Raw genomic sequence first — 183,900 nt, forward strand, 5'->3', positions numbered from 1 at the left:
GGGGAAGGAGCTACCAGGGCATTTCGGCAACGCGGGAAGCGTGCGTGCCAGGGCGTGGCCGCCCGATCAGAGGTCACCCGACAGGCTCTCAGCCGCGGGGAGTCGGTGTGGGGCATGCACGCCGTCGCCGTACCGCCGGCCGGGTCCAGCTGGCGCGACCGGCTCGCCCTGATGGCGTCGGCGCCCGTCGACCGCAGCGACGAAGCGGCGCTCGTCCGCCGGGCCGAGAAGCTGCGGCAGTCCGCCTCGCTGCTCGGCTCGAACGGACGGGCGCCCGGCGGAGCCCGTGCCGACCGGCCCCCGCGCCACCCCTGACAACCGGCGCAGCCACCGCTGCGCACAGAACGGGAGCACCATGAGAGCCGGAGGCACCCAGCCCGTCCGGTGGATACGCCGTCATTTCCACGGCATCGGATACGTCCTGATCGTTCTGATGGCGCCGTCGGTGAACGAGTTCGCGCCGGCCGCCGCGGTGGTGTGTGCGCCGATCCCGGCCGTGCACCCGCGGGTGGGCCGGCGGCCCGAGCAGGCCGCCCGACGGCCGTCGTCCACCCGCGCGGAGCGGGGTCCGGCGCCGTGGTTCAGCGCCGGGCCCCGCCGAGGCGGCCCTCCAGCTGGACCAGCAACTCGCTGAGCTGGGAGCTGAGTTCGCCACGGGTCCGTTCGTCGAGACCGGACAGCACGGTGCGTTCGTACGCCAGTTGCCGGGGCAGCAGCTGGTCGACCAGGGCGCGCCCCTCGTCGGTGAGACGGACGTGCGCGACGCGGCGGTCCCGGGCGTCGCTGCGGCGGTCGACCAGGCCGCGCTCCTGGAGGCCCCGGAGGCGTTTGGTGACGGCAGCGCCGGAGGAGAACGTCTCCCTGGCCAGTTCACCGGGGGTGAGTTCACGGTTGGTACGGCGCACCGCGCCGAGCAGGTCGAACTCGGCGCGGCTCAGTCCTGCGGAGCGCAGCGGGGCGTCCTCCGCCTGCTGGAGCAGGGCGGCGCAGCGGTTGATGCGCCCGATGAGTTCCATCGGTCCGGTGTCCAGCTCCGGGTTGACGGCCTGCCACTGCCGTACCACCGAGGCGACGATGTCGTCGGTCACACCGCTCCGTTCTCCTGGGCGGGGACGATCAGCCCCTGCCGTGTTGCTGTCGCCGCGAGCGTACGGTGTCCGGCCTGCTCCGCCGCGAGGACCCGCTCCTCGGGCAGGGCGCGCTGCCACCATTCGCCCGCCGCGGTGTCGCCCGCCTCGCGCAGCTCGACGAGCGATCCCGTCAGCGCGCGGCGCGCGGCGTCGAGTGCGGCGGGTGCGGGTGCCGGGGCGGCCAGGGTCCGTGCGGCGTGGGCGCGGGCCCGGTCGGTGGCGGCAAGGGCCTGTTCCAGGCGCCCGGCGGCCCGGCGGTTGGTGACGGCCATGGCGGCGAGCAGTCCGACGGCGGCGCCGATGACGGTGTCCAGGACCCGGTCGCCGATGAGTTCACCGGCCGGATGGGTGCCGCCGAACTCGATGACGAGGAGGGCCATCGGGGTCACGGCGATGGAGCCGAGCCAGTAGTTGCGGGTGATCAGTGCCTCGGCGGCGAAGCTGAAGAAGAGGCAGCAGCCGATGAGCGCCAGCGGCCCCGTCCGGGTGACGGGGAGGACGGCGGCGAAGACGAGCACGCCGATGAGGTTGCCGAGGGTGCGCTGCAGGGCCCGGTTCCAGGAGAGCGTGACGTTGGCCTGGTAGAGGGAGGCCGCGGTGACGATCGCCCAGTAGGGGCGGCCGACGCCGAGAGCCATGGAGACGTATCCGGCGAGGGCGCAGCCGATGAGGGTACGGGCGGCGATGGGCAGCAGTGGGGAGCCGGGGGCGAGCGCGCGCAGCAGTGTCCGGCGGGCGTCGCGGCGGCTGCCGGTCCGCCGGGCGGCGCGCTCGGCGTCGGTCCCGAAGAGCTCCTCGGCCGTGCCGGGGACGGGCGGCGGGGTGGGGACGGGCCCGCGGGCCCGGGTCTGCTCCGCCCAGGCACGCAGTCGGTCGGGGTCGGCGGTGCGGGACCCGAGGGCAGCTTCGGCGAGGGCGGCTTCGGCGTGCACGAGGAGCCGTTCCAGCGCCCGGCGTACGGGGGTGGGGCGCCCGGCGGCGAGCAGCGTCTGCCGGCCGGCGTGCACGGCGGCGGCCGCGGCGTGCCGGGTGCGGTGCCCCGGGTCGGTGGCGTACGCGGCGGCGGCGTTCAGCGCGCGGGCCGTGGCGCGGCGCTCCGGGCCCTCCCGGCGGATCAGGGCGGGAACGACGGTGACCAGCCAGGCGACCGCGCCCGCCGCCACGGTGAGCGCGAGGTGCCCTGGCACCTGGCCGAGGTGCTGCGGGGCGAAGAGGGCGGCCGAGGTGACGAACGTGAAGATCACATGCCCGGGAGGCCCGATGCGGGTGGCGTCGCAAAGCACTTTCTGCCCGGCCGCGAGGAGTGCGCCGACGGCGATCAGCACGGCCGTCGAGTCGGTGAGCGAGGCCGTGACCAGGGAGATCGCAATGCCGACGAGCATGCCGAGGACGACTCCGGCGACGGTACGGGCACGGCGGGTGTACGGGAGGCTGTGGCCGTACAGCGCACAGAGCGAACCGGCCATCGTGTACATGACGAGGTCGAGCCGGTCGAAGGCGAAGAGCATCAGATTCGGCACGGCGGAGGCGACCACCACGCTCAGCGCCGGCTTGAACCACATGTCCGAGGGGCGGGCCAGGCGCAGGGCGGGGGCCAGCGGAAGTCTACGGACGGAGGGCTGCCGGGTTCGCATGGTCATATCACTCACCCAAATACCTTAGCAGGTATTACACCCGTAAATCATTTCTCCCGGATCACGGGGTCCGTCGCCCGGATGGCCCGGCTCCACGGCCGGTCGTAGGTTGCGAGGAGACCCGCACACACGCGCGTCCCCGGAAGAGAAACAGAGGGAACGGAATGAAGCTCTCCGAACCGGTGCCCGGCGGTCCCTGCTGGATCGAGCTGAGCACCCCGGACGTCCCGGCGGCCACATCGTTCTACGCGGCGCTCTTCGGCTGGCGGTCCGAGACCGATCCGCGCGAGGAGGCCGGCGGCTACACGATGGCGCACCTCGGAGCTGCGCGCGTCGCCGCCCTCAGCCCGGTCCACCAGCCAGGCCGGCCACCCGCCTGGACGGTTTCGTTCGCCACCGAGGACACGGACGCCACGGTGGAGAAGGTGACATCGGCGGGCGGCTCACTGCTGGTCGGCCCGATGGACGTCTTCGACCAGGGGAGATTCGCGGTCGCCGCGGACCCGTCCGGCGCGGTGTTCTCGCTGTGGCAGGGCCGGGCCTTCGCGGGCGCCGAGCTGCTGAACGCTCCGGGCTCGCTCGGCTGGGTCGAACTCGTCACCCGCGAGGCCGATCCCGCACTCGCCTTCTACCCGGCGGTCTTCGGCTGGACCGTCACCGCGTCGAAGACCTACCCCCAGTGGGGTGTCGACGGCGCCGACTTCGGCGGCCTGCTGGCGCGCGACGACACGCTCCCGCCCGAGGCGCCGCCGAATTGGCTGCCCTATTTCGCGGTGGCGGACGTCGACGCGACCGCGACCACCGCGCAGGGTGCGGGCGGTGAACTGATGATGCCGCCGACGACCCTCCCGGGCGGCCGGCGGATCGCGGTGGTCCGCGACCCGCAGGGAGCGGTGTTCGGGATCCACGGGGCAGGCGACGAAGGCTAGGACCTTTCCCCCGGTATGCCGGAGGACGTCAGAGGCCGGACGTTCCGGCGCCGAAGGGCTCCTCAGGATTGAAGGGCTCCTCAGGATTACGGAGTCCCTCGGCCGCGTCCGAGACCCGGCGCAGCAGATCGAAGAAGACAGCCTGCTCCTCGGCCGAGAGCGGACCGAGGAAGACCTGGTTCATCCTGGCCGCCCGCAGGGAGATTCTGCGGTGGGTGCGCGTCCCGTCCTCGGTGAGCTGCAGCAGGGAGCGGCGGCCGTCCTGCGGGTCGCGCACCTTGTCCAGCAGCCCGCGTCGCGAGAGCCTGCTGATGACCTCGGCGATGGTGGAGCGGTCGAGTCCGACCCGCTCCCCCACCGTGCGCTGATCGAGGCCGGGCTCGGCGATCAGGGCATTGAGCACGGCGAACTGCGGAGAGGTCGTCTCCTCCGAGACCATCGTGTTCCACAGCAGGTAGTGCGCCTGCTGGAGGCGGCGGGCCAGATGCCCGGGGTGCCTGCTCAAGTCGACCGCGGACACTGACATCGCCCTCTCTGCTGCTTCTTCTCTCTCCAGGATCTCAGTGTACTGAGGGTCTTGACCCCGTTACCCCAGCATGGATAGCTTCTGGCGCGTCAACAAATACTCAGTGCACTGAGCAATGGGGGGAGAGGGTGATGAGCTGGTCCTCGCCGAGCCGCACCCCGGTGTCACAACACAGCAGGTGCGCGCGCCACCGGCCGGTAGCCGCTCACCGCCGACACGATCGGCACCACCGCGCCACCCATGCCCCGGGGGCTCACCGCGCTGCACGCCCTCGAGGCCGCGTGACCCGGGCGTCCGGCGCACCTCGTTCCCCTCGGAATCCACCCGTCTCCGGAGCCGCGACATGACAAGCCCTGACATGACCACCCATCCACTGCCCGACGGGCTGAGTCAGCGGGACATCGACGCCGAGGTCGCCAAGGTCAACGCCGCCGCGCCCGCCGGTGCGCACCATCCGCTGCGCGACTACCCTCCGTACCGCAGCAGCCACTATCGCCACCCCCACCGGCCACTCATCCCGCTGGCCGATCCCGAGGCCGTCGAGCTGTCCGGACCCGCTTTCGGCGTCACGGACGTCACCGCGTTCGACCGCGATCTGACCCGGCAGCACCAGGGCGAGCCGCTCGGTGAACGCATCACCGTCTCCGGCCGCATCCTGGACCGGGCGGGCCGCCCGGTCCGCGGGCAGCTGGTCGAGGTGTGGCAGGCCAACGCCTCGGGGCGGTACGCGCACCGGCTCGACCAGCACCCGGCGCCCCTGGACCCCAACTTCACCGGGTTCGGCCGCTGTCTGACCGGCGACGACGGCGGCTACAGCTTCACCACCGTCAAGCCCGGCGCCTACCCGTGGCGCAACCACGACAACGCCTGGCGCCCCGCGCACATCCACTTCTCGCTCTTCGGGACGGCGTTCACCCAGCGCCTGGTCACCCAGATGTACTTCCCTGGCGACCCGATCTTCCCGTACGACCCGATTCTCCAGTCCGTCACCGACCCGGCCGCCCGGGAGCGGCTCGTCGCGACGTACGACCACGACCGTTCGGTCGCCGAGTGGTCGCTCGGTTTCCGCTGGGACATCGTTCTCGACGGACCGTCCGCCACCTGGATCGAGGAAGGCCACCACTGATGACCCACGCCCCGACCCCGTCCCAGACCGTCGGCCCGTTCTACGGGTACGCGCTGCCGTTCGCCGGTGGCGGCGACATCGCGCCCCTCGGCCATCCGGACACGATCACCGTGCACGGACTGGTGCTCGACGGCAACGGTGACCCCGTCCCCGACGCGCTGATCGAGATCTGGCAGCCCGCCCCAGACGGCTCGCGCACGGGCCGCCCCGGCTCGCTGCGGCACGACCCGGTCACCGGCCGGGCCATCGGCCGCGACGGCGTCGGATTCACCGGCTTCGGCCGCGTCCCGACCGACGCCGACGGCCAGTGGGCGGTACGGACCCTGCCGCCGGGCGGTGTCCCGTATCTCTCGGCCGCCGTCTTCGCCCGCGGGCTGCTCCACCACCTGTACACCCGGATCTACCTGCGGGCCGCGGACGGCGCCGTGCCGGCCGGTGACCCACTGCTGGAGTCGCTGGACGCGGAACGCCGGGCCACACTGATCGCGACGCCCACGGACCGGCGCACCCACCGGTTCGACATCCGCCTGCAGGGCGCCGGCGAAACGGTCTTCCTGGAGTTCACGTGACGTACGAGAGCGATGCCGGCCTGCTCGCCCCCGGGCGGGCCGGCTCCCCCGCCGAGACCAGCACCGGCGACCGCGCCGTCCTGCAGGCGATGCTCGACGCCGAGGCGGCGCTGACCCGCGCCCAGTCCGCATGCGGACTCGCCCCGGCGGAGGCCGGGCGGGCGGTGACGCAGGCGGCGGACGCCGACCGCTTCGACGTACGGGACCTGGCGCTCCGGGCGCGCTCCGGCGGCAACCCGGTCATCCCCCTGGTCGCCGACCTCACGGCAGCGGTGCCCGAGGAGGTGCGGCCGTATGTGCACCGGGGTGCGACCAGCCAGGACATCCTGGACACTGCGGCGATGCTCGTCGCCTCACGCACACTGGCCGGGGTGCTCGACGATCTGGTGCGGGCGGCGGACGAGCTGGCGCGGCACGCCGCCGCGCACCGCGACACACCGATGGCGGGCCGTACGCTCACGCAGCACGCCGTGCCGACCACATTCGGGCTCAAGGCCGCCGGGTGGCGTGCGCTGATCCTCGACGCGCGGGACCGGCTGGCTTCCGTACGGGATTCCCTCCCCGCCCAACTCGGGGGTGCGGCGGGAACCCTGGCCGCCTTCTCCGCCTTCTCCTTCGAGGAGAAGAGCGCGGACGGACTCGCCCTCGTCGCCGCGTACGCACGCGAACTCGGCCTGGTGGAACCGGTGTTGCCCTGGCACACCCTGCGCACCCCGGTCGCCGATCTCGCCGGGGCGCTCGCCTTCACCGCGGGCGCGCTCGGCAAGACAGCGGCCGATGTGCTCACGCTGTCCCGTACCGAGATCGGCGAGGTCGAGGAGGGCCAGGTCGGCGGTTCGTCCGCCATGCCGCACAAGGCGAATCCCGTGCGCGCCACGCTGATCGCGGCCGCCGCCCGCCGGGCGCCCGGCCTGGCGGCCACGCTGTACGGCTCGCTGGCCGCCGAGGACGAGCGGCCCGCCGGGGCGTGGCACGCCGAGTGGGAGCCGCTGCGCGATCTGCTGCGGCTCGTCGGCGGTGCCGCGCGGGACGGCGCCGAACTCGCGGCGGGGCTGCGGATCGTCCCGTACGCCATGCTGGAGAACCTCCACCTCACCGACGGTCTGATCGTCTCGGAGCGGCTGGCCGCCGCCTTCGCCGAACGCATCGGCCGGGCCCGCGCCAAGGACGTCCTGGCGGGCGCGGCGGACCGGGCCCGGTCCGAGACGACCGACCTCTCCGATGTGCTCTTCGACGTCCTGTACGAGGAGCCGGAGCTCGCCGGTCTCGATCTGGCCGAACTGACCGACCCCGCCCGGTACACCGGATCCGCGGGCCTCCTCACCGACCGCGCACTGGACCGCCGATGACTTCCCCGCCCGACCGCCTTCTGCACCACCGTACGGAGGGCCCGGCCGCCGCTCCCCCGCTGCTGCTCGGACCCTCGCTGGGTACGTCGGCCGGGCTCTGGGACGCCGTCGCGCCCGACCTCTCCGCCGCCCACCGGGTCGTACGGTGGGATCTGCCCGGGCACGGCGGATCGGCCGCGGACCTGATCGGGCCGGGCGCGACGGTCGCCGATCTTGCCGCGCTGGTGGTGGAGTTGGCCGACTCGCTGTCCCTGGACCGGTTCTCGTACGCGGGGGTGTCGCTGGGCGGCGCGGTCGGACTCTGGCTCGCCGTCCACCACCCGGAGCGCATCGACCGGCTCGCCGTCGTCTGCTCCTCCGCGCACTTCGGCGAGCCCGGGCCGTGGCAGGAGCGGGCGGCGCTGGTCCGGCGGGACGGGCTCGCACCGGTCGCGGCCGGGGCCGCGGCACGCTGGTTCACACCCGGTTTCACCGCGCCGGAGCTGCTCGACGATCTCCGGGCCACCGACCCTTCCTCCTACGCCGCCTGTTGCGACGCGCTCGCCGCGTACGATCTGCGGCCCCGGCTCCCGGAAATCCGGGCGGCGACGCTGGTGATCGCGGGGCGCGAGGACCCGGCGACACCCCCCGCGCACGCCCGGGAGCTCGCCGACGCGATCCCCGGCGCCACGCTCACCGAGCTTGCTGCGACCTCGCATCTGGCGCCCGCCGAGAACCCCGAGGCGGTACGGGTGGCACTGCGCGGCCACTTCGGTGCGAACGGGAACGGTCCCAGTGGCATGGCGGTGCGGCGGGAGGTGCTCGGCGATGCGCATGTGGACCGGGCACAGGCCGGCACGACCGGATTCACCGCCGGCTTCCAGGATTTCATCACCCGGTACGCCTGGGGCGAGATCTGGACCGACCCCACCCTGTCGCGCCGTGAGCGCAGCCTGATCACACTCACGGCGCTCGTCGCGCACGGGCACCACGACGAACTGGCGATGCACGTCCGGGCGGCACTGCGCAACGGTCTGACGCCGGAGGAAATCGGCGCGGCGCTGCTGCAGACCGGGGTCTACTGCGGTGTGCCTGCCGCGAATTCGGCGTTCGCGGTGGCCCGCCGGGTCCTGGAGGAGATACAGGAGACCGACGGGCCGGACGCCTCTCTGCCGAACTGACCGTCTCGGACCAGCCGGCCGTCGCGGGCGATGACCCGGCCGGCCCGTACCACCACGGCCGGGACCGGGCGGTCCACCACGGCCTCCGGCAGCGAACCGGAGGCGAGAACATCGACGTGGGGCAGCATCGTCCGACGGCATGTGTACACGCCTGCGCCCCCGTACGCGAACGTACGGGGGCGCAGGCTGCTGTGTACGGCAGAATTCCGTCAGCCGAGGCCGCGGGCGTCCTGCTTCAGGGCCGTGTCCACGGTCAGGGCCGTCGCCACGACGAGGCTGAGCAGCGGTTCGGGCAGCTGGTAGTGGATCTGCAGCACGTAGTTGTCCGCCGTCGTGAACATCGTCTTCGCGAGGCCTTCCCAGGTCTTGGTGATCCGGGCGATCTCGGCGTCGTTGTGGTCGACGATCGCGAAGTTCCAGGCGCGCCAGTTCTCCGCCTTGATGGCACCGACCTGCTGACCGTCCACCATGATGGCGAAGTTGATCTTGCCTATGGCGTTCTGCTGCACGATCTCGCCGACCGGCTGCCCGTCCGGGCGCTGCACGATGACCCGGGACTTGATGAACTTCGCCGGCCGGGTCAGCAGCAGCTGCGGCCGCCCGTACGCGTCACGGATCTCCAGCTTGTGGGTCAGATACTGATCGATGCTGGAAACGAACCGCAGCACCTTGCGCAGCGCGCTCTGGCCGACCTGGATGACCGAGCCGATCGTGTTGCCCTGCTGATCGAAGACGCGGTACTCGTTCGTCACCTCGATCAGCTTGGCCTTCTGGTTCACGACCAGGACCTGCTGATTGAAGAGCGTGGCGCCGCCGGGAGCCGCACCCTGCTGCTGGGGGACGGCCTGCTGATGCTGGGGGGCCGCCTGCTGGTGGGGCACCTGGACCTGAGCGGGAGCCTGCGCGGGAGCCTGGGGCTGCTGTCCGCCGGCCGGGTTCGTGTGCTCGGTCCACTGGGAACCGTCCCAGTAGCGCAGCAACTGGGGCGCGCCGTGCGGATCCGGATACCAGCCCACAGATACGTTCGAGTGCGTTGTCACCGGGGCACACTATCCCGCCGATCCGACAGGGCGAGCCCCATCCCTCACATTAATAGCATCCCCGCACTCGTTGAAACTTCACACACCGCGTAGGATGTCGGGGATGACCAGACTCAGCGAACGGACCGACCGACGACGGGACGGCGCCCGCGCGTCGGCCGTTCTCGGCTGGCTGCTCATCCTGCTGGCCATGGTCTCGTGCTGTTCGCTCGCCGGGACGGGCGCGGCCGCACACCACGCCACGGTCCGAACCGCGGCCGCGACGCCTGCTCTGACTCCGTCCCCGGCCTCTGCCGCGCGGATCGTCGTGGCCGTCGCACCGGACGGCCGGGGCGTCAGCAGTTCCTGCCATGGTGTCTCGGAGCACGCGACACCCGTCGTGCTGCCCGCCCAGGCCGCACCTGTCGCGCTCCCCGGCTCGGCTGTCACCGCTCCGGTCGGCCGGCTCGCCGGCGCCGCCGGTATCCGCGGCCCCTCCAACGACGCCGTGGGCGCCGTCGACCATCTCCGCCTTCAGGTTCAACGGATCTAGAAGCAGGGCCCGTTCTCCCGCCCTGCCCTCTTTCCGTACATCGTGTTGAACCCGAGGACTCTCCATGGCTTCCACAAAGAATCAGAACACCCCTGCCGCCGCGCGCCGCGCCAAGCTCGAGGAGGCCCGCCGCAAGGAGCGGGCCCGCGAGCGCAGGAACCGCGTCATCACCATCTCCGCCTCCGTCGCCGTCGTCGCCGCACTCGTCGCGGGCGGCGGCTATCTGATGTCCGCAGCCGACAAGCAGGACCGGGCCGGGGAGAAGGCCAAGTCCTCCCCCGTCCAGGGCGAGCGGAGCTGGGACAAGCTCGCCCGGGACCATGTCGAGAAGCCGGTCGACTTCCCGATGAACCCGCCGGTCGGCGGCGACCACAACCCGGTCTGGATGAACTGCGACGCCGACGTCTACACCGAAGCGATCCCGAACGAGAACGCCGTCCACTCGCTGGAGCACGGCGCGGTCTGGGTCACGTACAACGACAAGGCGCAGCCCGCCGACATCAAGAAGTTCGCGGACCGCGTCGCCAAGACCCCGTACTCGCTCATGAGCCCCGTGAAGGACCAGGACGCCCCGCTGATCCTCAGCGCCTGGGGCAAGCAGGTCACGGTGAAAAGCGCGACCGACGCACGCGTGGCGCAGTTCTTCACCAAGTACGTCCAGGGTCCGCAGACACCTGAGCCGGGCGCCGCCTGCACCGGCGGGATCGCCAAGTGACGTCCTCGGTCCGCGCGCCGCGGCCGATGGTGCTGGCGGGTGCTGCGGTGCTGCTGCTGGCCCTGGGGCTGGTGGCACTCATGCTCGTACGGCCGTCCTCGTCCCTCCCGCAGGGAGCGGCCCGGTCGGCCGTGCCCGCGGAGACGTCGGTCGATGTGGGGTTCGCACGTGACATGTCGATCCACCATCAGCAGGCGGTCGAGATGTCGTTCATCATCCGTGACCGGACGTCCGACGAGGACGTACGGCGGCTCGCGTACGACATCATCAACACGCAGGCCAATCAGCGCGGCATGATGCTCGGCTGGCTGGAGATGTGGGGCCGCGCCAAGAGCTCCGGCCGCCCGCCGATGGAGTGGATGGGCCACACCGTCGCCCCCAGGGGCGACGGTTCGCTGATGCCGGGCATGGCGACCGACACCGAGCTGGACGCGCTGCGGGCGGCGAAGGGCAAGGACGCCGAGGTGCGGTTCCTCCGGCTGATGACCGTGCACCACCGGGCCGGTGCGGAGATGGCGCAGGCGGCGGCCGACGCGGCGGGCACGGACGAGATCAGGAATCTGGCGGCGGGCATGGTCCTGGGCCAGCAGTCGGAGATCAGGCTGATGGCCGACATGCTGAAGGAGCGCGGCGCCACGGCATGAGCCGGCGGGCCGGGGTGTGGTGGTCCCGTACATGCGTACGCGGCCACCACGCCCTGCTTGATGCGGTCCGTCGGACGACGACCGGCCGGGGACGCGCCGGGGCTTCGTTCCGTCTGCGGGGCTGACGTCGAGCGTGAATGCGTCGCTGCGGCGAACGGCACGTCGGCGACCACACCCGGTCACTTCGGGGTCGCGGCCCGCACTTCGAACACGGCGGGTTCCGCTGCATGCTGCGAGGGGAGCCGGTGCCCGCTCCGGACCGTACTGACGTGCGGAATCGCATAGGCTCAGCAGCGATATGAAGAGCAACCTCACGACGCTGGGGCCCAAGGCCGACAAGGACACCGTGCGACGGAGCAACCTCAGCCTGGTGCTGCGGGCCGTCCGCGACGAGGGCGAGCGCGAGGCGACCAGGGCCGGGGTGGCCGCACGCGTGGGGCTGACCCGTGCCGCCGTGTCCTCGTTGGTCGAGCAACTGCTCGACAGTGGGTTCCTCACCGAGTCCGGCAAGACGTTCAGCGGGCAGGCCGGGCGCCCCGGCACCGCACTCAAGGTGGCGCGCACCGGCCCCGCCGGGCTCGGCGTCGAGGTCAACATCGACTACGTGTCGGTCTGTGTCGTGGACCTGGCGGGCACCGGCCGGGTCCGGCTGACGGAACACCTCGACAACCGGGGCGCTCCGCCCGCCGAGGTGCTGGCACGGGCGGCCCGGATCGCGGCCCGCACCCTGGATTCGGCGGCCGAACAGGAACTGTTCCCGGTCGGGGTGGCCCTGGCGCTGCCCGGACTGGTGTCCGGCGGCGAGGTGCGCCAGGCGCCCAACCTGGGCTGGAATCAGGTCCCGGCGGAGGAACTCTTCGCCGCGTCGCTCGCCGCACTGCGCCCCGGCCATCCGGAACTGCCGGTGAGTTCGGAGAACGAGGCCAATCTGGCGGCGCTGGCCGAGCTCTGGTTCGGCGGGCTCGACGAGATCCGCAGCTTTCTGTATCTGACGGGCGAGATCGGTGTCGGTGGCGCCCTGGTCATCGACGGTGAACTGCTGCGCGGTGCGCACGGGTTCGCCGGTGAGATCGGGCATGTGGTGGTGGACGTGGAGGGGCCGGAGTGCCGGTGCGGTTCGCGCGGCTGCCTGGAGCAGTACGCGGGACAGGCGGCGCTGCTGCGGGCGGCCGGGATCGAGGACACCGGCAGCGGCATCGGGGTGGCCGAGCTGGAGCGGCGCGCCCTGGCCGGGGACGAGCGGGCCGTGGCCGCCGTGGTGGAGGCGGGCCGGATGCTGGGGCGGGTGCTGTCCGGGGCGGTGAATCTGCTCGACCCGGACGCGGTGGTGCTCGGCGGGATATACCGGGGCCTGATGCCGTGGCTGTCGCCGCCCGTCGACGAGGAGCTGACGGGCCGGGTGGTGTCCGGGCTGTGGTCCCCGCGCGGCGGCCGGCTGCGCGCCTCGTCGGTCGCGGGCGACGCGGCACGGGGTGCGGCGGCGCTGGTGATGCAGGACGTACTGACCGACCCGGTGGCGTACGCGGCGCGGATGGCGGGCTGAAACCGGAGCCGGGCCGCACCCGCCTGACACAGGCACGCCCCGGACTCAAACGCGGGGGCGGACCTGCCTGACACAGGTACGACCCGGACTCAAACGCGGGGGCGGACCCGCCTGACACAGGTACGGCCCCGCAGCATCCGCCCGTGCTGTCAGCGGACCCCGAGCAGGTGGTCCATCGCCAACTGGTCCAGCACCTCGAACGCCATGCCGCGCTCGGCCGCCGCGTTCACGTCGAAGTCCTCGAACGCCGAGCGGTCGGCCAGCAGCCCCGCCACGCCGTCCTCGGCCGTCGGCCGGGCCAGCTCGTCGAGCCGGGACGCGCGCAGCGCCTCCTGGACCGCCGGGTCGGCGCGGAAGGCGGCGGCGCGCTCCTTGAGGATGAGGTAGTTGCGCATGCAGCCCGCGGCCGACGCCCAGACACCGTCGTAGTCCTCGGTCCGCGGCGGCTTGAAGTCGAAGTGGCGCGGGCCCTGGTAACCGGCGGTCTCCAGCAGGTCGACGAGCCAGAACGCCTGGCGCAGGTCACCGGCGCCGAAGCGCAGGTCCTGGTCGTACTTGATGCCGGACTGGCCGTTGAGGTCGATGTGGAAGAGCTTGCCCGCCCAGATGGCCTGTGCGATGCCGTGCGGAAAGTTCAGCCCGGCCATCTGCTCGTGGCCGGTCTCCGGGTTGACGCCGACCAGTTCCGGGCGCTCCAGGCGCTCGATGAAGGCGAGCGCATGGCCGATGGTCGGCAGCAGGATGTCGCCGCGCGGCTCGTTCGGCTTGGGCTCGATGGCGAACTTCAGGTCGTAGCCCTGCTCGACGACGTAGTCACCGAGCAGGTCGAAGGCCTCCTTCATCCGGTCGAGAGCGACCCGGATGTCCTTCGCTCCGCCCGACTCGGCGCCTTCGCGGCCGCCCCACGCCACATAGGTGGTGGCGCCCAGCTCGACGGCGAGGTCGATGTTGCGGAGGGTCTTGCGCAGCGCGTACCGGCGTACGTCCCGGTCGTTGGCGGTGAACCCACCGTCCTTGAAGACGGGGTGGGTGAAGAGGTTCGTCGTCGCCATGGGCACGACGAGCCCGGCCGCGTCCAGCGTCTGCCGGAACCGCTTCACGATGCTCTCGCGCTCGGTGTCCGACGAGCCGAACGGGATCAGGTCGTCGTCGTGGAAGGTCACCCCGTAAGCACCCAGCTCGGCGAGGCGCTGCACGGTCTCGACGGGGTCGATCGCCGCGCGGGTCGCGTCGCCGAACGGGTCGCGCCCCTGCCAGCCCACGGTCCACAGGCCGAAGGTGAACTTGTCCCCCGGGGTGGGCTTGAAGCGTTCCGTCATTGTCTGACCACCTTCGGTGCCGTCGGGTCCGCGGCCGGCAGAGGCCGCCGAACCCCTATTTGTTCAGTGTCATGACTAATCATGCACGGTGCCCTGTGGAGACGTAAACCCTCCACCACCGGGAATCCAGAGTGCCCCTGTTCCGGGTGGGCTCGATCGCGTAATTTGTTTTCCGTACGATCAAATGGATCGCACCGGCCCTCCGCCCTCTGTGGCCCCCCTGCACCGCGAGAATGAGGTATCCCCATGCCGCCGCGTACCGTCGTCATCGGCGTGGACAGCTCCACTCAGTCCACCAAGGCGGCCTTCGTCGACGCCGCAACCGGTCAGCTGCTCGCCGTCGGACGCGCCCCGCATGTCGTCACGGGCGAGGCGGGGGCCCGCGAGACCGACCCCGAGGTGTGGTGGCAGGCGCTGCGCACCGCCGTCGCCGCCGGCCTGAAGGAGTCCGGCGTGCCCGCCGCGGCCGTCACCGGCATCGCGGTCGCCGGTCAGCAGCACGGCCTGGTCGTCCTCGACCGTGCGGGCCGCCCGCTGCGCCCGGCCCTGCTGTGGAACGACACCCGCTCCGCCCCGCAGGCCGCTGCCCTCACCGCCGCGCTGGGCGGTGCGGACGCCTGGACCGCCCGCACCGGATCGGTTCCGGTGGCTGCGATGACCGCGTCGAAGTGGCAGTGGCTGCGTGAGAACGAGCCGGAGACCGCCGCCGCGACCGCCGCGATCCGCCTCCCCCACGACTTCCTCACCGAACGGCTGACGGGTGCGGCCGTCACCGACCCCGGCGACGCGTCGGGCACCTGCTGGTACTCCACCGCCACCGGCACATACGACCCCCAGCTGCTCGAACTGCTCGGCCTGGATGCCGCGTTGCTGCCCGAGGTGGCCGAGACCGGTGCGTCCCGAGCCGGTTCGCTGACCGAAGAGGCGGCGCAGGCGCTCGGCCTGTCGGCCGGGATCGCCGTGGCGGCGGGCACGGGCGACAACATGAGTGCCGCCGTCGGCCTCGGTCTCGGCGGCGCCGGACTGCTGGACCACCCCGTTCTCAGCCTCGGCACCTCGGGGACGGTCTTCGCCGCCTCCCGGACCCGGCCCGCATCGGCGGCGCTCTCCGGTTTCGCCGCGGCCGACGGCACGTACCTCCCGCTGGCCTGCACGCTCAACTGCACCCTCGCCGTGGACAAGGTCGCCGCCCTGCTCGGCCTGGACCGCAACGACGCGGCGCCCGGCGGCGAGGCGGTGCTCCTCCCCTATCTCGACGGCGAGCGGACCCCCGATCTGCCCACCGCCTCCGGTCTGCTCACCGGACTCCGACATGACACCACCCCGCAGCAACTGCTCGGCGCCGCCTACGAAGGCGCGGTCGTCACCGTGCTGCGCGCCCTGGACGAGCTGCTGCGGGCCTGCGGGCTCGACCCGGCCGACCCCGAGGTCGCCGCCCGCCCGCTGCGCCTGATCGGCGGCGGCGCGCAGGGGCGCACCTGGGTGGAGACCGTACGACGGCTGTCGGGGCGGCCCGTGATCGTGCCCGGCAGCGGCGAACTGGTGGCCCTGGGAGCGGCCGCTCTCGCCGCGGCGGCGGCCTTCGGCGAGGACCCCGTCGCGATCGCCACCGGCTGGAATGCCGGCGGGGGATCCGAGGCGGACACCGAACTGCCACCCATGGCACGGGACATGGACACCTGGAACCGGGTCAACTCGGTGCTGGAGCGGGCCGCCGGACCTCTGCTCGGCGGGGACCGGTAGCCACCCCGCCGCCACATCCCGCAACGACCGCTGACTGAGACCGACCGGCAATGGGGGGCGGCGTCACGGGGCTGGGGCGCGCATCTCGCGGCGTTGTCGTCCATCACCATGGCTCCGCCATGGCTCAATCCTCCGCCTTGCGATGCACGCACCCCAGCCCCGCTCCTTCACCCCCCCCATTGCCGGTCGGTCTAACTGTCACTCGCCTCCGCCGGCCCGGGACAACGGCATCCCGGCAGCCCCCGGACCGGTTTGGGGGTGGCATGTGATCTTCACTAGTATCCGGCGATGATCATAAGAAGAAGGCTGACGGTCGGGGTGGGCATCCTGCTCGCCACCCTGACCGCCGGGCTCGGCACGGCCCTCCCCGCCGCCGCCGATGAAACCCCCACCAAAGCCTCCCCCAAGGTCGAGCTGGTGCTCGACGTCAGCGGTTCCATGCGGACCCGTGACATCGACGGCCAGTCCCGGATGACCGCGGCGAAGCAGGCGTTCAACGAGGTCCTGGACGCGGTGCCGGAGCAGGTGCAGCTCGGTATCCGGACCCTCGGCGCCGACTACCCGGGCGACGACCGGAAGGTCGGCTGCAAGGACACCAAGCAGCTCTACCCGGTCGGCCCGCTCGACCGGGTGGAGGCGAAGACCGCGGTCGCGACGCTGGCCCCCACCGGCTGGACCCCGATCGGGCCCGCCCTGCTGGGCGCCGCCGACGATCTCGAAGGCGGCGACTCCACCCGCCGGATCGTGCTGATCAGCGACGGCGAGGACACCTGCGGCCCGCTCGACCCGTGCGAGGTGGCGCGCGACATCGCCGCCCGCGGCATCCACCTCGTCATCGACACGCTGGGCCTGGTACCGAACGCCAAGATCCGCGAGCAGCTGACCTGCATCGCCGAGGCGACCGGCGGCACCTACACCGCCGTTCAGCACACCGATGAACTCTCCGGCCGCGTCAAGCAGCTCGTCGACCGGGCGGCCGAGCCCGTCGTCACCCCCGTGGCCACCGAGGGCGCGGACAGCTGCTCCGCCGCGCCTCAGCTCAAGGCGGGTCTCTACACCGACCGCGAGAAGTTCGGCGAGCACCGCTGGTACCGGGTGGATGTACTGCCCGGCCAGGAGCTGCGCGCCTCGGTGAGCGTGTCCGCGGACCGCGCCGTCAACAACGACTACGGCGTGCTGCTGCGCGCGGTGACCGTGCACGGCCGCGAGATCGTCAGGGGTTCGGAGTCCGGCACCGGTCGCACCGATGCGATCTCGTCCGGGCTGCGCTACCCCAAGCCCGAGCAGGACGGCACGGACAGCGGGGACGAGCCGGTCGCGGAGACCGTCTGCCTGCAGCTCAGCAACTCCTTCTCGGCCCCGGCATCGGTGAAGACCTCACCGGGCATGCCGGTCGAGCTGACCGTCGACGTGATGGACGCGCCGGACGACGCGGCCGATGCCGCCGCGTTCGGTCTCGGCCGCGGCTGGTGGCTCCTGGGCGTACTCGTCCTGACCGGACTGATCGCGGGTCTGCTCTTCGGCTGGATCTCGCGCTGGCGCATCGCCGTATGGAGGACCAACTGATGGTGCGTACACGACGGGTACTCGCGGGTGCCCTGCTGGCCGGGATGGCCCTGTTGACGTCGGCGGGGTCGGCCGCGGCCGACGACCCGTCGGCGAGCCCGAGCCCGAGCGCCTCCGACGGCGGTACGGGACCCACCGAGGCGGGCACCACCTTCCGTACCGCGACGGCGATCCAGCCGGGCCAGCGCGCCACCGCCGGGGCGTCCACGGGTGACTACCTGTACTGGGTGTTCCCGGCCGACGCGGGAGAGCGCGCGACCGTCAAGGCGACGGTCACCCTGCCCGGGACCGCCACCCGGCACGGCGCCTCGACCTGGCAGGTCGATGTGTACGACGGGCTGCGGCGCCGGCAGGCCTGCATGTACGGACACCAGACCAGGAAGGCGGCCGCCGACGCGTCGACCGTCGAACTCTCCTGCGTCCTGCGGACCGTCCGCGCCTGGTCCGAGCCGTGGGCGAACGACCCGCTGCCGGGCAGCTACTACGTGCGCCTGACGGTTGTCGACCTCCCGTCGGCCGACCTCGGGCAGCCGGTGCAGACCGCCGTCGAGGTGACGGCGGCCGACCAGGGCGGCGCCCGTGACGTCGACGGCTCGCTGAGCGAGCCCCTGGTGCCCGGCGCGTCCTCGGCGCAGCAGACGGCGGACGACACCTCGTCGGACGACGGCTCCACGACCCGGGTCCCGCTCGGCAGCGAGCCGGACGACGGCTGGGCCTCCGGCTGGTGGACGGACCGCTGGATCTGGACCGTCGGCGGCGGCGTACTCGGTGCGCTCGCGGCCGTGTTCGGCTACTCCCTCACCCGCGGCAACGGCCGCCCGTCCCGGGTCCCGCCGGGCGCCTGACCCGCCCCGGCCGCGAACCGGTCCTCATGCGCGGCGCCTTCGCCCCACACCGGTGGGACGGGGGCGCCGCGGCGTTTCCCATGGTCGAACCGTCCGGTGCGCGGAGACGTCCGGACGGTCGCCCCCATCTCCCGTCCCGTGGGGACGGAACAGCACGCAGGATCCCGGGTCCGCGGCGCCGCCCGTCCGACCGCACTCCCGTGACGAGACCCGGATACCCTCGACAACTCACGTACTCCACAAGGACGATGGGGTTCACCGACGCTGCCGGCACTCCGGAGTCCAGTCATGTCGCCGCGTACCGGATGCCGGTTCGCCACCAGGGAGCGGAGACCTTTCATGTCCAAGGAGACCGGCCCGGCCGCCGATGCCGAGCCGCGCGGCCACGTGCCCGTACCGGGCCCGAAGGGGCTGCCGTTCCTCGGGAATCTTCCGCAGTTCGGGAAGGACCCGCTGCAGTTCTTCGAGCGGCTGCGCGGGTACGGGGACATGGTGCGCTGGCGCTTCGGCCCCAACCCCTCTGTGTTCATAGCCGATCCGGAGTGCATAGGCGAGCTGCTCACCGAGACGGAACGCACCTTCGACCAGCCGGCGCTGGGCATCGCGTTCCGTACCGTGATGGGAAACGGCGTGGTGGTCGCGCGTGGTCCGGACTGGCGGCGGAAGCGGTCGCTGGTGCAGCCCTCGGTACGGCCGAAGCAGGTGCGGTCGTACGCGGCGACGATGGCGGGCAGCACCGTGGAGCTCGCGGACACCTGGTCCGGCGGTGAACGCATCGACATCAAGCGGGAGATGGCCGCGCTCACGCAGAAGATCGCGGTCCGCACCATCTTCGGGGTGGACACCCCGGCGGACGCCGAGGCGATGGGCCGGGCGATGAATGTCGCCCAGCAGGAGATCGGCAAGGAGTTCAGCGGCATCGGCGCCCTGCTCCCCGACTGGGTGCCGACGCCCGGCCGGGCCCGGATCAAGAAGGCCGCCGCGGTCATCGACGCCGAGGTGGGCCGGGTCGTGGCCCGGCACCGGGACGGCGACGGCGAGCGTCCCGACCTGCTGAGCCGGCTGCTGACCGCGGTGGACGAGACCGGCGCACACCTCACGGACGAGGAGATCCGCGACGAGACCGTCACCCTGTACATCGGCGGGCACGAGACGACCAGCTCCACGCTCGTGTGGGCGTGGTACCTGCTGTCGCGCAATCCGCAGACGCGCGCGGCGCTCACCGAGGAGCTGGACCGTGTCCTCGGCGACCGGGAGCCGGGGTTCGACGACTACGCGCGGCTGACGTACACCCAGGCGGTGGTGAAGGAGACGCTGCGGCTGTACCCGACGATCTGGCTGGTGACCGGAGTCGCCAACGACGGGGCGCGGATCGGCGGCGTGGACATGCCGAAGGGGACGAAGGTGTGGACCAGCCAGTGGGCGACGCACCGCGACGAGCGGTGGTTCCCGGAGCCTGAGGCGTTCCGCCCGGAGCGCTGGGACGCCGACCACGGCGACGACATCGCGGAGTACGCCTGGTTCCCGTTCGGCGGCGGACCCCGGGTCTGCCTCGGTACGCGGTTCGCGATGGTCGAGGCGGTGCTGATCCTGGCGGTACTCGCGCGCCGGTTCGAACTGGACGTGGACCCGGGTGACGTCAACCCCGTACCGACGCTGACCCTGCAGCCCGACCGGGACGTGCTGGCCACCGTGCGGGCGCGGTAACTCGGCGGGGAGCGTGTCCGTACGGCGGAACACGCGCGGGCGCGATGTGCTCGCGGCTTCCGCCGTACGGCATCCTCGTGCTGAACGAGCAGCGCAGCCCCGGAGCGGCGAGTGATCTTGCCGGTTCGGGGCCGTACCCGACGGTGGAGGATGCGGAACCCGATGACTGACAACTCCGACATGGTGGCCTTTGTCCGGGCCCGCCTGGCCGAGGAGGAACAAGTCGCGCGAGCGGCCGGCGGCGAGCGTTGGCGGTGCCCCGCCGAGGCGCCGGGCGAGGTCCACGACCGGACCGGCGCCATCGCGTTCAGCCTGCGGACGCATGGCTACGACGACCACATCGCCCTGCAGGACCCCGCGCGCACGCTCCGCCGCATCGAGACGAGCAGGGTGCTCCTGGACGAGTACGAGGAGGTCGCCGCCCTGGATGCCGACCGCCCCCTCCACGACTTCCCCTCGGGCCGCGCGGTCGGGCTCGGATTCGTCGTCCGGCAGATGGCGGCGGAGGATGCCGGCCACCCCGACTATCAGGCCAAGTGGCTGCCGCGGTTCACCCGGTGACGAGCCCCTCGCAGGGACGGTGACCGAGTTGCGGGACCGCGAGCTGTACGCGGCCGGCGTCGGCGTCCTGCCGGGCCGAGGAGGGCCGGCACCATGAGCGGATCGGTCAGGCCGCGCCGCCGCAGGGCCGCGGCCGGTTCGCTGACGTACACGGCTCGCACACCGCGTACGGCCACGGCTCCGTCCGGTCGCCGCCGGGACACCACCTCGACCGACCGGGCGCGGGGCGCGTCCCCGCGCCCCGGCTCCCCGCTTTCCCGCCTCACCGGCAGAAGGTTCATAGCCGTCACAGCGGGCAGGTCGCAACCGGACGGCAGATACTGATCTGGTCCGTCCGCGCCGGCCCTGCGCGGACACACCGGCCGCCCTGCCGCGATCACCGGCCGTCGAGATTCCGGGAGAAACACCATGCGTCTGCGCCCCACCATCGCCTCCGGTTTCACCGTCCCGGCCGCCGCCACCGCCGTGGTTCTGGCGGCCACGGGCGCCACGGCCGCGGTCGGCACCGCGCCCGCCGCCCCTGCGGCGGCCTCCCGGCTCGGCACGTGCCAGGAGAAGGCCCTCAGTCTGAAGGCCGCGCCCGGCGGTCAGCAGAACGTGGTGCGCATCAGTGTCACCAACCGTGGCAGTCGCAGCTGTGTCGTCGACCGGATCCCGGCCATCACCTTCACGGGGCTGGACGGCTCCGCCCAGGCCGTGCCGCCTGCCGAGAGCGCCCCCTACGTGCTCTCGCGAGGTGAGCGGGCGTATGCCGCCCTCCGTACCGCCGATCCGGCGGGTACCGAGGGGCATGTGGTCGGCAGTGTGAGCGTGGCGGCGGATCCGGCCCACTACGGCGTCACGTTCGGAGCGGCCGGCGTGGGCATGCCCCGGGGCATCCGGGTCTGGGAGCCGGTCACCACGCTCTGGCAGGTGTCGGCGGCCGCCGCATCCGAGGCCCTGACCGACGGTCTGGGCTGATCCGCCGACGGTGTACGTCTCGCGGAAGGCCCGCCGGCAACCCCGTGCACCGGGCCGCCGGCGGGCCGTTGCCCCGGGGGCACGGGCTACCCCCGTCGCCCCGGGAAGCGGGACGACGGCGGGCGGCCCGTACTCACCCCGTTCAGAGCCTGTCGGGTGACCTCTGATCGGGCGGCCACGCCCTGGCACACACGCTTCCCGCGTTGCCGAAATGTCCTAGTAGCTCCGCTACGAGAACATCCCGCCGCCTTGGAATCGCACGCACCAGACCGCGTCCGCTATCCGATCGAAGGTCACCCGACAGGCTCTCAGCCGTTGAGCAGCACAGGGAAGGACTCCATGTCGTTCTGCGTCATCACCGGCAGCTTGCGGAGCTCCCCGTCCGGCACGGCGAGCCTCAGCCCGGGAAAGCGGCCGAACAGTGCGGGCAGGGCGATCCCCGCCTCGACCCGGGAGAGCGCCGCACCGGGGCAGATGTGCGGGCCGTGACCGAAGGTCATGTGGCGGATCGGCGTGGGCCGGGTGATGTCGAAGGCGTCGGCGTCCGGCCCGTGCTGTTCGACGTCGCGGCCGATGACCCGATAGGAGATGACGACGCCCTCGCCCTTGGCGATCACCTGGTCGCCGACCTGGATGTCCTCCGTCGCGAACCGCATCAGCAGATGGGTGGTGGGGGTGTCCCAGCGCAGCGTCTCCTCGATCACCGTCTCCCACGGGATCTCGCCGTCGAGCACCATGCGCAGCTGGTCGGGGTGGGCGAGCAGGGCCCGTACCGCATTGAGGATCAGCCCGATGGTGGTCTCGTGACCTGCCGCCACCATGGCCTTGAGGTTGCCGACCACTTCCTCCTCGGTGAGCGGCTCTCCGCCCTCGTCGGCCAGGATGAGCGCACTGGTGAGGTCGTCCGTCGGCTGCGCGGTCTTCTTGCGGACGAGCGCCGCGTAGAAAACGTCCAGCTCGGCGAGCAGGGCCAGCCGCTCCTCCTGCGGGGTGAGCATGGAGAAGAACGCCTTGTACTTCTTCGTCAGCATAGGGTGCTCGGCTTCGTCCACACCCATCAGCATGCCGACCACCCGCATGGGCAGCGGCTGGGCGAACACGGACTTGAGGTCGACGACACCGTCCTTGCCCTGCTCGGCCAGGGCGTCCAGCAGCTCCTCGGTGAACTTCTCGATGTCCGGGCGGATGGCCTCCAGCCGGCGTGGTGTGATCGCCTGGGAGGTCTTGGTGCGCAGCCGCCGGTGTTCCGCGCCGTCCACGGTGAACATGGACCGCCCGGCATCGATCATGCCGATCAGCGGCCAGGCGTGCGTCACCGCACCGCTCTGCCAGAGCCCCCAGGCGTCGAGGTCCTTCACCAGACGTGGGTCGACGAGGAGTTCACGCGCCTCGGCATGCCGGGTGACGGTCCAGGCAGGAACCCCGAGCAGCTCGATCCTGGCGAGCGGCCCTGCGTCGCGCAGGCGTGCCGTCTCTCCGTCCAGGTCCTGGACCATGGGGTCGATGACCACGGCCCCGCCCCCCGGAGTGGCCTCGTGAGCGGCGGCGTGAGGACAGTTCAAGAGAAGTCTCCTGTCATGCGTACGGGCGTGAACTGGACGGGCAGCGAGGTCATCCCTCGCAGGAAGGCGGACTGCCGCCGGACGAGCGTCTGCGCGGGCACTGCGAGGGCGAGGTCGGGCAACCGGTCGAGGAGCACCTCGATACCGGTACGGGCGATGGTCTCGGCGATCTCCTGCGCGGGGAACGGGCAGCGGTACTCGCCGTGGCTGAAGGCCAGGTGGGCGCTGTTGCCGCCCTGTCCGGACATTCCCTCGGTGGCGATGCGCTGCCGTACGTGCGGGTCGGAGTTGGCCGCCCCGAGGCCGAGGAGCAGCATGTCCCCGGCGCGGATGTTCCGGCCGGCGAGCCGGGTGTCGCGGGAGGCCCAGCGGCCGGCGAGGATCTGGGTCGGGCTCTCCTCCCAGAGAACCTCGTTCATCGCCTCGGCCACACTGTGCCGGCCCCCGGCCAGGGAGTCGGCGAACAGGTCGTCGGTGAGCATCAGCCGCAGGGAGTTACTGATCCAGTCGGCGGTGGTCAGATGTCCGGCGGCGGTGATGGCCATCAGGTCGAGGACGTATTCCTCGTCGGTGAACGGTTCGTGGTAGGCCAGCATCCTGGAGGTCACGTCGTCCCCGGGCACGGCACGCTTGGCCGTGACCAGCCGCTGCATGTGCTCCCCGAACCGCACATGCGCACTCTGCGCCTCGGGACCGCCGTCGGCGAGGTCCTTCAGCACCTGTGCGATGTCCGCTCCCTCCGCGTCCGGGAAGCCTACGAGCCTGGCGAGGACCAGGACGGGCAGCGGCTCGGCGAACTCGGCCACCAGATCGGCCGCACCGCGCGTGCAGACGGCGTCGACGAGCCGGTCGGCCAACTCCTCGCAGTGGCGCCGGATTTCGAACGGATCGGCGCCCTCCAGGGCCGGCCCCACCATGTCGGCGTGGCGGCGGTGCTCGGCGCCCGCGGTGAAGTAGATCGACGGCATGGGGCGACCGACCATCGGGAGCAGTGGCCAGTCCTCGGGAATGTTCTCCCACTGGTTCCAGAGTCCGACGTCCCGGGGGAACAACTCGCCGTCACTGGTGACCTGGTGAAGTTCCCGGTATCCGATGACCAGCCAGGCGGGAAACCCGCCCGGCAGCTCGACGGGGACGACAGGCCCGCGATCACGTCGCATGGTGCGGTAGAGGGCCTGGGGCTCGGTGTGGAATTCGGGACCACTGAGCGGCACCGCGGCCGAACCGTGCCGTACCGGACAGCCGTCGCCGGTGGGCGTTTCGGGGTCGGGCGCGGGCATGGCGGAAGAGGGGCGCGTCATCGAACTGACTCCTGTGGCGGCGGCTTCGCGTTGCGGAACCAAGATCAACGCGACACCACTATAGGGATGCCGAGTGAAGGTTCAGGCGTCAATCGCGACCGATCTCGACACTTTGGCGATCACAAGAAGCAGACACCGAAGCACGTTTGATCACAAACGGGGTGAACTCCCCCAGTGCACCACTCCTTCCACGCCGCCGACGATTACACCTCCATCAACCGCAAGTGCCCCCAGTTGCGGGAGCGACTGCTAGCAGGCTCGCTGTCCGCTGCGAGGCAACCCGCAATCAATGCCGCCAGCCGCTGTCCGGCGCGGCTGCAGTCCGCCTGCCGCGGCTCCAGCGGCGGACCCGTACGGATGTGTCAGGCCTCGGGCTGCACGGCGTCGGGGTGCAGGACCCGGGCGAGGAAGGCCTTGGTCCGGGGGTGCTCCGGCCGGGCCAGTACATCCTCCGGGGCGCCCTCCTCCACCACTCGGCCGTCGTCCATGAAGACCACGCGGTCGGCGACGTCGCGGGCGAAGCCCATCTCGTGGGTGACGACCATCATCGTCATGCCTTCGTCGGCCAGGGTGCGCATGACCCCCAGTACGTCGCCCACCAGTTCGGGGTCGAGCGCGCTGGTCGGCTCGTCGAAGAGCATCAGCCCGGGCCCCATCGACAGGGCCCGCGCGATGGCCACACGCTGCTGCTGCCCGCCGGAGAGCTGGGAGGGGAAGCTGTCCTCGCGGTCGGCCAGGCCGACTTTGGCGAGGTTCTCCCGGGCGACGCAGCCGGCTTCCTCCCTGCCGCGTCCGAGAACCCGACGCTGAGCGATCGTCAGGTTGTCCAGGACGTTCAGATGAGGAAAGAGGTTGAACTGCTGGAAGACCATGCCGATCCGCCGGCGCATCGCGTCCAGATCGATGTCCGGATCGGTCATGTCGACACCGCCGACGGTGACCGTGCCGCTGGTCGGTTCCTCCAGCAGATTCACACAGCGAAGCAGGGTCGACTTCCCCGACCCCGAGGGGCCGACGACGCATACGACCTCGCCGGAGGCGACCGTGAAGTCGATACCGCGCAGCACTTCGACGTCGCCGAACGACTTGTGCAGCCCCTGGATCTCGATCGCCGCAGTCATGTCCGCCATCCCGTGATCACCTCGCCTGTGCATGACGGGCCTCGAGGCGCCGTACGAGATAGCCGAGCGGGACAGTGACCAGGAGGTAGCACAGGCCCGCGACGAAAATGGGGGTGGTGTTGGCCGTCGTACTGGCCAAGTCGCGCCCGAACTTGGTGAGTTCACGCTGCTGAAGGGTGACGCCCAGGAACAGCACCAGTGAGGAGTCCTTGAAGAGCAGGACCAGTTCGTTGGTGAGCGGCGGCACGATGATCCGGAAGGCCTGAGGGATCACGATCGACCGCATCGCAGTGGCGTGCGACATGCCCAGCGTGCGCGCCGCCTCCAGTTGGCCGCGCGGTACGGCCTGGATGCCCGCCCGGATGGTCTCGGCCATGTACGCGGCGGAGACCAGGCCGAGGGCGCAGGCGACCTGCCCGTACGTCTCCCCGGGGAAGGCGATCCCCGGGAAGGCGAGCGGAACACCCACCCCGACGAAGATGAAGATCAGCAGGGCGGGCAGGCCGCGGAAGAACTCGATGTACGCCATCGCGAGCCAGCGGTACGGCGCAACGGACGACAGCCGCATCAGGGCCACTACGAGGGACTGGCAGCGTCGGCACCCGCCAGAGTTGTCGGCTTCCGCCTGACCCAGTCATCTGCTTCCGCCGACCGCACGTGCGGAGCCGTCCGACCCAACTGCTCGCCTCCAGGCCGGCGGGCAGTGTCACTGGCCCGTGCTTGACTGCCTGGTCATGGACGACCAGGAGCTGCTCGCGGGTATTGAAGCTGGTCAACCCGCTCTCCGACGAGGAGCCGGCGCTGCGCACCACGCTGCTGCCGGGGCTGCTGACCGCGCTGCGCCGCAACATCGGCCGGGGCAACACCGACCTGGCGATCTTCGAGACGGGCCTGGTGTTCCTGCCCAGGGGCAAGGCAGCGGTCCCGCCGCGGCTGCCCGTCGACCGCCGGCCCACCGACGCCGAGCTGGCCGCTCCGGACGCCGCGCTGCCCGACCAGCCGCGCCGCGCCGCCGTGGCGCTGGCCGGCGAACGGGAGCCCGCCGGCTGGTGGGGCGCCGCTCGCCCGTCCGGCTGGGCCGACGCGATCGAGGTCGGTCGCGAGGTGGCGCGGGCCGCCGGGGTCGAGCTGATCGTCCGTCAGGACCAGCACGCACCGTGACATCCCGGCCGCTGCGCCGCCCTGCTGGTGGCCGGTGCCGACGGCACTGGTCGGCCATGCGGGTGAGCTGCACCCCCGGGTGGTCAAGGCGCTGAATCTTCCAGAGCGCACCTGCGCCATGGAGATCGACCTGGACCTGTTCTCCGCCGACGGCGAGCAGCCGGTGGTGGCGCCGGCGGTGTCCACCTACCCGGTGGCCACCCAGGATGTCGCCCTGGTGGTGGACGCCGCCGTGCCCGCCGCCGAGGTCGAGGCCGCGCTGCGGGCCGGCGCCGGTCCGCTGCTGGAGTCGCTGCGGTTGTTCGACGTCTTCACTGGCGAGCAGCTCGGCGAGGGTCGCAAGTCGCTGGCCTACGCGCTGCGCTTCCGTGCCCCGGACCGCACGCTGACCGCCGACGAGGCCAGTGCGGCCCGCGAGGCCGCGGTCGCCGAGGCGGTCGCCCGCACCGGCGCAGTCCTGCGCGGCGCCTGACGCACCGGCAGACGCCCCGGCTCGGCATGTCCGAGCTGGGGCTTTTCCATACACGCACACTACATACAAACTATTGAGCGACCCCAGGTCTATGCCCTAGGTTCATCTCTCATGCGCTCGGCCGCGGGCAACAGGCCCGCGGCCGTTTGCGCGACGAAATGGAGGCCATGCATGGATCTGCGCTCTGTCTTCTCACCCCGGACCGCATACCCGCGGTACCGCCGAACGGCATCTGCCTTGCTCGGCCTCACCATGGCCGCAGCCCTCACCGCGCTACCGGCGACACCATCCCTCGCAGCCCCGCAGGCCGCCACCGGCCCGCTCCTCAGCTATTTCGTCAACACCCATCCCGGACATGCCGCCGCCCTCGTTGCCGAGCAGCAGATCGCGCAGGCCGGCGGCACCGTCGTGCACTCCTACGAGCAGATAGGCGTGGTGGTCGCGCACTCCGACAACCCCGCCTTCGCGGGGACGCTGCGCGCCACCCGCCTCTTCGACTCGGTCGGCGCCACCCGCACCGCCCCCCTCGCCCCGGCCCTGGAGAGCAACCCGGTCGAGCTGAGCGCCGAGGAGGCCGCCGCTGCCGACAGCGCGGCCGATGCCGGGCAGGAGCCGCTGGAGCCCCTGCAGTGGGACATCCGCGCCATCAAGGCCGATCAGGCGCACGCCGTCAGCCTCGGCAGCAGACGCGTCCTGGTGGGCGTGATCGACACCGGCGTGGACGACACCCACCCCGACCTGGCGCCCAACTTCGACGCCGCGGACTCCGTCAGCTGCGTCAGCGGCGCCCCCGACACCACTCCCGGAGCCTGGCGGCCCACCGCGGGAGCCCCGGGCGACTACCACGGCACCCATGTCGCCGGAACCATCGCCGCCGCCCGCAACGGCATCGGCGTCACCGGAGTGGCCCCAGGCGTCCGAGTGGCCGCCATCAAGGTGTCCGAGCCGACCAAGAGCCGCTTCTACCCGGAGAGCGTGGTCTGCGGCTTCGTCTGGGCCGCCGAACACCACGTGGACATCACCAACAACAGCTACTACACCGACCCCTGGTACTTCAACTGCCTCAACGACCCCGACCAGAAGGCCGTCGTGGAGGCGGTGCGCCGCGCTGCCGGCTACGCCACCGACCGCGGAACCCTCCATGTCGCCTCGGCCGGAAACAAGAACTGGGACCTGGCGGCCAGGTCCATCACCGACACCTACAGCCCCAACGACGGCACCCCCGTCAACCGGGAGGTCAACCCGCGCGAATGCCTGGACCTGCCCTCCGGCCTGCCCGGTGTGGTGACCGTCGCGGCCACCGGCGCCCTGAACCTCAAGTCGTCGTACTCCAACTACGGCCAGACCGTCATCGACGTGGCCGCGCCCGGCGGTGACTGGAGCTTCTACCAGCCGCCGCAGGCCCCGGCGGTCAGCGGAGGCATCCTGTCCACCATGCCGAACGGCGACTACGGCCACCTCAACGGCACCTCCATGGCGTCCCCGCACGTCGCCGGGGTGGCCGCGCTGCTGAAGAGCACTCACCCGGACGCCTCGCCGCACCAGATCGCGAAGATGCTGGAGCAGCAGGCGGACGCCCTCAGCTGCCCGGTGCCGTACGACATCGACCGTAACGCCGTCTGCCAGGGCGGCACGCCCTACAACGGCTTCTACGGGCACGGCCTGGTGAACGCACTCCGGGCGGTCACCCGCTGAAGTACCCACGGCCCGCGCGCCTCGGGGAGTGATGCACACCGCGACCTCGCCCCCCTCACCGTCCGGCAGGGTGCGGAACGAGAAGCACGCCGTTGCGTCGTCTCCGGAATTCCAACTGCCTGGGCGGGGCCGTCGCACGTCCAAGTCACGCACCCGAAGCGCACGCCCCCCGAGGCCCCGACCGGACACCACCGGCCGGGGCCGCGCCACGCTCTGCAGATATATCAACTAGCGGAGCAGGTATCCTCCGGTCTCATCGAGGGAGATCTCGAAGGATCGTTGCAAGAACTGTCGCAACTTCGATCCCTGTGTGCGGGTTCCCACTTGCATGCACGTCGATCATGTGGCGTGTGGGCCTGTTCTACGTCGGCTCGGTGGTCCTGCTCACGCTGCTGCTGCCGGGCTCGGTCTACTCCGCGGGCGAGAGCCCCTTCGTCACCGTCCTGTCGAAGATCGGCGTTTCGGCGGCCGGCGACGTGATGAACCTCGTCGTCCTGACCGCCGCGATGTCCTCGCTGAACTCAGGCCTCTACTCCACCGGCCGCATCCTGCGCTCCATGGCGATGGCGGGCTCGGCGCCGAAGTTCACGGCGAGGATGAACCGCAGCCAGGTCCCCTACGGCGGCATTCTGCTCACCTGCGGGGTGTGCGCGCTCGGGGACGCTGACATCGCCGTCACCGGATGGTCACGGGAACGGGGCGACGTGGTCGACTGGACGACGGCCGAGACCCGGCTCGGAACAGCCCTGCCCGGTGACTACAAAAGACTGGTCGAGCTGTTCGGGTATGGAGCATTCGGCGACTATCTCAGTCTCCTGCTCGCCGGCGGGCCGCCCGGGGGCCTCGACATCGTCAAGTTCAACGAGTTCTGGGCTCGGTGCGCCGCAACTGACGGCGACGGCCCGTGGAAACCGTACCGTCTGTATCCGGGAACGTCTCGACACGTGGGGCATCCCGTACGGAAGCGACGTCCACGACGTGCTGACGCTGATCGTGGCGGAGCTCAGCGCCAACGCCGTACGTCACGGGCGCGTACCCGGCCGCGACTTCCGTCTCCGGCTCTCCGCCGAGGGCGCGACCCTGCGCGTGGAGGTCACCGACTCACGCGGCGAGAGCATCCCCGCCCTCACGGAACCGTCGGACGACCTGGATGCGGGCCGCGGCCTCCTCCTGGTGGCCGCACTCACCGACCGCTGGGGCTGGTATCCGTGCGTCGACGGACCTGGCAAGACGGTTTGGGCCGTACTGGACGTAGGACTGGCGTAGGCGCTCATCCCCTCACGTAGCCGCCCCGCCCTGCCGGCCCAAATCCGTCCACAGCCCCGCCTGCGGCTGGCCGCCGTCAACCGGGATGTGGGCACCGTCCGCAACCGGCAGTGCCAGCGCATCAAGAAGCCGATCAAAAACACCTTCGAGGTCAGGAAACGGGACCAGCCCCGCACTCCAAGTATCGTCCACTACACACTCAGAGTCACTCGATACCTCACCCGACCTGCGGAAACGCGGTAAGTCACCGGCATTGCAGCTCAGAAGGCACTTTCGCTTTCCCGCTCAAGATCCGGACACCGCCGCAAGTGAAACGCAGGGGCTACCGGCGCGCTCTTCACCTGGGGGATGAGGTTTTCGGCAAGCGCAAGGTGCCCCGGGTTTCACGTCCCCAGCTGCGGGAGCACCTCACTCGCGATGAGTTCCAGGTGGTCGAGGTCAGTGAAGTCGGTCAGTCGCAGATGGATCCGACTCGCGCCGATCGCAGCGAACTCGCCGAGCCGCTCGACGATCTGGGCCGGGGATCCGACCACCGGATCCTCCGGCGGCAGCGCGCTCTTGACGTGCAGCGGGGCGGCCCGCCGCTGCGCCTCCGCGTCGGTACGGCCGACCGCGACCACGACACCGGCCGAGAGCACCAGCGGTGGCCGACCGGTGTCGGCCCGGCCGGTCCGGTCGCATGCCTCGGCCACCCGCTGGTACGCCTGCGCCGTCTCTGCCACCGACTTGAAGGGCATGTTGAACTCGTCGGCATACCGGGCGGCCAGCGCCGGGGTGCGCTTGGGGCCGCGGCCCCCGACGATGATCGGCGGCCCCGGCACCTGCACCGGTTTCGGCAGGGCGGGCGCGTCGACCAGCCGGTAGTGGTCGCCGCGGTAGCTGAAACTCTCGCCGACCGGTGTCCGCCACAGGCCGGTGATCACGGCCAGCTGCTCCTCCAGCTGGTCGAAGCGCACGCCGACGGCCGGGAACGGGATGCCGTACGAGGTGTGCTCCCGTTCGTACCAGCCGGCGCCGATGCCCAGCTCTACCCGCCCGCCGCTCATCCGGTCGACCTGCGCCACCATCACGGCCAGCGGGCCGGGCAGCCGGAAGGTGGCCGACGTGACCAGGGTGCCCAGCCGGATCCGGGAGGTCTCCCGGGCGAGCGCGCTCAGCGTCAGCCACGCGTCGGTAGGGCCGGGCAGCCCGGGATCGGCGCCCATCGCCTGGTAGTGGTCGGCCCGGAAGAAGCCCTCGAACCCGCCGGCCTCGACGAGTCGTACGAAGCGCAGCTGATCGTCGTAGTCGGCGCCGCGGTGCGGCTCGGTGAAGACGCAGATCCGCACGGTCATCGCCCTTCCGTTCCGGTCGGCGCCGACATGTCCCGTTCCATCAGCAGCTCGTGCAGGTCGGCGCTGCACCGGGCCACTTCGCCGAGATGCGCGGTACGGCCCAGCGTCCTCGGCCGGGGGATGTCGACGTCGACCACCTTGCGGATCCGGCCCGGGCGCGGGCTGAGCACCACCACACGGTCAGCGAGCAGCACGGCCTCGTCTATCGAGTGGGTGACAAAGACGACGGTGGCGGAGTTCTCCATGTGGACCCGCTGCAGCTCCACCGCGAGTTCCGCGCGGGTGAGTGCGTCGAGCGCGGAAAACGGCTCGTCCATGAGCAGCACGCGGGGCTCGCCGATCAGCGACCGGCACAGCGAGACACGCTGCTGCATACCGCCGGAGAGCTCGTGCGGCCGGTGCTTCTCGAATCCGCCCAGGCCGGCCGTTTCCAGCAGCCGGTGCGCCCGGGCGCGGTGCTCGGCCTTGCTCCAGCCGAAGATCTCCACGGGCAGCAGGACGTTGTCGAGAACGGACCGCCAGGGCAGCAGGGCCGGCCGCTGGAACAGCATGGCGACGTCCCGCCGGGCTCCGGTGACTCGATCGCCGCCGATGGTGATCTCACCCTCGGTGGCCGGCAGCAGTCCGGCCATCAGCCGGAGCAGTGTGGACTTGCCGCATCCGGACCGGCCCACCACCGCCACGAACTCGCCCTCGGCAATGTGGAGGTCGACGCCCTGGAGCGCCACCGTCGAACCGGACCGGCCGGTGAAGGTCCGGGACGCACCGGTGAGTCTGATCATCCGGCGGTCTCCCCCATCCACTGGCGATGAACAATGCGGCCGGTTCGTAACTCCCGGTCAGGTTAGCCGGATCAGGCGGCTCAGCGGTACCTGTCGTCCTGTCAGTAAATTCTTCGTACCAGGTGTCACACAGGCGGGGTTCTCGTACGCTGTTACCCGCGCGAAGTGTCATGTACTCCGGCGGTTCCGTTACGCCGTTCTGTCTCGACGACCCCCTCCGCCGACGCAGGTCCGCGGTCGGAAAGGACAATACGGTGCACATGAACAGACTCGCCCGTACGGTCGCCGCGGTGGCCCTGGCCACGGCGCTGGGGCTGGCTTCGGGGTGCGGCGGATCGGACTCCGACACGGCTGCCGATGCGGGCGGCACGAAGTTGGAGAAGGTGACCTACCTGACCTCGTTCGGCAACTTCGGCCGGGACGCGTACGCCTGGGTCGCGAAGGACAAGGGATTCTTCAAGAAGGCCGGCTTCGACGTGGACATCAAGCCGGGCCAGGGCACCGGCGGCGTGATTCCGGCCGTCGTGAGCGACCAGGCGCATTTCGGCCCGATCGACCTGACGGGTGGTCTGCTGCACATGGGCAGCGGCCAGGCGAAGGACTTCGTCGCGGTGGCCGCCATCCAGCAGCGCACCATGGCCGCGATCGCCACCACCGAGGGCAAGGGCATCGCCGCCCCGAAGGACCTCGAGGGCAAGCGTCTCGCCGACACACCCGGCTCCGTCGTACGCAACCTCTTCCCGACGTACGCCCGACTGGCCGGGATGGACGCCAACAAGGTGACCTGGGTCAACGGCGACGCGCAGACCCTGATGGGCACGCTCGCCAGCGGCTCGGTGGACGGCATCGGCCAGTTCGTGGTGGGCAAGCCGACCATCGAGGCGGTGACCAAGAAGAAGGCCGTCCTGCTGCCGTACAGCGACGTGATGCCCGATCTTTACGGAAACGTACTGATCACCTCGACGAAGATCGCCGAGCAGAAGCCGGAGATGGTGAAGCGGTTCACCACCGCGCTGCTCAAGGGCCTGGAGTACAGCCTGGCCAACTCGAAGGAGGCCGCCGAGATCCTGAAGCGCAATGTGGACGCCACGAACCCGGCTGCTGCGGCAGCCGAGTTGGATCTGATGGCCGCGTACGTCACGCCTGGCGGTTCCGGCACCGCGATCGGGACGCTGGACTCCGGACGGGTCGCGAGAAGCATCGCGATCCTGCAGGACGCGGGTGCGCTGCCGCAGGGCATGACCCCTGCGCAGATCATCGACTTCGACCTCGTACCGAAAGCCTGATCACACTGGTTGCCCGAACGTGCGTTCCCTGCCGGCGGCCGGCGGGGAACACCGGCACTACCGCCTCGACTCCGCGCTGAGCGGCCCGAGTAAGAGGAGGTGCCGGGGCGGCCCGAGGAGGATGGGATGACCGAACTCTCGCCGTCGCAGCAGACCTCAGCGGCGGGCCCGGAGCCGGTGCCGCGATCCGGCCTACACCGCAGGGCGGGGGCCGGCGCCGTGCTGCTGCCCTCGGCCGGGCTGCTGGTCGCCCTCGGGGTGTGGTGGCTGCTCACGTCGGTGCTGGAGATGGTCCACCCGGTGGTTCTGCCTCCGCCCGGTGCCGTGCTCTCGGCGTTCACAGCAGCCCCGGCCCGGTTCCTGGAGCACACCGGCGACACCACGGTGGAGACGCTTGTAGGCTTCGTGCTCTCCACCGCCTGCGGAGTTCTGATCGGACTGTCCCTGGCCGGCTCCCCATTACTGGAGCGGATGTTCACGCCGCTGCTGGTCGCCGTCAACGCAGTTCCGAAGATCGCGCTCGGGCCGCTGCTCGTGGGGGCGCTCGGCTGGGGACAAAAGCCGGTCCTGACCATGGTCTTTCTGCTCTGCTTCTTCCCGATCGTGCTCTCCACCGCGACCGGCCTCACGTCGACCCCGGCGGACCTGGCCGAGCTGGCGCGCTCGCTGGACGCCTCGCGCTGGCAGGCGTTCCGGAAGGTACGGCTGCCCGCCGCGCTGCCGCAGATCTTCGTCGGGCTGAAGGTGGCCATGCCGCTCGCCGCGATCGGCGCGGTCATCGGCGAGTTCCAGGCCGGTGAGAGCGGGCTGGGCTATCTGATCGTGCAGGCCGGCGGGGTCGGCGACACCGCCAGTGCCTGGGCGGCGATCATCCTGATCGGGCTCATGAGCATACTGCTCTACTTCGCATTGGTGCTGATGGAGCGGTTCGCGCTGCCCTGGGTCCGGGAAACCACCTCGCGCGGCTGACCATGGCTGGTGACCTTGTGCGTGCCGATAAAAATTCCACGAAGGTCAGAAGTCTCTATGCGCATCTTGCAAAAGGGCTCAACCTGTGGGGCTCGGAAAGTCATCGCTGCACGTCAAGCGTATCGGTACTCATTGATGGTGCCGCCAAGGACGCGGGTGCGCAGGATCCGGCGTGGATGGAACTCGGGGCTTGGGGGGAACTTCAGTGACTGGTCCACGTCCAGCGCGTGTTGGTGGATGACGATTGCAGCGTGTGACAGGCGAAGTCGCCCGGTGCTGGGCCTCCTTGGAGTAGCCAGGCCAAGACGCTGACATCGGGCGGCCGACCAGCTGAGGTCACAGGACCCGATGGTGGTCCAGCGCCATGCACCAGTGCATGTGTATCGCTTCAGCCGGCGGGACCGGACGATCGAGGTTGAAGAGCACCTGAGGAAGGAGCGAGTGCGGGCGGTTGCCCTGTCCCGCGATGAGCACCGAGTAGAGCGGCCTGCGTTCAGGCGTTTCTCGGTCCACTTCGACCAGGACAGCCACCTTGTCGTCGGGGTGCAGTGACGCCAACCGGCGATTGACCCGTTTGCCGAGCTCTGACCAGGTGGTCGTACGGGCCTGGCGTGCGTATTTTTCGAGGACGGGGCGTACGGCTGCCGCGTAGCTCAGTGTCTCCGACAGAGTGGGACGCTTGTTCAGCATGGTCAGGTGATCGCGCCATTGCTCGATATGGCGGCGATCGTCTCCGACCACCTCGACCCCCGCGAGCTCCGCCAGTTCCTCGGCCCGATTCAGGAGTCGTCTCAGCTGATCGGGATGCAAGTCGTCTCCCTCACTGTCGAGTCGATCCAGGAGAGACGACAAATCTTGCGATGTCGCGTAGAGCTCTTCGGCCCTCCTCTCCACGATCCATGCGATGAGCTCGTCAAGCGCGACCGTGGCTTCTCCGCTCCCGGCCAATTGGTCGAGGAGGAGTGCTGTCTGTTCTGCAGCCTCGACATCCTCCGCTGCCTGTGCTTCATGCGCTTGGTCCACCAACGCGTCGCGCGCTGCCCGCAGCTGGCTCGTCTCGCTGTCAAGCCGCTTCCCTTTGTCCGCCGCCGAGCTCGGGCGGACTGTTTCGGGTGCCAGTTTGCGGTGAGGGCGCGGGCTGAACAGTCTCCTTGCGAAACGCTACATAAAGGCGACGGCGGTCCGATCCCAGATTGCACGGAGTTCGGCACTCGTGAAGTCGTGCGTCCCCGCCGACAACGCGCCCGCCTTGAGTCGCAGGCTGTGATTCCTCCTGTGAGCGCGGTGCGAAGGAGCCCATAACTGACACTATGTCAGTTTTGGACGTCTTTGACGATGCCGCTGACCTGCGGAAATACGGAAGTCCGGCTGGAGTACTAGGGGTGTGGGAACCAACCGCTGCGCCCCGGTTCCCCAGGCCGGGGCGCAGCGGTTGAGGTCTACCCCCAGTCGCAGCCGGTGCCGTCGCCGTCCCGGTCGAGGTGCGCACCGTAGCCGGGCTCTCCCCGGTGCACGGGCGTAGCCCCGGCCGCGCGGGCCTCGGCACAGTTGGAGTAGTAGACGCTGCCGCTGCCATCGCTGGAGCTGCTGCCGTAGTCGGCCGCTTCCTTGGTCACCGTGACCGTCGCCGTGGCGGTCACGGTCTTGGTCACCGTCGGCGCGGGCCTGGCCTTGGCAGTGACCGTCGGCGTCGGCGTCGCCGTCACGGTCGCCGTCGCCGTCACGGTCGGGCCGGGCTTCGCCTCAGCGGCGGCCGTCTTGGAGTTGTCGTCGGCGCCCATGGCGCCGCAGCTGGTGCCGACGAGCAGCAGCAGCACGCCTCCGGCCCACACGCGCTTGCGCTTGTACAGCGGGCGGGCGTCCGGCGCGGCCGGGGCGGGCGACATGTGAGGCGCCGGGCCGGGGGGGCCGGGCTGGTTGTACGGGTTACTCATGGTCCCCCCTAGGGACTTGTGGTGGTGAGTGGAGAACAGAGTCAGCAGGACTCGGTGTCCTTGACGGCATACAGGGTGACGAGGCCGCTGGTGGGGTGCATGCCCGGGGCCGGGTCCTGGCTGCAGACGGTCCAGTTGCGGTCGAGGATCTGCAGGCGGCCCTGGCCGCTGGCGTCCTGGTCGTCGAGGAGGAAGAACCCGGCGGCCTGCGCGGTGTCCTGCGCGGCCTGCAGGTCCATGCCGACCACATTCGGCAGCTCGGCCTTCTCGGCGCTGGCCGCATCCTCCGAAGCGGCGGCGTCGATGGACGCCTTCAGGTCCTCGCGGTTCTTCTCGTTGTGCTCCTGCGCCTCTTCCAGCGCCTTGTCGGCCTCGGACTTGGTCTCGGAGGGCGACGGCGTGGCGGTGACGGTCACGGCCGGGGCGGTTGTCTCGGTGCCCTCGCATGCGGTGAGCAGGGCGGCGGCCGTGACGACGACGGCGGCCAGGACGGTGGTGCGGATACTGCGGTTCATGATCCCCCCCAAGGGATACGGTTGATGAGAGCTGATGAGAGACGAGCGCAGGTCAGGCAGCGGGGCAGGTGCGGCCCTTGTTGGCCTCGAACTCGACCTCGCCGTCCTTCATGCCGGTCGCGGCCACGCCCTTGTTTCCGACGGCCTTGCGACCGTTGGCGAGCCGGTTGTCGACCTTGGCCGTGCCACCGGTGGAACAGTTGATCGAGATGAAGTACCCGGCTTCCTTGGTCAGGTTGCTGGCGACGTGGTCGAACACGGCGCGCAGGCCCTTCGTGGTGCCGACCTCGACGACGACCTCCACGGAGGCCCCGGACGACTTCTGGGAGACGATCGTATAGTCGGGCTTTGGGCTGGCGGGCTTGTTGTCCGTCTCGGGGCCGCAGGCGGTCAGCGCGAGCGCGGCGACGGCGACGAGAGCGGTGGCGATGGTGTGGCGGGACACCTTCATGGTGGGTGTTCTCCTTGGCGGGTATTTGCTGCTGCGCGCCGTGCTGGCGCGCTGGGTTTGTGTCCCTGCGAGCGCAGATGGGTGTCGTACCCCGCGGGCATGTCCATCCCGCCTTGCCGCCAATCGTGCAGGTGTCGCAAGGCCTGGAGGTTGTCGACCCGTACTTCGACCGGTTGGCCGGGGTGCGCGGCGAGCACCGCTTTGAGACCCCAGTAAACGGAACGGAGCTCTGTCACTACGACACGGGAATGGGCGTGCACGAGGTATCGCGGGTAGACGTGGGCGCGCAGCCCCGTATGGCCGGTGGTGGCGAGGTAGCCGGATGCGACTCTGTCGGGCCCGACGGAGGCGTCCGTGGCCAGGACGACCGGTCCGGAGACAGCCTTCACCTTGTCGTTCAAGCACACCTGTCGGTGAGCCCCGGTCGCGGGGCGAGTTGCGTGGGTGAGTGGGGAGCGGCGTCCCATGGTGGTCCCTCGTGGTCACGATGGCGATGGCAGGGCAGGCCGCGGCGACGCAATGTCGGGCGTGGGACGGGCGGTACCGGGCCCCCTGACAGTGCTGCGGGTGATTGGTCAGCCGGTGGCGCCGCCGGCCCGGATTCGGGCGTAGAGGGTGAGGAAGAGTTCGAGCTCCTCGGCCTCCTCCGCGGTCACCCGTCCGGTGGCGAGACGATCGCGGGCGTCGTGGTGGGCGCGGCGCAGGTGGCCGGTGTGCTCCAGGTGGTGCCAGAGGAGACGGAAGGTCTGCTGGTGGTCGTAGAGACTGGTCTCGTACGACCGAGTGGTGATGTGCCGGACCTGGACCATCAGGGCCCGGAAGTTCTGCCGGTCGTCGCCCTGGAGCAGCTGTGTCAGGTGGCGCTGATACACAGCCAGTTCCGGCTCACCAGTCGTGTCCAAGCAGCCCCTCCCTCTTATCGATGCGTTGCCGGGTTCGCTGTCGCGGCGGCGATGGTCATGCGGAGGCGACGGTGAAGGTGATGCGCCGGCCACTCAGCCGACCCTCTTCCACTCCTGGCAGCGCTGGGTCTGGAAGTACTCGCCCTTGTTGAGCGTCACCCGACCCGGGCCTTCCAGGTTGTTGTTGGCGATGATTGCGTCGAACTCTCCGCTGGCGTCCTTGAGCCGGGCCCAGTAGCAGCCGAACGAACCGTCCGAGCCTGCGGTTTTGTACGTCCCCGCCTTGATGTCCTCGCCGACCAGGTACTCCCCGTCCCCGCCGAAGCTGCTCGCGGGACCGGCCTCCTCGGTCTTCTTCGGCTTGGCGGTCACCGTCTTGGTCACGGTCGGCGCGGGATCGGCCTCGGCGGTCTTGGTCGCGGTCACCGTCGGCCCGGGCTTCGCGGAGGCGCCGGCCTTGGTGTCTGCGTCGGCGTCCCCGCTGGAACCGATGCCCGTGCCGATGAACAGGGCGACGAGGGCGACCGCGCCGTGTGTGAGCCATGCCTTGCCGCGCGAGGGCTTGTGCGGCAAGGGGACAGGCGGGGCCGGGACGGCGTGCTGGGGTGTGTTGTACGGTCCGGGACCCTGGTACTGCGGAGAGTTCATGGTGTGCTCCAAGTAGGCGTGATGCCGGGTTGGTTCGGGATACCGGGCCCGCCGGAACGGCGGGCCGGGCTGGTGCTGTGCGTGAGATCCGGTGCTACTGGCCGCGGATCCTGCGCCCCGCCTCGGTGCCGGGGTACAGGATCGCGTCGGCGACCCGGCCGCCGGAGTCCTTGACGCCGCCACTGAAGTTGAGGCGGCCGGTGGCGCCCGCCTTGGCGGCCACGCCGTCCCAGTAGCGGGCCTCGCGGTCCCACTGGATGTCGGCAAGGAGCCGGTGCAGGTCCTCGGCGCCCAGCGCGTTCATCGGGTCGGCCCACGGGGTGGCCTGGTGCACGGCGATGCCGAGGCCCGCGAGTACGGCCGGCGCGGTGATGGCGCTGCGCGAGGCGAAGTGCGGGAAGTGGTCGGAGATCAGCCGGGCCAGCAGCGGGACGACGCTCCCCTCCACCCGCTCGGCGTTCGTCCCTGCGGGAAGCTCGTCCTCGTGGACGGTCTCCGCCGAGCGGGACAGTCCAGTACGCCCGTAGATCGCCGCGATGACGAGGGCGCGCAGCGCGGAGAGGGTGACGACTTCCGGGTCGGTCTTGCCGACCTGCCGCTTGCTGGCGTTGACGAGCTTCGTGAACGGTACGAGCTTGTCGTCGACGTCGACCTTCACAGCGTCGGCAACACGGTGCGCGAGCCGGGTCGCGAAGTCCCGCTGGTCCATGGACATGGCCAGGTTCTTGGCGACGACGACGCCCTGCACATTGCGGTCGTAGAAGATCTGCCGCGCGTCGGCGACGGACAGGTCGACGTACAGCTCGAAGGGGACGCGCACCTGGGCGAGTTCGGCGTACGTGAGGCCGTACCTCTCGGGGTCGTCGTAGAGCTCGTGCCAGGCCGTCGTCGGCGTCTCGCCGTCGATGGCGACGACGCAGGTGCCCGGCGTGATGGTCAACGTCCGCAGTCCGGTGCCGGGCAGGAGTTCGTCGCTGAGGGCGGCGAGCGGTCCGGCATGCCAGAACGTGATCGGCGGCGTGGACCAGCCGGCCCCCAGCTCCCCCTTCACGCCGTCGGCGATGTACTCGGCGTAGGAGCCGACGTTCTTCCCCTTCTGCGTGGACTTCAGCGCCCGCTGCACCAGGGCCCGCAACTCGGCATGGCGCCGTACCGCACCGGACGCGGTCTTGAGCGTCTTGGTGTCCTCCTCACGGCGGGGCGAAGGAACGAGCTGGACGAGCGTCGGCACGGACATGGTCCCGATCACGGCGTCCGCACGGAACGGCATGACGGTGAGCTGGATTCCTTCGACGACCGTGGTCGGCAGGGTGATGTGCACGGTGTGTCCCCCCTCGGGATCAGAAGCGCGGTGCATGTCTCTGCACCGCGCTACCGGCAGGGCAGCGAGCACCCCACGGGCTCATGCCGTGACGAGTGCTGCCAACCGGAAGCTCAACCAGATAAGCATCATCGTGAAAGCACTGTCAAACGTCTTGACGGATTTGACGCCCGCTGTAGGGTGTTTACTGTTCGCTCTCGAGAGGCTCAGGAACCCATGCCACAGCCATCAGCCCAGGTGACCGCCGCCGAAATCTCCCGTATCGCGGGTGTCACGCGCGCCACCGTCAGCAACTGGCGCCGTCGGCACGACGACTTCCCGACCCCGTCGGGCGGCACTGACACCAGTCCGCTCTACGACCTGGAGGCGGTACGGGGATGGCTGGAGGCGCGCGGCCAGTCGTCCGCCGCCACACCGTCCGAGGAGCTGCGTACCGTGCTGCGGCTCCATGGGTCGGGGGCCGGCGTCGCGGCACGCCTGTTCCCTCTCGTCCTCGCGACGTCACGGCGCAGCGCGGACGAGCTCACCGCTCTTGATGAACTGCCGGACTCCGACGTCATCGCCCAGGCCGACAGCGCGACAGCGGAGCTGGCCGGCTCGGTCCCCGAGGCGGAGGCCGTTCACTTCCGTGCGGACGATGTCGGCGCTCTCCGTGCCTTGATTCGCTGCGTACGCGATGAGGACGCCCAGAGCGCTCTCGACGTCCTCGCCGAACGTGAACTGGACGACACCGCCTCCAGCGGTACGTATCAGACACCTCGGGGGCTCGCGGCCCTCATGGCGCGGCTCCTCCCCGGTCGCACGGCACGCGTCCTCGATCCGGCGTGCGGCAGTGGCACGCTGCTCACGGCAGCGGCCCGGCGGGGCGCGACCGAGCTGTACGGCCAGGACTCGCTGCCCGTACAGGCTCAGCGCAGCGCCGTACGCCTGCTGCTGTCGGCGCCGGATGCGCAGGTCAGTGTGCACACTGGAGACAGCCTGCGTGCCGACGCCTTTCCGGAGTTGAGGGTCGGGGGCGTGCTCTGCAATCCGCCGTACGGCGATCGCGACTGGGGGCACGAGGAGCTCGCGTACGACCAGCGGTGGGCCTACGGTGTGCCGCCGCGGATCGAGTCGGAGCTGGCCTGGACGCAACACGCGCTGGCGCATCTGGAGTCCGGCGGCTGCGCGGTGATGGTGTTGCCGCCGGCCACAGCCGCCCGTGCCTCGGGCCGCCGTATTCGCGCCGAACTCGTACGCAGCGGTGCGCTGCGCGCCGTCGTCGGCCTGCCCATCGGCGCTTCCGCGCCCCTGCACATCGGCCTGCACCTGTGGGTCCTTCAGCGCCCCGAGCCGGGTGGCACGGACAGCAAGTCCGTCCTGTTCGTGGACGTGAGCGGAGACCAACACGAAGGCCCGCCGAGCTCACCGCGGGCCGCGTACTCCCGGCTGCGGCATCGTCGCACGGGCGTGGACTGGAGCACCTTGTCCGACGAGGTCCTCGGCCACTGGACCGCGTATACGGACGACCCGGAATCCTTCACCGACGTACCGGGTATCGCGCGGGCCGTGCCGACCATTGCCCTCGTCGACGATCTCGTCGACGTCACCCCGGCCCGACAGGTGCGTGCCGCACCCATCGACATCGATCCGGCAGAGGTGGCACAGCGCACGGAAGAACGGCGCAAGCTGCTCGCCGCTTCCCTCGACGTCCTTGAGAGCGCGGCGGGTTACGGGCCGTGGAAGGCAGCCACGGACTCCTCGCGGGCGTGGCGTACGGCCACCGTCTCCGACCTTGCCCGAGGAGGCGCGCTCTCCTTGCTGCGGGCGGCAGTCCCTGCCGGCCGTGGGGATGCCCGAACCGGGAGCCCGGACACGGACGGCGCGGAACGCCCGGTACTCACCGCATCCGACATCAGCAGCGGCGCACGCCCGTCGGGCACGGCGGAGGACCTTCGTACCGATGCGGCGCATACCGTCGCCGCGGGTGATGTTCTCGTACGCGGCGTCGCCGGCGGCAACGGCATCATGGCCCGCGTCGCGGATGAGGCGGACACCGAAGCCCTGCTCGGTCACCACATTCACCTGCTGCGGCCGGACCCGGCACGGCTCGACCCCTGGTTCCTCGCGGGGTTCCTCGGCGCCGAGGACAACATCGCCGGAGCGTCCACGGGCAGCACCATCCTGCATGTCTCGCCAGGCAGGCTCCGCGTGCCGCTCCTGCCGCTGGAGGAGCAGCGGCGGTACGGGGCAGCATTCCGCCGCGCCTACGAACTGCGCACTGCCGCCCGGCGGACAGCCGCACTCGCCGAGGAGACGGCACAGGCACTGCTCACCGGCCTGACGGCCGGGGCGCTACTCCCGCCGTCCGAGAGCCAGTTGGCCTGAACGGCAACACCGTCTTCACATATCGATCACACTGGATCCCAACCGCCCCAGCCGGGCGGGCCATCGAAGGGAACGCGTTGAACAGCAGTAAGCACACGGAGCTGGCGAACCACGCCTGGTCCGTCGCCGATCTCCTGCGCGGCGACTACAAACAGTCTGACTACGGCAAGGTCATCCTGCCGCTCACGGTGCTGCGCCGCCTGGAATGCGTCCTGGAACCGACGCGCGACAAGGTCGTCGAGACCGTCGCCAAGTTCGCGGGCCAGGAGATCGACACCGACCACTTCCTGCGCCGCGACTCGGGCCACTCCTTCTACAACAAGAGCGACCTCACACTGCGGAAGATCGCGGCCGACCCGCAGAACGCGGCGAAGAACCTGCAGATCTACGTCGGCGCCTTCTCCGAGAACGCCCGCGAGGTCCTCGACAAGTACGAGTTCAACCAGCAGGTCAGGAAGCTCGATAGCGCGAACCTCCTCTACCAGGTCATCGGCAAGTTCACCGACCTCGACCTGCACCCTGATGTCGTGCCCAACCACAACATGGGCTACATCTTCGAGGAGCTGATCCGCCGCTTCTCCGAGCAGTCGAACGAGACCGCGGGTGAGCACTTCACTCCTCGCGAGGTCATCAAGCTGATGGTCAACCTGCTGGTGGCACCGGACGCGGACGCCCTCAGCCTGCCGGGTGTCGTCCGCACGGTCATGGACCCGGCCTGCGGCACCGGCGGCATGCTCAGCGCCGCCGACGACCGCATCAAGGCCCTCAACCCGGACGCGACGGTCGAGGTGTACGGGCAGGAGCTCAACCCCGAGTCCTGGGCGATCTGCCGGTCCGACCTGATGATCAAGGGCCAGGACCCGGAGAACATCGCCTTCGGCAACTCCTTCTCCGACGACGGCCACTCCCGCCGGAAGTTCGACTACATCCTGGCCAACCCGCCGTTCGGTGTGGAGTGGAAGAAGGTCAAGGAGGACGTCGAGTACGAGCACAAGTCGCTCGGCGACGCCGGCCGCTTCGGCGCCGGGCTGCCGCGCATCAATGACGGCTCGCTGCTCTTCCTCCAGCACATGATCTCGAAGATGAAGCCGGTGGATGTCAATGGCGGGGGCGGCTCCCGCATTGCCATCGTCTTCAACGGCTCCCCGCTCTTCACGGGCGCGGCCGAGTCCGGCGAGTCCAACATCCGCCGCTGGATCCTGGAGAACGACTGGCTGGAGGCGGTCGTCGCCCTCCCGGACCAGCTGTTCTACAACACCGGCATCTCCACATACTTCTGGATCCTGACGAACCGCAAGGACGCCGACCACAAGGGCAAGGTCGTTCTGCTGGACGCGCGCGACTCCTGGCAGAGGATGCGAAAGTCGCTCGGCGACAAGCGCAAGGAGCTCGGCGACGGCACGAACGGCCGCCCCAACCACATCGCCGACATCACCCGGCTGTACGCGGAAGCGGTGCAGGTCGCGAAGGACGCCGAGCACCCACTGCACGGCAAGGTCAAGGTCTTCGACAACGAGGACTTCGGCTACCAGCGCATCACGGTGGAGCGGCCGTTGAAGCTGCGCTTCGAGGTGACGGAGGAGACGCTGGCGGCGCTGGCGGAGGCCAAGCCGGTGGAAAAGCTTGAGCGGAGCGCGGAGTTCGTGGCGGCGGTGCGTACGCTGCTCGGCTCAACGTGGGCGACGAAGTCCGAGGCGTTCATCGCTCTCAAGGATGCGGTGGTCGCGGCCGGCCTGTTGTGGCCGTCGGGCGCGCCGTTCGCGAAGGCTGTACGGGAGACGGTTGGGGTGCGAGACCCCGAGGGCGAGGTCCAGAAAGTCAAGGGCGAGCCGGAGGCGGACGCGGACCTGCGCGACTACGAGAACGTGCCACTCGACGAGGACGTCGAGGCCTATCTCAAGCGCGAAGTACTGCCGCACGTCCCGGACGCGTGGATCGACCACACAAAGACGAAGATCGGGTACGAGATTCCTGTCACGCGGCACTTTTACGTGTACAAGCCGCCGAGGCCGCTGGCGGAGATCGACGCGGAGCTGAAGTCCCTGGAGGCCGAAATCCAGGCGCTGCTGGGCGAGGTGACAGGATGAGCTCCGTTTACCCTGAGGCTCCCCTGAGGCGATATATCCGGGAGATCACTGATGGACCCTTTGGGAGTTCTCTAACAAGTAGCCATTACTCCGATGATGGGGCACGAGTAATTCGTCTCGGAAATATCGGCCCAGCACGCTTCAAAGATGGCGATGCTGCCTTCATCCCCATGGACTATTTCAAGAACCTTCGGCGCCATGAAGTGAAGCCCGGGGACCTATTGATCGCTGGTCTCGGAGATGGTAATCATCCAGTTGGGCGCGCATGTGTAGCGCCCAATGACTTGGGGCCATCGATCGTGAAGGCGGATTGCTTTCGCGTTCGACTTGACCAGAGCCGTCTAATCCATAAATATACCGCTTGGGCCTTGAGTTCGTCATTTGTCTCTGGACAGGTGCTCACGCTGACTCGTGGTTCGACACGCGCTCGTATCAATCTAGAAGTGGCCCGAGATATCCGGCTACCGGTTCCCCCGCTGGAGGAACAGCGCCGAATCGCCGAATTCCTCGACGCCGAGATTGGGAAGATTGACGACCTCATCTTCAAGAAAACTAGACTCGTTTCGCTTATGGAAGAGCGAATCAACAGTCGCATCTTGGAGTGGGTAGGAGCAAGTCAACTTGTGCGGTACTTGACGGGTGCCCCCATTTTGCCGATTCGCAGAATCATGACGAAGGCAGTCCGGCCGGCTGTTGCGAACCATGGCGTCATCACTGCCTTCAGAGATGGTCAGGTGACGGAGCGTGGTCAGCGGCGGGCTGAGGGCTACACGCTCTCCTCATCGACCGAGCCACAGGGGCAGCACGTCCAGGCAGGGGACGTCGTGATCCATGGTCTCGATGGCTTTGCTGGAGCCATCGGAACCTCTGAAGCGAATGGGAACTGCAGTCCCGTTTACCATGTGTGCGTCCCATCTGGAGATGGAGACGCGCATTTCATCGGTAGGCTCCTGCGGCTTCTTGCCCTTCAGGGATATCTAGGAAATTTTGCAACTAGCACTCGCGAGCGGGCGGTTGACTTTCGCAACTGGGAACTATTCGGGAGGATTCCTGTCCCCGTGGTCCCGGCCTCAGAGCAAAGGGAAATCGGGAAGTGGATCACCAAGCTGCGCCCGCTCCGCGATGCAGTTGAACGCTCCAAGGTGTTGGCGACCGAGCGCCGCCAGGCCCTCATCACCGCCGCCGTAACCGGCCAGTTCGACGTCTCCAGCGCCAGCGGGCGCAACGTAACGGACGGAGTGAGCGCGTAGCCATGAGCCCCATCCACAGCGAGTCCGCTTTTGGTGATGCCATCGTCGCCGCCATGGTCGAGCGCGGTTGGCGCGAGGCACGCCCGCAGGACTACCGGGCCGATCTCGGCCTGGACACCAACGAGCTGTTCACTTTCATCGGCGCTACCCAGCCCGACGAGTGGAACGAACTCCTCACCGTCTACGGCAGCGACCCGAATGAGGCCCAGCGCGGGTTTGCGGGCCGGCTCGACCAGGCCATCGCCAACGACGGGCTCCTCGACGTCCTCCGCAACGGCGTCAAGGACCGGGGCGTCCTGCTCCGGGTCGCGTACTTCAAGCCGAACCTCGTCGCCCACGACTCCGTCCTCGACGGCTACCGGGCCAACCGCCTAACCGTCGTCCGCGAGCTCGAGTACGCGACGAAGCAGGCCGACTGGGGAAACCGGCTCGACCTCACCCTCTTCCTCAACGGCATCCCCGTCGCCACCGCCGAGTTGAAGAACCCGCTGACCAAGCAAGGGGTGGAGCACGCCAAGGCGCAGTACCGCACCGACCGCGACCCCACCGAGCTGATCTTCACCCGCCGCGTCGTCGCGAACTTCGCCGTCGACCCGGACCTGGTCTTCGTCGCCACCCAACTCAAGAGCAAGAACACCCGCTTCCTCCCCTTCAACACCGGCTCTGCCGGCCCCGGTCAGCCGGGCGGCGCCGGAAACCCGGCCCCGACCGTCTTCGGCACGTACGCGACCTCGTACCTCTGGGAGCAGGTCTGGCAGCCGGACAACTGGCTGGATCTGCTCCAGCGGTTCGTGCACCTGCACAAGAGCAAGACGCCCGGCGGCGGCAGCACCAAGACCATGGTCTTCCCCCGCTTCCAGCAGTGGGACGCGGTCAAGAAGCTCACCGCTCACGCCGCCGTCCACGGCGCGGGCCATGACTACCTGATCATGGCCTCGGCCGGCTCGGGCAAGTCGAACACCATCGGCTGGCTTGCGCATCGCCTCAGCGATCTGCACACCCCCACCGACCCCCGCGAACTCGACCCCGGGGCTGTTGCCAAGGGACTCAAGCCCGGCGTGCCGGTCTTCGACAAGGTCATCGTCATCACCGACCGGCGCAACCTGGACGCCCAGCTCCGGGAGACCATCGGCAATTTCGAGCAGACCGCCGGTCTCGTCGTGAAGATCGACGAGAAGCACGGGGCGAAGGGCGAGCAGCTCGCGAAGGCGCTCTCCCGCGACACCGGAAAGATCGTCACCGTCACGCTGCACTCCTTCCCGGCACTGCTCGACTACCTCCAGCGCAACCCCACCGAGATCCGGGGCAGCCGCTTCGCGATCATCGTGGACGAGGCGCACTCCTCGCAGTCCGGCGACGCCGCCACCGCCGTACGATCGGCCCTGCGTGACCTCGGCCTGGACTCCGACTCGGACGACGCGGGCGCGACCTCGGCCGAGGCCCCGGCCGGCACCCTTGACGAGCAGCTCAAGAAGAGGGCCGAGCAGCGTTCCCGCGCCGCGAACCTCTCCTACTTCGCGTTCACCGCCACGCCGAAGGCCAAGACCCTCGAACTCTTCGGCACGCTCCAGGACATCGACGGCAAGGCGACCTACCGGCCTTTCCACACGTACTCCATGCGGCAGGCGATCGAGGAGGGGTTCATCCTCGACCCGCTGCGCAACTACGTCACGTACAACACGTACTGGAAGCTGGTGAACCAAAATCCGGACGAGCGCGAGGTCGACCCATCGAAGGCGAACGGCCTACTCGCCCGGTACGCGCTGACCCACGATTCGACGGTCGCCCAGCACGCCCAGGTGATCGTGGAGCACTTCGTCACGCACAGCCGGGGCCGCCTCGGCGGGCGGGCCAAGTCGATGGTGGTGACGGCGTCGCGGCAGTCCGCCGTGCAGATGGCGCGCGCCATCAAGAGTTATCTCAAGGACCGGGACTACGACACCAAGTACCCCGACCTGGGTGTCCTGGTGGCGTTCTCCGGCTCGCTCACCTTCGACGGTGAGGAGACCACCGAGTCGAAGGAGAACGGCGGCCTGTCCGAGAGCGCGCTGCCGAAGGCGTTCGCGTACACGCGTGCCGACGACAAGGCGGCGCGCGCCGGCGGCGCGGGCCAGCAGGAGTACAAGATCCTGGTCGTCGCGGAGAAGTACCAGACCGGGTTCGACCAGCCGCTTCTCACAACGATGTACGTCAACAAGACGCTGACCGGCATCTCCGCCGTGCAGACGCTGTCGCGGCTGAACCGGACCGCCGAGCGTAAGACGCAGACGGACCTGGCGGTACTGGACTTCGTCAATGAGGCCGAGGACATCCAGGAGTCCTTCCGCCCGTACTTCGAGGAGGCGATGACCCTTCCCTCCGACCCGAACCTGCTCTACACCGCGCAGAGTCGGGTCATGCAGGCGGCGATCCTGTCCGGGCAGGAGATGGACGAGTTCGCAGCCGCGTACTTCGCCGCCAAGGAGAAGGCCGCCGGTTCGCAGTCCAAGTGGGAGAAGCTGCACGCCGAGTTGTACCGGCTGCTATCTCCCGCGGTGGCCCGCTTCACGGCCCTGCTGGAGAGCGAGGACGAGGACGACCAGGAGGCGGCGGAGGACTTCCGTGCCGACCTCAACGACTACGTCCGGAAGTACGGCTTCCTCGCGCAGATCGTCCCCTACCGGGACGCCGAGCTGGAGCGGCTGCACCTCTACGGCCGCTATCTCCTCAACCGGCTGCCGCGCCGCGCCGACGGCGGCGTGGACATAGGCGAGGTCGACCTCAGCCACATGCGGGTGGAGAAGACCGGCGAGTACGACGTCTCCCTCACCTCCGACGGGCCGACGACGATGCAGGGCTTCGGCGATGGCTCGGGCGGCGCGAAGGAAGCCGAGAAGTCGCTGCTCTCCCAGCTGATCGACAAGTTCAACGAACGCTTCGGCACCGAGTTCACCGAGCAGGACGTCATCCGGCCGTTCGAGGAGGCCAAGGCCGACCCCAAGGTGCGGGCCGCGGCCGTCGTCAACGACGAGGACAACTTCGGGCTCGTCTTCGACAACGTCTTCGCGGACAAGATGGCCGACCACATCGACACCATCGCGGGCATGGGCCGTCAGTACTTCGGCCCCGACAAGGGCTTCAAGTCCAGCCTGGACCGAAGTGCCCGCAAGGCCGCCTGGCGGATGATCCGCCGCGAAGAGGGCCTGGACGAGTAGTCCTCGGACTGACGGGAGGGCCCCTGCCGCACGCCGAACCGGCGCGCGGCAGGGGCCCTCCTCAGTTGGCAACGAGACTTACGAACCCGGCCCACGCTTCAGGTCCAACGGTCAGCACGGGGCCGTTGACCTGCTTCGAGTCCCGGATGTGCACGTGGGTGGCGGCAGAGGCGAACTCCACGCATTGGCCGCCTTCAGCCCCGCTGTAGCTGCTCGCACGCCAGGCGACTTCCAAACATTCCCCGCCGTTGCCAGTGCTGTAGCTGCTCTTGAACCACGCCAAATCGAGTGCCGCCGGCCTGGTGCGGTGAACGGTCATGTCTCTCCCAGAAGCTTCTCAATGAACTCCGAAGTCTCACGCGGCGTGAGCGCCTGAGATCGGATAATGCCATAGCGGGCCTCAAGCTCACGGACCGTCGTCTGGCCGGTATAGAGACGGCTGTCACCCTGGACTTCGGCGTAGGCGATGCGCTGCCCCTGAGCTGTGTCAATCAGCGTGAACGGCCCTCCGAGTGCTGCGTGGTCCTCCCTGTCCAAAGGCATCACCTGCACCTCGACGTTGCGCTTCTGTCCGATGCGTTGCATCTGCTCCAACTGGTCGTACAGCACTGGCCGTCCACCGATCGGCCTGCGGAGTACGGCCTCGTCGACGATGAAGCTCAACAACGGGGCGGGGCGTCGGTCGTAGATCTCCTGCCTGGCCAGTCGAGCAGAGACCCCTTGTTCAATGACCTCGTCGTCGAGGAGCGGCCGTTCCTGCTGAAACCCCGCTCGTGCATAGGCTGCCGTCTGTAACAACCCCGGAACTGCGTACAGGCCGTACACACAGATGGCAGCGGCCTTGGCTTCCAACCGCGCGGCATCCCGGAAGAACGCCGGGTACTGCGCCCGCGCGACCTCTTCCTTCAACGCCTTGAGTACGCCCCCGGCATCCAGCACCTCATCCGCCCGGTCGATGAACCTCGGCGGCGGGATACGCCGCCCCTGCTCGAACGACGCGACCGACTGTCCCGCGTAGCCCACGCGCTTCCCGAACTCGGGCCGCTCCAACCCCGCCCTCATCCGCAGCAGCTTCAGCTGCCGCCCAAACGCGGTGACCACGCCCGATCCCGGTTCGTCCTCCGGCCGCCTCCCCGACTCCCCAGCAAGCGCCTCGTCCTGCGTCATCGCCACCGCCTGTCACACGTACGTACACGCCGCACGGCCGCCGCGTACAAACACCCCGCGACGGCGCGTCACCCCTGGTCACGCTACGCCACCGAGCGGCAACGTGGAGGCATGAACAGCAACCCGTCACCCCTCCCCGTACGTCCCATCCGCCCCACCCAACCCCGCTTCCCCTGGCACCACTTCACCATGCGGTTCAGCTCCACCCCACGCGGCGCCCGCCTCGCCCGACGCCTGGCCGCGGAACGTCTAGACGCCTGGGGCATCCCTTACGGAAGCGACGCCCACGACGTGCTGACGCTGATCGTGGCGGAGCTCAGCGCCAACGCCGTACGTCACGGGCGCGTACCCGGCCGCGACTTCCGTCTCCGGCTCACCGCCGAGGGCGCGACCCTGCGCGTGGAGGTCACCGACTCACGCGGCGAGAGCATCCCCGCCCTCACGGAACCGGCGGACGACCTGGATGCCGGCCGCGGCCTCCTCCTGGTGGCCGCACTCACCGACCGCTGGGGCTGGTATCCGTGCGTCGACGGACCGGGCAAAACCGTGTGGGCCGTACTGGACGTAGAACTGGCGTAGGCGCTCATCCGCTCATGTAGCCGCCCCGCCCCGCCGGCCCGGAACCGTTCACAGCCCCGCCTGCGGCTGGCCGCCGTCAACCGGAATGTGGGCGCCGTTCACGGCTCCGGAGGCCGGTGAGAGGAGGAAGGTGATAACTCGGGCGACCTCCTCAGCGTTCAGCAGGCGCCCGCTGGGGTTGCGTTCCGCGTACGCCTCATACGCCTCGGGGTCACGTTGGCGCAGGCGGTCCCAGCTCTTGCCCGGCAGGAGAATCGAACCAGGGCTGACGGTGTTGACCCGGACGCCGTACGGGGCGAGTTCCTGACACAGGGCACCCGCGAGGTAGATCTCGGATGCCTTGGCCGCCCCGTACTGTGCCGGGAAGCGCGGCTTCCAGCCGGAGATGGAGGCAATGATCACCACGGAGCTGCCGGGACGCAGACTGCCCAGCGCCGACCGTACGGTGCGCACCACATGGCCGCCGTTCAGGTCCCAGGTCGCCTGCCAGTCCTCGCGGGTCGAGTCGAGGAGGCCGCCACCCCGCTTGCCTCCGATGTTGGCGACCAGGCCGTCGAGGCCGCCGAGTACGCTCCCGGCCTGCCGGGTGAAGTCCTCCAGTTCATCCGGCTTCAGGACGTCCACAGATCCAGCCACAACCTGGGCGTCGAAGTCCTTGCGCAGCTCGGACGAAGCCTGGGCCAGAGTGCCGGGGTCGCGACCGCAGATCGCAACGGACGCTCCCTCGGCGGCGAGGAGTCGGGCGACCGCGTATCCCAGTCCCCTGCTGCCACCGGTCACCAGGAACGATTTGCCACGCAGTCCGAACGCGACAGCCGGTGCTGCCACCGCGCTCCCTTCGGCCTCTTCACGCTGGTCCATGGGCCTCACTCTGTCACTCGGCCATCCCCAGGGACTCAACGCACCAGCTTGCGGATGACGATGCCCACAATGAGAGTGGTGAACAGCATTCCCGCCGCTGTGAACGAGACCGCAATCGCCGACCATTCGGCCGTCTTGAGCTCGGACGGCATGCCGGTGCCGACGTTCAGCCACAGGGCTAGCGCCAGAACGAAGCTCTTGCCCGCGGCGGTCACGTCCGTAAGACCTCGTCCTGGTTCGCGCACCGCCCCCACCAGATGGAGTACCACCCCCGTCAGTACGACCCCCACTGCCAGCACACGCGCCGGGTTGCGGGCCCGCACTCCCCAGCCGAGGACCCCGCCGAGGATGCCCCGCCCGATGGCGCGCCGCAGCAGCGGCAGGGCTGCTGCCTCGCGCTGTCGTGCAAGGTAGTAGAGCTCGTCGACCTCGCGGTTCCGGTTCCTTCTGGCCAGTGCCGACCGTACGGACTCCAAGGCAACAGCGGTCACTTCGGTGAAGGACCGCTCCAGGAAGGAAAGGGCTTGGGAGCCGTTGCGGAAGACCTCGCCGGCCAGTTCCATGTCACCGACGCTGGAGGAGCTGTCGAGGCTATAGCGGGAGCTGCCGGACGGAAGTCCGAGGGTGCCCGTGACCGAGGAGCCGTGCAGGCTGATCACCGACGACGATTCGGATGCCGAAGCGAGGGACATGACTGTCGTGTTGTGAAGGGCAAGGCGAGCGGTCGTACCGGTCCGATCGCCGCCCGAGCTGTCACAGAGCCCGAGGTTGCGGATCTCCACGGGACCTCTGACGGTGCTGTTCGTGATCGTGCTGTCCTCGACAGGAATGACCAACCCGTTCACTCTCACCGTCTCACTGCAGCGAAGCTCGTTCGCCCGCAGTGGCTCGTCGAGTCGCACACGCTGCAAGATGAGCTCAGGTGTCTCGACATCGTCGAGTTCGATTGCAGACAGCCAGAGATCATCGAACGTGACGTCCTCACGGGCGCGCAGCCCTCGCACGACCACACGCGGTCGGCCGAGGCGCCCGCCCGTGGCCTGGCTGCGGACCGCGAGCGCGGATACGCGCGTGTTGCTGATCCGGATCGGCCCGCGCAGAGCGTTGATCTGTACGAGCTCCTCCACGCGGAGGCGCTCCAGCCGAGTTTGCCCGCACGAGTGCAGAGCAAGAAAGTCCAGGGCGGAGTCAATGACCGTGACCTCACAGCCCATCGACGCATTGCGGATGGTCAGGCGGCCGATCCGGGAATTCACCACCAGGAGTGCGTCCGCCTCCACGTGATCGACGACCAGTTCATCGATGTGGCAAGAGCGTACGGTGAGCGCCCCGTCGATGCTCATACGGTCCAGGGAGACACGGTCGGCCGATACGGTGTCCAGCAGAAGATCTGTCGTGACCTCGTCCTGATGCAGATGCACGCTGCGATCGCTTACGGTGCGCTGGCGACCGATTCTCGCCAGGTCTTCTAACGTCCGGACAACTCCCACCGGCATCCCCCTGCTGCTTGTGGCCGTTGATGTCGCTGTGCGTGCACGCGCACGTGCTCACGCACGGCGCTGAGTCGCGCTCCGGCGAGCCCCGCTTTCGTCCGTGCCGAGCTCGAGAGCCGCGAACAGCTCCTCCGTACTCAAGACGTCCGGTGCCCCGTCGAGCGCATGGGCGATCTGCTTGGCAGCCGTCTCCGGATCCGTACGGTCCGTGCGCACCACCAGGTCGAACAGGTCCCGTACGTCGGAGTCGAGAACGTCCTGCGCGGTCTCGTCCCAGGCGGTGAGCCGCTTGGGCGTATCGGTGTCTCCCCGTTCGCGGGACCGTGTCTCGCACACGCTCCTTGGAACCCAGAGGAGGATGCGCAGCCACGAGGTCGCCCGACTGCGGTCCAGCAGCGTGCGCATGTCGGTGACGTTGCCGATGTGGGCGATGGGGATCCGGCCCCGCTCCTGCGGCTGTGTGAGGGAGAGGTCATCGACCGCGTAGATGTTGCCGTAGCGCCGGGTCTCCACCACGATCCTGCCCTGGTGGCGCAGGTCATCGAGTTCCTCGGCGGTGACGAACCGGTATCCGGCTGACCGGCCGGTCCCGTGCTTGAGCTTGGTGACTAATTCGAAGCGTGGATCGGCGGAACAGAGGGCTGACGTCACGGTGTCCTTGCCGGCCGTGGGGGGTCCGTACAGAACGATCGCGCTCACGAGACCCCCAGCAGCCGTTGCGCAATGGACTCGACCTGCTCGGCCAGCGGGCGTGAGGCTCCGATGCGGTTGTCGATGACGTGATGAGACGTCACCGGCCGGAGGCCGAGGTCGAGGCCGGTCGTGTACGTCGGCCAGTGCGTCAGCTTCCACGTATCGCGTGAGGCATTGCGCGAGATCAGCCGGTCTCGCATCGATTCCAGGTCGCTGTCCACCCACAGAGTCTCGAAACGGGCTCCGGTCCTACGACACCGGCGTGCCACCCGAGAAGTCCATTGCGCATCGGCGCTCTCGGCGAGGAACGGCGCCACGGCGACCACGGACGTTCCGCACTCAAGGTTCTCCCAGACCGCCTTCATCAGGCACTCGTACTCCAGAGGCCTGGCGTGCTCCAGGTAGACGGGACTGTGGCGGTCGTCCGGATCCCCGCCCAGTGCCAGCAGCAGTCGCTCGGTCATGGGACGGCTGATGGTGTCCTTGTCGAGCATGGCCCACCCGGTTGCTGCCGCCAGGAGCTTTCCGGCCTCCGACTTACCCGAACCGGCATACCCGGCGACAAGAGCAAGGGTGATGGTGCTCGTGCCTAACGCAGTGGTCACGCTGTCCGCCCCCGAGACGTCTCGATACAACTGGGCCCACCTTAAGGGCGGCTGGAGACTGTACCGTTCACACTTCTGGCATGTTGGTGGCAATCAAGCCGCGAAAGCCTCGGGCTCACGGGCCGCTGACGGGCTCGTAGTCACTCTGGCGGACGGACGTCGGCATGCCCGCACCTGACCCCATGTATCAACCGAAGGCCAGGACCTGCGACCGGCCTGCTAACGCGCCACCCGGCTGACCGGAAAGAGACGCCTCAGCTCCCACCACCACACCGCCGCTGGACCCGGATCGCCCCACCGGAGAGACTTGACCCAACCATGTCGGGGCCCGCGCCGCAGCGCGCGCCCCGGCCAGCACACACACGCACGGGGGCAACGTGCCGCAGCAGGTGATCTCTGGCCGCTACGAACTGCTGGAGCAGTTCAACGAGGGCGGCATGGGCGTCGTATGGCGCGGCTATGACGCCGTCCTCGACCGGCCCGTCGCCGTGAAGGTCATCCGGCAGGCGTCGATCACCTCCCCTCACCTGGCCGAGGAGTTCGCCAAGCGGTTCCGCCGCGAGGCCCGTATCACCGCGCGCATCCAGCACCCCGGGGTGCCGCAGGTGTACGACGCGGTCCTCGACGAGTCGTACGAGCGGCTGTTCCTGGTGATGGAGCTCGTCGACGGCATGTCGCTGTCTGCCTATCTCCACCCCGACCACCCCTTGCCCATCAGCTGGGCGGTCGCCGTCGCCGCGCAGGTCGCGACGGTGCTGTCGCATGCGCACGACGTGCCGGTGATCCACCGCGACCTCAAGCCGGGGAACATCCTCGTGGCCCGCGACGGCACCGTGAAGGTCCTCGACTTCGGCATCGCGGCGATCCTGCGCACCGACGTCACCAAGCTGACGGCGACCGGAAGCCCCGTCGGCACCTACCAGTACATGTCGCCCGAGCAGGTCCGGGGCGGGCGCATCACCCCGCAGACCGACCTGTACGCGTTGGGCTGCGTCCTGCACGAACTCCTCAGCGGGCGAATCGTGTTCACGGCGGAGAGCGAGTACCTGCTGATGTTCCAGCACGTCAACGCCGCCCCGACCCCGCTGCGGCAGCTGCGGACCGACATACCCGAGGCGCTGGAGGAGCTGGTGCTGCACCTGCTTCGCAAGGCGCCCGAGCAGCGGCCCGCCGACACGCAGGAGGTGTACGAGCGGCTGCTGCCGTTCCTCCCGCCGCCCGGCCAGGCACCCGCCGCGGCCGAGGCCGGACCGGCCGGGGTGCCCGACCCGACGGGCCTGTTCCGCCACCCGTACGCGCCCCGCGCCCGCGCCCAGGCGTCGCCGGCCGGAGGTGCTGCGCCCGTTGCCCCCGCCCCGCACGCCCAGCCGGCGCCTGTCCCTGCCCAGATGCGCCAGGACATCAAGGAGGCGTACGACCATTCCGACGCCCTCCTGGAAGAGGAACGCTTCGCGCAGGCCGCCGAGGTGCTCAGTGAGGTCATCGAGCCCGCCGCTCTCGCCCTCGGCTCCGAGAGCAAGCAGGTCCTGGCGCTGCGCCGCCGGCGCGCGGCGGTCCGCCTCCTCGGTGGCGACTACCGGGCTGCTCTGCCCGAGTTCGACAGCCTCGCCGACGCCTATGCCCGCATCACCGGCCCCACAGGAGAGCAGGCACGGTCCTGCCGCGCCCAGGCCGCCCGCTGCCGCGCCGAACTGGGGCAGGTCACCGACGCGCTCGCCGCGCTCCAGGGCGTACTGAACGTCGTACGGACCCTCGACAGCGACGTCAGCGAGGAGGCCGTCGAGCTGCGGCACAACATCGGGATGCTGCTGCTCGCCCAGGGGCGGGCCGCCGAGGCCCGGGAGATCCTCGAACCGCTCCACGAGGACATGTGCATGCTGTTCGGCCCCAAGGACGAGATGAGCGTCGAGATCGCCGAGGCACTCGCCGTGATCCGCCTCGGGCTCGACGGCGACGGCGACGGCGACGGCGACGGCGACGGATGAGCGACACGTACACCTCGTACACCGTGAACTCCTAGGACGCACGCAGCACGTAACCGGAACGGAACACCATGCCGCACCTCGCCTTCGACATAGGCTTCTGCGCCCAGCTCAGCAAACTCCAAGGCACCGTCAAGCAGGGGGTCTTCGATGCCTGGGAGAAGTTCGAGCGCCTCACCCTGGACCAGCTCTTCAAGGACCAGGGTCTGAAACTGGAGGCGCTGAAGCAGGCCAAGGACCCGCAGATCCGGACCATCCGCATCGCCCAGGGCACCCGCGGCGTCGTCCTCGCCCCGGACCGTGGCGACACCTTCGTCCTGCTGCGCGTGATGCCGCACGACAAGGCCATCGCCTGGGCGATCAAGCAGAAGGCCAGTATCAACGCGGTCACCCGCGCCGTCGAGATCCGCGACATCGCGATGCTCGACGAACTCGCTCCCGCCTACGAGCGGATCGCCCCCGCACCCGGCCGGCGGCTGTTCTCCAAGGTCTCCGACGGCGACCTCACCGCCCTCGGCATCGACGAGACCACCCTCCGCCAGGCCCGCGCCCTCACCAGCAAGGAACAGCTGGAGGTCTTCGCGCCCTACTTCCCGCAGGACCAGCGGGAAGTGCTGGAGTACCTCGCCGAGGGCTTCACCGTGGAGGAGGTCTGGCGCGACCTGGTGTCCGTCAACCTCCCCAGCGCCTCAGCCGAACCGGTGGATACGACCGACTACGCGACCGCCATCGGCCACACCCGCACCCGTATCGCTCTCATCACCGCCTCCGACGAGCTGCGCGACATCCTCGACAAGCCGTTCACGGCCTGGCGGGTCTTTCTCCACCCCTCCCAGCACAAGGTCGCCTACCGGGCCAGCTACTCCGGACCGGCGCAGGTGACCGGCGGCCCGGGCACCGGCAAGACCGTCGTCGCCCTGCACCGCGTACGACACCTGCTGACGTTCCTGCGCGACGGCGAGCGCATCCTGCTGACCACGTACACCAACGCTCTCGTTGCCGCACTGCGCAGCGGGCTCGCCGCCCTCGTCGAGGACGAGGAGCTGCGCGACCGCGTGGACATCACCACCGTCGATGCCCTGGCCAGCCGGGTCGTCTCCACGTCACGCCGGCCGCTGAGGGGCGGCGAGGAGGAGACCCGCTGGGAGCAGGACGCGCGCGCCACCGGCTTCACCGGCACCGCCCAGTTCCTGGCCCAGGAGTACAAGCACGTCGTCCTCGCCCAGAGCCTGCGGAGCCAGGAGGAATACGAAGTTGCCGACCGGCGTGGGCGAGGCAGCCGCCTCCCGGCCGCCGAACGTCCCCCGGTGTGGCGTACGGTCCAGGAGTTCTCCGACAGGCTCGTCGCCGACGGCCTGCGCACGTATTTGGGAACGTGCGCCGAGGCTGCCGACCTGCTCGAAGCGAAGGGGCCCCTGTACCGGCACATCGTCGTCGACGAGGCCCAGGACCTGCACCCCGCCCAGTGGCAGCTCCTGCGCGCTGCTGTCCCCTCGCGTCCCGACGACCTGTTCATCGCCGGGGACCCGCACCAGCGGATCTATGACTCGAAGGTGTCGCTCAAGGCGCTCGGTATCAAGGTCGCGGGCCGCTCGACGAAGATGCGGAAGAACTACCGCAGCACGCACGAGATCCTCAGCTGGTCCACCGCACTGCTCGTCGGCCGCCCCATCGCACAGCTGGAGGACGACGACCGCAACGAGACCCTGCTGGGATACCGTTCCGCCCTCCACGGCAGCGGTCCGGCCGTGCACGCGGCCGGGTCGGAGGAGGCCGAACTGGACGCGCTCGTCGCACAGATCCGCACGTGGACCGAGGCCGGTGTCAGCCCCGGCGAGATCGGCGTCAGCGCCCGCTTCAACAAGACCTGCGCCAAGGCAGTCGAACGACTGACGGCCGCCGGCATCCCCGCAGCACAGTTGCGGTCCGACGCCTCCGAGGACGCGCCCACCGTACGCGTCGGAACGATGCACTCTTTCAAGGGGCTGGAGTTCCGGTGCGTGGCCGTCATAGGCGTGCACGACGGGGCGCTTCCCTACCCGGGCGCTGTGACGCCGGCCGACGTGGACCGCCTCCAGCACGAGGCGGATCTCATGGCCGAGCGCTGCCTGCTCTTCGTCGCCTGCACCCGGGCCCGCGATGGGCTGTACGTGTCCTGGTGGGGAGAGCCGAGTTCGTTCCTGGTCGAAGCGGGAGCGGCCTGAGGTCATACCGGAGGGGCATACCCGCGCGGGTATGCCCCTCCGGACACCTGTCATGTGATGGCGTCCTCCGCCCGCATTCCGGCCGGGATGTAGAACGAGTAGTACGCTGGTGTCATGAGCGACAACAGGGATGTTCCTCTTCGGGAGCTGAATCAGCAGACCTCGCGCATCATGGCCCGCGTCGAGGCCGGGGAAACTGTGACCATCACCAAGGACGGCGTTCCCATAGGGGACATCGTTCCCCGGGGCTCCCGCCTGGGGCGGCCCTCGTATCCCTTCCGTACCGACCCCATGGGTCCGCTGGACCTTCCCGACCTGGGTGGGCCCGTGCTCACCGACGACGAGGTCGACGAGACGCTGCGGGGCATGGGTGCGGTCGATGAGTGAGATTCCGGTCGCGATCGCCGACACGAACGCCCTGTACCGCCTGTTCACGCCCAAGGACCCACACCATGCCGCGCACCGAGATGCGCTCAGTGCCATGGGCCACCTTGTGGTGTCGCCGATGGTGCTTACCGAACTCGACTATCTGCTGACCGCCCGGGTCGGTGCCGGTGCCTCGATGAACGCACTCGACTTCGTCGCTCGCCAGGTCGAGGCGCGGCGCTTCGAAGTGCCCGAAGTGGCACCGCATCTGCGCAGCGCCATGGCGGTCATGCGCGGGTACCAGGACGCGGACGGCGGCCAAGGGGTGGGGCTGGCTGACGCGATGAACGTGGTGCTCGCCGCCGCATTCCAGACCGCTGACCTGTTCACCACCGACCGGCACTTCCGGATGATGCGGCCACTCACCGCCCATGGAGCGTTCCGGCTCCTGCCCGACGACCTCTGAGGGCGGACCCGAAGCGGCCGGACCTGCTCCGCCGGCCACGCAGGCAGGCGGAGCTCTCCACCCTTCACGTAGCGATGCGCTCACTCGCCTCGCGCAGATCGCGCTCCACGGCCCGGTGGTACGCAGAGTCCGGCTCCCCCGCCGCGCTGCCGGGCCGCCCCACCCGTAGCAGCTCACGCCACCGTTCCTGGCTCCAGTCGGCCGGGGCCGTGGTGCGCACGAAGGCCTCGACCAGGGCCCGGAAGCGCGCGGGATCGCTGTGGAAGGGGAAGTGGCCCGCGCCGTCGAAGATCTCCAGGCGGCTGCCGGGCATCGCCGCGTGCGCTCCGTAGGCGTGCCGGACCGGCATTACGCTGTCGCGCGATCCCCACAGCAGCAGCGTGGGCATGCCCTCGGTCAGATAGCAATGGATGTCAACACCCGTGCCGCAGGCCGGCTGCACACGCTCTCCCAGTGCGGGCTGAACGCGCCGTGGGCCGCCGTGCGCCTGGCACTGGGCGACGATCCCGGCGATCTGACCCCGGACTTCCTGGGAGCGGACTACGCGGTCGTCGCGGGTCCGCGCACACTGCGTCCGGTGGCGCTGCCGCAGCAGCGGACGGACTCCACCTCCGCGGCTACAGCAGCGGCCGCCGCTGTGTCGCTCTGACGTCCCCTTCGGCATCTCAGCGGGGATACCGCAGGGGGTTTCCCCTCAGGGGCCCCTGGGGGGAAACCCCCAATGAAGTCGGGGATTAACCCGGTCGCTCGGACGACGCCCGGTCCGTAGGTTCTGGGGTGGAATCGGAACACCGTTCCACTCAGCCTACGGAGGCCCCTCGTGACCGCCCCTTCGCGCCCGCAGACGCGCACTCTTCATCCGCTCGTCGCGGCCTTCGTGCGGTTCGTCGTGTGTGGTGGCGGTGTCGGGCTGGCGTCCAGCGGGGTACTCGTACTGCTCAACGACCGGATGCCGATGGCCGTTGCCAACGCGCTGGTCACCGTCGTCTCCACGGTCATCGCCACCGAATTGCACGGGCGGGTCTCCTTCCGCAGCGGGCGGAAGGGGTGGGGGGTCCATCTTCAGTCCGGGGTGACCGTCGCCGTGAGCTACGCGTTCACGACAGGGGCACTGTTCTGCCTGTACGCCGTCCGGTCCGAGCCCTCGGCCCTGGTCGAGCAGACGGTCTATCTGTCGGCGTCCGCTCTGGCGGGCATCGGACGGTTCGCGCTACTGCGGGTCGTCGTCTTCGCCGATCGGGCCCCCGAGCCCGACGCCTCGCTCAGCAAGGCTGCGGTGGCGATGGCTGCGTGAGGTCGCAGCCTTCCGGAATCGTGGAGTGCGTCGCTGCGTAATTGGCACCTGGCCCCGCGGCCTTCGCTGCTTCCTCGGCCTCGTTCTCGGCGGCATCAGTGCCGCCGCCTGCCGCCCCTGCCCCTGCCGCTTGCGCCCGGTCGGCGCCGCTGATGGCTGCGGCCGAGATGCGCGGCCGGCCGCCGACGGGCCTGCTCGGCGACCGTCCTCAGATCCGCCAGACCCGCCTGGTCGGGGTGACCGGATGCGAGAGCGGCCTCAAGAGCCTTATGGGCAGAGAGTTCCTGGCCTCCCAGGATTTCGAGCAAGCCTTCGGGGCCCGCTGTCTCCAGCAGCTGGAGCAGACTCTCGGCGACCATGACGAGGCTCTCGGGCTCGTTGAGGTCCTCGGCACCGAGGACCTCCCGGCGCACCAGGACACTCAGGGCAGTGGGGCCGAGGAGCGGGTCGCCGCGCAGGCCGCGCAGCAGGGCCTCTCCGTCCGGGTACGCGTCGACGAGTGCGTCCAGCATGGCTTCGGCGCGGGTACGGAACGGGGTCGCGCGCACCGCATCGGTCAGCTTCTGCAGCGCCTCGGCAGAGCTCTCCCGGGCGGCGACCCAGGCAGCGAGTTCGGTGCGGGCGGCGTCCGGGTCGTAGTGCTCGGCGATGACACCGAGGAGCCCGGCGGCGGGGGCGTGGGCGAGTTCACCGACGCGCGGGGCATCACGCCCCTCGGCGAGCAGCCGACGGCGTACGGAATCGTGGCCGAGGGCGGTGAGACGGATCAACTCGACGGGCCCGGTGGTCAGTTCCGCCCGCTGCTCCTTGCTCCGCTCTGCGGCATCCTCGCTCTCCCCGTGTCCACCGGCGACGACGCCGAAGAGCTCGGCGAGCTCCGGCGGCATCCCGGCGGGTGGCAGCACGGACTCCTCGAGCGGTATGTCGAGGAAGACCGGGTCGGCCATGCCCTCGTGCCGCTTGATCGCGCCCAGGTCCTCCAGCACGTCCAATGCGGTGCGCAGATCACGGTCCGCGTGTCCGAGTTCCATCTGCCAGGCGTAGTGCCCGGTCAGTTCGTACTCGGCGCGGTAGCACAGGTGCAGCGAGTCGCGCAGCCGGGGCCAGGGCATGGCGTGCGGCAGGCTGTAGAGGGTGTTGAGAACATCCTGCACGGTGTCCTCGAAGCTGTCGAAGAGCATCGACTCGACGTGTCGGCCGCTGCGGGCGCCCAGGAGTGGCACGCGCAGCTCGGAGAAGGTCTCGAAGGCGTGCCGCCACAGCGCGAGCGGGTCCTTCAGCAGGGGCTGCGCCTTGGCGACCGCGTACAGCCGCCCCTTGACCACCCGTACCAGCCGGGCCTTCTTCGCCCACTCGACCGCAAGCCCCAGCCGCGGCAGCTGCGTGGAGGAGCGCACCGTATCCACCGCGTCGCCTGTCCCCAGCTCGGCGACGAGGGCTCGCGCGTCCGCCATTCGCAGGTTGCCCGTCGCGGTGAGCACGCGCCCCTCGGGGCCCGCCCAGTCGGCGATCCCCCGCAGCCACCGCAGCGCGCGGGACGTCTCGGCGCGTGCACGCAGCTCCTTCTCCGCGGGCAGCAGGACCGGCAGCTGCGGTTCGGCGCGTGTCACTGCTGCCGGGCCGCGCGTCAGGTGGTTGCGCACCACCTCGTCCAGTACGTCCTGGTCGTACGGCACCTCGCCTTGCTGAGCTTGCTCCACGAAGCATTGAAGCGCCGCCGGATCCTGGACATCGATCCCCTGCTCGGCTGCGGTGACCGCCCAGAACTTCGCCATTCCCCAGCGGCCGCGGTCAGCCATGGCGGGGGCGTACCGCGGCGCGAGGTTCTCGACCGCAGCAAGGTTGTCGGCCGACGAGGCCCCGCGCGGGTCGCTGAGGCCCATCGCATCGAGGTAGCGCAGCAGGGCTGCAAGCGTGCCGGGCGCATCTGCCAGTTCTTCGCCGGGCAGCACGGTGGCCGTGCGCGGCAGCCAGTCCAGCAGATACTCCTCGATGTGCCGGGGCTCCCACAGCCCCAGCCGCCCGTCGCAGGTACCTCGGTGGCGATAATCGAGCGCCGTCTCGACGACGAACGGATCCACGCTCTCACCGTGCTCGCGGGCCCACTGACCCATCCGGCGGATCAGCAGCGAACGCGCTGCCTCGTATTCCTCGGTCTCCTCGGGCGCGAAGAACATCCTCATCACACCGGCCCTGCCTGTCCTGTCGTACGGCCGCCGTCCCACAGCATGCCAGCGGCCCCGGGCCCGGTGAAGATCACGGTTCCGCGGGACCAGGCACTCACTATTGAACCGTAACCGGTCCGCCGGCGGCCGCAGGGGGCTGACGGGGGGACGAGATGGTTCTGCGCTGTCGGCAACGGGTCCCCGTTGGGTTCAGGGCGCTGTGAAAAGTGCCGGGAAGCGGGAGCGAAGGCTTGGCGCCAGGTGAGTGAGAATGCGACGCCGGGCGATGGCGCCCCACGGGTCGCAGCGGCCGGTGGGTCCCGGCGACCGGACCGGGTCGGGCGGCGAGCGCGTGCCCGCCGTGTCGATTCCGCTCTTCGCCGCCGCCTCCTCGCACTGTGCGACGGCAGTCGGCGCACTATGCGCCGCGCCGGGGCTGGGGATGCCATGTCTCGGTGCGCGGCCATCTGCGGCCTCGGCCCGCGGCCCGCACGGGTGCCCGGGTCGTAACACCGGTCCTGCTGGACGTGAACACGCGTCCCGCCGACGGCCTCCACCAGCTCTCTCAGTGCGGCCTGAACGCCCCCTGGGCCGCCGTGCGGCTCGCCCTCGGTGAGGAAGCCGGCGAGCTCGAACCTCGGTTGCTGGGACCGGACTACGCCGTCGTCGCAGGACCGCACCCGCTCCGCCCGGCTCCGCTGCCGCGCCACCGGACAGTCTCCCCGGTACTGCAGCCCACAGCCCCGACCACGCCCACTCCCTCGCCGGCGACCTCGCCCACCCCCACACCCTCCGAGCCGGAGCGTGCCGACGCCGCGCTACCGATCAGCTGAGGGCCTCCCGAGCAGCGAGAATGGGATTGCTGAGGTCCTTGTTCCCGCTCCCGCCGGAGGTACATGCCAGGTGGAAAGCGCATCGGTTCCCACCCGCGTATGCGCGTTGAACCCCGATCCTTCGTGACGGTGCGGGAGCGGGCCGACGGTGTCGGCCCGCTCCCGCACGGTCAGTCGCCGACCGGGGTGCCCGTCACCTTCAGGTGACGGACGCGGCCCGCGTTGTCGAAGGATCCGAAGCCCACCCGGCCCGAGGCGAAGACCGGGTCGGTGGCCGTGATCAGCGGGTTGCGGCTGCCGTCCAGGTAGACGGCGGTCTCACCGGTGTCGGCGCAGTGGGTGAGGCGCACCTTGTGCCATCCGTCGTCCTTGATCGCCGGAGATGCGCCGAAGGTTCCGTTCCACTGGTCGTCGATGCGCAGCCGGTCGGCGTCGTTGACGGTGAACATACCGTTGTGCGGGTAGATGGTGTTGTCGCTCGACAGATGCGCGTACTGGAACCGGGTGTCCGACTGATAGTCCCAGATGAGAATGACGTCACGGTTGGTGATCTCGACGGGGGTGTCGATCCGGACCTCCGCCTCGACGGTGACGGAGGAGTAGCGCGGGCCCGCGGTCAGGACGGCGTACTCGAAGGGGCGCCGCGGTCCCGGGCGGGCGACGCCCGGCTCAGCCAGGATCGTCTCGCGTTCGGTGTACGCCCACTTGGCCGGGGTGACCGGCGCCCAGTTGTCGGGCCCCGTGGTGTGGGTGGTGGGGGTGTTACCGATCTCGCAGTCGGCGAAGGTGCGGGTCCCGGTCACCTTCCAGACCTTGCCGTTGGCCTTCGAGACGATGTACAGGCCGCCGCTGCGGTCGGAGCCGAAGCGCAGGTCGACACGTTGGTCACCGGCGAGGTCGCGCATGGTGACCGTCTTCCCGGTGGACTTGTCGAAGAGCATCAGCTGCTCGAGCGGCGCGAGGTCGGCGCCGCGGTGCATGTCGCGGGTGTCCGCGGCCAGGATCCGGCCGTCCACGAGGTCACCGAAGATGTACTTTCCACGCAGCGCCGGCGCGTCCTTGCCGCGGTAGACGAAGCCTCCGGCAATGGCGCGGCCCACATCGGACCGGCAGTTCCAGTCGGGTCCCGGGTCGTGGTCGTAGGCGGCGACCGGGTAGGTGTAGTCGTACTGGGCGTCGTCGGCGGGGAGGGGGAGGATGCGGGCACACGGGTCGGTGGTCTTCTTGTCGAATGCGAAGGGGCCCTCGCGCTCGCTCCAGCCGAAGTTGTCACCGGCCTTGACCTCGTACACCGACTCGATGGCGTGCTCGCCTATATGGCCGAGATACATACGGTGGCTGCCGCCCGCATCCCAGCTGAAGCGGTGCGGGTCCCGCATGCCTATCGCGTAGATCTCCCCGAGCGAACCGGGCTCACCGACGAACGGGTTGGACGCGGGGATGCCGTACCGGCCGTTGGCGCTGTCACGGCCCGCGGGGTCGATCCGCAGAAGTTTGCCGTGCGGGAGCGTCAGGTTCTGCGGCTCGCTGTTGCCGACACCCTGCCCTCCGTCGCCCACCGCGAGGTAGAGAAGGCCGTAGTCCTCGTCGTGGGGCCTGGCCGTCGGATTGAAGTCGATCTGCTGAATGCCGTGGACCTGGCCACTGAAGCCGATACGCAGCACCTCGCGACGGGTGCCGTGGAAGACTGCGGCGGAGGGGTCGTCGGCGGTCCACTCAGTGATGATGCCGTGATAGGTGGGCGTGCCGGCCTGCTGGTAATCGGGAGTCTCGGTGGCCTGCGAGGCGAGCTCGGTGTGGATGGTGTAGAAGCGCCCGTTCGCTCCGAACTCCGGGTGGAATGCGGCGTACCCGAAGCCCTGACCGAGACCGCGGCCCGAGAAGAAGTGCGGGAATGCCGCCTTGACGTCCAGGTAGGGGTGCGGGGTGCCCCCGGAGGTGCGCGTCGCGGCGCCGGGGTCGGTGAGGTACAGGGTGCCGTTGAGGTCGGGGGTCGCCATCCGGCCGGAGCCGTCGGGGAGTTCATTGATGGTGTTGATCCGTGCGTGGCGCATCAGGCGCGGATCCGTAGGCGCCGGGACGGGTTCCGACTTGGGGAACTGCGCGAACTCCTGCAGGACGAGTCCCGTCCTGGACTGGACGGGCTTCTGCGGAATGGGGTCGGTCAGGGCGGCTGTCGCCGCGGCGGGCTCGTCGGCATGGGACGGCGCGGCGAAACCGCCCAGGGCGAGGGCTGCGCTGACGGCCACGGCCGCCAAGTTCCTTCGATATGTACGTCGTGACGCCATGTGGGTCCCTTCGGTCCGGCGCGACAAACAGGCAGGGAAAGAACGATCCAGGGACGACAACGGTCAGCGGCCCCCCGTCATGCGCCGGTACTCCGCCGCCACCGCTCCGGCCGGCACCGGGCGGTCCAGGAACAGAAGGTCGTCCATGCGGCAGTCGCAGGCGTTGTTCTCCCGGGTGTTCTGGGGGAAGCTTCCGCCGATCTTGATGCCGCGGGGATCGGTGGGCGAGGCGCGGTGGGGCGCCGGCGTGGTGGCGAGTTCCCAGGGGTCGCCCGGCGTGACGTAGAAGCCATCCAGGGGCTTGCCGTCGCGGTAGAGGGCGAGGGTGCCGTCGCGGAAGTCGAACGTCGCGGCCAGGTGGACCCATTCACCGCGGGGCAGCAGTTCTTCCCAGGAGGCGTCGGCAGCAAAAGTCTGGGAGGCGCCGCTGTCCAGGCGTCTCCCCAGCGCGACCAGCTTCAACTCGCCATTGACCTGGATGAGTTCGAGGAGCGCACGCACCGCGTGGCCGTCAGAGGTTCCGGACAGTACGCCGGCCAGCCCGATCGCGTTGTAGCGGTCGCTCGGGTTGGCCGTGTTGGAGTTGAGGGCGGGATTGTCGCCCGTCATCTTGAACCAGCCCATGACGGTGGCACCCCGGGCACTGCGGAAGGCCCCGAGGGACGACATGCCCTCGGCGTCCCAGGCCCCGGCCTTCCAGTCGTCGTTGCCCGCGGTGGCCGGGTTCTGCTGACGTACCTGCAGGGCGGGCGAAGCGCCCGGGTACGCCTCGTCGGCCACGCGCATCGCGGAACCGCCGTTGATCAGGCTGAGCGCGGTGCCGGAGCGCCCGATGTCCTGCTCGCGACCGGGATCGGCGGGGTCCGGGTGTCCGAAGTCGTACGCCGCCACAGCCTGGGCTCGCAGCGGAGTGTGGGCGGTTGACGGGCGGGCCGCGTGGGCCGGAAACGTGGCGGCGGCAAGCGAAGCGGTCGCGGCGAGTGCGGCGACGGCGAGTGAGTAGCGTCTGGTGCGGGGCGGTGACATACGGCCTCCCAGCGGCAGCGAAGGGACAGTCGACCGGGGTCTCCCGATCGACAGAAAGCGCTTTCGTCCGTGTGCGGGGACCATGTAACCCCTTCGCCGCGACCCTGACAATGGGCGTGTACTCGCCAATTTCTTGGGCGTCCTTCGGCGGCGGCGCGGGCCTCCTTGCGGACAAGGACGCAGACCGCGAACGGCCCATCGGGGCACAGACGCCACCGGCTCACAGCGGTTTACGAGCGGCTCGCCCCGAGTCCGGGCGGGTACGACGGGTGGGTGCAGCGGTCCGGTGGGCGACCGCGCCGGTGCCGGTTCGCCGCCGGACCGCACCACTCCCCGGCCGCAAGTCGGCGCGGAAATCCGCCAGTTGCCCACGGGCCCTTCGCGGCCTTGACCACGCCCCGGGTAGGCTCCGTGGACCGGCCGCGGCGATGGTGACGGCCTCCGCGCCGACGAAGGAGAAGATCACCACGACGATGCCGGAGAAGACGGGTCCGACGTCCCAGATGCCCCTGCTCCGGCACCGCACGGACCCGGCGCAGACCCTGGTCGACCTCGAACTGCAGACCCTCGGCCTCCGCAGCGTCGGCTGGCCGCCGGGGCTCCCGCCAGGGGCGGGATCTCAGGCCGTGCCGGTGTGCCGACGAGCGCGACAGGAAAGTATGGACAAAACTAGATGGCGTCATCCATCTCGCGCCCCACGTCTGGAGGATGCTTCGTGCTCTCGGACAAGTCCCGGCCAGTCGTCACTGCCACGCTCCCGGTCGTCGCCGAGCACATCGGTGAGATCGCCCAGCGTTTCTACCGGCACATGTTCAGCGAACATCCGGAGCTTCTGGACGGTGTGTTCAACCGCGGCAACCAGGTCCACGGGGAGCAGCAGCAGGCGCTGGCCGGTTCGGTGGCGGGGTTTGCGACTACCCTGGTGGAGACCCCGGAGCGGGTACCCGAGTACTTGCTCTCCCGGATCGCGCACAAGCACGCGTCCCTCGGCATCCGCCCCGACCAATACCAGGTCGTCCACGACAACCTGATGTGGGCGATCGTCGACGTCCTGGGCGACGCGGTCACCCCGGAGGTCGCCGCGGCCTGGGACGAGGTCTACTGGCTGATGGCCAACGCCCTGATCAACCAGGAACGCGGCCTCTACAGCGCGCGGGGCGTCAGGCCGGAGACGGTGTGGCGGAACTGGCAGGTGGTGCGGAAGGTCCGCGAGACCGCCGACGTCCTCACCTTCGTGGTCAAGCGGACCGACGACCGCCTGGTGAAGAGCTCGCTGCCCGGCCAGTACGTCACGGTGCGGATGCGGATGCCCGACGGGGTGCTCCAGCCGCGCCAGTACAGCCTGACGCGGGCCGACGACGGTGAGCACCGCCAGTTCTCGGTCAAGCGGGTTGGCGGCGACGGCGAGCCCGACGGTGAGATGTCCACGCTCCTGCACGACTCGGTGGGCCTGGGCGACACGCTCACGCTGTCGGTGCCCTACGGCGACGTCGTGCTCGACGACTCCGGGCGGCCGGTCGTGTTCGCCAGCGCAGGCATCGGGATCGCCCCCATGGCCGGGATGCTCTCCCACCTCGTCGCAGCTCAGTCTGGCCTGCAGGTCATCCTCCTGCACGCCGATCTCGACGAGGCGTCCTTCGCCCTGCGCCGCCAGGTGGTCAGCGACGTCCTGGCCCTGCAGAACGCGCAGCTCTACGTCTGGTACGAACAGGACGCCCGAAGCCACGAGCCGGTGAACGGGGTCTTCCAGGGGCAGATGGACCCCACAGCGGTCGACCTGCCCGAGGACGCCCTGTACTACCTGTGCGGCCCGCTGCCGTTCATGCAGGCCGTACGGAGCCGGCTGATCGAGCAGGGCGTCGCACCCCGCGACATCCAGTACGAGGTGTTCGGCCCCGACCTGTGGCAGGCCGACCTGGACTGACCCGGATATCCCCGGACCTCGATGGTCACGATTGTCCGGCCGGAAGGGACCGGTGCCGCCGACCGGTGCGAACCACTGAGTTGACGGGGTGCGCATCCTTGTCCTGGGCCGCCTCAGCGATAGGCGGCCTGACCGGTGAGGGCCTGCCCGACGACCAGCGTGTGCACCTCGCTGGTGCCCTCGTACGTGAGCACCGACTCGAGGTTGTTGGCGTGCCGCAGCGGCGAGTACTCCAAGGAGATGCCGTTGGCCCCGAGCACGGTCCGGCATTCGCGGGCGATGGCCAGTGCCTCCCGTACGTTGTTCAGCTTGCCCGCACTCACCTGCTCGGGTCGGAGGGTGCCGAGCTCCTTGAGCCTGCCGAGGTGCAGGGCGAGCAGCGCCGCGTTGCCGAGGGAGAGCGCCATGTCGGCGAACTTGCGCTGGGTGAGCTGGAATGCGCTGATCGGCCTGCCGAACTGGACGCGCGCGTCGGCATAGTCGATGGCCGTCTGCAGGCAGTCACGGGCGGCGCCGACTGCGCCGAAGAGGATGCCGAACCGGGCCTCGTTCAGGCACGAGAGCGGGCCCCTCAGCCCCTGGGCCTCGGGAAGCCGGGCGGAATCCGGCAGCCGTACGTTGTCGAAGTGGAGCTCGGAGGTGATCGAGGCCCGGAGCGACATCTTCTGCTTGATGTCGCTCGTGGTGAAGCCGGGCGTGCCGCGAGGCACGAGGAAGCCCCGCACGCCGTCCTCGGTCTGCGCCCAGACCGTGGCCACGTCGGCGATGCCGCCGTTGGTGATCCACATCTTGGAGCCGTTGAGGATCCAGTCGCCGCCGTCGCGGACGGCACGCGTACGCATCCCTGCCGGGTCACTGCCGAAATCGGGTTCGGTGAGGCCGAAGCAGCCGATGGCTTCGCCCGCGGCGAGCCGGGGCAGCCACTCCTGCTTCTGCTCCTCGGACCCCCACTTGCGGATCGAGTACATGGAGAGTGAACCCTGGACCGACACGAAGCTGCGGAAGCCGGAGTCGGCGGCCTCGAGTTCCAGGCAGGCGAGCCCGTAGCCGACGGCACTGACACCCGCGCAGCCGTAACCCTCCAAGTGCATGCCGAGAACGCCCAGCTTGCCGAGTTCGGGGGCGAGTTCGCGAGCGAAGTGCGCGTTCTCGAACCACTCGCCGATGTGCGGGCGTACCCGGTCGGCGAGGAACTTGGCGACCGTGGCCTGGATTTCGCGTTCCTCGTCGCTGAGCACCGAGGCGATGTCCAGCAGGGCGAGGGGGTCCTTCATCGGCTTGTTGCCGCTCATCATGTGCTCCTGGGAGGGTTGTACGAAGGTGTGAGTGGTGGTTGGGGCCGGTTGCAGCGGTGGCCGGGTCAGCTGTCGAGCCAGTCGGCGATGGAGTCGGTGTGCTCGCCCAGCCGGGGCGGGCGCCGTGCGTAGTGGACCGGGGTACGGGACAGCCCGATGGGGTTGGCCACGAGGTTCATCGGACCGTCGTGCCCGCCCTCGGCCTCGGCGCCCGCGTCGTCCGGGGTGACGCGGGGCGCAAGCCCCAGCTGTTCGGCCAGGTCGAAGGCCCCGGCGAGGTCGTTCACCGGACCGCACGGCACGCCGAGCGGAGTGAGGAGCTCGAACCATTCGTCCGCCGCGCGCCGCCGGAGCCGTACGGACAGCTCTTCGGCGAGCGCGTCGACGTGGGCCACCCGGTCGGTGTTGGTGGCGAACCGCGGATCCACGGCCAGACCGGCCGCGTCCAGGCCCCGGCACAGCGCGGCGAACTGCCGGTCGTTGCCGACGGCGACGACGAGTGGCCGGTCCGCCGTCTCGTAGACCTCGTACGGGGCGATCGACGGATGGCGGTTGCCGAGGATGCCCGGCACCTGTCCGGCCAGTGTGTAGCCGGCGGACTGGTTGACCATGCCGGACAGCAGCGACGACAGCAGGTTGACCTCGACATGCTGACCCTCACCGGTCGCATCCCGATGACGCAGGGCAGCCATGACCCCCATCGCGGCATGCAGGCCGGTGAGTACGTCGACCAGCGCGACGCCCGTCTTGACCGGTTGCCCGGGGGCGGGCCCGGTGACACTCATCAGTCCGCCGACGGCCTGGATCAGCAGGTCGTAGCCGGGCAGCGCCGCCCCCTTGCCCGCTCCGAAGCCGGTCACCGAGCAGTAGACGAGGCCGGGGTTGAATTCGCGGACCCGCTCGTAGGAGAGCCCGTACTTGTCCATGGTGCCGGGGCGGAAGTTCTCGAACACCACGTCCGCTCGGCGGATCAGCTCCGTCGCCCTGCGGCGGCCCGTCGGGTCGCGCAGATCCACGGCGAAGGATCGCTTGTTGCGGTTGACGGAGAGAAAATAGGTGGCCTCACGGTGCGCCTGTGGCGGGCCCCAGGCCCGGGTGTCGTCGCCGGTCCCCGGCTGCTCCACCTTGATCACATCCGCGCCGAGGTCGGCGAGGAGCATGGTCGCGTACGGTGCTGCGAGAACCCGGCCGAAGTCGGCCACCAGAACGCCGGACAGCGGCAGTCGAGGGACGTCGGTCATCGGGTCCCTGCCCGGGAGGCGCGCAGATAGACCGTGGTGGTCGTGGTGAAGAAGTCGCGGGCAGCACGGCCCTGCTCCTTGGGGCCGAAACCGCTCGCCTTCGCCCCACCGAAGGGCACATGCGGATCGGCGCCCGCGGTCTCGGAGTTGATGTGCAGCACCCCGACGTCCAGGCGCTGCACAGCTGCGGTCACTGCACGCAGGTCATCGGTGAACACGGCTGCGGCCAGACCGAATTCGCTGTCACCGACGAGATCGAGTGCGATGTCGTCGTCAGGTACACGACGTACCACGACGACGGGACCGAACAGTTCCTCGCGCCACAGCGGGTCGTCCCCGGCGAGTTCCACCACGGTGGGCGGCAGAAAGGCGCCGACGGAGCGCTCGTCGTCGTAGGGCCGGCCACCTGTCAGAATCTGCACGCCCGCACGGGCGGCGCCTTCGTCCAACGCCGTCTGGATCGTGTCGCGTGCCCGGTGCGAGATCACCGGTCCCATCTGAACTCCGTCGTCGAGGGGGTCTCCCACCCGAAGTGCGGCGGCGCGTGCGACGAGCCGGTCGAGGAACGCGTCCGCGATGCGCTCGTTCACGATGACGCGGGAGGTGGCGGTGCACTTCTGCCCGGTGGAGCGGAACGCACCTGCGAGGACTTCGGTGACGGCGAGTTCGAGGTCGGCGTCGGACAGCACGACGGCGGCGTTCTTGCCGCCCGTCTCCGTCTGCACGGGCCGGGCGAGACGGCCGCAGGCGGCTATGACGTCGCGGCCCACCGCCGTGGATCCGGTGAAGGTGACCGCGTCGACGTCGGGGTGGCCGACGAGCCGCGCGCCCAGCTCGCCGTCGCCGATCAGCAGCGACAGCACCCCGTCCGGCAGTCCGGCCTCGACGAGTGCCTCGGCCATGCGCACTGCGAGCAGCGGCACGAGTCCGGAGGGCTTCCACACCACGGTGTTGCCGTATCCGAGCGCCGGGGCGATCTTCCACGCGGGGATGGCGACAGGGAAGTTGAACGGGGTGACCGCGGCGAAGACACCCACCGGACGGTGGATCACCTGAATCTGCTCGCCGGGTCGCGGAGAGGCGAAGACCTCGCCGGCCGGCCGGTCGGCCTCCGCTGCGCAGTAGCGGAAGATCTCTGCGGCCCGCCGCACTTCGCCGACGCCCTCGGGCAGGGTCTTCCCCTCCTCCCTGGACAGTTCCTCGCCCCACTGGGCCGCATGTGCCTCGATCACGTCGGCGGCGCGGGCAAGGATCCGGGCCCGGGCGTGATGGGGCGTGGCCGCCCAGTCCGGGAAGACCTTGCGTGCGGCTGCCACGGCGTCTTCCAGGTCGGCGGGCCGGGCCACGTTCCCCACCGCGACGAGCTCGTCGGGGCAGGCCGGGTTGACGTCGACCAGTTCGTCGCCCGCACCGGTGCGCCACTCCCCCGCCACCAGGTGGCGCAGGCGCGGGACTTCCTCTTGCGGAGCGGCGGCCTCCGAGGCGCGGTCACTGCCTGCGTGCTGCTGCATCGGCGTTCCCTTCCGTATGCGTCCAAATGCGTCCGTACGCACCGTCCTGGAGCGCATCGGGATGACGAAGCCGTCATTCTCCGCATGCCGCAGCCCTTCACGCAGTGGACAGAATGTCCCGCCCATCTCATGGTTCGCGCTCCAATGCGTCCATGGCCGCCGTCCCCGGTGCGCGATTGGCTCGGCGGTCCATCCCCATGCACCCAGGAGGAGATCCCATGCCTGCCACTCCCGGCCCGGTCGGCGGACCCCGGCTCTCACAGGAACGCCGGATCGTCACCGAGATCCCCGGCCCCCGCTCACGGGAACTCCTCGCCCGCCAGCGCGGACTCGTCCCGGCCGGTGTGGGCTCCACGCTGCCGATCTTCGTGGAGGCTGCGGGCGGTGGCGTGATCACGGACGCGGACGGCAACTCCCTCATCGACTTCGGCAGCGGCATCGCCGTGACGACGGTGGGCAATGCCGCCCCCCGGGTCGTCGCGCGGGCCGTCGCGCAACTGGAGCGCTTCACCCATACCTGCTTCCTGGTGAACCCCTACCGCTCTTACCTCGACGTCTGCGAGACCCTGAACCGGCTCGCCCCGGTGCCCGGCGAGAAGCGCACCCTGCTCGTCAACTCCGGTGCCGAGGCGGTGGAGAACGCGGTCAAGATCGCCCGTGCGGCCACCGGCCGGCCGGCCGTCGTCGTCTTCGACCACGCCTTTCACGGCCGCACCCTGCTCACCATGTCGCTGACCGCGAAGAACCGCCCGTACCGGCAGGGGTTCGGCCCGTTCGCCCCCGAGGTGTACCGCGCCCCGATGGCCTATCCGTACCGTTGGCCGTCGGGACCGGCGCGCTGCGCCCAGGAGGCCGCCGCGGCACTCGCGGACCTGCTGGACCGGCAGGTGGGCGCAGAGAACGTGGCTGCCGTACTGGTGGAACCGATCCAGGGCGAGGGCGGCTTCGTCGTACCGGCTCCCGGCTTCCTGCGCAGGGTCGCCGAGCTGTGCCGGGAACGCGGCATTCTGCTGATCGCCGACGAGGTGCAGACCGGTATCGGACGTACCGGGCGGATGTTCGCGTGTGAGGACGAGGGCATCGAGCCCGATCTGCTGACCACGGCCAAGGGACTCGGCGGCGGTCTGCCGCTGGGCGCGGTGACCGGGCGCGCGGAGGTGATGGACGCCGTGCCGGCAGGTGGCCTCGGTGGTACGTACAGCGGGAACCCGGTGGCGTGCGAAGCGGCGCTCGGGGTCTTCGAGGAGATCGAGACGCATGGACTGCTGGCGCGGGCACGGGAGATCGGCGATCTCATGCTCGGCGCCCTCGACGCGCTGCGGGCCGCCCACCCGGAGGTCGGCGAAGTACGGGGCCGGGGCGCGATGACAGCCGTCGAGCTGGTGACGCCGGACGGGTCCCGGCGCCCCGCGCCCGAACTGGCGGCGCGGATCGCGGGACGCTGCCACGCGCAGGGGCTTCTGGTACTGACGGCGGGCAGCTATGGCAATGTGCTGCGCTTCCTGCCGCCGTTGTCGATATCGGACGAGCTGCTGAAGGAGGGCCTGGGAATCCTGGGAGCAGCGTTCGCCGAGGAAACCACCGGGCCGTCGGCCTGACCCGGAGCGCGTCCAGCCCGTTCGGCGCCTCCGGCCCGTTCGGCGCGCTCAGCGCGTGCATCGCGCTCGGCTTGTCCCGTTCGTTCAACTCGTCCGGCTCATCCGGCGCGCTCAGCGCTCCGGCGCATCCGGCGCCTGCATCGCGCTCGGCGCCCCGCGGACCAGTGACCGGCCGGCCGTCCGGTCACTGGTCCGCGATCCCCTCCCAGGCGGCCAGCGCGAGCAGCAACTCGGCGCGTACGTGCGCGGAGTCGAGATCCACGCCCAGCAGTGTCCGGATCCGCTCCATCCGGCTGCGCAGCGTGTGCCGGTGGACCTCCAGGGCTGCGGATGCGGCACCCCACTGCCCGTGATGTTCCAGGAACGCGCGGAGGGAAGCGAGTAGTTCCGTGCCGTTGTCCCGGTCCTGCGCGGCCAGCGGCGCGAGCCGTTCGGCGGCCAGCCGGCGCAGGACCTCTCGGGTCTCGGGGGCGCTGACGAGCACGTGTCCGGCCAGCGACTCGAAGGCGACGAGCCCCGGTCGGCCACGCGCCTCGGCGACCGCGGCCGCGTTGCTCGCCTCCTGGAGCGCCTGCGGCCCGGCGTCGGGCTCGTGCACAAGGCTGAGCCCGGCCCAGAGGCGCGGCCCGAACCGTGCGACCGCATCGCCGACAAGACCCCGGGCGATACCGATACCAGTGGCGCCGCCGTGTCCGTCGCTCTCTGCGGGACCTTCGTCCCCACCCGCTCGCATCCCCACTCGGGTGCCGTCCCCGGGCAGCAGGAGCACGGCACGCCCCTCACGTACGGCACCGAAGCGCGGCAGGCCGATCTCGGCGAGGCGGGGTCCCACGGTGTCGAGGGCCTGCCGAGGGCTCGGCCCGCTCAGTACGAGGACGCGGATGCCGTTGCGGGCCGGGAAGCCGGCCTCCGTCAGGTGGTCGCGGGCGGTGCGCGAGGGGAGTGTCCCGTCCAGGACCATGCGCAGGAAGAGGCTGTTGACCCGGTGCTGTTCGTCCTGCAGGCGCAGTGGCTTCTCGGCCTGGAGCGCGATCAGCGACGCTGCGTGTCCGAGCAACAGGTGGTCGACGGCCGTCAGTTCCCGGTCGGCGGCCAGCACGAGTCTGCCGTGGGTGCGCGGGCCCACGCGGACCTGTTGGGTGACGACCACCCCGTGCGGTCCGGCACTCAGCGCCTCCGTCGCCCGGTCGCTCCCGCCGGCGCTCCTCAACTCGGCGAGCACACCGGGGTCGACGCCCGCCGAACCGGACGGATGGGCGGCACGCACCGCACCGGCGTCGTCCAGGTACAGCACCGTGGTGTGCGTCGAGACGGCCAGTTCCCGTACGACGGCCCTGGCGCCGTCGCGCAGCGCGGCCCGGGTCATCCGGGGCTGGACGCGGGAGGCCCGTACGACTCCCTCATACTGCAGCTCGGCCAGGCGTTCCATCACGGCCTTGGTGATCGCGACGAATGGCGTGGGCAGCGGCACTTCGAGCAGGGGCAGTCCCACCTTGTCGGCCGCGTCCACGACGGCCGCGGGAACATGCCGGTGCGAGAGTCCCGTCCCGAAGCCGACAGCGGCCACACCGACATCCGCCAACCGCTGGATGTACGCCCGCTGCCCGGCCTCCGCTTCCGGCAGTCGCAGTCCAGTGGTGAGCAGCAGTTCGCCACCGCTCAGCCAGGGAACGGGGTCGGCCAGATCGATGCTGTGGGCCCAGACGGCCTCCCGATCGAGCCCGTCCCGCCCGGCCAGCACCGTCAGCCGCAGCTCGGGGCGGCCGATCAGCCAGTGGAGGGGTACGCCCAAGGTTTCCACCGCCGCCCTGCCCGCGCCGCGGGATCGCACCCGGGCCTCTCGTTCGATCGGGCAAAGCTAGCAGGCCGGCCGGAATCCGCCTCGACCGGTGCGGGAGCGTTCCCGGATCCCTTCACGGCCCACAGGGTCGCGCCACCACCGCCGACTTCGTGCGGGTCAACGGCTACGCCAACCCGCCGTGCACGAAAGCCCGCCGGCGAGAGGCATCTCCGCCGACGGCTTGCCCACCGGACCGCGCCCCGCACTCACCTACGATCAACCGCGTGTGCGCAAACGTCATCGTCGCCGAAGACGACAAGAAGCAGGCCGAACTCGTACGCCGTTACCTCGAACGCGAGGGCCACGCGGTCACGGTCGTCGGGGACGGTCTCGCCGCGCTCGACGAGGTGCGGCACGGGGAGCCCGACCTGCTGGTCCTCGATGTGATGATGCCTCGGGCGGACGGGCTCGATGTGGTGCGTGTCCTGCGCGCCGAGCAACGGGAGCTGGCGGTGCTGATGCTGACGGCCCGGACCACCGAGGACGATCTGCTGCTGGGTCTCGACCTGGGTGCGGACGACTACATGACCAAGCCGTACAGCCCGCGCGAACTGATGGCCCGGGTCCGCACGCTCCTGCGGCGTACGAATCGGCCAGGACAGGTGAACCCCTCCGCGGACGCCGTGGATGAGGTGCTTTCCGTGGGCGCACTCAGGGTTGACCCTGCCCGGCACGAGATACGGGTCGACGGTACGTCGGTGGAATGCACGCCGGGCGAGTTCCGCATCCTTGCCGCGATGGCCGCCGAGCCCGACCGGGTCTTCAGCAGACAGCGGCTCCTGGAGGAACTGCACGGCTTCGACCGGTACATCAGCGACCGCACGGTCGACGTGCACATCATGAACCTGCGCAAGAAGATCGAGCCCGCCCCGCGGAAGCCGGCCCGGCTGCTCACCGTCTTCGGAGTCGGATACAAACTGACCGACCCCGCAAGGGGCGCGTCGCGTGCGTAGCCGTGGCCGGCTGGACCGCCGGCGACTGCCGCTCCGCAAGAGTCTGCTCGTGCGGCTGCTGGCCGTATCGGCGCTGGTGGCGGCCTGTTCGGTGGCGGCCACCGCCTGGCTCGCCGTACAGACCACGTCCGGTGCCATCAAGCAGGAGCAGGGCCAGAACCTCACCGCGGATGCCCGGATCTACACCAAGCTGCTCGGCTACGCGGCGGGCCATCCCCAGTGGGACGGTGTCGAGGGGACGGTGCGCGATCTGGCGACGCGGTCGGGCCGCCGGATCGCCCTGACCACCCAGAGCCGGGAAATCATCGCCGACTCCGCGACCGGGGCGCCCCCGCCCGCGCTTCCCACACAGGCGTCAGCCGTAGTCGACCCGCTCTCCGTGGACACAGCGCTGGCGGCACAGTCTTCCGGAACGACCGGCACCGCGGCCGACCGCGTCGACCCGCGGGCCGTGGGACCGTTCCGCCTGCCCCCGGCCGAACGTACGCAGTTGCGTCGCACCGCCGACCGGGGTGTGGCGTGCCTGAACGACGCCGGGATCGCCTCGGACGTCATCGAGGGACCGAACGGGCGCCCCCGCATCCAGATCGTCGGCAACGACCCCGACCGCATCCTGGGCACCAGGTGCTCGACCGACGCGCTGGACAGGCCCACCGAAACCGAGAAAAAGGCGCTCGGCGCGCTCAATCGGCTGGCCGACGCCTGCCTGGACCGCCAGAACCGCGCGGGTGTCCACCTGCGCCTGGATCTCTCCTGGAACCAGGGCCCCGAGCCGGAACCGAGCGCCGGCCCGGTCCGTCGGCCTTCCACCGCTACCCCCGCCCCGGTGCCGACCGTCCAGAGCAGTGACAACGACCGGGCGATCGCGTCGTGCGTCGGCGCCGCCCGCCGCGAGCAGCTCAGTTCGTACGTCGCCTCGCCCGCGCTGCTGTTCATCGGGGACGCGGGCGGCGCCACCGTCCCCGGTTTCGATCTCTCACCGGCGAACACCGCCCGTATCGCAGGTGTCGCGGCCCTGGTCCTCGCCCTCACCGTCGGCGCCTCGGTGCTGGCAGGAGTCCGGCTCGTACGGCCGTTGCAGGCACTCACCGGTGCCGCCCAGCGCATGCGGGACGGCGAGGAATCGGCGCCCGTACCGGTCACCGCGGACAACGAGATCGGGCGACTGGCCGCCACCTTCAACGATATGACGGCGCATCGTGCACGCCTTGAGAAACAGCGGAAGGTGATGGTCAGCGATGTCGCCCACGAGTTGCGCACCCCGCTGAGCAATATCCGCGGCTGGCTGGAGGCGGCGCAGGACGGCGTGGCCGACCTCGACGCGGCTTTCGTCTCTTCGCTTCTGGAGGAGGCCGTTCAGCTGCAACACATCGTCGACGACCTCCAGGACCTGGCCGCGGCCGACGCGGGCGCGCTGCGTCTGCATCCGGCGCCGGTACGGATCGACGACCTCCTCGGCCAGGTCGCCGCGGCGCACCAGGCCCGCGCCGAGACGGCCGGAGTGACGCTGGCGGTAGGCACGGCGGACCCCGGGCCCCCTCCTCTTCCCCTGACCGCCGACCCGGTTCGGCTGCGGCAGGCCCTCGGCAACCTGGTGTCCAACGCGATACGCCACACACCTCCGGACGGGCACGTGACCCTGCGCGCGTACAGCTCCGAGTCAGGTGACGAGGTGGTCGTGGACGTCGAGGACACCGGCAGCGGCATCTCGCCCGAGGACCTCCCATGCGTCTTCGACCGTTTCTGGCGCGCGGAGAAGTCGCGGAGCCGCCGCACCGGCGGCAGCGGTCTCGGCCTGGCCATCGTCCGCAAACTCGCCGAGGCCCATGGTGGCGCGGTGAGCGCCGCGAGTACGGAGGGGAAGGGCTCGGTCTTCACGCTGCGCCTGCCGGCGAGCCCGCATCGCACACCGGCGGGCCGGCCACCGAAGCCGTCGGACCGTCCGGACGAGGCCGCCCTGGACCATCAGGGCTGATGCGATGACCACAGCGATCTGACAGCTTCTTCATAAGTTCACGCGAGGCTGACGGCATGCCCGGCGCCTGGTGCGAATCGGCATCCAGGCACCACCAAGGCCGGGCTGGAACTGGAGCCACGTATGTCCCACCGTCCCCGTCCGACCCTGCGCACCGCCGTCCTCACTGCCGTCGCGGCGGGCGCAGTACTCCTCCCCTCCGCCACGGCTCTCGCATCGGTCCCTTCCGACGCAACGCCCAGCCCTTCGGTGACGTCCACCGAGCGGACCCCGGCGCCCACTCCGGAAGCCGGGTCGAGCAGCCCCGCGCGTGGCGAGGAACCGTCGGTGACGCCCCGTGGCGGCGTGGCCGCGGGCGACAGGCCCAGCGCGGCCCCGGCCGTGCGCTTGAAGGGTGGCTCCGCCGAGCCGCGTGGCGGCGTGGCCGCGGGCGAGCGTCCGATCAGCACGACGAGCAACACCACCACCGCCGCCGTCGCGGGTTCGGTCGCCGCCGCGGCCCTGCTCGGGGGCGCGGGCACTCTGGTGCTGCGCCGCCGCCGCACGACCGCACACCGCAACGGCTGACCTCCACGTGGCGCCGTCCTTCAGGGGGCGGCGCCACCGCCCGTCTCGGCCCCTCCTGTCCCCTGCTCTGGAGCCCGCATGCCCCCTGCGCACCACAGACCCCGGCGATCCGCCGCCCTGACAACTCTCGCCTGTCTCACCATCGCTCTCCTCACCGGTTGCACCTCCCACGCAGCGGAGCCACCACCCCCCGCCCGCTCCCCCACGCACTCCCCCACTGCCCCCGCCTCCCCCGGCTCCCCCGGCTCCCCCGGAGCGGATCAACCCGTGGCTCCCACTCAGGTGGTGATCCCCTCGATCGGAGTGACCAGCTCTCTGATGCCGCTCGGTCTCAACGCGGACGGCACCGTCGAGGTCCCACCGGCGGAGAAGGGCATGACAGCAGGCTGGTACACCGGAGGTGCGATCCCGGGTGAGCGCGGAGCAGCCGTCCTCATCGGGCACAACGACACCCGGTTCGGCAAGGCGGTCTTCCACGACCTGAAGAAGATCGGCAAGGGCGCGGACATAGTCGTGCGCAACGAGCAAGGCCAGGCAACCCACTTCACCGTCACCGGCACGGAGTCCGTGAGCAAGAAGGCGTTCCCCACGAAGAAGGTGTACGGCAGGACCGACGACCGCGCCCTCCGTCTCATCACCTGCGACGGCGCATTCGACGCCCAGGGCCATCCGGTGGACAACCTCATCGTCTACGCCACCGCCCGCTGACGATTCCGCACGGCGTCACCTTTTTGGGGTGAGGGCTTGAAGCTGCGACCGGCGCTGACAGATCGGATTTGTCGAAGTCCGGCGCACCAGCGGTGAGACTCCCGTCCTTCGACCTCACGCTTTCTTCCGCGCCGCCGACGACCACCCGGAATGGCCACTCCCAGCACCCCGGGTGTGTACTAGCTCAGCTCCAGCTCGGCGAGGGCCCGTGCGGCGGCCTGTAGGGAACCGGTCGGCCGGTGTGTGCATCGAGCAGAACGCGGTCGCCCACGGGTCGGTCCAGCTTCAGTGTCACCTGCTGCAACTTTCCCTGCTTGGTGCAGTGGCCGCCGTCCGTCTGGTCCTTGACGGAGGCTGACAGCACGACGCTGCCGCGTGTTTCCAGCACATCCACTGCGGGGCCGCCATCGCAGACGCCATGAAGGGCAACCACGGTGACCGATCGCCTGTCTGCGGACATTTGGACCATCCGGTTGAGTGGATAACCGGGGACGTCGAGGGCCTGCTTGATCGGCGACTGGGGGAGTTTCGACGGGATAACAGCGGCCTGCTTGAGGGGAGAGTCATAGCCCTTGAGGTTGTACAGCCAGGCTGGGACCACCGCCGGTCCGCGGGCAGTGGCCACGCTCATCTCACCCAGCCTCGCCCCGGTCACGGTGAGGTGTTGCTTTCCGTCGACGCGGGCGCCGCCGGCCATGGTCTTGTACGACTCATCCGCCCCCACCAGCGGTCGTGTGAGTGTTCTACCGTCGTCCCATGCCACTCGGCCGTCCTTCGGCGAGGTGGCAGGCAACTTGCCTTCCAGGACGAAGCTGTGGTCTTGGTAGGCCTGCCGATCAGCCTTGCTCCGCAGTCCGCCTCGCGGTAGTTGGATCACGTCGCTCATGGGGTGGAAGCCATCACGCCACGCGGCAGCCGCGGCTGACCCGTCCCAGGCCGCGGCGACCTGTTGGGCGCGCTGCGCCTGCGCATTCGTGCCGCTACTGGCTTCCTGCTGGCTGCCGCAACCGGAGGCGGCCCCCAGGCCGGCGGCAGACAAGGCGACTCCAGCAAGCAGGCTGACGGAGCGCGATGTTCTGATACGCATGTGGCCTCCCGGACGAACGGAGTGGTGGGTTGTCCCGACTTTGTGACGTGGCTGGGCCGGGACAGGTTTCACCGGTTGCGGCAGCAGAGCGCGCCCTGGACCGTCTCCAGCTGGGGCACGGACTACACGTACACGTACACGAACCTCTCCGACCACTACCCGCTGATCGCTTCCGCCCGATAGCGGATCCGAGCCCCGCACGCCCGTCACCCCAGTCGCCCCCACTCGAACACCGTCGGTAGATAATCGGATATGGCGAGGCGGAGTGCCGCAAGCCCGGCACTCCGCCTCGTCGATGTACCCAGCGACGATCCGCCCCGAAGGAACCCCGTCGACGAACGACTGGCCGCCACCGGCCGCGCCGTCATCATCGACGTCCACTCCTACCCGACGGCCCCGCTCCCCTACGAACTCCACGGCTCCGGACCGCGCCCTCCGATCTGCCTGGGCACCGACGCCTTCCACACCCCGCCGGAACTCCTCGCCCAGGCCGAGAAGGCGTTCGCCGGCTTCGGGGGCACGGGCATCAACAGCCCCTTCGCCGGTACGTACGTGCCGCTGAAGCATTACGGCACGGACCCGCGCGTCAGCGCCCTGGTGATCGAGATCCGCCGCGATGTGTACATGTCCGAGCCGGGCGGACCTGCCGGCCCCGGCCTGACCGCGCTGGCTTCGGCGCTGGCCACCCTGGTCGCCGCGCTGTCCGGGGCGAGCGAGCCGGGGCCGCGAGCGTGACCCCTCGCTTCGCCACGGCACGATTCCACGTACGGTCCGGTCCGGACGCACTGTTCACGCGGGTGCGACACATCATGGGGGCGCCTGTGTCACTGCGAACCGGCCGGCACGCGCTGGAGCGACTGGCAGGACGGCACGCGCCGACGGACCGGCTCGTCGAGTTCGATCCGGATGCCTGGGAACTGGTCTCCGCCGACGTACGGACCGACACCGGCAAGTGGATCAAGTCCACCTGGAGCGTGGACGTCGACGGTCGGCGATGGTGGGTGGTCATCGGCCTGGGGAGCACCGTCGTAACCGTGATCGACGTGGCTCCGGAGCGTGTGGGGCTGGGGGACGGGATCATCACGGAGGGGCCACTGTACGAGTTCGTCGCGGGCGTGAACGCGAAGCTGATGGGCTGATCGATCACGATCGAGACGCAGAGAGGCTGTCGTGCGTGGGAAGCCACGCAACGTCCGCCGGCAGGTTGAGGTGCCGTACACCCCCGAGGCCGCTGGGCACAGCTGTTACGGCCGTGTGCACACACCACTGACGAGCTGACATCGCACCGGGTTGCCCGCGTCCGGAGCGGCCAGGATCTCGATGCCTTCGACGTCGAACCCGAGATCGGGGTGAGCGCCCGTTCAACAAGAGCTGTACGTGTCGTGGTCGGGCCTGCCCAGCGAGTTCCTGGTGGAGGCCGGTGTGTGAGGCCGCGCGTCGCTGCTCGCGGCAGCCGGAGTCAGAGCTGCGCCTCCCAACGATCCATCAGCTCTCTCGCCAGGGCTTCCCGGCCCGCCACCAGTACCGGTGAGCCGAAGGTGAACTTCCGGCCGCCCGGTCCGAGGACTGCCATGCGCCGTTCTCGTACCAGCGCAGTCCCCGCCGCGACATCCCACGGTTTCGGGCCGATGCAGATGCAGGCGTCGAGCCATCCTTCTGCCACCCCCACCAGGTCCATGGACATGGCCCCCTGCATCCTGATCCGATACGCCTCTGCGTACAGGCGCCCGATAAAGGCCTTGTGCCGGGGGTTCCCGGAGCCGGCACCGGTGATGCCGATCACCGCCCGGGACACCTCCCGGACGCCGAGCGGCTCCTTTGCCGGGCCCGTCGTGCGGCCAGAGATCCAGCGGCGGCCGAGGGCCGGTGCGTCGATCACGCCCAAAGATGGCTGTCGGTCCTTCACGAAGGCCAGTGAGAGTGCATAACCGGGCGCGCCCCGGGTGAAGTTCATCGTTCCGTCGATCGGGTCCAGCAACCAGCACGTGGCCGGCAACGGACCTCCGGCCGCGGACTCCTCGCCGATGACCGGGATCTTGGGGGTGCGCTGTCGCAGGACGCGTGACACTCGGCGTTCGACTTCGATGTCGGCGTCCGTGACCTCCTCGCCCGTCGGTTTCAGCTTCCGCTCCCGCCACTGCGCACCGGCCATGGCCAGCCACTCCACCCCCGCGTCCATCGCCTCCTCAGCGGCGGAACGAAGCTCCGAGTCCTCTGTCACGCCGGATCCAGTGCCCGCTCCACCAGCTTCTCCGCGTGGGCCCCGTGTTCCCCCATCACATAGAAGGTGAGGCGGTCGAAAATCCACTCCTTCTGCACGGACGTGCGTTCGGGGGCGGATCCGACCAGCTTCAGGGCGATGTCTTCCTCGGCTCGGCCCAGCGTGATGTGGGGCGCATACGCGTCCACGGTGTACCGGTACCCGTACTCGGCGAAGCTGGCCCGCTCGTCCGGAGAGAACCGCGAGGTGTCCTTGGACGTGTCGAACGCGGCGCGGTCGAGGTGGGGTGCGAGCACCGAGAGGACGGCTGCTTGCAGTTCACTCAGGAGCTGTGGCCTCTCCAGAGAGAGGAACACCCAACCGGTGGGCTGGTAGACGATGCCTGTGGAGGCGAGTCGGATCTCCTCCGGAAGGCTCATCGACTCCGCGATGGCCGCCAGCTCCCGCTCCGGGCTCAGGGAGTCCAGGAATGGTCCCTGAAATACGGTGACGTGAGGGAGATTTCCGTCAGGGCTGAGAGGGGGTTGCAGTCGATGGTCTTCCCCCACGTCCGTCTGCAACTGGATCGCGGAACGGGTGTGTTCCGCGGACGGCAGCAAGGCAACACCCAGCCATCGGGTCACGGTTGAGCTCCTGTCTTCGTAATCACGTGCAGCGCGGCGTCGAGTCCTCTGCGCATGCATTCCGCCGGCGACTCCCCGTAGAGCCAGCCGGCGATCACTCCGGCGTTGAAGGCGTCACCGCCTCCGGTCCGGTCCACCGGCTCTACAGGGATCGTCGGCTCCTGGACGACTCGGCCGCAGGGGGACGCCCAGAGTGCGCCATCGGACCCCAAGGTCAGGATGACATCCCCGGAGAGCAGCTTCGCGTACCGCTGTGCCGTGCCCGCCGTGTCGCCCGGTGATGCCTCGGGCAGGCGGCTTGCCTCGTCCGAGTTCATGAGGTTCAGCGCTACGCCCCGGGCAAGTGGGCTCATGTCTCTGCCGTTCCATTCGACGGAGACCGAACGGCCGGTCCGGTGAGCGAGCTCCGCCAGGCGTCCGAGCGAGGATGTGGGGTCGCCGACCAGATGGACGTGATCCACTCGGCGGACATCCTCCTCCGTGACGACGTTGAAGGCCAGGTCACGGTCTGCTCCCGCGAAGGTCATCATGCGTTTTCCGGTGGTGGAGGAGAGAACGATCGCCATGCTCGTCCGCGTGGTTGTGTCGACGCGCATCAGCGATGTGTCCACCCCGCCCGCCCGCAGGCCGTCGAGGCAGACAGTGCCCAGGGTGTCATCGCCGACGGCGGACACCAGCTCGGCCGTACATCCCTGCTTCACCAGTCCCAGAGCGGTGTTGGCCGCGGATCCTCCGGGAAAGGCCGCGTAATCGTTGCCGCGGAGCTTCTCATGCTCCTCCGGGAGTCTCGTCGCCCGGACGATGATGTCGAAGTTGGTACCACCGGCTATGAGGACACGCTTACCGGCGATCACGGCTGCCCCAGGCGATAGCTCTCGAACAGGACATGCCGCACCAGCCGTTCCCTGCTGTGAGGGCTGCTCTGCTGCGGAAACGTTGCGTGGGCGACCAGGTCGTGGACCAGCTCCTCAAACCTGTCATCGTCGGAGCCGATGTCGTGGAATCCACGCATCAGTTCCCGGTGGAGCTCCCCCGGCTGCATCCTCAGCTCGTTGAGCCAGGACCGGTTGGCCATGAGAACGTTGGCCGCCGCAGAGCGAAGTCCCGCCTGTGCACTGTTCGGAAGCATGTCGGAGTTGAGCAGCTCGAAGTAGTCGTCGTCATCACGCGCGTGCATCCGGAGATTCTGTCCGCCGACCGCCAGGACGTCCCTGTTCAGATGAAAAAGTTCCAGACCGAGATGGTGCGGAACATCGAGGATGTTCACGCCGCGCTCTGCCAGACCCGCTTCGTCGGTCGAGAACGCCGCCAGAATGTTGGCGAACATGTCGCTGTGTTTCGGCACTGCGATCTGAGCTCCCGCCGGATCTGCGAGAAATTCCTCTGCCGTCATCGCTCCCCAGCGGCCGCCGCGGGCTGCCAGGAGATAGAAATTGCGGCCGCCCATCGAGTACCCCACTCGCCCGACGGGCACGACCTGGGACCGGATTTCCTCCTCCGCGTCGAGCATTCGGAGCAGGCGTTGCTCGTTGTAGATCGCGAGATCCAGGGTCCGCTGGGCCACGTCCCTGACCAGGTGGTCGGACCACGGCAGCTGGACGGCAGCGACCCTGTGATTCCGCTTGGCCAGCACGTCCTCGAACCCGCACCCGAGGAGCAGCGCCTTCACCACGATGAGGGTGGAGTCGGCAAGGCGGGTCGTCCCTCTGGCACGCCCTGCAGCCGCCAGCGCCTGCCGTGCCTCGTTCTCGGCAAGAGAGGTACTCGTCTCGCCGTACCAGACAGCTAATTGCGTCAGCGCGTTGAGACACGGCTGCACGTCCTCGGCGGAGATCTCCTCGCCCGAACCGTCCAGGGCATGGCTGCCGAAGTTGCCGTAGTTCTGAATGGTCCGAATGGCGAGGACGACCTTGGGCGGAACCAGCCCTTTGGTGGTGAGCACCGTGAGTAGGGATTCCAGTGTCGGTTTGGAACCGACAGCTTCCTGCATGGCGATATCCAAGAGGATCGACTCCGCCGCCCTTCTCGCTGTGCTGAGGAAGACCTCGGGATCCGACTCGGCGTATCTCAAAGCCTTCTTGTAAAGCCGGAGCGACTCGCCCTCGTTAACCGTCACGTCGTCCGTGTCCTCTGCGGCAGTTTTGGCCCGACACTACCAAGTGGGTTTTTGGCGAGGCCAGTTCACATTCAGCCATCGCCTCGGGAGCTGCCGCGGAGGGATCCCAGCACGAGACGCCCGTAGCGGGTGCCCAGGGCGGCCGCCGTCGATGCGAGGGCGATACCCAGCCCGATCAGGAGATGGACGGGGTCGTCGTCACCGAGCACCTGGAGGATGCTCAGGGCGGTTCCGAGCGGCAGCCCGAGGATGGTGAGAACACCGAGGGCTCCGGCGATCTGCTGACCGTCCTGGGTCTGGACGAGGCGGGAGTAGTCGGCCGCCTCGGCAAGGATCTCCGCGAAGCGGGCGGGCAGACGATGCTGCCCCTGATAGGCCAGGAGGAGCTCATTGGCCGGGCCGTGTGCGGTCAGATGCTGCCGCCAGTAGGTACTGCGGAATCCTGCGATGTCCTGTTCGAGTGCCGTGACTCGGCGGGCAAGCCCCGGGCCGTCGAATACGTCGGCGAGACCGTCGGTCAACTCGTCGATGTGGTCGCGCTGGATCGTGCCGAGAAGAAGCGCGTCAAGGTAGACCGTACGGAAATGCAGGTCCGCGAAGTCGTAGAAGTCGCCGTCCCCCTGGTCGGGGCGGTGCCCGAGGAAGGCAGCCCCGTGCCGCAGCACAAGGGCGCTCCAGTCGGCGGAGATGCGCACAATGTGCTCGGTCTGGTCCCGCAACTGCTCGGGGGTCGTCGGGAAGTCGGTCTCGTTGGAGCGGGAGGCCAGGGACCAGAGCCAGCTGTCGGCGGAGTCAGGAAGCCGGCCGTCGCTCCGCAGAGCGGGGGTGTGTGTGGCGTCCGGGGTGAGGAAGGCGACGGTATAGGGGCGGGCGAGGGCGAACGGGGCTTCGACACCTCGGGGTTCCGCGACTCCGGCCAGGAGTGTGCCGGGCGCCAGTGGCCCGTCCAGAGGATCGTCTCCGGCTGTGTGCCGATGGCCGACGGCACGCAGGACGTCCAGGAGGACAGGACCTTCGACGGTGAAGTGCAGGACTGCCAGAGCGTGTTGCTGATCCTGGGTCTTGACCGTGCGCAGGAGTTCCATGCCGTGCAGGTGCAGGGACCGATGCGTGATGTCCGTGAACCGGTGCCAGCGACGGGGTCGTTCGCGGGTTCCGTAGAGCGCGCGTGCGGCGGCCGGGGTGTAGTAGGTCTGCCGGGTTTCCGCGTCGGTTCTTCGGCTGCCGAGTTCGAAGGGTAGGGGGCCTTCGACCCAGGGGGGAGGGGACGGGAGCCGGACAGGGATGACTACGGTGACCGTCTGCCGGACACCGGTGATGGAATCGATGTCGGTCGTCACTGGCCTTGTCCCCGTCCTCGCACATCCGCCTCTGTCATGCCTGCGCCTGCCCGACGGATCGGATGAACGCCGTACGGCACTCACCAGTAGCCGCCATTGGGATACTGACTGCCGGGCAAGGCTACCCAGTTGGGGATCATTGATCACATGGGCCCCGCCCGTCGAAGCGGCAGGAGTTGCCCGCCGGCCCGGTCGGCAGCGGAACGCGCCGGAGGCTTCAAGGCAACAAATCCTCCGGACTCTGTGGGACACCCCGCAGGTTGCGGCCGGCCATTTCCATCGCGATCAGGAGTCGATAGCCGTCGCCGGCCACGATGAGTCCGCCGACGACGGCCTCCCGCGTGAGGTCGACCGTGTTCTTGACGCAGATGCCTTTGCGGCGGGCGTAGTGGCCCGCTTCTCCGTCGTCCGTGATCCAGACGGAGTCCGCTAACTCGCTGCGGTGCTCGATGATGACCAGCGTCTCGGCCTCGCCCAGGTGTTGCAGCGGCCGGGACGGTGAGCCGCCGAACACCACGCGGCGCATGCGGTCCACGAGTGCGGTTTCGGCCGGGTCGTCGATCTCGATGGGATCGCCGAGCCACCCGTCCTCGGTCACCTGGCGCAGCCGCGGCCAGTACCGGGTCGACTGCTGGGCCTCCGCCGCAACCGCCTGCGTCCAGCGGCCGCGACCGTCCAGGATCTTTTCCAGCAGGCTCACGCGGTCGACCGCCGCGAAGTTGCACAGCACAGTGTTGTCGGGGAACCAACAGTGGCGTGTCATGGCTGGAAGACCAGGTCCCCTTCTTCCACGTCGGCTGTGGACGGTGTGCCGTCCTCCGGCTCGGGTTCGAGCGTCGCGCGGATCTCGTCGACGTCCAGGCCGGTGTAGGCGGCCAGCGGGCGCAGGGTCGTCTCTCCGGCGAGGTAGGCCTCGTACAGCGACCGGATGGGCCGGAAAGGCAGCCGTGTGGCCTCTGCCCAGGCAGTGCGGGCGGCGAACGCATCGCTCTGTCCGGTCAGCAAGTGGCAAGCCTCCGTGGTGAGTTCACGCAGTCTGCCTCTTGTCTCCGCGTCGATGAAGCCCAGCTGGGAAAGCCGGGCGGCGAGTGCGCTCGGCGACACCTTGAAGCGCACGACGAGCGATCTGAGTTCTTCGTCCGTGAGGTCACGCCCTTTCGCAGCAGCGTTCAGCTCGCCCCTGGGCATCAGCAGGTTGGCGGCGAACACATTGGCGCGGATCTCTGTCAGGTCCTTCTGTCGCCCGGGCGCGAGATGAGTCTCCGTGAGGAGGTCCTGGGCATCCCGGGCCAGGATGTGCCCGAGTTCATGGGCGAGCGTGAAGCGCTGGCGCGTCGGCACCTTCGTCCGGCCGATCATGATGAGCCGGAATCCGTCCGCCTGCCAGGCCGCACCGTCGACCCCGTTGGGCAAGCCGATCTTCGCCACGTCCACGCCGAAGGCACGCTCCACGACGTGGACCAGCTCGGACGTCTCCAGATCGCTGACCGCCGGTGTCCCGGCGGCGGCCAGGGCGTCCTCGGCCAGAGCCACACCCTGGTCGACATGGCGCTCCACCTCGCTCCGGACGGACGGCAGTTCCGGCAGCTGCGGTGACCGGCCGAGAAGTTCCAGCACCTCGTGGGCCGTCGTGAACCTTTCGACGAGATCCCTGAGTCTGTCGCGTCCCTGGCCATCGGCTTCCGGGGCGCTTGCGCGGGCCGCGAAGGCGGGACGGAGCGGCTCGCGGCCGGTCAGGAGCCAGTCGACGGTGGTGTTGCCGAACTCGGCGATCCGGGCGAGGTCAAGAGACGTGAATCGTCGGACGCCGCTGAGAGACTTCGACAGTTTGTCGGGGGTCAGTCCTATGGTCTCGGCGAACGCTGCCTGGTTGACCGAGGCCGCGTCCATGACTTTTCGTACACGTTCGCTCACAGTCTCGCCCATACGGCCAGCGTACGAGGACGTTGCGAAAATCGCAACGCTCATTGCTTGCGCCACGGTTCCGGCGCTGCCGATATCGCAGTGTCCGGACCGGATGTGCGAACACCATCGCCTCCGCGAAGGTCTTCACCATCGCCCGCGGCACATCGGGACGCGCGGAGGCGTACACACCTTCCCTTGCTTACCGCCCCGCACGTCGGCTCGGTGGTGCTCCTGACCCTCCTGCTGCCGTACACCTCGTACTCGGGGGACCAGAGCCCGTTCGTCACGGTCATGGACAAGCTCGGCATCCCGGGCGCGGCCGGTGTGATGAACCTGGTCGTGCTGACCGCGGCGCTCTTTCCAGGCACCGGCGACGGCCCGCGCGGAATCATTTCCGCGCGGGCCGTTCGCGTGGATGGGGAATGTCGATCTCGTCGAAGCGACGCATGAGCGCCGGCTTGCCCCGATGGGCCTCGCGCAGGCGTCTGGCCCGCTCCTCGAAAGCGGTGATGTCACCGGTGTGGGCGTGGGCGGCGCGCAGGTCGTCCAGGAGCGCGGAGGCGCGGTCGTAGGCTGTGGAATGCTTCTGCGCGATGAGGTCCTCGACCGTGCCCCAGGTCTGCTCCGCGTTGCGGGCGAGGTGGTCCAGTCGGTCGGCGCGGGCCGCCTCGGCGGCCTCGACGCGACGGCGCTCGTCCGCTTCCCGCGCTGCGCGTTCCCGCTCAAGGCGCCCGGTGCGCTGCGCATGAGCGGCGTCCAGCAGGTGCGCGGCGCTGCGCCGCACTTCCGGCACGGTGTCCTGATAGCCCCTGGCGGCTTCCCGGTAACGGGCCAGCAGCTGTGCTCCGGGACGCGGCTCGCTGCCCATGGCGGCGTCCAGCAGCAGGGTGTCCTTCTCTGCAGCGGGGAGTTCGGCAATGAACGAGGCGAGCCGTTTCCGGTCCGCCCGGGGCTCGGTCGCGGCTGCGCTCGCCTGCGCGGCTACGCTCAGCAGGTGCGGGTCGACGCGCAGGAACTCGGCCAATGCCTGCTGCGCGCCGGTGAGCGTGCCCAGTCCGGCGGGGACTGACGGTTCCACCTCACGCGCGTACTCCTCCTCGTCATCGTCCACGAGCTCCCATACGCCAAGACCGGCCAGCCACGCCAGATACAGCGGCCGCAGATCGCCCGCGGCAAGCTCGGCCCGGAGCCCGATGAACACGGACAACGTCCAGGACGCCATGGCCTCCCAGTCCTCCTCACCTCCGTCATCCGGCTCCGGACAGAAGTCCAGCAGGGTGTGCCCCTTGCGGGTACGGACGCTCAGCGACTCGTCCAGCGCGTAGACCGATGCCGTCTTCGCAGGGAGTACGGCGGCGGGCAGACGCAGCAGGAGGCGGCGGCTGCCCCAGTTGGCGAAGTACAGGTGGGCGTCGTAGAGCTCCTCGACCAGTTTCGTCGCATCTCCACGGAAGTCGCCCCAGTGGTACTCGTTGACGAACCGGGTCGTCGTGATGTCCGCCCGGGTCGACAGGGCCCGCACCCGGGTCACCTCGGCCTTGCTCAGCGGGCGGTCCACGGCCAGAAACTCGTAGTACTGGTACTCGCTCACGCTCCGGGAGCCTACCGAACACTGCTGGTGTGCTGGGATGGTGCACATGGGTGAGGAGCACACCCTGTACACGCTGGTGGACCGGCTACGCGGGGACAAACAGCGCGGGCTGTACGCGCCAGACTCCGTGAGTACGTTTCCACCGCGTGGGCCGTCCGTGAACGGCTGCCGAGGGCCGCCGCTCCTCAAGCAGAGCCTTGCTCCAGAATCTCCCAGGCGTCGTGGAAAGCCAGGTCGCACCCCGGCGGGCACTCGCCGCACGCAACTCCAAGCGGCGGCGCACCTGCCGGTCCTCGGCGATCTGCTCCCGTACGAGTGCGAGCAACTCGTCCCTGGAGAGCGCGGCCAGCCACGTGTCCAGGTCCTGAACGCGGCTCCGGGCACGGGTATACTCCCCCGGCAGGCTCTCCGACCGGGCGAGCGCGGTCAGGCCGAGCGCAACCAGGTGCTTGCAGAAGTTGCCCTCCATTCCGTACGGGCAGTCGCACTCTCCGGTGAGCCCTTCAGGCTCGTCGAGGAACAGCTCCACCTCGTAGGCGTCCGTGCCGTGGACCGTGGCGGTGATCCAGCCGTCGCCGACCTCCAGAGCGGTCACCGCGTCCAGATAGTCCTGGCCCCGCTCGAAAGACCGCGACCCGGCCAGTACCCGCAGATCCGCCTCGGTGAACCCACCCATGATTTCCCCGCCTCGGTCTTGTCATCTCGGTCCCGGAACCTTCGCCCCCTCATCCTGCCTGCTGGGGTATGCCTCCGGAACTCGTCCCTGCCAACGGGTGGCGACCCGAACATATGGGCAGCCGACGCCCAGCAGGCCGGGCGGGCGGGACGCGAGGGCGCCCGCAGGGCACAGACAGGTCGTCGTTCTCGCTCGACCGGTTCTTCTTCCGACGGAAGTTCCGTGGCCGCCCGCGACGCGTCTGGCTTCGGAGCGAGGTCCTCAGCTGTGAGACCCAGGACGTCCGTGTCGGCACCGAGCGGCATACCGGTCGTCCACGGCTTCGGGCGATCCTGTCCAGCACGCATCCAGCGGGGAGACACCACGGCCGCGGCCGCTGCCGCAGTCCAGCGGTCGGCTCGGCCGCCACATGATCACGTGGTGCTAGGCTGGCAAACTTCGGCAGATGGACAGTCCCCACAGGGATGGAGTCAGCGACGAGTGCCGTGCGGCGCCGCTGGGTTGGGAGTGCACGATGCGCCCGCTGCAGGCTCTCGGCCTCTCCATGACGGCCGAGGCTGCCTACCTTGCGCTCGTGGAGCACGGTCCGCTGACCCCAGTCGAGCTCGCCGGTCGGTTGGCGCAGGCCGGATCGCCTGCGGAAGGGGTGCAAGATGCGGTCAACGAGCTCACCGGTATCGGCTTGGTGTCCCGCACGGATGACAGGCTGACAGCCCAGCCCCCTCGCGCCGTGCTGGAAGCCATAGCCGAGCGGCGCGCACGAGAGGCCCGGATCGCCTACGAGAGTGCGACGCTCCTTTCACGATTCTGGCTCGATCACACCTCGGGATCGGGCTACATAGAGGTCGTCGACACATCCCACAACCCTGACGCGATCCAGCGACGGGTCCACAACGAGGCAGTGGCGCAGGTACGCGCGCTGTCGATCGGGCCGGTGGGCGAGGGCGAGCGTGCGCCGGAGGTCGACACCGATGCGTTGGACGCCCTGGCCCGCGGAATCGCCTACCGGGTGGTGTACAGCGCCGACATCCTGCAGGAGCCCAAGGCCTTGGAGGCGGCGCACGCTTGCGTCGACCGCGGGGAGCAGGCGCGGGTCTTTCCCGACATCGCCATGAATCTCTTGCTCTGTGACGATCGGTTGGCCGTGTTGTCCGTCGTCGCGCCGGACCGCGCGGGACACCACAGCGTCGTCGTCCAGCCATCGGGCCTCCTCGATGGGCTGATCGGAGTCTTCGAGTCGTACTGGCGGGTGGCCGTCCCGCTTCCTCGGACCGGAGAGCCCACCGAGGGCTGGATCAGTCCGACGAACGAGGCGCGACAACTCCTGGGCTACCTCAGCGCCGGGCTCACCGACGAGTCGATCGCCCGCGAACTCGGGGTGAGTGGACGGACCGTCACCCGACGTATCACCCGCCTGCAGGAAGTACTCGGCGCCCAGACCCGATTCCAGCTCGGCGTCCAGGCCAGTCGCCAGGGCTGGCTCTGAGCTGGTGCCCCGATCGGAGACCGGGGCCTCGGCCGACCACTCCTTCCTGCGCCTTGTGCCGACGACATCGCCCACGCGTGACGTGCGCGTGGGACAGACCGGCGCGGGACCCCGCCCGACCCGCCCCACGCGAATCCTCGGTCGCTCGGAGGAGCGCCGTCCTGCGGTCGGACTGCAGCCGTCAGCCGGCGTCCGGCTTGACCAGGTCGGGAAGCTTGGCCTCGAACTTCTCCGCGAACTTGAGTGACGGCAAGATGTGGCCCTGGTTCGCGGCGTTGTTGGCCTCGTCGGCGGCCCAACTGGACGCGGCGAGACGCTGGTTCGGCGTGCCGTGGTGGCCCGGGTTGTCGAAGCCGCAGTCGCCGACCTCGTAGAACGACTGCTCAGAGCTCAGGAGCCGCTTGGTGTTCAGCGCCTCGCCGCGGGCGTGGGTCAGGTAGTACGTCCCGAACGCGTCGGCCATGAGCTCGGTACGGCGGGTGGCTTCAGCCCAGGTCAGGTCGCTCACGAACAGATCCTTCTCGTACTGCACGTGGTGGCCGAACTCGTGGGCCTCGATCGCCTGCGGCGCGACGTCGCCCAGACCCACAGCCGCCATGCCCTGCAGGATGCCGTCACCCATGATGATCTTGTCGGGGATGCCTGTCGGTGCCGGCTCGCGCTTCTCGGTGTAGGCGAAGGCGTTGAAGGAGAAGATCGGGTTGGCACCGCCCTTCAGGATCGGTTCGATGTCGATGAGCTCGATGAACATGTCGGCCAGGTCGAGCTGGGACTCCGGCGTCCCGCCGTACAGCGCGGAGAGCGTGCGGGCAATCCGCTCGCGGCTGGAGAAGACATCGGCCCCGTGCAGGGGTACCAGCTGGATGTCCGCCGAGTCGATGTCCCAGAAGCGCTTGAGGTTCTTCATCTCGGCGGTGAGCGTCTGGGTGTACTGACCGTTGATGCCGAACTTGTTGGACGACGACTCCGTGCCGAAGATCAGTGCGTCGTAGGTCGGAAGGTTGAAGCCATCGAAGATGGAGAGCATGAAGATGGCGAAGGGGTCCTCAGCGCCCTGGAGGAGAGAGCGGACCCAGGTTTTGAGCTCGGTCGACGGGCACTGGTAGTCGTCGGGATTGATCAGGCTGTCGCGCAGCTCGCTCCACGGCGAGTCGTCAATGCCGTACTTCGCGGCAGCTGCCTTGGAACGGGACTGCCAGTCAGCGGGCAGCTTCGCCAGGATCTTCTCTGCGAGGGCCTTGGTCCGCGGGGACATCGTGGAGGTGTCGATGAGCGACTGGAGCGACTGGTCGGAGGCGGTTGTGGCTCCAGTCGTGTCAGCGGCGTGCGCGGGGAGCGTCACCCCGACGGCACAGGTCGCGGCGATCGCCAGGCTGACCGCCATGGAGAGGGTCTTCTTCACAGGGACTCCTTTTCGAAGGTGCCCGCAGGGGACGACCGCGGGCGTCGCCCAGTATGTAAGCCCAGTGATCAAGAGGTGAATGACCTGTGACTGACCGAACTCGGCATGGCTAGAACTAGACAGCCTGCATGGATCCATTTCCATGCTGAAGCGGATTAATTGGAGTAATTGCCAATACCTGTGGGTCGGTTGAGGTTGTTCATGCTGCGGCGGGCTCGGGTCGTTCGACGAGGTGACCGCGTTCGAAGCGGGCTCCGGCGCGGACGAGGGCGACGAGGTGGGGTGCGTTCACGGCCCGCCAGCGGGCCTGGGCGGACTCGACGACCATTACGGACCACCGGACGACGGCCGCTCTCGTCTCGCTGATCAGCCAACGCGGCTATGTAGGCTTCGACTTCGAGAGCGTCGGCGAGCATCCGCCTCGCACGCTCGCGGACGATCCCGGTCGATCAGGGAGCCGTTCGGTGCGGTGCCGTCGGCGTTGAATACGCTGAGCACGGGCGCGCTCGGGTGGCAGTCACTGCAGTACGTCAGTCGGCGGCCGAACTCTCCGGCCTCCTCGCGCCGGGACTGGGCCGAACTCGCCCGTGGCCTCAAGCCCGTCTACACGGCCGTCAACGAGGACCAGGCCCGCCAGCGGCTGGCCGACTTCGATGAAAAGTGGGGCAAACGCTACACGTCGATCGCGGGAACCTGGGAGCGGGCCTGGAGCGAGATCTGGACCCGAGACGGCTTCGTCAACGTCGGTCCCCTCCTCAGCAGCGACAAAGTCGCCGCCTACCGCGCCCCTCCGTTCCCGTACGGAAGCGCAAGGAGATCCTGCGAGGGATGATCGCCATCCCCGGCGGCACCTTCCGGATGGGCGGAAACGACCCCGACGCTAACCCCGGCGACGGCGAGGGCCCGGTGCGGCAAGTGACCCTACGTCCCTTCCACATCGACGCCACCGCCGTCTCCAACACCGAGTTCGCCGACTTCGTCAAGGCCACCGGATACGTCACGGAGGCCGAGCGGTACGAGTGGTCGTACATCTTTCGCCGGCTTCGTCCATCCCGACGCCCGCAAGCACGTCATCAACGGCAGCGTCCCCGGCGCACCGTGGTGGCGCGCCGTGCACGGCGCCTGCTGGCTGGCCCCGGAAGGGCCCGGCTCCTCGATCGATGACCGACAGGACCACCCCGTGGTACACGTCTCCTGGCACGACGCCGCCGCCTACGCCGACTGGGCCGGAAAGCGGCTGCCCACCGAGGCCGAGTGGGAGCGGGCCGCCCGCGGGGGGCTGGAGCACAAACGGTTCCCCTGGGGCGACGAGCTCACGCCCCAAGGCCGGCACCTCTGCAACATCTGGCAGGGCGACTTCCCCCACCGCAACACCGCCGAGGACGGCTACCTCTCGACCGCGCCCATCAACGCCTTTCCCCCCAACGGCTACGGACTCCACAACATGACAGGCAATGTATGGGAGTGGTGCCTCGACTGGTTCAGCCCCCACTGGCACGCCGCCGATACCCCGCAGACCCGCATCGCCCCGACCGGCCCACCCAGTGGCAGCACCCGGGTGATGCGCGGCGGCTCCCACATGTGCCACCGCTCCTACTGCAACCGCTACCGGGTCGCCGCCCGTACCTCCAACGCCCCTGACAGCTCCGCCGGTCACACCGGATTCCGCTGCGCCTACTCCGGCTGACCCACATCCGCCCCGACGCTTTCCCTGAGTTGCCCGATTCCGTCTCTCTGTGAGTGAGTGGGCTTGATCCGCTTTGACGGACGATGCGCGACGCGGTGCTGACCGAGAAGATCACCGAGGTCCACGAGACCTCGCGCGGTACTTACGGGGCACCGCGTATCCACGCCGTTCTCCGACGCGATGGTGACCCGTGTGGCCAGCGCCGGGTCGTGCGCCTGATGCGCCAGGCCGGGCTGGCTGGCCGGCACCGCAGACGACGACACCGCACCACGATCCCGGACTCGCACGCGGCCATCCGCCCCGACCTGGTCCTGCGGGACTTCCAGCCCGATCCGGCCGGGGTCGACAGGCGCTGGTGCGGCGACATCACCTACATCCCGACCGAGGAGGCTGGCTCTACCTGGCCACCGTCATCGACATCTCCTCCCGCCGTGTCGTCGACTGGGCCACCGCTGACCACCTGCGGATCGAGCTGGTCGCCGATGCGTTGCGGGCCGCCTGCCGCAGCCGCCGCCCGGCCGGAGCCGTGGTGTTCCACTCCTTGAATCCGGTCAGTACACCAGCCGTGAATTCGCCGACGCCGCCCGCGAGTTCGGCGGCCGGCTGTCGGTTGAGGCTGCCCCAACTCCGGAGACCGGGCGCCCCATTGCGGGGCCATCAAGAAGGTAATGGGGGGCAGGTCAGCCTGTAGGCGGCGGCCGCCGGGGCCGCGGCGTCGACGGGGACGGACAGGACGGCTCCTGACGCTCCGGGGTCGCCGGTGAGTCCGTAGCGTGCGGTGGTCACCAGGAGGCGTCCGCATGCCGGAGGCAGACCGAGGTCGGCTGGGGGGGCGGGCAGGCGCACGGTGGCGGTATGGGTGCCGTCGGGATCGTAGCGGTGGACGGCGCCGCTTCCCCAGACCGCCACCCCCAGGCGGCCGTGGGTGAACCGTGCGGTGGAGGAGGCCTTCATCCGCATCCGGAAAGCGCCGACGCCCCCTTCCCGCCCGGTTCGCCGGGCGGGAAGGGGGCGTGCACAGGGCCGTGACGGGCTCCCTGGCGGGGCGTCGCCTGGCCTCTGGCGGTTCAGGCGCCGCGCTGGTGGAGCTTCAGGTCCGCGACCACGGGGCGGTGGTCCGAAGCGTCCGTCGCGACCTCCTGGGCACCGACCACGGAGATGTCGGGGGAGACGGTCACAAAATCGATGCGCTTGAACGGGTTGACCGCCGGGTACGTCCCGCCGCCGTTCGGGTCGGCGTCCTGCAGCTCCTTCCACAGCGGCGCCAGCTCCGGGGCCTTCGCCTCGGCGTTGAAGTCACCGACCAGGACCTTCGGTCCGGAGTCCTCGGCAAGCACATTGAGCATGTCCGTCACCTGGGCGCTGCGGACCGACGGGTTGGCCCGGTAGTCCAGGTGCGTGGAGTAGACGTGCACGTGCGAGCCCTTGACGTTGACCGTCACCTCGGCGAAGCCGGGGGCCGGAGCCGGCACCGGGTTGGGCGTCTGGGTGGAGAGCCGGGTGATGTCGTGGTTCTCGGCATCGATCACCGGGAAGCGGCTCAGCACGGCGGTGCCGAACTGCGGCCGGTCCCCGCCCTCGGTGGCCGGGGCATTGTCGTAGATCGGTGCGAAGAACACCTCCATGTCCAGCTTCTCAGCCAGCGCCTGGGCCTCGTCAACGAAGTTGCTGCGGGAGCTCCAGTGCACGTCGACCTCCTGGAGGCCGATCACGTCGGCGTTCAGATCGCGGATCGCCGCCGCGGTGCGGTCCAGGTCGAAGACGTTGTCCTCACCGGCACCGGCGTGGATGTTGTAGGTCGCCACCCGCAGAGGCACCGCCGGGGCCTCCGACCCGGGGACGTTGGCGGTCGCGGCCGTCGCCGGCCCCGCAGTGGCGAGCACGGCGGCGGCAGCGAGCGCGGCAGCGGCGGCGCGGCCGCCGCGGGCGGGACGTCGGGACATGAGGTTCATGATTACTCCAGATCAGATGGTGGTGAGGCCGGCACCGAACGGGAACAGGGGGGTTCCCGGGTTGGCGGGGTCGGGGATGGTCACGGGAAGGCGTCCGGCGGGCTGGATCGCTCCGGTCAGCACCCCGGCGAGGGAGCGCATCGCCACGTCGTTGAACGCATACGTGGTGAGGTAGGTGGGCGCCTCGGGGAAGCGCATGACGTCGTACGGATCGCGCACGGCCACGGTGACGACCCGCGCGCCGGACGCCAGTAGCGCCTTGACCAGCTTCTGCTGACCGGGATCGCTGGTCGCGCGGTTGGTGAGCACCACCGTGGTGTCATGCGACAGCGCGGCCGCGACGGCGCCGTCGATGCGTGCCTGGGAGGGCTTCGCCCCGGTGCTCAGGACGTCCACCGTCAGGCCCCGGTCGGTGAGTGCCCGGCCCAGCGCCGCGGTGGTTGTCGGGGTCGCCGGGTCGTCCCATCCGGTGACCAGCACCCGGCCCGCAGGCCCGAGCGGGAGCGCGCCCGGCTCGTCGCGCAGCAGCGTCGTGGTGCGGTCGGTGATCCGCTGCGCGACGGAGAGGTGGTCCGGCGTGCCGACCGTGCCTGCGACGGCCGCGGTGTCGACGAATGGCGAGCGGACGATTCCGCGGCGCCACTTCAGCCGCAGCACCCGGGCCACCGACTCGTCGATGCGCTGCTCGGTGAGCTCACCGCTGCGGACCGCAGCCAGGACCGCGTCATAGGCGACCTTCATCACCGGCGGGTTGACCAGTATGTCGGCGCCCGCCTTGAGCGCGAGCACCGGCACCCGCTCGTCGCCGTACTTCTGCCGCACGCCGGCCATACCGAGCGAGTCGGTCACCACGACACCGTCGAAACCGAGCTCCTCGCGGAGCAGCCCGGTGAGGATCGGGTAGGACAAGGTGGCGGGATCGCCGGACGGGTCAAGCGTCGGCACGACGATGTGAGCGGTCATCACCGCATCTGCACCTGCGGCGATGGCGGCCCGGAACGGGGGCAGGTCGATCCGGTCCAGCTCCGCACGGGAGTGGCTGATGGCCGGCAGTCCGCTGTGGCTGTCAACCGCCGTGTCGCCGTGGCCGGGGAAGTGCTTGAGTGTCGCGGCCACACCGGCGTCCTGGTAGGCGCGCACCTGCGCGGCCACCATCTCGGCGCACAGCTCGGGGTCTTCGCCGAAGGACCGCACTCCGATCACCGGGTTGGCCGGGTTGACATTGACGTCAGCCACCGGCGCCAGGTCCTGGTTGATCCCGACGGCCCGCAGCTCCTGCCCGGTGATGCCGGCCGCGGTGCCCGCGTCGGTAACACTGCGTCCGGCGGCGAGCGCCATGTTGCCGGGGAACTGGGTGGCCGGCGGCCCCAGCCGCACCACCGCCCCCTGCTCCTGGTCCGTGCTCAGCAGCAGCGGAACTCGCGACGGCTGTTCGAGAGCCACCCGCTGGATGCCGTTGGACAGCCCGGCGACCTGCTCGGGCGCGCGGGTGTTGCCGGCATAGGCGAAGTACACAAAGCCGCCGAGGTGGTAGTGGGCCACGGCCTGTGCCGCGTTGTCCACCCCGAGGAAGGACTGGTTGGTGCGGACCGCGTCCGGGTCGGTGGTGTCCGCGGTCTCGCCGTATACACGGGTGGTGAACAGCTGGCCGACCTTCTCCTCCAGCGTCATCCGGTGCAGCGTGGCGTTCACCCAGCCGGTCTCGGCCTCAGCGGCGGGCGGCACGGTGGCGGCCGTGGCGCGGGATGCGTCCAGCGCGACCGTGGTTGCCGCAGCGACGCCAGCCGCGAGGATCGAGCGACGGCTGACGGAACGTTCCGGAAGTGGCATGCAGTGCTCCCTTGATACGAGGCCGGAACCGCCTCACAGGGGCGGACCAGCGACGATCCGAGACGCTACGGATCTTCGGTGAACCGCTGGAAACGGACCACTGACGTGAATACGACGAACCAGTGGGCGGGCGAGGGTGGTGGTCAGGGCGGACCAGGCGGGGTCGGTGAGGATGCAGTTGGCGTGGTCGGGGATGGCCATGCGGAGGTCCCGTGGGGCTCACCCAAGCTGGTTGAGACGCTCGAAGAATTCCGGGTCAAGGTTGTGGAACAGGTGGGAACCGTGCCTGCGATCCGCATCTATGACTGAGGCGCAGCCAACCGCCCTGCCACGGGGCGGCTGACTCCAGCGCCCCGGTCGCCTACGCGGAGGGCCGCGGTGGCGTCACCCGCTGCTGTGCCCCGTGTCCAGCCGTCGGCTGGACACGGGGCACAGGCCGTGGTGCCGCTCGTGTTCCGCGGCCGCATTCGGCTTGTCGTGCTGGGGGACGGCGCTCGCCCCCCTTGCTCAGGCCGCAGGGGCGCCGTATATCGCCATCTCGTAGATCGAGTAGCCCCAGTTGGTGCGGCGCTTGACGCCCTGCATGCGGACGTAGCTCACGGGCTGGTCGCCGGTGAGGCGGATGACGTCGGTGCCGCAGGCGGCCGGGCTCTGGGTGGCGGCGGTGGTCCAGTGCACGCCGTCGGCGGAGGTCTCGATGCGGTACTCGGCCGCGCACGCGTCCTCCCAAGCGACCGTCACCGCGGTGACCGCCGTGGGCGCGGCGAGCTTGACTTCCACCCACTCGTCGTCGCTGTATCCCGAGGCCCAGCGGGTGCCGGTGGAGCCGTCGTTGACGTAGCGGGCCGCCAGCCGGTCGAGGCCGCCCTCCACGCTGGACGCGCTCGCGGTGCCCGTCAGGGCGAGATTCTCGGCACCGCCGGATGTGTCCCACAGCTGCAGCATCGCGTCGGCCTGGACGAGGAAAGCGTCGAGGACCCCGTCGCCGACCTTCGGCCGGGCCTTGCCCCAGGTGTTGCGTGCCGGGTCGACGCGTACGGCCTCGGCCTGCTGCTGGAGCGTGTGGGACTCGGCGAGCAGAGACTGCGACCGGTCCTCGTCCCCGCTGACCCTGGCGGTGAGGGCCTCCACCATGGCCACCGCCGCCTTGCCCCACAGCGCGGTGGCGTCGAGCCACGGCCCGGCGTCGGCGACGAAGCCCGCCTGCACCGCCCCGCCGCGGATCGTCGCGGGGGCCTGCGCGATGGCGGCGGCGTAGGACCGGAGGTCGGCCAGGGCCCCGGTCCGGTCGCCGGCCTTCCAGTCCGTCCAGAACCGTGCGATGCGGGCGTTGAGTTCGGGAGCCTGCGGTTGCCACGGCGTCGCCCCGAAGGTGGGGGCGAGGTGCTCCAGGTCGGCGAAGACACGCAGGGCGCCGGTCGCCGCGCGGTCGCCGCCGGCGAGGTAGGCCATGGCCTGCGTCCAGTTCTCGTCCGCGTCGTAGGACCGGTCGTTCCAGGCGAAGCCGGCCGCTCCGAACACGGCGATCTTGCTGGCGTAGGGCTGGTTCATGGGGTTGGCGACGATACCGCTCAGGTGCTCGGACAGCCCGGCCTCGCGCTTGTCGTAGGGTGCGAGCAGCAGGCGGCCGCTGGTCTGGCCGTAGTCGTTGACCGGATAGTTGTCCCAGACGAAGACCTTGCGGCCGAACAGCTTGGAGGCGGCGTCCGCCTGCTGGTTGGTGATGGCGGGCGGGACGACGTCGGTGCCGGTCCACATGACGACGACCGCGGGGTCGAGTGTGGCCCGCATGGTCTGCTTGTACGTCGTGTCGGTGAGGTCCCCGTACTCGGTGGGCACCATCTGCAGCGGCTGCGTGCCGGGATGGGTGGCGTTGAAGGTGCGCTGGATGTCGTTGAGCAGATCCACCTGGGCCTTCGCGGCGGCGGTGCGCCCGGGCGCACCGAAGGCCTCCCGGTCGCCGGCGCAGTTCCACCGGGTGTAGCTGATGTCGTCCAGCGGTATGGAGAACGCGCGGCCGCCCAGGTCGTAGACTGCCTGCAACTTCGCCTTCAGCGCGGCCCGGTCGGCGGGGTCGGAGTAGCAGATGGAGCCGCCGGGGGAGACCGCGAAGGTGAACCGCACGTGGTTGGCGTCCGCCCGGCCGACCAGTTGCCTGAGCTCGTTGAGCTTGTCGCCCGGGTACGGCTCGCGCCACTTGTCACGGTGGTACGGGTCGTCCTTCGGGGCGTAGACGTAGGTGTTGGCCTTGACATCGCCGTAGAAGTCCATCTGGTCGAGGCGCTCGGCCGGGGACCAGGGCTGGCCGTAGAATCCCTCGATGGTTCCCCGAAGCGGCATGGCGGGGTAGTCGCTGACCTGTGCCCCCGCGATCCGCCAGTCGGCACCGGCGCGGAAGAAGAGCTGCCGCAGCGTCTGCACGGCGTAGAACTGCCCGGCGGCGTCGGTGCCGCCCAGGGCGACCTGCTTCTCCGGGCTGCTCGCCTTCACCCGCAGCGCGTAGCCCTCGGCGTGGCCGGGGACGACCACGGAGCCGATTTCCGCGGCGATGTCAGGCCTGGAGGCGGGGCCCAGACGGACCGTCAGCAAGCCTTGGGGGATGAGGGTGTCGGGGGTCACGAGGTCCACGCGGTCGGCACCGTGGGCGCGCAACTCACGCACGAGGCGGTCACGGGCGGCGGGGTCGGTGCCCTCGTCCTCGACGACGACCACGCGCTCGGTGACATTCGCGTCCGACCCTGACCTGCCGATCGACTGAGGGGTGGGCGAAACCATGGGAAGCGCAGGCCCGGTTGCGGGTCCGGGCTCGGCGCGGGCTTGCAGCCCGAGGCCGAGCTGGCCGGCGGTGAGGCCGGCGACCAGGATCGATGCACTCATGAGGGAACGGCATCTCTTCATCGGGGGCTCCGATTTGTCGTGTCAGCGGACGGCTCGGGCGAGGCCGTCCAGGTCTGGATCTGTCGCCGATTGGCGCGGCGTGAGGGCTCGTGCCCGCCCTAAGGGGAAGCCGGCACTGTCTGTACGAGAGCGCCGCGAGAAGGCGGTCGCCCGGTGGGGCTCAGCCGCCGTCGCAGCCCATGGCCGTAGTGCGTCGCCATGGTGAGCCAGGTGGTGATGTGCTGCATCACGGTTGCACAGAGCCGAACATCTTGTCTAGACCAGTTGGTCTAGGTCAATCGCGCATGATGGTCGTCCGCCCACGAACAGCACAGGTGGACGCAGGCAGAGTGCGTTGTCACGTCCAGCGAGGGCTGCACCGCTTGCTCGGCCGGCGGGATTTTCTGTAGAGGAGGGCCGGGGGAGTTGACCGGTGCAGCCTGCGGTCAGAAGGGGAATGCCTTCCGTCGGGTCGGGGTAGGCCGCGCCGAAGTTCGGCATCTTCCATGACGACTCCTACGGGTATCGGCCCAGGCGGTCGGCGTTGCAGGCGGTCGAGCGGTGCCGACAGCGGTGCTGGAAGAAGGACTGGGTCGCCCCCCGCCCGGATCCGGCTGCAGTCGGAGGGCGGCCGTGCGGCAACGGCGAACCGGGACTTCGGGAAATCCGCGCTGGTCGCACGGGTGACGCCACGACCGGCGCGGATCTCTCGTGATCTCAAAGCCTCGGTGCCGACTCGCGGGTTACGCGGGGTCGGGCTCCGGGCTCATGGAACGAACTTCCAGGCGCCACAGCGAGTAGCCCCAGCCGGTTGTCCGCTTGATGCCTTGCATCCGCACGTAACGGGCGGTCACCGGATCGAAGGTGAGCTCGTCCACGCGGGCGCCGGACGGCTTGTCCCGAACCGAGGCCACCGTCTTCCAGCTGGCGGCGTCGTCGGAGACCTGGATGTCGTAGTCACGACCGGAGGCGTTCTCCCAGTCGAGCAGGACACGCCGGACGGTCTGCGGGGAGCCGAGGTCGACCTGGATCCATTCATCGTCGCGGTAGTCACTGGCCCATCGGGTCTTGCCGTCGCCGTCGGTGGCGTTCTCCGGTCCCAGGCTCGCCACTTCGGTCGAGGACGCGGTGGTCGGCCGGTGCAGCGCCAGGTCCGGCACCTCGAAGACGTGCATGCTCCACAGGGCGTACCCGTTCTGCTTCTTGCCCGCCTGCGTGCCGACGAGCCGTACGTGCCGTGCCGTGACCGGATCGAACGTCAGAGTGTCGACTCCCGCGGCTTCGCGGCCGGTACGGCTTGCGACGGTGGTCCACTTCTCGCCGTCACGTGACACCTGGACCTCGTAGTCCCGCCCGTAGTCGGGTGCCCAGTCCAGCTCGACCTTGGTGATCGCGACCGGCTTGCCGAGGTTGACCTGCAGCCATGCCTCATCTCCTGGACCGCTGGCCCAGTTGGTGGTGCGCACCCCGTCGAAGGCCGCGGCCGCCTCACCGGCGGAGGCGGTCGCCTCCTTGCCCAGGCTCACCTCTCCCGACGCCGACGCGGCGAGTGTCGTGGAGACCTTCGTCAGCCCGGTGCCCACGCCAAGCTTGCGGACCGTGTCGAGGAAGGCGCTGTACGGCACGCCGGCCTTGGCCCCGCTCCACATCTTCTGCGCCAGTGTGCCGAACGTGGGCTCGACCAGCCCGTGCACGTCCAGTTCCGAGTAGGTGGCCTCGGTCAGGTCGTTCCACACCGCCGACATGGCTCCGAGCAGCTGCGGGTCACGAGGGGCCACGCTCTGCCCGCCGGGGAAGACATTCGGCTCCCACTGGTCATAGAGGTCCTTACCGTTCAACCCGTGGCCGTGGTAGTAGCCCGCGAACGGGACGATGTAGAGCAGGGCGTCGTTGGTGTTGATGAAGGAGTAGCCGTCTTGCTTGAGCGCCTGCGGCCCGTACCAGCCGTTGTTCCAGCTGTTCATGGTCACGTCGCGGTCGTAGCCGTCGGCGCTGGCCGCCATGACCGACAGGCTGCCCCAGGCCCGCGGATGCTTGCCGAGCGAGCGGATGTGGGCGGCCATCTCGTTGAAGTAGACCTTGTAGCGGGGCTTGTCCACGGTGTACTCGTCGGCGCCGAAGTGCACGTCGGGACTGCGGAACCAGGGCACGAACTCGTCGAACACCGACTTCATGAACGCGGTGGTCTCAGGCTTGGACAGATCGAGGTGGTCGGACTGGCCGTTGTTGAGGCCGAGCGACGGGCGGAACTGGATGAACGCCAGCGAGTGGGCGGGCGCGTCGATCTCGGGGATGATCGTGACGCCGTTCGCGGCGGCGGTGTCCTCGAAGGAGTCCCAGTCGGCGCGGTCATAGGCCCCGTCCTTCGAAGCCAGCCCAGCCAGGTCGGGGTTGTCGGTCTTGAGCCGGAAGCCGGCCTGCACCTCGCTCCAGGGCTTGCTGCCCTTGAAACCGTTGTCGTTGAGGTGCAACTGCAGCTGGTTGAGTTTGAACCAGCCCATCACCCGCAGGTAGTCGCGGATGTAGTCGGCGGTGAAGAACCGCCGCCCGACGTCCAGCATGAAGCCGCGGACTTTGTAGTTGGGCCAGTCCACGGCCGTGCCCACGGGGACGGAATCGCGGCCGTCGTCGAGCAGCAGGATCTGCAGAAGGCTGCGGGTGCCGTAGTAGACACCCTTCGCGGTCGGCGCGGCGATCGTCACGTTGCGATCGGTGGCCGTGAGGGTGTAGCCCTCCTCGGCGAACCGGGCGCCACCCGTCGCGTCGGCGAGGGAGGGATCGATCGACAGGACGATGTCGCCGTCCTGCGGGATCCGGGGGGACACGGCCGGCTTGTGCCCTGTCACCTCTTCGATCTCGGCAGAGAGTTGCGCGCCCTGGTCGTCGAGTTCGTCGGCCTGCTTCTTGGCCAGCACGATCCGGCTGTGCTTGCGCAACTCGAACGAACCTGTTCCGCCCTCCCATTGCTGAAGAACGGGTACCACGGCGGGTCGGGGGTTGACGTCGGTGTTCGCGGGGACGGGTTCGGCGCCTGCTGACGGCACTGCCAGGAGGGGCACGAGCAATGCGAGCGCTATCGCTCTGACCAGTCGAGCAGCATGTCTGTTTATGCGCACTTCAACCTCCGTGCGAGCGGAATTGAAGAAGGTATACCGGAGATTCGGGCTGAGGTATAGACCACTGCTGCTGTCGGCATGGGGATGGCGGCCTTGACGGCGGCGGTGCCAACGTCCAGCCGATGACGGGCCCTTGCCTCCTGATCTTGAACACTCGAGACATAGATCTCGAGGATCTGAGAGGGTGTTCGGCAGAGGGATCCCCCTGACTGTGCTCACGCCTGACCAAGGCCGGCCAGAGTCACCCGGGCGGTGCGCGAGGCAGTCCAGCGCCCTCCCCCTAGTCATCGGATGACTGGCTCCTCATCTCTTGCCTGAATAGGTGTCGGCTGCTAACTTCCCCGCAAACAACCGAGGTATAGCCCTGTTGCTCCCTTGGAGGGAAGCCACATGGTACGTAGAGTTTCCGGGTGGGTGGCCGTCGTGACGGCACTCGTCCTCGGGGCATCCGTCCCGTCAGCAATCGCAGACCCGGCCGCTGCCGGGACTCCTCCGGGGGCCGGGTCGGCGGCACCCCGCGCGCAGACACTGCTCAAGGTGGACTTCGAGGGATCGTTCAAGGGAGAGTCGTACATCCCCGCGGGAGGCGAGATCGCTCGCGGCACACTAGCCCGGGACGGGGCCGGTGTTCGCGTTGACAGGGGCAAGGCGACGCTGCCCGGCGGAGCGTCCGGGCTGCGCTTCACCCCCGATACGCCGCTCGCCGCCGACGGGCACATCACCGGCAATCTCGTCGCCGAGGCTGTGGTGAAGCGGAGCACCGATGTGCCGCGGCTCGGCACGCTGCTGAGTCTGTTCGGCTCACCGCACTTCCGCTACAAGGACGCCAACGACTTCGAGACCGAGTTCGGCATGTCCGCCGACGGGGCCGCCCCGGTGCGCGGCCAGGGACTAGTGGTTCCGAAGACGCAGTTCCGGCACGTCGCGCTCGTCTACACCTCCGTGAGCGCGACGCGTTCGACGCTGCGGCTGTTCCTCGACGGCTGCGCGGTGGGTAAGGCGCTGGAGCTGGGGGCTCTCGCCTCGAGCGGCTCCGAGGCGGTGGGCTTCGGCCGCGACACCAACCCGTCGGCCGGGGACCGGGGCTTCGCGGGCGGACTGGACGGCATCGCGCTGTCCACCTTCGACGGCGAGTTCTCCAGCGCGGACTTCCGACTCGAAGCCCCAGCCCAGCGGCAGACGAAGGGCCCCGGGCAGGTCGTGACGCTTTCGCCGTGCGACACGGCCAAGGACATCGAAGCCAAGGCGGCCAACGTCGTCCCGAGCGAGCGGCAGAAGAAGTGGATGAACGACGAGCTCACCGCGTTCGTCCACTTCGGGATCAACACCTTCGCCGGAGCCGACGGCGTGGAGTGGGGATCAGGCGAGGTGCCACCATCGCAGTTCGCCCCGACCGACCTGGATGCGCGGCAGTGGGCGCGTGCCCTCAAGGACGCCGGTTTCAAAGTGGTGATCTTCACGGCGAAGCATCATGAGGGCTTTTCCATGTGGCCGTCGCGCTACACGGACTACTCGGTGAAGAACAGCCCGTATCAGGGCGGCAAGGGCGATGTGGTGCGTGAGTTCGTGGAGGCCGCACGCGCGGAGGGCCTGCGCGCCGCGCTGTATCTCTCGCCGGCGGACGTGCACCAGTACAAGGAGGGCGTCTACAACAACAACAGCGCCTGGAAGAAGACCACCATCCCGACACTGGTCCGCGACGACAACCGGGCCGACAAGGTGGCCTCCGGCGAGCTGCCCACCTTCGACGTGGTGAGCAACGACTACAACCGCTATTACGAGAACCAGCTCTACGAGCTGCTCACCGAGTACGGATCGGTTGACGAGGTATGGATGGACGGCGCGAACCCGGTCGAGATCGAGAACCCGGGTGCTCCCGTCTATGAACGGCACGACTACGCAACCTGGTACCGCATGGTCCGCGCACTCCAGCCCCAGGCCGTCATCCAGACCGGCCCCCAGTCCAAGGTCGAGTACTCCGGTCCCGACGCCCGTTGGGTCGGCAACGAGTCCGGCGTGGGCCGGGAGACCGAGTGGAGTGTGCTGCCGATGTACGGCGACGCCCACGCCAACGAGGTCGGCACCACGCCCTGCTGCGGCAAGGTGCTCGGAGCACGCGAGCACCTACCCCTGCACGACTACCTGCGCTGGCTCCCCGCCGAGACCGACGTCTCGATCCGGCCCGGCTGGTTCTACCACAGCAGTCAGGACAGCCAGATCAAGTCGCTCCCCGCGCTGCTCGGCATCTATAACAAGTCCGTCGGCCGCAACGGCGTGCTCCTGCTCAACGTACCGCCGGACCGGCGCGGGAAGTTCGCTGACGGCGACGTGCGGCGGCTGCGCGAGTTCGGCGAGGCGATCCGTACGACCTTCGGCAAGGACCTCGCCACGGGCGCGACCGTCACCTCGGCCGACCCGAAGGAGACGACCGGCGAGCACCGCACCGCCACGGTCGTCGACGGCGACGCGTCGACGTACTGGACCCCGCGCGCGGGCAGTGTCCCGGCCGAGCTCGTGCTCGACCTCCCGGAGCCGCGCAGGTTCACCACCCTCTCGCTCCAGGAGAGCATGGACGTCGGCCAGCGCATCGAGAAGTTCGCCGTCGACGCCTGGCTGGACGGCGGCTGGACCGAGATCGGCACCGGGACCACCGTGGGCTACAAGCGGCTGCTCAACGTGGCTCCGACGACGACCGGCAGGCTCCGGCTGCGCATCCTGGAATCCAGGCTCGCGCCGAGCGTCGCCGGCCTCGGCCTCTTCCTCGACCCAGCGGTCGGCGACCCCGGCATCGCCGTCCGCAAGCCGGCCCAGCAGTCCTCGACCGCGTACGACGGCACACCCGACCGCGCCGTCGACGGCAACACCGACGGCGCGTGGGGAAACGGCTCGGTCACGCACACCGCCGAGACCCAGTCCCAGCCGTGGTGGCAGGTCGACCTCGGCTCCAGCAAGCCGATCAACAAGATCGCGATCTGGAACCGTACGGACTGCTGCGGACAGCGGCTCTCCGACTACTACGTGATCGTGTCGGACACGCCGTTGCCGGACTCCCTGGACGAGGCCCTGGCCGCGCCGGGCGTCTGGTCCTCGAAGCAGACGGCCCAGGCGGGCACTCCCACGGAGATCCCCGTGGGCCGGTCCGGTCGTTACGTGCGCGTGCAACTCACCGGCACGAGTGCGCTCTCGCTGGCCGAGGTGCAGGTGTTCTGACGCGTTTTGATGTGTTGCTCGCGCCGGGATGTCCACCCGCGGCTGAGCTTGACTCTGTCGGGGATCTTGGAGTTTCCCGGTGCGGCAGCATGATCAGCGGGCATGCTCGGGGCTGTTTCGAAGGCCGATGCAGTTGTCGAGGTGTCCGTTGTCCGTCCGTCCCCGTTCCGGTGAGCAGGTCCCGTCTCTGACTGCGCAGGTCGCGCGGGCGAGCAACCCGGGCGGTACAACGGCGATGTGAGTGAGAGACCGGCTGGACGGACTGTGGTGCGACGAGGACTTCGCCGACTGGTACCCGCGCGACGGGCGCCCCGGCCTCTCGCCCGCTCAGCTGGCCACCGTCTGTGTGTTGCAGTTCCTGCTCGACCTGTCGGACCGGCAGGTGGCCGAGGCGGTGCGCTGTCGCATCGACTTCAAATATGCCCTGGGCATGGAGTTGGAGGATCCCGGCTTCCATCACAGTGTGCTGGCCGATTTCCATGAGCGCCTCACCCAGGGGGATCGCGCCGATCGCCTCCTGGACCTCGCGCTTGCTCGTCTCAAGGATGCCGGGTTGCACGGTGATCGACGCCGACGGCCAGCGGAGGCTGTCGCTGCGGGTGGCCAACGATGAGACCGCATTGCTCAAACTGATCACCGATGTCCTCGCGCTGAGCGAGGGCGAGCCGGTGATCTGGGCGATCGACCTCAACGCCGGCGGGGCCGCGCTGATGATCGCGCTGCTGACCGACAACGGCCAACAGGTTCTCTACGTCCCTGGCTTGCACCGTCCACCACGCCTCCGGTTCCTACCGGGGCGACGGGAAGACCGACGCGAAGGACGCCTTCGTCATCGCGGACCAGGCCCGCATGCGTCGTGACCTCCAGGTGATGCACCGTGGCGACGACATCGCTGCGGACCTGCGGATCCTCACCTCGCGCCGGCTCGACCTGGCGGCCGACCGCACGAGGGCGATCAACCGGATGCGGGCCCAGATGCTGGAGTACTTCCCCGCCCTGGAACGCGCCTTTGGCTACAGCACCTCGAAGGCGTCCCTGGTGCTGCTGACCGGCTACCAGACCCCGGCTGTTCTGCGGAGGATCGGTATGAACCGCCTCACGGTCTGGCTGAAGAACCGTAAGGTCCGCAACTCCAACGTCGTCGCGGCCACCGCCGTCGAGGCCGCCGAGGCCCAGCACACCGCCGTCCACGGGGAGAAGTTGGCCGCCACGGTGGTGGCCAAGCTCGCGAAAGAGGTGATGGCCCTCGATGAGGAGATCGCGGAGACCGACCTGCTGATCGAGGGCCGGTTTCGCGACCACCCGCACGCCGAGGCCGTCCTGAGTATGCCCGGCCTCGGCCCCGTCCTGGGCGCCGAGTTCATCGCCCACACTGGCGGTGACATGAGCGTCTTCGGCAGCTCCGACCGCCTCGCCGGCGTCGCCGGTCTGGCGCCTGTCCCGAAGGACTCCGGACGGATCAGCGGCAACATGCGCAGACCACGCCGCTACTGCCGGCGCCTGCTGCGGGTCTTCTACAAGTCCGCCATGGTGGCCGCCCGATGCTGCCCCGTCTCCAAGTCGTTCCACGAACGCAAGAAAGCCGAAGGAAAGACCCACAAACAGGCCGTCATCGCCCTCGCGCGCCGCCGTCTGAACGTTCTGTGGCCGTGCACGGTCTCGACGCGTCACACACGCGAGCGCGGGCTACTGAGTCGGCATCAAGCGCGATATCGGCTGGGGAGGCCACAAGACGTACATCCCACCTGGCAGCGCTCCGGCCCGCTGAGTTTCTACTCACCGGGCCGGATCGGCCACCCCGCATCATTCACTTGGGGACGGCCCCGGCCCGTTATGTCTGTCTTACGACCGAGTGGCCGCGTCCTCGATACCCGTAGCGTTGGTGTCCGCGTTCTTGCGGCCGGTGCCAGTCAGGCCGGGGTCTGTACAGCGAACGGCTCTGACAAGATTTTCGTAGCCGTTGATCGACTTCGCGGTTTCGGCCTCGGCAAGTGCCTTGGTGGGGAAGGCTGGTGGCGTGTGATGTCGAGTTGACGGCGCTGCTTCCCCAGCTGGCTTCGGTGTTGGTCGAGGCGGTGGAGGCAGGCGAGGGCCTGGTCAGGATCACGGTGCGGACTGCCGCCGGAGTCTCGGTGATCTGCCCGGGCTGCGGGCAGGAGTCGGCGTGGGAGCACAGCCGGTATGTGCGGCATGTCGCAGACGAGGCGATCGGCGGGAGACCGGTGGTGATCGACGTGTCGGTGCGCCGCTTGTACTGCGAGAACGCGGACTGTTCCAGGACCACGTTCGTCGAGCAGGTCCCTGGGCTGACGGTGCGCTACCAGCGTCGGACCCCCGCACTGCAGAAGGTGATCGCATCGGTCGCGACGGCCCTGGCCGGGAGAGCCGGGGCCCGGTTGCTGCTCCATCTGCACCAGACCCTGTCGTGGGCGAGCATGCTGACCTGCTTGTTACGCATCCCCCTGCCCGCGGTGGCGGTGCCCACGGTGCTCGGTGTGGACGACTTCGCACTGCGGCGCGGCCACCGCTACGCCACGATCCTGATCAACGCCGAGACCCGCGAACGCGTCGAGGTCCTGCCCGACCGCAAGGCCGAGACTCTGACGGCCTGGCTACGTGCCCATCCGGGCATCGAGGCGGTCTGCAGGGACGGCGCGGCCGGATACGCGCAGGCCGTCGCCGACGCACTGCCCCAGGTGCCGCAGATCAGCGACCGCTGGCACCTGTGGCACAACCTCGGCGAAGCTGTCCTCAAGGAGGTCCACGCGCACGCCGGCTGCTGGGCGAAATACGGACCGCCTTCCCAGGCCCGTATCCGCGAGGAAACCACCCGGGAACGCTGGCATCAGGTCCACGCCCTGCTCGACCGGGGCGTCGGCCTGCTGGAATGCGCCCGCCGCCTGCAGTTGGCGCTGAACACCGTCAAACGTTATGCCCGCGTCCCCGAGCCCGAGCAACTGACGAAGGCCCCGCAGTACCGGTCCACTCTGGTCGACCCCTACCGTGACCACCTGCGACGGCGCCGCGAGGAGGATCCCGCCGTGAGCGTCGGGCAGCTCCTGAAGGAGATCAAGGAACGTGGCTACCAGGGCAGCTCGAACCTCCTCTACCGCTACATCAACCAGGGCCGCGTCGAGTCCGACCGCCCCGCCGCCTCAAGGGCCTGCTGTGTACCGAGCCCGAACAGCTCAAGGACAAGGACCGCGAGCTCCTCGCAGCGCTGACCGGGGCCTGCCCCGAGATGACCGCCCTGGCCGGGCACATCCGTTCCTTCGCGGCCCTGCTCACCCCCGCCGCCGACAACGCCCGACACCTTGAGGAGTGGATCTCCCGGGTCCGCGAGGACGACCTGCCCCACCTGCACGCTTTCACTCGCGGTCTGGAACGCGACCACGACGCCGTCGTCAACGGGCTCACCCTCCCGTTCCACAACGGCGGAACCGAAGGCGTCAACACCAAGACGAAACTGATCAAGCGACAGATGCACGGCCGCGCCGGCTTTCGACTCCTCCGCCACCGCATCCTGCTCAACTGATCCACACCGAGGCACGATCAACGGCTACGAAAATCTTGTCAGAGCCAGAAAAACGACAGACCCCCACCGCTTCAAAGAAGCCGTGGGGTAATGGTTGGTGTCCGAGGGGGGACTTGAACCCCCACGCCCGATAAAGGGCACTAGCACCTCAAGCTAGCGCGTCTGCCATTCCGCCACCCGGACTAGGTGATCGGCCCCGGTCTCCCGCGGCGACAAAGAAAACAATACCAGGGGTTTGGGGTGCCTCTCACCTGCATATTCGGTGGTCAGTGGGGGGATGGCGGGCATACGGAAGTGGCCGGCCCGGCGCGCGTACGGTCTGTCGTCGTTCGTGCACGGGCAGTACGGCCGTGGAGCGCACGGTGCCTGACGTCACCGGGCGGGCGCTCGCGCTGTTCCCCGGTGTCAGGAATTCGGGGTGAGGCGCGGACCGCCCGTCCGGTGCCGCCGATGGTCCTACTTGCGCAGCGCCGCCAAGTTGTCGTAACCGATCCGCGCATGGTTCAGGGACTGCGCGGGGACGGTCGAGCTCGGTGCGTTGTCCTGCTCGACCATCGGGTTGTGGTAGTTCTTCGCCCCGGCGCGACGGAAGAACGTCCGGTAGTCGATGGCCCCGGTACCGAAGGGGACCATGTCGTAGCCGTTGCCGCTGGCTGTGTTGACGATGCCGTCCTTGGCGTGGAACAGCGGGTAGCGCTTGGTGTTGCCGCGGACCAGTGCCGCCGGGTCGAAGATGTTCTCCTGCTGCGATCCGTCGTGCGCGGTGTAGGTGTGGAACTTGTACTGAGCGACGTGCGCCCAGAAGATGTCCATCTCCAGCCATACGGATTTCGGGTCGGTGACCTGAAGGAAGTACTCGAGCTTGCGGGTGCCGGAGCTGCGGGTGGGGCGGCCCTGTGCGTCCAGCGGGCCGCCGTCGAGCAGGAAGCCGTAGGCCGCGTCGTGGTTGTGGGTGTAGAGCTTGATGCCCGCACCCTGAGCGATCTGTCCCAGCGTGTTCCACTTGTCGGCGGCCACGTCCCAGTCGGCACGGTAGGCGCTGCCGGTGGGGTCGCCACCGGTGCCCATGTGTTCCATGCCGAGGATGTTCGCTATCTCGAGGTGGCGCTTGAACTGGTCCAGGTCGCTCTGGTTCAGCGGCCAGGACGACGGGATGAAGCCGTGGTTGCCCTGGGCGCGCAGACCGTACTCGTCCAGCCACGAGCGCAGCAGCTTCGCGCCTTCCACCGATTCGAGGTTGTTTCCGCCGGGTGCGTTGGCGTGCTGGCCGTACCCGGCGAACTCGACCTGCTGGTAGCCGTAGCGGGCCAGCTCCCTGAAGACCTCGCGGAAGCCCGAGGGAAGGTCGGTGGTGAGCGGATCCCGGCCCGTGGCGTCGCGCACGGTGTACAGGATGATTCCTCGTCTCGCCGCCGGGACCAGGGCCTGGCCGACGCCCTGCCCCTGGCCGGATGCGGTCTGGGCGAGGGCCGGCGACGCGCCGAAGGCGGGCGCGGCGATCGCCGCTGCCGCAGCGGCCGTGCAGGTGCTCAGAAAGCGGCGGCGACTGACGCCGAGGCTGCGGCGCAGGGCGCTGTCCGTTCCGGATTCGTCGTTGTACGCGGTCACGGTCTCTCTCTTTCTCGAAGATGCTCGAAACGCTGTGCACGGACCGATCTCATGCGAGGCCGGCAAGCGTGAGGAGCAAGGACTTCACTTCGGTGGCCCGGACGGGTCCGGTGAACGCGTGGGGGGTGGAGCAGAGGATGAGCGGACCTTCTTCGTCGCTCATGGGGAGACGGCCGTGGCTGCCGCGAATGGGTGACGGGTCGAGGGGCACGACCGCCATGCGGTAGCGCATGCCGAGCTTCTTGCGGGCCACCGCGGTGGCCGCCTTGACCCGGACGTACGGGTCCTGGGGGTCCAGGAAGAGTTCGACCGGGTCGTATCCGGGTTTGCGATGGATCTCGACGAGCTGCGCGAAGTCGGGGGCGCGCGCGTCGTCGAGCCAGTAGTAGTACGTGAACCAGGCATCCGGGTCGGCAACGGCGACGAGCTCGCCTGAGCGCGGGTGGTCGAGGCCGTGAGCCTTCTTGCCCTCGTCGTCGAGGAGCTGTTCGATGCCTTGGACGTCCTGGAGAGCTTCACGGGTCGCATCGAGATCCTCGGGACGGCGTACGTAGACGTGGGCGAGCTGGTGGTCGGCGACGGCGAAGGCGCGGGAGGCCATCGGGTCCAGGTACTCCATGCCGTCCTGGGTGTGGACCTCCAGCAGGCCGGCGCGGCGCAGTGCCCGGTTGATGTCGACCGGGCGGTCGACGCGGGTGATGCCGTACTCGGAGAGCGCGACGACGGTGCGCCCCTCGCGGCGGGCGTCGTCGAGCAGCGGGGCCATGGCCCGGTCGAGCTCGGCCGCCGCCCGGTACGCGCGGGGGTCGTCGGGCCCGTAGCGCTGCAGGTCGTAGTCCAGGTGCGGCAGGTAGCACAGGGCCAGGTCGGGGTGGCGGGTGTCCAGGATGTGCCGGGTCGCGTCGATGATCCACTGCGAGGAGACGAGGTCGGCGCCAGGTCCCCAGAAGTGGAAGAGGGGGAAGGTGCCGAGCTTCTCGGTGAGTTCGTCGTGCAGGGCGGGCGGCCGGGTGTAGCAGTCGGGTTCCTTGCGGCCGTCGGCGTAGTAGACGGGACGCGGGGTCACCGTGATGTCGGTGTCGGCGCCCATCGCGTACCACCAGCAGATGTTGGCGACGGTGTAGCCGGGGTGCGCGCGGCGGGCGGCGTCCCAGAGCTTGTCGCCGGCGACGAGGCCGTTGTGCTGGCGCCAGAGGAGGACGTCGCCGAGCTCGCGGAAGTACCAGCCGTTGGCGACGATGCCGTGTTCGGCGGGGGTGGTGCCGGTGAGGAAGGTGGACTGGGCGGCGCAGGTGACGGCGGGCAGCACGGTACCGAGGGGGGCGTGGGTGCCGGACTGCCCGAGGGATGCGAGGTTTGGCATGTGGTCGAGGAGCCGGGGGGTGAGGCCGACGACGTCGAGGACGAGGAGGGGGGTGGGGGCGCCGGTGGGGGACGTGCCCGTTTCGACCGGTGTCACGGGAGCTCCTTGAGGCCGAGGTCGACCAGGAGGTCGCGGGCGAGGGTGAGTTCGGCGGCGATGCCGTCGGCGAGCTGGGGCCGGCTGCGGGGGCGCAGCTCGGCGGGGAGCGCCTGCCAGGTGTACGTCTCGACCTCCAGGTGACGGGTCAGCGGCCGGGCTCCGCCGACCAGTCGGGTCAGCGTGGACTGGAGCACCGGGAGGGTTGAGGTGAGCGGTGGGGCGGGCGGTGCGTGCAGCGGGACGTGGAAGTGCGCGCGCCACGGGGTGCCGTCGGGCAGTGCCTGGCCGGTGACCGCCTCGTCGAGGTCGTCGGTGCCGCGCAGTCCGTGCGTGGTGCGGGTGCGGGTCTGGTGGAGGAAGCGGGGTTCGGCGAAGGCGGCGAGCGCGGTACGCACCTCGGGGAGGTGCGGGTGTTCGGCGTGGAGTGCGGCGGAGAGCTGGCACTTGGCGACCTGGATGCCGGCTGCGGCGAGTGCGTCGAGGGCGGTGTCCGGGTCCTCGAAGGAGGTGGCGAGATGGCAGGTGTCGATGCAGATGCCGATGCGGTCGTGTCCGACGGCGGTGAGCGGTGCGATGGCGTCGGCGGTGGTCTCGACCGTGCAGCCCGGTTCGGGTTCGAGACCGATCCGGATGGACTTTCCGGTCAGCTCGGCGAGGGCGTCGAGCCGTTCGGCGAGGGTACTGAGGGCGGTGTGTGCGGTGCGGGCGGCTTCCGGGTCGCCGGTGTACGGGGTGCGCCAGGCGATCGGGAGGGTGGAGATGGTGCCTTCGGTGACGTCGTCGGGGAGCAGGGTGGCGAGCAGCCGGGCGAGATCGGTGGTGTGGGCGAGGCGTTCGGCGTCCGTCCAGTCCGGCTTGTACACCCGGTACTTGACCTCTTCGGCGCCGAACCCCTCGTACGGGAAGCCGTTCAGGGTGACGACTTCGAGGCCTCGGCGCTCGAGTTCGGCGCGCAGGGAGCGCAGCTGGACGGGGTCGTTGATCAGGGATTTCGCGGCGTCCCCGGCGAGCCAGAGGCCGATGCCGAGGCGGTCGCGGCCGAGTCGTCTGCGGACGGGTTCGCAGTGGTCGCGCAGTTGGGCGCGGACACCGTCCAGGGTCTCGGCGGGGTGGACGTTCGTGCAGTAGGCGAGGTGGACGGTGGATCCGTCGGGGTGGCGAAAGCGCATCGGGTCACTCCCCGCCACGGAGGATGGAGTTCCCCTCGTGGAGTGGATCGGGTGTGGCGAGATCGAGTTGCAGGCGGCCGCTCTGGCCGTAGAAGGCGACGGGGTTGCGCCAGAGCACCTGGTCGACGTCGTCGTCGCTGAACCCGGCGACGAGCATGGCGTCGCCGACCTTCCGGGTCTTGAGGGGGTCGCTCCTGCCCCAGTCGGCGGCCGAGTTGACCAGGATCTTCTCGGTGCCGTGGGTCTTGAGGATCGCGATCATGCGGTCCTCGTCCATCTTCGTGTCGGGGTAGATGGAGAAGCCTGCCCAGCAGCCGCTGTCCACGGCGTCCTTCACGGTCGTCTCATTGAGGTGATCGAGCAGGACCCGCTCCGGGGGGAGGTGGGATTCGCGGATCACGTCGATGGTGCGGCGCAGACCGGCGAGCTTGTCGCGGTGCGGGGTGTGGACGAGGGCGGGCAACCCGTGGTCGGCGGCGAGCTGCAGCTGGGCGGCGAGTGCGGTGTCCTCGGCGGGGGTCATGGAGTCGTAGCCGATCTCGCCGACGGCGACGACGGAGTCCTTGACGAGGTAGCGGGGCAGGGCGTCCAGGACGGGGGTGCAGCGGGGGTCGTTCGCCTCTTTGGGGTTGAGGGCGAGGGTGCAGTGGTGGGCGATGCCGTACTGGGCGGCGCGGAAGGGTTCCCAGCCGAGCAGGGCGTCGAAGTAGTCGAAGAAGCTGGCGGGCGAGGTGCGGGGCTGGCCGAGCCAGAAGGAGGGTTCGACGAGCGCGCGGACACCTGCGTCGTACATCGCCCGGTAGTCGTCCGTGGTGCGGGAGGTCATGTGGATGTGCGGGTCGAAGATGCGCATCAGGACTCCTCCGTGGGGGAATGGGGTCTCCCCTGCTCGAGGATGTTCGAGAGCTCGGGGAAGGGTGCGGGGGCCGTGAGGGTGAGGACGCGGCGCAGGTCGCCGGGGACGGTACGGCCGGCGGCGGTGCGTTCGGCTGCGAAGTCGCCCAGCATGCGGGCGAGTTCGGCGTCGCCGCGGGCGCGGTGGGCCAGTGCGTCGACGGCCTCGACGGGGACGCCGGTGAAGAGGCACTTGAGGACGGCGTGGCGCCAGTGGTGCGTGTCGAGATGGGCGGCGGCGTACGGACCGACGGCGGCGGCGACCAGCCGGGTGTCGTTGGTGCGCAGGGCGTCCTCGACGAGGTGGAGGGCGGTGGGGCCGAGGTCCAGCCGGTGGAGGGTGAGGAGGACGGCGCGCCGCTCGGCGGCGGTGCCCTGTTCGTAGAGCCTGGTCACGGCGGGGAGGGCGGCGCGGGCTTCGAGGAGCAGCAGGGCGCGTACGGAGTCGGCGTGCTCCAGTCCGCAGTGCCGGCCCGCGGCGGCGAACCGCAGCTCCCACGGGGGCACGGCGTACGGGCCGCCGCGCACGGTTTCCTCGTGGACGGCGGCGTGCGCGGCCTCGGCGAGGGCCTCGTCGAGCCAGGCGCGTGCGGCGCCCCCGAGCCGGGCGTCGAGTTGCCCGCGGGTCAGCAGCGGGGGCGTCTGCGGCGACGCCGGCAGGGGCGACGGCGGGGTCATCGGCATGACGTTGCTCCCTTCGGGGCGTCCGCCCGGACTTTCGACGGGATGCGCGAGCGGAGGAAGTCGAGGGAGGTGCGGGCGAGTTCGGGGCCGGCGTGGGAGTGGCGGGGCAGTTCGACCACGGTGAGGCCGCGGTATCCGGTGTCGCCGAGCGTGTCGAGCGCTTCGAGTACGGGCGGGAAGTCGATCTCGCCGTCGCCGAACGGCAGATGCTCGTGGATGCCCCGGCGCATGTCCTCGATCTGGACGTGGCGCAGCCAGGGTGCGGCGTCCCGGACGCAGTCCGCGGGTGAGGACTGCTCCAGGCACTGGCAGTGGCCGATGTCGAGGGTGAGCCCGAGTGGTTCGGGGTCGCCGCTGAGGATGCGCAGGTGGTGGAAGTCGGAGAGATCGGCGAGGAGATGTCCGGGTTCGGGCTCGATGGCGAGCGGGACGCCGGTGCGGTCGGCGGCTACGAGCACCGGGGTCAGGGCGTCGGTCAGCCGCTGCCAGGCCGTATCGGGCGTGGTGTGGGGTGGGGTGATGCCGCTGAAGCAGTGCACGGCGTGGGCGCCCAGGTCGGCGGCGACTTCGACGGCCCGGACCAGGAGCCGGGTGCGGGCGGCGCGGGCCTCCGGGTCCGCGTCGAGGAGGGACGGGCCGTGCTTGCGGCGCGGGTCGAGGACATAGCGGGCACCTGTCTCGACGGTGACACCCAGCCCGAGCTGTTCGAGTCTGTGCGCCACGCGGCGGGTGCGGGCGGCGAGGTCCGGGGCGAGGGGGTCGAGGTGCATGTGGTCGAGGGTGAGGCCGACGCCGTCGTACCCGAGGCCCGCGAGGAGCGCGAGGGCGTCGTCGAGGCGGAGGTCGGTGAGCCCGTTGGTGCCGTAGCCGAGACGGATGGTCATGTGGGGCTCACCTTCCGGGCGAGTGTGCGGGCAAGAGGGACGAGCCCCATGACGGCGAGCCCGGTGCCGGCCGCTCCGGCGCGGGCGGCGAGCGTGGCCTGGAGCGGGATCATCGCCCGGATGCCGCTGCCCACAGCGCGCTGGGTCAGCGGCGGGGACGGGTTGAGGGCGGCGTGGAGGAGCGGCTCGGCGGCGGTCCGGAGGTAGGCGCCGGTGAGCGCGGTGAGGAGGAGTCGGGGCAGGGTACCGGTGGGGGTGGCCGCAGGTGCGGGTGCTCCGGGTGCGGGGCGGTGGACGTCACCCGACGCGCCGCTTCCCGGAACCGGGGGCACGTCCCCGGGCCCCCGCTGCTCGCGCACCGCGGTGGCGCCGAGCGCGATGACCGCCGCGAGCGCGGAGAGCGGCGCGACGGTGGAACCGCCCTGCGCCTCGTGGCGCGAGACGGCGGTGACGGCGTAGGTGTGCGCCCCGAGCAGGGCGGCGGCGGGGAGTGCGGCGCGCAGCGGGAGGGCTGCTTGCCGGGACGGCTCCCCTTGGCGCGGCTGCGCATCCCCGGCTGCTTTCGCCATGGCGCGGCCGCCCCGGCCGACGAGCCGGGCGATCGGTCCGCGGCGCTGCTTCCTCGCGGGTCCCGGGATGGGCGCGGGTGCCCGGACGAGGCCGGTCGCCGGGCCGGGCGCGGTGACCGTGCGCGTGCCGGAGTGCTCCGGCTTCGCGCCTGCCCCCCATGTCGCGGTGGCGCCCAGCAGCAGGTCCAGGGCGCGCGCCGTGGCCATCGCGGCCGGGCCCGCCTGGGTGTGTTTCAGGTGGAGGTCGTAGGCCCAGACCGTTGCGGCCAGGGCGGTGGCCACCGTCAGGGCCGGACGGCCGGCGCGGGCGGCGAGGGTCAGGCCCGCGGCCGTCAGCGCGCCTGCTGCCGTGAGGGCCGCGCCCGGGGTGATCCGGCCCGAGGGGATCGGGCGGTGCGGACGGTCGACGGCGTCCTCGTCGCGGTCGGCCCAGTCGTTGAGGGCCATGCCCGCCTCGTAGAGGCAGAGGGAGGCGCCGACGGCCAGCGCGGTGCCACGGCCGGGACGCCTCCCGATGGCCGCCGCCCCGGCGAGTGCGTCCCCGGGGACGGTGAACAGCGCCGAGATCCGCAGCAGCTCGGCCCAGGCCCGTACGGTAGCTGTCACTTCTCCCCCCGCAGCCGTTCGGCGAAGGCCAGCAGCGCCATGTACTGCTCGGACAGTGCGGCGGGGCCGCCGTCCGGGTCCTTGAAGTAGAAGCCGAGTTCGGGCCGCGGGCCGGTCAGGCCCACCTCCTGGGCGCGGGCGAGCAGCCGCGCCAGGTCGAGGACCAGGGGGGCGGCCAGCGCCGAGTCGCAGCCCTGCCAGGTCGTCTGGAGGACCATGCGGGCGCCGAGGAATCCGTCGAACGCGATGTGGTCCCAGGCCGTCTTCCAGTCGCCGAGCGCGGGTACGTCGTCGATGTGCACCTCCCCCTCGGGCGCGGCGCCGAGCGTGTCGGCGAGGACGCGCTCCTTGCCCGCGTTCTTGGCCGCCGCCGCGCCGGGGTCGGCCAGCGCCGCTCCGTCCCCGCCGCCCAGCAGGTTCGTGCCGGACCAGGCCCGTACGGGCAGGGCGCGTTGCACGAACATCGGGGCGAGTACGGAGCGGAGCAGCGTCTGGCCCGTCTTGCCGTCGCGGCCTGCGTGAGGAAGTCCGCAGTCCGCGACGGCGTCCTGGAGCGCGGGAGCGCGCAGTCCGGTGGAGGGGGTGAAGTTGATGTAGGGGCAGCCGGCCCGGAGCGCGGCCGCGGCGTAGAGCGAGCTGGCGGGCAGCCGGTTCTCGCCGGGTTCCGGGACGGGTTCCGTCGACGCGACGTTGACGACGACCGTGCGGGTCAGGTCGCCCCGGCGGCCGAAGTCGGTGAGGTCCGCGGCGAACGCGGCGATGAGTTCCTCGTCGGTGCGGGTGTCACCGGGCAGTGGGCCACCCGGGCGTATCTCGGCGTCGGCGGCCGCGAGTTCGGTCCGTACGGCGGAGGGCAGCCCGTGCGGGAGCACTCCCCCGGCGGCCAGTGCCTCCGCCCGTTTGGGGAGCGGACAGCCGACGGTGTCGTGTCCGCCGAAGACCAGGGAGGTCAGCGCCGGCAGCCCGCTGCCGGCGAACGGCGCGGTCTCGGTGACCATGCCTGCCGCCGGGTGGAGCCCCGCCGCGACGGCCGCGCAGCCCGCCGTGGCGGTGGTGGCGACGGAGCCGCGTGCTCCGATGAACCAGACTCCGGTACGAACGGCATCTGCTGACACGGGCTGCCTCCCTGGCTGGGGATTTTGGCTGGGCAGTGCAAAGAGAGCGGAGCTGATCGAATCGAGGCGGACAAGGGTGGGGGGTGACGGCGGGCGAGGTAGGGCCTTTGCCCCGCCCGCCGTCGGACTGCGGCTGTCGCCTAGGCGGCGGGCAGCTCCTTCAACTCGATGTTGCGGAAGGACACCTGGTCGTCGGCTCCGTGGTTCTGGAGGCCGATGTAGCCGTTCTTCAGGCTGCGGACGGGATCGGTGTTGGTGAAGTCGTTGATCTTGACTCCGTTGAGGAAGACCTGGAGCCGTTCGCCCTGGACCTTGATCTCGTAGCTGTTCCACTGACCGGGCGGCCGCAGGACCTGGTCACGGGCCTGGATGTTCGCCGCCTTGAAGGTGTAGACGGAGCCCGTGGTGCGGTCGGGGGCGTCGGTGGCGTCGATCTGGACCTCGTAGCCGTTGTTCACCGCGGACCAGGGGTCGTCGGACTCCGGGAATCCGACGAAGACACCGGAGTTGTCGTCGCCCGCCAGCTTCCAGTCGAGCTTCAGCGAGTACGACTCCAGCTCCTTGGCCTGGTAGGTGAGCAGGCCCATGCCGCCCTCGGAGCGGAGTTCACCGTCGACGACGTTGAACTTCCCGGGGCCCGCCTGCTTCCAGCCTTCGAGCGTCTTGCCGTTGAAGATCGACCGGTAGCCGGTGTCCGGCTTGCAGTCGGCATTCACCTGTCCGGCCGCGTAGCGGACGCCGCCGAGGAGGAGCTGGCGGAAGGCAGGTTCGGCGTACGAATCCTTGGTGTGGCCGAGGCCGGTGTAGAAGGAGCGGCCGCCCTGGTAGGTCTGGCACCAGGTGATCGGGTGATCGCCCTTCATGGTGCCGCCGGTGTAGGTCGTCTCGTCGAGCGTGGCGAGGACCTTCACCTTGTCGCGCGGGTTGGTGCGGTAGTTGTACAGCTCGTCGGTTCGGTTCCAGGCGTCGTCGAGGTGGGCGGTCGCCGGGTGCTTGTGGTCCTCGACGCGGACGGTGACGGGCTGGATCGCGGGGTGTCCGGCGAAGTACGCGCCGACGAGTCCGCCGTAGAACGACCAGTCGTACTCGGTGTCCGCTGCGGCGTGCACACCCATGTAGCCGCCGCCGGTGGCGATGTAGTTCTCGAACGCCTTCTGCTGGTCGACGTTCAGGACATCACCGGTTGTGGAAAGGAAGACGACGGCGTCGTAGCGGGCGAGGTTGCTGGTGGTGAACTGGCCTGCTTCCTCGGTTGAGTCGACGGTGATGTTGCTGGTCGCGCCGAGTTCCTTCAGTGCCGCGATGCCCGCGGGGATCGCGTCGTGGCGGAAGCCGGCCGTCTTCGAGAAGACCAGGACCCGCTTGGCGGTCCGGTCGGGGGCGCTGTGGGAGAGCTCGAAGTCGTCGACGTCGTAGAGCGCCCCGGCGCCGCCCTTGAAGACCAGGAAGAGTTCGGTGGCCTTCTCCGGGACGCCGCGCAGCGGTACGTCGATGTCCTGGAAGTTTTCCCAGCCACCGGTCACCGGCACCGGTGCGGAGCCGAGGATCTTGCCGGTCGCGGAGCCGGACCGTACTTCGAGGAAGCCGCCCGCGCCGCCGGACGAGATCCGGGCGGTGAGCTTGGTGGAGTCACCGAGAATGTACGGCTTGAAGGCGATCCAGTCGCCGTTGTTGATGTCGCCGACCGTCTTGCCGCCGTGCGCGGCCGCCTTGTTGTACGTCCTGATGCCGGACGACTCGGTGAAGTGCTCGGCCTGGCGGTGGCGGGGCTGAAGCTGCGACTGGTCGTGGCCGGAGAGTGCGGCCTGGCCGCCGCCCCCGCCGTCGGTGTACGAGGCGTCGATGACTCCGAAGATGTTTGCGTTCGGGTCGTGTCCGCCGTCGATCTGGGTGCTGATGGTGCCGGTGCAGCCGTTGGCCGTGGTGATCGGGTGGCCGTGGCTGTCATGGCCGAGCACGAAGCGGACCTCGACCTTCGAGCAGTCGATCGTGCCGTCCTCGGGGTCGGTGACGGTCACCTTGAACGGGATCTTGTCCCCGAAGCTGAACAGCTGCCCGTCACCCGGGAGTTCCAGCTTCACCGTGGGTGCCGTGTTGCCGACGGTCACATGGACGCTCGCCAATCCGGTGCGTCCGGTGGGGTCCTTGGCGGTGACGGTCGCGGTGAAGGTGCCGTTCTTCCGGTACGTGTACGTGGGGTTCGCGGCGGTCGACGTGCCGCCGTCGCCGAAGTCCCAGGCGTACGTGAGTGCGTCACCGTCGGAGTCCGTGGTGCCGGCCGAGGAGAACTGCACCTTCAGCGGTGCGGTGCCGGACGTCTTGTTGGAGGCGGCTTCGGCTACGGGCGAGTGGCCGCCGGTGGCGTTCTCGATGCGGTAGAGCGCGGAGTTCTCGTCGCCGCCGAACCAGGAGAGGCCGTAGTCCAGGACGTACAGCGCCCCGTCCGGGCCGAAGGCCATGTCCATCACCTGGGTCCCGGACCACGGGATGTTGTTGATGGACTGGACGGTGCCGTCGCCGTCCTGCTCGATGCGCTTGATCCAGCGCCGGCCGAACTCGCCGGCGAAGAAGTCCCCGTCGTACGCCTCGGGGAACTTCACGGGCGAGTCGAGGTTCGGGTCGTAGTGGTAGACGGGGCCGCCCATCGGCGACTCGGAGCCGGTGCCGAACTCGGGCACGGAACCGCCGTCGTACGGGATCCAGGCAGGCTGCGCCGGGGGCAGGTCGACCAGACCGGTGTTGTGCGGCGAGGTGTTCTTCGGGGCGTCGCAGTCGAAGGCGGCGCCGGACGTCTTCGTCGCGAAGTCGTAGTCGATGAACGCGTCGTTCTTCCCGGTGCAGAACGGCCAGCCGAAGTTGCCCGGCTTGGTCACCCGGGCGAACTCGACCTGTCCGGCCGGTCCGCGCTTGGGGTCGGCCGCGCCCGCGTCGGGCCCGTAGTCGCCGACGTAGACAATGCCGGTGGCCTTGTCGACGCTGAAGCGGAACGGGTTGCGGAAGCCCATCGCGTAGATCTCGGGCCGGGTCTTGTCCGTGCCCGGCGCGAAGAGGTTGCCGTCGGGAATGGTGTACGAGCCGTCGTCGGCGACCCTGATCCGCAGGATCTTGCCGCGCAGGTCGTTGGTGTTGCCCGAGGTGCGCCGGGCGTCGAACGCCGGGTTGCGGTCCGGGCGTTCGTCGATGGGCGTGTAGCCGTCGGAGGCGAACGGGTTGGAGTCGTCGCCGGTCGACAGATACAGGTTGCCCTGCGCGTCGAAGTCGATGTCGCCGCCGACGTGGCAGCAGATGCCGCGCGACGTCTTGACGTCGAGAACCTTCTTCTCGCTGCTCAGGTCGAGGGTGCCGTCCTCCTTGAGGAGGAAGCGGGAGAGCCGGTTGACGCCGTCGAACTTGGCGAAGTCGGCGGCGGTCCCGGTCTCGGGGGCGTCACCCGCGGGGGTGTCCAGCGGGGGCGCGTAGTAGAGGTAGATCGCCCGGTTCTTGTCGAAGTCCGGGTCGATACCGACGCCCTGGAGGCCTTCCTCGTCGTGCGAGTAGACGGGGATGACACCGGCGACCTTGGTGTTGCCTGCGCTGTCGGTGATCCGCAGCTCGCCGTTGCGCGAGGTGTGCAGGACGCTGCGGTCGGGGAGCACGGCCAGGGACATGGGTTCGCCGGTCTCGGCGGCGCCCTTGGCGAGGGTGACCTGCTGGAAGTCCTCGGTCGCCGCCGCGTCGGACGCGGCCGGCGAGGTCGGGCCCGATGCGGCCGCACCGGGCGGGGCGCCCAGGGCGAGAGTGGCCGCGGTGAGCAGGCCGCCGGTGAGCAGGGCGAGGGATGTACGGAATCGGGGCCGGGTTCTGGTTCTGTGCACGAGTGTCCTCCGGAGAGTGCCGGTTGTACGGGCGAGTGCTGCCGTGCCGTTCCGCGCGGGGACTGCCGCGCAGGTCACCGAGGGCCTGGTGGGGCCCCGGTGACGCAGGTCATGTCGTGTACACCAAGGGGACGGTAGACGGGTTCGTCCGGGGTGGAAAGCCCTTGCGCAGGGGATAAGTTGAACTTTTTCCTTGGTCAGGACAAAGGAGGTTCCGGGCAGCCGGGACCGTCCCGGCGGCGCGTGCGCCGCCGGGCTGCGCAGACCTGTCCGCTACCCGCTCCGCCTCGCCGGGGCTCCGCCCCGGACCCGGTCCTCACCCGCCGGACGGGCTCAAAGGGCGCGTTCGAGGAGCGGAGGTCCGAGGGTGGAGCCCCCGGGAGGAGCCGTCAGTCGCCGCCCCCGAATGCCGCGTCGAACGACGCAGCGGGCGGGTCGAAGTCGTACCGCTTCAGTGTGGCAAGCGCTTCCGGTGCGCCCGCCAGCCGGTCCATCCCGGCGTCCTCCCACTCCACCGAGATCGGGCCTTCGTAGTCGATCGAGCGAAGCATCCGGAACACGTCCTCCCACGGCACATCACCGTGCCCGGCGGAGACGAAGTCCCAGCCGCGCCGCGGATCGCCCCAGGGCAGGTGCGAGCCGAGACGGCCGTTGCGCCCGTCGAGACGCTTGCGGGCCTCCTTGCAGTCCACGTGGTAGATCCGGTCCCGGAAGTCGTAGAGGAAGCCGACCGGATCGAGGTCCTGCCACACGAAATGGCTCGGGTCGAAGTTCAGTCCGAACGCGGCCCGGTGGCCGACGGCCTCCAGGGCCCGGTGCGTGGTCCAGTAGTCGTACGCGATCTCGCTGGGGTGCACCTCGTGGGCGAACCGCACGCCCTCCGCGTCGAACACGTCGAGGATCGGGTTCCAGCGCTCGGTGAAGTCCTCGTAACCGCGCTCGATCATTCGCGGCGGCACCGGTGGGAACATCGCCACCAGGTGCCAGATCGACGAGCCGGTGAAGCCGATGACGGTACGGACCCCGAAGGCGGCGGCCGCGCGGGCGGTGTTCTTGATCTCCTCGGCGGCCCGCTGCCGTACCCCTTCGGGCTCGCCGTCGCCCCAGATCCGGGCGGGCAGGATGCCCTGGTGCCGTTCGTCGATCGGGTTGTCGCAGACCGCCTGCCCGACGAGGTGGTTGGAGATCGCCCAGCACTTCAGACCGTACTTGTCGAGCAGCTGCCGCCGCCCGTCGAGATAGCCGGGGTCGGCGAGAGCCTTGTCGACCTCGAAGTGATCGCCCCAGCAGGCGAGTTCGAGCCCGTCGTAACCGAAGTCCCGGGCAAGCCGGCAGACCTCCTCCAGCGGCAGGTCGGCCCACTGACCGGTGAAGAGCGTGAAGGGACGGGGCATGCGCGGAACCTCCTAGGACGGTACGGGGGTGTGTACGGAGCTCTTCTCGGCGCTTTCCTCCACCGCCGCGAGCACCCGCTGCACCTGAAGTCCGTCGGCGAACGACGGAACGGGGTCAGCCCCTTCGGCGATCGTCATGACCAGGTCGCGGGCCTGGTGGATGAAAGTGTGCTCGTAGCCGAGTGCGTGGCCCGGCGGCCACCACGCCTCCAGGTACGGGTGCGCGGGCTCGGTGACAAGGATGCGGCGGAACCCGGCGGTGGTGGCCTGCTCGGTGTGGTCGTGGAAGGACAGTTCGTTGAGGCGTTCCAGATCGAAGGCGAGCGAGCCGCACTCGCCGTTGATCTCCAGCCGCAGCGCGTTCTTGCGGCCCGCCGCCATCCTGGTCGCCTCGAACGAGGCCAGTGCTCCGGAGGCGAGCCTGCCGGTGAACAGGGCGGCGTCGTCGACGGTGACCGCCCCGCGTGCTCCGCTGTCCGCGGTGCCCGAGAGCCCGGCCGACGCGCCGGCGAGCAGCGGTCGTTCCCGTACGAAGGTCTCGGCGACCGCCGACACCCCCACCAGGAGCTCCCCCGCCAGATACTGGGCGAGGTCGACGATGTGCGCCCCGAGGTCGCCGAGCGCACCGGATCCCGCGTGCTCGCGCTTGAGCCGCCAGGTGAGCGGCGACTCCGGGTCGACCAGCCAGTCCTGGAGGTAGGTGGCCCGGACGTGCCGCAGGGCGCCGAGCCTGCCGTCGGCGATCAGCGTCCGTGCGTACGCGATCGCGGGCACCTTGCGGTAGTTGAAGCCGACCATCGCCACCTGGCCGCGGGCCCTGGCCCGTTCCGCGGCCTCCGTCATGGCTTCCGCCTCGGCGACCGTGTTGGCGAGCGGCTTCTCGCACAGCACGTGCTTGCCGCCCTCCAGGGCGGCGATGGCGATCTCCGCATGGCTGTCGCCGGGCGTGCAGATGTCGACGAGCTGGACGTCGTCCCGGGCGATCAGGGCGCGCCAGTCGGTCTCCGCCGCCGCCCAGCCGTGCCGTTCGGCGGCGGCGGAGACCGCCGTACGGTCGCGTCCGCAGATCGCGGCGAGAGCCGGCTGCATCGGCAGGTCGAAGACGTGTCCGGCGGTGCGCCACCCCTGTGAGTGGGCGGCGCCCATGAACGCGTATCCGACCATGCCGACCCCGAGCGTCGCCTTCGGCACGGTCGTCGGCGGCGCTGCGGCCTCCTGCTCCGTCTCTTCCCTACGGGCCATACGGGCTTCCTCCTCGTCGGTCGTTCGGTGGGCGCACGGCAGGAGGGTCAGCACCCTCCTGGACGGTGGATCAGCTGAAGCCCGTCGGCAGGTACTGGTCGATGTTGTCCTTGGTGACGACGGCCGAGTAGAGGGTGAGGCTGGTCGGGATCTCCAGTTCGGAGAGCCCGCCGATGCCCTTGCCCTGCCCCAGGGCACGCGCCAGGTCGATGGCGGACGCGGCCATCGTCGGCGGGTAGAGAACCGTGGCCTTCAGGACGCTGTTGTCGGCCTTGATGGCGTCCATCGCGGACTTCGCGCCCGCGCCTCCGACCATCAGGAACTCGTCCCGGCCCGCCTGCTGGATGGCGCGCAGCGCGCCGACTCCCTGGTCGTCGTCGTGGTTCCACAGGGCGTCGAACTTCTTCTGCGCCTGCAGGAGTTGAGCCATCTTCGCCTGGCCGGACTCGACGGTGAAGTCGGCGGCCTGACGGGCCACCAGCTTGATGTTGGAGTAATTCCCCAGGGCGTCGGCGAAGCCCTGGCTGCGCTGCTTGGTGAGCTCCAGGTTGTCGATGCCCGCGAGCTCGACCACCTTGGCGTTCGGCTTGTCCTTGAGCTTTTCGCCGATGTACGTGCCGGCATTGAGCCCCATGCCGTAGTTGTCGCCGCCGACCCAGCATCGGTAGGCCTGCGGTGAGGCGAAGATGCGGTCCAGGTTGATGACGGGGATGCCCGCCTTCATCGCCTCCAGACCGACCTGGGTGAGCGCCTTGCCGTCGGCGGGGAGGATGACGAGGACGTCGACCTTCTTGTTGATGAGGGTCTTGACCTGGCCGATCTGGGCGGCGGTGTCGTTGGAGCCCTCGGTGATCTCCAGGGTCACCTCGGAGTACTTCTCCGCCCGCGACTTGGCGTTCTCGTTGATGGCGTTGAGCCATCCGTGGTCGGCCTGTGGTCCGGCGAAGCCGATGGTGACGGGCTTGCCGGGCTTGTCGTCGGCAGTCGGCTGATTGCTCTGCGCGGTCTGCGACTTCTTGGGCTCATTGCTGGTGCAAGCGGTGAGGAGAGCGCCCGCGGAGACGGCTGCGGTGCTGAAGAGCAGTCCTCTGCGGCTGGTTTCTGGCATGGCTGTCGAACCCTTCATCCGGTGCGTGGGTGGCATGCGGAACTGCGGGTGAGATGGGGTGGGGTGGAGTGGGGAGAGTCCGGGGGCTCAGGAGGTGTCCCCGTGGGCCGAGGTTCGGCGCTGGACCAGGACGGCGGCAACGATGATCGCGCCCTTGGCGATCTGCTGGACATCGCTCTGCAGATTGTTGAGCGCGAAGATATTGGTAATGGTGGTGAAGACAAGGACACCGAGGACGGAGCCGACGATCGTGCCGCGTCCGCCGCTGAGCAGGGTGCCGCCGATGATCGCGGCGGCGATGGCGTCGAGCTCGTACAGGTTGCCGTTGGTGTTCTGTCCCGAGCCGGACAGGATGATCAGCATGAAGGCGGCGATGCCGCAGCAGAGCCCGGAGAGCAGATACAGGTAGAGCCGCTGCCTCGTCACGTCGATCCCGGCGAGGCGGGCCGCTTCCGCGTTGCCGCCGACCGCGACCGTACGGCGTCCGAACGTCGTCCGGTTCAGCACCAGCCAGCCGATGACGGTGACCGCGGCGAAGACCATGACCAGCGGCGGGATGCCGAGGACGTACGAGTCGGGCAGCCCCAGGTCGAGGACCGACTGGACGGTGACGATCTGTGTCTTGCCGTCGGTGATCTGAAGGGCGAGACCGCGGGCCGAGGCGAGCATCGCCAGCGTCGCGATGAACGGCACCAGCCTCCCGTACGCGATCAGCAACCCGTTGACGAGTCCGGCGCCGAGGCCGACGAGTACGGCGGTGAAGAGGATCCCCGCGAAGCCGTACTCCTGGGTGGCGAGCGTGGTCGCCCAGACCGAGGCGAGCGCGACCATCGCGCCGACCGACAGATCGATGCCGCCGCTGGTGATGACGAACGTCATGCCGACGGTGACGACGCCGATGACGGACGACTGGGTCAGGATCAGCTGCAGGTTCCCGGTGTCCAGGAAGGCGTCGGGCTCGGTGAACCCGCCGACGGCGATCAGTACGGCGAGGACGCCGAGCAGCGACAGGGCTCGGACGTCGATGCGGCCCAGTAGAGAACGCCAGGGACCACGGGTCGGTGGGTCAGCTGCGCGGACGGATGGCGTGGCGGCCGGTCCGCTCGTCGAGTGCAGTTTGCTCAGCACGAGTAACTCCCGTCATGCACTGATAGGTTGTACGCCTGCCCTCGGGCAGCGGTCAGGGCTTGGCCGTCATGAGGCCGCCATGCGGCTGAGTGAGAAGCCCTCTCATTCACGAGAGGGAGGAGTCACCACAAGGTCGAGTACGCGGTACTCGTCAAGACCTCGTGAGGGCCCGGTATGAACGACCCGGCCCTCGCGGAGCACTATTACTCGGTCGGCCAGGCCCAGTACTTCGGGCACTTCGCTGGAGACCAGCAGAACGGCGAGGCCTTCGTCGGCCAGCCGGCGGATCACGGCGTAGAGCTCGGCGCGGGCGCCGACGTCGACACCGCGGGTCGGTTCGTCGAGCAGAAGCACCCGGCAGCCGCGCAGCAGCCAGCGGGCCAGGACGGCCTTCTGCTGATTGCCGCCGGAGAGGGTGCGGACGGGGGTGTCCGGGTTGTCGGGGCGCAGCGAGAGTGCGCGGGTGGCGGCGCGGGCCGCCCGGCGCTCGGCTCCGCGGTCGAGCCAACCGGCCCGGGAGAAGCGGGACATGGAGGAGACCGACACGTTACGGGTGACGGATTCGAGCATCAGCAGGGCCTGCGCCTTGCGTTCCTCGGGGGCGAGTCCGATGCCCGCGGCGACGGCGGCGCGGACGCTGCCGGGGCGCAGCGGCCGCCCGCCGACGAGGACCCGGCCCGCGCTCGGCCTGCGGGCTCCGTAGATCGTCTCCAGGATCTCGGAGCGCCCGGATCCGACGAGTCCGGCGAGCCCGACGATCTCGCCGGGCCGCAGTTCCAGGTCGACGGGGGCGAACTCGCCTTCCCTGGCGAGTCCTTCGACGGTGAGCACGGGGTCCTGCCGGGTGTCCTCCGCGGGAGCCTCGGGGCGCTGCGGGAAGACGTACTCGACATTGCGGCCGGTCATCATGGCAACGATGTCGCGCGTAGGGGTGGACTCGGCGGGCAGCCCGACGGCGACGGCCCGCCCGTCCTTGAGCACGGTCACCCGGTCGCCGATCCGGCGGATCTCCTCCAGGCGGTGGGAGATGTAGACGACGGCGACCCCGTCGGCGGTGAGCCCGGCGACGATACGGAAGAGGTTGGCGACCTCGTCGGGGTCGAGGGCGGCGGACGGCTCGTCCATGACGATGAGCCGTACGTCGTGGGAGAGCGCCCGCGCCATGGAGACGATCTGCTGCTGGGCGGCGGAGAGCGCGCCGACGGGACGGGCCGGGTCGATCTCGGGGTGGCCGAGGCGCTTCAGCAGTGCGGCGGCGGCCGCGCGTCCTTCGCGGGTGCGGACGACGAAGCGGGCGGTGGTGGGTTCGTGGCCGAGGAAGATGTTCTCGGCGACCGAGAGGCCTTCGACCAGGTCGAGTTCCTGGTAGATGGTGGCGATGCCGAGACGCATGGCGGCGATCGGCGACTTGAGCGAGACGGGTGCGCCGCGCCAGGTGATCTCGCCGCCGTCGGGCTGGTGGGCCCCGGCGAGCACCTTGATGAGGGTGGACTTGCCGGCGCCGTTCTGCCCGAGCAGACAGTGGACTTCACCGGCCTGGACCTCCAGGTCCACGCCGTCGAGGGCGCGCACACCGGGGAACGACTTGGTGATGCCGGACATGGTGAGCAGGGGTGGTTCTGATGCCATGACAAATCCCCTCGGCGGGTGCGGGGCCGGTGAGCGGGCAGGGCGCAGTGCTGTTTGGCCCCCCGGCCGAAAGGGGCGGGAGGCGGTTCGGTGGTGCGTACCGGTCGAGGATCAGGCCGGTGAGAACAGGTGGTCGCTGATGAGCCGGGCGGCGCCGATCACTCCGGCGGCCGGTCCCAACTCACCCAGCACGATGGGGAGATTGCCGGTGGCCAGCGGCAGGGACTGCCGGTAGACCTGGGTCCGGACACTGGCGAGGAGCGTGTGGCCGAGGCCGGTCACACCGCCGCCGATCACCACCAGTCCGGGGTTGAAGAAGCTGACGAGTCCGGCGATGACCTGGCCGACCCGGTTGCCGCCCTCGCGGATCAGGTCGAGCGAGGTGGCGTCACCGGCGGCCGCGGCGGCGGCCACATCGGCGGCGGTGAGTTTCCCGGCCGCCTCCAGCCGGGCGGCGAGCTCCTGCGACTGTCCCGCGCGCGCCGCGTCCTCGGCGTCGCGGGCCAGGGCGGCGCCGCTGAAGTGGGCTTCCAGGCAGCCCCGGTTGCCGCAGGCGCAGGCGCGGCCGTCGGGTTCGACCTGGATGTGGCCGATGTCGCCGGCGCTGCCCGTCGTACCGCGGTGGACGTCGCCGCCGACGACGATGCCGCAGCCGATACCGGTACCGATCTTGACGCAGAGGAAGTCGCCCACGGAGCGTGCGACGCCCGCGTGCTGTTCCCCCATCGCCATCAGATTCACGTCGTTGTCGACCATGACGGGGCAGCCCAGTTCCTGGCTGAGTGCCTCGCGGACCGGGAAGCCGTCCCAGCCGGGCATGATCGGGGGTGCGACCGGTACGCCTTCGGGGAAGCGGACCGGTCCGGGTACGCCGATGCCCGCGCCGTCGAAGCCTTCGGCGAGTCCGGAGGCCCGGAGTTTGGCCGCCATGGACAGCACCTGTTCGAAGATCGCGATAGGTCCTTCGCGTACGTCCATGGGGTGGTTGAGGTGGCCCAGAACCTCCAACTCCGCGTTGGTGACCGCCACATCGATCGACGTGGCACCGATGTCGACGCCGAGGAAGCGCAGTGCGGGAGCGAGCCGGATGTTGTGCGAGCGACGCCCGCCGCGGGAGGCGGCGAGTCCGTCGGCCACGACGAGTCCGGTCTCCAGCAGCCGGTCCACCTCGACGGCGAGCTTGGAGCGGGAGAGATCGATCTGATCCCCCAGCTGCGCCCGGGAGTTGGGCCCGCCGTCGCGCAACAGCCGGAGCAGTCGCGCCTGATGCGCATTCGCGGGTCGTGCCGTCATACGTCTCACGCGCCCCTCCCCGCCACATCGGTTTATCCGTCGGGCTTTCGAGGGGAACGTAGCAGCGGTTGCCGGGACTGGGAAGAAGTTGCGCAGGAATCCGCTACAACTTTCTCCACACCGAGGACAAAGCCGTTCGGCCGGTTGGCGGTCGGCGCGGAGGCGTTTCGAGGCCCGCGCCGCGGCCGGGCGGGGAATCAGGAGTGCCGGTACGGGCCGTCCAGGGCCGCCCATTGCAGCAGCATGATGGTCTTGGCGTCGGCGATGACGCCGCTGCGGACCATCGCGAGCGCCTCCGCGAAGGGGAGTTCCACCGTCGCGATGTCCTCACCCTCGGCCGCGATCCCGTACCCCTCGGCGGCGGAGGCCTGCGGACGGTAAGGGGCAGCGAAGAAGTGCAGGCGTTCAGTGACCGATCCGGGGCTCATGTACACCTCGAAGACACGCTCGGGGGTGCCGATGATGTGTCCGGTCTCCTCGGCCGCTTCCCTGCGGATGGCTTCCTCGGGGCTGTCGCCGTCGAGGAGCCCGGCGGCGGTCTCGATCAGCATGCCGTCGGGGTGCCCGTTGACGTAGGCGGGCAGACGGAACTGGCGAGTCAGCAGAACGGTGCGGCGATCGGTGTTGTAGAGCAGAATCGTGGCGCCGTCGCCCCGGTCGTAGGTCTCCCGCTGCTCCCGGCTCCAATGGCCGTCGCTGTGCCGGTAGTCGAAGGTCGTCCGGCGCAGGACGTACCAGTCGCAGGAAAGCACTTCCACGTCTTCGATACGCACCCGCGGGTTGCCGGTCAGGTCGCGGCCGTGCCGGTCCAGGCCGGTACGCCCGCGGCGGTCGGGGGTGTCCAGGCCGGCCGTCACCGGGCGGCCGGGACGTCGTCGATACGGGTGTAGATGTCCAGCCCCTGATCCCGGCCCCGCGAGACCATCCGGTCCGCCCCGTCCGAGGGGCCGCCGATGCGCAGCACCGCGTCGCAGCGCGCCAGCAGCAGTTCGGCGATGGGGTGGAAGATCTCCTGGAATGCCGCGTCGCCCGGGCCGGTGCTTCCCGCGGTGTCCAGCAGGGGAAGGGCCAGAGCCTCGCCGGTGACTGGCAAGTGGCCGGAGCGGAAGAGCAGCAGTGCGGCCTGGTTCATCGCCCGCACATGGGCGTCGAGCTTGGCCGGGTCGTCCCCGGTGCCCGACCGGTAGGGGCCGGCGACCAGGATCATCAGCGGTCGTGGGACAGCGGTCATGATGCACTCCTCAAGGCAGACGGGGTTCAGGCCAAGGCTGTGCTGACGCCCGCATCGCGCAGGGCCGTCAGGGTCAGCGGGCCGTTGGGGTGCGTGGCGTCATCCTGGGCCGCGGCGTCGGTGACGAAGGCGTCCACCGCCCCCAGCGCGGCGACCTGGCTGAACGCGCGCACCCCGAGCTTGGTCGCGTCCGCCACGGCGATCGTGCGCGCCGCCTGCGCAAGGGCGGCCTGTTTGACGGCCGCATCGTCCAGCGAGAACTCCGACCACCCGTATTCGGCGTGCACACCGCCGATGGACAGCACGAAGCAGTCGAAGGCCAGGGCCTCAAGTGTGCGCAGGGCAAGCGGGCCGACCAGCGACTGCTCCCCGGCACGGGACCGGCCGCCGACGACCAGCAGCTCGATGCCGGGCCGGTCCGCCAGGCACACCGCCGCCTGCAGACTGAGCACCGCGACCGTCAGCGGGGCGCGTTCGACCAGGTGCTTCGCGACGTGCACGGTGGTGGTGCCCGCGTCCAGCAGCACGCGCGATCCCGGCTCGATCATCGCGGCCACGGCCGCACCGAGACGGTCCTTCGTCGCGGCCTGCCACGACTCACGGGCCGCGAAGCCCGCTCCTTCCTCACGCGAACGTGTGGCGACGGCGCCGCCGTGCACCCGGCGCACCAGCCCCTGGCGCTCCAGCGCGTCCAGGTCCCTGCGAACGGTCATTTCGGAGACCCCCAGGCGATGGGAGAGCTCCGACACGGAAACCCGGTCGGAGCCCTGCACCAGTCGCAGGGTCAGGTCCAGACGATTGGCGACACCCATAACTTATTTCTAACACATTCATGTTCGTTTGCACATCATGATGTGAGAGATACCGGACTGCCAGACGATCGGGTAGTGCGTTCGGGACAACGAAAAGGCCGGGGCGAGCCGCCCCGGCCTCCACGTGTCAGCCGTCCACTAACCCTGTTCGCGCTGGTGGTACGTCTTGCGCGTGTGCTCCGTGTGCGCCCGCATGATCTCCGTGGCCCGCTGTTCGTCCCGCGAGGAGATCGCCGCGATCAGCGAGCGGTGTTCGATCCAGGACTGGGTGCCGCGCCGGCGGGCCACCGGTGTGTAGTACCAGCGGACCCGGCGGTCGACCTGTCCGGCGAGCTCGGCGAGCACCACATTGCCCGCCAGCTCCATGACCTTGGCATGGAAGGCGGCGTTGGTGGCGATGGCGAGATCCACATCGTCGTCGGCAACGGCCTGCTCGCCCTTGGCGCAGAGCTCTTCGAGGGCGGCAATGCCGGCCGTGCCGGAGTTTGCCGTGGCCAGCCGGGCGGCCTCGGCCTCCAGCAGGGTGCGGACCGAGAGCAGTTGGTCCGCCTCCTCCTCGGTGGGTTTATGGACAAACGCGCCCTGGGCGGGACGCAGATCGACCCAGCCCTCGGTGTTCAGCCGCTGCAAGGCCTCGCGCACCGGCTGCCGGGACACACCGAGGTGCCCCGCCAGCTCACTCTCGACCAGATGCCGGCCGGGGCGGAGCGCACGCGTGGTGATCAGTTCGAGCAGCGCCTCATAGACGCGCTCGCGCAGCGGAGCGGGCCGTTCCAGCTTCGGCACGGCCCCCTGTGGCAGTCCTGTGGACAACATCGCGGTCCCCTCCGGGCGACGAGCAATTGCCTACTGTCTACAGTCTTCAGTCTACCGAGCACAGGGGGTTTGTGAGCTGCTGTCGGTTTGCTGCATTGAGGTGAGTTGTGGTGTGCGGGGGTGAGTTCCGTTGGTGGGTTGGTGGGGGTGGGAACGGAGGTTCTGGGGTCGAATGGGCGACCTTGGCGGCTGTTGCTCGTTGGGCTGGGTGGCGGGTGTCCGACCTGGGTGGGGGTGGTGTGGTGGGTGGTTTGCGGGAGTTGGCTGTGTCCTTTGTGGTGCCCGGGCCTTGCGGGGTGGCGGTCCGGGACCGTCTCAAGCACCTCGTCCAAGACTCACTTACGCACACTGGCTAGGAACGGTCAGGGGCAACGGATCACCTGACCCGCGTACGAGAGGTTTCCGCCGAACCCGAAAAGCAGTGCCGGAGCGCCGCTGTCGACCTCGCCGCGTTCCACCAGTTTCGACAGGGCCATGGGGATCGAAGCGGCGGACGTATTGCCGGAATCCACGACATCCCGGGCGATGACCGCGTTGACCGCACCGATCTTCCTGGCCACCGGTTCGATGATCCGCAGATTGGCCTGATGCAGTACCACCGCGGCGAGATCCTCGGGGGTAACGCCTGCCTTTTCGCACACTTTGCGCGCGATGGGCGGCAGTTGAGTGGTGGCCCAGCGGTAGACGGACTGCCCCTCCTGGGCGAAGCGCGGCGGCGTCCCCTCGATCCGGACCGCGCGGCCCATCTCCGGCACCGAACCCCAGAGCACGGGGCCGATTCCGGGCGCGGCGTCCGCGCCGCGCTGCGGGTCCGCGACCACGACCGCGGCGCCCGCACCGTCGCCGAGCAGGACGCAGGTGGAGCGGTCGGTCCAGTCGGCGATGTCGGCCATTTTGTCGGCGCCGATCACCAGCGCACGGGTCGCGGCGCCCGCCCGGATCGCATGGTCGGCGGTGGCGAGGGCGTGGGTGAAGCCGGAGCAGACCACGTTGATGTCCATGACGGCCGGCGAAGCCATGCCGAGGCGGGCAGCCACGCGCGCGGACATGCTGGGCGAACGGTCGATCGCGGTGGAGGTCGCGACGAGGACCAGATCGATGTCGGCGGGGTCGAGTCCGGCCGTGGCGAGCGCCTTGGCCGCCGCGTGCGCGGCCATCTCGTCCACCGGCTCGTCAGGGCCTCCCACATGGCGGGTCTTGATCCCGACGCGACTGGTGATCCACTCGTCGCTGGTGTCGACCATGGCCGCCAGGTCGTCATTGGTGAGCACCTTGGCGGGCTGATAGTGGCCGAGCGCCACGACACGTGAGCCGGTCATGTAGAGGTTCCCCTCGCTACGTATGGCAGGAACTATCCAGTCTTGGTGGCTACCGCCGGGTAAGGGGGCACGTGATCCCACAGGATTAGCGGCCGAGGCTTGGAGGCTTGACAACACCCTTGACCCTCTTGAACGCATACTGTAGACAATATTCTGTCGACTTGACATCGTCTCCTGTTCCCTCGCTCGGTCCCTTACCGAACGGAGAGCCCCGTGAAAGTCGCAGTTGTCGGCGCCGGTGCGATCGGCGCCTGTGTCGGGGCCGCGCTCCACCGCGCCGGCGCCGAAGTCCATCTCATCGCCCGCGGGCCGCACCACCCTGATCGCCGCTCAGAACGGCATCCCCCGGTGGTACTTCCACGGCCTGTCGGGCCCGCACGCCGGTCGGCGTATCGACAGCGCCGACCCGGCGGGCACGGTCAGCGCCACACTGCCGCCCGAGCGCGCCATCGGGTGTGTCGCGTACGTCACACTCCATGTGCAGGACAATGAGATCGTCAAGGTCACCTCTCCGCACGACAACCCGGCGACCCACGGCAACCTCTGCATCAAGGGCCGCTTCGGCTTCCAACACGTACAGAATCGGGTTTAACCGCCATGGGACGGGTCACCGAGCGCCGCCGCACCATCCGCATCCGGGACGGGGTGGTCTCCACGCGCCCCGACACCCTCGTCGCCGAGGAGCCCTTGGAGATCCGGCTGAACGGCAGACCGCTCGCCATCACGATGCGCACGCCGGGCGACGACTTCGCGCTGGCGGCGGGCTTCCTGGTCAGCGAGGGCGTGATCGGTGACGGCTCCGAGGTGCAGTCGATCGTGTACTGCGCGGGGGCGACGGCGGACGGTGTGAACACGTACAACGTGGTGGATGTGAAGCTCGCGCCCGGCGTGCAGGTCCCCGACATCACACTCGAACGCAACGTCTACACGACCTCCTCCTGCGGGCTGTGCGGCAAGGCGAGCCTCGACGCGGTCCGCACCACCACCCGGCACCCGATCGCCGACACTCCCCCGGTCCGGGTCGAGCCCGCGCTGCTCTCGGCCCTCCCCGACCGGCTCCGCGATTCGCAGCGGGTCTTCGACCGGACCGGGGGCCTGCATGCGGCGGCACTGTTCTCCGAGACGGGTGAACTGCTCGACGTCCGGGAGGACGTCGGTCGGCACAACGCGGTCGACAAGCTCGTCGGCCGGGCCCTGACCGACGACCGGCTGCCGCTGTCCCGGGCGATTCTGCTGGTGTCGGGGCGGGCCTCCTTCGAGCTGGCACAGAAGGCGGTGATGGCCGGGATCCCGGTGCTCGCTGCGGTCTCGGCACCGTCGTCGCTCGCCGTGGATCTGGCGGCGGAGACCGGACTGACCCTGGTCGGATTTCTGCGGGGTCCGTCCATGAACGTGTACGCGGGTGAGCACCGCATCGCCCTGGAGGCGACGGTCAGCCAGGGCTGAGGCGCCCGGCCCGTGACACGGGTCAGGGGTCCGGCCGGCGGGGAGCGCCCCCTGCGCCGGCCGGTCCGGCCCCCGTGGCGTCCGTCATCGGCGCCTTCGGGTTCGGGCGAGCGCCTCAGCTTGAGATTTAACCTCGCCGCTCGAACACGGCAGCCAGTCGGCGTCACGGCTCTGATGTGCGCCCCATATGCACCATTGCGCCCCGCTTTGAGTCGCCCCAACGGGCTTGCTCGCGGGGCGAGAAGAGCTGGTCAGCGCTGTTCGAATCTGGGGGTTAAATCTCAAGCTCAGAGCCTGTCGGGTGACCTCTGATCGGGCGGCCACGCCCTGGCACGCACGCTTCCCGCGTTGCCGAAATGCCCTAGTAGCTCCTTCCCCAAGTTCTCAGCTTCGTTCGAGCAGGGGAGACCCCATCCGAGGGCCTTCCGGCGCCTTGGAATCGCACGCACCAGACCGCGTCCGCTTTCCGATCGAAGGTCATCCGACAGGCTCTCAGCCCACCGAAAGGGGCTCCTCCGCCACCGCACCGCTCGCCGGAATCCCCGGGCGCTCCCGGAGTCCGTCCTGCGGATCCCGCGAGCGCCGCTTCGCGATCACCGCGCACACCATCAGCTGCATCTGGTGGAAGAGCATCAGGGGCAGCACGGCGAGGCTCGCGTGCGCCCCGAAGAGCACGCTGGCCATCGGGAGCCCGGACGCCAGGCTCTTCTTCGAACCGGCGAACTGGATGGCGATCCGGTCCCCTCGGTCGAAGCCGAGCCGCTTCGCCCCGTACCAGGTCAGCGCGAGCATCAGCGCGAGCAGCACCGCTTCGGCGGCGAGCAGCGCACCGAGCCTCGCCGGGGTGACCTGGTGCCAGATGCCGGCGACCACGCCCTCGCTGAACGCCGTATAGACAACCAGCAGGATCGAGCCCCGGTCGACATGGCCGAGGACCTTCTTGTGGCGGGTGAGGAGGCCTCCGATCCAGCGGCGCAGCAGCTGGCCGGCGATGAACGGGAGCAGCAGCTGGACCCCGATCCTCAGCAGCGCGTCGGCCGAGAATCCGCCGCCGCTGTTGCCGAGCAGCGCTGCGGCGAGCAGCGGGGTGAGGAAGATCCCGGCGATCGAGGAGAAGGAGCCCGCGCAGATCGCCGCGGGTACGTTGCCGCGGGCGATCGAGGTGAAGGCGATCGACGACTGGATGGTCGACGGGACGAGGCAGAGGAAGAGGAAGCCGCTGTAGAGCTGCGGGGTCAGGACGTACGGAACCAGCCCCTTGCCCGCCAGTCCCAGCAGCGGGAACGCGACGAACGTGCAGATCAGGACGGTGAGGTGGAGCCGCCAGTGCCTGAGGCCGTCGAGCGCCTCGGCGGTCGAGAGGCGGGCGCCGTACAGGAAGAAGAGGAGGGCGACCGCTCCGGTCGACGCACCGTCGGCGACCTCCGCGGCGGTCCCCGATGCGGGCAGCAGCGCCGCGAGCGCGACCGTGCCGATCAGCGCCAGGATGTGCGGGTCGATCGGCAGCCAGGACGGCAGCTTGATGGTGCGGCGGCTCATGTGCTCCACGTGTCTCTCGTTCAGGTCGTGCCCTCTCCATCCTGCTCTTGATCACCGCGATCGGGAATCCGGCATACCACTCTCACTGTCATCATGTTTCGCGATAGCCTGGGCGCTATGTACGATCCTGCACAGCTCCGTACCTTTCTTGCCGTCGCCCAGACGCTGAGCTTCACCCAGGCCGCCCGCCGGCTGGGCGTGCGGCAGTCCACGGTGAGTCAGCATGTGCGGCGGCTGGAGGACGCGACGGGGCGCCAGCTGTTCACGCGAGACACGCACCGGGTCGATCTCACCGTGGACGGTGAGGCGATGCTCGGCTTCGCGCGGACGATCCTGCAGGCCCATGAGCGGGCCGCGGCGTTCTTCACCGGAACGCGGCTGCGCGGGCGGCGACCGGCTGATCCGTGGCGTCGGCGGGATCAACGCGATCAGCGGCCGCGGCGGCGCATGACCGCACGCGTGCGCGGGGAGAATGGGCAGCAGGTACGGAACACCCCTGACCGTCATGACGGGAGTGGCCGAGGCGTACAGATCCGGTGGAGATTCCGGCGCGAGCTACTTACTCCACCGTCAGAAGCGCGCCCGAGCCTTGCCCATCTGGCCGGATATCTGTGGCTGACCTGTGCAGATGGCACGCTTTCCGGTCGTTCCGGACCCTCCCGCCGAGCCACCCGGTGGGGTAGCGTCACGGCGCTGTGCGGAGCGCCACAAGGAGCAGGTCATTGCGCGAGTTCACTGTCCCCCCCATGGCGGTCGCGCCCCAGGTAGGCGGGCTGGCCGATGCCGTCTTCGACTATGCGGAGGAGGATCCGCACCGGGTCACGCTGGGCCGGAAGGACGCGGACGGACACTGGCGTGATGTCACCGCGGCGACGTTCCGCGACGAGGTGCTCGCGCTCGCCAAGGGGCTGATCGCCCACGGTGTCCGGTTCGGCGACCGGGTCGCCCTGATGGCGCGTACCCGTTACGAGTGGACGCTCTTCGACTTCGCGCTGTGGACGGTCGGCGCCCAGTCCGTGCCGGTCTATCCGACGTCCTCCGCCGAGCAGGTCTTCTGGATGCTGCACGACGCCGAGGTGTCCGCGATCATGGTCGAGCACGAGGACCATGCGATGACGATCGCCTCGGTGATCGACCGGCTGCCCCAGCTGAAGCGACTCTGGCAGCTGGACTCGGACGCGGTGACCGAGCTGGTCGAGGCGGGCGTGCGTGTCGAGGACGAGGTGGTGCACCGGCACCGGCGGGCGGTGACGCCCGATTCGGTGGCGACCGTCATCTACACGTCCGGGACCACGGGCCGCCCCAAGGGCTGCGTGATCACCCATGCCAACTTCATGTTCGAGACGGACACGATGGCGTCGCGCTGGAAGTCGGTCTTCCACTCCAAGCCGGGCGACGAGGCCGCCACGCTCCTCTTCCTGCCGCTGGCGCACGTCTTCGGCCGGATGGTCGAGATCGCGGCGGTCCGCGGGCGGGTGAAGCTGGGCCATCAGCCGGAGCTGTCGGCGAAGGCGCTCATGCCGGACCTGGTGTCGTTCCGGCCGACATTCATCCTGGCGGTTCCGTACATCTTCGAGAAGGTCCTCAACGGCGCCCGGCGCAAGGCCGAGGCGGAGGACAGGATCGGGCCCTTCGACAAGGCCGTGGACGTAGCGGTGAAGTACGCGGAGGCGATGGAGCACCGAGCGTTCGGGACCGGCCCCGGCCCTTCCGCGGGGCTGCGGATGCAGCACCAGTTCTTCGACAAGGTCGTGTACAAGAAGGTCCGCGACGCGATGGGCGGCCGGATCCGGCACGCCATGTCGGGCGGTTCGGGGATGGACCGGCGGCTCGGTCTGTTCTTCGAGGGCGCGGGCGTCACGGTGTACGAGGGGTACGGACTGACCGAGTCCACGGCGGCGGCCACCGCCAATCCGCCGGAGCGCACCCGGTACGGCACGGTCGGTCAGCCGATCCCCGGCACCACCGTGCACATCGCCGACGACGGCGAGGTGTGGGTGCACGGCGCCAATGTCTTCGGCGGCTATCTGGGCAACCCGAAAGCCACCGCCGCGGTGCTGCACGACGGCTGGCTGGCCACCGGCGACCTGGGTGCGCTCGACGAGGACGGCTATCTGACGATCACCGGGCGGAAGAAGGAGATCCTGGTGACATCGGGCGGCAAGAGCGTGTCGCCGGCCGGTCTGGAGGAGCGGGTGCGGGCCCATCCGCTGGTGGCGCAGTGCATCGTGGTCGGCAACGACCGGCCGTACATCGCGGCGCTGGTGACCGTGGACCAGGAGTCCGTGGACCACTGGCTCACCATGCAGGGGCGGCCGCCGATGAACGCGGCGGACCTGGTACGGGACCCGGATCTGGAGATGGAGGTCAGGCGGGCGGTGGTCGCCGCCAACACGGCGGTGTCGCAGGCCGAGTCGATCCGTACCTTCCGGATCCTTGCGCATCAGTTCACCGAGGAGCACGGTCTGCTGACCCCGTCGCTGAAGCTGAAGCGGAAGGCGATCGAGACGGCGTACGCGGTCGAGGTGGACGCGCTGTACCGCTGAGGCAGGCCCGCGCCGCCCCGCCGGAGGTGAACAGGCGGTGACGGCCTTGTTGTCCGTCGATGCGCCCCAGCTCAGGTCGACGCTGTTGGCGGTGAGGCCGGATGCGGAGACGAAGGGGTGCTGAACGGCCGGTCGGAAGGGAATGCATGGCGCCTCCTGATCGTTGAGCATGGGAATACCAACCGACGACGTAAAGGATCGACCGCTCGTGAGCCAGGTCCCCTCCCTCACCCTCAACAACGGCGTCGAGATGCCGCAGCTCGGTTTCGGTGTCTGGCAGGTGCCCGACGACGAGGCCGCGAAGGCGGTCGCGAAGGCCATCGAGTCCGGGTACCGGAGCATCGACACCGCCGCGATCTACGGGAACGAGGAGGGCACCGGCAAGGCCGTCGCCGCCTCCGGTGTCCCCCGCGAGGAGCTCTTCGTCACCACCAAGCTGTGGAACCGCGACCAGGGCTACGAGTCGACGATGCGCGCCTTCGACGCCTCGCTGGACAAGCTGGGCCTCGACTACGTCGACCTGTACCTGATCCACTGGCCGGTGCCTGCCAAGGACGCGTACATCGACACGTACAAGGCGTTCGAGAAGATCTACGCCGACGGTCGCGCGAAGGCCATCGGTGTCTCCAACTTCCTTCCGGAGCACCTGGAGCGCCTGCTCGGCGAGACCTCCGTGGTCCCGGTGATCAACCAGATCGAGCTGCACCCGCAGCTCCAGCAGGCCGAGTCGCGCGCCTTCCACGCGCGGCACGGCATCGCCACCGAGGCCTGGTCCCCGCTGGGTCAGGGCAAGGGCCTCCTGGAGGTCCCGACGGTCGTCGCGATCGCCCGGAAGCACGGCCGCACGCCCGCGCAGGCGGTGCTCCGCTGGCACCTCCAGACGGGCAACGTGGTGATCCCGAAGTCCGTGACACCGTCGCGGATCGCGGAGAACATCGATGTGTTCGGCTTCGAGCTGGACGCCGACGACCTGGCCGCGTTCGCCGCGCTGGACGAGGGCAAGCGCCTCGGCCCGAACCCGGGCGAGTTCAACCTGGGTGCCTGAGCCCAGCCGTGGCACGACCGAATCACGCACGACCGCCGTCCGGGTCCCCCGCCGGACGGCGGTCTGTATGCGGGTGAACCGGAGGAGACACCATCATGAGCGCGGACACGGCACCCGTTGTCGCACCGGGTCTGTACCGGCTGCGCAATGTGGGCAGCGGACTGCTGCTGGAGGTTGACGGCTCCGCCAAGGGCAGCGGCGCCAACGTGCAGCAGGGCGCGGACAAGCAGGACGGGGCGGGCGGGCGGCACTGGCAGCTCTCCCCCGTGCACGAGGGTGCCGCGCTGTACCACCTGACCAATGCGCACAGCGGCAAGCGGCTGGATGTCGCGCAGGCCTCCACGGAGAACGGAGCCAACGTCCAGCAGTGGAAGGCCAACAACTACGGCGCCCAGGAGTGGCTGATCGAACAGCACCTGGATGCGCCGGGCACCGTGACGCTGGTCAGTTTCATCAGCGGACTCGTCCTGGAAGTGGCCGACGGCTCCACGGCGGACGGCGCCAATGTGCGGCAATGGGAGGACACCGACTCCCCCGGCCAGTGGTGGCAGTTGGAGCCGGTGCCGGGCACCTTTTAGGCGCGTCGGGCCAGGTGGACCGTGCGCGCCGTCAGCAGGAAGACGTCGGGGCGGTAGTGCAGTCCGGCCGGGTCCTCGGGGTCCAGCAGCCGGTCGAGTGTGGCGAGGTCGTCGGCGGCGAGTTCCCCGGCGAACATCTCGCGGCGGCGGGCGAATTCGGCGATGACATGGTCGCGCGCCTGGCCGGAGACGGGTGCGGGCAGGTCGAGCAGGAAACTGCGGGTGCCCTGCGGGGCCAGCCCCACCGCGGTGAACAGGGCGCTCCAGTCCTCGATCTCCTGCTTGGCGTCCGGGAGCGCCGCCCGCATCTCCTCGAACCACTCCGCGGTGATCGCGTCGAGCCTGGCCTCCAGGCCGGGCCGGCCGATGCCGATGTCGCGCGGAAGCTGACGGGGCGGCAGCCCGCCCTCGACGAGGGCGACGGTCCCGCCGGGGCGCAGCAGTCCGGCGAAGCCGGCGAGGACGGCGCGCTGGTCTCCCATGTGATGCAGGGCGTTGCCCGCCCAGATCAGGTCCGCCTCTCCCAACTTGGCCAGCTCGTCAGGGAGTTCGGCGTGCAGGGTACGGACGCGATCGCCGAGTCCGAGGCGTTGGGCGCGGGCCCGGGTGCGCTCCAGGAGCGCCGGAGTGCCGTCCACGGCGACGACTTCGGCCTCGGGGAACTCCTCGGCGAGCAGGCAGGAGATCACGCCCGGTCCGCTGCCGATGTCGAGGACCCTGCGTACCTGCGGGGCGGTGGGCAGTCCGGCGATCCAGTGGGCCGCCGCCGCGTACTGGGGGCTGCTGAGCTCGCCGTTCCGCTCCAGCAGCGGGCCCATGACGTCCCAGTCGAGGTCGGTGGTGTCGTGGTGGTGGCTGTGCCCGGTACGGTCGTGCCGGCCGTGGGTGCTGTCGTGATGAGGGCCGTGATCGGCGTGCTTCGTCATGCGGACAAGCCTCGCCGGGCCTCAGGCAGGTGGCGAACTTTGTTGCCGGTTCGGCAAGCCGCGGCCTCTCCGGTACTCCTGGGGGCTGACGCCGCGGCCGCGTTTGAAGGCGGTATCGGTGACGGAGCCTCAGAATGCGGCGGATCTTGAGGAGTTCGGCATGCCGGGGTCCGAAGCGGGCTTCCTGGCCGAGCTGTTCACGACACTGCTGGACGGTCACAACGCGAGGACGACGGACGGGGTGGAGCGCGTGCTGGGACGGGCTCCGAAGGACTTCGGCGCGTTCGCGCGGGAGGCTGCGGACGACGGGGCCTGGACGGTGACGTAAGGAGGTCATCTGTCGGACCCTCCTGGGGCCTCTCGTTCGGATCATGCCGGGTTCACGGGGTTCGGCATGCACATCTGCGGCGTTGTCCTCAGTCGCCGACGCTCCGCGGCGGGCCGCTCCCTGATCCAGCGCGATGCGCCATCGGTGCACCACCGGTACGCCGCATGGCCCGGAGACCCCCTCCCACCTGCGATGCAGCCTCGGACAAACCCCCAACCCCGCCGGACTTCAGCCCCTGCGCCGGAACGCCAGCAGCCGGTACTCCGGCTCGGGGCGCGGCCGGTCCGGCTCGGGCAGCGCCAGGAGCGCCGCCGCCAGCTCGTCGGCTGCCGCCCCCGGCAGCTCCAGACGCGAGACGAAGTAGCCCGCACGCACGCCACGCGCCGCACTCTGCGGTGTCCACCCCTGCCCGTGTCCGAGGAATCGGTTCTCCCCGACCACATCGAGCCCGGCCTCCGCCCCGTACGCGACGACCAGTTCCTCGGGGTCGGACGGGCTCGGGCGCAGGTACGGGGCGAACAGGTCGTCGATGTCGCTGCCCACGTCGTGCGCCGCGTCCTTGTCGACCGTGGTGACGAACACGCCGCCGGACCGCAGCACCCGTGCCGCCTCGGACACCACCGCCCGCACGTCACCCGCCCCCCGCAGCAGATGCAGCAGCCAGACGGTGCCCACGGCGTCGACCGCGGCGGCGGGCAGCGGCAGCCGCCGTGCGTCGGCCAGCGCCACGGCGCCGATCCGCTGCCGCGCGAACCGCGCCATGCCGTACGAGGCATCGGTGCCCAGCACCCGCAGTGCGGGCCGGGCCAGCGCCATCCGTTCGGTGACCAGTCCCGTACCGCAGCCGATGTCCAGCAGCGTGCGGGCGGACTCCGGGACCAGCCCGAGCAGAGCGCGGGCCGCCGCCTCGGCCCGGGGCACGCCGCCGCGCGTCGCGTCGTATGCAGCTGCCTCAGCGTTGTAATCCAGCATGAGGGCGACTGTAGGACAACCACCCGGCATCGCCGGACAGAAAAGGCAGGGCCGTATTGCCGTCTCGCCGGGGGCACACAACGTGCGCCCATGGAACCGGAGTTACGCCGCCTGCGGACCGTACGTGCCCTCGCCGGCACCGGAAGGCTCTCCGAGGCGGCCGCTGCGTCGGGGCCGGCCCGGCCCGCCCTGAGCGCCCGATGATGTGGTCCGCCGCGGCGCCCGGCGAATGCGGCGCCTCCGTTCGGGGTGGCTAGGTGCGGTCCGGCGCGGCGCCCCGACGAGCGCGGCGCCCCCGCTCCGTCACGCCGCGCCGTGCCCCGCGGCGATCGCCTCCACGCGCGCGGCAAGTTCCAGGTCGTTCTCGGTGACCACCCCGCCCGCATCGTGCGTGTTCACCGACAGGGAGACGGTGTTGTAGCCGAGCGTCAGATCGGAGTGGTGGTTCAGCTCCTCCTGGATCTGCGCGACATGGATGGTGAGTCCGGCGGCGGCGAAGTGCGAGCGGAACCGGTATCTGCGGGTGATTCGGTCCCCCTCCAGCGCCCAGCCGGGCAGCTCGCGCAGCCGGTCCTCGATCTCTTTCTGCGACAGCGGTTCGGCGGGCATGGTGCGACTCCCTCACAAGGTCGGTTGTCGATGGGCCGTGCCGGTGACGTTACGGTCTCCGTATGACAACTGTCGCGCTTGACACGGGGGTAGGGCCACTGCTGCGCAGTTGGCGGGAGCGGCGCCGACTGAGTCAGCTGGAGCTGGCACTGCGCGCGGACTCCTCGGCCCGCCACATCTCCTTCATCGAGACGGGCCGTTCCCGCCCCAGCGAGGAGATGGTCCTCCGGCTGGCCGAGCATCTCGATGTGCCGGTCAGGGAACGCAATGCCCTGCTGGTGGTGGCCGGTTATGCGCCTCGTTACGCGGAGACCGCGCTCGACGATCCCGCGATGGGTGCGCTGCGCGAGGGCATGGAGCAGCTGTTGCAGGGATACGACCCGTATCCGGCGCTCGTCGTCGACGGGACGTATAACGTGGTGGCCGCCAATCGGGGTATCGCCATGCTGCTGGAGGGGGTGGCCGAGCACCTGCTCGCACCTCCGCTCAACGCCATGCGGCTCACCCTCCACCCGGAGGGTCTGGCTCCGCGGATCCGTAATCTGCGGGAGTGGCGGGCCGACCTGCTGGCGCAGATGGAACGTCAGATCGCGCTGGCCCGTTCGGCGGAGCTGCGTGAGCTGTACGAGGAGGTCGCCTCCTATCCCGTACCGGAGAGCGCCGACGGGCAGGACGAGCCGGCGGGACCACTGTCGGCACTGTCGTTCGCGCTGCCGATGGTGATCGAGCACGACGGGCGGGTGCTCTCGTTCGTCTCCTCCATCGCGACGTTCAATACGCCGATGGATGTGACGGTGGCCGAATTGGCGATCGAGACGTTTCTGCCCGCCGATCAGGAGACCGCCGCGTATCTGAGGTCGCTCCCGTTCTGACAGTCCGCGTCCGGTGTGTCACCCCTTGGCGAGGGGGCGGGTCCACGGTGCGTCGGTTCGCGCCAGGACGGTGGCCGCCGCACTCGCCGCGGCCAGGATCGCGACGGCGAGCAGCAGCGGCAGCGTCGGGTGTCCGTGCAGGACCGCGGTGGCTCCGGCCACGGCGCCGAGCAGCATCGCGCAGGCCGAGGTCACCCGGCGCCCGGCCTTGTTGCCGGCGCCTCCGGTGAGGTGGCTGTCGGCGGCGATGGTGCGGGTCAGCACGGTGGTGGTGAGGTCGGGGACGGCGAGCGCGCGGGCGGCGGTGTTCTGCACGCCGAGGCCGAGCGCGAGCAGCACGATGAGGGTGAAGCGGACCCCACCGGCGTACGGACTGCCGGACACCTGGGTGACGATCACGGCGGCTGCGACGAACACCGTCTCGGCGAGGAGCGCGTACTGCAGGTTCCTGCCCCGGTGGGTGCGGGTGCGGTGCACGACCAGGCCACCGAGCAGCGCCCCGGCGGCGAACGCGGCGAGCGCCACGAGCGACGCGGCGAGCGAGAAGCCGGGGGCTCCGGCGAACGCGAACCCGGAGAAGACCACATTGCCGGTCATGTTCGCGACGAAGACCCGGCCGAGTTGGAGATAGCTGACGGCGTCCACCAGCCCGGTGACGACGGTCAGGGCGAGCATCAGCGGGGGCAGCGGCCCGTGCCGGTCCGTCATGTCCGGTACGAGGGTGGCCCATGCCTCACGCAGCATGACGCGCATGGGCACGCTCCAATCACCGGGACGGAATCAGGATTGTGCCGTGACCGGGGTGCGGAACACAGGACCGCCGCGACGTGTGCCGCCCCCGCCCCGGTGGGCGGGGGCGGCACACGCTGCGGGAGCGCGAAGCGGTTACACGCGCGCCCCGTTGTCGAGCGGGTCCCGGCGTTTCGTCCCCGCGCCGGACGTGCGCCCGGGGGCCCGCTTGCGGGCGGGCGGCGGGGCCTTGCTGCTCTTCTCCAGGGTGAGTGCGACCGGTACGGCGGTCATGACCGAGGAGTACGTGCCGACGCAGATACCGATGAGCAGGGCGAGCGCGAAGTCCGCGAGGGAGTCGCCGCCCAGCACGGCGAGAGCGGCCAGGATGAAGAGGGCGCCCATGCCGGTGTTGACGGTTCTGGGAACGGTCTGCAGGACGGCGCGGTTGGCGACGGTCGCCACGGGTACGCGGCGCGCCTTCGCCCACAGTTCGCGGACTCGGTCGAAGACGACCACCGAGTCGTTGACGGAGTAGCCGATGACGGTGAGGAGTGCGGCCAGGAAGATGCCGTCGACGGTGCGGCCGAGCCAGGCGAACGCGCCGACCAGAATGATGACGTCGTGGACGAGCGCGGCGACCGATGCCAGGGCGAACGTCCAGCGGAACCGGACCGCCAGATAAGCGAGTTGCACGAGGACGGCGATGGCGAGCGCGATCAGCGCGTTGCGCCGCAGTTCGTCGCCGAGGCTGGGGCCGATGAGTTCGTCGCGGACCTTGGTGGTGTGGCCGCCCTCCTCGGCAAGGGCGGCACGCAGGGCGTGCTCCTCGTCGTTGCTGAGGTCCCCGGTCCGTACGGAGAGGTCGCCCGCGCCCGCCGTGGTGACCTCGGCGTCGCCGAACCCCGCGCCGGCCAGGGCAGTGCGGGCGGTCTCCACGTCGACGGGCCGGCTGGTGGAGTACTCGACGAGCCGGCCGCCGGTGAACTCCACGCCCAGATTGACACCCCGTACGACGATGCCGAGGACCGCGACGGCGATCAGCGCCGTGGAGATCAGCAGCCAGCGGCGGGGGGACCGGAACAGCTGCGGATCACGGCGGGCCAGCCAGGTCCGTACACGGCCGGGGCGGGCGATGCCGTTGACGTTCCGGTAGTCGCTGACGAACCGCGAGCGGGACGCGATCTCGGTGAGGGCGCGAGCGATGACGAGCGCCGAGAACATCGAAGCGAGAACACCGATGGCGAGCGTGACTCCGAAGCCCTTGACCGGTCCCGAGCCGAGGAAGAAGAGCAGACCGGCCGCGATCAGGGTGGTCACGTTGGAGTCGGCGACCGCGCTCCAGGCGTTACGGAATCCGGCGGTCATCGCGGAGCGCAGGGAGCGGCCGGGATGTTCCGCGTACTCCTCCCTGGCGCGTTCGAAGACCAGCACGTTCGCGTCGACCGCCATCCCGATGGCGAGGACGAATCCGGCGAGTCCGGGGAGGGTGAGGGTGACGCCGAGAGCGACCAGTGCGGCGTACGAGATGACTCCGTACGCGGCCAGGGCCATCGCGGCGAGGGCGCCGAAGAGCCGGTAGACGAACGTGATGAAGAGGGCGGTGGCGGCGGCGCCGATGAGGGCGGCCTGTGCGCTGGCGTCGATGGCGGCGGCGCCGAGCGTCGGACCGACGGTCCGCTGTTCGACGATCTCGATGGGAACGGGCAGCGCGCCGCCCTTGATGAGCAGCGCGAGATCGCGGGCCTCGTCGGCGCCGAAGGAGCCGGTGATCTGTGTGGAGCCGGACGGAAGGCCGACATTGCAGCCGACGGACGGGGCGACCTGGGGCGAGGAGATCACCTGGTCGTCGAGGACGATCGCGACCCGGCGCCGATCGTCCTGAACGGGATGACAGGCGGCTTCGCCGGTCAGCCGGGTCCAGTCCCGGCCCGCGCCCTTGTGGAAGTCGAGGGCAACGGTCCAGCCGGCGCCCTGCTGGGCGTCGAAGGAGGCCCCGGCGTCCTTGACGCCCGCGCCGGTGAGCCGGGCCGGGCCGAGGGCGAGAGGGCGGCCCTCCTCGTCGGGCAGCGTCAGCCCGGCGGCCTTCCCGTTCTCCTGTTCCGTGCCGGGACCCTGGACGGCGTGGAAGCTGAGCTGGGCGGTCCTGCCGATGACTTCGGCGGCCTTGCGCGGGTCCTGGACGTCGGGCAGTTCGACGATGATCCGGTCCTCTCCGGACCGGGTCAGGGTCGGCTCGGCGACGCCGAGCGAGTCGATGCGCTGGCGGAGCACCTCAAGGGTTCGGTCGGTGCTCTCCCGGTCCGCCTTCGTGGTGGCGGAGTCCTTGGCCTGGAGCACCAACCTGGTGCCGCCCTGAAGATCGAGGCCGAGTCTGGGTGACATGGTCAGCGTGATGAGCACGGAGACGAGCAGCACGGCCGCAGCCAGAACCGCTCGCACCGTGGTGGCGCGAGTCATGGAAATCCTCCGAGAGGGACGCCGGCCGCACTCGCCTCGGCGAGGACGCGGCGTCAGGTCTGTCGAGCAGAACGGTGGCCGGGGGAACGGTCCGTCCTCGGAGGGCCGCGTACGCCGGGGAGCGCCACGCGGAGGGGGTCGGCTGCGAAGGAGGGGGTGTCCGGGGCCCGTTGCCGAGCCGGAAGCGGTACGAGGATGCCGGGCGCCCCCGGCAGCAGGGCGCCGCCGGGGCCGGGCGGCGGGAGCTGGTGCTGGATGCGGATGTGGTCGGTGGCGACCCAGGGGCGGGGAACGGCCGGGAGAACTGTGCGGTCGTGGCCGGTCGCCGTGGCCGTGCGGGTCCGCCGGGTGTCGTGCGGGTGGCCGGGGCGGGCGGTCCGGTCGGTGTGCTGGGCGGACGGCGGAACGACGGCCGTGTGCGCGGCGGCGGGCGACGGACCGGACAGGGAGCGTGGCGGGGTTACGGCTCCGGCGGCCGCGACGGCCGCGGACGCGCCGCCGACGACGGTGAGCACGACGAGAAGGAACACGACCAGGGCCTGACGGGCCGCTGTCGCGTGCCCTCGGCGCGCCGTACGGTGTGCCGGGCTGTCCGGTCGCCCTCTCGGAGGTGTGTTCCCCGGGGGCGTCCCCGGGAAGGTGGTCACCTCGCCGGGCCGGGCAGCGCCGGTGCCGCGGCAGCGTGCCGGAGCGCGGAGCTGAGGATCAGCCCCGCGCCGCGGACCACCGTGGTGGCCGGGTCGTCGGCGAGCCGCACCGGAACCCCGAGGCGGACCGCGATCCGGTTGGTGATGTCGGGGCGCAGGGCACCGCCTCCGGCGAGCAACGGTCCCTTGCGCAGGGCTCCGAGGACCGCGCCGTGCCGGTCCTGCTGCCACATCTCCATGATCATGTCCAGTGCGGTGCGGACGACGGCGGTGGGCGGCTCGGCGGGTCCGAGGTCGCTGAGTCCGGTCTCGGCCTGGCGGGCGTCCCGGACCATTCCGTCGACCAGGAGGGTGACCTCGGTCAGCTCGGCGCCGATGTCGACGACGAGCAGCGGGCCGCCGTCCTGCGGCCCGGCGTATGCGGCGGCGGCCCTGGCGCTGTTCAGCACGATGACGCTCGTCGGCCCGAGTGCGGCGAGGAGCTCCCGCGCCTCGGCGCGGTGTTCGGGCCCGGCGAGGACCGGGTGGCTGAGGACGATCAGGGTCTCGCTGCGGTCGGCGCCCAGTGCCGTGTCGGCGATGCGGCTGAGCATCCGGCCGCAGGACTCGGGGTCGACGATGCGCCCGCGCCGTACCGGACGGCCGTGACCGCGCCCACCCTCGGGATCGTCGGTGGACTCGGCGTCGGTGACGATGCCGAGTCCGGGGATCCAGGCGCGGGTGCGGGAACTGCCGAGGTCGAGGGCGAGTCCGCGGGTGACACCGCGGTAGCCGTTGCGGACGGACCGGCCGTGTCGCCGTCCGTCGTGCGGAGAATGCATCGTCCCTCATCCCCCGGCCTGCCGCAGCAGCCGTTCACACACTCGTCGGCTCGCCGATAGCGAGGCATGACCGAGCCCTCACTATGCAATAAGAAGGCAAAGAAAGCCACTCTCAGGCAAAATCCAAGGGCTCGGCGCGCCCGCCCGTCCACCCTCGCGGACGGCGCCCGCGTGTGAGCCCCTCACACCTCCGACGGCAGGAACTCGGCGATCAGTTCGGCGAACTCGTCCGGTGCGGCGATCCGCACGCCGAGGTCCTCCGCCTTGGTGCGCTTGGACCCGGCCTTCTCTCCGGCGACGAGCAGCGTGGTGCGCTTGGAGACGCTGGACGAGGACTTCCCGCCGGCCCGCTCGATCAGCTCGTTCATCTGGTTCCGGGAGAGCTTCTCCAGCGCCCCGGTCATGGCCCCGGTGACGACCACGGTCATTCCGTCCAGCGGCCGTTCGGCCGCCGTCTCGCCGTCCGCGTCGGCGGCAGCCGCGCCCGTGCCCTCCCCGCCCGGCTCCGGCGGCGGCGTCGCGCCGGGCTCGACCATGGTGACCCGGGCGGCGACCAGCTTCTCGATCAGCGGGGCGAGCTCGACCAGCTCCGCGACCACCCCGGCGGCCTTCTCCTTGCCGATGCCGTCGACCTGCTGGAGCGTGTCGACGTCGGCGGCGCGGATCCGGTCCATGCTGGCGAAGTAGCGGGCGATCCGCCGCGACATGGAACGCCCCGTGCCCCGTACGCCCAGGGCGCAGAAGACCCGGGAGAGCGGGCGGGTACGCGCCGTCTCGATGGCGGCCAGGAGGTTGTCGGTGCTCGTCTCGCCCATCCGCTCCAGGCCGAGCAGCTGCTCGCGTTCGAGCGTGAAGAGATCGGCGAAGTCGGTGACCAGCCCGGCATCGACGAGCTGGACGACGCGGGTCGCGCCGAGGCCCTCGATGTCGAGCTGGTCGCGGCCCGCCGCATACGAGATGGAGGCGACGAGGCGGCAGTCGCGGCCCCGGACACAGCGCCAGCGCTGCTCGCTCGTGTCGATCTCGGAACCGCACTGCGGACATGTCTCGGGGAAGACGATGGGCTGCTCGTCGCCGGTCCGCAGATGGGCGACCGGGGCCTCGATGCGGGGGATGATGTCGCCGGCCTTGTAGACCATCACCCGGTCGCCCAGGCGCAGATCGCGGCGGGTGATGTCGGCGGGGTTGTGCAGCGTGGCGTAACTGACAGTCGATCCGTCGATCTCGACGGGTTCCAGCACGGCGCGCGGGGCGATAATGCCGGTCCTGCCGACGTTCCACTCGACGCCGAGGAGCCGGGTGACCTTTTCGACGGCCGGGAGCTTGTACGCGATGGCCCAGCGCGGCGCCCGGGTGCCCGAACCGGCCTCGCGCTGGTCGGCCGCGAGATCGGCCTTGATCACGATGCCGTCGATGCCGAACGGCAACGAGGCGCGCAGCGCGGCGATTTCCTCGACCCGGGCCTGCACCTCCTCGACCGTGGTGACGGTGCGCGGCGCCACGTCCGTGCCGGCCGCGGTGTGCACGCCGAGCCCGGCGACGTACCTGAGGACTTCGCTGTGCGGGAGTCCGGCCAGCGTGTCGGTCAGCTTGCCGGACTCGGGCAGCGGCAGGGCGCCGTACGCGAAGAACGTCATCTCGACCGTGTAGGGGCGGTCCTTGGCGCGGAGGGTGCCCGCGGCGCCGTTCCTCGGGTTGGCGAAGGGGTCGCCGCCGTGCTCGGTGCGGGCCGTGTTGGCCTGTTCGAACTGCTCGTTCGTCATCAGGATCTCGCCGCGGACCTCTATCGTCACCGGCTCGCCGAGCTGCTCCGGGAGCCCGACGACGGTGCCGACCGCATGCGACACGTCCTCGCCCGCCGTGCCGTCGCCCCGGGTGATCAGGCGCTCCAGGCGGCCCGACCGGTAGCGGGCGGCGACCGCGAGCCCGTCGAGCTTGGGCTCCACGCTCCACGCGGCGACCGGTCTGCCGATCCGGCGCTCCAGGGACGCCGTCCAGGTGGCGAACTGCTCGGCGGAGAACACGTTGTCCAGGGAGAGCATCGGCACCGTGTGCGGTACGTCCCCGCCCGCGGCGCCGCCGGCCACCTTGCCGGTCGGCGAGGCGGCCAGCACGTCCTGCGGGTGCTCCTCCTCATATGCGGCGATCCCGCGCACCAGCCGGTCGTACGCGTCGTCGTCGAGCGTGCTCTCGCCCGCGGCGTAGTACGCGGCGGCGGCCGCCGACGCTTCTTCGACCGCGGCGGCGTAGGAGGCGGCATCGGCGAGCACAACAGCTGAGTTCGTCATGGACCCCATCCTGCCGTCCACCACTGACAATGCTCCTCAGAGCCTGTCGGGTGACCTCTGATCGGGCGGCCACGCCCTGGCACGCACGCTTCCCGCGTTGCCGAAATGCCCTAGTAGCTCCTTCCCCAAGCTCTCAGCTTCGTTCGAACAGGGGAGACCCCATCCGAAGACCTTCCGGCGCCTTGGAATCGCACACACCAGACCGCGTCCGCTTTCCGATCGAAGGTCACCCGACAGGCTCTCAGCCGGCCTGCGCCGCCGTCCCGTCCGCCCCGCCGGAATCATCGGCGTCGTCCGAAGTCAGCGGTACCTGCGGTCCGGAACACTCCCGCAGCCAGCGCCGCAGCACCTCGTGCACCTGCTCGGCCCCCACCAGCTCCGCACCGTCCGCACCCGGCCCCGCCGATATGAGGGAGGTCACCGGCTCCGACATGGTGGGCGAGTGGAGCAGGAACGGCCGGGACTGCTCACCTCCCAGCCCGCCGTGGGAGCCGATCTGTTCCTCGAAGGCGTGCACACAGCCCGTGGTGGGGTCGTACATCGAGTTGACCATCACATCGGCGACATGCGGGAAGGTGTCGGTGCGCCGCACCGCGTCCGCCGCGCCCGGGCCGAACGGCTCCAGCAGGCCTTCCCCGTCCGCCAGTTCCGACACCGGTGTCTGTGCGCCGCCACGCCCCAGCACCACCGATCCGTGCAGCTCGCTGCGGACCAGCAGGAAGCCGATGCCGGGGTGGTTGGCGAGGGTGCTCAGCAGCGCGGGATGGCGGCGGTCGAGCTGTTCGCGGGTCGCGCGCCCGTCGATGCCGGGGAAGGAGATCAGGCCGAGATTGCCGGAGGCGAGGACGACCGGGTCGGACGGGGTCGCGGCGAGTTCCGCCTCGCCTTCCTCGACGGGCCGGTGCAGGGCGATCCGTACCGCGTCCCGCGCCTCCGAGCCGCTCTTCGTACGCTGCGCCCGCCGGGGCACGGGCAGCCCGCAGCCCGCCCGCACCAGGTCCTTGAGTGTCAGCCCGTACGCCCCGGCGAAGGTCTCCCCCGGGCTCTGTCCGTGGTCGGAGAGCAGCACGATCCGGTAGCGGCGAGGGGTGTGTCCGGCGACCTTGACGATCAGGGCGAGGGAACGGTCCAGGCGCGCGAGGACCTTGTCCGCGTCGCGGCTGTGGGGCCCGGAGTGGTGCGCCACTTCGTCGTACGCGACGAGGTCGGCGTAGACGGCGGTGCGTCCGGCGAACATGTCCCCGATGAGCGCCGCGACCACCACGTCACGCTCGACGACGGTCGCGAAGGCACGGATGAAGGGGTAGAGCCCGCCGCGCTTGATCCGGGGTGCGTCCTTCCGGATCCGCGCCCGGGTCGACTGGCCGATCTCCCGGCCGACCTCGGCGACGAACGACAGGGCGGTACGGACGGCGTTGGCCGGGTCGGAGAAGTACGCGAAGTAGCCGGCCCGGGAGCGGCGCCCCTTGCCCCGCCGGGCAGCCATTGACAGGACGAGGGCGAGCTGGTCGGCGCCGCCGCTGAAGAGGTTTCCGCGGCTGGCGCCGTCGAGGGTGAGCAGCCCGCCGTCACGGGTGCGCACGATGGCGCGGCGCTGCAGTTCGAGGGCGCTCGCGGGTCTGCTGGAGACCATGACGTCGCCGGTCTCCTTCTCGTACCAGCGGAAGGCGGGGATGTCGAAGTTGCTGCCGTGCAGGATGCCCAGCTGGCTGGCTCCGGTCTGGCTGGACCAGTCGGTGCGCCACGGGGTGAGCCGGTGGCCCGACCCATCGGCGAGCCAGTGCGCGACGGTGGGCATCAGACCGCCCGCGGCGGCCCGCGCGAGGACGTCGTGGCCGACGCCGTCGAGCTGGATGAAGACCGTGCCCGGCGGTCCGCTGCGGCCGCCGTCCGCGCCGCTGCGACGGCGGCGCCGGTCGGCGAGGCGGGAGAGCCTGCGTCGGTAGGCGTTGTCGTCGCGGACGGCGAGTGCGGTGGAGGTCGCGGAGGCGACGGCGGACATCACGGCGGCGACGACGACCGCGGTCTCCGGGTTGGCGGCGCCGCGCCCGTCCGGTATGAGCCGCAGGGCGACGAGCAGCAGCGAGCCGTTGAGGAAGAAGACCAGCATCCCGAGGACGAGGGCGGGCACGATGAGCAGCGCCCGCACGAGGACCGGCCAGACCAGCGCGGAGAGCAGACCGAACGCGCCGGCGCCCCAGGCAGCGGTGAACGCGATCTTGGTGAAGCTGTCGCCGTTGTCCGACTGGAGCTGGAAGTCGGGCAGAATCCCGGCGAGCACCAGCATGGTGAGGGTCGAGACGGCCCACACCACGATCACTCGCATCAGGGCGCTGCCGGCCGTACGCCATCGCCCGTTACCCACGCCGTTCCCACCTCACACGTCCGGGCCCTGCCGTTCCGGACCCGGCCCCAGCCTTTCACAGCAGGTTCGCACGGCACGGAGCCCGGGACGGGCGGCGGTCAGCAGCCGTCGTATCCGGCGGTCGGCATGGAGAGCCTGCGGTGCACGCTCGCCTTCGTACGGGAGCTGTACGACGGCTCGTCGAAACCGGCGAACTCCAGGCGTACGCCTCGCCGCTCGCACTCCGCGGCGAACTCCGGCACCGAGGTGAGTGCCCGGGCGAGCACCCGGTCGTTGGCCGCCACGAAGAGTTCGACGTCGCCGTCGTCGACATCCGCCCACAGAGCGTGGTGGTCGGGGCGCAGCCCGTAGAACCGCAACTGCCGCGTGACGACATAGCCCTTGTCCGCGGCCCAGCGGGCGCACATGGCGTGCTGGCTGCGCGTGTCCACGAGGAACGGGTCGCTGTCGAGCTCCTCCAGCGGCGTGAGACTGGCGATGGCCGCCACCCGTACGTCCTCCATGGGCGTTCCCCCCGTGCTAGGCGTACAAGCGACCTTACCCCTCCGACTCCCGTACAAAAAGGCGCATGTCAGGACGGGCGGAGTACGTGCCGGCACACACATGCGTCCCCGGCGCCGGGCGGGACCCGGGGCGGGGGCGCATGGTGCGCCGGCCGACCGCGATCCGGCGTCGACGGGGGCGCCGGCGGAGGTCTGGCCGGCGATCCACGCAGCGGGGGCGCTGGGGCTGACGGACTGAGGGCGCCTCTTCGGTTCAGCGGCCGGACGCATCCGCCCCCACCCGCTCCGGCACTACGCTCAAGGGACTGGAACAGAGAGCCACGACGGACGGGAGACAGACGGTGCCGGTGGAAGTCACCTGGTGGGGTCATGCCACCTGCACCATCGAGGACTCCGGAGTCCGTGTCCTGACCGACCCTCTCTTCGTACGCCGCTTCGCGCATCTGCGCCGTCGCCGGGGTGCGCTCCCGGGCCCCGAGGCCACCGTCGCGGACGTCGTCCTCGTCTCCCATCTGCACTCCGACCACCTGCATCTGCCGTCGCTGGCCCGTCTCGCCCCCGGCACCCGGCTGATCGTGCCGGTGGGCGCCGTCCGTTCCGTACCGGGACTGCGGACACTGCGCCTCGTGCGCGAACTGCGGATCACCGAGGTGGCGGCGGGGGACGAGGTGCGCGTCGGTGAGCTTCTGGTACGGGCCGTCCCCGCGCAGCACGACGGCCGGCGGCTCCCGGTGGGCCCGCACCGCTCCCCCGCCCTGGGCTATGTCGTCGAGGGCGAGGCCCGCACGTACTTCGCCGGGGACACCGGGCTGTTCGACGGAATGGCAGAGGCGGTCGGCCCGGTGGATGTGGCGCTGCTGCCGGTCGGCGGCTGGGGCCCGTATCTCGGCCACAGTCATCTGGACGCGGGCCGGGCCGCACAGGCGCTGGCCCGGCTGGCGCCGCGCTCGGCCGTGCCGGTGCACTACGGCACGTACTGGCCGATCGGGATGGACGGGGTCCGGCCGCACGAGTTCCACTCACCGGGTGACGAGTTCGTCCGGCAGGCGGCGCTGCTGGCGCCGGACGTTGCGGTGCACCGGCTGACCCACGGCGAGCATGTGCGGCCGGAGGCCGCCAGGTGATCCCGGAGGTCGTGGGGCAGCTGCCCCCTGAGTCGACGCAGCAGGCCGTCGGCTATCCGTCCCTGTTCCTGCTGGTGGCGCTGGGTGCACTGGTGCCCGTGGTGCCGACGGGGGCGCTGGTGAGTTCGGCGGCCGTGGTGGCGTTCCACCAGACGGACCCGTTCGCGCTCCTGGTGGTGTTCGGGGTGGCGTCGTCGGCGGCGTTCCTCGGGGACATCTGTCTGTACTGGCTGGGGCAGCGCGGGGTGCGGTCGAAGAACGGCTCGAAGTGGCTGCGGGCGATCACTGACCGGGCGGCGCCGGAGCGGCTTGCGCAGGCGCAGCAGAAGCTGGACGAGCACGGCGCGGTGGTGCTGGTGCTGTCGCGGCTGGTGCCGGCCGGGCGGATTCCGGTGATGCTGGCGTGTCTGCTGGGGCGCATGCCGCTGCGGAGGTTCGCGCGTGGGGACATACCGGCCTGTCTGGCGTGGGCGGCGACGTATCAGCTGATCGGCATTCTGGGCGGTTCGCTGTTCCCGGAGCCGTGGCAGGGCGTGGTCGCGGCGGTCGGTCTGACGCTGCTGATCAGTGGTTCTCCCGCGGTGTGGCGCAGGATGCGGGCCCGGTTCAGCCACTGATGCCCCGGGGCGCCCGGGGGGTGTGCGGGGTGCGGTGCGTCCGCGGGGTGCGGGGTGTCTGCGGGGCATGGGTCCCGTCCAGCAGCCGGGAGCCACCGATCGGCAGGTCCCACAGGTGTTCGCGCGGATGTCCGGCACGCTGCCAGGCGGTACGGAGCCGGGTGAGCGGTTCGAGTACGGGCTCCGCGGAGAGCAGGAACGTCGCCCAGTGCATCGGCGCCATCGCGCGGGCGCCGAGATCCTCGTACGCCTGCACGGCCTCTTCCGGGTCGGTGTGCACGTCGCCGAGCCACCAGCGCGGTTCGTACGCCCCGATCGGCAGCAGGGCCAGATCGATCCCGGGGTGGCGGCGGCCGATCTCCGTGAACCAGTGCCCGTAGCCGCTGTCCCCGGCGAAGTAGACCCGCGGCCCGTCGCCGCTATCGATGGCGTTGACGACCCAGCCGCCCCACAGGGAGCGGCAGGTGTCGGTGAGGGTCCGCTTGGACCAGTGGTGGGAGGGCACGAAGTCGAAACGGACTCCGCGCAGCACCGCCGACTCCCACCAGTCGAGCTCGGTGACGAAGGAGAAGCCGCGGCGACGGCACCACTGGCCGAGCCCGGCGGGGACGAACAGCGGGGTGTCGCGCGGCAGCCTGCGCAGGGTGGGGGCGTCGAGATGGTCGTAGTGGTTGTGGCTGATGACGACCGCGTCGACGGGCGGCAGGTCCTCCCAGCGGACACCGACGGGCGTGATCCTGGCGGGTGTGCCGAGGACGCGGCGGGACCAGACGGGGTCGGTGAGGATGGTCAGCCCGCCTGTGCGGATGATCCAGCTGGCATGCCCGGCCCAGGTGACGGAGGTCGTGCCCGCGTCGGTGGCGGGCAGCGGTTCGGGGGCGTACGGCAGCCGGTGGATGCCGCGCAGCCCCTCCGCGTTGGGCCGCATGGCGCGCTCACGGGCCAGCCTGGGCATGCCCCTGACACCCGGGAGCGGGGCGGTGAGCCGGTCGGCGAAGCCGGCGGGCCAGACCCGCACCTCACCGAGGGGGCGCGGCGAGACGATCTCGCCGAGGGGGGCCGAAGGCGCGGCCCCGGCATCGGAGCGCTCGGTCTGTTCCGTCATCGAAGGACTCCCGTCCCGGAAGGCGTCGTCGGTACGTCAGCGCTCACGTATGCCAGTGCGTCGTCGGCACATCGGCGCGTACGTCATCGGAGTTCGGTTCCTCATCGGAGTTCGTCGAGGGCTGCTCCGAAAATGCTCAGCGCTCGGGCGACATGCGGCAATTTCAGGGGCTCCACCGCAGTGAGCGACTCCATCTGCTCCTCCGGGGTTGATCCGAGCAGCGGTCCGGTGCCCAGCCGCACCCGCAGCGCGCCCAGTTCGTCCCCGAAGCGGTGGCCGCCGGGAGTGGGCGCGCCGAGGCGTTCGGTGAGGTACTCCTCCAGTTCCAGGGAGTCCGTGACGCCGCGGGTGGCCAGCCGGGCCCGGAGCGGCCCCAGGTCGGCGTAGAGATGGCGGCCCGCCTGCGGAGGCCGGGCCAGCGCACCCGAGGCGAGCACCGCCCGGTGGGCCGCGGCGGCGACCTGCGCCTGCAGCGCGGCGGCCCGGCGGACCCGGGCTGTGACGGCCTCCGGTTCGGTCAGCGCATGGGCGGCCGCGGCGGCGACCGGGCCCGCGACGAGGGCGCCCAGGGCGGTGAGGATGTCGAGGGTACGGGCGTGCCGCACCGCCGCCCGTTCGGTGTGCGGGAATCTGGCGACCGCGACCGGCCAGGCGGACGGGGTCAGCGCCCCGGCAAGATCACAGACGACGGTGACGTCGTCGGGGCACATCTCGGCGGGGCTGAGCAGGACCGTGTCGTGGGGGCGGTGGAGGGTGTCGCGCCAGGTCTCGTCGCTGACGATGTGCATCCCCTCGGCGACGGCTGCCTCGCACGCCTCGCGGACGAGTTCCGGTGGGGCGACGGTGGCGGTCGGGTCGTCGACGACGGAGATCAGCAGCAGCCGGGGCCGGCCGCCTTCGGCACGCACCCTTCGCACGGTCTCCAGCAGTGCGTACGGGTCGGGCACGCCACCGCACTCGGCCGGGGTCGGCACATGGTAGGCGGGCCTGCCGAGCAGCCGGGCCTGCGGGATCCAGGTGGCGGGACAGGGGCGCGGCGTGAGGACATCACCTCCGTGCGCGGCGATCAGGGCGAGCAGCAGTGGCGAGGCGCCGGGGGCGGCGGCGATGCACTCCGGTCCGCCACGCAGCCCGCGCCGGGTCCAGTAGGCGGCGGCTGCCTCGCGCAGGGGTTCGCCACCACCGGTCGGTTCGGGCTCGCTGCGCCCGGCTGCCGCGGCGAGCACACGGGCCAGCTCGGGCAGCACGGGCAGCCCCGGATCGGGGGCGGGCGGCCCGTAGCGTACGGGCCCCCGATCCTCCCGAGGGGTCCACGGGGCACGCCCGGCATCCCCTCCCGGCCCGGCCTGCTCGGTCCGCTCCCGCGCCATCCCGGGTCTCCTTCGCTGCCGCTCTGTCACCCTGTCCGGCTCCGGCTCGCCCTGCCTTGTGCCGTCTCGCTCTCAAGGCCCTTTATACGGAGATTTGAGCGACACCGCCCGGCAGATTCGCCCGTGCGCCGACCCGGGGTCACGGCCGGACCGTCCGAGCAGGGGCCGTACCGATGCGCTAGTGCCGCGAGCGGGTGCGCCGGGGGCGGCTGGCCCTCGATCTGCTCGCCCGGCACGGAGCCGGCGGGAACATGTCCCCGCTCGGCTCCCGGCTGCCGGGAGCACTGCGCCGTTTCGCGGGCGAGTAGCCAGGAACGGGGCGATTCCTTCGGGGATCGCCCCCATCCGCTTCAGCCCGCGAAGGCAGTCCCCGGCATCCCCTGTCCCGCATCCGGCAGCACCAGCAGCGAACCGGACAGCGGATGCGGGAAGGCGATCCCCGTCCGGGCCGTGGAGATATACAGGTCGCGCAGGTCCGCACCGCCGAACGCGCAGGCGGTCGGGCGCCGTACCGGCAGTTCGACGGTCCGGTCCAGTGCGCCGTCCGCCGTGTAGCGGCGCAGCGCGGCGCCGTCCCAGAGGGCGACCCAGACGCCTCCCTCGGCATCGACCGTCAGCCCGTCCGGGAAGCCCGACCCCTCCTCGACGGTGGCGAACGTCCGCCGGTTCACGGCGTGTTCGCCGTCGAAGTCGAAGACGTCGATCCGGCGCGTCGGGGTGTCGATGTAGTACATGAGCCGCCCGTCGGGGCTCCATCCGGTGCCGTTGCTGCACGCCACCAGAGGCAGCACCGGGGTGACCGTGCCGTCGGGCGCGACGCGGGTGAGGCTGCCGCCGGTGGTGCGCGGCAGCTGGAGCCTGCGGGTGACCTCGGGCGCGGAGAGTGTTCCGTCCCCATGGAGGAAGAGTTCGAGTACGTCCAGGGTCCGTGTCACCGCAGGGACGAGTCGCCCCATGCTCGTGCACCCACCTCTCATGTTCGATACTCCGACCAGTGGCCGGAATCGCGAACACACGCTAATCACAGCGCACTTGCCACGGCAATGCCGTCGACCCGGTCCAATACCCTGCCGGTACGCCGATGTGACCCGTTTACCGCCTCTTCGTCACACCCGCCGGCCGAGGAGTGCGAGCAGCTGGGTCTGCGGGTCGGCGTCCTCCTCGGTCCTGACGGCCGGGGCGAACAGACCGGTCTGCGAAAGCCCCTTCGCATACGGTCCGACCTCGCGCCGCGTGAACGCGACCAGATCCTCCGGCAGCCGCTCGCCGGCACCGATCGCCCGGGCCAGGTCCCAGGAGTGCACCACCGCGTCGCTCACCATCTGCGCACAGTACGCGTCAGCGGCGGTGTCCCCGTACGACAGGTTCACGGTCCGCCTGAACGCCCCCGGTGCCGCGAACGCCTCGCGCGCCCCTGCCGCCGCACGGTCCCAGACGGCAACGGGGTCGTCGCCCAGCACATCACCGTCGTAGGCGTCACCGACCTCGGCGACCGTACGCCCTTCCGTGACCAGCGGCGGGACCCACAGTTGCTCGGACGTGAGATGGGCGACCAGATCGCGGACGGACCACTCGGTGCACGGCGTCGGCGCGGACCACTGGTCGTCGCGCACGGCGTGCACCCGGTCCGTGAAGAGCTGGAGCGCCTCGGAGTGGCGGTCGAGCAGGTCGCGGCCGGAAGAGGAGTGAGATGACATGTGACCACTGTCTCCGTACGGGGAGCCGCGCGCGAGCGCGCCTGCTGCTTCGCCCCGGCCGAAAGGGGTATCCGCACTCACATGTCGTCACCGAGCAACGCATTCTCCGCCCCCTCACCCACCGGACTCCGCACCTGGCTGCACCGGCGCGATCTCGCCGTCTTCCGGAGCGTGGCCGGCCGGCACTGGCCGGGCGCCGGCCGCGTACTGCCACGGCTCAGCCGCAGCGCCGATCACGGGCTGCTGTGGTTCAGCGCCGCGGCGGGCATGGCGGCCCTCGGCAGCAGCGCCCGGGCCCGGCGCGCCGCGCTCCGCGGGGTGGCCTCGCTGGCCGTGGCCTCGGCCGCGATCAACACCGTGGGGAAGGGCGTGGTGCGCAGGGAGCGGCCGGTACTGGACGCCGTTCCGGTGATACGTCGGCTCACCCGCCAGCCGTTCACCACCTCCTTCCCGTCCGGGCATGCCGCGTCGGCGGCGGCTTTCGCGACGGGTGTCGCCCTCGAATCGAAGGGCTGGGGCGCGGCGGTCGCCCCGCTTGCGCTGGCCGTCGCCGCCTCCCGCGTCTATACGGGGGTCCACTATCCGAGTGATGTGCTGGCCGGTGCCGCACTCGGCACAGGAGCCGCGTTCGCGCTGCGCGGTGTCGTGCCGACGCGTGGACAGCTGCCCGCGCCGGGCAGACCGCCCGCCCACGCGCCCGCCCTGCCGGGCGGCCGGGGCCTGGTGGTCGTCGTCAATGAGGAGTCCGGCTCGGCGACGGCCACGGCCTCGCTGGTACGGGACACGCTGCCGCTCGCCGAGGTGGTGGAATGCGCGCCCGGCGAGCTCGCCGACGAGCTGGAGAAGGCAGCCGGACAGGGCCGTGCGCTCGGGATCTGCGGGGGCGACGGCACGGTCAACAGCGCCGCCGCGGTCGCCGCCGCGCGCGGTGTGCCGCTCGCGGTGTTTCCCGGCGGGACCCTCAACCACTTCGCCTACGACCTGGGTATCGAGACGGTGGACGACGTGTGCACCGCGCTGATCGCGGGCGATGCGGTACGGGTGGACCTGGGCCGCTTCCGGCCGGGCCCGGACGGGCCGGGCGGTGCACCCGGCTATTTCCTCAACGCTTTCAGTCTGGGCGCCTATCCGGAGCTGGTACGGACCCGCGAGCGCTGGGCGCCGCGCATCGGTGGCTGGCCCGCAGGCGTCGTGGCGGCGCTCCACGTGCTGCGCGGCGAACGCCCACTGGAGGCCGAACTTCAGGGCAAGCGGCAGCCGTTGTGGCTGCTGTTCGTGGGCAACGGCCTGTTCCGGCGGGTGGGCTCGGCGCCGGGCCGGCGCCACAACCTCGCGGACGGACTGCTGGACGTCCGGGTGGTGCACGGCGGCCGCACGCCCGGCCTTCGTCTCCTCGCGGCTGCGGTCGCGGGCCCCTTGACCCGCTCCCCCGTTCATGCGGCGGTACGGCGTCGCCAGGTACGGATCGCCGGCCTGACCCCGGGAACGCCTTACGCATACGACGGCGAAGTGGCGCACAGTCAACGGGAGTTGGTGATCGACAAGTTGCCGGAGGCGCTGACCGCCTACTGCCCGATGCCTGTGTGAGCCCTTGGTGGTGAGTCCAGATATCAAGACGCCTATCTCACTATCCGACATCTCAGCGTACGGTTGGCGCATCGCTCAGCGCTTCGCATCACGCTCCGAGAGAGGACGCACAGCCATGCCGAAGGAGACCGCCGTCTACACCCACGGCCACCACGAATCGGTACTGCGCTCGCACCGCTGGCGCACTGCCGCCAACTCCGCGGCCTATCTGATCGGCGAACTCCGGCCCGGCATGGCGGTGCTGGACGTCGGCTGCGGTCCCGGCACCATCACCGCGGATCTGGCGGCACTGGTCGCTCCCGGCAGGGTGACCGCCGTCGACACCGCCCGCAAGATCCTGGACCAGGCCGCCGAGGTCGCCGACGAACGCGGCCTGGACAACGTCGAGTTCACCACCGCCGATGTGCACTCCCTGGACTTCCCCGACGACTCCTTCGATGTCGTGCACGCCCACCAGGTGCTGCAGCACGTGGGCGACCCGGTGCAGGCACTGCGCGAGATGCGGCGGGTCTGCCGTCCCGGCGGCATCGTCGCGGCCCGCGACAGCGACTACGCGGCGATGACCTGGTACCCGGACATGCCCGTCATGGACGCGTGGCAGGAGCTGTACGGACGAGTGGCCCGCGCCAACGGCGGCGAGCCGGACGCGGGCCGGCGACTGCTCTCCTGGGCCCGGCAGGCCGGCTTCACCGACATCACCCCGTCTGCCGCCGCCTGGTGTTATGCCACGCCGGAGAACCGCGCCTGGTGGAGCGGACTGTGGGCGGACCGCACGGTCGGCTCGGTGTACGCGAAGCTGGCCGTGGACGGCGGCCACGCGACCGCCGAGCAGCTGACCGACATCGCGGCGGCCTGGCGCGCCTGGGGCGAGCAGGTCGACGCATGGTTCATGGTCCCGCACGGCGAGGTGCTCTGCCGCGCCTGATACCGCCGAGGACTGGCAGGTGGAATCGATCACATCGGTCCGACCCTCCAACTACCCTGTCCCGCATGGAAATTCTGGGAACCACGCTGCGTATCTGCGTCGATGACCTGGAGGCCGCGGTGGCCTTCTACGAGGACCTCACGGCCAGTTCGGCGCTGCGCTTCGAGCGCGGCGGGGTCTCGGTCGCCGCGATCAGCTGCTTTCTGCTGATGAGCGGCCCCGAGTCGGAGCTTGAGATCCTGCGCAAGGTGACGGCGACGATCGCGGTGAAGAATGTCGACGACGCCCACGAGGCCCTCGTCCGGGTCGGCGCCCGGATCGTCGCGGGCCCGGTGCCGACTCCGGTCGGCCGGAACCTGATCGCCGTCCATCCGGACGGCTCGGTCTTCGAGTACGTCGACCGGAACCTGCCCGTCTGACCCGGCAGGTTCCGGTCACGGCGCCCCCTATTGCGACTCCGTGCCCACGTGCGTCAGCACCTCGTCCGCCAGTTCGCGCGTGGGCCGCTCGCCGTCCAGGAGCACCGTCCCGGCCCGCAGCGTGTCGACCGCGGCCACGCACTGCGCGATCTGCGCCTTGCCCCACCGCCGGGCGGCCTCGTCGCGTACGGGGTCGTCCGGGGCGACGACCCGGGCATCGAGCCGTTGCTCCAGGACATCGGCGGGCACCTCGAGGAAGAAGTGATGAACCCTCACTCCAGCTGATTCCAGGGCTCCGAAGATCTCGTCCGCGTACTGCGGATCGACGACGGTCATCGGGGCCAGGACGGGCCGCCCGTACTCCTCGACCAGCCCGATGCCCATCAAGGCCACCTGCCTTCGCCACAGCGGCAGATGCTGGAAGTTGCCCCTCGGGACCTCCACGATGTCCCGCAGGACGTAACCGATCTGCTCGGGATCGTAGACGAGGGCCTCGGGCCACCGCCGGTGCAGTTCGGCCACCAGTGTGGTCTTGCCGCTGCCGAACGCCCCGTTCACCCAGACGATCACGCGCCGCTCCTCTCCTCGGTACGCCCGGTCAACTCTTCGGGCGCATCCGGTAGTTGTACACATCGGGCAGCGGGTCGTCGGTGAGCGCGGACCACACCTCGTCCAGGATCTCCGCCCCCTCCCGCAGGTCCGCGACCTCGAAGCCCTCGTCGAAGACGGCACGGGCGGCAGCGCGATCGCCCTCGGCCAGCAGAAGTCGGGCCTCCAGCAGGCGGAACCGGCCGCGCTGCTGGATCGCCGGGCGCAGCCCGGTCCAGACCGTCCGCGCGTCCTCGGTCCGCCCGGCCGCCAACAGCGCCTCGATCGCCTCGCGGCCGAGAGCGGTGGTGGCTGCCGTCCAGGCATCGCCGTCGTCCCGGCGCTCCGCGCACAGGTCACCGAACGCCTCGGTGTAGAGGTCGGCGGCCCGGTCGCGCTGGCCGCCGTCCTGGGCGGCTACGGCCAGGCAGCGCAGCAGCGGCCAGCGGGACGGAGCGAGGGCGAGACCGCGTTCCCAGCTGCGGACCGCCTGGGCGCGGTCGCCGGCGTGCCACTGGGCGACGCCGAGGTGGTACTCGGTGAGGGGTTCGGCGGCTGCCGTCTCCAGCATGTCGCGCCAGTGCGTGGAGACCAGCGACGGTCCTGGTGGCGCCACGCGGCGTGGTTCGGGGAAGCCGCCCCGGTCGAGCAGGTGCAGCCAGGGCGCCTGCTGCTCGCCCAGGGTGGACTCGGCGAACGGCGTGCCGGGGAGCTTGTATCCGGAGCGCCGGACTTCGAGGGCGCCCCAGCCGGAGCCGGTGGCGAGGGACTCGCCGGGCTCTGTGTCGGCGTACGGGCGCCAGGCCGCGTACGCGGCATCGACGTCGGCCCGCGGCAGCGCTTCGGCCAGTCGTTGTTCGGTCTCGGCGCGGGCCGCGGTCCAGTCGTCGCCGTGCACGACCCGGGGGTCCACGGACAGCGGACCGTAGGACTCCAGCCAGCTGAACTCGGCGCCGGGTTCGAGCGGGATGTGCTCCAGCTGGGTGCGGGCCAGTCCGGCCTGGATCTCCGCGTAGCCGACGGTGCCGGGTTCGGTGAGCCACTGCTGCCAGCGGCGTCCGCCTGGCCCGTTGCCCCAGACGAAGAGCTTGCGGCCGCGCAGCAGGTCGGTGGAGGTCTGGACGAGGCCCTGGCCCTCGGCGTCGAGGGAGGCGATCCAGCGGCGGGCGCCGTCGGGCACTTCGTAGAAGTAGTCGGCGGGGAAGTCGCTGAGCAGCGGGTACGTACGGTCGACGGAACCGGTCTCCGGGACGGAGACCCGGGTCAGTGTCCGTTCGTAGCCGAAGTGCCAGGCCTCGTCGGCAGGGGCCAGGACCCGGGTGCGTTCGCCTTCCGGGACGGCGATGTTGGACCACCAGTAGACGGGCGCGGTGTGCTCGTGCGGGTTGCGTATCCGTACGCCGACATGGAGGAAGTCGGAGTCCTCCGGCAGCCACAGATCCACCTGGAACGGGAGGTCGCGCAGCCGCTCCCACTCCCAGAGCCGGACCATCTCCCCGCCGTCGGGGGCAGGGACACGGGCGGCATGCACCGGGGCGCAGGACAGCGTGGTGTGACCCGTGGCGCCGATGTTCCACTCGATGCCGCCGGAGAACCAGGCGCCGTTGAGCGCGAAGTCGGCGGGCTGCAGGACGGGGTTGGTGTAGAGCAGTTCGCGGCCGGTCGGCTTGTGGTGGAGGGAGTGGATCCGGCCGCCGAGCCCGGGCAGGACGGTGGCCCGCAGCCGGTCGTTCTCGATGATGATCGCGTCCAGGCCGGTGGGCGTGCGCTCGCGCCCGTACCCGTCGAGGATGCGGACCGGCAGGACGGTGCCCAGCGGCTCGTAGCCGATCTGCCGTGCCATGTCACGCGGCAGTCCTGCGCGGGCCCGGTCGTCGACGACATGCATCTCGTCGAGCGGCCGCAGCGCCGGCAGCGGGTTCTCCGGGCCCAGCGGTGCGGCGGGCAGAGTCAGTACGGCACGTCGTACGGTCGTGGCCAAGGCAACCTCGCTCCCTCGCGCGGGCCGCCGCAGGTCCGGGCGCCCCCCGATGACCATGGAACACGCTGGAAGCCGCCCCGACCAGGGGCGCAGCCGTCAGACTTCGGCAAAAGCCGCCACCAGCAGGTCGGCGAGCAGTGCTCCGGCGGTGCCGTCGGGGTCGAGATCGGGGCCGGCCGGCTTGTAGCAGCCGGGGACGGTGCCGGGAGCGGGCGGCCGCAGCCCGAGGTTGGACGGGGCGTCGACGACGGCAATATTCCGCATGCCGCTCGTCCTCGCCGCCGTAGCCTTGCTCCTCAACGACTCATGCGATGAAGGCGGCAGGACACGATGAGTACCCAGCACACCTACCGAGTGATCGTCCGCGGCACCTTTGACGGCCTCACGGACGAGGCGCGCGCCCGACTGCTGGCCGAGGTCGAGCAGCACGGCCTGGCGGCGATGCAGTTCACCGAGGAGGGTTCACTCACCTACGACGCGGTGCTCAAGCACTTCAGCTCCCGGTACGTGGTCGTGTCGGACGCCGAGGACGGCGAGGAGATGGCGTCGGCGATCGCCGAGGACCGGGCGGCGACAGCGCTGAAGGAGTACGGCTACGGCTTCGGCCAACTGCGCTCCACCGCCACGGACATGGACACCATGAAGATCAATTACAAGGGGCGGCGCGCGGCGGGCTCGGTGTGACGCGGCATCGAGAGCCGCCGAACGGGCTCTGATCCGGAATTGCACGTCTTCCGCCTCTGTCACGGGCTTTCCTGCTCGCGCACCGGATCGTCCCACGTCGCGCGCATACGCCACGGAGCCGGCCGGGATCAGCCGTGCCTCACGGCCTGTGGAGGTCCTGGCTGAGGAAACAGTGGGCTGCGATGCGACTGGTGGGAAACCCGAACCGGACGTCCGTGAGCAGGCCGACGATGCCGTGACGCCGCCCCCAATTGCCGGCCGGTCCAAAGCGGAATGAGGCCGCCACAGATCGGTTGCGTGCACCGCATCGCCCTTGGCCCAGTCCACAAGATCCACGCCGAGAACGCCGGGGACGAACAGTTCGAGGTACCCGTCGAAGCTGCCTGGCCCGAACTGATCCACGACCTCCTTGCAGTCGCTCGGCAGGGGCGTGCCCAGGGCGGCCTCGGGGATTCCTGACGAGGGGCGCCGCCGCTCGGGCGGCGCCCCTCCGGGTCAGCCCACGGGCAGGGTCAGGGCAGCGGTGTGGAGCTTGCCGCCGGTCTGGAACTGCAGGAACAGCCGCCAGTTGCCCGAGGTGGGCAGTTCGGCGTGGAAGGCCAGGTCGGGGCCACCGTGGTCACCGTTCACCTTGGTGGTCGGGTGAAGGTGGGCGAATGCGGCGTCGCCCTCGTGGAAGGCCGTCAGGTGGGCGTAGGTGTCCAGGTAGGGCTGCAGATCGGTGACCGGCTCGCCGTCCTTGGACACGGTGACGGTCAGCGGGTGCGCCATACCGGCCATCGGCTCGCCCTTGACGGTGACGGTGTACCCGTCGGCCTCCGCGCTGCCGGCCCCTGCGGGCAGCGGGGTCTTCGTGGTTGCCCCGGGGACGGTGACGGTGCGGCTCAGGACGAAGTCCTTGCCCTTCCCGGCGCCGGTGTCCGGGGTGAAGGAGGCGAACATGCGCCAGGAGCCGGGGGCGAGGGAGGTGAGGCCGGCGGTCCAGGTGCCGTCGGCGGCCATGACCGGGTGGATGTGCTGGAAGCCGGTCAGGTCCGAGCGGATGGCGTAGAAGTGCATCCGCTTGGTCTGGTCGACGGCGAAGTCGGTGACCGGCTTGCCGTCCGGGCCATTGACCGTGAACCGGTACGCGGCCCGCTTGCCGGAAGGCAGGGTCGCGTCGTGGGGGGTGAGGCGGTAGCCGTCCTTGTTGTCGGACAGGCCGTTGCCGGCGGCCATGTGGTCCATGCCGGGCATGTCACTCATCGAAGGCGACGCGCTGTGCGAAGAGGAAACCGAGGCATTCGCGCCGTGGTCCATGCCGGGCATGGACGAGGAGTCGCTGGAGGAGCCGCACGCGGCCAGGGTCAGCGCGAGGGCCACTGCGGTGCCGGCCGCCGCGACGGCGCGGCGACGCATGGTGAAACGGGAAGAGGCGAACATGAGAGCGAGTCTTTCCGGGTGGGCGCACCACGCCGGTGGCGCGCGGGAAGGGCAGGACACGGGACCGGCCCGGTCAGTGACCGGGGTTCGGCGCGGTGCCTGTCACGTCCGCGCGACGCACACCTGGATGAGGAGATCTCGCCCGCCGGCCGGCGGCCCGCGCCGCCGTGTCCAGCCGGTGGCCGCCCGCAAACCCGCCGGGAACCATACGGCCGGCAGTGCGACAGCGGCGTACAGGCCGGCCGTCGGCAGCGGGTTCCGCTCGTGTGCGGGGGTCGAGACGCACTGCACCCCGCGCATCCCCGAACCGTCACCGGCCCGGGCGGCCTGAGCACTCTGTGCGGTGGTCGGCAGCGCCGCTGAGGTCATCGTCGGAGCGGCGTGGCCGTCGTGCATGGGCACGGTGACAGAGGGCATCGCACCGTGGCAGCCCTCGGCGGCTGCGGCCGGCGCGCCGTGCATGAGGAACAGACCGAGCAGGACGGCACCGACCGCGATGAGCCGGGCGCTGCCCCGCTCGCTCGGTTGTCCGATGCTCACTGCCGCTCCTTTCCTCCGCGTTGCTGCGCGCCTGTAGCCGCCGACCCGTACGACAATACCCCGGCCGGGTACCTGGGGTATCTCAGCCCGTCGGATGCGGGCGATGAGTGCGTACCGTTCGTCGTCGACCGGCCCGCCCCACATGATGCCGAGGTCAGGTGGCCCAGTGGTGGGCGAGGGCGGCGTGGGGGTCGCCGTCGTCGGCGGTGTGGTCGGTGTGCACGGTGGCGCCGACCAGGCGGGGGACGGCGTGGATGAGGGCGTGCTCGGCCGTGACGGCCAGGGCGTGGGACTCGACCACGGTGAGCTGCGGGTCGACGACGATGTCGGCCTCGGCGCGCAGCGCATGGCCGATCCACCGCATGCGGACCTGCCCGATGTCGCGGACGCCGTCCACGGCGCGCAAAGCGGTTTCGGCGGTGTCGACCAGGGCGGGGTCGACGGAGTCCATCAACCGCCGGTAGACCTCGCGGGTGGCATCCTTCAGCACCATGAGGATCGCGACGGTGATGAGCAGCCCGACGATCGGGTCGGCTGCCCGCCATCCGAGTGCCGCGCCGCCGGCGCCGAGGAGGACGGCGAGCGAGGTGAAGCCGTCGGTGCGGGCGTGCAATCCGTCGGCGACGAGGGCGGCGGAGCCGATCGTGCGGCCGGTGCGGATGCGGCAGCGGGCCACCCATTCGTTGCCGACGAAGCCGACCACCGCGGCGGCGGCGACCGCCCACAGGTGGGTGATGTCGCGGGGCCCGAGGAGCCGGTCGACCGCCTCGTACGCAGCCAGGGCGGCGGATGCGGCGATGGTGAGCACGATGGCGACGCCGGCCAGGTCCTCGGCGCGTCCGTACCCGTAGGTGTAGCGGCGGTTCGCCGCACGGCGGCCCAGGACGAACGCAATGCCCAGAGGGATGGCGGTCAATGCGTCGGCGGCGTTGTGGATGGTGTCGCCCAGCAGCGCGACCGACCCCGACAGCGCGACGACGACCGTCTGGATCACCGTGGTCGCCCCCAGGATGCCCAGGGACAGCCACAGGGTGCGCATCCCCTCCCTGGAGGTCTCCATCGCCGAGTCGACCTTGTCCATGGTCTCGTGACTGTGCGGCGTGACCACATGGGAGACCTGGTGTCGCACCCGCGACCAGCGCGAGCCGTCGCGCTCGTGGCTCTGCGGGTACCCGTGACCGTGGTCATGCCCGTGCCCGGCACCCGGGCCGTCGTGACCATGGTGATGCTGCTGGCTCACAGCGCGCTCGCTTTCGTCGGGCGGCAGGGTGGACGGAGATCCCACCCGCCTATTATGTGCGTATGAATGCACGCATGCATCTATCATCTGCGCAGGGTTCGCAGCCGCGAGAGGTGGGCACTGAGCATTTCCTGGTCGCGGCCGAGGTCCTGGGCGTTCTGGCGGACCGCACCCGCCTGGCGCTGCTGCATGTCCTGGCAGCGAATGAGGCGGACGTCACCTCGCTGGCGGAGGCCGTGGGAGCGGCCCGGCCGGCGGTCAGCCAGCATCTCGCCCGGCTGCGCATGTCCGGGCTGGTGACGACCCGCAAGGAGGGCCGCCGGGTGATCTACACGCTGCCCGACGGGCATCTGCGACGTGTGGTGGCCGAAGCCCTGGAGCTGGCCGATCACCGGCTGGCCGGGCGTGCGCCCCACGCGTGAGGCGCACGCCCGGCCAGGGGCTCAGGCCGCCGCCTGCACCGGTACAGCGGTGGCAGGGTTGAGATGGCCGGTGCGGCGCAGTGCGATCAGTGCCGCCGCGCAACCGCCGCCCACGGCAGCCAGCGCCGCCCAGGGCAGCCACGGTGCGCCCAGGCGGGCGGCGAGGTCGAACAGGGCTCCCACGCCCAGGTTCCCTGCGGCCACCGCGATCCCGGAGACGGTGCTGTACGCGCCGTAGTACGTGGCGACCAGCCGCTCGCCGGACAGCCGGACCAGGGTGTCCATCTCGAACGGGTACAGCAGCGCCGAGCCGACGGCCAGCAGGCACGCGCACAGCACCAGGCCGGCCGTCCCGCCCCAGGCCGACAGGCCGTCGGCCCGATGGTGGGGGCCGAGCAACAGAGGCCGGAAGGCTGCACCCATCAGAACGAGGCCGATCGCGATGGCCTTGGGGGCCTCGAAGCGCTTTCCGGCCCAGGCGGTGAGTCGCAGTTGTCCGGCGACCGAGGTCAGGGCGGAGACCGCGAAAATCACGCCCATGGCGGTGCCGCTGTTGTCACCGAAGAGGGTGCGGGCCTGCAGCGGCAGGGCGAGGTAGGTCTGGAAGGCCAGGAGTTGAAGTGCTCTCCCTCGCGAACGAGGGAGATTCCTGCCTACCTTGCGGTGGCGGGCTTGACGCGACGGGCGCGCCTGACGACTGCCCTTCCGGCAGCCGGGACGAGCGCGAGGCCCATCCGGTACAGGTGAAGGACGTTCATCGATGCGTTGTGGTCGGCGTTGCCGGACCAGCCGCAGTCGGGGTTCTTGCACACGAACAGGGCCTGGTTCTCCCGGCTGCCGGGTGTGGTGCAGCCGCAGGCGGAGCAGCGCTGGGAGGTGCCGGGGGCGGGGACCTTGTGCAGGGTGCCGCCGTGTCGGGCGGTCTTGTACGTCAGCATCATGACGGTTCGGCCCCATGCCTGCCGGCTGATGGCACGGTTGAGGCCGGATTTCTGCGCGACGTTCCTGCCTGGCTGCTCGAGGGTGCCTCTGGCGGACGTGACCATGTTCGTGATGGTGAGTGCTTCGACCACGACCACGCTGTACGTGGCGGCGATGGCGGTCGTGGTCTTGTGCTGCCAGTCGACGGCCCGGCGCTTGGCTTTCGCGCGTAGCCCGGCGATCTGGTCGTAGGTGCGGTGCAGGCGGCGAGACGTCCTCTCGCCGGGCTTGCGGTGCTTCTTGCGCCGGGCGGCCCGCTGCTCCAGACGCAGAAGCCTGGCCTGCTCCGGTTCGGTCAGCCACTCGCCATGGCCGTACGTGGTGCCATCCGAAAGAGCGAGGGGCACGGTGATACCGACGTCGATGCCGACCTCCGGCCCCCGGTGGGGCTCGGGCCGGGCTTCAAGAGTCTGGACGCGGAAGGCGATGTGCCAGCCGAGCGCATCCTTGACCAGCCGCGCCCCGGTGATCCGGTTGTCACCATCGGCCTGTCGGCCCACGGGCAGGTCCTTCGTCCAGCGGAACCGGACCCGGCCGAGCTTGGGAATGCTGACCATCCCCCACCGGCGGTGGACGCGGACGATGTTCAAATCCCGGCCCTGCGGAATGTCCACCGACATCACCGACCGCGAGCGGGCCTTGAAGTCCGGCGCGGCCGCACGCCCTTCCCAGCAGTTCGTCCAGGCCTGGAGGTACGTCTTCAGAACTGCCTGCGCGGCCTGCGCCGCAAGGACGGCGAGGAAGTCGATGTCCTTGCGGGCCTGGCGTATCGCCGCGTCCGCGTTCGCCGGGGTCTGCTTGTCCTTCGGCATCATCTGCCACCACGCGTGCAGCAGATTCCACATCGTGCGTGCCGCATGAGCCTGCTCATCAGCCCCGGCCGAGAGCACCGGGTCCAGCGCCAGCCGGGCACGGTGCCCGAACTGCCGCTTCTCGTACCCGATTTCCACGCTCACGTCGTCACCGTATCATTTGGTTCACCTCACCACGCTGGAACCCGAATCCCGATCTACGCACCGGTTGCCATGTCACATACAACCTTCACGCTCATTTGGTTTTCGTCACCAAGTACCTGCGTCAGGCATTCATGGCAGCCGCCTGCGCCAGTACTCGGCGAAGTCCGCTGCCAGCGCGTCCCCTAAGCGGATGGCATCGACCTGCTCCAGGCCCAAGGGTCTTCCCATGGCATCGGGCCGGCACAGGAGAGGAAGCAAACCGGTCGCCTCCTGCTCGTTCAACAGACGGGGCCACAGCTGTTCGAGGTCGACCTCTGCCACTCTGCAGACGGCTCTTTCCCGACGCCCTCTGATGAGGTTGTCACCCCGTCGGCTTGCATTGCTGTAGAGCAATCAACAGCATCAACTGATATAACGCCAGAAATGGGGACATCCCCAGGCCGTGGGCGGGCCGAGCAGTCCCGCCCCTGATGACTCTGCGGGGTGCCTTGCGCATGTCGGACGTTGCGTACATCGGTCTCACGGTCGTGGTGTTCGCCCTCATCGGTCTGGCTGCCAAGGGGGCTGAACGCCTGTGAGTGCGGACAACATTGTCGGCCTGGTCGTTGCCGCCTGTCTGGTGGTCTATCTGGTCGTCTGCCTGATCTTTCCTGAGAAGTTCTAGGGACGGGCTCAGATGAACGACACCCTCGCCGGCTGGCTCCAGGTGATCGCCCTGGTGGCGGCGCTGGCAGTCTCGTTCCGCCCGTTGGGCGGCTGTATGGCTCACGTCCTGACGACTGGTCATCATTGGCGGGCGGAGCGTCTGATCTACCGGTTGGGTGGAGTGAACGGCGACGCCGACCAGAGCTGGCCGGTCTATCTGCGCAGTGTTCTTGCCTTCTCCGCTGTGTCCGTGCTGTTCCTGTACGGGTTTCTGCGTCTGCAGAACCACTTCCTGCTCTCCCTGGGAATGAAGCCCGTCCCCGCGGACCTGTCGTTCAACACCGCCGCGTCGTTCGTCACCAACACCAACTGGCAGGCCTATTCGGGCGAGTCGACGATGGGCCATCTCGTCCAGATGGCGGGCCTCGCGGTGCAGAACTTCACCTCCTCGGCCATGGGTATCGCCGTGGTCGCCGCACTGATCCGTGGCTTCACCAGGAAGAAGACCGATCGCGTGGGCAATTTCTGGGTTGATCTGACCCGGATCGTCCTGCGCGTGCTGCTGCCCATCGCATTCGTCTTCGCAATCGTTCTGGTGGCCGCAGGTGCCGTGCAGAATTTCCACGGCGTCCACGACATCACCACCATCACGGGAGGTCACCAGAGCCTGACCGGCGGTCCCGTAGCCTCCCAGGAAGCCATCAAGGAACTGGGCACCAACGGGGGCGGCTTCTACAACGCGAACTCCGCCCATCCCTTCGAGAACCCCAATGCCCTCACCAACCTGATCGAGATCTATCTGATGCTGGTGATCTCGTTCTCGCTGCCGCGGACCTTCGGCGCGATGGTCGGCGACCACCGCCAGGGCTACGCGATCCTCGCCGTGATGGGAGTGATCTGGGCTGCCTCGGTCGCCGTCGTGACCGCCAACGAACTGCACACCGTGAGCAGCACGGCCGGGCACGCGGCCGGCGGAATGATGGAGGGCAAGGAGGCACGGTTCGGGATCTGGGCCTCGGCCCTGTTCGCGGTGTCCACCACCCTCACCTCGTGCGGGGCGGTCAACTCCTTCCACGACTCGTACACGCCGGGCGGCGGCGGAATGACGATCTTCGACATGATGCTGGGCGAGATCGCGCCGGGCGGTACCGGCTCCGGCCTCTACGGAATCCTGGTCCTGGCGGTCGTCGCGGTCTTCGTCGCCGGGCTGATGGTCGGCCGTACGCCCGAGTATCTGGGCAAGAAGCTCCGCGGCCGGGAGATGAAGTTCGCTTCGCTCTACATCCTGACCACGCCCGCCCTCGTGCTCGTCGGCGCGGGCCTGGCCATGGCGCTGCCCGGCGAGCGGGCGGCCATGCTCAACACCGGCGCGCACGGGTTCTCCGAGGTCCTGTACGCCTTCACGTCCGCGGCGAACAACAACGGCTCGGCGTTCGCCGGTCTGAGCGCGAACACCGTCTGGTACAACACCACGCTCGGCGTGGTCATGCTGCTCGGCCGGTTTTTGCCGATGGTGTTCGTTCTCGCGCTCGCCGGTTCGCTCGCCGGCCAACAGCCCGTACCGGTCACCGCGGGCACCCTGCCCACCCACCGTCCGCAGTTCGTCGGCCTGCTCACCGGCGTGATCCTCATCGTCGTCGGGCTGACCTACTTCCCGGCCCTCGCACTGGGCCCCATGGCAGAGGGGCTGCGCTGATGTCCACAACCACCGCTTCCGGCCCCACCCGGCCGGGTGCCGGGCCCCGGCAGGACCGGCTCCCGGGCGGGCTGCTGGATCCGAAGCAGCTGCTGAGGTCCTTCCCCGAGGCCCTGCGCAAGCTGAATCCGCGCTCGATGTTCCGTAACCCGGTCATGTTCGTGGTCGGAGTCGGGGCGTTGCTCACCACACTGTCGGCGATCCGGTCACCGAGCGTCTTCGCGTGGGTGATCACCGCATGGCTCTGGCTGACGGCCGTGTTCGCCAACCTGGCCGAAGCCGCGGCCGAGGGGCGCGGCAAGGCACAGGCGGAGACGTTGCGCCGAACCAAGACCACCGTGACGGCCCGGCGTCTCACCGGCTGGCGGCCCGGCGCGACCGACACTGCGGAGGAGGAGGTGCCGGGTGCCGGCCTGCGGCTGGGTGACCACGTGGTCGTCGAGGCCGGGCAGACGATCCCGGGCGACGGCGACGTGGTGGAGGGCGTCGCAAGCGTCGACGAATCCGCCATCACGGGCGAGTCGGCGCCGGTGATCCGCGAGTCCGGCGGCGACCGGTCGGCGGTCACGGGCGGCACGAAGGTGCTCTCGGACCGGATCGTAGTGAAGATCACCTCGAAGCCGGGAGAGACCTTCATCGACCGGATGATCGCCCTCGTCGAAGGAGCCGCCCGCCAGAAGACGCCGAACGAGATCGCCCTCAACATCCTTCTGGCGTCCCTCACGATCGTCTTCCTGATCGCCGTGGTGACCCTGCAGCCGTTCGCCGTCTTCGCGGGGGCCGAGCAGACCATCGTCATCCTCGTCGCCCTCGTCGTGGCACTGATCCCGACGACCATCGGCGCACTGCTCTCGGCGATCGGCATCGCCGGCATGGACCGGCTCGTCCAGCGCAACGTGCTGGCGATGTCCGGACGCGCTGTGGAAGCCGCGGGCGACGTCAACACCCTCCTCCTCGACAAGACCGGCACCATCACGCTCGGCAACCGCCAGGCCGCCGAATTCCTGCCGGTGCACGGGGTGGGTGTCAACGAACTCGCGGACGCCGCCCAGCTGTCCTCCCTCGCCGACGAGACACCCGAAGGCCGCTCGATCGTCGTCCTCGCCAAGCAGCAGTACGCGCTGCGCGGGCGCAGCGAGGGCGAACTGAACCGGGCCGAGTTCGTCCCCTTCACCGCTCAGAGCCGTATGAGCGGAGTCGACCTCAACGATCCGCAAGAGCACCGTTCACTGCGCAAGGGCGCGGCGACCGCGGTGATGCGCTGGATCCGCGACAACGGCGGCCACCCCACCGCCGATGTCGGCCAGATCGTCGACGGCATCTCCGCGAGCGGCGGAACCCCGCTCGTCGTCGGCGTCGTCTCCCGGGACGACGGTACGCAGACCGCTCGTGTGCTGGGCGTCATCCACCTCAAGGACGTCGTCAAGTCAGGCATGCGCGAACGCTTCGACGAACTGCGGCGCATGGGCATCCGGACCATCATGATCACCGGGGACAATGCGCTCACCGCACGCGCCATCGCCCAGGAAGCCGGTGTGGACGACTTCCTCGCGGAAGCCACGCCCGAGGACAAAATGGCTCTGATCCGGCGCGAGCAGGAAGGCGGGAAACTCGTCGCCATGACCGGCGACGGCACGAACGACGCCCCGGCCCTGGCCCAGGCCGACGTCGGCGTGGCGATGAACACCGGCACGTCGGCCGCCAAAGAGGCCGGGAACATGGTCGACCTCGACTCCAACCCGACCAAGCTCATCGAGATCGTCGAGATCGGCAAGCAACTCCTCATCACCAGAGGCGCGTTGACGACCTTCTCGATCGCCAACGACGTCGCGAAGTACTTCGCGATCATCCCCGCGATGTTCGCGAGCGTCTACCCGGGCCTCGACTGGCTCAACATCATGCGTCTGCACAGCCCCACATCGGCGATCACCTCCGCGATCCTCTTCAACGCACTGATCATCATCGCATTGATCCCGCTGGCACTGCGCGGCGTGCGCTACCGGCCGTCCTCCGCCCCCCGACTCCTCAGCCGCAACATCTGGATGTACGGGCTCGGCGGCCTGCTCATGCCGTTCGCCGGCATCAAGCTCCTCGACCTGGTCATCCAGTTCATTCCCGGCCTGCGCTGACGAACGGCCCGACGAGAGGACAAGGCGACCCCCATGGCGTCCACCGCTCTTCCCTCCGTACTCCGCCACCATCTGGCGGCCCTGCGGATGCTGCTCGTGTTCACCGTCGTCACGGGCCTCGCATATCCCCTGCTCGTCACCGGCATCGCTCAGGCCGGCCTCCCCCACCGGGCCAATGGATCACTGCTCACCACAGACGGCAGCCCCGTGGCCTCCCGCCTGATCGGCCAGAACTTCGCCCTGCCCAAGAGAAACCCCCGCGACGCGCACGAGGCTCTGCGCCCGGATCCCGCATGGTTCCAGCCCCGCCCGTCCACCGGTGGCTACGACCCCATCAACTCCGGCGCCTCCAACCTCGGCCCGAACAGCACCGCACTGATCAAGGCCGTCCGGCACCGCCGCGCCGCCATCGCGGCCTTCGACGGCGTGCCCCCGGCGTCCGTCCCCGCGGACGCCCTCACGGCCAGTGGCTCCGGACTCGACCCGGCGATCTCCCCCCAGTACGCCTATCAGCAGGTCGACCGCATCGCAAAAGCCCGGCACCTCGCCCCCGCGCAGGTCAGGAACCTGGTCAACCAGCATGTCCAGGGACGCGTGCTGGGGTTTCTCGGGACGCGGCACGTCAACGTCCTCGAGCTCAATCACGCGCTTGCCGGGCTGACAGGCCAGGCGGTTCCGGCCTTCGGGCCCGCACGCGGCTGACGGTGTCGAATGCCGCCCCGACCTGTTTGGCGCGTTCCGGATCCTCTGGCCCATGACACGCAGCGACGAACGCGGTCGCAGACGCAACGAGACGTCCATCGCCAGCACCAAGCGGCCGTCAGCCCCCCTCGGCAACGGCACCGATGCAAGGCTCGCCGGCTTACGACCTCGGGAGAAATTGAGTTCGAGGTGCGCCGGCATGGTGTTCGGCTGGTGGTTAGTCAGTAGGCGGGGGCGAGGACAAGTTCGGTGCTTGTCCGTGGGCGGCTGGGACGCTTGGCGGCTCTGTCGGAGACCAGGCAGGCGATCGCGATGTGGGTTTCGGCATACGTTTCACGGCGGCCTGTGAACCGCCGGAGCGGAGCCCACTGCCGCAGTTCGGCGTTGGTGTGCTCGACGCAGATCCGGGCCGAGGACTGGCGGCGCCGCGCCTCGCGCCAGGCGTATTTGTCACCGGCGCAGGCTTCGTCCGTCGGCTTCTTCGGCGGGGCGCTAACCTGACGGGGAAACTCCTTGGCCAGCCCCTGATACCCGGAATCGACCCTGGCTTTCACACGGGGGCGATGGCGGAACTGCTCGGCAATGCCCTCGCTGCGGACCGCTGTCTGATCATGCATACGGCCCGGCCGCACGACTCCGGACAACAGCAAGCGTCCTTGGCCGTCGCTGAACGTCGTCGTCTTGAGCGTGTTCTGCCTGCGCTTGCCTGAGACGAATGCCCGGCGGCCGGGCCGGCCCGCCTGCGGGCGGCGGACCTGCGTCTCCGCCCCGTCCATCCGCAGCTCGACCTCCTCGGCCTCGGCATAGGCGAAGACGTCCTCCAACGTCTTCAGCCTCAGGCCGGGCCGGTCGGGGACGGCGAACCCCCGGGCCGCGAGCAGGTTACGGACCTGGCGGATCGCGGCGGAGACAGTGGAGCGGTCCACGTCAAAGAACTCGGCCAGGACCGCGTGCGGCAGCCCGTGCCGCAGGTGGACGAGGGTGACCAGCAGCCGGTCGGCCAAGAGCAGTTTCGGCTTGCGTCCGGCACCCACCGATCGGCGCCGGGGGCCGCCACGCTGATCACGTAGCGCGGACTCGCGCGCTGCCGCCCATGGAGACGCGAGTTCTTCGAGCAACTCGCCAAAATGTGCGCGGGAGACACCGGACAGGGCAGGATGGGAGCAGGCCGCACGGGCCCAGGTCAGCTTCACAACTCACCTAACTCGTGCGGCCCTTCTCATGTCACGCCGCAGTTTCGTATGACCGACCTGCGGTGACAGAGCCGATCCGGTCAGCTGTCGATCGGCAGCAGCTTCTTGATCGCTGCGACGGCGGTCTGCGGTTCGTCGGCGTGGCAGCGGATCGTATGAACCTCCGCGCGCCGCCCCCACAGGCTCACGGTGGTGACTGGTTGGGCCAATTCGACAGTGATCGAAGTTTGCGACGCGATAGCCACGTCCAGTACGCCGTCCTCGGACTTGTTGGCGTCCGGGAAGCGGAGGTCGTAACGAGCGGACGCGATCCGTTCCAGCGGTATCCGCAGATCAAGCCGCGTACCGCGCCGCACCCGCAGCCCGCCCGGCCCCACGACGTGTGGGCGTGTGACGGCGGCGGCGTGCAGCCCCAGCACCAGAAACACCGTGTAGAGGTCGAGAAGCAGCATGACCAGGTGGGCGACCGGATACGCGGCGAGCATGAAGGACACCCCGACCGTCTCGACCACGAACACGAAAACCAGCCCATACGCCGTTGACGCCTGAGCACGCGCATACCCGACAGCGATGTCCGCGTCCCCGACTCCGTTCGAGCGCCGAGCCACCCACAGTCCGAGGCTCGCCATCCACCGCCCCTCGTGTGCCGCCAGCCGTCTCGTCTGTGTGATGAGTACCCCGATCCCCATGTGTCTCAGTGAATCAGAAGGACCCTCGAATTCCTCCCCAAGTCGTTACCTGACGGCTCGCTTCACGGCGCTGCGGGACTTTTATGCGCAGGCGGCTGAGCCTGGATCCACCGGCTTGATGTCTGTGGACAGTTTCTCGGGGAACGAAGAAGTGCCTTGTGACCTGCGATGATGGGGTTTCTCTAGGACCACA

At 69.9% G+C, this 183,900-nt stretch carries 150 protein-coding genes, 1 tRNA gene and 20 pseudogenes; 74 read left to right on the top strand and 97 right to left on the bottom strand.

All coding sequences use genetic code 11. From position 1 onward, the window contains the following. A pseudogene (locus tag ACWD6R_RS02950) lies at window positions 1–315 on the top strand (hypothetical protein); the annotation flags it as partial. A gap of 266 nt (window positions 316–581) precedes the next feature. On the opposite strand, the gene ACWD6R_RS02955 reads toward ACWD6R_RS02950, so the two are convergent. Both ACWD6R_RS02955 and ACWD6R_RS02960 read right to left on the bottom strand, forming a co-directional pair. Next, on the bottom strand, window positions 582–1,088 hold the full coding sequence (locus ACWD6R_RS02955) for a MarR family winged helix-turn-helix transcriptional regulator (protein ID WP_366693897.1): 507 nt from the start codon (window positions 1,086–1,088) through the stop codon (window positions 582–584). Beyond that, entirely contained in the window at window positions 1,085–2,764 is a 1,680-nt protein-coding gene (locus ACWD6R_RS02960; protein WP_451817207.1) for an FUSC family protein, read from the bottom strand. The genes ACWD6R_RS02955 and ACWD6R_RS02960 overlap by 4 nt, the downstream gene beginning before the upstream one ends. A gap of 164 nt (window positions 2,765–2,928) precedes the next feature. Here ACWD6R_RS02960 and ACWD6R_RS02965 point away from each other — a divergent pair, with 164 nt between their 5' ends. Continuing rightward, the gene (locus tag ACWD6R_RS02965; protein WP_451817074.1) at window positions 2,929–3,693 is read left to right on the top strand and encodes a VOC family protein; all 765 of its coding nucleotides are present in this window, start codon (window positions 2,929–2,931) and stop codon (window positions 3,691–3,693) included. A gap of 28 nt (window positions 3,694–3,721) precedes the next feature. Here ACWD6R_RS02965 and ACWD6R_RS02970 read toward each other — a convergent pair whose 3' ends face one another. Beyond that, window positions 3,722–4,213: a MarR family winged helix-turn-helix transcriptional regulator gene (locus ACWD6R_RS02970; protein WP_451817208.1), complete on the bottom strand. Its 492-nt coding sequence runs from the start codon at window positions 4,211–4,213 to the stop codon at window positions 3,722–3,724. Window positions 4,214–4,562: 349 nt separating this feature from the next. On the opposite strand from ACWD6R_RS02970, the gene pcaH reads away from it, so the two are divergent. From pcaH to pcaDC, 4 genes are read left to right on the top strand one after another with little or no spacing between them, the layout of a single operon-like run. Beyond that, window positions 4,563–5,345, top strand: a complete 783-nt coding sequence (pcaH, locus tag ACWD6R_RS02975; RefSeq protein WP_451817075.1) for a protocatechuate 3,4-dioxygenase subunit beta — start codon at window positions 4,563–4,565, stop codon at window positions 5,343–5,345. Then, the gene (gene pcaG, locus ACWD6R_RS02980) at window positions 5,345–5,914 is read left to right on the top strand and encodes a protocatechuate 3,4-dioxygenase subunit alpha (protein ID WP_451817076.1); all 570 of its coding nucleotides are present in this window, start codon (window positions 5,345–5,347) and stop codon (window positions 5,912–5,914) included. Before pcaH ends, pcaG begins: the two co-directional genes overlap by 1 nt. After that, entirely contained in the window at window positions 5,911–7,263 is a 1,353-nt protein-coding gene (gene pcaB / locus ACWD6R_RS02985; RefSeq protein WP_451817077.1) for a 3-carboxy-cis,cis-muconate cycloisomerase, read from the top strand. Before pcaG ends, pcaB begins: the two co-directional genes overlap by 4 nt. Continuing rightward, window positions 7,260–8,423, top strand: a complete 1,164-nt coding sequence (gene pcaDC / locus ACWD6R_RS02990) for a bifunctional 3-oxoadipate enol-lactonase/4-carboxymuconolactone decarboxylase PcaDC (RefSeq protein WP_451817078.1) — start codon at window positions 7,260–7,262, stop codon at window positions 8,421–8,423. The genes pcaB and pcaDC overlap by 4 nt, the downstream gene beginning before the upstream one ends. A gap of 209 nt (window positions 8,424–8,632) precedes the next feature. On the opposite strand, the gene ACWD6R_RS02995 is transcribed toward pcaDC, so the two are convergent. Next, window positions 8,633–9,463 carry a phospholipid scramblase-related protein gene (locus ACWD6R_RS02995; RefSeq protein ID WP_451817079.1) on the bottom strand — a complete coding sequence of 277 codons (831 nt, stop codon included), beginning with the start codon at window positions 9,461–9,463 and terminating at the stop codon, window positions 8,633–8,635. Between the two features lie 103 nt (window positions 9,464–9,566). On the opposite strand from ACWD6R_RS02995, the gene ACWD6R_RS03000 reads away from it, so the two are divergent. From ACWD6R_RS03000 to ACWD6R_RS03015, 4 genes are all read left to right on the top strand, one after another. Further along, window positions 9,567–9,995, top strand: coding sequence for a hypothetical protein (locus ACWD6R_RS03000; RefSeq protein WP_451817080.1), 429 nt, complete (start codon window positions 9,567–9,569; stop codon window positions 9,993–9,995). Window positions 9,996–10,059: 64 nt separating this feature from the next. After that, window positions 10,060–10,710 carry a DUF3105 domain-containing protein gene (locus ACWD6R_RS03005; protein WP_451817081.1) on the top strand — a complete coding sequence of 217 codons (651 nt, stop codon included), beginning with the start codon at window positions 10,060–10,062 and terminating at the stop codon, window positions 10,708–10,710. A gap of 26 nt (window positions 10,711–10,736) precedes the next feature. Continuing rightward, on the top strand, window positions 10,737–11,354 hold the full coding sequence (locus ACWD6R_RS03010) for a DUF305 domain-containing protein (protein WP_451817209.1): 618 nt from the start codon (window positions 10,737–10,739) through the stop codon (window positions 11,352–11,354). 298 nt (window positions 11,355–11,652) lie between these two features. Beyond that, window positions 11,653–12,897, top strand: a complete 1,245-nt coding sequence (locus tag ACWD6R_RS03015) for an ROK family protein (protein ID WP_451817082.1) — start codon at window positions 11,653–11,655, stop codon at window positions 12,895–12,897. Window positions 12,898–13,046: 149 nt separating this feature from the next. On the opposite strand, the gene xylA is transcribed toward ACWD6R_RS03015, so the two are convergent. After that, window positions 13,047–14,216, bottom strand: a complete 1,170-nt coding sequence (gene xylA / locus ACWD6R_RS03020) for a xylose isomerase (RefSeq protein WP_037698678.1) — start codon at window positions 14,214–14,216, stop codon at window positions 13,047–13,049. Window positions 14,217–14,462: 246 nt separating this feature from the next. Between xylA and xylB the strand changes: the two genes are divergently transcribed. The 6 genes from xylB to ACWD6R_RS03050 all read left to right on the top strand — a co-directional run bounded on the left by xylB (window position 14,463) and on the right by ACWD6R_RS03050 (window position 21,598). Further along, window positions 14,463–15,959, top strand: a complete 1,497-nt coding sequence (xylB, locus tag ACWD6R_RS03025) for a xylulokinase (RefSeq protein ID WP_451817083.1) — start codon at window positions 14,463–14,465, stop codon at window positions 15,957–15,959. Window positions 15,960–16,247: 288 nt separating this feature from the next. Continuing rightward, window positions 16,248–17,525, top strand: a complete 1,278-nt coding sequence (locus tag ACWD6R_RS03030) for a VWA domain-containing protein (RefSeq protein WP_451817084.1) — start codon at window positions 16,248–16,250, stop codon at window positions 17,523–17,525. Then, complete coding sequence (locus ACWD6R_RS03035; protein ID WP_451817085.1) at window positions 17,525–18,370, top strand: hypothetical protein; 846 nt, start codon at window positions 17,525–17,527, stop codon at window positions 18,368–18,370. The genes ACWD6R_RS03030 and ACWD6R_RS03035 overlap by 1 nt, the downstream gene beginning before the upstream one ends. A 339-nt stretch (window positions 18,371–18,709) precedes the next feature. Beyond that, complete coding sequence (locus tag ACWD6R_RS03040; protein WP_451817086.1) at window positions 18,710–20,077, top strand: cytochrome P450; 1,368 nt, start codon at window positions 18,710–18,712, stop codon at window positions 20,075–20,077. Window positions 20,078–20,239: 162 nt separating this feature from the next. Then, a complete protein-coding gene (locus ACWD6R_RS03045) occupies window positions 20,240–20,638 on the top strand; it encodes a DUF6221 family protein (RefSeq protein WP_451817087.1) in 399 nt (132 codons plus the stop codon). A 408-nt stretch (window positions 20,639–21,046) separates the two neighbouring features. Continuing rightward, a complete protein-coding gene (locus ACWD6R_RS03050) occupies window positions 21,047–21,598 on the top strand; it encodes a DUF4232 domain-containing protein (protein WP_451817088.1) in 552 nt (183 codons plus the stop codon). A gap of 308 nt (window positions 21,599–21,906) precedes the next feature. On the opposite strand, the gene ACWD6R_RS03055 is transcribed toward ACWD6R_RS03050, so the two are convergent. The 4 genes and pseudogenes from ACWD6R_RS03055 to ACWD6R_RS03070 all read right to left on the bottom strand — a co-directional run. After that, window positions 21,907–23,160: a cytochrome P450 family protein gene (locus ACWD6R_RS03055; RefSeq protein ID WP_451817089.1), complete on the bottom strand. Its 1,254-nt coding sequence runs from the start codon at window positions 23,158–23,160 to the stop codon at window positions 21,907–21,909. After that, window positions 23,157–24,461 (bottom strand): cytochrome P450, encoded by a 1,305-nt coding sequence (locus ACWD6R_RS03060; protein WP_451817090.1) that lies wholly within the window; start codon window positions 24,459–24,461, stop codon window positions 23,157–23,159. Before ACWD6R_RS03060 ends, ACWD6R_RS03055 begins: the two co-directional genes overlap by 4 nt. A gap of 362 nt (window positions 24,462–24,823) precedes the next feature. Next, window positions 24,824–25,591 carry an amino acid ABC transporter ATP-binding protein gene (locus ACWD6R_RS03065; protein ID WP_451817091.1) on the bottom strand — a complete coding sequence of 256 codons (768 nt, stop codon included), beginning with the start codon at window positions 25,589–25,591 and terminating at the stop codon, window positions 24,824–24,826. A gap of 7 nt (window positions 25,592–25,598) precedes the next feature. Continuing rightward, window positions 25,599–26,165: pseudogene (locus ACWD6R_RS03070) on the bottom strand (amino acid ABC transporter permease); the annotation flags it as partial. 173 nt (window positions 26,166–26,338) lie between these two features. On the opposite strand from ACWD6R_RS03070, the pseudogene ACWD6R_RS03075 reads away from it, so the two are divergent. The 4 genes and pseudogenes from ACWD6R_RS03075 to ACWD6R_RS03090 form a co-directional block, all read left to right on the top strand. Continuing rightward, window positions 26,339–27,215: pseudogene (locus ACWD6R_RS03075) on the top strand (phenylalanine--tRNA ligase subunit beta-related protein); the annotation flags it as partial. 171 nt (window positions 27,216–27,386) lie between these two features. Continuing rightward, on the top strand, window positions 27,387–28,910 hold the full coding sequence (locus ACWD6R_RS03080) for a S8 family peptidase (protein ID WP_451817092.1): 1,524 nt from the start codon (window positions 27,387–27,389) through the stop codon (window positions 28,908–28,910). Between the two features lie 326 nt (window positions 28,911–29,236). After that, window positions 29,237–29,569: pseudogene (locus tag ACWD6R_RS03085) on the top strand (amino acid permease); the annotation flags it as partial. A 127-nt stretch (window positions 29,570–29,696) separates the two neighbouring features. Beyond that, entirely contained in the window at window positions 29,697–30,176 is a 480-nt protein-coding gene (locus tag ACWD6R_RS03090) for an ATP-binding protein (RefSeq protein WP_451817093.1), read from the top strand. A gap of 383 nt (window positions 30,177–30,559) precedes the next feature. Here ACWD6R_RS03090 and ACWD6R_RS03095 read toward each other — a convergent pair whose 3' ends face one another. Both ACWD6R_RS03095 and ACWD6R_RS03100 read right to left on the bottom strand, forming a co-directional pair. Further along, window positions 30,560–31,504 (bottom strand): LLM class F420-dependent oxidoreductase, encoded by a 945-nt coding sequence (locus ACWD6R_RS03095; protein WP_451817210.1) that lies wholly within the window; start codon window positions 31,502–31,504, stop codon window positions 30,560–30,562. A gap of 2 nt (window positions 31,505–31,506) precedes the next feature. Next, window positions 31,507–32,292: an ABC transporter ATP-binding protein gene (locus ACWD6R_RS03100; protein WP_451817094.1), complete on the bottom strand. Its 786-nt coding sequence runs from the start codon at window positions 32,290–32,292 to the stop codon at window positions 31,507–31,509. A gap of 260 nt (window positions 32,293–32,552) precedes the next feature. Between ACWD6R_RS03100 and ACWD6R_RS03105 the strand changes: the two genes are divergently transcribed. Together ACWD6R_RS03105 and ACWD6R_RS03110 are read left to right on the top strand one after the other, a co-directional pair. Further along, complete coding sequence (locus ACWD6R_RS03105) at window positions 32,553–33,578, top strand: ABC transporter substrate-binding protein (protein ID WP_451817211.1); 1,026 nt, start codon at window positions 32,553–32,555, stop codon at window positions 33,576–33,578. 126 nt (window positions 33,579–33,704) lie between these two features. Continuing rightward, on the top strand, window positions 33,705–34,547 hold the full coding sequence (locus ACWD6R_RS03110; RefSeq protein WP_451817095.1) for an ABC transporter permease: 843 nt from the start codon (window positions 33,705–33,707) through the stop codon (window positions 34,545–34,547). Window positions 34,548–34,883: 336 nt separating this feature from the next. Here the strand turns inward: ACWD6R_RS03110 and ACWD6R_RS03115 are convergent, their stop codons facing one another. The 7 genes from ACWD6R_RS03115 to ACWD6R_RS03145 all read right to left on the bottom strand — a co-directional run bounded on the left by ACWD6R_RS03115 (window position 34,884) and on the right by ACWD6R_RS03145 (window position 40,318). Further along, window positions 34,884–35,570: a hypothetical protein gene (locus tag ACWD6R_RS03115; protein WP_451817096.1), complete on the bottom strand. Its 687-nt coding sequence runs from the start codon at window positions 35,568–35,570 to the stop codon at window positions 34,884–34,886. 416 nt (window positions 35,571–35,986) lie between these two features. Further along, window positions 35,987–36,481, bottom strand: a complete 495-nt coding sequence (locus ACWD6R_RS03120) for an excalibur calcium-binding domain-containing protein (protein ID WP_451817097.1) — start codon at window positions 36,479–36,481, stop codon at window positions 35,987–35,989. A 41-nt stretch (window positions 36,482–36,522) separates the two neighbouring features. Further along, window positions 36,523–36,996, bottom strand: a complete 474-nt coding sequence (locus ACWD6R_RS03125) for a hypothetical protein (RefSeq protein ID WP_451817098.1) — start codon at window positions 36,994–36,996, stop codon at window positions 36,523–36,525. A 52-nt stretch (window positions 36,997–37,048) separates the two neighbouring features. After that, window positions 37,049–37,447 carry a hypothetical protein gene (locus ACWD6R_RS03130; RefSeq protein ID WP_451817099.1) on the bottom strand — a complete coding sequence of 133 codons (399 nt, stop codon included), beginning with the start codon at window positions 37,445–37,447 and terminating at the stop codon, window positions 37,049–37,051. A 575-nt stretch (window positions 37,448–38,022) separates the two neighbouring features. Beyond that, window positions 38,023–38,349 (bottom strand): hypothetical protein, encoded by a 327-nt coding sequence (locus tag ACWD6R_RS03135; RefSeq protein WP_451817100.1) that lies wholly within the window; start codon window positions 38,347–38,349, stop codon window positions 38,023–38,025. A gap of 93 nt (window positions 38,350–38,442) precedes the next feature. Next, on the bottom strand, window positions 38,443–38,997 hold the full coding sequence (locus ACWD6R_RS03140; protein ID WP_451817101.1) for a hypothetical protein: 555 nt from the start codon (window positions 38,995–38,997) through the stop codon (window positions 38,443–38,445). 94 nt (window positions 38,998–39,091) lie between these two features. Continuing rightward, window positions 39,092–40,318 carry a DNA sulfur modification protein DndB gene (locus ACWD6R_RS03145; RefSeq protein ID WP_451817102.1) on the bottom strand — a complete coding sequence of 409 codons (1,227 nt, stop codon included), beginning with the start codon at window positions 40,316–40,318 and terminating at the stop codon, window positions 39,092–39,094. A 216-nt stretch (window positions 40,319–40,534) separates the two neighbouring features. Here ACWD6R_RS03145 and ACWD6R_RS03150 point away from each other — a divergent pair, with 216 nt between their 5' ends. The 4 genes from ACWD6R_RS03150 (at window position 40,535) to ACWD6R_RS03165 (ending at window position 49,216) form a co-directional block, all read left to right on the top strand. Continuing rightward, window positions 40,535–42,685 (top strand): N-6 DNA methylase, encoded by a 2,151-nt coding sequence (locus ACWD6R_RS03150; protein WP_451817103.1) that lies wholly within the window; start codon window positions 40,535–40,537, stop codon window positions 42,683–42,685. A 77-nt stretch (window positions 42,686–42,762) separates the two neighbouring features. Then, complete coding sequence (locus ACWD6R_RS03155; RefSeq protein WP_451817104.1) at window positions 42,763–44,772, top strand: type I restriction-modification system subunit M; 2,010 nt, start codon at window positions 42,763–42,765, stop codon at window positions 44,770–44,772. Between the two features lie 170 nt (window positions 44,773–44,942). Next, window positions 44,943–46,022 (top strand): restriction endonuclease subunit S, encoded by a 1,080-nt coding sequence (locus ACWD6R_RS03160; RefSeq protein ID WP_451817105.1) that lies wholly within the window; start codon window positions 44,943–44,945, stop codon window positions 46,020–46,022. A gap of 2 nt (window positions 46,023–46,024) precedes the next feature. Then, the gene (locus ACWD6R_RS03165) at window positions 46,025–49,216 is read left to right on the top strand and encodes a type I restriction endonuclease subunit R (RefSeq protein ID WP_451817106.1); all 3,192 of its coding nucleotides are present in this window, start codon (window positions 46,025–46,027) and stop codon (window positions 49,214–49,216) included. A gap of 61 nt (window positions 49,217–49,277) precedes the next feature. Here the strand turns inward: ACWD6R_RS03165 and ACWD6R_RS03170 are convergent, their stop codons facing one another. Together ACWD6R_RS03170 and ACWD6R_RS03175 are read right to left on the bottom strand one after the other, a co-directional pair. Beyond that, window positions 49,278–49,535, bottom strand: a complete 258-nt coding sequence (locus ACWD6R_RS03170; RefSeq protein WP_451817107.1) for a DUF397 domain-containing protein — start codon at window positions 49,533–49,535, stop codon at window positions 49,278–49,280. Continuing rightward, complete coding sequence (locus ACWD6R_RS03175; protein ID WP_451817108.1) at window positions 49,532–50,383, bottom strand: helix-turn-helix domain-containing protein; 852 nt, start codon at window positions 50,381–50,383, stop codon at window positions 49,532–49,534. The genes ACWD6R_RS03170 and ACWD6R_RS03175 overlap by 4 nt, the downstream gene beginning before the upstream one ends. Window positions 50,384–50,494: 111 nt before the next feature. On the opposite strand from ACWD6R_RS03175, the gene ACWD6R_RS03180 reads away from it, so the two are divergent. Then, window positions 50,495–50,962 (top strand): ATP-binding protein, encoded by a 468-nt coding sequence (locus tag ACWD6R_RS03180; protein WP_451817109.1) that lies wholly within the window; start codon window positions 50,495–50,497, stop codon window positions 50,960–50,962. Window positions 50,963–51,010: 48 nt separating this feature from the next. On the opposite strand, the gene ACWD6R_RS03185 is transcribed toward ACWD6R_RS03180, so the two are convergent. Genes ACWD6R_RS03185 through ACWD6R_RS03200 form a run of 4 tightly spaced genes read right to left on the bottom strand, consistent with a single transcriptional unit; the run spans window position 51,011 to window position 54,614 of the window. Then, window positions 51,011–51,823, bottom strand: a complete 813-nt coding sequence (locus ACWD6R_RS03185; RefSeq protein WP_451817110.1) for an SDR family NAD(P)-dependent oxidoreductase — start codon at window positions 51,821–51,823, stop codon at window positions 51,011–51,013. Window positions 51,824–51,858: 35 nt separating this feature from the next. Next, window positions 51,859–53,319, bottom strand: coding sequence for a hypothetical protein (locus ACWD6R_RS03190; protein ID WP_451817111.1), 1,461 nt, complete (start codon window positions 53,317–53,319; stop codon window positions 51,859–51,861). A gap of 51 nt (window positions 53,320–53,370) precedes the next feature. Then, a complete protein-coding gene (locus ACWD6R_RS03195) occupies window positions 53,371–54,015 on the bottom strand; it encodes a guanylate kinase (RefSeq protein ID WP_451817112.1) in 645 nt (214 codons plus the stop codon). Further along, complete coding sequence (locus ACWD6R_RS03200) at window positions 54,012–54,614, bottom strand: AAA family ATPase (protein ID WP_451817113.1); 603 nt, start codon at window positions 54,612–54,614, stop codon at window positions 54,012–54,014. The genes ACWD6R_RS03195 and ACWD6R_RS03200 overlap by 4 nt, the downstream gene beginning before the upstream one ends. A 377-nt stretch (window positions 54,615–54,991) precedes the next feature. Between ACWD6R_RS03200 and ACWD6R_RS03205 the strand changes: the two genes are divergently transcribed. From ACWD6R_RS03205 to ACWD6R_RS03220, 4 genes are all read left to right on the top strand, one after another. Next, the gene (locus tag ACWD6R_RS03205) at window positions 54,992–56,599 is read left to right on the top strand and encodes a serine/threonine-protein kinase (protein ID WP_451817114.1); all 1,608 of its coding nucleotides are present in this window, start codon (window positions 54,992–54,994) and stop codon (window positions 56,597–56,599) included. A gap of 68 nt (window positions 56,600–56,667) precedes the next feature. Further along, entirely contained in the window at window positions 56,668–58,800 is a 2,133-nt protein-coding gene (locus ACWD6R_RS03210; protein ID WP_451817115.1) for a UvrD-helicase domain-containing protein, read from the top strand. 114 nt (window positions 58,801–58,914) lie between these two features. Next, the gene (locus ACWD6R_RS03215) at window positions 58,915–59,187 is read left to right on the top strand and encodes a type II toxin-antitoxin system Phd/YefM family antitoxin (protein WP_451817116.1); all 273 of its coding nucleotides are present in this window, start codon (window positions 58,915–58,917) and stop codon (window positions 59,185–59,187) included. Next, window positions 59,180–59,632: a PIN domain-containing protein gene (locus tag ACWD6R_RS03220; RefSeq protein ID WP_451817117.1), complete on the top strand. Its 453-nt coding sequence runs from the start codon at window positions 59,180–59,182 to the stop codon at window positions 59,630–59,632. Before ACWD6R_RS03215 ends, ACWD6R_RS03220 begins: the two co-directional genes overlap by 8 nt. 64 nt (window positions 59,633–59,696) lie before the next feature. On the opposite strand, the pseudogene ACWD6R_RS03225 reads toward ACWD6R_RS03220, so the two are convergent. Continuing rightward, a pseudogene (locus tag ACWD6R_RS03225) lies at window positions 59,697–60,038 on the bottom strand (alpha/beta fold hydrolase); the annotation flags it as partial. Here ACWD6R_RS03225 and ACWD6R_RS03230 point away from each other — a divergent pair. Together ACWD6R_RS03230 and ACWD6R_RS03235 are read left to right on the top strand one after the other, a co-directional pair. Further along, window positions 60,033–60,281, top strand: a pseudogene (locus ACWD6R_RS03230) (ATP-grasp domain-containing protein); the annotation flags it as partial. The pseudogenes ACWD6R_RS03225 and ACWD6R_RS03230 sit on opposite strands and share 6 nt — an antisense overlap. A gap of 171 nt (window positions 60,282–60,452) precedes the next feature. Then, complete coding sequence (locus ACWD6R_RS03235; protein ID WP_451817118.1) at window positions 60,453–60,926, top strand: hypothetical protein; 474 nt, start codon at window positions 60,453–60,455, stop codon at window positions 60,924–60,926. A gap of 95 nt (window positions 60,927–61,021) precedes the next feature. Here ACWD6R_RS03235 and ACWD6R_RS03240 read toward each other — a convergent pair whose 3' ends face one another. After that, window positions 61,022–63,109 carry a hypothetical protein gene (locus ACWD6R_RS03240; RefSeq protein WP_451817119.1) on the bottom strand — a complete coding sequence of 696 codons (2,088 nt, stop codon included), beginning with the start codon at window positions 63,107–63,109 and terminating at the stop codon, window positions 61,022–61,024. Between the two features lie 509 nt (window positions 63,110–63,618). Between ACWD6R_RS03240 and ACWD6R_RS03245 the strand changes: the two genes are divergently transcribed. Further along, window positions 63,619–63,924, top strand: a complete 306-nt coding sequence (locus tag ACWD6R_RS03245) for a hypothetical protein (RefSeq protein ID WP_451817120.1) — start codon at window positions 63,619–63,621, stop codon at window positions 63,922–63,924. Between the two features lie 170 nt (window positions 63,925–64,094). Here the strand turns inward: ACWD6R_RS03245 and ACWD6R_RS03250 are convergent, their stop codons facing one another. Together ACWD6R_RS03250 and ACWD6R_RS03255 are read right to left on the bottom strand one after the other, a co-directional pair. Then, the gene (locus tag ACWD6R_RS03250; protein WP_451817121.1) at window positions 64,095–66,173 is read right to left on the bottom strand and encodes a PQQ-dependent sugar dehydrogenase; all 2,079 of its coding nucleotides are present in this window, start codon (window positions 66,171–66,173) and stop codon (window positions 64,095–64,097) included. 102 nt (window positions 66,174–66,275) lie between these two features. Beyond that, window positions 66,276–67,238 carry a LamG-like jellyroll fold domain-containing protein gene (locus ACWD6R_RS03255; RefSeq protein WP_451817122.1) on the bottom strand — a complete coding sequence of 321 codons (963 nt, stop codon included), beginning with the start codon at window positions 67,236–67,238 and terminating at the stop codon, window positions 66,276–66,278. A gap of 715 nt (window positions 67,239–67,953) precedes the next feature. Between ACWD6R_RS03255 and ACWD6R_RS03260 the strand changes: the two genes are divergently transcribed. Then, complete coding sequence (locus ACWD6R_RS03260; protein WP_451817123.1) at window positions 67,954–69,162, top strand: globin domain-containing protein; 1,209 nt, start codon at window positions 67,954–67,956, stop codon at window positions 69,160–69,162. 113 nt (window positions 69,163–69,275) lie between these two features. Here the strand turns inward: ACWD6R_RS03260 and ACWD6R_RS03265 are convergent, their stop codons facing one another. The 3 genes from ACWD6R_RS03265 to ACWD6R_RS03275 form a co-directional block, all read right to left on the bottom strand. After that, complete coding sequence (locus tag ACWD6R_RS03265) at window positions 69,276–70,454, bottom strand: acyl-CoA dehydrogenase family protein (protein WP_451817124.1); 1,179 nt, start codon at window positions 70,452–70,454, stop codon at window positions 69,276–69,278. Window positions 70,455–70,522: 68 nt separating this feature from the next. Further along, window positions 70,523–71,698: a CaiB/BaiF CoA transferase family protein gene (locus tag ACWD6R_RS03270; RefSeq protein WP_451817125.1), complete on the bottom strand. Its 1,176-nt coding sequence runs from the start codon at window positions 71,696–71,698 to the stop codon at window positions 70,523–70,525. Next, complete coding sequence (locus ACWD6R_RS03275; protein ID WP_451817126.1) at window positions 71,695–73,209, bottom strand: aldehyde dehydrogenase family protein; 1,515 nt, start codon at window positions 73,207–73,209, stop codon at window positions 71,695–71,697. Before ACWD6R_RS03275 ends, ACWD6R_RS03270 begins: the two co-directional genes overlap by 4 nt. 218 nt (window positions 73,210–73,427) lie before the next feature. Between ACWD6R_RS03275 and gabT the strand changes: the two genes are divergently transcribed. Next, entirely contained in the window at window positions 73,428–74,807 is a 1,380-nt protein-coding gene (gene gabT / locus ACWD6R_RS03280) for a 4-aminobutyrate--2-oxoglutarate transaminase (RefSeq protein ID WP_451817127.1), read from the top strand. Window positions 74,808–74,991: 184 nt separating this feature from the next. On the opposite strand, the gene ACWD6R_RS03285 is transcribed toward gabT, so the two are convergent. Continuing rightward, entirely contained in the window at window positions 74,992–76,608 is a 1,617-nt protein-coding gene (locus tag ACWD6R_RS03285; protein WP_451817212.1) for a PucR family transcriptional regulator, read from the bottom strand. A 263-nt stretch (window positions 76,609–76,871) separates the two neighbouring features. Here ACWD6R_RS03285 and ACWD6R_RS03290 point away from each other — a divergent pair, with 263 nt between their 5' ends. The 4 genes from ACWD6R_RS03290 to ACWD6R_RS03305 all read left to right on the top strand — a co-directional run bounded on the left by ACWD6R_RS03290 (window position 76,872) and on the right by ACWD6R_RS03305 (window position 80,850). Then, on the top strand, window positions 76,872–77,600 hold the full coding sequence (locus ACWD6R_RS03290; protein WP_451817128.1) for a response regulator transcription factor: 729 nt from the start codon (window positions 76,872–76,874) through the stop codon (window positions 77,598–77,600). Beyond that, the gene (locus ACWD6R_RS03295; protein WP_451817129.1) at window positions 77,593–79,575 is read left to right on the top strand and encodes a sensor histidine kinase; all 1,983 of its coding nucleotides are present in this window, start codon (window positions 77,593–77,595) and stop codon (window positions 79,573–79,575) included. The genes ACWD6R_RS03290 and ACWD6R_RS03295 overlap by 8 nt, the downstream gene beginning before the upstream one ends. A gap of 123 nt (window positions 79,576–79,698) precedes the next feature. Continuing rightward, a complete protein-coding gene (locus ACWD6R_RS03300; RefSeq protein WP_451817130.1) occupies window positions 79,699–80,142 on the top strand; it encodes a hypothetical protein in 444 nt (147 codons plus the stop codon). Between the two features lie 78 nt (window positions 80,143–80,220). Beyond that, a complete protein-coding gene (locus tag ACWD6R_RS03305; protein WP_451817131.1) occupies window positions 80,221–80,850 on the top strand; it encodes a class F sortase in 630 nt (209 codons plus the stop codon). A gap of 184 nt (window positions 80,851–81,034) precedes the next feature. On the opposite strand, the gene ACWD6R_RS03310 is transcribed toward ACWD6R_RS03305, so the two are convergent. Then, window positions 81,035–81,937 carry a hypothetical protein gene (locus tag ACWD6R_RS03310; RefSeq protein WP_451817132.1) on the bottom strand — a complete coding sequence of 301 codons (903 nt, stop codon included), beginning with the start codon at window positions 81,935–81,937 and terminating at the stop codon, window positions 81,035–81,037. Window positions 81,938–82,012: 75 nt separating this feature from the next. On the opposite strand from ACWD6R_RS03310, the pseudogene ACWD6R_RS03315 reads away from it, so the two are divergent. The 3 genes and pseudogenes from ACWD6R_RS03315 to ACWD6R_RS03325 form a co-directional block, all read left to right on the top strand. Beyond that, window positions 82,013–82,120 (top strand): annotated as a pseudogene (locus ACWD6R_RS03315) (sphingomyelin phosphodiesterase); the annotation flags it as partial. Window positions 82,121–82,267: 147 nt separating this feature from the next. Continuing rightward, window positions 82,268–82,672, top strand: a pseudogene (locus tag ACWD6R_RS03320) (N-formylglutamate amidohydrolase); the annotation flags it as partial. Between the two features lie 86 nt (window positions 82,673–82,758). Then, window positions 82,759–83,076, top strand: a complete 318-nt coding sequence (locus ACWD6R_RS03325; RefSeq protein ID WP_451817133.1) for a hypothetical protein — start codon at window positions 82,759–82,761, stop codon at window positions 83,074–83,076. Window positions 83,077–83,396: 320 nt separating this feature from the next. On the opposite strand, the gene ACWD6R_RS03330 is transcribed toward ACWD6R_RS03325, so the two are convergent. From ACWD6R_RS03330 to ACWD6R_RS03360, 7 genes are all read right to left on the bottom strand, one after another. Further along, the gene (locus ACWD6R_RS03330) at window positions 83,397–84,158 is read right to left on the bottom strand and encodes an inositol monophosphatase family protein (protein ID WP_451817134.1); all 762 of its coding nucleotides are present in this window, start codon (window positions 84,156–84,158) and stop codon (window positions 83,397–83,399) included. Continuing rightward, window positions 84,155–84,781, bottom strand: a complete 627-nt coding sequence (locus ACWD6R_RS03335) for a 2'-5' RNA ligase family protein (RefSeq protein WP_451817135.1) — start codon at window positions 84,779–84,781, stop codon at window positions 84,155–84,157. The genes ACWD6R_RS03330 and ACWD6R_RS03335 overlap by 4 nt, the downstream gene beginning before the upstream one ends. Next, a complete protein-coding gene (locus ACWD6R_RS03340; RefSeq protein WP_451817136.1) occupies window positions 84,778–85,635 on the bottom strand; it encodes a carbohydrate kinase family protein in 858 nt (285 codons plus the stop codon). The genes ACWD6R_RS03335 and ACWD6R_RS03340 overlap by 4 nt, the downstream gene beginning before the upstream one ends. Beyond that, window positions 85,632–86,897, bottom strand: a complete 1,266-nt coding sequence (locus ACWD6R_RS03345) for a DUF4145 domain-containing protein (protein WP_451817137.1) — start codon at window positions 86,895–86,897, stop codon at window positions 85,632–85,634. Before ACWD6R_RS03345 ends, ACWD6R_RS03340 begins: the two co-directional genes overlap by 4 nt. Window positions 86,898–86,968: 71 nt before the next feature. Beyond that, window positions 86,969–88,237 carry a hypothetical protein gene (locus ACWD6R_RS03350; RefSeq protein ID WP_451817138.1) on the bottom strand — a complete coding sequence of 423 codons (1,269 nt, stop codon included), beginning with the start codon at window positions 88,235–88,237 and terminating at the stop codon, window positions 86,969–86,971. A 217-nt stretch (window positions 88,238–88,454) separates the two neighbouring features. Next, window positions 88,455–89,000 carry a hypothetical protein gene (locus ACWD6R_RS03355; protein WP_451817139.1) on the bottom strand — a complete coding sequence of 182 codons (546 nt, stop codon included), beginning with the start codon at window positions 88,998–89,000 and terminating at the stop codon, window positions 88,455–88,457. Then, window positions 88,997–90,163, bottom strand: coding sequence for a helix-turn-helix domain-containing protein (locus ACWD6R_RS03360; protein WP_451817140.1), 1,167 nt, complete (start codon window positions 90,161–90,163; stop codon window positions 88,997–88,999). Before ACWD6R_RS03360 ends, ACWD6R_RS03355 begins: the two co-directional genes overlap by 4 nt. A gap of 189 nt (window positions 90,164–90,352) precedes the next feature. Between ACWD6R_RS03360 and ACWD6R_RS03365 the strand changes: the two are divergent. Further along, a pseudogene (locus tag ACWD6R_RS03365) lies at window positions 90,353–90,499 on the top strand (amino acid permease); the annotation flags it as partial. A gap of 31 nt (window positions 90,500–90,530) precedes the next feature. Here the strand turns inward: ACWD6R_RS03365 and ACWD6R_RS03370 are convergent. Together ACWD6R_RS03370 and ACWD6R_RS03375 are read right to left on the bottom strand one after the other, a co-directional pair. Beyond that, a complete protein-coding gene (locus ACWD6R_RS03370) occupies window positions 90,531–91,733 on the bottom strand; it encodes a hypothetical protein (protein ID WP_451817141.1) in 1,203 nt (400 codons plus the stop codon). Window positions 91,734–91,977: 244 nt separating this feature from the next. Continuing rightward, window positions 91,978–92,409: pseudogene (locus ACWD6R_RS03375) on the bottom strand (SWIM zinc finger family protein); the annotation flags it as partial. A gap of 514 nt (window positions 92,410–92,923) precedes the next feature. On the opposite strand from ACWD6R_RS03375, the gene ACWD6R_RS03380 reads away from it, so the two are divergent. Next, window positions 92,924–93,895 carry a helix-turn-helix domain-containing protein gene (locus ACWD6R_RS03380; protein ID WP_451817142.1) on the top strand — a complete coding sequence of 324 codons (972 nt, stop codon included), beginning with the start codon at window positions 92,924–92,926 and terminating at the stop codon, window positions 93,893–93,895. A 181-nt stretch (window positions 93,896–94,076) separates the two neighbouring features. On the opposite strand, the gene ACWD6R_RS03385 is transcribed toward ACWD6R_RS03380, so the two are convergent. Together ACWD6R_RS03385 and ACWD6R_RS03390 are read right to left on the bottom strand one after the other, a co-directional pair. Continuing rightward, window positions 94,077–95,297 (bottom strand): hypothetical protein, encoded by a 1,221-nt coding sequence (locus ACWD6R_RS03385; RefSeq protein ID WP_451817143.1) that lies wholly within the window; start codon window positions 95,295–95,297, stop codon window positions 94,077–94,079. A gap of 199 nt (window positions 95,298–95,496) precedes the next feature. Then, window positions 95,497–95,655: pseudogene (locus ACWD6R_RS03390) on the bottom strand (IS256 family transposase); the annotation flags it as partial. A gap of 123 nt (window positions 95,656–95,778) precedes the next feature. Here ACWD6R_RS03390 and ACWD6R_RS03395 point away from each other — a divergent pair. The 4 genes and pseudogenes from ACWD6R_RS03395 (at window position 95,779) to ACWD6R_RS03410 (ending at window position 97,675) form a co-directional block, all read left to right on the top strand. Next, the gene (locus ACWD6R_RS03395; protein WP_451817144.1) at window positions 95,779–96,129 is read left to right on the top strand and encodes a transposase; all 351 of its coding nucleotides are present in this window, start codon (window positions 95,779–95,781) and stop codon (window positions 96,127–96,129) included. Then, window positions 96,015–96,984: pseudogene (locus tag ACWD6R_RS03400) on the top strand (formylglycine-generating enzyme family protein). The gene ACWD6R_RS03395 and the pseudogene ACWD6R_RS03400 overlap by 115 nt, the downstream one beginning before the upstream one ends. Window positions 96,985–97,067: 83 nt before the next feature. Beyond that, window positions 97,068–97,232 (top strand): annotated as a pseudogene (locus tag ACWD6R_RS03405) (IS3 family transposase); the annotation flags it as partial. 107 nt (window positions 97,233–97,339) lie between these two features. Beyond that, the gene (locus tag ACWD6R_RS03410; RefSeq protein ID WP_451817145.1) at window positions 97,340–97,675 is read left to right on the top strand and encodes a DDE-type integrase/transposase/recombinase; all 336 of its coding nucleotides are present in this window, start codon (window positions 97,340–97,342) and stop codon (window positions 97,673–97,675) included. Here ACWD6R_RS03410 and ACWD6R_RS03415 read toward each other — a convergent pair. From ACWD6R_RS03415 to ACWD6R_RS03425, 3 genes are all read right to left on the bottom strand, one after another. Further along, window positions 97,642–97,944, bottom strand: a complete 303-nt coding sequence (locus tag ACWD6R_RS03415) for a hypothetical protein (RefSeq protein WP_451817146.1) — start codon at window positions 97,942–97,944, stop codon at window positions 97,642–97,644. The two genes, ACWD6R_RS03410 and ACWD6R_RS03415, sit on opposite strands and share 34 nt — an antisense overlap. A gap of 107 nt (window positions 97,945–98,051) precedes the next feature. After that, entirely contained in the window at window positions 98,052–98,936 is an 885-nt protein-coding gene (locus ACWD6R_RS03420) for an endonuclease/exonuclease/phosphatase family protein (RefSeq protein WP_451817147.1), read from the bottom strand. Between the two features lie 12 nt (window positions 98,937–98,948). Further along, window positions 98,949–100,766 carry a glycoside hydrolase family 3 protein gene (locus tag ACWD6R_RS03425; protein WP_451817148.1) on the bottom strand — a complete coding sequence of 606 codons (1,818 nt, stop codon included), beginning with the start codon at window positions 100,764–100,766 and terminating at the stop codon, window positions 98,949–98,951. A gap of 105 nt (window positions 100,767–100,871) precedes the next feature. Between ACWD6R_RS03425 and ACWD6R_RS03430 the strand changes: the two genes are divergently transcribed. Further along, window positions 100,872–101,075 carry a hypothetical protein gene (locus ACWD6R_RS03430; RefSeq protein WP_451817149.1) on the top strand — a complete coding sequence of 68 codons (204 nt, stop codon included), beginning with the start codon at window positions 100,872–100,874 and terminating at the stop codon, window positions 101,073–101,075. Window positions 101,076–101,273: 198 nt separating this feature from the next. Here the strand turns inward: ACWD6R_RS03430 and ACWD6R_RS03435 are convergent, their stop codons facing one another. Both ACWD6R_RS03435 and ACWD6R_RS03440 read right to left on the bottom strand, forming a co-directional pair. After that, the gene (locus tag ACWD6R_RS03435; protein ID WP_451817150.1) at window positions 101,274–103,643 is read right to left on the bottom strand and encodes a beta-N-acetylglucosaminidase domain-containing protein; all 2,370 of its coding nucleotides are present in this window, start codon (window positions 103,641–103,643) and stop codon (window positions 101,274–101,276) included. 743 nt (window positions 103,644–104,386) lie between these two features. After that, window positions 104,387–106,687: a discoidin domain-containing protein gene (locus ACWD6R_RS03440; RefSeq protein WP_451817151.1), complete on the bottom strand. Its 2,301-nt coding sequence runs from the start codon at window positions 106,685–106,687 to the stop codon at window positions 104,387–104,389. Window positions 106,688–107,296: 609 nt separating this feature from the next. Here ACWD6R_RS03440 and ACWD6R_RS03445 point away from each other — a divergent pair. The 4 genes and pseudogenes from ACWD6R_RS03445 (at window position 107,297) to ACWD6R_RS03460 (ending at window position 113,504) form a co-directional block, all read left to right on the top strand. Next, the gene (locus ACWD6R_RS03445; protein ID WP_451817152.1) at window positions 107,297–109,969 is read left to right on the top strand and encodes an alpha-L-fucosidase; all 2,673 of its coding nucleotides are present in this window, start codon (window positions 107,297–107,299) and stop codon (window positions 109,967–109,969) included. A 241-nt stretch (window positions 109,970–110,210) separates the two neighbouring features. Beyond that, window positions 110,211–110,582, top strand: coding sequence for a transposase (locus ACWD6R_RS03450; RefSeq protein ID WP_451817153.1), 372 nt, complete (start codon window positions 110,211–110,213; stop codon window positions 110,580–110,582). Next, window positions 110,515–111,616 (top strand): annotated as a pseudogene (locus tag ACWD6R_RS03455) (IS110 family transposase); the annotation flags it as partial. The gene ACWD6R_RS03450 and the pseudogene ACWD6R_RS03455, both read left to right, overlap by 68 nt. 365 nt (window positions 111,617–111,981) lie before the next feature. Then, window positions 111,982–113,504, top strand: a pseudogene (locus ACWD6R_RS03460) (ISL3 family transposase). A 95-nt stretch (window positions 113,505–113,599) separates the two neighbouring features. On the opposite strand, the gene ACWD6R_RS03465 reads toward ACWD6R_RS03460, so the two are convergent. The 21 genes from ACWD6R_RS03465 to ACWD6R_RS03565 all read right to left on the bottom strand — a co-directional run bounded on the left by ACWD6R_RS03465 (window position 113,600) and on the right by ACWD6R_RS03565 (window position 138,321). After that, window positions 113,600–113,687, bottom strand: a tRNA-Leu gene (locus ACWD6R_RS03465). A gap of 273 nt (window positions 113,688–113,960) precedes the next feature. Further along, a complete protein-coding gene (locus ACWD6R_RS03470; RefSeq protein ID WP_451817154.1) occupies window positions 113,961–115,112 on the bottom strand; it encodes a sugar phosphate isomerase/epimerase family protein in 1,152 nt (383 codons plus the stop codon). Window positions 115,113–115,161: 49 nt separating this feature from the next. Next, the gene (locus ACWD6R_RS03475) at window positions 115,162–116,571 is read right to left on the bottom strand and encodes an alkaline phosphatase family protein (RefSeq protein ID WP_451817155.1); all 1,410 of its coding nucleotides are present in this window, start codon (window positions 116,569–116,571) and stop codon (window positions 115,162–115,164) included. Continuing rightward, a complete protein-coding gene (eboE, locus tag ACWD6R_RS03480; RefSeq protein WP_451817156.1) occupies window positions 116,568–117,743 on the bottom strand; it encodes a metabolite traffic protein EboE in 1,176 nt (391 codons plus the stop codon). Before eboE ends, ACWD6R_RS03475 begins: the two co-directional genes overlap by 4 nt. Before the next feature lie 4 nt (window positions 117,744–117,747). Then, complete coding sequence (locus tag ACWD6R_RS03485; RefSeq protein WP_451817157.1) at window positions 117,748–118,596, bottom strand: TatD family hydrolase; 849 nt, start codon at window positions 118,594–118,596, stop codon at window positions 117,748–117,750. Continuing rightward, window positions 118,596–119,321, bottom strand: coding sequence for an EboA domain-containing protein (locus ACWD6R_RS03490; protein WP_451817158.1), 726 nt, complete (start codon window positions 119,319–119,321; stop codon window positions 118,596–118,598). The genes ACWD6R_RS03485 and ACWD6R_RS03490 overlap by 1 nt, the downstream gene beginning before the upstream one ends. After that, entirely contained in the window at window positions 119,312–120,205 is an 894-nt protein-coding gene (locus ACWD6R_RS03495) for a sugar phosphate isomerase/epimerase family protein (protein WP_451817159.1), read from the bottom strand. The genes ACWD6R_RS03490 and ACWD6R_RS03495 overlap by 10 nt, the downstream gene beginning before the upstream one ends. After that, window positions 120,202–121,380 carry an SCO3242 family prenyltransferase gene (locus ACWD6R_RS03500; RefSeq protein ID WP_451817160.1) on the bottom strand — a complete coding sequence of 393 codons (1,179 nt, stop codon included), beginning with the start codon at window positions 121,378–121,380 and terminating at the stop codon, window positions 120,202–120,204. Before ACWD6R_RS03500 ends, ACWD6R_RS03495 begins: the two co-directional genes overlap by 4 nt. Next, entirely contained in the window at window positions 121,377–122,495 is a 1,119-nt protein-coding gene (locus ACWD6R_RS03505) for an inositol-3-phosphate synthase (protein ID WP_451817161.1), read from the bottom strand. Before ACWD6R_RS03505 ends, ACWD6R_RS03500 begins: the two co-directional genes overlap by 4 nt. A gap of 140 nt (window positions 122,496–122,635) precedes the next feature. Next, window positions 122,636–126,349 (bottom strand): ThuA domain-containing protein, encoded by a 3,714-nt coding sequence (locus ACWD6R_RS03510; protein ID WP_451817162.1) that lies wholly within the window; start codon window positions 126,347–126,349, stop codon window positions 122,636–122,638. Between the two features lie 389 nt (window positions 126,350–126,738). Next, entirely contained in the window at window positions 126,739–127,743 is a 1,005-nt protein-coding gene (locus tag ACWD6R_RS03515) for a sugar phosphate isomerase/epimerase family protein (protein ID WP_451817163.1), read from the bottom strand. 12 nt (window positions 127,744–127,755) lie between these two features. Further along, complete coding sequence (locus tag ACWD6R_RS03520; protein ID WP_451817164.1) at window positions 127,756–128,985, bottom strand: Gfo/Idh/MocA family protein; 1,230 nt, start codon at window positions 128,983–128,985, stop codon at window positions 127,756–127,758. Window positions 128,986–129,055: 70 nt separating this feature from the next. Next, entirely contained in the window at window positions 129,056–130,093 is a 1,038-nt protein-coding gene (locus ACWD6R_RS03525) for a substrate-binding domain-containing protein (protein ID WP_451817165.1), read from the bottom strand. Between the two features lie 87 nt (window positions 130,094–130,180). Further along, window positions 130,181–131,209 carry an ABC transporter permease gene (locus ACWD6R_RS03530; protein ID WP_451817213.1) on the bottom strand — a complete coding sequence of 343 codons (1,029 nt, stop codon included), beginning with the start codon at window positions 131,207–131,209 and terminating at the stop codon, window positions 130,181–130,183. A gap of 114 nt (window positions 131,210–131,323) precedes the next feature. After that, the gene (locus ACWD6R_RS03535; protein WP_451817166.1) at window positions 131,324–132,850 is read right to left on the bottom strand and encodes a sugar ABC transporter ATP-binding protein; all 1,527 of its coding nucleotides are present in this window, start codon (window positions 132,848–132,850) and stop codon (window positions 131,324–131,326) included. 111 nt (window positions 132,851–132,961) lie between these two features. Next, complete coding sequence (locus tag ACWD6R_RS03540) at window positions 132,962–134,143, bottom strand: ROK family protein (RefSeq protein WP_451817167.1); 1,182 nt, start codon at window positions 134,141–134,143, stop codon at window positions 132,962–132,964. A 197-nt stretch (window positions 134,144–134,340) separates the two neighbouring features. Beyond that, entirely contained in the window at window positions 134,341–135,000 is a 660-nt protein-coding gene (locus ACWD6R_RS03545; RefSeq protein WP_451817168.1) for an NUDIX domain-containing protein, read from the bottom strand. Then, the gene (locus ACWD6R_RS03550) at window positions 134,997–135,374 is read right to left on the bottom strand and encodes a DUF4406 domain-containing protein (RefSeq protein WP_451817169.1); all 378 of its coding nucleotides are present in this window, start codon (window positions 135,372–135,374) and stop codon (window positions 134,997–134,999) included. Before ACWD6R_RS03550 ends, ACWD6R_RS03545 begins: the two co-directional genes overlap by 4 nt. A 26-nt stretch (window positions 135,375–135,400) precedes the next feature. Further along, complete coding sequence (locus ACWD6R_RS03555) at window positions 135,401–136,186, bottom strand: DeoR/GlpR family DNA-binding transcription regulator (protein ID WP_451817170.1); 786 nt, start codon at window positions 136,184–136,186, stop codon at window positions 135,401–135,403. Between the two features lie 138 nt (window positions 136,187–136,324). After that, entirely contained in the window at window positions 136,325–137,002 is a 678-nt protein-coding gene (locus tag ACWD6R_RS03560) for a GntR family transcriptional regulator (RefSeq protein ID WP_451817171.1), read from the bottom strand. Between the two features lie 362 nt (window positions 137,003–137,364). Beyond that, window positions 137,365–138,321 (bottom strand): beta-ketoacyl-ACP synthase III, encoded by a 957-nt coding sequence (locus ACWD6R_RS03565; protein WP_451817172.1) that lies wholly within the window; start codon window positions 138,319–138,321, stop codon window positions 137,365–137,367. 213 nt (window positions 138,322–138,534) lie between these two features. Between ACWD6R_RS03565 and ACWD6R_RS03570 the strand changes: the two genes are divergently transcribed. The 3 genes and pseudogenes from ACWD6R_RS03570 to fdhD all read left to right on the top strand — a co-directional run bounded on the left by ACWD6R_RS03570 (window position 138,535) and on the right by fdhD (window position 139,767). After that, window positions 138,535–138,813: a ketopantoate reductase family protein gene (locus ACWD6R_RS03570; protein ID WP_451817173.1), complete on the top strand. Its 279-nt coding sequence runs from the start codon at window positions 138,535–138,537 to the stop codon at window positions 138,811–138,813. Next, a pseudogene (locus tag ACWD6R_RS03575) lies at window positions 138,785–138,913 on the top strand (2Fe-2S iron-sulfur cluster-binding protein); the annotation flags it as partial. The gene ACWD6R_RS03570 and the pseudogene ACWD6R_RS03575, both read left to right, overlap by 29 nt. Window positions 138,914–138,918: 5 nt before the next feature. Further along, the gene (fdhD, locus tag ACWD6R_RS03580; RefSeq protein ID WP_451817174.1) at window positions 138,919–139,767 is read left to right on the top strand and encodes a formate dehydrogenase accessory sulfurtransferase FdhD; all 849 of its coding nucleotides are present in this window, start codon (window positions 138,919–138,921) and stop codon (window positions 139,765–139,767) included. Between the two features lie 492 nt (window positions 139,768–140,259). Here the strand turns inward: fdhD and ACWD6R_RS03585 are convergent, their stop codons facing one another. Continuing rightward, window positions 140,260–141,306, bottom strand: coding sequence for a bile acid:sodium symporter family protein (locus ACWD6R_RS03585; RefSeq protein ID WP_451817175.1), 1,047 nt, complete (start codon window positions 141,304–141,306; stop codon window positions 140,260–140,262). 117 nt (window positions 141,307–141,423) lie between these two features. Here ACWD6R_RS03585 and ACWD6R_RS03590 point away from each other — a divergent pair. From ACWD6R_RS03590 to ACWD6R_RS03605, 4 genes and pseudogenes are all read left to right on the top strand, one after another. Further along, window positions 141,424–141,696, top strand: a pseudogene (locus tag ACWD6R_RS03590) (LysR family transcriptional regulator); the annotation flags it as partial. Between the two features lie 356 nt (window positions 141,697–142,052). Beyond that, the gene (locus tag ACWD6R_RS03595; RefSeq protein WP_451817176.1) at window positions 142,053–143,852 is read left to right on the top strand and encodes an AMP-dependent synthetase/ligase; all 1,800 of its coding nucleotides are present in this window, start codon (window positions 142,053–142,055) and stop codon (window positions 143,850–143,852) included. A gap of 208 nt (window positions 143,853–144,060) precedes the next feature. Next, window positions 144,061–144,897, top strand: a complete 837-nt coding sequence (locus ACWD6R_RS03600) for an aldo/keto reductase (protein ID WP_451817177.1) — start codon at window positions 144,061–144,063, stop codon at window positions 144,895–144,897. Window positions 144,898–144,992: 95 nt separating this feature from the next. After that, complete coding sequence (locus tag ACWD6R_RS03605) at window positions 144,993–145,475, top strand: RICIN domain-containing protein (protein WP_451817178.1); 483 nt, start codon at window positions 144,993–144,995, stop codon at window positions 145,473–145,475. Here ACWD6R_RS03605 and ACWD6R_RS03610 read toward each other — a convergent pair. Then, window positions 145,472–146,401: a class I SAM-dependent methyltransferase gene (locus ACWD6R_RS03610; protein ID WP_451817179.1), complete on the bottom strand. Its 930-nt coding sequence runs from the start codon at window positions 146,399–146,401 to the stop codon at window positions 145,472–145,474. The two genes, ACWD6R_RS03605 and ACWD6R_RS03610, sit on opposite strands and share 4 nt — an antisense overlap. A 118-nt stretch (window positions 146,402–146,519) precedes the next feature. Here ACWD6R_RS03610 and ACWD6R_RS03615 point away from each other — a divergent pair, with 118 nt between their 5' ends. Further along, window positions 146,520–146,729, top strand: a complete 210-nt coding sequence (locus tag ACWD6R_RS03615) for a hypothetical protein (RefSeq protein WP_451817180.1) — start codon at window positions 146,520–146,522, stop codon at window positions 146,727–146,729. 228 nt (window positions 146,730–146,957) lie between these two features. Here ACWD6R_RS03615 and ACWD6R_RS03620 read toward each other — a convergent pair whose 3' ends face one another. Next, window positions 146,958–147,701, bottom strand: coding sequence for a class I SAM-dependent methyltransferase (locus ACWD6R_RS03620; protein ID WP_451817181.1), 744 nt, complete (start codon window positions 147,699–147,701; stop codon window positions 146,958–146,960). Window positions 147,702–148,004: 303 nt separating this feature from the next. Further along, window positions 148,005–148,310 carry a 4a-hydroxytetrahydrobiopterin dehydratase gene (locus tag ACWD6R_RS03625; protein WP_406423197.1) on the bottom strand — a complete coding sequence of 102 codons (306 nt, stop codon included), beginning with the start codon at window positions 148,308–148,310 and terminating at the stop codon, window positions 148,005–148,007. Between the two features lie 62 nt (window positions 148,311–148,372). Between ACWD6R_RS03625 and ACWD6R_RS03630 the strand changes: the two genes are divergently transcribed. Then, window positions 148,373–149,182: a helix-turn-helix domain-containing protein gene (locus ACWD6R_RS03630; RefSeq protein WP_451817182.1), complete on the top strand. Its 810-nt coding sequence runs from the start codon at window positions 148,373–148,375 to the stop codon at window positions 149,180–149,182. Between the two features lie 18 nt (window positions 149,183–149,200). On the opposite strand, the gene ACWD6R_RS03635 is transcribed toward ACWD6R_RS03630, so the two are convergent. The 7 genes from ACWD6R_RS03635 to ACWD6R_RS03665 all read right to left on the bottom strand — a co-directional run bounded on the left by ACWD6R_RS03635 (window position 149,201) and on the right by ACWD6R_RS03665 (window position 158,995). Next, entirely contained in the window at window positions 149,201–149,935 is a 735-nt protein-coding gene (locus ACWD6R_RS03635) for a YoaK family protein (protein WP_451817183.1), read from the bottom strand. A 132-nt stretch (window positions 149,936–150,067) separates the two neighbouring features. Next, on the bottom strand, window positions 150,068–152,371 hold the full coding sequence (gene secD / locus ACWD6R_RS03640) for a protein translocase subunit SecD (protein ID WP_451817184.1): 2,304 nt from the start codon (window positions 152,369–152,371) through the stop codon (window positions 150,068–150,070). 53 nt (window positions 152,372–152,424) lie between these two features. Further along, window positions 152,425–152,901: a hypothetical protein gene (locus ACWD6R_RS03645; RefSeq protein WP_451817185.1), complete on the bottom strand. Its 477-nt coding sequence runs from the start codon at window positions 152,899–152,901 to the stop codon at window positions 152,425–152,427. 113 nt (window positions 152,902–153,014) lie between these two features. After that, the gene (locus ACWD6R_RS03650) at window positions 153,015–153,839 is read right to left on the bottom strand and encodes a rod shape-determining protein (protein WP_376663301.1); all 825 of its coding nucleotides are present in this window, start codon (window positions 153,837–153,839) and stop codon (window positions 153,015–153,017) included. A gap of 182 nt (window positions 153,840–154,021) precedes the next feature. Further along, a complete protein-coding gene (gene ligA, locus ACWD6R_RS03655) occupies window positions 154,022–156,136 on the bottom strand; it encodes an NAD-dependent DNA ligase LigA (protein WP_451817214.1) in 2,115 nt (704 codons plus the stop codon). A 232-nt stretch (window positions 156,137–156,368) separates the two neighbouring features. Beyond that, window positions 156,369–158,492 carry a phage holin family protein gene (locus tag ACWD6R_RS03660; protein WP_451817186.1) on the bottom strand — a complete coding sequence of 708 codons (2,124 nt, stop codon included), beginning with the start codon at window positions 158,490–158,492 and terminating at the stop codon, window positions 156,369–156,371. A 98-nt stretch (window positions 158,493–158,590) separates the two neighbouring features. Further along, window positions 158,591–158,995, bottom strand: a complete 405-nt coding sequence (locus ACWD6R_RS03665) for a hypothetical protein (protein ID WP_451817187.1) — start codon at window positions 158,993–158,995, stop codon at window positions 158,591–158,593. 341 nt (window positions 158,996–159,336) lie between these two features. Here ACWD6R_RS03665 and ACWD6R_RS03670 point away from each other — a divergent pair, with 341 nt between their 5' ends. Further along, a complete protein-coding gene (locus tag ACWD6R_RS03670) occupies window positions 159,337–160,119 on the top strand; it encodes an MBL fold metallo-hydrolase (RefSeq protein WP_451817188.1) in 783 nt (260 codons plus the stop codon). Beyond that, window positions 160,116–160,736, top strand: coding sequence for a DedA family protein (locus ACWD6R_RS03675; RefSeq protein ID WP_451817189.1), 621 nt, complete (start codon window positions 160,116–160,118; stop codon window positions 160,734–160,736). Before ACWD6R_RS03670 ends, ACWD6R_RS03675 begins: the two co-directional genes overlap by 4 nt. Here ACWD6R_RS03675 and ACWD6R_RS03680 read toward each other — a convergent pair. The 5 genes and pseudogenes from ACWD6R_RS03680 to ACWD6R_RS03700 all read right to left on the bottom strand — a co-directional run bounded on the left by ACWD6R_RS03680 (window position 160,726) and on the right by ACWD6R_RS03700 (window position 164,908). Further along, window positions 160,726–161,841, bottom strand: coding sequence for an MBL fold metallo-hydrolase (locus ACWD6R_RS03680; RefSeq protein ID WP_451817190.1), 1,116 nt, complete (start codon window positions 161,839–161,841; stop codon window positions 160,726–160,728). The two genes, ACWD6R_RS03675 and ACWD6R_RS03680, sit on opposite strands and share 11 nt — an antisense overlap. Window positions 161,842–161,942: 101 nt before the next feature. After that, window positions 161,943–163,211, bottom strand: a complete 1,269-nt coding sequence (locus ACWD6R_RS03685; RefSeq protein WP_451817191.1) for an aminotransferase class I/II-fold pyridoxal phosphate-dependent enzyme — start codon at window positions 163,209–163,211, stop codon at window positions 161,943–161,945. 350 nt (window positions 163,212–163,561) lie between these two features. After that, window positions 163,562–164,047, bottom strand: a pseudogene (locus ACWD6R_RS03690) (SMP-30/gluconolactonase/LRE family protein); the annotation flags it as partial. A 12-nt stretch (window positions 164,048–164,059) separates the two neighbouring features. Beyond that, window positions 164,060–164,188, bottom strand: a pseudogene (locus tag ACWD6R_RS03695) (IclR family transcriptional regulator); the annotation flags it as partial. Between the two features lie 129 nt (window positions 164,189–164,317). After that, window positions 164,318–164,908, bottom strand: coding sequence for a TIGR03086 family metal-binding protein (locus ACWD6R_RS03700; RefSeq protein ID WP_451817192.1), 591 nt, complete (start codon window positions 164,906–164,908; stop codon window positions 164,318–164,320). Between the two features lie 81 nt (window positions 164,909–164,989). On the opposite strand from ACWD6R_RS03700, the gene ACWD6R_RS03705 reads away from it, so the two are divergent. From ACWD6R_RS03705 to ACWD6R_RS03715, 3 genes are all read left to right on the top strand, one after another. Then, window positions 164,990–166,495, top strand: a complete 1,506-nt coding sequence (locus ACWD6R_RS03705) for a phosphatase PAP2 family protein (RefSeq protein ID WP_451817215.1) — start codon at window positions 164,990–164,992, stop codon at window positions 166,493–166,495. 115 nt (window positions 166,496–166,610) lie between these two features. Continuing rightward, window positions 166,611–167,420: a methyltransferase domain-containing protein gene (locus tag ACWD6R_RS03710; RefSeq protein WP_451817193.1), complete on the top strand. Its 810-nt coding sequence runs from the start codon at window positions 166,611–166,613 to the stop codon at window positions 167,418–167,420. Window positions 167,421–167,485: 65 nt separating this feature from the next. Further along, window positions 167,486–167,839 carry a VOC family protein gene (locus ACWD6R_RS03715; protein WP_393305398.1) on the top strand — a complete coding sequence of 118 codons (354 nt, stop codon included), beginning with the start codon at window positions 167,486–167,488 and terminating at the stop codon, window positions 167,837–167,839. A gap of 27 nt (window positions 167,840–167,866) precedes the next feature. Here the strand turns inward: ACWD6R_RS03715 and ACWD6R_RS03720 are convergent, their stop codons facing one another. From ACWD6R_RS03720 to ACWD6R_RS03730, 3 genes and pseudogenes are all read right to left on the bottom strand, one after another. Then, the gene (locus tag ACWD6R_RS03720) at window positions 167,867–168,409 is read right to left on the bottom strand and encodes an AAA family ATPase (RefSeq protein WP_451817194.1); all 543 of its coding nucleotides are present in this window, start codon (window positions 168,407–168,409) and stop codon (window positions 167,867–167,869) included. 28 nt (window positions 168,410–168,437) lie between these two features. Then, complete coding sequence (locus ACWD6R_RS03725; protein WP_451817195.1) at window positions 168,438–170,408, bottom strand: DUF5107 domain-containing protein; 1,971 nt, start codon at window positions 170,406–170,408, stop codon at window positions 168,438–168,440. 171 nt (window positions 170,409–170,579) lie between these two features. Further along, window positions 170,580–170,672, bottom strand: a pseudogene (locus tag ACWD6R_RS03730) (arginase family protein); the annotation flags it as partial. Window positions 170,673–170,738: 66 nt separating this feature from the next. Between ACWD6R_RS03730 and ACWD6R_RS03735 the strand changes: the two are divergent. Next, window positions 170,739–171,092, top strand: a complete 354-nt coding sequence (locus ACWD6R_RS03735) for a DUF6204 family protein (protein ID WP_451817196.1) — start codon at window positions 170,739–170,741, stop codon at window positions 171,090–171,092. 495 nt (window positions 171,093–171,587) lie between these two features. On the opposite strand, the gene ACWD6R_RS03740 is transcribed toward ACWD6R_RS03735, so the two are convergent. The 3 genes from ACWD6R_RS03740 to ACWD6R_RS03750 all read right to left on the bottom strand — a co-directional run bounded on the left by ACWD6R_RS03740 (window position 171,588) and on the right by ACWD6R_RS03750 (window position 174,183). Then, window positions 171,588–172,514 carry a hypothetical protein gene (locus ACWD6R_RS03740; RefSeq protein WP_451817197.1) on the bottom strand — a complete coding sequence of 309 codons (927 nt, stop codon included), beginning with the start codon at window positions 172,512–172,514 and terminating at the stop codon, window positions 171,588–171,590. A 102-nt stretch (window positions 172,515–172,616) separates the two neighbouring features. Next, window positions 172,617–173,054: a hypothetical protein gene (locus tag ACWD6R_RS03745; RefSeq protein ID WP_451817198.1), complete on the bottom strand. Its 438-nt coding sequence runs from the start codon at window positions 173,052–173,054 to the stop codon at window positions 172,617–172,619. A 154-nt stretch (window positions 173,055–173,208) separates the two neighbouring features. After that, window positions 173,209–174,183: a cation diffusion facilitator family transporter gene (locus ACWD6R_RS03750; protein ID WP_451817216.1), complete on the bottom strand. Its 975-nt coding sequence runs from the start codon at window positions 174,181–174,183 to the stop codon at window positions 173,209–173,211. 185 nt (window positions 174,184–174,368) lie between these two features. Here ACWD6R_RS03750 and ACWD6R_RS03755 point away from each other — a divergent pair, with 185 nt between their 5' ends. Further along, entirely contained in the window at window positions 174,369–174,716 is a 348-nt protein-coding gene (locus ACWD6R_RS03755; protein WP_451817199.1) for an ArsR/SmtB family transcription factor, read from the top strand. 21 nt (window positions 174,717–174,737) lie between these two features. Here the strand turns inward: ACWD6R_RS03755 and ACWD6R_RS03760 are convergent, their stop codons facing one another. From ACWD6R_RS03760 to ACWD6R_RS03770, 3 genes are all read right to left on the bottom strand, one after another. Further along, window positions 174,738–175,256 (bottom strand): hypothetical protein, encoded by a 519-nt coding sequence (locus tag ACWD6R_RS03760; protein WP_451817200.1) that lies wholly within the window; start codon window positions 175,254–175,256, stop codon window positions 174,738–174,740. A 113-nt stretch (window positions 175,257–175,369) separates the two neighbouring features. Continuing rightward, a complete protein-coding gene (locus ACWD6R_RS03765; RefSeq protein ID WP_451817217.1) occupies window positions 175,370–176,602 on the bottom strand; it encodes an RNA-guided endonuclease InsQ/TnpB family protein in 1,233 nt (410 codons plus the stop codon). Window positions 176,603–176,782: 180 nt separating this feature from the next. Continuing rightward, window positions 176,783–176,974 carry a hypothetical protein gene (locus tag ACWD6R_RS03770; protein ID WP_451817218.1) on the bottom strand — a complete coding sequence of 64 codons (192 nt, stop codon included), beginning with the start codon at window positions 176,972–176,974 and terminating at the stop codon, window positions 176,783–176,785. Between the two features lie 253 nt (window positions 176,975–177,227). Between ACWD6R_RS03770 and kdpF the strand changes: the two genes are divergently transcribed. From kdpF to kdpC, 4 genes are read left to right on the top strand one after another with little or no spacing between them, the layout of a single operon-like run. Beyond that, window positions 177,228–177,317 carry a K(+)-transporting ATPase subunit F gene (gene kdpF / locus ACWD6R_RS03775; RefSeq protein ID WP_451817201.1) on the top strand — a complete coding sequence of 30 codons (90 nt, stop codon included), beginning with the start codon at window positions 177,228–177,230 and terminating at the stop codon, window positions 177,315–177,317. Window positions 177,318–177,329: 12 nt separating this feature from the next. Next, window positions 177,330–178,994, top strand: a complete 1,665-nt coding sequence (kdpA, locus tag ACWD6R_RS03780; RefSeq protein WP_451817202.1) for a potassium-transporting ATPase subunit KdpA — start codon at window positions 177,330–177,332, stop codon at window positions 178,992–178,994. Then, window positions 178,994–181,123: a potassium-transporting ATPase subunit KdpB gene (gene kdpB, locus ACWD6R_RS03785; protein WP_451817203.1), complete on the top strand. Its 2,130-nt coding sequence runs from the start codon at window positions 178,994–178,996 to the stop codon at window positions 181,121–181,123. The genes kdpA and kdpB overlap by 1 nt, the downstream gene beginning before the upstream one ends. A 33-nt stretch (window positions 181,124–181,156) precedes the next feature. Then, window positions 181,157–181,825 (top strand): potassium-transporting ATPase subunit KdpC, encoded by a 669-nt coding sequence (gene kdpC / locus ACWD6R_RS03790; RefSeq protein WP_451817204.1) that lies wholly within the window; start codon window positions 181,157–181,159, stop codon window positions 181,823–181,825. Window positions 181,826–182,046: 221 nt separating this feature from the next. Here kdpC and ACWD6R_RS03795 read toward each other — a convergent pair whose 3' ends face one another. Next, on the bottom strand, window positions 182,047–183,018 hold the full coding sequence (locus ACWD6R_RS03795; RefSeq protein WP_451817205.1) for a transposase family protein: 972 nt from the start codon (window positions 183,016–183,018) through the stop codon (window positions 182,047–182,049). A gap of 80 nt (window positions 183,019–183,098) precedes the next feature. Next, window positions 183,099–183,647, bottom strand: a complete 549-nt coding sequence (locus ACWD6R_RS03800; RefSeq protein ID WP_451817206.1) for a hypothetical protein — start codon at window positions 183,645–183,647, stop codon at window positions 183,099–183,101. Between the last annotated feature and the right edge of the window lie 253 nt (window positions 183,648–183,900).

This window comes from Streptomyces sp. NPDC005151, from assembly GCF_053599875.1.

What these genes read in the sequence shown, in the direction of transcription:
- ACWD6R_RS03560 (WP_451817171.1), bottom strand. Translation starts at nt 137,002, where the DNA reads ATGTTGTCCACAGGACTGCCACAGGGGGCCGTGCCGAAGCTGGAACGG.
- xylA (WP_037698678.1), bottom strand. Translation starts at nt 14,216, where the DNA reads ATGACGGAACGCTTCAAGCCCACCCCGGGGGACAAGTTCACCTTCGGC.
- ACWD6R_RS03100 (WP_451817094.1), bottom strand. Translation starts at nt 32,292, where the DNA reads ATGATCAGACTCACCGGTGCGTCCCGGACCTTCACCGGCCGGTCCGGT.
- ACWD6R_RS03665 (WP_451817187.1), bottom strand. Translation starts at nt 158,995, where the DNA reads ATGGAGGACGTACGGGTGGCGGCCATCGCCAGTCTCACGCCGCTGGAG.
- pcaH (WP_451817075.1), top strand. Translation starts at nt 4,563, where the DNA reads ATGACAAGCCCTGACATGACCACCCATCCACTGCCCGACGGGCTGAGT.
- ACWD6R_RS03190 (WP_451817111.1), bottom strand. Translation starts at nt 53,319, where the DNA reads ATGCCGGTGGGAGTTGTCCGGACGTTAGAAGACCTGGCGAGAATCGGT.
- ACWD6R_RS03435 (WP_451817150.1), bottom strand. Translation starts at nt 103,643, where the DNA reads ATGAGTGCATCGATCCTGGTCGCCGGCCTCACCGCCGGCCAGCTCGGC.
- ACWD6R_RS03535 (WP_451817166.1), bottom strand. Translation starts at nt 132,850, where the DNA reads ATGGCATCAGAACCACCCCTGCTCACCATGTCCGGCATCACCAAGTCG.
- kdpB (WP_451817203.1), top strand. Translation starts at nt 178,994, where the DNA reads ATGTCCACAACCACCGCTTCCGGCCCCACCCGGCCGGGTGCCGGGCCC.
- ACWD6R_RS03220 (WP_451817117.1), top strand. Translation starts at nt 59,180, where the DNA reads ATGAGTGAGATTCCGGTCGCGATCGCCGACACGAACGCCCTGTACCGC.
- secD (WP_451817184.1), bottom strand. Translation starts at nt 152,371, where the DNA reads ATGACTCGCGCCACCACGGTGCGAGCGGTTCTGGCTGCGGCCGTGCTG.
- ACWD6R_RS03710 (WP_451817193.1), top strand. Translation starts at nt 166,611, where the DNA reads ATGCCGAAGGAGACCGCCGTCTACACCCACGGCCACCACGAATCGGTA.
- ACWD6R_RS03520 (WP_451817164.1), bottom strand. Translation starts at nt 128,985, where the DNA reads ATGGCCCGTAGGGAAGAGACGGAGCAGGAGGCCGCAGCGCCGCCGACG.
- ACWD6R_RS03140 (WP_451817101.1), bottom strand. Translation starts at nt 38,997, where the DNA reads ATGAACTCTCCGCAGTACCAGGGTCCCGGACCGTACAACACACCCCAG.
- ACWD6R_RS03045 (WP_451817087.1), top strand. Translation starts at nt 20,240, where the DNA reads ATGACTGACAACTCCGACATGGTGGCCTTTGTCCGGGCCCGCCTGGCC.
- ACWD6R_RS03550 (WP_451817169.1), bottom strand. Translation starts at nt 135,374, where the DNA reads ATGACCGCTGTCCCACGACCGCTGATGATCCTGGTCGCCGGCCCCTAC.
- pcaG (WP_451817076.1), top strand. Translation starts at nt 5,345, where the DNA reads ATGACCCACGCCCCGACCCCGTCCCAGACCGTCGGCCCGTTCTACGGG.
- ACWD6R_RS03565 (WP_451817172.1), bottom strand. Translation starts at nt 138,321, where the DNA reads ATGACCGGCTCACGTGTCGTGGCGCTCGGCCACTATCAGCCCGCCAAG.
- ACWD6R_RS03360 (WP_451817140.1), bottom strand. Translation starts at nt 90,163, where the DNA reads ATGGGCGAGACTGTGAGCGAACGTGTACGAAAAGTCATGGACGCGGCC.
- ACWD6R_RS03305 (WP_451817131.1), top strand. Translation starts at nt 80,221, where the DNA reads ATGCCCCCTGCGCACCACAGACCCCGGCGATCCGCCGCCCTGACAACT.
- ACWD6R_RS03680 (WP_451817190.1), bottom strand. Translation starts at nt 161,841, where the DNA reads ATGACGGAACAGACCGAGCGCTCCGATGCCGGGGCCGCGCCTTCGGCC.
- ACWD6R_RS03265 (WP_451817124.1), bottom strand. Translation starts at nt 70,454, where the DNA reads ATGAGCGGCAACAAGCCGATGAAGGACCCCCTCGCCCTGCTGGACATC.
- kdpA (WP_451817202.1), top strand. Translation starts at nt 177,330, where the DNA reads ATGAACGACACCCTCGCCGGCTGGCTCCAGGTGATCGCCCTGGTGGCG.
- ACWD6R_RS03120 (WP_451817097.1), bottom strand. Translation starts at nt 36,481, where the DNA reads ATGAGTAACCCGTACAACCAGCCCGGCCCCCCCGGCCCGGCGCCTCAC.
- ACWD6R_RS03040 (WP_451817086.1), top strand. Translation starts at nt 18,710, where the DNA reads ATGTCCAAGGAGACCGGCCCGGCCGCCGATGCCGAGCCGCGCGGCCAC.
- ACWD6R_RS03715 (WP_393305398.1), top strand. Translation starts at nt 167,486, where the DNA reads ATGGAAATTCTGGGAACCACGCTGCGTATCTGCGTCGATGACCTGGAG.
- ACWD6R_RS03060 (WP_451817090.1), bottom strand. Translation starts at nt 24,461, where the DNA reads ATGACGCGCCCCTCTTCCGCCATGCCCGCGCCCGACCCCGAAACGCCC.
- ACWD6R_RS03005 (WP_451817081.1), top strand. Translation starts at nt 10,060, where the DNA reads ATGGCTTCCACAAAGAATCAGAACACCCCTGCCGCCGCGCGCCGCGCC.
- ACWD6R_RS02965 (WP_451817074.1), top strand. Translation starts at nt 2,929, where the DNA reads ATGAAGCTCTCCGAACCGGTGCCCGGCGGTCCCTGCTGGATCGAGCTG.
- ACWD6R_RS03000 (WP_451817080.1), top strand. Translation starts at nt 9,567, where the DNA reads ATGACCAGACTCAGCGAACGGACCGACCGACGACGGGACGGCGCCCGC.
- ACWD6R_RS03755 (WP_451817199.1), top strand. Translation starts at nt 174,369, where the DNA reads ATGCATCTATCATCTGCGCAGGGTTCGCAGCCGCGAGAGGTGGGCACT.
- ACWD6R_RS03495 (WP_451817159.1), bottom strand. Translation starts at nt 120,205, where the DNA reads ATGACCATCCGTCTCGGCTACGGCACCAACGGGCTCACCGACCTCCGC.
- ACWD6R_RS03090 (WP_451817093.1), top strand. Translation starts at nt 29,697, where the DNA reads ATGGAGCATTCGGCGACTATCTCAGTCTCCTGCTCGCCGGCGGGCCGC.
- ACWD6R_RS03150 (WP_451817103.1), top strand. Translation starts at nt 40,535, where the DNA reads ATGCCACAGCCATCAGCCCAGGTGACCGCCGCCGAAATCTCCCGTATC.
- ACWD6R_RS03625 (WP_406423197.1), bottom strand. Translation starts at nt 148,310, where the DNA reads ATGCCCGCCGAACCGCTGTCGCAGAAAGAGATCGAGGACCGGCTGCGC.
- eboE (WP_451817156.1), bottom strand. Translation starts at nt 117,743, where the DNA reads ATGCGCTTTCGCCACCCCGACGGATCCACCGTCCACCTCGCCTACTGC.
- ACWD6R_RS03215 (WP_451817116.1), top strand. Translation starts at nt 58,915, where the DNA reads ATGAGCGACAACAGGGATGTTCCTCTTCGGGAGCTGAATCAGCAGACC.
- pcaDC (WP_451817078.1), top strand. Translation starts at nt 7,260, where the DNA reads ATGACTTCCCCGCCCGACCGCCTTCTGCACCACCGTACGGAGGGCCCG.
- ACWD6R_RS03275 (WP_451817126.1), bottom strand. Translation starts at nt 73,209, where the DNA reads ATGCAGCAGCACGCAGGCAGTGACCGCGCCTCGGAGGCCGCCGCTCCG.
- ACWD6R_RS03705 (WP_451817215.1), top strand. Translation starts at nt 164,990, where the DNA reads ATGTCGTCACCGAGCAACGCATTCTCCGCCCCCTCACCCACCGGACTC.
- ACWD6R_RS03300 (WP_451817130.1), top strand. Translation starts at nt 79,699, where the DNA reads ATGTCCCACCGTCCCCGTCCGACCCTGCGCACCGCCGTCCTCACTGCC.
- ACWD6R_RS03030 (WP_451817084.1), top strand. Translation starts at nt 16,248, where the DNA reads ATGATCATAAGAAGAAGGCTGACGGTCGGGGTGGGCATCCTGCTCGCC.
- ACWD6R_RS03620 (WP_451817181.1), bottom strand. Translation starts at nt 147,701, where the DNA reads ATGCTGGATTACAACGCTGAGGCAGCTGCATACGACGCGACGCGCGGC.
- ACWD6R_RS03650 (WP_376663301.1), bottom strand. Translation starts at nt 153,839, where the DNA reads ATGCATTCTCCGCACGACGGACGGCGACACGGCCGGTCCGTCCGCAAC.
- kdpC (WP_451817204.1), top strand. Translation starts at nt 181,157, where the DNA reads ATGGCGTCCACCGCTCTTCCCTCCGTACTCCGCCACCATCTGGCGGCC.
- ACWD6R_RS03420 (WP_451817147.1), bottom strand. Translation starts at nt 98,936, where the DNA reads ATGAACCTCATGTCCCGACGTCCCGCCCGCGGCGGCCGCGCCGCCGCT.
- ACWD6R_RS03170 (WP_451817107.1), bottom strand. Translation starts at nt 49,535, where the DNA reads ATGACCGTTCACCGCACCAGGCCGGCGGCACTCGATTTGGCGTGGTTC.
- ACWD6R_RS03240 (WP_451817119.1), bottom strand. Translation starts at nt 63,109, where the DNA reads ATGAGGATGTTCTTCGCGCCCGAGGAGACCGAGGAATACGAGGCAGCG.
- ACWD6R_RS03105 (WP_451817211.1), top strand. Translation starts at nt 32,553, where the DNA reads ATGAACAGACTCGCCCGTACGGTCGCCGCGGTGGCCCTGGCCACGGCG.
- ACWD6R_RS03635 (WP_451817183.1), bottom strand. Translation starts at nt 149,935, where the DNA reads ATGCGCGTCATGCTGCGTGAGGCATGGGCCACCCTCGTACCGGACATG.
- ACWD6R_RS03740 (WP_451817197.1), bottom strand. Translation starts at nt 172,514, where the DNA reads ATGTTCGCCTCTTCCCGTTTCACCATGCGTCGCCGCGCCGTCGCGGCG.
- ACWD6R_RS03185 (WP_451817110.1), bottom strand. Translation starts at nt 51,823, where the DNA reads ATGGACCAGCGTGAAGAGGCCGAAGGGAGCGCGGTGGCAGCACCGGCT.
- ACWD6R_RS03065 (WP_451817091.1), bottom strand. Translation starts at nt 25,591, where the DNA reads ATGGCGGACATGACTGCGGCGATCGAGATCCAGGGGCTGCACAAGTCG.
- ACWD6R_RS03735 (WP_451817196.1), top strand. Translation starts at nt 170,739, where the DNA reads ATGAGTACCCAGCACACCTACCGAGTGATCGTCCGCGGCACCTTTGAC.
- ACWD6R_RS03415 (WP_451817146.1), bottom strand. Translation starts at nt 97,944, where the DNA reads ATGCGGATGAAGGCCTCCTCCACCGCACGGTTCACCCACGGCCGCCTG.
- ACWD6R_RS03110 (WP_451817095.1), top strand. Translation starts at nt 33,705, where the DNA reads ATGACCGAACTCTCGCCGTCGCAGCAGACCTCAGCGGCGGGCCCGGAG.
- ACWD6R_RS03380 (WP_451817142.1), top strand. Translation starts at nt 92,924, where the DNA reads ATGCGCCCGCTGCAGGCTCTCGGCCTCTCCATGACGGCCGAGGCTGCC.
- ligA (WP_451817214.1), bottom strand. Translation starts at nt 156,136, where the DNA reads ATGGGGTCCATGACGAACTCAGCTGTTGTGCTCGCCGATGCCGCCTCC.
- ACWD6R_RS03270 (WP_451817125.1), bottom strand. Translation starts at nt 71,698, where the DNA reads ATGACCGACGTCCCTCGACTGCCGCTGTCCGGCGTTCTGGTGGCCGAC.
- ACWD6R_RS03310 (WP_451817132.1), bottom strand. Translation starts at nt 81,937, where the DNA reads ATGCGTATCAGAACATCGCGCTCCGTCAGCCTGCTTGCTGGAGTCGCC.
- ACWD6R_RS03800 (WP_451817206.1), bottom strand. Translation starts at nt 183,647, where the DNA reads ATGGCGAGCCTCGGACTGTGGGTGGCTCGGCGCTCGAACGGAGTCGGG.
- ACWD6R_RS03490 (WP_451817158.1), bottom strand. Translation starts at nt 119,321, where the DNA reads ATGCCGATGACCCCGCCGTCGCCCCTGCCGGCGTCGCCGCAGACGCCC.
- ACWD6R_RS03605 (WP_451817178.1), top strand. Translation starts at nt 144,993, where the DNA reads ATGAGCGCGGACACGGCACCCGTTGTCGCACCGGGTCTGTACCGGCTG.
- ACWD6R_RS03130 (WP_451817099.1), bottom strand. Translation starts at nt 37,447, where the DNA reads ATGAAGGTGTCCCGCCACACCATCGCCACCGCTCTCGTCGCCGTCGCC.
- gabT (WP_451817127.1), top strand. Translation starts at nt 73,428, where the DNA reads ATGCCTGCCACTCCCGGCCCGGTCGGCGGACCCCGGCTCTCACAGGAA.
- ACWD6R_RS03515 (WP_451817163.1), bottom strand. Translation starts at nt 127,743, where the DNA reads ATGCCCCGTCCCTTCACGCTCTTCACCGGTCAGTGGGCCGACCTGCCG.
- ACWD6R_RS03180 (WP_451817109.1), top strand. Translation starts at nt 50,495, where the DNA reads ATGAACAGCAACCCGTCACCCCTCCCCGTACGTCCCATCCGCCCCACC.
- ACWD6R_RS03165 (WP_451817106.1), top strand. Translation starts at nt 46,025, where the DNA reads ATGAGCCCCATCCACAGCGAGTCCGCTTTTGGTGATGCCATCGTCGCC.
- ACWD6R_RS03685 (WP_451817191.1), bottom strand. Translation starts at nt 163,211, where the DNA reads ATGGCGCGGGAGCGGACCGAGCAGGCCGGGCCGGGAGGGGATGCCGGG.
- ACWD6R_RS03210 (WP_451817115.1), top strand. Translation starts at nt 56,668, where the DNA reads ATGCCGCACCTCGCCTTCGACATAGGCTTCTGCGCCCAGCTCAGCAAA.
- ACWD6R_RS03525 (WP_451817165.1), bottom strand. Translation starts at nt 130,093, where the DNA reads ATGCCAGAAACCAGCCGCAGAGGACTGCTCTTCAGCACCGCAGCCGTC.
- ACWD6R_RS03595 (WP_451817176.1), top strand. Translation starts at nt 142,053, where the DNA reads ATGGCGGTCGCGCCCCAGGTAGGCGGGCTGGCCGATGCCGTCTTCGAC.
- xylB (WP_451817083.1), top strand. Translation starts at nt 14,463, where the DNA reads ATGCCGCCGCGTACCGTCGTCATCGGCGTGGACAGCTCCACTCAGTCC.
- ACWD6R_RS03355 (WP_451817139.1), bottom strand. Translation starts at nt 89,000, where the DNA reads ATGACACGCCACTGTTGGTTCCCCGACAACACTGTGCTGTGCAACTTC.
- ACWD6R_RS03035 (WP_451817085.1), top strand. Translation starts at nt 17,525, where the DNA reads ATGGTGCGTACACGACGGGTACTCGCGGGTGCCCTGCTGGCCGGGATG.
- ACWD6R_RS03125 (WP_451817098.1), bottom strand. Translation starts at nt 36,996, where the DNA reads ATGAACCGCAGTATCCGCACCACCGTCCTGGCCGCCGTCGTCGTCACG.
- ACWD6R_RS03080 (WP_451817092.1), top strand. Translation starts at nt 27,387, where the DNA reads ATGGATCTGCGCTCTGTCTTCTCACCCCGGACCGCATACCCGCGGTAC.
- ACWD6R_RS03585 (WP_451817175.1), bottom strand. Translation starts at nt 141,306, where the DNA reads ATGAGCCGCCGCACCATCAAGCTGCCGTCCTGGCTGCCGATCGACCCG.
- ACWD6R_RS03010 (WP_451817209.1), top strand. Translation starts at nt 10,737, where the DNA reads ATGGTGCTGGCGGGTGCTGCGGTGCTGCTGCTGGCCCTGGGGCTGGTG.
- ACWD6R_RS03050 (WP_451817088.1), top strand. Translation starts at nt 21,047, where the DNA reads ATGCGTCTGCGCCCCACCATCGCCTCCGGTTTCACCGTCCCGGCCGCC.
- ACWD6R_RS03610 (WP_451817179.1), bottom strand. Translation starts at nt 146,401, where the DNA reads ATGACGAAGCACGCCGATCACGGCCCTCATCACGACAGCACCCACGGC.
- fdhD (WP_451817174.1), top strand. Translation starts at nt 138,919, where the DNA reads ATGGGACGGGTCACCGAGCGCCGCCGCACCATCCGCATCCGGGACGGG.
- ACWD6R_RS03015 (WP_451817082.1), top strand. Translation starts at nt 11,653, where the DNA reads ATGAAGAGCAACCTCACGACGCTGGGGCCCAAGGCCGACAAGGACACC.
- ACWD6R_RS02960 (WP_451817207.1), bottom strand. Translation starts at nt 2,764, where the DNA reads ATGCGAACCCGGCAGCCCTCCGTCCGTAGACTTCCGCTGGCCCCCGCC.
- ACWD6R_RS03700 (WP_451817192.1), bottom strand. Translation starts at nt 164,908, where the DNA reads ATGTCATCTCACTCCTCTTCCGGCCGCGACCTGCTCGACCGCCACTCC.
- ACWD6R_RS03630 (WP_451817182.1), top strand. Translation starts at nt 148,373, where the DNA reads ATGACAACTGTCGCGCTTGACACGGGGGTAGGGCCACTGCTGCGCAGT.
- ACWD6R_RS03175 (WP_451817108.1), bottom strand. Translation starts at nt 50,383, where the DNA reads ATGACGCAGGACGAGGCGCTTGCTGGGGAGTCGGGGAGGCGGCCGGAG.
- ACWD6R_RS03555 (WP_451817170.1), bottom strand. Translation starts at nt 136,186, where the DNA reads ATGGGTGTCGCCAATCGTCTGGACCTGACCCTGCGACTGGTGCAGGGC.
- ACWD6R_RS03485 (WP_451817157.1), bottom strand. Translation starts at nt 118,596, where the DNA reads ATGCGCATCTTCGACCCGCACATCCACATGACCTCCCGCACCACGGAC.
- ACWD6R_RS03540 (WP_451817167.1), bottom strand. Translation starts at nt 134,143, where the DNA reads ATGACGGCACGACCCGCGAATGCGCATCAGGCGCGACTGCTCCGGCTG.
- ACWD6R_RS03425 (WP_451817148.1), bottom strand. Translation starts at nt 100,766, where the DNA reads ATGCCACTTCCGGAACGTTCCGTCAGCCGTCGCTCGATCCTCGCGGCT.
- ACWD6R_RS03760 (WP_451817200.1), bottom strand. Translation starts at nt 175,256, where the DNA reads ATGGGCGTGATTTTCGCGGTCTCCGCCCTGACCTCGGTCGCCGGACAA.
- ACWD6R_RS03160 (WP_451817105.1), top strand. Translation starts at nt 44,943, where the DNA reads ATGGACTATTTCAAGAACCTTCGGCGCCATGAAGTGAAGCCCGGGGAC.
- ACWD6R_RS03255 (WP_451817122.1), bottom strand. Translation starts at nt 67,238, where the DNA reads ATGTCACCGCCCCGCACCAGACGCTACTCACTCGCCGTCGCCGCACTC.